Annotated in this window: 191 protein-coding genes, 6 tRNA genes and 16 pseudogenes (2 of these 213 cut by a window edge); 104 read left to right on the top strand and 109 right to left on the bottom strand. The window is 64.2% G+C overall.

Annotated features, from left to right (window positions below; genetic code table 11):
• From ACW17U_RS04040 to ACW17U_RS04020, 5 genes are all read right to left on the bottom strand, one after another.
• Positions 1 to 120 carry the start of a Gfo/Idh/MocA family protein gene (locus ACW17U_RS04040; RefSeq protein ID WP_492054944.1) on the bottom strand. The gene continues 798 nt to the left of window position 1, outside the view, so only the first 120 of its 918 coding nucleotides appear in the window; its start codon is at positions 118 to 120; the stop codon falls past the left edge of the window.
• Positions 120 to 692 carry a dTDP-4-dehydrorhamnose 3,5-epimerase family protein gene (locus tag ACW17U_RS04035; RefSeq protein WP_492054943.1) on the bottom strand — a complete coding sequence of 191 codons (573 nt, stop codon included), beginning with the start codon at positions 690 to 692 and terminating at the stop codon, positions 120 to 122. Before ACW17U_RS04035 ends, ACW17U_RS04040 begins: the two co-directional genes overlap by 1 nt.
• Before the next feature lie 115 nt (positions 693 to 807).
• Positions 808 to 2427 (bottom strand): peptide chain release factor 3, encoded by a 1620-nt coding sequence (locus ACW17U_RS04030; protein WP_492054942.1) that lies wholly within the window; start codon positions 2425 to 2427, stop codon positions 808 to 810.
• A 173-nt stretch (positions 2428 to 2600) separates the two neighbouring features.
• A complete protein-coding gene (locus tag ACW17U_RS04025; protein ID WP_062147908.1) occupies positions 2601 to 2981 on the bottom strand; it encodes a hypothetical protein in 381 nt (126 codons plus the stop codon).
• Positions 2982 to 3125: 144 nt separating this feature from the next.
• Positions 3126 to 3455 (bottom strand): DUF1491 family protein, encoded by a 330-nt coding sequence (locus ACW17U_RS04020; RefSeq protein WP_492054941.1) that lies wholly within the window; start codon positions 3453 to 3455, stop codon positions 3126 to 3128.
• A 73-nt stretch (positions 3456 to 3528) separates the two neighbouring features.
• On the opposite strand from ACW17U_RS04020, the gene ACW17U_RS04015 reads away from it, so the two are divergent.
• Positions 3529 to 4413 (top strand): hypothetical protein, encoded by an 885-nt coding sequence (locus ACW17U_RS04015; RefSeq protein WP_062147914.1) that lies wholly within the window; start codon positions 3529 to 3531, stop codon positions 4411 to 4413.
• Positions 4414 to 4446: 33 nt separating this feature from the next.
• Here the strand turns inward: ACW17U_RS04015 and ACW17U_RS04010 are convergent, their stop codons facing one another.
• Complete coding sequence (locus tag ACW17U_RS04010; protein ID WP_492054940.1) at positions 4447 to 6207, bottom strand: sensor histidine kinase; 1761 nt, start codon at positions 6205 to 6207, stop codon at positions 4447 to 4449.
• Between the two features lie 198 nt (positions 6208 to 6405).
• On the opposite strand from ACW17U_RS04010, the gene ACW17U_RS04005 reads away from it, so the two are divergent.
• The gene (locus tag ACW17U_RS04005; protein WP_492054939.1) at positions 6406 to 7191 is read left to right on the top strand and encodes a sensor histidine kinase; all 786 of its coding nucleotides are present in this window, start codon (positions 6406 to 6408) and stop codon (positions 7189 to 7191) included.
• A 38-nt stretch (positions 7192 to 7229) separates the two neighbouring features.
• On the top strand, positions 7230 to 7670 hold the full coding sequence (locus tag ACW17U_RS04000; RefSeq protein ID WP_062147922.1) for a SufE family protein: 441 nt from the start codon (positions 7230 to 7232) through the stop codon (positions 7668 to 7670).
• Positions 7671 to 7675: 5 nt separating this feature from the next.
• Here the strand turns inward: ACW17U_RS04000 and ACW17U_RS03995 are convergent, their stop codons facing one another.
• Entirely contained in the window at positions 7676 to 7837 is a 162-nt protein-coding gene (locus ACW17U_RS03995) for a hypothetical protein (RefSeq protein WP_166504230.1), read from the bottom strand.
• 80 nt (positions 7838 to 7917) lie between these two features.
• Between ACW17U_RS03995 and trhO the strand changes: the two genes are divergently transcribed.
• Together trhO and ACW17U_RS03985 are read left to right on the top strand one after the other, a co-directional pair.
• Complete coding sequence (gene trhO, locus ACW17U_RS03990) at positions 7918 to 8883, top strand: oxygen-dependent tRNA uridine(34) hydroxylase TrhO (protein ID WP_492054938.1); 966 nt, start codon at positions 7918 to 7920, stop codon at positions 8881 to 8883.
• Between the two features lie 66 nt (positions 8884 to 8949).
• The gene (locus ACW17U_RS03985; protein ID WP_492054937.1) at positions 8950 to 9402 is read left to right on the top strand and encodes a PA2169 family four-helix-bundle protein; all 453 of its coding nucleotides are present in this window, start codon (positions 8950 to 8952) and stop codon (positions 9400 to 9402) included.
• An 87-nt stretch (positions 9403 to 9489) separates the two neighbouring features.
• Here the strand turns inward: ACW17U_RS03985 and ACW17U_RS03980 are convergent, their stop codons facing one another.
• The 8 genes from ACW17U_RS03980 to ACW17U_RS03945 form a co-directional block, all read right to left on the bottom strand.
• Positions 9490 to 10221, bottom strand: coding sequence for a DUF6456 domain-containing protein (locus ACW17U_RS03980; protein WP_062147932.1), 732 nt, complete (start codon positions 10219 to 10221; stop codon positions 9490 to 9492).
• Entirely contained in the window at positions 10218 to 10589 is a 372-nt protein-coding gene (locus ACW17U_RS03975; protein ID WP_492054936.1) for a helix-turn-helix domain-containing protein, read from the bottom strand. Before ACW17U_RS03975 ends, ACW17U_RS03980 begins: the two co-directional genes overlap by 4 nt.
• A gap of 136 nt (positions 10590 to 10725) precedes the next feature.
• Positions 10726 to 11562: a hypothetical protein gene (locus ACW17U_RS03970; protein WP_492054935.1), complete on the bottom strand. Its 837-nt coding sequence runs from the start codon at positions 11560 to 11562 to the stop codon at positions 10726 to 10728.
• A 91-nt stretch (positions 11563 to 11653) separates the two neighbouring features.
• Positions 11654 to 12595 (bottom strand): sugar kinase, encoded by a 942-nt coding sequence (locus ACW17U_RS03965; protein ID WP_492054934.1) that lies wholly within the window; start codon positions 12593 to 12595, stop codon positions 11654 to 11656.
• Positions 12596 to 12718: 123 nt separating this feature from the next.
• Entirely contained in the window at positions 12719 to 13120 is a 402-nt protein-coding gene (locus tag ACW17U_RS03960; RefSeq protein ID WP_492054933.1) for a DUF1330 domain-containing protein, read from the bottom strand.
• 77 nt (positions 13121 to 13197) lie between these two features.
• Positions 13198 to 14910 (bottom strand): DUF885 domain-containing protein, encoded by a 1713-nt coding sequence (locus ACW17U_RS03955; RefSeq protein ID WP_492054932.1) that lies wholly within the window; start codon positions 14908 to 14910, stop codon positions 13198 to 13200.
• 176 nt (positions 14911 to 15086) lie between these two features.
• Positions 15087 to 15161, bottom strand: a tRNA-Gly gene (locus ACW17U_RS03950).
• A 45-nt stretch (positions 15162 to 15206) separates the two neighbouring features.
• A tRNA-Gly gene (locus ACW17U_RS03945) sits at positions 15207 to 15281 on the bottom strand.
• 149 nt (positions 15282 to 15430) lie between these two features.
• On the opposite strand from ACW17U_RS03945, the gene ACW17U_RS03940 reads away from it, so the two are divergent.
• Positions 15431 to 16291 (top strand): SDR family oxidoreductase, encoded by an 861-nt coding sequence (locus tag ACW17U_RS03940; RefSeq protein ID WP_492054931.1) that lies wholly within the window; start codon positions 15431 to 15433, stop codon positions 16289 to 16291.
• 34 nt (positions 16292 to 16325) lie between these two features.
• Here the strand turns inward: ACW17U_RS03940 and ACW17U_RS03935 are convergent, their stop codons facing one another.
• A complete protein-coding gene (locus tag ACW17U_RS03935; protein ID WP_492054930.1) occupies positions 16326 to 17195 on the bottom strand; it encodes an alpha/beta fold hydrolase in 870 nt (289 codons plus the stop codon).
• Between the two features lie 54 nt (positions 17196 to 17249).
• On the opposite strand from ACW17U_RS03935, the gene ACW17U_RS03930 reads away from it, so the two are divergent.
• The 18 genes from ACW17U_RS03930 to ACW17U_RS03845 all read left to right on the top strand — a co-directional run bounded on the left by ACW17U_RS03930 (position 17250) and on the right by ACW17U_RS03845 (position 35325).
• Positions 17250 to 18431 carry a glycosyltransferase family 4 protein gene (locus ACW17U_RS03930; RefSeq protein WP_492054929.1) on the top strand — a complete coding sequence of 394 codons (1182 nt, stop codon included), beginning with the start codon at positions 17250 to 17252 and terminating at the stop codon, positions 18429 to 18431.
• Positions 18428 to 19396: a glycosyltransferase family 9 protein gene (locus tag ACW17U_RS03925; RefSeq protein ID WP_492054928.1), complete on the top strand. Its 969-nt coding sequence runs from the start codon at positions 18428 to 18430 to the stop codon at positions 19394 to 19396. The genes ACW17U_RS03930 and ACW17U_RS03925 overlap by 4 nt, the downstream gene beginning before the upstream one ends.
• Before the next feature lie 230 nt (positions 19397 to 19626).
• Positions 19627 to 20148, top strand: coding sequence for a translation initiation factor IF-3 (gene infC / locus ACW17U_RS03920; RefSeq protein WP_062147966.1), 522 nt, complete (start codon positions 19627 to 19629; stop codon positions 20146 to 20148).
• Positions 20149 to 20298: 150 nt separating this feature from the next.
• Positions 20299 to 21507 (top strand): MFS transporter, encoded by a 1209-nt coding sequence (locus tag ACW17U_RS03915; protein WP_492054926.1) that lies wholly within the window; start codon positions 20299 to 20301, stop codon positions 21505 to 21507.
• A gap of 165 nt (positions 21508 to 21672) precedes the next feature.
• Positions 21673 to 23499, top strand: a complete 1827-nt coding sequence (locus tag ACW17U_RS03910; protein WP_492054925.1) for an alpha/beta hydrolase family protein — start codon at positions 21673 to 21675, stop codon at positions 23497 to 23499.
• A 149-nt stretch (positions 23500 to 23648) separates the two neighbouring features.
• Positions 23649 to 23849: a 50S ribosomal protein L35 gene (gene rpmI / locus ACW17U_RS03905; RefSeq protein ID WP_007672148.1), complete on the top strand. Its 201-nt coding sequence runs from the start codon at positions 23649 to 23651 to the stop codon at positions 23847 to 23849.
• Positions 23850 to 23864: 15 nt separating this feature from the next.
• Positions 23865 to 24224, top strand: coding sequence for a 50S ribosomal protein L20 (gene rplT, locus ACW17U_RS03900; protein ID WP_062147973.1), 360 nt, complete (start codon positions 23865 to 23867; stop codon positions 24222 to 24224).
• Positions 24225 to 24346: 122 nt separating this feature from the next.
• Positions 24347 to 25420 (top strand): phenylalanine--tRNA ligase subunit alpha, encoded by a 1074-nt coding sequence (gene pheS / locus ACW17U_RS03895; protein WP_062147976.1) that lies wholly within the window; start codon positions 24347 to 24349, stop codon positions 25418 to 25420.
• Positions 25420 to 25752: a DHCW motif cupin fold protein gene (locus ACW17U_RS03890; RefSeq protein WP_062147980.1), complete on the top strand. Its 333-nt coding sequence runs from the start codon at positions 25420 to 25422 to the stop codon at positions 25750 to 25752. The genes pheS and ACW17U_RS03890 overlap by 1 nt, the downstream gene beginning before the upstream one ends.
• A 3-nt stretch (positions 25753 to 25755) precedes the next feature.
• Positions 25756 to 28155 carry a phenylalanine--tRNA ligase subunit beta gene (gene pheT / locus ACW17U_RS03885; RefSeq protein WP_492054924.1) on the top strand — a complete coding sequence of 800 codons (2400 nt, stop codon included), beginning with the start codon at positions 25756 to 25758 and terminating at the stop codon, positions 28153 to 28155.
• A gap of 128 nt (positions 28156 to 28283) precedes the next feature.
• Positions 28284 to 28562, top strand: coding sequence for a hypothetical protein (locus tag ACW17U_RS03880; RefSeq protein WP_492054923.1), 279 nt, complete (start codon positions 28284 to 28286; stop codon positions 28560 to 28562).
• A gap of 118 nt (positions 28563 to 28680) precedes the next feature.
• On the top strand, positions 28681 to 28977 hold the full coding sequence (locus tag ACW17U_RS03875) for a hypothetical protein (protein ID WP_492054922.1): 297 nt from the start codon (positions 28681 to 28683) through the stop codon (positions 28975 to 28977).
• Positions 28974 to 29252, top strand: coding sequence for a hypothetical protein (locus ACW17U_RS03870; protein WP_492054921.1), 279 nt, complete (start codon positions 28974 to 28976; stop codon positions 29250 to 29252). Before ACW17U_RS03875 ends, ACW17U_RS03870 begins: the two co-directional genes overlap by 4 nt.
• 67 nt (positions 29253 to 29319) lie before the next feature.
• Positions 29320 to 29913: a peptide-methionine (S)-S-oxide reductase MsrA gene (msrA, locus tag ACW17U_RS03865; RefSeq protein ID WP_492054920.1), complete on the top strand. Its 594-nt coding sequence runs from the start codon at positions 29320 to 29322 to the stop codon at positions 29911 to 29913.
• Between the two features lie 942 nt (positions 29914 to 30855).
• Positions 30856 to 32226: a DUF4139 domain-containing protein gene (locus ACW17U_RS03860; protein ID WP_492054919.1), complete on the top strand. Its 1371-nt coding sequence runs from the start codon at positions 30856 to 30858 to the stop codon at positions 32224 to 32226.
• The gene (locus ACW17U_RS03855) at positions 32223 to 33926 is read left to right on the top strand and encodes a DUF4139 domain-containing protein (RefSeq protein ID WP_492054918.1); all 1704 of its coding nucleotides are present in this window, start codon (positions 32223 to 32225) and stop codon (positions 33924 to 33926) included. The genes ACW17U_RS03860 and ACW17U_RS03855 overlap by 4 nt, the downstream gene beginning before the upstream one ends.
• A 19-nt stretch (positions 33927 to 33945) precedes the next feature.
• Positions 33946 to 34473, top strand: coding sequence for a TIGR00645 family protein (locus ACW17U_RS03850; protein ID WP_062148003.1), 528 nt, complete (start codon positions 33946 to 33948; stop codon positions 34471 to 34473).
• A gap of 75 nt (positions 34474 to 34548) precedes the next feature.
• Positions 34549 to 35325 (top strand): transglutaminase-like domain-containing protein, encoded by a 777-nt coding sequence (locus ACW17U_RS03845; RefSeq protein ID WP_492054917.1) that lies wholly within the window; start codon positions 34549 to 34551, stop codon positions 35323 to 35325.
• Between the two features lie 23 nt (positions 35326 to 35348).
• On the opposite strand, the gene ACW17U_RS03840 is transcribed toward ACW17U_RS03845, so the two are convergent.
• Entirely contained in the window at positions 35349 to 35975 is a 627-nt protein-coding gene (locus ACW17U_RS03840; RefSeq protein WP_062148006.1) for a DUF1134 domain-containing protein, read from the bottom strand.
• Between the two features lie 159 nt (positions 35976 to 36134).
• Between ACW17U_RS03840 and lepA the strand changes: the two genes are divergently transcribed.
• Complete coding sequence (gene lepA, locus ACW17U_RS03835; RefSeq protein WP_492054916.1) at positions 36135 to 37943, top strand: translation elongation factor 4; 1809 nt, start codon at positions 36135 to 36137, stop codon at positions 37941 to 37943.
• Positions 37944 to 38416: 473 nt separating this feature from the next.
• Here lepA and ACW17U_RS03830 read toward each other — a convergent pair whose 3' ends face one another.
• From ACW17U_RS03830 to ACW17U_RS03815, 4 genes and pseudogenes are all read right to left on the bottom strand, one after another.
• Positions 38417 to 38881: a nuclear transport factor 2 family protein gene (locus ACW17U_RS03830; protein WP_492054915.1), complete on the bottom strand. Its 465-nt coding sequence runs from the start codon at positions 38879 to 38881 to the stop codon at positions 38417 to 38419.
• Positions 38882 to 38930: 49 nt separating this feature from the next.
• Positions 38931 to 40055: a 2Fe-2S iron-sulfur cluster-binding protein gene (locus ACW17U_RS03825; RefSeq protein WP_492054914.1), complete on the bottom strand. Its 1125-nt coding sequence runs from the start codon at positions 40053 to 40055 to the stop codon at positions 38931 to 38933.
• Positions 40056 to 40665: 610 nt separating this feature from the next.
• Positions 40666 to 40833 (bottom strand): annotated as a pseudogene (locus ACW17U_RS03820) (hypothetical protein); the annotation flags it as partial.
• Positions 40834 to 41057: 224 nt separating this feature from the next.
• A complete protein-coding gene (locus ACW17U_RS03815) occupies positions 41058 to 41669 on the bottom strand; it encodes a glutathione S-transferase family protein (protein WP_492054913.1) in 612 nt (203 codons plus the stop codon).
• Positions 41670 to 41795: 126 nt separating this feature from the next.
• Here ACW17U_RS03815 and ACW17U_RS03810 point away from each other — a divergent pair, with 126 nt between their 5' ends.
• The 5 genes and pseudogenes from ACW17U_RS03810 to ACW17U_RS03790 all read left to right on the top strand — a co-directional run.
• Positions 41796 to 42692 (top strand): LysR family transcriptional regulator, encoded by an 897-nt coding sequence (locus ACW17U_RS03810; protein WP_492054912.1) that lies wholly within the window; start codon positions 41796 to 41798, stop codon positions 42690 to 42692.
• Between the two features lie 493 nt (positions 42693 to 43185).
• Complete coding sequence (locus ACW17U_RS03805; RefSeq protein ID WP_492054911.1) at positions 43186 to 44193, top strand: hypothetical protein; 1008 nt, start codon at positions 43186 to 43188, stop codon at positions 44191 to 44193.
• A 16-nt stretch (positions 44194 to 44209) separates the two neighbouring features.
• Complete coding sequence (locus ACW17U_RS03800) at positions 44210 to 45826, top strand: GMC family oxidoreductase (protein ID WP_492054910.1); 1617 nt, start codon at positions 44210 to 44212, stop codon at positions 45824 to 45826.
• A 150-nt stretch (positions 45827 to 45976) separates the two neighbouring features.
• Positions 45977 to 46777, top strand: coding sequence for a hypothetical protein (locus ACW17U_RS03795; RefSeq protein ID WP_492054909.1), 801 nt, complete (start codon positions 45977 to 45979; stop codon positions 46775 to 46777).
• A gap of 293 nt (positions 46778 to 47070) precedes the next feature.
• Positions 47071 to 47409 (top strand): annotated as a pseudogene (locus tag ACW17U_RS03790) (hypothetical protein); the annotation flags it as partial.
• 93 nt (positions 47410 to 47502) lie between these two features.
• On the opposite strand, the gene ACW17U_RS03785 reads toward ACW17U_RS03790, so the two are convergent.
• The 3 genes from ACW17U_RS03785 to ACW17U_RS03775 all read right to left on the bottom strand — a co-directional run bounded on the left by ACW17U_RS03785 (position 47503) and on the right by ACW17U_RS03775 (position 49483).
• Positions 47503 to 47985 carry a hypothetical protein gene (locus ACW17U_RS03785; RefSeq protein ID WP_492054908.1) on the bottom strand — a complete coding sequence of 161 codons (483 nt, stop codon included), beginning with the start codon at positions 47983 to 47985 and terminating at the stop codon, positions 47503 to 47505.
• Between the two features lie 78 nt (positions 47986 to 48063).
• Positions 48064 to 48885: a protein NO VEIN domain-containing protein gene (locus ACW17U_RS03780; protein ID WP_492054907.1), complete on the bottom strand. Its 822-nt coding sequence runs from the start codon at positions 48883 to 48885 to the stop codon at positions 48064 to 48066.
• 52 nt (positions 48886 to 48937) lie between these two features.
• Entirely contained in the window at positions 48938 to 49483 is a 546-nt protein-coding gene (locus ACW17U_RS03775; protein WP_492054906.1) for a hypothetical protein, read from the bottom strand.
• 81 nt (positions 49484 to 49564) lie between these two features.
• Between ACW17U_RS03775 and ACW17U_RS03770 the strand changes: the two genes are divergently transcribed.
• Positions 49565 to 49732, top strand: coding sequence for a hypothetical protein (locus tag ACW17U_RS03770; protein ID WP_492054905.1), 168 nt, complete (start codon positions 49565 to 49567; stop codon positions 49730 to 49732).
• A 4-nt stretch (positions 49733 to 49736) separates the two neighbouring features.
• Positions 49737 to 50357, top strand: coding sequence for a glutathione S-transferase family protein (locus ACW17U_RS03765; protein WP_492054904.1), 621 nt, complete (start codon positions 49737 to 49739; stop codon positions 50355 to 50357).
• A gap of 148 nt (positions 50358 to 50505) precedes the next feature.
• Here ACW17U_RS03765 and ACW17U_RS03760 read toward each other — a convergent pair whose 3' ends face one another.
• Complete coding sequence (locus tag ACW17U_RS03760; protein WP_492054903.1) at positions 50506 to 51261, bottom strand: class I SAM-dependent methyltransferase; 756 nt, start codon at positions 51259 to 51261, stop codon at positions 50506 to 50508.
• Positions 51262 to 51397: 136 nt separating this feature from the next.
• Complete coding sequence (locus tag ACW17U_RS03755; RefSeq protein ID WP_492054902.1) at positions 51398 to 52147, bottom strand: hypothetical protein; 750 nt, start codon at positions 52145 to 52147, stop codon at positions 51398 to 51400.
• 271 nt (positions 52148 to 52418) lie between these two features.
• Here ACW17U_RS03755 and ACW17U_RS03750 point away from each other — a divergent pair, with 271 nt between their 5' ends.
• From ACW17U_RS03750 to ACW17U_RS03725, 6 genes are all read left to right on the top strand, one after another.
• A complete protein-coding gene (locus tag ACW17U_RS03750; protein ID WP_492054901.1) occupies positions 52419 to 54521 on the top strand; it encodes an acylase in 2103 nt (700 codons plus the stop codon).
• Positions 54522 to 54709: 188 nt separating this feature from the next.
• Positions 54710 to 55306, top strand: coding sequence for a beta/gamma crystallin-related protein (locus ACW17U_RS03745; RefSeq protein ID WP_492054900.1), 597 nt, complete (start codon positions 54710 to 54712; stop codon positions 55304 to 55306).
• A 245-nt stretch (positions 55307 to 55551) separates the two neighbouring features.
• On the top strand, positions 55552 to 55944 hold the full coding sequence (locus ACW17U_RS03740) for a DUF983 domain-containing protein (protein WP_062148041.1): 393 nt from the start codon (positions 55552 to 55554) through the stop codon (positions 55942 to 55944).
• Positions 55945 to 56047: 103 nt separating this feature from the next.
• The gene (locus tag ACW17U_RS03735) at positions 56048 to 56203 is read left to right on the top strand and encodes a DUF3309 family protein (protein ID WP_492054899.1); all 156 of its coding nucleotides are present in this window, start codon (positions 56048 to 56050) and stop codon (positions 56201 to 56203) included.
• An 88-nt stretch (positions 56204 to 56291) separates the two neighbouring features.
• Complete coding sequence (locus tag ACW17U_RS03730) at positions 56292 to 57614, top strand: MFS transporter (RefSeq protein WP_492054898.1); 1323 nt, start codon at positions 56292 to 56294, stop codon at positions 57612 to 57614.
• Positions 57615 to 57658: 44 nt separating this feature from the next.
• On the top strand, positions 57659 to 58408 hold the full coding sequence (locus ACW17U_RS03725) for a DUF599 domain-containing protein (RefSeq protein WP_492054897.1): 750 nt from the start codon (positions 57659 to 57661) through the stop codon (positions 58406 to 58408).
• Here the strand turns inward: ACW17U_RS03725 and ACW17U_RS03720 are convergent.
• Positions 58405 to 58755, bottom strand: coding sequence for an MmcQ/YjbR family DNA-binding protein (locus ACW17U_RS03720; RefSeq protein WP_492054896.1), 351 nt, complete (start codon positions 58753 to 58755; stop codon positions 58405 to 58407). The two genes, ACW17U_RS03725 and ACW17U_RS03720, sit on opposite strands and share 4 nt — an antisense overlap.
• Positions 58752 to 59405 carry a peptide-methionine (S)-S-oxide reductase MsrA gene (gene msrA / locus ACW17U_RS03715; RefSeq protein WP_492054895.1) on the bottom strand — a complete coding sequence of 218 codons (654 nt, stop codon included), beginning with the start codon at positions 59403 to 59405 and terminating at the stop codon, positions 58752 to 58754. Before msrA (ACW17U_RS03715) ends, ACW17U_RS03720 begins: the two co-directional genes overlap by 4 nt.
• Positions 59406 to 59558: 153 nt before the next feature.
• Between msrA (ACW17U_RS03715) and ACW17U_RS03710 the strand changes: the two genes are divergently transcribed.
• Positions 59559 to 59648, top strand: a tRNA-Ser gene (locus ACW17U_RS03710).
• Between the two features lie 353 nt (positions 59649 to 60001).
• Here the strand turns inward: ACW17U_RS03710 and ACW17U_RS03705 are convergent.
• The 4 genes from ACW17U_RS03705 to ACW17U_RS03690 all read right to left on the bottom strand — a co-directional run bounded on the left by ACW17U_RS03705 (position 60002) and on the right by ACW17U_RS03690 (position 64746).
• On the bottom strand, positions 60002 to 61150 hold the full coding sequence (locus ACW17U_RS03705; RefSeq protein WP_492054894.1) for a DUF2827 family protein: 1149 nt from the start codon (positions 61148 to 61150) through the stop codon (positions 60002 to 60004).
• Positions 61147 to 61698 (bottom strand): hypothetical protein, encoded by a 552-nt coding sequence (locus tag ACW17U_RS03700; protein ID WP_492054893.1) that lies wholly within the window; start codon positions 61696 to 61698, stop codon positions 61147 to 61149. The genes ACW17U_RS03705 and ACW17U_RS03700 overlap by 4 nt, the downstream gene beginning before the upstream one ends.
• A complete protein-coding gene (locus ACW17U_RS03695) occupies positions 61695 to 62711 on the bottom strand; it encodes a DUF2827 family protein (protein WP_492054892.1) in 1017 nt (338 codons plus the stop codon). The genes ACW17U_RS03700 and ACW17U_RS03695 overlap by 4 nt, the downstream gene beginning before the upstream one ends.
• A 121-nt stretch (positions 62712 to 62832) precedes the next feature.
• A complete protein-coding gene (locus tag ACW17U_RS03690; protein WP_492054891.1) occupies positions 62833 to 64746 on the bottom strand; it encodes a YadA family autotransporter adhesin in 1914 nt (637 codons plus the stop codon).
• Positions 64747 to 64987: 241 nt separating this feature from the next.
• Here ACW17U_RS03690 and ACW17U_RS03685 point away from each other — a divergent pair, with 241 nt between their 5' ends.
• A complete protein-coding gene (locus ACW17U_RS03685) occupies positions 64988 to 65587 on the top strand; it encodes a hypothetical protein (RefSeq protein WP_492054890.1) in 600 nt (199 codons plus the stop codon).
• A 1330-nt stretch (positions 65588 to 66917) separates the two neighbouring features.
• A complete protein-coding gene (locus tag ACW17U_RS03680) occupies positions 66918 to 67970 on the top strand; it encodes a methyltransferase domain-containing protein (RefSeq protein WP_492054889.1) in 1053 nt (350 codons plus the stop codon).
• An 86-nt stretch (positions 67971 to 68056) separates the two neighbouring features.
• On the opposite strand, the pseudogene ACW17U_RS03675 reads toward ACW17U_RS03680, so the two are convergent.
• From ACW17U_RS03675 to ACW17U_RS03660, 4 genes and pseudogenes are all read right to left on the bottom strand, one after another.
• Positions 68057 to 68326, bottom strand: a pseudogene (locus tag ACW17U_RS03675) (transposase family protein); the annotation flags it as partial.
• A 463-nt stretch (positions 68327 to 68789) separates the two neighbouring features.
• Complete coding sequence (locus tag ACW17U_RS03670; protein ID WP_062148054.1) at positions 68790 to 69203, bottom strand: hypothetical protein; 414 nt, start codon at positions 69201 to 69203, stop codon at positions 68790 to 68792.
• 66 nt (positions 69204 to 69269) lie between these two features.
• Positions 69270 to 69509, bottom strand: a complete 240-nt coding sequence (locus ACW17U_RS03665) for a YgaP family membrane protein (RefSeq protein ID WP_062148057.1) — start codon at positions 69507 to 69509, stop codon at positions 69270 to 69272.
• A 427-nt stretch (positions 69510 to 69936) separates the two neighbouring features.
• Positions 69937 to 71064, bottom strand: coding sequence for a serine hydrolase domain-containing protein (locus tag ACW17U_RS03660; protein ID WP_492054888.1), 1128 nt, complete (start codon positions 71062 to 71064; stop codon positions 69937 to 69939).
• A gap of 105 nt (positions 71065 to 71169) precedes the next feature.
• On the opposite strand from ACW17U_RS03660, the gene ACW17U_RS03655 reads away from it, so the two are divergent.
• On the top strand, positions 71170 to 72093 hold the full coding sequence (locus tag ACW17U_RS03655; protein WP_492054887.1) for a LysR family transcriptional regulator: 924 nt from the start codon (positions 71170 to 71172) through the stop codon (positions 72091 to 72093).
• A 64-nt stretch (positions 72094 to 72157) separates the two neighbouring features.
• Here the strand turns inward: ACW17U_RS03655 and ACW17U_RS03650 are convergent, their stop codons facing one another.
• Complete coding sequence (locus ACW17U_RS03650) at positions 72158 to 72835, bottom strand: DUF2189 domain-containing protein (protein ID WP_492054886.1); 678 nt, start codon at positions 72833 to 72835, stop codon at positions 72158 to 72160.
• A gap of 308 nt (positions 72836 to 73143) precedes the next feature.
• Here ACW17U_RS03650 and ACW17U_RS03645 point away from each other — a divergent pair, with 308 nt between their 5' ends.
• Together ACW17U_RS03645 and ACW17U_RS03640 are read left to right on the top strand one after the other, a co-directional pair.
• A complete protein-coding gene (locus ACW17U_RS03645; RefSeq protein WP_492054885.1) occupies positions 73144 to 74520 on the top strand; it encodes a pyridoxal phosphate-dependent decarboxylase family protein in 1377 nt (458 codons plus the stop codon).
• A 295-nt stretch (positions 74521 to 74815) separates the two neighbouring features.
• Positions 74816 to 76174: an erythromycin esterase family protein gene (locus tag ACW17U_RS03640; protein WP_492054884.1), complete on the top strand. Its 1359-nt coding sequence runs from the start codon at positions 74816 to 74818 to the stop codon at positions 76172 to 76174.
• 16 nt (positions 76175 to 76190) lie between these two features.
• Here the strand turns inward: ACW17U_RS03640 and ACW17U_RS03635 are convergent, their stop codons facing one another.
• Together ACW17U_RS03635 and ACW17U_RS03630 are read right to left on the bottom strand one after the other, a co-directional pair.
• Positions 76191 to 76667, bottom strand: a complete 477-nt coding sequence (locus tag ACW17U_RS03635) for a MarR family winged helix-turn-helix transcriptional regulator (RefSeq protein WP_492054883.1) — start codon at positions 76665 to 76667, stop codon at positions 76191 to 76193.
• On the bottom strand, positions 76660 to 77796 hold the full coding sequence (locus ACW17U_RS03630; RefSeq protein ID WP_492054882.1) for an Acg family FMN-binding oxidoreductase: 1137 nt from the start codon (positions 77794 to 77796) through the stop codon (positions 76660 to 76662). The genes ACW17U_RS03635 and ACW17U_RS03630 overlap by 8 nt, the downstream gene beginning before the upstream one ends.
• Before the next feature lie 129 nt (positions 77797 to 77925).
• On the opposite strand from ACW17U_RS03630, the gene ACW17U_RS03625 reads away from it, so the two are divergent.
• Complete coding sequence (locus tag ACW17U_RS03625) at positions 77926 to 79338, top strand: MFS transporter (protein ID WP_492055785.1); 1413 nt, start codon at positions 77926 to 77928, stop codon at positions 79336 to 79338.
• A 90-nt stretch (positions 79339 to 79428) separates the two neighbouring features.
• Positions 79429 to 80049, top strand: coding sequence for an SOUL family heme-binding protein (locus ACW17U_RS03620; RefSeq protein ID WP_492054881.1), 621 nt, complete (start codon positions 79429 to 79431; stop codon positions 80047 to 80049).
• 81 nt (positions 80050 to 80130) lie between these two features.
• On the opposite strand, the gene ACW17U_RS03615 is transcribed toward ACW17U_RS03620, so the two are convergent.
• The gene (locus ACW17U_RS03615) at positions 80131 to 81957 is read right to left on the bottom strand and encodes a DUF885 domain-containing protein (protein WP_492054880.1); all 1827 of its coding nucleotides are present in this window, start codon (positions 81955 to 81957) and stop codon (positions 80131 to 80133) included.
• Between the two features lie 184 nt (positions 81958 to 82141).
• Entirely contained in the window at positions 82142 to 83770 is a 1629-nt protein-coding gene (locus tag ACW17U_RS03610) for an ABC-F family ATP-binding cassette domain-containing protein (protein ID WP_492054879.1), read from the bottom strand.
• 225 nt (positions 83771 to 83995) lie between these two features.
• Between ACW17U_RS03610 and ACW17U_RS03605 the strand changes: the two genes are divergently transcribed.
• Complete coding sequence (locus ACW17U_RS03605; RefSeq protein ID WP_492054878.1) at positions 83996 to 84685, top strand: nitroreductase; 690 nt, start codon at positions 83996 to 83998, stop codon at positions 84683 to 84685.
• A 2-nt stretch (positions 84686 to 84687) separates the two neighbouring features.
• On the opposite strand, the gene ACW17U_RS03600 is transcribed toward ACW17U_RS03605, so the two are convergent.
• The 5 genes from ACW17U_RS03600 to ACW17U_RS03580 form a co-directional block, all read right to left on the bottom strand.
• Positions 84688 to 85674: a HupE/UreJ family protein gene (locus ACW17U_RS03600; protein ID WP_492054877.1), complete on the bottom strand. Its 987-nt coding sequence runs from the start codon at positions 85672 to 85674 to the stop codon at positions 84688 to 84690.
• A complete protein-coding gene (locus tag ACW17U_RS03595; RefSeq protein ID WP_492054876.1) occupies positions 85671 to 86516 on the bottom strand; it encodes a peptidyl-prolyl cis-trans isomerase in 846 nt (281 codons plus the stop codon). Before ACW17U_RS03595 ends, ACW17U_RS03600 begins: the two co-directional genes overlap by 4 nt.
• A gap of 3 nt (positions 86517 to 86519) precedes the next feature.
• Positions 86520 to 88415, bottom strand: coding sequence for a DUF3604 domain-containing protein (locus ACW17U_RS03590; RefSeq protein ID WP_492054875.1), 1896 nt, complete (start codon positions 88413 to 88415; stop codon positions 86520 to 86522).
• 474 nt (positions 88416 to 88889) lie between these two features.
• Complete coding sequence (locus ACW17U_RS03585; protein ID WP_062148101.1) at positions 88890 to 89402, bottom strand: hypothetical protein; 513 nt, start codon at positions 89400 to 89402, stop codon at positions 88890 to 88892.
• Positions 89403 to 89571: 169 nt separating this feature from the next.
• Positions 89572 to 89958, bottom strand: a complete 387-nt coding sequence (locus tag ACW17U_RS03580) for a response regulator (RefSeq protein WP_062148103.1) — start codon at positions 89956 to 89958, stop codon at positions 89572 to 89574.
• A gap of 284 nt (positions 89959 to 90242) precedes the next feature.
• Between ACW17U_RS03580 and ACW17U_RS03575 the strand changes: the two are divergent.
• From ACW17U_RS03575 to ACW17U_RS03545, 7 genes and pseudogenes are all read left to right on the top strand, one after another.
• A pseudogene (locus ACW17U_RS03575) lies at positions 90243 to 90683 on the top strand (protoglobin domain-containing protein); the annotation flags it as partial.
• A 96-nt stretch (positions 90684 to 90779) separates the two neighbouring features.
• Positions 90780 to 91604: pseudogene (locus ACW17U_RS03570) on the top strand (methyl-accepting chemotaxis protein); the annotation flags it as partial.
• 39 nt (positions 91605 to 91643) lie between these two features.
• On the top strand, positions 91644 to 93932 hold the full coding sequence (locus ACW17U_RS03565; RefSeq protein ID WP_492054874.1) for a chemotaxis protein CheA: 2289 nt from the start codon (positions 91644 to 91646) through the stop codon (positions 93930 to 93932).
• Positions 93929 to 94378, top strand: a complete 450-nt coding sequence (locus ACW17U_RS03560) for a chemotaxis protein CheW (RefSeq protein ID WP_062148110.1) — start codon at positions 93929 to 93931, stop codon at positions 94376 to 94378. Before ACW17U_RS03565 ends, ACW17U_RS03560 begins: the two co-directional genes overlap by 4 nt.
• A complete protein-coding gene (locus ACW17U_RS03555; protein ID WP_062148113.1) occupies positions 94375 to 94743 on the top strand; it encodes a response regulator in 369 nt (122 codons plus the stop codon). Before ACW17U_RS03560 ends, ACW17U_RS03555 begins: the two co-directional genes overlap by 4 nt.
• A gap of 47 nt (positions 94744 to 94790) precedes the next feature.
• Positions 94791 to 95867, top strand: a complete 1077-nt coding sequence (locus ACW17U_RS03550; RefSeq protein ID WP_492054872.1) for a protein-glutamate methylesterase/protein-glutamine glutaminase — start codon at positions 94791 to 94793, stop codon at positions 95865 to 95867.
• Positions 95864 to 96697 carry a CheR family methyltransferase gene (locus ACW17U_RS03545; protein WP_492054871.1) on the top strand — a complete coding sequence of 278 codons (834 nt, stop codon included), beginning with the start codon at positions 95864 to 95866 and terminating at the stop codon, positions 96695 to 96697. Before ACW17U_RS03550 ends, ACW17U_RS03545 begins: the two co-directional genes overlap by 4 nt.
• Before the next feature lie 65 nt (positions 96698 to 96762).
• Here the strand turns inward: ACW17U_RS03545 and ACW17U_RS03540 are convergent, their stop codons facing one another.
• On the bottom strand, positions 96763 to 99921 hold the full coding sequence (locus tag ACW17U_RS03540) for a hybrid sensor histidine kinase/response regulator (protein WP_492054870.1): 3159 nt from the start codon (positions 99919 to 99921) through the stop codon (positions 96763 to 96765).
• On the bottom strand, positions 99918 to 101858 hold the full coding sequence (locus tag ACW17U_RS03535) for a methyl-accepting chemotaxis protein (RefSeq protein WP_492054869.1): 1941 nt from the start codon (positions 101856 to 101858) through the stop codon (positions 99918 to 99920). The genes ACW17U_RS03540 and ACW17U_RS03535 overlap by 4 nt, the downstream gene beginning before the upstream one ends.
• 258 nt (positions 101859 to 102116) lie before the next feature.
• Here ACW17U_RS03535 and ACW17U_RS03530 point away from each other — a divergent pair, with 258 nt between their 5' ends.
• From ACW17U_RS03530 to ACW17U_RS03520, 3 genes and pseudogenes are all read left to right on the top strand, one after another.
• Positions 102117 to 102491, top strand: coding sequence for a response regulator (locus tag ACW17U_RS03530; RefSeq protein WP_492054868.1), 375 nt, complete (start codon positions 102117 to 102119; stop codon positions 102489 to 102491).
• Between the two features lie 123 nt (positions 102492 to 102614).
• A pseudogene (locus tag ACW17U_RS03525) lies at positions 102615 to 103325 on the top strand (hypothetical protein); the annotation flags it as partial.
• A 471-nt stretch (positions 103326 to 103796) separates the two neighbouring features.
• Positions 103797 to 104288: pseudogene (locus ACW17U_RS03520) on the top strand (methyl-accepting chemotaxis protein); the annotation flags it as partial.
• Between the two features lie 163 nt (positions 104289 to 104451).
• On the opposite strand, the gene ACW17U_RS03515 reads toward ACW17U_RS03520, so the two are convergent.
• The 6 genes and pseudogenes from ACW17U_RS03515 to ACW17U_RS03490 all read right to left on the bottom strand — a co-directional run bounded on the left by ACW17U_RS03515 (position 104452) and on the right by ACW17U_RS03490 (position 111924).
• Positions 104452 to 104961, bottom strand: coding sequence for a BA14K family protein (locus tag ACW17U_RS03515; RefSeq protein WP_492054867.1), 510 nt, complete (start codon positions 104959 to 104961; stop codon positions 104452 to 104454).
• Between the two features lie 186 nt (positions 104962 to 105147).
• The gene (locus ACW17U_RS03510; RefSeq protein ID WP_492054866.1) at positions 105148 to 106032 is read right to left on the bottom strand and encodes an isoaspartyl peptidase/L-asparaginase family protein; all 885 of its coding nucleotides are present in this window, start codon (positions 106030 to 106032) and stop codon (positions 105148 to 105150) included.
• Between the two features lie 7 nt (positions 106033 to 106039).
• On the bottom strand, positions 106040 to 107290 hold the full coding sequence (locus ACW17U_RS03505; RefSeq protein WP_492054865.1) for a cyanophycinase: 1251 nt from the start codon (positions 107288 to 107290) through the stop codon (positions 106040 to 106042).
• Positions 107290 to 108780 (bottom strand): putative basic amino acid antiporter YfcC, encoded by a 1491-nt coding sequence (gene yfcC, locus ACW17U_RS03500; protein ID WP_062148140.1) that lies wholly within the window; start codon positions 108778 to 108780, stop codon positions 107290 to 107292. Before yfcC ends, ACW17U_RS03505 begins: the two co-directional genes overlap by 1 nt.
• A gap of 64 nt (positions 108781 to 108844) precedes the next feature.
• Positions 108845 to 111526, bottom strand: a pseudogene (locus ACW17U_RS03495) (TonB-dependent receptor plug domain-containing protein); the annotation flags it as partial.
• 326 nt (positions 111527 to 111852) lie between these two features.
• On the bottom strand, positions 111853 to 111924 hold the full coding sequence (locus tag ACW17U_RS03490) for a hypothetical protein (RefSeq protein ID WP_166504352.1): 72 nt from the start codon (positions 111922 to 111924) through the stop codon (positions 111853 to 111855).
• A 301-nt stretch (positions 111925 to 112225) separates the two neighbouring features.
• Between ACW17U_RS03490 and ACW17U_RS03485 the strand changes: the two genes are divergently transcribed.
• Complete coding sequence (locus ACW17U_RS03485; protein WP_492054864.1) at positions 112226 to 113452, top strand: PQQ-dependent sugar dehydrogenase; 1227 nt, start codon at positions 112226 to 112228, stop codon at positions 113450 to 113452.
• Positions 113453 to 113504: 52 nt separating this feature from the next.
• Here the strand turns inward: ACW17U_RS03485 and ggt are convergent.
• From ggt to ACW17U_RS03465, 4 genes and pseudogenes are all read right to left on the bottom strand, one after another.
• Positions 113505 to 115259: pseudogene (gene ggt, locus ACW17U_RS03480) on the bottom strand (gamma-glutamyltransferase); the annotation flags it as partial.
• 102 nt (positions 115260 to 115361) lie between these two features.
• A complete protein-coding gene (locus ACW17U_RS03475; protein ID WP_492054863.1) occupies positions 115362 to 118625 on the bottom strand; it encodes a TonB-dependent receptor in 3264 nt (1087 codons plus the stop codon).
• A gap of 139 nt (positions 118626 to 118764) precedes the next feature.
• Complete coding sequence (locus ACW17U_RS03470) at positions 118765 to 119751, bottom strand: FecR family protein (RefSeq protein WP_492054862.1); 987 nt, start codon at positions 119749 to 119751, stop codon at positions 118765 to 118767.
• Complete coding sequence (locus ACW17U_RS03465) at positions 119715 to 120305, bottom strand: RNA polymerase sigma factor (RefSeq protein ID WP_062148154.1); 591 nt, start codon at positions 120303 to 120305, stop codon at positions 119715 to 119717. The genes ACW17U_RS03470 and ACW17U_RS03465 overlap by 37 nt, the downstream gene beginning before the upstream one ends.
• Before the next feature lie 249 nt (positions 120306 to 120554).
• Here ACW17U_RS03465 and ACW17U_RS03460 point away from each other — a divergent pair, with 249 nt between their 5' ends.
• The 6 genes from ACW17U_RS03460 to ACW17U_RS03435 all read left to right on the top strand — a co-directional run bounded on the left by ACW17U_RS03460 (position 120555) and on the right by ACW17U_RS03435 (position 126716).
• Positions 120555 to 120914 carry a hypothetical protein gene (locus ACW17U_RS03460; RefSeq protein WP_492054861.1) on the top strand — a complete coding sequence of 120 codons (360 nt, stop codon included), beginning with the start codon at positions 120555 to 120557 and terminating at the stop codon, positions 120912 to 120914.
• 369 nt (positions 120915 to 121283) lie between these two features.
• On the top strand, positions 121284 to 121493 hold the full coding sequence (locus tag ACW17U_RS03455; protein ID WP_062148160.1) for a cold-shock protein: 210 nt from the start codon (positions 121284 to 121286) through the stop codon (positions 121491 to 121493).
• Between the two features lie 104 nt (positions 121494 to 121597).
• Positions 121598 to 121957 carry a DUF6481 family protein gene (locus ACW17U_RS03450; protein WP_062148163.1) on the top strand — a complete coding sequence of 120 codons (360 nt, stop codon included), beginning with the start codon at positions 121598 to 121600 and terminating at the stop codon, positions 121955 to 121957.
• A gap of 275 nt (positions 121958 to 122232) precedes the next feature.
• Entirely contained in the window at positions 122233 to 123069 is an 837-nt protein-coding gene (locus tag ACW17U_RS03445; protein WP_492054860.1) for a response regulator transcription factor, read from the top strand.
• A complete protein-coding gene (locus ACW17U_RS03440) occupies positions 123066 to 124427 on the top strand; it encodes a FecR family protein (RefSeq protein WP_492054859.1) in 1362 nt (453 codons plus the stop codon). Before ACW17U_RS03445 ends, ACW17U_RS03440 begins: the two co-directional genes overlap by 4 nt.
• A gap of 3 nt (positions 124428 to 124430) precedes the next feature.
• Positions 124431 to 126716 carry a CHASE2 domain-containing protein gene (locus ACW17U_RS03435; protein ID WP_492054858.1) on the top strand — a complete coding sequence of 762 codons (2286 nt, stop codon included), beginning with the start codon at positions 124431 to 124433 and terminating at the stop codon, positions 126714 to 126716.
• Here the strand turns inward: ACW17U_RS03435 and ACW17U_RS03430 are convergent.
• Both ACW17U_RS03430 and ACW17U_RS03425 read right to left on the bottom strand, forming a co-directional pair.
• Positions 126713 to 127213, bottom strand: coding sequence for a hypothetical protein (locus ACW17U_RS03430; protein ID WP_492054857.1), 501 nt, complete (start codon positions 127211 to 127213; stop codon positions 126713 to 126715). The genes ACW17U_RS03435 and ACW17U_RS03430 overlap by 4 nt on opposite strands.
• A 268-nt stretch (positions 127214 to 127481) precedes the next feature.
• Complete coding sequence (locus ACW17U_RS03425) at positions 127482 to 127823, bottom strand: hypothetical protein (protein WP_492054856.1); 342 nt, start codon at positions 127821 to 127823, stop codon at positions 127482 to 127484.
• Between the two features lie 261 nt (positions 127824 to 128084).
• Here ACW17U_RS03425 and ACW17U_RS03420 point away from each other — a divergent pair, with 261 nt between their 5' ends.
• Together ACW17U_RS03420 and ACW17U_RS03415 are read left to right on the top strand one after the other, a co-directional pair.
• Positions 128085 to 130142, top strand: coding sequence for a phytase (locus ACW17U_RS03420; RefSeq protein WP_492054855.1), 2058 nt, complete (start codon positions 128085 to 128087; stop codon positions 130140 to 130142).
• Positions 130143 to 130364: 222 nt separating this feature from the next.
• On the top strand, positions 130365 to 132023 hold the full coding sequence (locus ACW17U_RS03415) for a M10 family metallopeptidase C-terminal domain-containing protein (protein ID WP_492054854.1): 1659 nt from the start codon (positions 130365 to 130367) through the stop codon (positions 132021 to 132023).
• Here ACW17U_RS03415 and ACW17U_RS03410 read toward each other — a convergent pair.
• A complete protein-coding gene (locus tag ACW17U_RS03410; protein WP_062148195.1) occupies positions 132020 to 132907 on the bottom strand; it encodes a TauD/TfdA dioxygenase family protein in 888 nt (295 codons plus the stop codon). The genes ACW17U_RS03415 and ACW17U_RS03410 overlap by 4 nt on opposite strands.
• Positions 132908 to 133052: 145 nt before the next feature.
• On the opposite strand from ACW17U_RS03410, the gene ACW17U_RS03405 reads away from it, so the two are divergent.
• Positions 133053 to 134240 (top strand): acetyl-CoA hydrolase/transferase family protein, encoded by a 1188-nt coding sequence (locus ACW17U_RS03405; protein ID WP_492054853.1) that lies wholly within the window; start codon positions 133053 to 133055, stop codon positions 134238 to 134240.
• Here the strand turns inward: ACW17U_RS03405 and ACW17U_RS03400 are convergent, their stop codons facing one another.
• Positions 134241 to 135488, bottom strand: coding sequence for a pentapeptide repeat-containing protein (locus ACW17U_RS03400; RefSeq protein WP_492054851.1), 1248 nt, complete (start codon positions 135486 to 135488; stop codon positions 134241 to 134243).
• Between the two features lie 153 nt (positions 135489 to 135641).
• Between ACW17U_RS03400 and ACW17U_RS03395 the strand changes: the two genes are divergently transcribed.
• Entirely contained in the window at positions 135642 to 136244 is a 603-nt protein-coding gene (locus ACW17U_RS03395; RefSeq protein ID WP_062148203.1) for a helix-turn-helix domain-containing protein, read from the top strand.
• Here ACW17U_RS03395 and ACW17U_RS03390 read toward each other — a convergent pair.
• The 3 genes from ACW17U_RS03390 to ACW17U_RS03380 form a co-directional block, all read right to left on the bottom strand.
• Positions 136241 to 138697, bottom strand: a complete 2457-nt coding sequence (locus tag ACW17U_RS03390) for a zinc-dependent metalloprotease (RefSeq protein ID WP_492054850.1) — start codon at positions 138695 to 138697, stop codon at positions 136241 to 136243. The genes ACW17U_RS03395 and ACW17U_RS03390 overlap by 4 nt on opposite strands.
• A gap of 149 nt (positions 138698 to 138846) precedes the next feature.
• Positions 138847 to 139380, bottom strand: a complete 534-nt coding sequence (locus tag ACW17U_RS03385; protein ID WP_492054849.1) for a hypothetical protein — start codon at positions 139378 to 139380, stop codon at positions 138847 to 138849.
• A 69-nt stretch (positions 139381 to 139449) separates the two neighbouring features.
• A complete protein-coding gene (locus ACW17U_RS03380; RefSeq protein WP_492054848.1) occupies positions 139450 to 140187 on the bottom strand; it encodes a 2OG-Fe(II) oxygenase in 738 nt (245 codons plus the stop codon).
• Positions 140188 to 140794: 607 nt separating this feature from the next.
• On the opposite strand from ACW17U_RS03380, the gene ACW17U_RS03375 reads away from it, so the two are divergent.
• Positions 140795 to 143734, top strand: coding sequence for a TonB-dependent receptor domain-containing protein (locus ACW17U_RS03375; RefSeq protein ID WP_492054847.1), 2940 nt, complete (start codon positions 140795 to 140797; stop codon positions 143732 to 143734).
• Positions 143735 to 143867: 133 nt separating this feature from the next.
• Positions 143868 to 146713 (top strand): annotated as a pseudogene (locus ACW17U_RS03370) (M14 family metallopeptidase).
• 89 nt (positions 146714 to 146802) lie between these two features.
• Here the strand turns inward: ACW17U_RS03370 and ACW17U_RS03365 are convergent.
• The 3 genes from ACW17U_RS03365 to ACW17U_RS03355 form a co-directional block, all read right to left on the bottom strand.
• Positions 146803 to 148332, bottom strand: coding sequence for a tryptophan halogenase family protein (locus ACW17U_RS03365; RefSeq protein WP_492054846.1), 1530 nt, complete (start codon positions 148330 to 148332; stop codon positions 146803 to 146805).
• Positions 148333 to 148353: 21 nt separating this feature from the next.
• Positions 148354 to 149874, bottom strand: a complete 1521-nt coding sequence (locus tag ACW17U_RS03360; RefSeq protein WP_492054845.1) for a tryptophan halogenase family protein — start codon at positions 149872 to 149874, stop codon at positions 148354 to 148356.
• A gap of 153 nt (positions 149875 to 150027) precedes the next feature.
• Positions 150028 to 153102: a TonB-dependent receptor gene (locus ACW17U_RS03355; protein ID WP_492054844.1), complete on the bottom strand. Its 3075-nt coding sequence runs from the start codon at positions 153100 to 153102 to the stop codon at positions 150028 to 150030.
• Between the two features lie 660 nt (positions 153103 to 153762).
• On the opposite strand from ACW17U_RS03355, the gene ACW17U_RS03350 reads away from it, so the two are divergent.
• Both ACW17U_RS03350 and ACW17U_RS03345 read left to right on the top strand, forming a co-directional pair.
• The gene (locus ACW17U_RS03350) at positions 153763 to 154806 is read left to right on the top strand and encodes a LacI family DNA-binding transcriptional regulator (RefSeq protein WP_062148223.1); all 1044 of its coding nucleotides are present in this window, start codon (positions 153763 to 153765) and stop codon (positions 154804 to 154806) included.
• Positions 154807 to 154864: 58 nt separating this feature from the next.
• The gene (locus ACW17U_RS03345; protein WP_492054843.1) at positions 154865 to 157120 is read left to right on the top strand and encodes a beta-glucosidase family protein; all 2256 of its coding nucleotides are present in this window, start codon (positions 154865 to 154867) and stop codon (positions 157118 to 157120) included.
• Between the two features lie 136 nt (positions 157121 to 157256).
• Here the strand turns inward: ACW17U_RS03345 and fliE are convergent, their stop codons facing one another.
• The 3 genes from fliE to flgB are packed head-to-tail and all read right to left on the bottom strand — an operon-like array spanning position 157257 to position 158453.
• Positions 157257 to 157565 carry a flagellar hook-basal body complex protein FliE gene (fliE, locus tag ACW17U_RS03340; RefSeq protein ID WP_062148228.1) on the bottom strand — a complete coding sequence of 103 codons (309 nt, stop codon included), beginning with the start codon at positions 157563 to 157565 and terminating at the stop codon, positions 157257 to 157259.
• Between the two features lie 10 nt (positions 157566 to 157575).
• Positions 157576 to 157995, bottom strand: a complete 420-nt coding sequence (gene flgC / locus ACW17U_RS03335) for a flagellar basal body rod protein FlgC (RefSeq protein ID WP_492054842.1) — start codon at positions 157993 to 157995, stop codon at positions 157576 to 157578.
• An 11-nt stretch (positions 157996 to 158006) separates the two neighbouring features.
• The gene (flgB, locus tag ACW17U_RS03330; protein ID WP_492054841.1) at positions 158007 to 158453 is read right to left on the bottom strand and encodes a flagellar basal body rod protein FlgB; all 447 of its coding nucleotides are present in this window, start codon (positions 158451 to 158453) and stop codon (positions 158007 to 158009) included.
• A 117-nt stretch (positions 158454 to 158570) separates the two neighbouring features.
• Between flgB and ACW17U_RS03325 the strand changes: the two genes are divergently transcribed.
• Genes ACW17U_RS03325 through ACW17U_RS03315 form a run of 3 tightly spaced genes read left to right on the top strand, consistent with a single transcriptional unit; the run spans position 158571 to position 160601 of the window.
• Positions 158571 to 158882 (top strand): flagellar biosynthetic protein FliO, encoded by a 312-nt coding sequence (locus ACW17U_RS03325; RefSeq protein WP_062148237.1) that lies wholly within the window; start codon positions 158571 to 158573, stop codon positions 158880 to 158882.
• Positions 158882 to 159679, top strand: coding sequence for a flagellar type III secretion system pore protein FliP (fliP, locus tag ACW17U_RS03320; protein WP_378108999.1), 798 nt, complete (start codon positions 158882 to 158884; stop codon positions 159677 to 159679). The genes ACW17U_RS03325 and fliP overlap by 1 nt, the downstream gene beginning before the upstream one ends.
• A 10-nt stretch (positions 159680 to 159689) precedes the next feature.
• A complete protein-coding gene (locus tag ACW17U_RS03315; protein ID WP_062148240.1) occupies positions 159690 to 160601 on the top strand; it encodes a ribokinase in 912 nt (303 codons plus the stop codon).
• A gap of 51 nt (positions 160602 to 160652) precedes the next feature.
• Here the strand turns inward: ACW17U_RS03315 and mopJ are convergent, their stop codons facing one another.
• From mopJ to ACW17U_RS03290, 5 genes are all read right to left on the bottom strand, one after another.
• Positions 160653 to 161150: a motility/cell cycle regulatory protein MopJ gene (gene mopJ / locus ACW17U_RS03310; RefSeq protein ID WP_492055784.1), complete on the bottom strand. Its 498-nt coding sequence runs from the start codon at positions 161148 to 161150 to the stop codon at positions 160653 to 160655.
• A gap of 195 nt (positions 161151 to 161345) precedes the next feature.
• Positions 161346 to 161765 carry a Ros/MucR family transcriptional regulator gene (locus tag ACW17U_RS03305; RefSeq protein WP_062148245.1) on the bottom strand — a complete coding sequence of 140 codons (420 nt, stop codon included), beginning with the start codon at positions 161763 to 161765 and terminating at the stop codon, positions 161346 to 161348.
• Positions 161766 to 161962: 197 nt separating this feature from the next.
• A complete protein-coding gene (locus ACW17U_RS03300; RefSeq protein WP_492054840.1) occupies positions 161963 to 163186 on the bottom strand; it encodes a DUF2336 domain-containing protein in 1224 nt (407 codons plus the stop codon).
• 118 nt (positions 163187 to 163304) lie between these two features.
• A complete protein-coding gene (locus tag ACW17U_RS03295; RefSeq protein WP_062148252.1) occupies positions 163305 to 164189 on the bottom strand; it encodes a crotonase/enoyl-CoA hydratase family protein in 885 nt (294 codons plus the stop codon).
• Between the two features lie 204 nt (positions 164190 to 164393).
• Complete coding sequence (locus tag ACW17U_RS03290; protein WP_062148254.1) at positions 164394 to 165728, bottom strand: cytochrome P450; 1335 nt, start codon at positions 165726 to 165728, stop codon at positions 164394 to 164396.
• A 237-nt stretch (positions 165729 to 165965) separates the two neighbouring features.
• Between ACW17U_RS03290 and ACW17U_RS03285 the strand changes: the two genes are divergently transcribed.
• Together ACW17U_RS03285 and ACW17U_RS03280 are read left to right on the top strand one after the other, a co-directional pair.
• A complete protein-coding gene (locus ACW17U_RS03285) occupies positions 165966 to 167633 on the top strand; it encodes a GMC family oxidoreductase (protein ID WP_492054839.1) in 1668 nt (555 codons plus the stop codon).
• A gap of 13 nt (positions 167634 to 167646) precedes the next feature.
• Positions 167647 to 169170 carry an acyl-CoA synthetase gene (locus tag ACW17U_RS03280; protein ID WP_492054838.1) on the top strand — a complete coding sequence of 508 codons (1524 nt, stop codon included), beginning with the start codon at positions 167647 to 167649 and terminating at the stop codon, positions 169168 to 169170.
• Here ACW17U_RS03280 and hfaB (ACW17U_RS03275) read toward each other — a convergent pair.
• The 4 genes from hfaB (ACW17U_RS03275) to ACW17U_RS03260 all read right to left on the bottom strand — a co-directional run bounded on the left by hfaB (ACW17U_RS03275) (position 169167) and on the right by ACW17U_RS03260 (position 172330).
• The gene (hfaB, locus tag ACW17U_RS03275; RefSeq protein WP_492054837.1) at positions 169167 to 170228 is read right to left on the bottom strand and encodes a holdfast anchoring protein HfaB; all 1062 of its coding nucleotides are present in this window, start codon (positions 170226 to 170228) and stop codon (positions 169167 to 169169) included. The two genes, ACW17U_RS03280 and hfaB (ACW17U_RS03275), sit on opposite strands and share 4 nt — an antisense overlap.
• Positions 170228 to 171151 (bottom strand): holdfast anchoring protein HfaB, encoded by a 924-nt coding sequence (hfaB, locus tag ACW17U_RS03270; protein WP_492054836.1) that lies wholly within the window; start codon positions 171149 to 171151, stop codon positions 170228 to 170230. Before hfaB (ACW17U_RS03270) ends, hfaB (ACW17U_RS03275) begins: the two co-directional genes overlap by 1 nt.
• 42 nt (positions 171152 to 171193) lie before the next feature.
• Positions 171194 to 171631: a holdfast anchoring protein HfaA gene (gene hfaA, locus ACW17U_RS03265; protein ID WP_492054835.1), complete on the bottom strand. Its 438-nt coding sequence runs from the start codon at positions 171629 to 171631 to the stop codon at positions 171194 to 171196.
• 93 nt (positions 171632 to 171724) lie between these two features.
• Positions 171725 to 172330 carry a hypothetical protein gene (locus ACW17U_RS03260; RefSeq protein WP_492054834.1) on the bottom strand — a complete coding sequence of 202 codons (606 nt, stop codon included), beginning with the start codon at positions 172328 to 172330 and terminating at the stop codon, positions 171725 to 171727.
• A 467-nt stretch (positions 172331 to 172797) separates the two neighbouring features.
• Between ACW17U_RS03260 and ACW17U_RS03255 the strand changes: the two genes are divergently transcribed.
• Positions 172798 to 173247: a MaoC family dehydratase gene (locus ACW17U_RS03255; RefSeq protein WP_062148273.1), complete on the top strand. Its 450-nt coding sequence runs from the start codon at positions 172798 to 172800 to the stop codon at positions 173245 to 173247.
• Between the two features lie 4 nt (positions 173248 to 173251).
• On the opposite strand, the gene ACW17U_RS03250 is transcribed toward ACW17U_RS03255, so the two are convergent.
• The 3 genes from ACW17U_RS03250 to ACW17U_RS03240 form a co-directional block, all read right to left on the bottom strand.
• Entirely contained in the window at positions 173252 to 174037 is a 786-nt protein-coding gene (locus tag ACW17U_RS03250) for a helix-turn-helix domain-containing protein (RefSeq protein WP_492054833.1), read from the bottom strand.
• A 112-nt stretch (positions 174038 to 174149) separates the two neighbouring features.
• Positions 174150 to 174332, bottom strand: a complete 183-nt coding sequence (locus ACW17U_RS03245; RefSeq protein WP_492054832.1) for a CsbD family protein — start codon at positions 174330 to 174332, stop codon at positions 174150 to 174152.
• Between the two features lie 68 nt (positions 174333 to 174400).
• Positions 174401 to 175249 carry a trypsin-like serine peptidase gene (locus tag ACW17U_RS03240; protein ID WP_492054831.1) on the bottom strand — a complete coding sequence of 283 codons (849 nt, stop codon included), beginning with the start codon at positions 175247 to 175249 and terminating at the stop codon, positions 174401 to 174403.
• Between the two features lie 140 nt (positions 175250 to 175389).
• Here ACW17U_RS03240 and ACW17U_RS03235 point away from each other — a divergent pair, with 140 nt between their 5' ends.
• A complete protein-coding gene (locus ACW17U_RS03235) occupies positions 175390 to 177567 on the top strand; it encodes a S9 family peptidase (protein ID WP_492054830.1) in 2178 nt (725 codons plus the stop codon).
• Positions 177564 to 178118, top strand: a complete 555-nt coding sequence (locus ACW17U_RS03230; RefSeq protein ID WP_492054829.1) for a GNAT family N-acetyltransferase — start codon at positions 177564 to 177566, stop codon at positions 178116 to 178118. The genes ACW17U_RS03235 and ACW17U_RS03230 overlap by 4 nt, the downstream gene beginning before the upstream one ends.
• Positions 178119 to 178184: 66 nt before the next feature.
• Here the strand turns inward: ACW17U_RS03230 and ACW17U_RS03225 are convergent, their stop codons facing one another.
• Positions 178185 to 178625, bottom strand: coding sequence for a Ros/MucR family transcriptional regulator (locus ACW17U_RS03225; protein ID WP_062148289.1), 441 nt, complete (start codon positions 178623 to 178625; stop codon positions 178185 to 178187).
• 678 nt (positions 178626 to 179303) lie between these two features.
• Between ACW17U_RS03225 and ACW17U_RS03220 the strand changes: the two genes are divergently transcribed.
• The 4 genes and pseudogenes from ACW17U_RS03220 (at position 179304) to ACW17U_RS03205 (ending at position 181824) form a co-directional block, all read left to right on the top strand.
• A complete protein-coding gene (locus ACW17U_RS03220) occupies positions 179304 to 180029 on the top strand; it encodes a DUF7168 domain-containing protein (RefSeq protein WP_492054828.1) in 726 nt (241 codons plus the stop codon).
• 114 nt (positions 180030 to 180143) lie between these two features.
• Positions 180144 to 181178, top strand: a complete 1035-nt coding sequence (locus tag ACW17U_RS03215) for an alpha/beta hydrolase fold domain-containing protein (protein WP_492054827.1) — start codon at positions 180144 to 180146, stop codon at positions 181176 to 181178.
• 99 nt (positions 181179 to 181277) lie between these two features.
• Positions 181278 to 181457, top strand: a pseudogene (locus ACW17U_RS03210) (hypothetical protein); the annotation flags it as partial.
• A gap of 293 nt (positions 181458 to 181750) precedes the next feature.
• A tRNA-Cys gene (locus ACW17U_RS03205) sits at positions 181751 to 181824 on the top strand.
• Between the two features lie 398 nt (positions 181825 to 182222).
• On the opposite strand, the gene ACW17U_RS03200 is transcribed toward ACW17U_RS03205, so the two are convergent.
• The 5 genes from ACW17U_RS03200 to ACW17U_RS03180 form a co-directional block, all read right to left on the bottom strand.
• Entirely contained in the window at positions 182223 to 182555 is a 333-nt protein-coding gene (locus ACW17U_RS03200) for a DUF3489 domain-containing protein (RefSeq protein ID WP_492054826.1), read from the bottom strand.
• Between the two features lie 222 nt (positions 182556 to 182777).
• Complete coding sequence (locus ACW17U_RS03195) at positions 182778 to 183266, bottom strand: DUF5681 domain-containing protein (protein ID WP_492054825.1); 489 nt, start codon at positions 183264 to 183266, stop codon at positions 182778 to 182780.
• A 4-nt stretch (positions 183267 to 183270) separates the two neighbouring features.
• Positions 183271 to 184596 carry a site-specific DNA-methyltransferase gene (locus ACW17U_RS03190; protein WP_492054824.1) on the bottom strand — a complete coding sequence of 442 codons (1326 nt, stop codon included), beginning with the start codon at positions 184594 to 184596 and terminating at the stop codon, positions 183271 to 183273.
• Positions 184597 to 184685: 89 nt separating this feature from the next.
• Entirely contained in the window at positions 184686 to 185603 is a 918-nt protein-coding gene (locus ACW17U_RS03185) for a restriction endonuclease (protein WP_492054823.1), read from the bottom strand.
• Positions 185604 to 185738 (bottom strand): hypothetical protein, encoded by a 135-nt coding sequence (locus ACW17U_RS03180; RefSeq protein WP_492054822.1) that lies wholly within the window; start codon positions 185736 to 185738, stop codon positions 185604 to 185606.
• 124 nt (positions 185739 to 185862) lie between these two features.
• Here ACW17U_RS03180 and ACW17U_RS03175 point away from each other — a divergent pair, with 124 nt between their 5' ends.
• The 3 genes and pseudogenes from ACW17U_RS03175 to ACW17U_RS03165 form a co-directional block, all read left to right on the top strand.
• The gene (locus ACW17U_RS03175) at positions 185863 to 186075 is read left to right on the top strand and encodes a helix-turn-helix domain-containing protein (protein WP_492054821.1); all 213 of its coding nucleotides are present in this window, start codon (positions 185863 to 185865) and stop codon (positions 186073 to 186075) included.
• Positions 186076 to 186318: 243 nt separating this feature from the next.
• A complete protein-coding gene (locus ACW17U_RS03170; protein WP_492054820.1) occupies positions 186319 to 187224 on the top strand; it encodes a tyrosine-type recombinase/integrase in 906 nt (301 codons plus the stop codon).
• A 291-nt stretch (positions 187225 to 187515) separates the two neighbouring features.
• Positions 187516 to 187668, top strand: a pseudogene (locus ACW17U_RS03165) (NAD(P)H-dependent glycerol-3-phosphate dehydrogenase); the annotation flags it as partial.
• Between the two features lie 99 nt (positions 187669 to 187767).
• Here the strand turns inward: ACW17U_RS03165 and ACW17U_RS03160 are convergent.
• On the bottom strand, positions 187768 to 189123 hold the full coding sequence (locus ACW17U_RS03160; protein WP_492054819.1) for a glycerophosphodiester phosphodiesterase family protein: 1356 nt from the start codon (positions 189121 to 189123) through the stop codon (positions 187768 to 187770).
• Between the two features lie 292 nt (positions 189124 to 189415).
• On the opposite strand from ACW17U_RS03160, the gene ACW17U_RS03155 reads away from it, so the two are divergent.
• The 7 genes and pseudogenes from ACW17U_RS03155 to ACW17U_RS03125 all read left to right on the top strand — a co-directional run bounded on the left by ACW17U_RS03155 (position 189416) and on the right by ACW17U_RS03125 (position 197116).
• A complete protein-coding gene (locus ACW17U_RS03155) occupies positions 189416 to 189880 on the top strand; it encodes an adenylyltransferase/cytidyltransferase family protein (RefSeq protein WP_492054818.1) in 465 nt (154 codons plus the stop codon).
• Positions 189881 to 189894: 14 nt separating this feature from the next.
• A complete protein-coding gene (locus tag ACW17U_RS03150) occupies positions 189895 to 190617 on the top strand; it encodes a CDP-alcohol phosphatidyltransferase family protein (protein WP_492054817.1) in 723 nt (240 codons plus the stop codon).
• Entirely contained in the window at positions 190617 to 191780 is a 1164-nt protein-coding gene (locus ACW17U_RS03145; RefSeq protein WP_492054816.1) for a glycosyltransferase family 4 protein, read from the top strand. Before ACW17U_RS03150 ends, ACW17U_RS03145 begins: the two co-directional genes overlap by 1 nt.
• Positions 191781 to 191920: 140 nt before the next feature.
• Complete coding sequence (gene gmd, locus ACW17U_RS03140) at positions 191921 to 192997, top strand: GDP-mannose 4,6-dehydratase (RefSeq protein ID WP_492054815.1); 1077 nt, start codon at positions 191921 to 191923, stop codon at positions 192995 to 192997.
• Positions 192963 to 193925, top strand: a complete 963-nt coding sequence (gene fcl, locus ACW17U_RS03135; RefSeq protein WP_492054814.1) for a GDP-L-fucose synthase — start codon at positions 192963 to 192965, stop codon at positions 193923 to 193925. The genes gmd and fcl overlap by 35 nt, the downstream gene beginning before the upstream one ends.
• A 432-nt stretch (positions 193926 to 194357) precedes the next feature.
• Positions 194358 to 195707 (top strand): hypothetical protein, encoded by a 1350-nt coding sequence (locus tag ACW17U_RS03130; RefSeq protein WP_492054813.1) that lies wholly within the window; start codon positions 194358 to 194360, stop codon positions 195705 to 195707.
• Positions 195708 to 195999: 292 nt separating this feature from the next.
• A pseudogene (locus ACW17U_RS03125) lies at positions 196000 to 197116 on the top strand (IS3 family transposase).
• A 521-nt stretch (positions 197117 to 197637) separates the two neighbouring features.
• Here the strand turns inward: ACW17U_RS03125 and ACW17U_RS03120 are convergent.
• The 12 genes and pseudogenes from ACW17U_RS03120 to ACW17U_RS03065 form a co-directional block, all read right to left on the bottom strand.
• Positions 197638 to 198714: a glycosyltransferase family 4 protein gene (locus ACW17U_RS03120; protein WP_492054812.1), complete on the bottom strand. Its 1077-nt coding sequence runs from the start codon at positions 198712 to 198714 to the stop codon at positions 197638 to 197640.
• Positions 198711 to 200075: a lipopolysaccharide biosynthesis protein gene (locus ACW17U_RS03115; protein WP_492054811.1), complete on the bottom strand. Its 1365-nt coding sequence runs from the start codon at positions 200073 to 200075 to the stop codon at positions 198711 to 198713. Before ACW17U_RS03115 ends, ACW17U_RS03120 begins: the two co-directional genes overlap by 4 nt.
• A complete protein-coding gene (locus tag ACW17U_RS03110) occupies positions 200072 to 201082 on the bottom strand; it encodes a hypothetical protein (RefSeq protein ID WP_492054810.1) in 1011 nt (336 codons plus the stop codon). Before ACW17U_RS03110 ends, ACW17U_RS03115 begins: the two co-directional genes overlap by 4 nt.
• A 283-nt stretch (positions 201083 to 201365) precedes the next feature.
• Entirely contained in the window at positions 201366 to 202301 is a 936-nt protein-coding gene (locus ACW17U_RS03105) for a hypothetical protein (RefSeq protein WP_492054809.1), read from the bottom strand.
• Between the two features lie 1073 nt (positions 202302 to 203374).
• Positions 203375 to 204607 carry a glycosyltransferase family 4 protein gene (locus tag ACW17U_RS03100; protein ID WP_492054808.1) on the bottom strand — a complete coding sequence of 411 codons (1233 nt, stop codon included), beginning with the start codon at positions 204605 to 204607 and terminating at the stop codon, positions 203375 to 203377.
• Entirely contained in the window at positions 204604 to 205566 is a 963-nt protein-coding gene (locus tag ACW17U_RS03095) for an NAD-dependent epimerase/dehydratase family protein (protein ID WP_492054806.1), read from the bottom strand. Before ACW17U_RS03095 ends, ACW17U_RS03100 begins: the two co-directional genes overlap by 4 nt.
• On the bottom strand, positions 205559 to 205969 hold the full coding sequence (locus ACW17U_RS03090; RefSeq protein ID WP_492054804.1) for a UDP binding domain-containing protein: 411 nt from the start codon (positions 205967 to 205969) through the stop codon (positions 205559 to 205561). The genes ACW17U_RS03095 and ACW17U_RS03090 overlap by 8 nt, the downstream gene beginning before the upstream one ends.
• 699 nt (positions 205970 to 206668) lie before the next feature.
• A pseudogene (locus tag ACW17U_RS03085) lies at positions 206669 to 207242 on the bottom strand (Mom family adenine methylcarbamoylation protein).
• A 150-nt stretch (positions 207243 to 207392) separates the two neighbouring features.
• Entirely contained in the window at positions 207393 to 207509 is a 117-nt protein-coding gene (locus tag ACW17U_RS03080; protein WP_492055783.1) for a Com family DNA-binding transcriptional regulator, read from the bottom strand.
• Positions 207510 to 207799: 290 nt separating this feature from the next.
• On the bottom strand, positions 207800 to 209236 hold the full coding sequence (locus ACW17U_RS03075) for an amidase family protein (protein WP_492054803.1): 1437 nt from the start codon (positions 209234 to 209236) through the stop codon (positions 207800 to 207802).
• 290 nt (positions 209237 to 209526) lie between these two features.
• Entirely contained in the window at positions 209527 to 210714 is a 1188-nt protein-coding gene (locus ACW17U_RS03070) for an FAD-binding domain-containing protein (protein ID WP_492054802.1), read from the bottom strand.
• 115 nt (positions 210715 to 210829) lie between these two features.
• The gene (locus ACW17U_RS03065) at positions 210830 to 212365 is read right to left on the bottom strand and encodes a DHA2 family efflux MFS transporter permease subunit (protein ID WP_492054801.1); all 1536 of its coding nucleotides are present in this window, start codon (positions 212363 to 212365) and stop codon (positions 210830 to 210832) included.
• A 200-nt stretch (positions 212366 to 212565) separates the two neighbouring features.
• Here ACW17U_RS03065 and ACW17U_RS03060 point away from each other — a divergent pair, with 200 nt between their 5' ends.
• Both ACW17U_RS03060 and ACW17U_RS03055 read left to right on the top strand, forming a co-directional pair.
• On the top strand, positions 212566 to 213618 hold the full coding sequence (locus tag ACW17U_RS03060) for a type III polyketide synthase (protein WP_492054800.1): 1053 nt from the start codon (positions 212566 to 212568) through the stop codon (positions 213616 to 213618).
• On the top strand, positions 213615 to 214133 hold the full coding sequence (locus tag ACW17U_RS03055; protein ID WP_492054799.1) for an isoprenylcysteine carboxyl methyltransferase family protein: 519 nt from the start codon (positions 213615 to 213617) through the stop codon (positions 214131 to 214133). Before ACW17U_RS03060 ends, ACW17U_RS03055 begins: the two co-directional genes overlap by 4 nt.
• 25 nt (positions 214134 to 214158) lie before the next feature.
• Here the strand turns inward: ACW17U_RS03055 and ACW17U_RS03050 are convergent, their stop codons facing one another.
• The 3 genes from ACW17U_RS03050 to ACW17U_RS03040 form a co-directional block, all read right to left on the bottom strand.
• The gene (locus tag ACW17U_RS03050; RefSeq protein WP_492054798.1) at positions 214159 to 214473 is read right to left on the bottom strand and encodes a DUF305 domain-containing protein; all 315 of its coding nucleotides are present in this window, start codon (positions 214471 to 214473) and stop codon (positions 214159 to 214161) included.
• A 205-nt stretch (positions 214474 to 214678) separates the two neighbouring features.
• Positions 214679 to 215128 carry a GNAT family N-acetyltransferase gene (locus ACW17U_RS03045; RefSeq protein ID WP_492054797.1) on the bottom strand — a complete coding sequence of 150 codons (450 nt, stop codon included), beginning with the start codon at positions 215126 to 215128 and terminating at the stop codon, positions 214679 to 214681.
• A 12-nt stretch (positions 215129 to 215140) separates the two neighbouring features.
• Positions 215141 to 215800, bottom strand: coding sequence for an alpha/beta hydrolase (locus ACW17U_RS03040; protein WP_492054796.1), 660 nt, complete (start codon positions 215798 to 215800; stop codon positions 215141 to 215143).
• A gap of 705 nt (positions 215801 to 216505) precedes the next feature.
• Between ACW17U_RS03040 and ACW17U_RS03035 the strand changes: the two genes are divergently transcribed.
• Positions 216506 to 217684, top strand: coding sequence for a tyrosine-type recombinase/integrase (locus ACW17U_RS03035; protein ID WP_492054795.1), 1179 nt, complete (start codon positions 216506 to 216508; stop codon positions 217682 to 217684).
• A gap of 15 nt (positions 217685 to 217699) precedes the next feature.
• Here ACW17U_RS03035 and ACW17U_RS03030 read toward each other — a convergent pair.
• Positions 217700 to 217773, bottom strand: a tRNA-Gln gene (locus tag ACW17U_RS03030).
• Between the two features lie 151 nt (positions 217774 to 217924).
• Between ACW17U_RS03030 and ACW17U_RS03025 the strand changes: the two genes are divergently transcribed.
• The 4 genes and pseudogenes from ACW17U_RS03025 to ACW17U_RS03010 all read left to right on the top strand — a co-directional run.
• Positions 217925 to 218001: transfer RNA gene (locus tag ACW17U_RS03025), tRNA-Pro, on the top strand.
• Positions 218002 to 218128: 127 nt separating this feature from the next.
• The gene (gene sppA / locus ACW17U_RS03020) at positions 218129 to 219916 is read left to right on the top strand and encodes a signal peptide peptidase SppA (RefSeq protein WP_062148362.1); all 1788 of its coding nucleotides are present in this window, start codon (positions 218129 to 218131) and stop codon (positions 219914 to 219916) included.
• An 80-nt stretch (positions 219917 to 219996) separates the two neighbouring features.
• A pseudogene (locus ACW17U_RS03015) lies at positions 219997 to 220368 on the top strand (hypothetical protein); the annotation flags it as partial.
• Between the two features lie 372 nt (positions 220369 to 220740).
• Positions 220741 to 221463 (top strand): annotated as a pseudogene (locus ACW17U_RS03010) (sulfotransferase family protein); the annotation flags it as partial.
• A gap of 142 nt (positions 221464 to 221605) precedes the next feature.
• Here ACW17U_RS03010 and ACW17U_RS03005 read toward each other — a convergent pair.
• Positions 221606 to 224749 (bottom strand): TonB-dependent receptor, encoded by a 3144-nt coding sequence (locus ACW17U_RS03005; RefSeq protein WP_492054794.1) that lies wholly within the window; start codon positions 224747 to 224749, stop codon positions 221606 to 221608.
• 614 nt (positions 224750 to 225363) lie between these two features.
• On the opposite strand from ACW17U_RS03005, the gene ACW17U_RS03000 reads away from it, so the two are divergent.
• Positions 225364 to 225774 (top strand): TIGR01244 family sulfur transferase, encoded by a 411-nt coding sequence (locus ACW17U_RS03000; RefSeq protein WP_062148369.1) that lies wholly within the window; start codon positions 225364 to 225366, stop codon positions 225772 to 225774.
• Positions 225775 to 225823: 49 nt separating this feature from the next.
• Here ACW17U_RS03000 and ACW17U_RS02995 read toward each other — a convergent pair whose 3' ends face one another.
• Positions 225824 to 225964, bottom strand: a complete 141-nt coding sequence (locus tag ACW17U_RS02995; protein ID WP_166504245.1) for a hypothetical protein — start codon at positions 225962 to 225964, stop codon at positions 225824 to 225826.
• A 59-nt stretch (positions 225965 to 226023) separates the two neighbouring features.
• Here ACW17U_RS02995 and ACW17U_RS02990 point away from each other — a divergent pair, with 59 nt between their 5' ends.
• Positions 226024 to 226914, top strand: a complete 891-nt coding sequence (locus ACW17U_RS02990) for an MBL fold metallo-hydrolase (RefSeq protein ID WP_492054793.1) — start codon at positions 226024 to 226026, stop codon at positions 226912 to 226914.
• Positions 226915 to 226917: 3 nt separating this feature from the next.
• Here the strand turns inward: ACW17U_RS02990 and ACW17U_RS02985 are convergent, their stop codons facing one another.
• Positions 226918 to 229782, bottom strand: coding sequence for a long-chain-fatty-acid--CoA ligase (locus ACW17U_RS02985; protein WP_492054792.1), 2865 nt, complete (start codon positions 229780 to 229782; stop codon positions 226918 to 226920).
• 238 nt (positions 229783 to 230020) lie between these two features.
• Between ACW17U_RS02985 and ACW17U_RS02980 the strand changes: the two genes are divergently transcribed.
• Positions 230021 to 230686, top strand: partial view of a response regulator gene (locus tag ACW17U_RS02980; protein ID WP_492054791.1) — the 5' portion only. Its footprint extends 1101 nt past the window's final position; the window shows 666 of its 1767 coding nt (coding positions 1-666); its start codon is at positions 230021 to 230023; its stop codon lies beyond the right edge, outside the window.

Below are 230686 nucleotides of genomic sequence, written 5' to 3'. Positions count from 1 at the left end.
CAACGCACGGTCCCGGGATTCAGCGCCGCGCACAGCCACATGAACCTCGACGCCGGCAGCCTTCAGGTCGCGAAGGATGTGGCGTCCCCATCGGCCGCAACCGACCAGCCCGATCCGCATCATCGATCCGAAGGCGGAAGCGAAAACCGGGCCAGCATGTCCTTGTAGGATACGGCAGCGGCATCCCTCGGCGACAGGACCGGGTCCGTGCAAGGCCAGTCGAAACCAAGGTCCGGGTCGTCCCAGCGGCAGATCGCCTCTTCGGGTCGGACAAAATGGGCCGTGACGCCGTAGACGTGCGTACTGGGTTTGGTGAAGAAAAACCCATGCGAGACGCCGGGCGGGACGACCACGATATGCGGGTCTTCGCCTGTCACCCTCACTGTGGTGGCCCAGCCGAAGGACGGGGATCCGACCCGGCTGTCACGCAGCCCCAGGACCATCTCGCCTGCAATGATGATCAAATAGTCATAGTGGTCGGCATGGGTGTGCACGCCTCGCAGGGTATTGGGGACCGAGTTCACCAAATTCCACTGCAGTGGCCGAGGCCCAAAACCCCATTCTTCCCGATAGAATTCGGCAAATGTGCCGCGTTGGTCTTCATGAACGCGGAGTGGTGCCAGGAGTAGGCCGCCGGGCAGGTCAGCGCCGGTCGACAAGAAGCTTCTGACAGCAGGAATGTGAGTTGGCATGGCTCAAACCTAGCGGTTCTTCAGGCCTTCAGCCAGCCTAGGAGCCTCGCTGAGACGATAGAATTCCACCTTAACGCGAAAACTGGTCCGAGGCCGGATCGTGTAGGCCCCGCCCCTATCCCCTTTCGCGCGTCCGGTCGAACCGCACCTTTGGGAAACGTTCGGCGACATAGCCAATTTCCCAGGACGACTTGCCGAGGAACACCGGCTGGTCGTCGATGTCGGTAGCCATGGCGGTCTTGTGCTTGTCCTGGAAGTCCTCGACATCGGCACGGGCACCGCTGATCCAGCGGGCCTCGGCATAGGGGCTGGGCTCGAAAATCACGTCGAGCGCATATTCGCCGCCCAGCCGGTCGGCCATGACCTCGAACTGCAGTTGACCCACGGCCCCGACGATGAAGTCGGAGCTGCCGAGCATGGGCCGGAACAGCTGGGTGACCCCTTCTTCAGCCAGTCCCTCGAGCGCTTTCTTCAGGTGCTTGGCCTTCAGCGGATCCTTGACCCGCACCCGGCGCAGGATTTCCGGGGCGAAGTTGGGCAGGCCGGCAAAGCGCAGCAGACCGCTTTCCGACAGGCTGTCGCCCACCCGCAGCACGCCGTGGTTGGGAATGCCGATCACGTCGCCGGCGTAGGCGTCCTCGGCCAGCTCGCGGTCGGACGCGAAGAACATCACCGGCGCATTGACGCTCATCGACTTGCCGGTGTTCTGGGCCTTCAGCTTCATGCCGCGCGTGAAGCGGCCGCTGGTCAGACGCAGGAAGGCGATCCTGTCGCGGTGATTGGGGTCCATATTGGCCTGGACCTTGAAAACGAAGCCCGAAACCTCACTGTCACCGGGCGCGACATGGGTCTCGGCACCATTGCGCACGGCCTTGGCCGGATGCGGCGCGGGCGCGTAGGCCCCGATGCCGGCCAGCAGTTCAGCCACGCCGAAATGGCGCAGGGCCGAGCCGAAGAACACCGGCGTCATGTGGCCTTCGAGAAAGCTCTGGACGTCGAACGGCTTGGCGGCCTCGGACACCAGCATGGCTCCCTCCTCGACCTCGGCCTGTTCCTCGGGGTCAAGGAAGCGGCTGATGGCATTGGAGTTGATGGCCACCGGATCGGGATGGCCTTCGTCGTCATTCGAGCTCTTCTTGGCGTAGGGAATGAAGGTCTGCTTGCGCAGGTCCAGCATGCCCTTGAAGCGTCCGCCTGATCCGGCCGGCCAGAACAGCGGCGCCGGGTCGAGGGCCAGCTTGGACGAGACCTCGTCCAGCAGTTCGAACGGATCCTGGGCCTCGCGGTCCATCTTGTTGATGAAGGTGATGATCGGGATGTCGCGCAGGCGGCACACCTCGAACAGCTTCAGGGTCTGGGGCTCGATGCCCTTGGCGGCATCCAGCACCATGATCGCCGCATCGGCGGCGGTCAGGGTGCGATAGGTGTCTTCCGAGAAGTCTTCGTGGCCGGGAGTATCGAGCAGGTTGAACATCAGACCGTCATGGTCGAAGGTCATCACCGAGGCCGAGACCGAGATGCCGCGCTCGCGCTCGATCTTCATCCAGTCCGACTGGGTACGGCGGGTCTGGCCGCGCGCGCGCACCGCGCCGGCCGCGCGGATGGCCCCACCGGCCAGCAGCAGGTTTTCCGTCAGGGTGGTCTTGCCGGCGTCAGGGTGACTGATGATGGCGAAGGTGCGCCGGCGGGCGGCTTGAAACACCGGGGACAGGGGCGCGGCAGGAGAAGTGCTCATCCGGGGGACCTATCGCTCCGCGCCCTTTTTGTCACCTTCGGCCTTCAGGCAGGCGACCAAAATGCCCTGCTGGTCCGACTCGATGGCCTCAGGCTCTCACCCGTCACAGGCACGCCGCCTCGACAGAGGCGCGCTGGACGATGGACATGACGGGGAGCTCTGAAAGGGTGCGGCTAGGCCGCCAGTCGACGCCAGACCTGGCGATCGGCCTCGACATTGGTCAGGAAGCCTTCCTTCTGACGGGTCAGGAGCGCGCCCATCACATCAAGGCCAAGCTGGGCATAGCGCAATTGCACCATGCTGGGCAGGCAGCCACGGCCAGGGGCGATGAACAGGGCCGCATTGACTTCCGGAGCCTTGGAAATGATCAGCGAGGCCAGACGCTTGGCCCGCTCCGGGTCCTTCCGGTGCAGCAAGGGCTCTTCGGCATACAGTTCACGGCCCAGCTCACCGACATAGCTCAGGGTGAGCTTCGAAAAACGATCGCGCGGCACCGGCGGCGCAAGTTCGCTCGCATCGAAGCTGAAAACGACATCGTTCATCAAAAAAAGCATGGTGGAGCGGCGTTGATCTCTGTTGCGACGGGACGCCCAGAGATTGCACCGGTCGGGCTTTAAGTCTGGTTTAGGAGCGCGGTTAACGGAACTTAGGCCTAAAGCCGGTGCCCTGGCGCAGGCGGCGGGACCGCTTTGTCCCGACTAGGCTTCCACCGTCTCGGTCAGAAAGTGGCGTCCGTCGCGGTCCTCGATCTCGATCACCCAGATGTCGGGATCGATCCGTGCCGCCCTTTCGGCATAGGCATCCAGATCGAGTTCGAAATCCGACTTGATCGGCTGCATCCAGAAGCGTTCGCCGTCGCCACGCGTGGCCTCGGCGAACAGGCGGGCCCTGTTCTCGCGGCGATCGACGGCCTTGACCAGCACCGCCCCGGCCCGGGCATCGCCCTTGCGCGCCACGGTGGCGAAAGCCCCCGCCAGTTCAGCCCGGCGGATCAGCGCGCTGACCCAGATATCCGTAGAAAGGAGCATGCTAACCGAACCGCAATACCGAGGCCGCTAGGTTCGGCCCTTCAAGTCGGCAAGCATACGAGAAACGACGCGGATGACGTACCCCAAAGGTCGATGGGCGCAATGGACGGGACTGGTGATCGGCGGAACGGTCGCGCTCTTCCCCGGCATCCTGTTCGCCGCCAATGCCGCGGATCAGCTCTATGAACGGACCCTGATGACGGCCGCCGACGGCCGGTGCCGTCTGTTTGCCCCCGCCATCGGCTCGGCCCTGGACGCCGCGCGGGCCCAGGCACGCGGTGCGACCCTCAGGTCCGGGGCCACCCAGGCCCAGGTCGAGGCCCTGGAAGGCCGCGCCCGGTCCAAGGCCGCCGCTGCCGCCTGCAATTCCAAGGACCTGACCACCGCCGCCGAACGGGTGCGCGGAGCCTTTGAAGCCTATGCCACCCTGCAGAAGATGACCTATCCGGGCGACGTGGCCAGCTGGCAGGCCGACCGCCCCGTCTCAGCAACCTTCCCGGTCTGGCGACTGTCGCAACCCAGCACCTTCGGCCCTGACCGGCTAATCTTCGGCCTGGCCGGCCGCGCCAAGGCGGTAATGGCCGTGGCCACCTTCGCAGACGGAGCCCAGCCCTATGCAGCCCGCCTGGTGATGCGCGATCCGGCCCGCACCCAGGGCCCCTATATCGACGCCCGTGGCGGCCGGAGCCTGTCAGCCAAGGTCGCGCCGCGTTCGGCCAGCCAGGTGTTCAATGCCGAGACCCGCGACGAAGCGGCCCTGACCCTGCTGCCGACCGGGGCCAAGACCGGGATGGGTTTCCGCTTCCCGATGGCGGCGGCCGAAGCCCTGTCTCTGCTCGACCCGCGCGAGGCCGTGATCCTGGAGTTCACCTTCGCCGGCCGCAATGGCGGCGATCTGGTGCGCAAGGCCTATGTCGAGGTCGGGGACTTCGCGGCGGGCCGGGCGTTCTTGCGTTAGGTCTGGCGCGGCCGTTACGCGACCCTCGCCCCCCTAGCGCGGCGAAAACGCAATCACATTGTCGCCGAGGCTGGTTGGCGGCTCGGGGTTCGGCGGCGTGTCCGTGGGCTCCGGTCCGGACGGCGGCTCGGACGGTGGGGTCGGGGCTTTCAGAGGTGCCAGAAGTACCGGCAGGCGCACAGAGACGCTGGTGCCCGCGCCCATCCGACTTTCGATATGCATCTCGCCGCCATGCAGCTTGGCAAAGGCGCGAACCAGAGACAGTCCAAGCCCAGTGCCCTTGGCTCGCTGATCAGCGCCACCGGCCTGCTCATAGGGACGGCCCAGGCGTTCGAGGTCTTCCGGACTGATGCCGACGCCGGTGTCGGCGACCACGATCTCGAGCACGCCGTCATAGCCGTCGGCCGTGACCGTCACCTGACCGCCGCGCGGCGTGAACTTCAGGGCGTTGGAAATCAGGTTCAGGACGATCTGCTTGAGCGCCCGGCGATCGGCATCGACCTCGAGATCATTGGGCGGCAGCACGCCGCGCAACTGCACCCCGGCTCCGTCAGCCTGGACGCGCATCAGCCGCATGGCCGCCGTCATCGCCTCACGGGCATCAAACACGCCCCGCTGCAGTTCGAAGCGCTCGGCCTCGATCTTGGACATGTCCAGCACGTCATTGATCAGGTCCAGCAGATGACCGCCGCTTTCGTGGATCAGTTCCGCGTACTCGCCGTACCGGTCGCTGAGCGGGCCGAACATCCGGGCGCGCATGATGTCGGAAAAGCCCATGATCGCATTGAGCGGCGTGCGCAGTTCATGACTCATATTGGCCAGGAACCGGGCGCGGCCGGCGGCCAGGGCCTCGGCGTCGGCGCGGGCGCGGTCCAGGTCGGTCTCGCGGGTCCGCTCAACGGTCACGTCGCGCAGCAGGCCGACCAGCATCACCGGCGAGACGCGCTGCAGGTCGAGCGCGACGATCCGCTCGACGCCCAGGGCCGGATTGAAGGTCAGGCTGATCTGGCCCTCGCGGAAGGCCCGGGCGATAGCCTCTCCAATCCGCTGGCGGTCATTGGGTGCGGCGGCAGCGGCAAGGCCGCGCGTGGCGATGTCCGGCACCATCACCCCCGGGGGGGGCGTGCCGCGGACGTCGGTCACCCGCCCCTTGGTGGTCACGGCAATGGCCAGTTGCGGCAGACCGTCCAGCATGACCTCGAGGGCGGCCAGTTCGGCGGTGTGGCGTGTGTCCCGCGCGCCGAAGCGGCGATGGCCGATCAGCAGGCCCGAGGCCAGGCCGAGGCCCGTGGTGGTCAGGGCCAGAAAACCGAGGATAAAGGCCAGAGCCCCGGTCGGCGGGGTCGGTGTCAAACCAGCAAGTTGCGCCAGGGCCGCGACGCTGCCACCGATCAAAGAGAGAGCGGCACCTTCGGCCAGTCGACGCGACGAGACGAGGGTAGAGGCGGCCGCCACGGGGGCCAGACACCAGGCTGCCATGGCCCCGGAGACGCCGCCGGTCAGCATGGCTGCGGCAGATCCGCCCACCGCCCACAAAACCAGCAGAATCGACTGTATCCGGTCGTCCTCGCGCGGGGTCTCGCCCGAGACCGGCAGGGACAAAAGGGCTGGAGCCGCACCCGCCAGGAACGCTGCCCAGACCGGCCAACTGAACTGTCCGGGCAGCAGGGCTGTCGCCAGTGCGGCCAGGGCGATCGCCGCCAGCCAGCCCAGACGCCACAGGCGCGCGGGTCCGAGGCCGCGCTTTGAGCGCGCAGTCCGCTTGTACGGGTCGGGCAGCAGTTCGAATTCCAAACCGAGCGACTCTTTCCATGCGGCACCCATCAGCGCCGTGCCCCGACCCTAACGCGCTTGAAGCCTTCCCTCCAGACCACTCAATCGTCGAGCGATCCTCGCCGGTGCGCGGCCTGTGGACGGAAACGGAATCGTAAGCGCCTGCCGGGTAAGGTTACGACTGCGCCAAAGCGGACAGAAGGTCCGGGAGCCTATCGCATGCCTGAACCGGCGTCCCTCGACGCATCACCCGACTATGACGCCAAGGCCGAGCGACGCGCTGCGGCTCACAGGCGTCGTCGGGCTGCGCTGGACGACCGCAAGCGCTCGTTTCTGCGTATGGTCAGTCATGAACTCCGCACGCCCCTGAATGCCGTGATCGGCTTTTCCGAGATCCTGTCCCGCGAGCTCTATGGTCCCCTCGGCGCGCCCCAGTACCGGGAATATGCGGAGATCGTCCATGACAGCGGCCTGAAGCTGCTGAAGCTGGTCAATCAGATCGTCGAAATTGCCCGGCTCGAGGGCCATGTCACCGACCTCGACCTTGCGCCCGAAGGCCTGGATGAGGCCATTGAGGACGTTGTCGAACAGTACAGAACCGAGAGCGCCCAGCGTCAGGTCACTGTCACTGTTCCAGGGGTAGGAACCCTGCCGACGGTCATGGCCGACAGCCGCGGCCTGCGCACCCTGTTGGGCAATCTGCTGCAGAACGCCATCCATCATTCGCCGGCAGGGGGCGAGGTCTGCATCTACGCCCAGGCCCTGCCAGGCGGCCTGGTCGAGATCGCCCTGGTCGATCAGGGTCCGGGTGTCGAGCCTGAAGAATTGCCACGTCTGCTGCGCCCCTTCGAACAGGGTGGCACCACCCTGACCCGAACCAGCGAGGGTGCAGGCCTTGGCCTGCCGATCGTCGACCTGCTGTCCCGGGCCATGGGTGGCGGATTGCGTCTGACCTCGCGTCCGGGGGCCGGCCTGACGGCACAGGTCACGCTCGCCGAAGCCTGACGCTTGCCAGCGCCCCGCCGCGCGCCTAAGTGGCGGCCATGACACGCCCAATCGACGCCGCTCTCGCAGAACTCGCCGACGAGTTCGAACTGCTGGGCGACTGGGAAGAACGCTATCGCTATGTGATCGAACTGGGGCGGGACCTGGCCCCGCTGAGCGACGCAGAACGGTCCGACAGCAACAAGGTTCTCGGTTGCGCCAGCCAGGTCTGGCTGGTGACCGAGCCCCGGGATGGCGGGATCATCGACTTCCGCGGCGACAGCGACGCCCATATCGTCAGTGGACTGATCGCCATCCTTTTGCGGCTCTATTCAGGCCAGCCCGCGGACGTCATTGCCAGCTTCGACGCCAAGGCGGCCCTGGACAGGCTGGGCCTGTCGGAAGCCCTCTCTTCCCAGCGATCGAACGGGCTGAAGTCCATGGTCGCCCGCATCCAGCGCGATGCCCAGGCCGTTCTGGGCCAGGGTGCCCGCGGCTAGGCTCCCTAGAAGAAGCCCGCTCGATTGCCGATGAACAGGATCGCCACCACTACCAGGAGAAGCTGGATGATCCAGTTCACGGGCGAAGGAATGGGCGACCGCTGAACGACGTAAAGGGCCAGTCCCAGCAGGACCAGGACGACGATGATGATGATCAGGATACTCATGCCAGCTTAACCGCCCGGGTTCAGGTTGGTTCCACGGCCCGCTTGAGGCCGAAGCGGGAAGCGCCTATGGCCTCGCGCAGATGACGTCCGATCCCAAAGCCTTCCGCGTCGCCGCGCTTTACCGGTTCACGCCTTTCGACGAGCCAGCCGCCCTGCAGGGACCGCTGGCAAAGGCCTGCTGCGCCGTCGGCGTCAGGGGCACGCTTCTACTGGCCCGAGAGGGGATCAACGGCACGATCGCCGGCACCGACGCCGCCATCCGGTCCGTACTGGACCATATCCGTGCCCTCCCCGGCTGCAGCGATCTGGAACCCAAGACCGCCTGGGCAGAGACCATGCCCTTTCATCGCATGAAGGTGCGACTGAAGAAGGAGATCGTCACCCTGGGCCTGCCGGACCTCGATCCCGCGAGCCATGCCGGGACCTATGTCGAGCCCGCCGACTGGAACCGGCTGATCGCCGATCCCGAGGTCCTGGTGATCGACACCCGCAATGACTACGAAGTGGCCATCGGTGCCTTCGAACGGGCCGTGGACCCCAGGACCACCAGCTTCTCGGCCTTTCCCGACTGGTTTCGCAGCTACCGCGCCGGGCTGGAGGCCCAGCAGGGTCCGAACGCCCCACCGCTGAAGGTGGCCATGTACTGCACGGGCGGCATTCGCTGCGAGAAGTCGACTGCCTTCCTGAAGTCAGAAGGCATTGCGGATGTCTTCCACCTGCGGGGCGGGATCCTCGACTATCTGGAGCAGGTCCCCGAGGCCGAAAGCCTGTGGCGCGGCGAGTGCTTCGTGTTCGATGAGCGGGTGGCCGTCGGCCACGGCCTGTCGCCGGGAACCCACGACCTCTGTCGCGGCTGCCGTCGTCCGGTCAGCCCGGAGCAGAAGACCTCCCCGCTCTATGTCGAGGGCGTCGCCTGCCCCGCCTGCCATGACCAGCGCGACGACGCCAGCAAGGCCCGCTATGCCGAACGCCATCGTCAGGTCGCCCGGGCGCGGGATCTGGGCATTGCCCATGTCGGTGCCAGGCTGGACACAAGCGAAGACTGACAGGGCCGAGGGATCGCCTGGTCCGCCCCGGCGTTAAGGCAGGCAATCGCAGCCAGGAGCCTCCCCATGTCCCATACCAACGAAGACCACATCAAGCTCGTCAACAGCCTGGTCGAGACCACCATCGACAGCGCCGACGGCTATGCCGAAGCGGCCAAGGATGCCGAAAGCGCGCGGTACAAGACACTGTTCCAAGACCGGGCGCAGGAGCGTCGCACCGTGGCCACCGCGCTGCAGGACGAGGTCCGCCGGCTCGGCGGCGAACCCAAGGATGACGGCACGATCCTCGCCGCAGCCCATCGGGTTTTCGTCAATCTGCGCGACAGCCTCTCCAAGGGTGACGACGCCGTGATCAACGAGGTCGAGTCCGGCGAGGACTTCATCAAGTCCCGGTACGAAAAGGCCATGAAGGACACCGATGTCGACATCCACACCCGGGCGGTGATCGAGAAGGCTTGGGCCTCGGTGAAGTCGGGCCACGACCAGATGCGCGACATCAAGCACATGCTGAAGCACTGACGACCGGCATGCGGCGGGACCAAAGGGTCCCGCCGCCTGGCAGGCCTTGTCAGCCAGACCTGCTGAAGCGCCCAGGTCGGAAAGGGCTCAGGCCATGCGATAGTGGCTGACCAGCCGCTGCAGGGCCAGTTTGAGAACCGTCTTGCCGGCCCGCCTCGGCAGGCCCAGGGCACGCTCGGCGGCCTCCAGGGCGGTCCCGGCCAGACAGACATGCTCCAGAATCTCGCGCAGGCCAGGGCCCGCCGCTTCCAGCGCGGCCGCGATCCGGTCCTTGGCGGCCCGGGCCCGTTCGGCGGGCTCCAGTCCGGGACCACGCCCAGCGGACCGGGGCGTCGCGTCCCAGGACATGGTCAGACGGCCGACCGTTCCGGCGCGATGAAAGTCCTCGCGCAGCCGCTCACCCGCCGCCGCCTCGACCGGCGCGAGCCAGGGCCGTCCCTGCCCGTCGCGACGCCGGGCCAGCCAGGCCAGGGGCGACTCGCCCAGATTGGCCCGAAAGGCGGCACGGCCAACACCCGGCTCCTCAAGCAGCTTCTCGCCCTCAATGATCCCAGGTCGCCCCGGCGGTGGCGCAGGACGGCCTAAGGGCGCGAAGACCAGGGTCCAGCCACCCTGGGCTCGGGGCTTCAAGGACGCCAACCGCACCAGCACCTCAAAGGCCGGCTCATCGATGACCAGCATCGGACGCCGCCGACGATTGGGTCCCAGTCGCACGGCATAGCCCAACGGGGCGGCCTCGATCACCGCGCCCGGCCGGGCAAGAAGCCGGGCCGCACGATGGGCCAGATGCTCGGTCGCCAGATCTGGGGCTCCGCTCATAGCGCTCCCTCCAGAACCCGACGCGGGGCCTGGCGGAGGCATTCCTCCAGTGCGGCCAGGCGGGCGTCAAACCCGGCATCCTCGCGCAGATCCTCGATCCTGTGACAGGCATGGGCACAGGTTGTGCGGTCCCGGCCAAAGGCAAAAGCCACCCGGTTCAAGGGCCAGTGAAAGGTGACATGGGTCAGATAGATGGCGATCTGCCGCGCGCGCGACGCGGCCAGGCTGGTGCGCTTCTGGGCCGCGATATCCCCGGGCGAGACATCGGTCGCCAGGGCGACCAGATGGGTGACGAAGGCAACCGCGAGGCGGTCGCGGCGAGGATCGGGTGTGACCCCCATGACCTCTTCGAGAGCAAGAACCAACATGGCGTCCTCAAATCTAATGGGCGATCATGCGACCACGACTCGATGTTAGGTTGAATTTCGCCGATGAGGATAATTTTCCTATCGTGACGCACAAGTAGGAAAATAAGCCGTTGAAAACCCTACGTCCGACTTTGTCCTATCCCCGTTCAGCAACGGGGATAAGGTCGATGGCGCGATAGGTGGCGAGCATGGCTTTGCGCCATTCAGGGCCCGTCGCCGCGCCTTCGGCCCGCAGAGCCTGACAGGCCGCCAGAGCTGCGGCCTGTCCAGTGACAGGGTTTTCGGCCAGCAGATGGGACGGGCATCGGGCGCGCAGCGCCTCGACGAGCGCCGCCGGCGGAGCTTGGCCCTCCGCCAGCCACTGCTCGGACCTCTGGAACCCGTCACCACAGAGGCGCTCGAACATGGACTGCGAACCGGACTGCAGCCGGACATGTCCCTCGGGATTGATCCCGATCATGGGGAAGGCAGGAGCCAGGGACGGAAGCGCATGATTGGCGTAGATCCGCATGCCCCAGTAGGATCCGGCAATCCGCGCAAAATGAGGAACATCCTCGATCTCGGCGAACCCGGACTCCTGCACGGGCAAGATCTCGATCTTGGGCTTTTTGACATCAACCGTGTCGTTGGCGACGTCGATATAGAGCCCGCCGAACTGGAACGCGTTCTGAAAGTATTTCTCCCGCAGTGCGCCCCAAAGATGCCGCCCGGAACCGCCATTGCGGAGGAAGGCGCTGATGGCGCGCTCACCCGGGCCGACAGGGCGCGCGAGCCGCTTGCGCAAGCGTTCGGCGACATCCTGCGAGATCTCCCAGCAATAGCCGAGGGGATAGGGCTTGCCATAACGGCGGGCACCGTCTCGTCCGAGGGCCTGGTCGGTCTCGACGCGTAAGGACAGCAGGGCCTGCTCGATCTCAGCGATGGCCGGGATCAGAAAGCGGTCGGTCAGGGCGGATTCGCGAGGCGTAACCACTAGTGTAGTCAATGTCGTCTGCGGCAAGGGGGACTTCAATCTTCAAACCCGCTCGGGACGGCAGAGCAACACGCCCGAGTGTCGGGCAGACCTAGTCGGCGGGTAAAGCATCGAAGCCCAAAGACTGTCCAGCCGGAATAATCGCGCCGCGACAGGTGACCACGCGCCCAGCCAGGGCATGAGCCCGCGCCACGGCTGTCTCAATCGGCAATCCCGCAAGCCTCGCCGACAGATAGGCGGCATTGAAGCTGTCGCCCGCCCCTGTCGTGTCCAGCGCCTTCACCCGGGGTGGAGCCGGGGTGGCCGTGCGGCCCTCAGGCCTGTGGACATTGACCGCATGACTTTCGTCGCGGGCAACGACCTCGCCCCCACCTGCCGCCCACTGCGCGGCGAGGTCCTCGGCCTCCCGGCCGTAGAGCGGTCGCGTATCCTCGCTGCTCAGAGAGATGTAGCGACAGGCGGGAACCACGCCGTCCAGCGCGGCTCGGGCCGCCTCAGGACCGGGCCACAGGGCGGGACGATAGTTGAAGTCGAGAGCCACGGCCACGCCCAGGGAATGGACATAGGCCAGGACATCCTTCAGCCGCGCCCGGCCGATATCGCCGATGACCGCCAGGGTGACGCCGGACAGGTAGACAAGATCACTGGCCCTGGCCGCCTCGATCAACTGGTCGGCGGTATGTTCAGAAAACAGGTCGCGGATAGGGGCCCGTTCACGCCAGTAGTGGAACTTCCGCTCGCCACTGTCGTCCAGGACGATGGCATAGAGGCCCGGCAGGCGATTGCTGACCTCGCGGATCAGGCGGGTATCCAGCCCCTCGCGCCGCATGGCCGCCAGGACACCGTCACTGAAGGGATCACCCTGGCCCAGGGCCGTGCAATAGGCGACCTGATCACCGAGCCGGGCCATATAGACAGCGGTATTGAAGGTGTCGCCGGCAAAGCCCATCCGGTAGAGCGGCGCGCCGTCGGCCGACAGGCCGTCCGGCGACATCTCGACCATGCATTCGCCGAGCACTGTGATTTTGGCCATGACACCGGTTTCTCACTGGATCTGCGGCAGTCTTAAAGTGTTTTCGCCTGCCGAGTTAGTGGGCCCGGACGGGTTTTGCTTCGCCCTCTGAGACCCGCCATCCTGCAGGATCCGTCCACCGGATCAGCTTGCCGGAAACCTGGAAAAGGTCTCGGTTGAGGCCAGGATCAGATGGTCCGCGACGGCATTTTCGCGATGCGGATTGCCACGGGCGTAGTCTGCGGACGTAACCATGTCGAGAAAGGCGGCGCGCGACGGATACCGAACGAGGACGATGTAGTCCCACAGAACCGTCGAGGGCGGGCCAATCGCGACACCTTCAGGCTTGCCACTCCAGAGAATTGCGCCGCCGAGCGCCTTGATCAAAGGCACCGTATTGGCGCTGTACCGCAGATAGGCATCCCAGCCCGTGCCATCGCCGTCGGCAGAATGCTCGCGAAAGCGCAGGAAATTGACCATCACAACCGGCCCGTTGTCGGGCAGGTCGCGCATAAGCGCCTCATTGACGTGAACTGGCAGGGACATCGAACCGACTCTCTGTGAACCTCGAGCCTGAAACAGGACTGCTTACGGACCTGCCGCCCTGAAGCGGGCGGCGGGGTTTAGGGCTTCTGTTGCTGGGCAATCCAGGCGTCGATCTTCTGCTCCAGGACCGCCATGGGCAGGGAGCCCTGCAGGAGCACCGCATCGTGGAACTTGCGCTCGTCGAACCGGTCGCCAAGCGCGGTTTCGGCCCGCTTGCGCAGTTCGAGGATCTTCAGCTCACCGATCTTGTAGGCCACAGCCTGGCCGGGCCAGGACACGTAGCGGGCCAGCTCGACCTCGATATTGACCGGCGACAGGGCCGTATTGTCGGTGAAACAGGCGCGTGCCTGCGCCAGGCTCCAGCGCTTCCAGTGGATGCCGGTATCGGCCACCAGCCGGCAGGCCCGCCACATCTCGTACGACAGGCGGCCGAACAGTTCATAGGGATCGCGATAGATCCCCATCTCCTCGCCCAGCCATTCGGAATAGAGGCCCCAGCCCTCTCCGAAGGCATTGAAATAGAGGCCCTTGCGGAACTCGGGCACACCCGTCTGTTCCTGGGCCAAAGAGGTCTGGGTGTGATGCCCGGGCGCGCCCTCGTGCAGCACCAGGGCCGGCAACTCGTACAGCGCCCGCTGGTTCAGCTCGGAGGTGTTGATCATCAGCCCCCCGGCCCGTCCGACCTTGGGATCTCCGCCGAAGTAACGGCCCGTGGTGTAACCCTGCTCGATGCTGGCCGGCACCGGTCGCACGCCATAGCTCAGGCGCGGCAGGACCCCGAAATGGGCCGGCAACTGGTCGTCGGCGCGCTTGGCGATCTCGCTGGCCTTTTCCAGCAACTGCTGGCGGCTGGTCGGGTAAAATTTCGGGTCCTTGCGCAGATAGGCGATGAACTCCGGCAGCGTGCCCTTGAAGCCGGTCTGGGTCATCACCGTCTGCATCCGGGCGCGGATGCGCGCGACCTCACTCTGGCCGATCTCATGGATCTGGTCCGGCGTCATGGTCGTGGTCGTGTGGCGACGGGCCAGGAAAGCGTAGTAGCGCTGGCCATCGGGCAGATCGACGGCGGCCAGGCTCTTGGCGGCCTTGGGCAGATACTCGGTCTCCATGAAGGTGACGAAGCCGGCTCGGGCCGGGGCGACCTTCTCGGCCAGCACCTTTTCGCCCTGCGCGATCAGGGCCGCCTTGCGGTCGGCGGGCACGCTGGTCGGCAGCGCGCGCAGGGGCGCCAGCAGCGGCTCTTCCGCCACCGGAGTCGCCGCCATGCGCCTAGCGCGATCGAGCACCGACTGCGCGGTGGGAGTGGCTTGAACGAAACCGGTATCGATGCCGCGCCGGGCATTGGCGATATTTGCGTCGTACCAGTCAGGGGTCTTGGACAGAAGCTCCAGCCACTTGGCGGCCTCGGCCTCATTCTTCAGACGCATGCCATTGGCGCGATACAGCAAGGTGACGTCGAAGCCGCCGTCGCTGCTGAACGGCATGCGCGACTCATCGAACGACAGGCCCTCGAGGCGCTCGGAAATCGCAAAATTGAGCAACTGGAGGGTCAGGCGCTCATCGGGATCAAGGCGCTCGACGATGACGCCGGTCAGCAGGCTCTGGGCATAGGACAGCTTGGCCTTGCGGGCCGCATCGGCCGCCGGCCCCACCGGTGGCAGCCGCCAGCGCGCAGCCTCGGCGCCGCCCCCGTCATCGTCCTCGCCGCCGGCGTTGGCCGCTTCATAGGTCTTGATGGCCTGGGACAGCTGGTCGCCATCAGGATGGGCCCAAGCGGCGCTCCCCGTCATCAGGGTGGCTATCATCAGGCCAGAAACAGCCCAGCGAACAGGATGGCAGTTGGTCATGAACTTCCCCGGAAACGCGATGCAAAAGCGTTAGATCAGGAATCGAGACGAGGCCAAAGGCGGCTCGCCGCTTTTTGGGCGGCCTTGGCGGGTCTGATTTGCGGGGTCCTAAGAGAAATTGGAGCGGGCGAAGAGATTCGAACTCTCGACCCCAACCTTGGCAAGGTTGTGCTCTACCACTGAGCTACGCCCGCATCCGGATTTCTCGGGTCTCGTTCCACTCTCCGAACCGGGAGAAATGGAGCGGGCGAAGAGATTCGAACTCTCGACCCCAACCTTGGCAAGGTTGTGCTCTACCACTGAGCTACGCCCGCATCGTGGAAGCGAAAAAACCGCCCCGCGACGAGGAGGCGGCTTATGGCAGAGCGATCTCACCTTGGCAAGCGCCCTTTGAGGGGTTGCGGAGCGCGGTCTTTCAGGGGCTCATTCAGCCCCTGTTTTTCGGGGTGGCGGAGTTTCGACCTTGCGTCTGTTCGTGTTCGGTCTGGGCTATGTCGGCGCGGCTTTCGGCCAGGCGCTGCAGGCTCGGGGCTGGGATATCGCCGCCACGGCACGCTCGCCGGAACAGGCGGCGAAGCTGCGGGCGGCCGGGATCGAGCCTGCCGATCCCGATGACCGTGACGCCATGGCGGCGGCCCTGTCCGGGGCCAAGGCGGTCCTGGTCACCGCCCCGCCCGGCGAAAGCGGCTGTGCAGCCCTGGAATCGGTGATCCCCGCCCTGGCCCAGTCGGGGGCCTTTCCCGACTGGATCGGCTATCTGTCGACCACAGGCGTCTATGGCGACTTTGAGGGTCGCTGGGTGTTCGAGACCTCGCCCCTCAAGGCACAGTCGGTCGAGGGAGCCCGCCGGGTCGGGGCCGAACGCGACTGGCGCCAGGTCGGGCGCGGCATGGGCCTGACCGTGACCACCTTCCGCCTGCCCGGCATCTACGGTCCCGGCCGCAGCGCTCTGGATCGCCTGCGCGCCGGCGAAGGCCGCCGCATCGTCAAGCCGGGCCAGGTGTTCAGCCGGATCCACCTGGACGACATTGTCTCGGGCCTTCTGGCCTCGCTGGACCAACCCCGGGCCGGAGGCATCTATAATCTCTGCGACGACGAGCCGGCCCCGCCGCAGGACGTGATCGAATATGCGGCCAAGCTGCTGGGCATTGCCGTTCCGCCCGACCTGCCCTTCAACGCCCTGGGCCTGTCGCCCGCCACGCGCCGCTTCTATGCCGAGAACAAGCGGGTCTCGAACGCTAGGGCCAAGGCGGAGTTGGGCTGGCGGCCCAAGTATCCGACCTATCGCGAGGGATTGAGGGCGATTCTGGAGCGCGAGGTTTAGGCGCTCCCCCTCAGGGGAAGTCTCTCGAAGCCCCCTACTCCTCGTCCGGCCCGATATCCGCCGCCGCCCAGGCCGCCGCAGAGGCCAGGCTGGCACCCCGCGCCCTGGCGGCCCTGGCCAGCCGCCGTGCAACCGGGTCGTCATCGACCTCGACCAGTGACCGCGCCTCGACCACCGCTGCAACCAGCCGCTCCAGATCCTGCGGCCGGGACAGCCGGTGATCACCGTCCCGGATCAGGGTGAAGACCACATCGTCGCTCTTCAGGGCATTGACCAAGGTCAGCGCATGGCTCCACGGCACGTCGGGATCAGCGCCGCCCTGCAGAACCCGCACCGGAACCTCGATCGGAACCTCGCCCTGGAGGATCGACCACCGCGCGCCGTCTTCCAGCAACTGCCGGGTGATGGCGTAGCCGCCGTCGTCATAGTCGGAAGGCCGAATCCAGAAGCCGTCCCGGGCGATGGCCGTCCGGGCGTCCGGCGACAGTTCCGGCTCCATCAGTTTCTCGGTGAAGTCCGGGGCCGGCGCGATCAGCACCATGGCCTTGACCCGTTCGGGCCGGGCCATGGCGGCCAGGCAGGCGATCCAGCCGCCCATCGACGAGCCGACCAGCACCAGCGGCCCCTCGGTCAGATCGTCGATCACGGCCAGGGCGTCCTCACGCCAGCGGCTGATCGTGCCGTCGCGAAACTGGCCGTCGGACTCGCCATGGCCGAAATAGTCGAAGCGCAGATAACCGCCGCCTGTGGCCTCTGCGTGATCGGCCAGGACCTGGGCCTTGGTCCCGGTCATGTCGGAATGAAAGCCGCCCAGCCAGACGACCATCGGGCCTTCGCCGGCCACCCGGCGATAGGCGATGCGCTGATTGTCGTCGCGAACCAGAAACTCCGGGGATTCGGTCATGGCGCGGCCTCGTTCCTTTCGCTAACTAAACGCGTCATCTCAGCCGAGAGTCGCGTGCCCGACCTACCCGCCGATTTCACCTTGCTGCAGGTCACCCCCGAACTGGAAACGGGCGGAGCCGAGCAGACGACGATAGATGTCGCTCGCGCCGTCGTGGCGCAAGGCGGCAAGGCGTTGGTCGCAACAAAGGGCGGACGCATGGCCGCCCGCCTGGAAGCTGACGGCGGCCGACTTGTGCAGATGCCGGCCCAGACCAAGAACCCGCTGGTCATGCTGGGCAATGCTGCTCGGCTGGTCGACCTGATCCGCCGTCAGAAGGTGACTCTGGTGCATGCCCGTTCCCGAGCCCCGGCCTTCAGCGCCCTGTGGGCCGCCCACGCGACCAAAGTGCCGTTCGTCGCCACCTATCATGGCGTCTATAATGCCCGCTCCAATCTGAAGCGCTGGTACAACGCGGTCATGACGCGGGGTGACCTGGTCATCGCCAATTCGGAATACACCCGCGCCCATGTCATCCGGGAACACGGGATTGCTCCGGAACGGGTGGTGGCCATCCCGCGCGGCGTGGACCTCAAGCGCTTTGAGCCCGACCAGGTCAGTGCCGAGCGGCTCGAGACCCTTCGCGCCGCCTGGGGTCTGGCGGCCGACGAGCCCCGGCTCAAGGTCGTGCTGGCCGGGCGGCTGACGCGCTGGAAGGGACAGTCCCTGCTGATCGAGGCCATGGCCCGGCTGAAGGCCGCAGGTGACCCGGAGGTCCTGCTGTTGCTGGTCGGCGATGACCAGGGCCGCAAGGCCTATCGCGGTGAGCTGGAAACCCAGATCGCCGCCGCCGGTCTCCAGGACGATGTGAAGATCGTCGGCCATTGCGATGACATGCCGGCCGCCTATCTGTTGGCGGACCTGGCGATCGCGCCGTCCCTGGAGCCCGAAGCCTTCGGCCGTACGGCGGTCGAACCCCAGGTGATGGGACGTCCGGTCCTGGCGGCCGATCACGGTGCTGCGCGCGAGACGGTCGTCCCGGGCGAGACCGGCTGGCTGGTGGCTCCGGGCAACGCCGAAGCCTGGGCTGCTGCCCTGGAGACGGCCCGGCAGGCGGGTCCGTCGAACCGACACGCCATGGGCCAGGCCGCCCGGGCCCGTGCTCGGCGGTTGTATTCAGTGGACGCCATGTGCGAAGCCACCTTGAACGTCTATGCGCGCGTACTGGAAGCCAGAGTTTTGGAGCGGAGACCGTGAGTAAGGAAATCAAGAAGGTCCTGGTGATCAAGCTGGGGGCCCTTGGCGATTTCGTGCTCGCACTGGCGGCGATGAAGAAGATCCGCCAGGCCCATCCCAAGGCCAAGATCACCCTTCTGACCACGCCCCCGTTCGAAGCCCTCGCCAAGCTCAGCCCCTATTTCAACAGCGTCGAAACCGACGGTCGCCCGATGGATTTCGGCGACATCACCCGGATGCTGGGCCGCCTGCGCAAAGCCCGTTACGACCGCGTCTATGACCTGCAGACCAACAGCCGCACCAACTGGTACTATCAGGCCCTGCGGCCGTTTCCGCCGCAGTGGAGCGGCATCGCCTTCGGTTGCTCGCACCCCCAGCGCGGTACGGCCCGCCAGTCGATGCACACGCTGGAGCGCCAGGCCGACCAGCTGCGCGCCGCCGGAATCTGGCCTGATGCGCCGGTCGAACCCGGCAATGCCCCGCCGCCGGACCTGTCGTGGATTCTGCGACGCCACAAGGAAGCGCGCCCGGTTGCCGGTGCGGCCGCCCCGCGTCCCTATGTGCTCTTCGTCCCCGGCGGCTCGGCCCACCGGCCGGAAAAGCGTTGGCCGGTTGAGGCCTTTGCCCAGCTGGGCTCACTCCTGAAGGCGCGAGGCCTGGACATCGTCATCATCGGCGGTCCGCAGGAAAGCGCCATGGCCCGGCAGATCCAGAAGGCGGTCGGCCAGGCCCGCGACCTGACCGGACGCACCGACTTTGCTCAATTGGCTGTCCTGGGCGCCAAGGCGGCCCTGGTGGTCGGCAACGATACCGGCCCGACGCATTTGCTGGCGGCGGCCGGGGCCCCGACCATCGCCCTGTTCTCCGGCGCTTCGGATCCAGAACTCTGTGGCCCGCGCGGCCATGTTGCGGTCATCCGGTCGCCAGACCTCAAGGCCCTGCCGGTCTCGACCGTGGCCAGCGCCGCCATGTCGCTGCTGCCGTGATCTCCAGGACCTAAGGACCCCGGAAGGTCGGCCGATCCAGCGCCTGAAAACCGGCCCTTCCGGCCCGCCGATCGGCCTTGCGTCCAAATGGATTGGACGCGCTGACGCCTGTTTGGCTCGCGCCGCTTGATAGGGGGCACCCGACAGGTCATATATCACTTTCTCGCCGCGCGCTTTCGCGCAGCGCGACTACCTTCAACTGTACCGGAGCCGCCCCTATTCGCCGTCCTATGCAAACGCCGCCCGTCAAAGACGGACCGCGTATCAACGATGAAATCCGCGTCCCGCGCGTCCTGCTGATCGACCAAAACGGCGAGAAGCAAGGCGAGATGCCGACCGCCTCCGCCCTCGAAGCGGCCGAGGAAGCTGGCCTGGACCTGGTGGAAATCGTTCCGAACGCCAATCCTCCCGTCTGCAAGATCCTGGACTACGGCAAGTTCAAGTTCCAGGAGCAGAAGAAGAAGAACGAGGCGCGCAAGCGGCAGAAGATCGTCGAGCTCAAGGAAATCAAGCTCCGGCCCAATATCGACATCCACGATTACGAGGTTAAGGCCAAGGCCATGACCCGGTTCTTCGAGGAGGGCGACAAGGTCAAGGTGACCCTGCGCTTCCGCGGCCGTGAAATGGCGCACCCGGAACTGGGCATGAAGCTGCTGATCAAGGTGAAGACCGACTTCGAGGAAATCGCCAAGGTCGAGTACGAGCCGCGCATGGAAGGCCGGCAGATGATCATGATCCTGGCCCCCAAATAGGGCGGCCAGCGGTCAGATAGACAAACGCCCCGGCCTTGGCCGGGGCGTTTTGCGTTCGGGGGCGGCGCGCCAGGTCGTCGCGGTTGCCAGATTGCCGTCGCGGACGACAGCGAATGGGCGTATTCCGGCGGCCCTTCGAAAGCCCCGACCATGACAGAGCCCCTTCCCGCTGCCGCCTCCCAAAGCCCCCGGGCGCTCTATGTCCTGCTGCTGGTGGTGTTCATCAACCTGGTCGGGTTCGGGCTGGTTATTCCGCTGCTGCCCTTCTACGCCCAGTCGCTGAAGGCTGAGCCCTGGCAGATCACGGCGCTGTTTTCGGCCTACAGCCTGGGGCAGTTCTTTGCCGAACCCTTCTGGGGAAGACTGTCTGACCGCATCGGTCGTCGGCCGGTGCTGATCGTCACCATCCTGGCCAATACCCTGTCCTATATCGCCCTGGCCTTTGCCCCCAACATCCTGGCCGCCTTCGCCATCCGGCTGATCGGCGGGTTTGCCACCGGCAATATCTCGACCATCCAAGGCTATATGGCCGACGTCACCCCGCCGGAGAAGCGCGCGGGGCGTATGGGTCTGCTGGGTTCGGCCTTTGGGGCCGGCTTCGTGGTCGGACCGGCCCTGGGCGGCCTTCTCGCCCATCCGGAAGCCGGACAGATCGGCTTCCAGATCCCGCTCTTTGCGGCCGCCGGCATGGCCGCCCTCGCCGCCCTGGGCGTCTTCCTGTTCGTCGTCGAAAGTCGCGCACCCAGCGCGCCGGACGCGCCGCGCCCCCATCGCCGCGAAGCCCTGCAGGCCGCCAGGAGCCATCCTGTCCTGTCGCGCGTCCTGCTGGTCACCCTGGTCTCGACCGCCGCCTTTGCGGGCATGGAATCGGTCTTTGGCCTGTGGACCCATGCCCGCTTCGACTGGGGCCCGCGCCAGGTTGGCCTGTGTTTCGCCGTTATCGGGATCGTCGCCTCGATCGGCCAGGGTGTCGTGACCGGCCGGCTGGCCCGGCGATTTGGCGAGCCTTTGGTCCTGACCACCGGCCTGTCGATCATTGCCCTGAGCCTGGCCATGACTCCTTTCGCGACCAGCGGCACGGTCGTACCGCTGTTCGTAGGCCTGACGGCCATGGGACAGTCCCTGGTCTTTCCCTGTGTCGCCGCCCTGATTTCGCGCGCTACCCCGCCGGACCAGCAGGGCGAGATGCTGGGCCTGAACATGGCCGCAGGCTCGCTGGCCCGCATGGGTGGCCCCCTGCTGGCAGGTCCGCTGTTTGGCCTGAACATCGCCGGCCCCTACTGGTTCGGGGCCCTGTTGACCCTGCCGGCGATCTGGCTGGCGGCCAGTCTGGCGAAACGGGCAAAGACGGCGGCTTGAACACGAGCACTCTCGACAACCCTAGCGAGCGTCGGTAGCGTTTCGCCTATGGGGTTGTGTGGGGGTTCAATGCTTAAGCCGTTTTCAGTTGCCACCCTGGCTTTGCTGGCTTGTGTCGGCGTGGCTCAGTCTGCGCCACTTGAAGCCTACGGGCGCCTGCCGGCCATGAGATCCGTCGAGATCTCCAGTGATGGCCAGAAGCTGGCCTATATCCGCAGCGACGGAGAGCGCTCGACCATTGTCGTGCAGGCCTTGGACGGCACGATCCTGCAAGCTCTCGAAATGGGCGATCGCAAGGTTCGCAACGTGGAATGGACTGATCCCAACCACGTCCTGATCCGTATCACCGAGACCACGACGGTCGGTGACATCTTCTATGCCGGCGAGTTCGCCTTGGGAGCCAGCCTCAACGTGACCACCGGCGGTGCCGCCGCCGTGCCCAAGCGAACCGTCCAGCGCGTAGCCAATTCGCTCTTCTCCAGCCGCGGGGGCACCTATCGCGGCAAGCCGGTGATCTATGCCGGGTTGCTGGCGACCGACGGTCCAAACATGCAGCAGAAAGACAGCAGCCTGGACCTCTACCGGATCGATCCGGACACCGGCGTCGGGCAGGTGCACCAGCGCGGTGACTACACGACCGGTCAATATCTGTTCAAATCCGATGGCGAAGTGCTGGCGCGCACCCGGTATCAGCCTGAAGACGGCCGCTGGTCGCTGGACCTGCGCCAGGATGGCTGGCGCGAAGCCTATGCGGTCACTGCCAGGATCGATACGCCCGATCTGGTCGGACGCTCGCTCGACGAGACATCCATCATCCTGAATGTCTGGGATGAAAAGGAGCAGGTCTGGAACCTGAGACCGATCCCGATCGCCGGCGGCCCCCTCGGCGAACCCATCGGTTCAGGAGATGTCGGCATCGTTCTCGACACCGAACACCGGGTGATCGCCTTCACCTCCCAGGCCATCTATCGCGAGTATGACGTCAAGGAGCCGCGACTGGCCACAGGATGGGCGTTGATCAAACAGCTCTTCGCCGGGCGACAACTCTATCTGACCTCCTTCACCCCCGACTACGGCAAGCTGGTCGTCTATGTCGAAGGCACCGGCGAGCCCGGCGGCTTCTATCTGGCCGATCTCGCCGCCAAGAAGGTCAAGCGCATCGGCGGGGCCTATCCTGGCCTGACCGGTGCCGACGTCGCCCAGGTGCGGGCCATCAAGTACAAGGCCGCCGACGGCCTGGAGATTTCCGGCTATCTCACCGTACCCAATGGCAAGGACGCCAAGAACCTGCCCCTGATCGTGCTGCCGCATGGCGGCCCCCAGGCGCGCGATACGGCGGGCTTCGACTGGTGGGCGCAAGGCCTGGCCTCACGCGGCTATGCCGTCCTGCAACCCAATTTCCGGGGCTCCTCCGGCTATGGCCATGCCTTCCTGGAAGCCGCCTATGGCGAGTGGGGCGGCAAGATGCAGACGGATCTTTCCGACGGTGTCCGCGCCCTGGCCAAGGCCGGCACAATCGATCCCAAGCGGGTGTGCATAGCGGGTGCCAGCTATGGCGGTTATGCAGCCCTCGCCGGCATCACGCTGGACAAGGGGGTCTATCGCTGCGCCGTCGCAGTGGCCGGCGTTTCCGACATGGCCAAGATGCTGGAAAAGGAAATCAGCCAAGGCGGCGTCAACCGTCCCGGTGTCCGATACTGGAAGCGTTATATGGGCGTGGACAATCCGTCTGATCCGAAACTGGCCCAGCGCTCGCCGGTCAATTTTGCCGCTCAGGCTGATGGCCCGGTCCTGCTGATCCACGGCAGGGACGACACCGTCGTCTATTTCGACCAGAGCACGGCCATGCGGGACGCACTCAATCGGGCCGACAAGCCGGTGGAGTTTGTCAGCCTGAAAGCCGAGGATCACCACCTGTCGCGGGAGGGCACCCGCCAGCAGGCCATGGCCGCCATGGTGGAATTTCTGGAACGGAACAATCCGCCCAACTGACAAGGATGCGCAGGGGCGGTCCCTCCGCCCTTGCCTTCCCCGACTCTTTCCCGTACTAACCCCGCCTTTCCGGAACCGCCTGGCTTATTGGCATGCCATGGCGGTTCGTCTTGCTATCCCAGAGGACGGGGCGAAAGCTCCGACGCGAAATGCCTAAGTTGAAGACCAAGTCAGGCGCTAAGAAGCGCTTCAAGATCACGGCCACGGGCCTGCTGAAAGCCGGCGTCGCCGGCAAGCGTCACCGTCTGATCGGCCACAACGGCAAGTACATCCGCCAAAACCGCGGCACGAAGGTCATGAGCGAATCCGACGCCAAGACCATCCGTTCGTACCTGCCCTACGGCCTTTAAGAGGAGCGCTGACACATGGCTCGCGTCAAAAGGGGCGTCACCGCCCACGCCAAGCACAAGAAGGTTCTTGAGCAGGCGAAAGGCTTCTACGGCCGCCGCAAGAACACCATCCGTACCGCCAAGGCCGCCGTCGACAAGGCCGGCCAGTACGCCTACCGCGACCGCAAGGTCCGCAAGCGCGCCTTCCGCTCGCTGTGGATCCAGCGCATCAACGCCGGCGCCCGCACCGAAGGCTTCACCTACTCGCAGTTTATCCACGGCCTGGACGTGGCGGGTATCGTGATCGACCGTAAGGTTCTGTCGGATATCGCGGGTAACGACCCTGCTGCGTTCAAGGCCATTGCTGACAAGGTCCGCACCGCCCTGGCCGCCTAAGGTCTTTTTCGGATCCCAGGATCCGATTGCGATCTGAAAAGCCCCCTGGTGCGAACCGGGGGGCTTTTTGCTGCGCGCTCCCCTACTCCGCCCCGCCCGAATGCTCTAGACGGAAGCCCGTCATGACCGATCTCAAAACCCTCGAATCCGATGTGCTGGCGCAAGTCGCCGCTGCCACCGACCTTGTCGCCCTCGACGCCGTGCGCGTCGCCGCCCTGGGCAAGACCGGCTCGATCTCCGGCCTGCTGAAAACCCTCGGCGCGATGAGCCCCGAAGAGCGCAAGGATCGCGGCGCGGCGATCAATGCCCTGCGCGATGTCGCCAGCGCGGCGATCGCCGGGAAGAAGGCCGCGCTGGAGGCTAGCGAACTCGATGCGCGGCTGGCCAGCGAGACCCTGGACCTGTCCCTGCAGCCCCCCTATCGCCGCAAGGGCTCAGTCCACCCGACCATGCAGACCATGGACGAGATGGTCGCCATCTTCGCCGAGATGGGTTTCGCCGTGGCCGAGGGCCCGGACATCGAGGACGACTTCCACAATTTCACCGCCCTGAACTTCCCGCCCAAGCACCCGGCGCGGGAAATGCACGACACCTTCTTCTTCAATCCGAAGGAGTCGGGCGAGCGGATGCTGCTGCGCACCCACACCAGCCCCGTCCAGGTGCGGACCATGGTCTCGCAGAAGCCGCCGATCCGGATCATCGCCCCGGGCCGCACCTATCGCTGCGACAACGACGCCACCCACACGCCGGTGTTCCACCAGGTCGAGGGCCTGGTGATCGACAAGGGTATCCATATGGGCCACCTGAAGTGGACCCTGGAAACCTTCCTGGCGCGGTTCTTCGAGACCGACGCGGTGACCACCCAGTTCCGCCCGCACCACTTTCCGTTCACCGAGCCCTCGGCCGAAATGGACGTGCAGTGCGACCGCAGCGGCGGCGAGATCAAGATCGGCCAGGGCACGTCGTGGCTCGAGATCCTCGGCTGCGGCATGGTGCACCCCAATGTCCTGCGCGCCTGCGGCATCGATCCGGACGAGTACCAGGGCTTTGCCTTCGGCATGGGCGTCGACCGTCTAGGGATGCTGAAATACGGCATGCCCGACCTGCGCGACATGTGGTCGTCCGACAGCCGCTGGCTGGCCCACTACGGCTTCAGCGCCTTCGCCGCGCCGAACGCCGCCAGCGGCCTCAGCTGATGCAGCTTCCCGCCAGCACCTTCACGGCTGTCGACTGGGCGGCGATCACTCCGACGCTCCATCCGGGCGAGACCGGCCAGGCCGAGTGGCGCACACTCAACGTCGGCGACATGCGCCTGCGTCGTGTGGACTATTCGCCGGGCTATCTCGCCGATCACTGGTGTGACCGCGGCCATGTGATCTTCGTGCTGGAAGGCGAACTGACCAGCGAGCTGAAGGATGGTCGCAAGACCGTCCTGACCGCCGGCATGAGCTATCACGTCTCCGACTTCGGCGACCCCGCCCACCGCTCGTCGACCTCGGTCGGCGCCAAGCTTTTCATCGTAGACTGACCCATGAAATTCACCCTCTCCTGGCTCAAGGACCACCTCGACACCGAGGCCTCCGCCACCGACGTTGTCGCCGCCATGACCATGGCCGGCCTCGAGGTCGAGCACGTTACCGATCCGGCCACCAAGCTGGCGGCCTTCACGGTCGCCAAGATTGTTGAGGCCGTTCAGCACCCCAATGCCGACCGCCTTCGGGTCTGTCAGGTCGACACCGTCGATGGTCGCAAGGAGATCGTCTGCGGCGCGCCCAATGCCCGCGCCGGCCTGACCACCATCTATGCCCCGATCGGCGCCTATGTGCCGGGCCTCGGCGTGACCCTGGTCGAGAAGCCGGTGCGCGGCGTGGTCTCCAACGGCATGCTGTGCTCGGCCTCCGAGCTGGAAGCCGCCAGCGAGAGCGACGGCATCATGGAGCTGCCGGACGACCTCACGGTCGGTACACCGGCCGCCACGGCCCTGGGCCTGGAAGCCGTCATTGACTTTGAGGTCACCCCCAACCGTCCCGACTGGCTGGGCGTCGCCGGCATTGCCCGCGACCTGGCCGCCGCTGGCGTCGGCACGCTGAAGGACCTGTCGATCACGCCGGTGCCGGGAACCTTCCCCTGCCCGATCACGATCAAGGTCGATGGCGAGGCCTGCCCGGTCTATGCCGGTCGCCTGATCAAGGGCGTCAAGAACGGCCCGTCGCCCAAGTGGCTGCAGGACCGCCTGCTGGCCATCGGCCTGCGCCCGATCAGCGCTCTGGTCGATATCACCAATCTGGTCAGCTATGACCGCGCCCGGCCACTGCACGTCTATGATGTGGCCAAGCTGTCGGGGCATGAGATTTCGACCCGCTTTGGGCGTCATGGCCTCAACGGCGACGAGCACCTGATCGCCCTCGACGGCAAGACCTATGAGCTGACCCCCGAGATCTGTGTGATCGCCGATGCGACGGGCGAGCGGCCGATCGGCCTGGGCGGCGTCATGGGCGGCGAAAGCACCGGCTGTGGCGACGAGACCACCGACGTCTTCGTCGAAAGCGCCTGGTTCGAACCTATCCGCGTCGCCCAGACCGGCCGCACCACCGGAATCAACAGCGACGCCCAGTACCGCTTCGCCCGCACGGTCGATACCGGCTCGGTGGTACCCGGCGTCGAGCTGGCCACCCGGCTGATCCTCGAGCTGTGCGGCGGTGAGCCCTCCCATATCGTGGTGGCCGGCGAGGCCCCGGCCGCCCCGGTCGGTTTCGCCTTCGAGCCTGACTATGTCGAGCAGTTGTCGGGCCTGGCGGTGACGCCCGAGCAGACCCGCCAGATCCTCAGCGCCCTGGGCTTCGACATCGTGCTCGGCTCGCCCTGGACCGTGACGCCGCCGACCTTCCGCCGCGATGTGGAGGGCAAGGCCGATCTGGTCGAGGAAGTCGCGCGCATCGCCGGCTATGGGGCCCTGCCCTCGACGCCCCTGCCGGAGGTCCCTCGCGCCGTCGGCGGTATCCTGACGCCCAAGCAAGCACGGTCCCGCGCGGCCCGCCGCGCCCTGGCGGCCGCCGGCTACGCCGAAGCCCTGACCTGGAGCTTCACCAACCAGAAGACCGCTGCCCTGTTCGGCGGCGGCGCGGCCGAGCTCGTCCTGGCCAATCCGATCGCCTCGGAACTGGACTGCATGCGTCCGTCGCTGCTGCCCAACCTGATCGAGGCCGCCGGTCGCAATGCCCGCCAGGGCTTCCCAGATGTGGCCCTGTTCGAGATCGGCCCGACCTTCCACGGCGACCGTCCGCAGGACCAGCGCACCGTGGTCGCCGCCATCCTGGTGCCCCGCGCCCCGCGCGGCTGGGACAAGGCCGCCCAGGACGATGTCTTCACGATCAAGGCCGACCTGATCGCCCTGCTGGAGGAGCTCGGCGCGCCGGTCGACAAGCTGCAGACCGCCCAGGGCTCGGCCTCGACCTGGTGGCATCCGGGCCGTTCGGCCCGTTTGCAACTCGGACCCAAGGCTGTCGTGGCCGAGTTCGGCGAGCTGCACCCGTCCGTCCTCAAGGCCCTGGACGTGGCCGGCCCCGTCTATGGCTTCGAGATCACCCTCGAGGCGATCCCCGAGCCCAAGAAGAAGGCCCATAAGTCAAAGGCCGCCTTCTCGCCCTCGCCGCTGATGCCCCTGACCCGCGACTTTGCCTTCCTGCTGGACAAGGCCAAGCCGGCCGGCGATCTGGTCAGGGCCGTGACCGGCGCTGACAAGGCCCTGATCGCCGACGCCCGGGTGTTCGACATCTATGAAGGCCCCGGCGTGCCGGACGGTTTCAGGTCGGTGGCCCTCGAGGTCCTGGTCCAGCCGCGCGAAGCGACCCTCACCGATGCCGACATTGAGGCCCTCTCGGGCCGCATCCTGGCGGCGGCGGAAAAGGCCGGCGGCAAGCTGCGGTCGTAGTTGAACAAACCCTCCCCCAGATGGGGGAGGAGTCGGCCAAGCCGACGGTGGGGGCAATCAGCCCTGTCTCATTGCGGTCTGCCCCCACCGACCTTCGGTCGCCTCCCCCTTCAGGGGGAGGTTCGCCCATGATTCAGACAGCCACGCCCAAGCTTCGAACATTCTGCCCGGAACCGCGGCCGATCGCCTCTGTCAGCGGCAAGGTCTTGCGCATCCGGCGCGCTCACGCTACGTCTTGCTGGCACGCAAAGAATAACTGGGTCCACATGGTCTCGCTCTTCGCCAACAATATCGCGCTTGTGACCGGCTTTGCCGCCGTCGCCGCGATGTCGTGCGCCGCGACCATTATGATGTGGAACCAGATTAAAACCGTTCCGGTACGGACGGGGCAACGGCGCGCGAGATAACCAAACCGCAGCCGACGGATCGCAAGATCTTCAAAAAGCCCCGCTTCCGAAAGGAGCGGGGCTTTTTTGTTGCGCGTTTCGTCGGTCTCCCAAACCACCCAGAGGGGACTGAGAACCAATGAGCTACCTGCCTGCACCACCCGCCTTCCACAGTGATTCCGAGGGCGTCACCGTCCACCAGCTGCTGCTCGCCGCCCAGGACGCCCACAGCGCTCTGGACGCCGTCCGCCAGGGCCTGGCCGACAGCGGCGCCGAGCTGTGCAACCTGACCGTCAAGCCCGTCGGCCAGATCGTCGAGGCGTCCCTGCGCGTCCGCCATCTGGGCGATCAGGCCGCGCGCCTGCTGGCCCGCGACCTGGCCGCCTGGCCCGGCGTCAGCTCGGCCAGTGTCGAGCACCAGTGGGTGCGACCGTGAACCCGCTCAAACCGGACGAGGACAAATCGGACGGCGTAGGGCGCAGGCTGTTCCTGGTCACAGCCGAGGACACGCCTGACGCCCTGCTGCGGGTGCTGGGCGTGGCCAGTGTCCAGCAAACCCGCCTGCGCGCCCTGACCGCCGCCCCCGAGGGCCTGACCCTGGCCATCCGTCTGGAGATCGATGACCAGGGCGAGGACCGCGCCCAGAGCCTCGCCGCCCGGCTGCAGGCCTGTCCGTCGGTGCATGGCGTCGGCATTGGCTGGCGAGCGTAACCAAACCGGTACCTCGTCCGTATCTGCAGGCAGGCCCGCCGTCGGGCCGCTCGGGAACTCCAGTCACATGCGCCGCCTGCTCTCCCTGCTGATCACCGTCTTCGCCCTGGCGGCCCTGCCTGCCCTGGCCGCAAAGCCCGCCAAAATCGCCACCGCCGTTTTCGCCGGCGGCTGTTTCTGGTGCATGGAGCACGACATGCAGGGCGTGCCCGGCGTCCTCAAGGTCGAGAGCGGCTATACCGGCGGCCATATCGACCGACCGACCTATCGCGACGTGACCAGCGAGCGCAGCGGCCACTATGAAGCCGTCCGCGTTACCTATGATCCGGCCAGGCTGGACTATGGCTTTCTGCTCTATCGCTACTGGAAACTGGTCGATCCCACCGATGATGGCGGCCAGTTCTGTGACCGCGGACCGTCCTACCGCCCCGCCGTGTTCGTCAGCAGCCCCCAGCAAAGAGCGATCGCGGAGACGTCGCGCACCGAAGCCGCCAAGCGCCTGAAGACCGGCAGGATGGTCACCCCGGTCCTCGACCTGAAGACCTTCTGGCCCGCCGAGGACTATCACCGCGACTATGCCAAGCGGAACGCCCTCAACTATCAGGCCTATCGCATCGGCTGCGGCCGCGACCTGCGCCTCAAGCAGGTCTGGGGCGGCTAGAATCATCTTCCACCTCCGGGGGAAGACGACCGCGAAGCGGTCCGTAGGGGGCAAGTCTGCCGGACACGGTTTCACAACCTCGCGCTTTCGCTGCGATGGGGATGGGAAGGGCTGCGGAGCGTCCGGGCCTCGCCCGGATGGTGGGATGTGCAAGTACCGTTTCGACGAAGACGAACGCTCCGCGTGACCGTTATCCCTCTGGCCGGGGCGCGCGGGTCTGGTTCAACCCTTCACCCCACCCGGGCTTATCCCCCTCGCGACGGACTTGAGCCTTGGGCTGCAGCCACGCCGATTCCGGAGGGACCCGGAGCGAACCTTCGGACGGGCGGAGGCCCTGGCAGACCCCCGATGGGCAGGTTTACGTCCCCTGCCCTCTCTTTAAACCGGCCGCCCGGGCCTTAGCCCGAACGGTGGTCCCGCGCGATCACCCCTGACAGCCGTCTCTGGTCGCCGGCCGGACGCCCTTCCCGTGCTGTCAGGTGGGACCATTATGCGGGTGGATTCAGCGCGGAGGATTGGCGCGCTCAGACTTATTGCAGGGCATTGATTGGACTTGGGTTTGTACGGGAAGCGCCGAGGACAGATCGAGCTCAATCCCCGTACTTGCCCCCTACGGGCTGCTGCGCAGCCGTCTTCCCCCCGACCCCCTCAGCCGGCTTCGCCGGCAGCTCCCCCGAAGGGGAGCATGGGGGAAGATGGGTTCGCGCACTTCATCTTCCCCCCGCAGGGGGGAGGACGACCGCGTTAGCGGTCAGGAGGGGGCCAGCGGCGTCGGCCGGAAGGCGCGCCCCAGCGCACCCCTGCCGAAACCAAAGTCCGCTTTCGAGACGACGCGGACGCTGGAGGCTCCCCCAGAGGGCGAGGATCTGGTGCCCCGCAGCCGCCGCCTCGACTCCGCCTCAATCCCCTGTAGCTTAGGCGTGTAAAACAGGGAGATCCTCAATGAACCGTCGCGCGCTTCTGGCGACCGCCACGCTTGTGCTGGCTGCGGGCTCCGCCCACGCCCAGAAGGCCCCTGATCTCTCGGTGACCATCTACAATTCCGACCTCGCCCTGGTGGAAGATGCCCGTGACCTGGATCTCAGGGCCGGACGGCAAAGGCTTGAATTCAAGGACGTTTCGGCCGCCATCCGCCCGGAAACGGTCAGCCTGTCGGCCCCCGGCGTGACCATTATCGAGCAGAATTTCGACTACGACCTGCTGACTCCCGACAAGCTGATGGAAAAGGCGGTCGGTCAGCAGGTGAAGATCGTCCGCACCAATCCCGGGGACGGCAAGGAGACCACCGAGGTCGCCACGGTTCTGGCCGCCAATGAGGGCGTGGTGCTGAAGATCGGCGACCGCATCGAGGTGCTGCGCGACGACGGCGTCCCGACCCGGGTGATCTTCGACAAGGTGCCCGAAACCCTGCGGGCCCGCCCAACCCTGTCGGTCACGGTCGATGCCGACAAGGCCGGTCCCCGCGCCACCAAGCTGAGCTATCTGACCTCGGGTCTGGGCTGGAAGGCCGACTATGTCGCCCTGTTCGACGAAAAGAAGGGTGCCCTTGACCTGCAGGGCTGGATCACCCTCAGCAACAACTCCGGCACGCCGTTTGAAAACGCCCGCACCCAGCTGGTGGCCGGCGACGTCAACCAGCTGAACAATGGCGGCTTTGGCCGGTCGTCCAATGCGATGCAGTCGGCCGGGACCGAAAGCGGCGATGGCGAGCGCCTGGCCGACTATTATGTCTATCCCCTCCCCCAGCGCACCACGATCGCGGCCAACCAGAACAAGCAGGTCGGCTTCCTCAGCGCCCAGGCCGTGACGGCCAAAAAGGTCTATGAGATCCGCGAGAGCGGGTTCGGCAGCGAAGAGAGCCCGACCTCGGCCACGGTCGCCATCCAGTTCAGCAATGCCAAGGTCACGGGCCTGGGCAGTCAGCTGCCGGCCGGTGTGATGCGGATCTATATGCGCGACCAGGCCGGCGACCCGAAATTCGTCGGCGAAAACAGCATCGGCCACACCCCGGCCGGTTCGGAGCTGTCGATCAAGACCGGTGACGCCTTCGACGTCACCAGCCAGGCCACCCTGGTCAGCCAGGAGCGGGTGTCCAAGACGCGGTCGCGCTACGCCATGAAGTATCTGGTCCGCAATGCGCGTCCCGAGGCCGTGACGGTGGAACTGCGCCAGGGCGGCCTGTGGCGTGACGGGGCGGTCAAGGCCGAGAGCCTGAAGAGCCGCCGCATCGACGCCCGCACCCTGGGCTGGAGTGTGCCCGTGCCGGCCAATGGCGAGACGGTGCTGACCTTTACCGTCGAGACGGGCTGGTGATCAGCCGGCGGCAAAACAGATCCTACCCCTCCGGGGGAGGTGGCCCAGAGGGCCGGAGGGGGCAGCGCGGCATAGACCCAGATGCCCCCTCAGTCGCTCTGCGACAGCTCCCCCAGAGGGGGAGCATCTTCACCCTAGCCCTCGCCCTGACCGCCCTGGCCTCGCCCGCCCTGGCCGACACCATCGCCTCGCCACGAGCCGAGACCACCGCCGTCACCCTCTATCGGGGCGACGCGCGGGCCTTCCAGACCCTGCAGCCCTGGCAACGCGAACAGGCCCTGAAAAAGGGCCTGATCATGGTCACCGAAACCCGCACGGTCAGCCTGCCGGCCGGTCGCCATACCCTTCGCTTCGAAGGCGTGGCCGATGGCCTGATCCCGCAGAGCGCCGCCGTCGAAGGCCTGCCCGGCGGGGTGATCGAGCGGAACTATGACTATGCCCTGCTCAGCCCCGGAACCCTGCTGGAACGGTCACTGAACCAGCCGGTCGGCATTGTCCGGACCAACCGCAAGACCGGTCGCCAGACCGCCGAGTCGGCCATCGTGCGCCAGGGGCCCAATGGCGTTGTGCTGCAGACCGCCACCGGCGTGGAGGCCCTCGGCTGTTCGGGGGGCCTGGAGCGCGTGGTGTTCGACCGGGTTCCCGCCGGCCTCTCCGACAAGCCCTCGCTGTCGACCCTGGTCGATGTCCCGGCCGCCAAAACGGTCAGGCTGACCCTATCCTACCTGGCCATCGGCGTGAACTGGCAGGCCGACTATGTCGCCCGCATCGCCCCGGACGGCAAAAGCCTCGACCTCACCGGGTGGCTGACCCTGGTCAACAGCAGCGGCACCAGCTTCGTCGACGCCCCGACCCAGGCCGTGGCCGGCAAGCTGTCGCGGGTTGCGGTCTCGATCCCGCCTGCGGACACCCGGCCGATCCAGCGGGACTGCTGGCCGATGGACACCACCACCCACGGCAAGCCGGTGGCCCAGCCCCTGGTGGCCTATGACCGGATGGTCCTGCCGCCGCCCCCGCCTGCCCCCATGGCCATGGCCAGTGCGCCCATGGAACGGGTCGTTGCGACCGGGAGCCGCGCCAAGCTGGCCGTGCAATCGGACCTCGGCGACTACAAGCTGTACACCCTACCCGAGCCGGTGACGGTGGCCGCGCGCCAGACCAAGCAGGTGGCCTTCCTCGACCAGAAGGCCGTGGCCTTTGAGAAGCTTTACATGGTCACGGTCGATCCCTGGAGCGACTATGCTGCGGGCGAGGCCCCGGCCGCCACGGTCCTGCTGCGGCTCGAGAACAAGGCCGCCAAGGGTCTCGGCAAGGCCCTTCCGGCCGGAGCCCTGGCCGTGATGGAATCCGCCGGCGGCCAGCCGGCCTTCGCCGGAGAACAGGTCCTGCGCGACGTGCCGGTCGGCCAGCCCTTAGATCTGGCGATTGGCCGCGCCATGGATGTTTCGATCCAGCCACGCCTGGTTTCCGAGACCCGGTCGGCCAAAAACCGCGTCCGGCGGACCTATGAGGTGGATCTGGCCAATGCCAAGTCCGGGCCGATCACGATCGAACTGCGCCACCCGCCGTACCAGCCCGGCTTCAGGGTGATCCGCGAGCCGAGGCACCATGACATCCGCGATGGGGCGATCGCCTGGCGTTTCGACCTGTCGCCGAACAGTCGCGAGACCGTTCGCTATGTAGTGGACTATGAAGGCTGACCTCTGAGGGATTCGCCGGATGATCAAACCCCGCCTTGAGATGCTGCTGGAGCGCGGCCTGTTCGCCTCGCGCTGGCTGATGGCCCCGTTCTATGTCGGCCTGGTCATCACCCTGGCGGCCCTTCTGGTGGTGTTCTTCCAGGAACTGCTGCGGGAGCTTCCCAAGGTCCTGTCGATGACGCCGGAGGACGCCATCCTGATGGCCCTGACGCTGATCGACCTATCCCTGGCGGCCAATCTTCTGGTGATCGTCACCCTGTCCGGCTACGAGAACTTCGTCTCCAAGATCGACACCGCCTCGCACGAGGACCGCCCCGACTGGATGGGGACGGTAGACTTTTCCGGCCTCAAGATGAAGCTGATCGCCTCCATCGTGGCGATCTCGGCCATTGCCCTGCTCAAGGCCTTCCTGAAGCTGAGCGAACCCGGCACGGTCATGGACGAGACCCGCCTGCTGTGGCTGGTGATCGTCCACCTGTCCTTCGTCGTCTCGGGCGTGCTGCTGGCCCTGATGGACTGGCTCAACAGCAAGGTGAACAGCCACTAGACCCCTCTCGCCTACCGGCCTGACCCACGGCCATCGCCAGCCGTTCTGGACGTCGATGCAACACGGGGGATGGCCATGCAGCTGCAGGTCGAGGCGCGACTGGACTATGACTTCCACGGCCCGGTCGAGGCGCTGCTGCATCTGGAGGTCGCCCACTGGCCGGGTCAGAGGATCCTCTCGGAACAGCTGAGCCTTGATCCGCCCATCGCCTGGTCCCGACAGGATGACCCCGGTACCGGCGAGCGCCGGCTGGTCTTCGCCCATGCGGGGCCTCTGAGGATCACCTACCAGGCCCTGGTGGACCTTGATCCCGCCGACCACGCCCTGACCGGTGCCGCCCAGGCCACGGTCGCCAGCCTGCCGGTCGAGGCCCTGCCCTATCTGCGCCCGAGCCGCTACGTGGAGTCCGACCTGTTCGAACAGGTGGCGGCCGCCGACTTTGCCGGCCTGACCGGCGGCGACCGGGTCGCGGCCATCCTCGACTGGATGGGCCGGGCCATGGCCTATCGCGCCTGGGCCAGCCATCCGACCTCGTCGGCGAGCAGCACCTATATGAGCCGGGCCGGGGTCTGCCGGGATTTTGCCCATGTGGCCCTGGCCCTGTGCCGGGCCAGCGACATTCCGGCGCGCATGGTCAGCGCCTATGCGCTCGGCCTGAAGCCCGAGGACTTCCACGCCGTGATCGAGGTCTATGTCGGCGGACGCTGGCGGCTGGCGGATCCCACGGGCCTGGCGCAGCCCGACACCCTGGTCCGCATCGGCCACGGGCGCGATGCGGCCGACATCCCCTTCCTGACCATCTTCGGCCAGGCGACGATGACCCGGCAGTCCGTGCGGGTTCTGGCACCTTAGCCGGACCCCGTCAGAGCCCCAGACTAGAAGGGCATGACCCGGCGTTTGCGGCTGTAGCCGAGATAGCCGACATTGGCGCCCAGACGCAGACCCACACCGGCCCGGATCGGGGCCAGGGTGATGTCGTCAGCCTTCTGATAATTTATGCCCAGGCCACCGACCAGATAGGCCGTGCCCTCGACGCCGGGGAAGCGGCGGAAGATGGCGTCTGGATACTGCAGGTTATAGCAGAGGGTGAAGACGCGGCTGGCATTGCCGCCCCAGTCCCAGCCCACGGACGGACCCTGCCAGAAGGTTTCCTGGGTCGGCCGGCCCTTCATGTAGAGCAGGCCCCGGCCATAGCGCAGACCGACCCCGATCGCGCCCGAGCCCTCTTCGCCGGCGATGTAGCCGGTGGGCTGGCCCTTGTCGCGGAAGATCTTCTCGATCGCCGCCCCGGCGCTTTCGGCGGTGACGCCCAGAAAATCCGAGGTGGCACGGATCATTTCGTCGGCCGAATAGGTCTGGGCCGAACCGGTGCTGTAGGCGGGGGTGGTTGTGCCGGCCGAGGCGGGATCCTGCGCCGTCGTCTCCTGACCAAAGACGCTGGTGGCCCCCGATGTCGCGCCCAGGGTGGCGACGCCCGAGAGGATCAACTTGCGACGGTCCATGACGGCCTCTTCAGAAAAATCGTTGCGCCACTGTCGCAGCCCATTGAGTCCGGTTTGCGGCCGCCGGTTTTAAGGTTCGGTTAAGCATGGGGAAAAGCCGCAGGCCGGCGGCTGCATCGCCCTCTCGCGAAGCGGCCCAAATGTGCTAGACGCACGCGCATGACCTCTACGCCGCTCGACAAGATCAGAAACTTTTCCATCGTGGCCCATATTGACCACGGCAAGTCCACGCTGTCCGATCGCCTGATCCAGGAGACCGGCGGCCTGACCGCACGCGAGATGACCGCCCAGGTTCTCGACAACATGGAGATCGAGAAGGAACGCGGCATCACCATCAAGGCCCAGACCGTGCGTCTGGAATACAAGGCCGATGATGGCGAGACCTATATCCTCAACCTGATGGACACCCCCGGCCACGTCGACTTCGCCTATGAAGTCAGCCGCAGCCTGGCCGCCTGCGAGGGCTCGATCCTAGTCGTCGACGCCTCGCAAGGCGTGGAAGCCCAGACCCTGGCCAATGTCTATTCGGCCATCGACAACAATCACGAGATCGTCCCGGTCCTCAACAAGATCGACCTGCCCGCCGCTGAGCCCGAGCGCGTCCGCGCCCAGATCGAGGACCTGATCGGCCTCGACGCCAGCGACGCCGTCCTGGCCAGCGCCAAGTCGGGCCTGGGCATCCACGACGTGCTGGAAGCCATCGTCACCCGCCTGCCGCCGCCCAAGGGCGACGAAAACGCCCCGCTCAAGGCCCTGCTGGTCGACGCCTGGTACGACGCCTATCTCGGCGTCGTGGTTCTGGTCCGGGTCATCGACGGCCGCCTGAAGGCCGGCCAGAGGATCAAGATGATGCAGCACGGCTCGACCCACCTGGTCGACCGCGTCGGCGTCTTCAAGCCCAAAAATACCCCCGTCGAGAGCCTCGGCCCCGGCGAGATCGGCTTCTTCACCGCCCAGATCAAGGAAGTGGCCGACGCCGCCGTCGGCGACACCCTGACCGACGAGAAGAAGCCCACCGAACACGCCCTGCCCGGCTTCAAGGACGTGCAGCCGGTCGTGTTCTGCGGCCTGTTCCCGGTCGATGCCGCCGACTTTGAAGACCTGCGCGCCGCCGTCGGCCGCCTGCGCCTCAATGACGGCAGCTTCACCTACGAGATGGAAAGCAGCGCCGCCCTCGGCTTCGGCTTCCGCTGCGGCTTCCTGGGCCTGCTGCACCTGGAGATCATCCAGGAGCGCCTGTCGCGCGAGTTCGACCTCGACCTGATCGCGACCGCCCCCTCGGTGGTCTACAAGATCCACATGCGCGACGGCAGCGAGATCGAGCTGCACAACCCCGCCGACCTGCCCGACCCAATGCATATCGAGAGCATCAGCGAGCCCTGGATCAAGGCCACCATCTTCACCCCCGACGACTATCTCGGCGGCGTGATCAAGCTGTGCCAGGACCGTCGCGGCATGCAGCGCGAGCTCTCCTATGTCGGCAACCGCGCCATGGTCGTCTATGACCTGCCGCTCAACGAGGTGGTCTTCGACTTCTATGACCGCCTGAAGTCGATCTCCAAGGGCTATGCCAGCTTCGACTACCAGGTCGAGGACTACCGCAAGGGCGACCTCGTCAAGATGTCGATCCTGGTCAATGCCGAGCCCGTCGACGCCCTCTCCATGCTGGTCCACCGCGACCGCGCCGAGAGCCGCGGCCGCGGCATGTGCGAGAAGATGAAGGACCTCATCCCGCAGCACATGTTCGTCATCCCGATCCAGGCCGCCATCGGCGGCAAGATCATCGCCCGCGAAACCGTCCGCGCCCTGCGCAAGGACGTCACCGCCAAGTGCTACGGCGGCGACGCCAGCCGCAAGCGCAAGCTGCTGGACAAGCAAAAGGCCGGCAAAAAGCGCATGCGCCAGTTCGGCAAGGTCGAGATCCCGCAGGAAGCGTTCATTGCCGCGCTGAAGATGGACGAGGATTGATCGTCTGTCGCTGAGCTAACCCGGTCGGAGTGTTTTGGACGCCCTCGTCAGCGGAAGCTGGCGGGGGCGTTTTTGACTCTTCTCTGACCTTGGGAAGGTCCGCTTCCGGGCGGTGCCATTACGCCGCATGCGCAGGCCCGAGCCTGCCTCAAAAGCGACGTTGGGAATGTCCGCCTTCCGGTAGCGGTCCCCACGCCGCACATGCGGCCGCCCGCCAGCACGAGCTCGGCGACCGGGGCAACAGGTTCCCTAGGTTGGTCTAAGTGGCCACCTCAGAACGGAGGCACGAGTCCACCCGCCAGACCGGGGCGGAGCGCCGCGCGTAGGATCGCGCCGACAATCCACTTCCTGACGCTGGACGGTTGGTAATGTCGCGTGAATTGAAGGACCCCGTGCTGGCGAATTTGGCGCAAGCCGCCCTAGGTCGGCGCTCGCCGTCCGTTGTGAGGTGCCCCTTTTCGTGGACCGTGCCCTCAAAGTCTCAGGTCGCTAAGCCCGGGATGGTCGTCAGGTCTACGCCCAAGCGTCCAGCGGAACTTGCGATCTATCTCGGCAATAGGATGCTCGTTGATGCTGGCGTAGCGCCGTTGCATCAGCCCGTCGGCGGCGAACTCCCAGTTCTCGTTGCCATAGGCGCGGAACCAGTTGCTGCTGTCGTCGTGATACTCGTAGGCGTAGCGAACCGCGATCCGGTTCTCCGCGAACGCCCAGAGTTCCTTGATCAGACGATAGTCGAGCTCCTTCGCCCACTTGCGGGTCAGAAACGCCTCGACCTCGGCGCGCCCCTTTGGGAACTCGGCCCTGTTTCGCCAGACGGTGTCTTCCGTGTAGGCGAGCGCCACCCTGGCCGGATCACGGCTGTTCCAGCCATCTTCAGCTAGCCTGACCTTTTCCCGGGCGGTCTCCAGGGAGAACGGGGGCAATGGTGGACGTGACATCTTTGAGCTCCTGACGATTAGGATTAGATCGCGTGGCGGGTGGCCGCGTTCAGAGATCCAGCAGAAGACGGTCGCTGCCGGTCGCCGTTGGCTCAGCTGGGACGGCACAGCAGATCAGGGCGCTTCCTTCGGGAACCGGAGCCTGGGGCACCTCTGGGTAGGCGACGGCGCCGCTCAGCACGCGGACCGCGCACGTGCCGCAGTTTCCGCCTCGGCAACTGAACTCGGGCGTGAGACCTCGCGCCTCGGCCAGCTCGAGCAACGAGCCGGACTCCGGCGACCAGCGGGCTTCCTTGCCCGACGCGACGAAGGCGACCGGGACGGGCTGCATCGCGGGTGGCGGTCCGTGTTCGGTTGCAGGGGCTTCAACGCTGCGCTTCAGCGATGCGGGGCCGAACGCTTCGGCATGGATCCGTGCGTCCGGCGTTCCGATGTCGCGCAGCTGGTCGTACAGCCCCTGAGTAAAGGCCGGTGGGCCGCAGAGGTAGAAGTCGTAGCCGTCGAGCGGCAGGACGCTGCGCAGCGTCGCAATATCGAGCCGCCCCTCTGCGTCGTAGTCCTCGGGACGGGCGTCGGTGGTGTCCGCCAGGATGCGGACCACCTTCACGGCTCCGCCGGCGCGGGCCTGCATCTCGGCGATCTCCGTATCGAACGCCCGTTCCGCCCGTGTGCGCGCCGCGACAAAGACGTAGGTGGGGCGGACGCGCCGCGTGCGCAGGCCTTCGAACACGATCGTCCTTAGCATCGCCAGGATCGGTGTGATCCCAACGCCCGCCGCTAGCAGCACGGCCGGTCGGCGTTCCAGGACGCCGATGGTGAAGTGACCGGCCGGTGCGCGGGCCTCGATGATGTCGCCTATCTTCAGGTGCTCATGCAGGTGGGTGGAGACTAGGCCCTGCCGCTTCACGCTGATGCGGTAGTGGCCGTCCGATGGCGCGGTCGAAATGGTGTAGGTACGGATGACGGGGGCCGCCTCGTCGCCGACGCGGACCCGGACCGGCAGGTGTTGTCCCGCCTGGTGCGGCACGATGCCCATCCCATCGGCCGGCTCGAGGTGGATCGAGCGGATTACGCTGCTCTCGTCGACGATACGGGCCACGCGGAACGGCCGCCACGTTGACTTGAGTGCCTCGGCCTTCAGTCGGGCGGCGACCTCGGCCCAGTCGCCGGTCATCAAGGCTGTTGGGCGAGTCACCGTCGGCCTGCGACACGAAACGCAGCGGCAGCGCCGCATGGCGAAGCACGACCTTGCGCGGGCGGAAGACCCAGAGGCGTTCCGCGCCCTGGAACGCGCCGATCTCGGGCGAGTCCAGGACGACTTCGGCGTCACCGGTCAACTGCAGCAGATCGCCCGTCCGGAAGTCCGGGAAGACCAGGCCCGCGCGGGGGTTGAGCAGGAAGTTGCCAAGCGTGTTGAAATGCAGGTTTCCGGCAAAGTCGGGGACGGTCAGCGAACCGTCGGCGTTGATCCGGACGAAGCCCGGCTTGCCACCGCGATGCGACGCATCGACGTGCCGCCCCGCAGCGTCCTCGACGTACGACGCCACAAAGAACGTGTCGGCGCCTTCGATCAGCTCGCGGACGCTCGGATCGTTCAGGTCGGTGGTCCGCATCGACTTCGGGGGTGCCGGCTTGTTCGGAGCGCGTACGAACTCGAAATCCCGCAGGTGGATGTACTGCGGGCAGTTTCCGAAGGCGTGCTCGACGTCGACGACGAAACCCGCGCCGGGCTCGCGCCGGACGTGTCCGTTCATGCGGTTGCGCCGACGCGTTTGCAGCTCGATGCCCAACAGGCCGACCGCCGCGCCGTCGCTGAGGCCGGGGGTGGCGGGGTCGGCCGGATCGGCCTCGGCCGCGAACCGCAGTCGGCGCGGGTCGGGGCTGGTCATGAAGCCGGGAGGCCCCGCCACCAAGGTCGCCCAGGCGTCGCCGGCCGCATCGACAGCGCCCATCACGATGAAGGGAAGCTGCCGATAGAACTCCCGATGCTGGTCCGGCATGTGGTCGCGAATGACCCTGCGGCCAAACTGCTCCAGGCGTTCAGCGACCCCTACGGACCTCTGGAGAGCGACCTCGCCGTCGTGGAAGGGCGAGGGATTGCTGGTGGCGTCGCCTGACATCGCAGTTCCAGTGCAGAGGGGGACGTAAGGGAGGGGCGTGAGCCCAGTCGCCGGACTCAGGCGGCGAGACCAACCGCGGTCGCATCGAACTCGACGAAGCCAGGCAGCGCCTCGATGCAGCTGAGCCAGGCCTTAACGTTCGGATAGGCGGACAGATCGACGTTCCCCTCGGGAGCTCGGGCGATGTAGCTATAGAGCGCGACGTCGGCAATCGTCGGGCGGTCGGAGGCGATCCACGGGCGGCCGACGAGTTCCGCCTCGATCACCTTCAGGATGGCGTGGGCGCGGCCGATCACCTCTTCCGGATTAAAACCGGCGTTGAAGATGGTGACGAGGCGGGCGGCTGCGGGGCCGAAGGCGATCTGCCCGGCGGCCACCGAGAGCCAGCGCTGAACCGCAGCGGCGCCGGCAGGATCTTCCGGCAGCCAGTCTGTCCGACCAAACTTCTTGGCGGCGTAGACCATGATGGCGTTGGAATCGGGCACGATCACGCCGTCGTCGTCCAGCAGGGGAACCTGGCCGAAGCGATTGAGCGTGAGGTACTCGGGCAACTTGTGCTGACCCTTGGCCAGGTCGACATCGACGATCTCCACCTCGGCTCCGATGAGCGACAGGAAGAGGCGGGCCCGGTGGGCGTGGCCGGAGATCGGATGGAAGTAGAGTTTCATGGGCGGGGCTCCTGCGGTTGGCCGGCGAACCCGGCCCCGAGAAGATGCGACAGAACGCATGGCGCAAGAACCTCCGCTGTGATCAAGTCAGCATTCCGAAAATCGGAACAAAGCTTGGGAGGAGGAATGGATCGCGTCCACGCAATGCGTGTGCTGGTGCGGATCGCCGACACCGGTGGATTCGCAGAGGCCGCGCGTCAGTTGAACCTCAGCCCGCCAGCCGTCACGCGCGCGGTGGCGGGGCTCGAGGACATTATCGGCGCGCGCCTACTGATCCGAACGACCCGGCTGGTGAAGCTCACCGAGGTGGGCCGGCGCTACGTGGACGACTGCCGGCAGATCCTGTCTGCGATCGACGAAGCCGAGGCCGCGGCAGCTGGCACCTACGCCAGACCGACCGGCATGATCACGATCACAGCGTCGGTGCTTTTCGGTCAGATCTACATCGTGCCCATCGTGACCGATTTCCTCGACACCCATCCCGAGGTCACGGGGCGGCTCCTGTTCCTGGATCGGGTGACCAACCTGGTCGACGAGGGCATCGACGTCGCGATCCGTATCGGACACCTCCCGGACTCCAGTCAGACCGCGATCAAAGTCGGCTCCGTGCGCCGCGTCATCTGCGGGTCTCCCAGCTACTTCGAGCGACACGGCGTCCCGGACCAGCCGTCGGACCTGAGTCGGCACCGGATCATCGCGGCGACCAGCGCCGGGACATCCTTGGACTGGCGCTTCGGACGGGACTCCAGGACGGTCACGCGCGTCACGCCAGCACTATTGTGCAATTCCAACGAGGGCGCGATCAGCGCGGCCCGGTCCGGCTGGGGCCTGACGCGGGTGCTGTCGTATCAGATCGGCCCGGACCTGCTGAGCGGGGCCTTGCAGACTACCCTGGACGACTTCGGGGAGGAGCCGCTTCCAATCCACATCGTCCATCCCGAGGGTAGGAATGCCTCGGCGAAGGTGCGCGCCTTCGTGGACTTCGCTGCCGTCCGGCTGCGGGCGAACCGGCTAGTGAACTGACGATAGTCTTCCGATTATCGGAATAGTGGATTGCCGACGACGCTGATTATTTACGTCGACGCTGCGGCGTAACTCCTGACCGGGTGTTGTCAGAGCAATCGACCAAGGATGAGCTCTGTCGCTCACGCCTCCTAGATTTGAGACAGCGCAATAGGCTCGGTAACGAGTTGAGGAAGCGCAGGAGGCCGGCCAACGTTCCAGGATCCTAGCAACGCGGTTTAGTCTGACAAGACTTCGGCGGGGTGTAACGATGTCCAGCGGCCCATGGCGTACTCCGTGCGCTGACCCAAACATATCATCGAACGTCGTGTTCCTGGAGCGGTTCGAGAGTCCGCTAATGGCGCTGAACAGCCCAAAGCGGCGTCGTCTAGCGAGGGGATTGCCCCACCTCTATCCCCGCCTGTCGCCAAAACTTCCCCAGCGCCTTCAACCCCTTACCAAAAACCCCACCGCCCCGATCCCCGCCTCTCCGCACGGCCGCATAATGCCGTGCATGACCGAACACAGCTCAGAAACCCCGCCCACCTGGTTCCGTCTCTCCGAGGCCTCGTGGGCCGAGATCGGGGAGGCCTATCGTAACGGCGCGACGGCCAAGGAGCTGTCGGCGCTGTGGAAGGTCTCGCCCGGCAGCATCTATCGCCATGCCCAGGTCGATGGCTGGACCAAGAAGCGCCATGCTGACGACGTGGCACGGGCCCATGTGGCGGCGCGGCGGGCCGAGGCTGCGGAGAGTCGGCGGGCGGCGGGGGCGTCGCCGGCGCGGGCGCGGCGCGCGGACGGGGTGGCCGCCAGCGGTCCGCCGCCGTCGTCCGATCCGGCCGAGATGAAGGCTGCAGCCCTGGCGCGGCTGGCAAGCGCGATCCATGACGGGCGCGACCACGAGGCTCTGCGGCTGTCGGCCCTGGTGCAGCGGCTGGACCGGCTGTTCGTCGCGGCCGCGGACGGGCCGGACTCGGCCGAGGCCGCCCCCGCCACTGCCGCGAGGAACGTCCCGCAAGGACTCGGGGAGCCCGGCAAGCGACCCTGGCCGACGCCGCCTCCAGAGGGCTATCCGGACGACGGCGGGCCCTTCATCGACTGGCGCCCGACGCGCGAAGCCGTCGAGCGTGAGACAGAGTCCATGTTTCGCATGATCGCCTTTACGGCTCTGGCGATGCTGCACAAGCCGGCTGCGGTGCATCCGGTCTTCATGCGGATGGTCTATCGTTTCCGTCGCGACGTGCTGGGCGAGACCAACGAGGAATGTATCCTTCAGTCGGCCGAGTATATCACCGAGCAGGCCCTGCTGAAGTTGGAAGAGTTCGCCTTCGAGCGCGTGGATGTGGTCAATCCGGACACCGGGATGCGCGAGCGGCTGCGAACCTGGCCCCCGGCCGATCCGCCCTTTCCCCAGCCCGGCTGGAGGCGCAAGCGCCTTCAGACACGCGTGCCGACCCTGGGGGCCCAGGCGGCCCGTCCACCGCTGGTGCCGGAGGCCAAATCGCGGCACGACTGCGGCTAACGGGAGGACCAGATCCGTGGCGGTCGAGACCTATGACTACATCATCGTCGGGGCGGGGTCGGCCGGGTGCGTGCTGGCCAACCGGCTGTCGGCCGATCCGCAGCGGCGGGTGCTGGTGCTGGAGGCCGGGGGCCGCGACAACTGGATCTGGTTCCACATCCCGGTCGGCTATCTGTTCGCGATCGGCAATCCGCGCTCGGACTGGATGTATCGCACCGAGCCCGTGCCGGGCCTGGACGGCCGCAGCCTGAACTATCCGCGCGGCAAGGTGATCGGCGGATCGTCGGCAATCAATGCCATGATCTATATGCGCGGCCAGGCGGCCGACTATGACGGCTGGCGGCAGCGGGGTCTGACCGGCTGGGGCTGGGACGATGTCCTGCCGCTGTTCAAGGCCCAGGAGGACCATATTGCTCCGCCATCGGAGCATCACCAGTCGGGCGGCGAGTGGCGGGTGGAGCATCCGCGCATGCGCTGGCAGGTGCTGGACGCCTTTGCCCGGGCGGCGGCGCTGGAGGGCATCCCCGCCAGTCCGGATTTCAACGGCGGCGACAATAGCGGCTCGGGCTATTTCAACGTCAACCAGCGGGCGGGCCTCCGGTGGAGCGCGGCGCGGGGGTTTCTGAAGCCCGTGCTGGCCCGGCCCAATCTGGAGCTGCGCACCGGGGCGCGGGCCAGCCGGGTGATCCTCGATGACGGCCGGGCCGTGGGCGTGGCCTGGACCGAGGACGGGCAAGAGCGCGAGGCCCGGTGTCGCGGCGAGGTGGTGCTGACCGCCGGGGCGGTGAACAGCCCTCACCTGCTGGAGCTGTCGGGCATCGGTGACGGGGACCGGCTGGCGGCCCTGGGGCTGCCCGTGCATCGCCACCTGCCGGGGGTGGGCGAGAACCTGCAGGACCATCTGCAGATCCGGCCGATCTATCGGGTCAAGGGCGTGGCGACCCTCAATGCCCACTATGCCTCGCTGTGGCGGCGGCCGCTGATGGCGCTGGAATATGCCCTGCTGCGGCGCGGGCCGATGTCGATGGCGCCGTCGCACCTGGGGGCCTTTGCCCGGACCTCGCCGGACTATGCGACGCCCAATGTGCAGTTCCACGTCCAGCCCCTGTCGCTGGACCGGTTCGGCGAGCCGCTGCACCGCTTTCCGGCCATCACCATCAGTGTCTGCAACCTGCGCCCCTCCAGCCGGGGCAGCATCCATGCGGGTAGCCCGGATCCGGCCGCCGCGCCGCTGATCCAGCCCAACTATCTGGCGACGGCGGAGGACGAGCGGGTGGCCGTCGACTCCCTGCGCCTGATCCGCCGCATCGTCGCCCGGCCGCCCCTGGCCTGTTATGACCCCGACGAGATGAGCCCGGGTCTGGCGGTCGATGACGATGCCGGCCTGCTGGCGGCGGCACGGCAGCTGGGCACGACGATCTTCCACCCGGTGGGCACGGCGAAGATGGGTCTGGCCGACGATCCGACGGCCGTGGTCGATGGCCGCCTGCGGGTGCTGGGGATGGCGGGCCTGCGGGTCGCCGACGCCTCGGTCATGCCGGCCATCGTCTCGGGCAATACCAACTCCCCGACCCTGATGATCGCCGAAAAGGCCGCGCGGATGATCCTGGAGGACGCGCGCCAGGCGGTATAGGCGACAGCCTTGCCCAAAACCGATGCCCCGTCCCGGCGTTTTTCCCGCCTGAGCAGAAAGTCCGGGCCCGCTTCGCCCAAACCGTGTTGAATGACTCTGGTTAATGCGCGCAGCGGGAGTCAGCGTCGGGTGGGCAGGTTGAGCGGGATATTGCGAGCCTCGGCGGCGAGCCTGGCGATCATGGCGGTGCTCGGCGCGGATATCAGCCAGGCCGGCAGCGGTGATGACTGTCCGCCCAATCCCCAGCCCGGCAAGTGCTATGAAAAGGTCATGTCGCCGGCCCGCTACGAATCCTATGTCGAGCAGGTGATCGACCGCCCCAGCCGGACCGAGAGCCGGATCATCCCGGCCGTCTATCGCTATGAGGAGCGCCAGGAACTGGTGAGCCCGGCGCGGACCGAGCTGGTCACCGTGCCGGCCACCTGGCGGACCGTGACCGAAACCGTGGTGGTCCGGCCCGAATCGGAGCGGATCGAGACCGTTCCGGCCGTCTATGAGACCGTGACCGAACAGGTGCTGGTGCGCGCGGCCCATACCGAGTGGAAGCGCGGCATGCTGCTGGACCGCCGTGAGACCGACCCGGGCCGCACCATGATGACCCCGACCGGCGAGGTCCTGTGCCTGGTCGAGGTGCCGGCGGAATATCGGCACGAGTCCCGGCAGGTCATGGTCCGCCCGGCCCGGCAGGTCCGGGTCCGCGAGCCGGCCGAGACCCGGACCGTGACCCGCCAGGTGATCGACCGCGACAGCCATGTGGAACGCCGCGAGATCCCGGCCCAATACCGCACGGTATCGGTGCGGGTCCTGGTGAGCCCGTCACGGGTCGAGACCTATGACAGCCCGGTGGTCTATCGCACGGTGGTCAACCAGAGACTGGTCAGTCCGGCCCGCTTTGAATGGCGCGAGATCACCTGCGCCCCCGGCTCAACCCCCACCCGCCACGGCACCTGAAGCGTTATTGCGGTCCGCGAGACCGCCGGTTCGCGCCGGACCCTGCACGGGGTGAGAATAACTTCCCCCAGGGGTTGAAAACCACCACACCATCGACCAACGTTCGGTTAAGGTTAATTCTCGTCTCCTCCGGCCCGGATTCCACGCGGGACCCGGGGCATGGGCGACAGAGTGTAAATGGGGTCGATGGGCTCATGAGGGGATCTGAAATGAAGTTGAAACTTGCTGCTGGCCTGCTGGCCGTGCTGGGTGCCAGCGCCGTGGTCGGATCGGCCAGTGCCGCGGAAGACTATCGTCGTCCGTCGCCGCCGATGCCGCCGATGCCGTCGATCGACTGCCTGTGCACCCGCGCCGTGGTCTTCTACGGCCCGACCTCGTCCTATGGCGACATCCGCGTCTCGGCGCCGGGCGTCCGCGTCTATGGCGAGCCAGTCGTCGTGCCGTCGGGCCGCATCGATATCCAGGGCCCGCCGGTCTATGTCGACGCCCCGCCGATCCGCATCGCCGCGCCTCAGATCTATCTGCATCGTCCGGAAGTGCATGTCCGTCCGTCGGCCGTCACGGTCGATGCGCCCGAGATCCACTTCACCGGCTGCGCCGACGGCGTGCGCTGCGAGCCTGTCCGCCCCTAAGGGCTGCAGGGCTTACAGCCTTCGAAACTGGAAAAGGCGGGGTTCACACCCCGCCTTTTTTGTTGGCCGCCCCCGCCTGGATCAGGAGGGGGATCAGGGCTTGCAGAAGTCGCGGGCCTCGCGGGCCAGGGCCATGTCGCCCCCGGCCAGGGCTGTCTTGACCGCCTCGTCACAGCGGGATTCGCTGAGCAGGGCCGTGACCTTGCCCCGCAGGGCCGCCGCAGCCTGGGCCGCCTCGCGCAGGATCTTCGCCTCGCGGCGGTCGCCCGGCAGGCACAGGGACAGCCAGGTCGCATCGGCGCAATTGGCGATCAACCGGGCCTGGCGCGCCGCCACGGCACTGTCGGCCTTATCGGTGGACGGTCGGGTGTCCGGACCCGCTGCCGGCGGCGTGGCGGTGGTGGTCTCGCCCGGTGTGGCACCGGTCGCCGCCGCATCGAGCGGACGGACGACGGTCACCGACGGGATCTGGTAGTGGCATACCCAGCCCTTGGAGGTCATCTCGCAGGACTGAAGGGCGGCCTGGGCCTCCTGCGGCGCAGGACCTTGCGCCAGGGCAAGCAAAAGCAGGTACATCGCCAACCTCACGCGCGGGGAGCCGCAGGCCACGACCCTAGGATCAATGGCGGCGACAGCCTAGCCGTTTATCCGGTCTCACCCAAGATCCGGCGGATCGGCCGGCTCGCTGTGCGGCCGCAGCTTGTAGAAGCGCAGATCGCCGCCGAGATCATGCAGGCGGTAGAGGCAACAGACATCCGGCCGGCCGGCCCACAGCGCGTTTTCGGCCTCGCTGAGGGCCAGGGGCGTGGCGATGCCGCCGGTCGTGGTCTTGACCAGGATCAGCCGCTGCTGACCGGTCGGGGTGAAGCTGAGGATGTCGTGACCGGGCGGGTCATCAGGCCGCCGGGCCAGGCGGACCTGCTCGGCAAGATCGGCGCGGCCGTGCTGGCGCAGCCGGCGCTGTTCGAAGGCCAGGACGGCGCGGTGTCCGGCCTCGACCAGCGGGGCATTGGCCTGGTCACGGCCGGCGGGATCATGGCGGGCGATCAGCTGTTCGGCCCGCGGACTGGGCTGCCTCTGTTCGGCCACGAAGACCGGCGGCGGCCCCTCGGCCAGATGCAGGGGCTCGCGCGACGAGAACAGTACGGCCGGACGCGAGGCTGCCAGGATCAGGCCCGGCCGCGAGGCCAGTTGCCGGTCGACGGCATCGACCACCGCGTCGGGCAGCTTCCAGCGCGGCGCAAAGTCCCGGACCACAGGCAGACCGATCAGGGTCAGGACGGCGGAGATATGGCTCTGGCGAAAGGCGATCGCCCCGTCTGGGCGACCGGTGACAAAGCGCAGGGCGCGCTGGTGGCTGGCGGCATTGACCGTCTGGCCGGCCAGCTGCTTGGCCAGCATGACGAAATAGTCGCCGGTCACGAGGTCCAGATCGGCCTCGCTCCAGTCTCCGGTCTTGGGGGCTGTTTCGCACACGGGGCGACGATGCCCCAGGCCGGGCCGCAGCGCTACCCGGTCACGACCCGGATCAGGGCAAGGGCCGGACAGGCGGCTTGGGGGCCTCGGCGATCGGCTCGTCCTCGGACTTCAGACCCGCCGCCGACAGGGCCCGGGCGATGGAGGTGACCGGCTCGCCGCGCACGACCTGGAAACTCAGGGTCAGGGGCTCGGCCCGGTTGTCGGCCAGATTGGCAAAGCCCACCGCGGCCGGATCGGCATTGAGGGCGACCTTGTAGGTGCGGTTCGACAGCACCCGGCATAGCAGCACAAAGGTCTTCTGATCGTTCAGCAGACGCGGGGTCTTGATGCAGTCCAGGGCCTCACCGCCGGGCACGGGCGCATAACTCCAGGCCCGCGGGTTCATCTTCTGGTCAAAGACCACCTTCAGGATCAGCACCCCCGGGGCCAGGGTCTGGCCCTCGGCCGGATAGGTGGCCACGACCTTGGGCGGCAGGGTCGGCGGCATCACGGTCACCGGCGAGACGGCCGTCGACTCCTCCCGCGTCTGGATCAGGGCCCCTCCCCCCGCAGCCAGGGCGACGACAAGGGACAGGGCGGGGGCGAAAAGGGTCATGAGCACAGCTTGACCGCCAAGCGCGGCCTTCTCAAGGCAAAGGCGCGCACGGGGCCCACGCCCTGTGCTATAGGCGCGCTCATGACCGATACCCCCGACCATTCCGACGAAACCCCGATCCAGCGCGCCCTGCGTCTGAAGAAGGCCGCGATCGACGCCCGCCCCAAGCCGCCGCGCGGCGGCAAGTTCCAGCGGGAACAGGCCGCCGGCGTCCAGGCCGGCAAGTCCAAGCCCTGGATGACCCGCTAGCGCCATGCGGGTTCTGGGTCACGCTGCCTCGATCAATGTCCGCAAGGTGTTATGGACCCTGGACGAACTGGGCCTGGCCCATCAGCGCGAGGACTGGGGCGCGGGCTTTGCCCCCACCCGCCAGCCCGACTTCCTGGCCCTCAATCCCAATGGCCTGATCCCGGTGCTGGTCGACGATCTGGGGCCGCTCTGGGAGAGCAACACCATCTGCCGCTATCTGGCCCATCGCCATGGTGCCAGCGGTCTGCTGCCGCCTGCAGCCCGGGATCGGGCCCGGGTCGAGCAATGGATGGACTGGCAGGCGACCGAACTGAACGGTGCCTGGCGCTATGCCTTCCTGGCCCTGGTCCGCAAGACAGCCGGCTTTGACGATCCGGCCGCGATCACCGCCAGCACCACGGCCTGGAACACGGCCATGACCCTGCTGGACCGCCAACTCGCGACCACCGGGGCCTATGCGGCCGGCGAGACCTTCAGCCTGGCTGATGTGGTGCTGGGCCTGTCCACCCATCGCTGGCTGATGACGCCGATCGATCATGCCGACCTGCCGGCCGTCCGCGCCTATTATGACCGCCTGCGCGCGCGGGCCGCGTTCCCGCCCCATGCCCGGGCGGATGTGCCCTAGGCCCCAAGGGCCCTTTCGCGCGACGGCCTTGCGGGGTCCGGCCTCATCCTTAGACAGGCTCGGGATGAGGGCGAGTTTCGCGTCGGGGCCGTCGAGCACCTCATCCTGAGCTTGTCGCAGGACGAGGTTCTCACACTGCCGCAAGGGTTTAGCCGGGCTTGCGGAACTTCAGGATGAACTGGTCGGTCTTGCCGCGAATGACCGGGTCGAAGACATTGGCGGTATGAGGATCGGCGGCATCGCGCAGGATCGGACTTTCGGCCTCCAGCTTGAAACCCGCCGCCTCGACCTCGGCCCGGACATCGGCGACATCGATACGGTGCAGGGTGTCGGCGACAGCCAGACCCGCCCCGCTGGCGGCGGCATGGTCGACGATCAGGAAGACCCCGCCCGGCTTCAGCGACTTGAAGACCTCGGCATTGACCGTTGCGGCCGTGGCGGTCGGGAACGGTTTCAGATGCAGGTCGTGATAGTTCTGGACCGTGATCACCAGGTCGAGATTGTCGGGCAGGTCCAGGGCGATGACACTGCCGTCCAGCGGCTTGGCATTGGGCAGGGCCGCCGATACCGCCTTGAGGCTTTCGCCATACTTGGCCTGGAAGCGGATAAACTCGGCCGGCTGATAGGCATAGACCGTGCCCGAGGGGCCGACCGCGCCGGACAGGATGCGGGTGAAATAGCCGCCGCCCATGATGAAGTCGACGACCGTGTCACCGGGCTTGACCCCCGCGAAGGCCAGGATCTCGCCGGGGTGACGGGCCGCGTCGCGGGCACTGTCCTCGGCCGGGCGAGCCGGACTGGCGAGGGCGGCGGTGATGTTGGCCGGAACCTGGGCCAGGGCCACGCCCCCGAACGCGCAGGCGGCCATCACCGCCAGAACCGAAATGCTGTGTGTGCGAGCCATGTCGCCCTCCCTTGTTTGCGGCAGAATTGGCCGATTTCCCCCAACCGGAAGAACGGCGGTATCACGGCATTTTCACGGCCGGCTTCAGACATGGCCCCGGGGCAGCGGCAGGCCCCAACTGAGCTTCAGTCCTGACTCAGGGCCTGGCCTTCAGGGATCCGGCCTCCTGTTCGATGGGCGCGTATGTATAGCTGCCGCAGAGGGTCGAACTGTCCTTTGGAGGCCAAGGCCCCGGGCCAAAAGCGGCCACCTTTGTGTTTTTGCTCGGAGAATTTGCGGTTATGGCGAGATAGCCGATTTTGCGGCAAAGGCCGCCATTATTGGCCTGGGCCGGTGTGACGGCGCGCATAACCTTGTAGACGAAAACAAGCGTACCTTGCTCTTCGGTCTTTTCCTTCAGATAGTCCTCCATGCCGATCGGCTCCATCATGATCTTGCTCCAATCGAGCTTGCCGATCGCATCGACGCCACCGCTGTCGACAATCTGAAGGTCATAGGTGAGACCGTTATCCCCCTGCATATGGAGCCATTGCGTCGGCTCGTTCTCCTTGAGGATGCCGGTGAAGGCCACGTTCCCCGTAAAGCCGATCGCGGAGGTGGACGCCGCCTCGAACCACGCGCTCTCGCCGTTTATGCCCATGGGCGGGGGATAGGGCATGACTTCGCCCTGAAACCCGTACATTTCCTTTTCATTCGTCGGCCGGCCCCAACCTTCTGATTCCTCGCCGGACTCGACGTCTGTGCTGGCGGAATTGGCCGGGGGCGCAGGTGCGGCGGCGCTTAGGCTGGCCTTCTTCTGCTCGGGCTGGGGCTCGGATGCCTTTGGACCGCAAGCCGCCGTCAGGAAAACCCCGCCCAAAATCATGAAGCTACAGATCAGTCGCATAAGGGATTCCACAGGGCGCCCAGGCCTGATGGCCCATCTCATCTTGGCCCTGGTTGCGCCGCGCCAACCCGAGGACCGGGATGAACATCCTCGTTCCGGCCCGCAGTTTCAAGGGAAGGCGTGCCATCCTCGGGGCAGTCGCCTGGCGCTTCGCAGGGCGCGCGACATCTGACCCAAGCCTGGCCCCGCCCCTTCCCCAACGTCGGCCTTCCCCTGCCCTGCCGGATGCGCTCATGATCAGCGCAACGAGAAAACAATCGGGGAGGCTTGGATGCGGTGGATTCTGCGCGGGATCGGCGGACTTTTGGCGTTCGCGGTGCTGGCCGTTCTGGCCCTGATCGTCATCGACCGCTCCAGCCTGCCCAAGGCACCGGACCGGGCGGCCCTGATCGCGGCCGGCGAGCGCTATGAGGTCCGCATCCGCCGCGACGAATGGGGGGTGCCGCACATCCTGGGCAAGACCGACGCCGACGCGGCCTATGGCCTGGGCTTTGCTCAGAGCGAGGACGATTTCGCCACCCTGAGCGAGGTGACCCTGGCCACGCGCGGCGTCCTGGCCCGCACCAAGGGGGCCTCGGCCGCCCCGACCGACTATGTGGTGTCTCTGTTGGGCGTCTGGCCCACCGTTGATACCAATTACGACAAGCTGCCCGCCGAGCTGCGCAAGGTGCTCCAGGCCTATGCCGACGGGGTCAATCACTATGGGGCGCTCAATCCCAGGGTCGTGACATCCGGCCTGCTGCCGGTCACCGGCAAGGACATCGCCGCAGGTTTTGTCTTCAAGCAGCCGTTCTTCTACGGCCTGGACGGCGAACTGAAGAAACTGACCGCCCCGGATACGCCCCCTCCGCCGCCCAAGGGCTCCAACGGCCTGGCCGTCGCCCCGTCGCGCAATGCCGACGGCGCCACCCGCCTGCTGGTCAATTCGCACCAGCCCTATACCGGCCCGGTGGCCTGGTATGAGGCCGTGGTCGAAAGCGGTGAAGGCTGGCACGTGGCCGGCGGCTTCTTCCCCGGCTCGCCGTTCATGCTGCATGGCCACAACGCCACCCTGGGCTGGGCCAATACGGTGTCCAAACCCGACCTTGTCGACACCTACCGCCTGACCATCAATCCCCAGAACAAGAACCAGTACCGCCTGGACGGTGCCTGGCGCGACTTCGAGATCTCCACCGCCCTCCTGCGCGTCAAGCTGTGGGGCCCCATCGTGCTGCCGGTACGCAAGGCGGTGCTGCGCTCGGTCCACGGCCCGGTTCTGGAGACCAAGCGCGGCGTCTTCGCCATCCGCTATGCCGGCATGGGCGAATACCGCCAGCCGGTGCAGTACTGGAAGCTGGACAAGGCCCGGAACCTCGAAGAGTGGCGCGCCGCCCTGGCCACCCATGCCCTGCCCAGCCTGAACTACATCTATGGCGACGCCGCCGGGAACATCGGCTTCGTCCATAACGGCCAGTATCCCAACCGGACCGTCGAGGCCGACTGGAGCGGGGTCCTGCCCGGCGATCGCTCCGACCTGATCTGGCAGGGCTATCGGCCGGTCAAGCAGATCCCGCAGCTGTGGAATCCGAAGTCGGGCTTTGTGTTCAATTCCAACAACAGCCCGTTCGAGGCCAGTGCTCCGACCGACAATCTGAGGCCGGCGGACTTCCCCGCCTCCATGGGCCTGCAGACCAACATGACCAACCGCGCCCTGCGGGTGCAGGAGACGGTCGGCATCGATGCCGCCATCACCGATGACAGCTTCCGGCGCTACAAGTACGACCTGACCTATAGCGAGCGCTCCAGCGTAGCGGCGATGATCGCCAAGGTCACCGCCGTCGATCCGAAGGGCGACAAGGATCTGGCCGCCGCCCAGGCGATCCTCAAGGGCTGGGACCGCAAAACCGACCTCAGGAATCGCGGGGCAGCCCTGGCGGCCCTGATGAGCCAGCCGATCCTGTTCGCCCGCACCAGCGGCGAGGCCGAGCCCGACCCGATGGACACCCTGAAGACGGCCATCACCACCCTGAAGACCCATTTCGGCCGGCTCGATCCTGAATGGGGCGAGGTCAACCGCATCCGCCGCGGCAAGGTCGACATGGCCATCGACGGCGCCGCCGACACCTATCGCTCGGTCTGGGGCCGGCTGCAGAAGGACGGCACCACCACCGCCGAGGGCGGCGACACCTTCATCATGTTCGTGACCTGGGACCGGAACGGCAAGCTGTCCTCCGACAGCATCCACCAGTTCGGCTCGGCGACCCTGGATGCGGGGTCGAAGCACTATGCTGACCAGACGCCGCTATTCGCGGCCATGAAGACCAAGCCGGTGCTGTTCACCGAGGACCAGCTGAAGGGCCATGTGCAGGAGGATTACCGGCCGGGGACGCGGTAGGGGGGCGAGCCTCCCCAGCCAATGCCGCTGCCCCCTCCTGACCGCTAAAGCGGTCGTCCTTCCCCGGAGGGGGAAGATGAAGCGTGCACGCCGAGACCTTGCAAGCAGCCCCCGTCTGGCGTTCAGCTACGGTTCAGCCGCCAGGCCTAGCTTGGCGACATCGAGTTCAAAGCGTTGGGGAAACCAGTATGCGCAAGACCATCAGCCTGATCGCCTTCGGCGTCGCCTCCGTCATCGCCGCTGCCGCCCAGGCCCAGGCTCCGCAATGGAACGGCCCCTACCAGGAGCCGCCGCGCGGATCCTATGTCCAGAGCTGCCGCGAGATCACCGCCTTCAATGACGACGTCTATGCGCGCTGCAAGCAGAACGACGGCCGCTGGGCCTGGGTCGGGGCCCATGTCCGCGACTGCAACAGCCAGGGCCTGGCCAATGCCGGCGACGGCCGCCTGGTCTGCCAGAGCCTGGGCGGTGGAAATGGCGGCGGCGGTGGACGGCCCGGCGGTAGCGGCGGTGGCGGTGGCGGTGGCAATCCCTATCGCGCCGAAGCGGTCCTGTTCGAACATGCCGGCTATGAAGGCCGCCCCTTCGAGGTGCGGGGCGACATGCCCGACCTGACCGCCGTCAAATTCAATGACACGGCCTCGTCGATCAAGATCCTGCGCGGCGAGTGGCAAGTGTGCGAGGACGTCGACTATCAGGGTCGGTGCTGGACCCTGACCCGCGATCAGGGCCTGCTGGGCCGTGAGGCGAATGACCGGATCAGCTCGATCCGCCGGGTCCGCTAGAGTCGGTTCCAGGCCGGGGCCGGTGGTGATTTGCTTAACCGCCTGCCCCGGCTGTAGCCGCACTCATGGAAAACGACGACCAAAGTGCCGCGGTTAGAACAGTCAAGTTTGGCAACAATCCCAACTGTGTTCACATCTTGTTACAATCTTCGCCATTTTGATACTTGAAGATGTCGACATTCAGGCCGCATTAACTATCAGATGCGTCGCTAGGTCACCTTTAAAACTGGCCCTGGCCGGCGCATATGGACACCATGTCGAGTAACTCCACCCCAAGTGTCCTGACCGGCCTCAAGCGCGGCCTGATGCATCGCTGTCCCAACTGCGGCGATGGCCGTCTCTATGTGCGCTATCTGAAAGTCGATCCCGATTGCGAGGCCTGTGGTCACGACCTGGCGGAGTATCCGGCCGACGACGGTCCGGCCTATTTCACCATCCTGATCATCGGCCACCTGTTCGTCGCCCCTCTGCTGCTGTTCCCGTTCATCTGGAAGGCACCGGTGGGGCTGGTCCTGCCCCTGACCGTCCTGCCCCTGGCCGCCCTGACCCTGGTGCTGCTGCCCCGCGTCAAGGGTGCGGTGATCGGCGCGCTGTGGGCCATCAAGCTGCGCAAGGCCCAGGACGCTCCCGGCGACTGACCCCCGACCTTTACAGGAACCGACAAGCGGCGCCGCACATTCCTACTGCCGACACCGTGCCCCGGCCTGAAGCCGGTGGTCGCGGCCGAACGGGAGAACGGACATGCTCGGCACGATCCTCATCATCATTCTGATCCTGGCCCTGATCGGCGCCCTGCCGACCTGGAGCCACAGCAAGTCCTGGGGCTATTTTCCCAGCGGGGGCCTGGGCCTGGTCCTCGTCATCCTGATCGTCCTGGTCCTGATGGGTCGGCTCTAGACCCGCGGCCGGACACCATCCAACGGCGGTTGGCGTCCGGCCCCGGCTTCGCCTAAGCTTCCCCCGCAACGCCTCGGGGGAGATGGGCATGACGACGCAAGCCGCCGAGACCAAGACCGGCGAAAACCCACCCGGCATGACGTCGTCGGCGCGGGCGCGGGCCATTCTCGGCGGTTCGGCGGGCAATCTGGTCGAATGGTACGACTGGTTCGCCTATGCCGCCTTCTCGATCTATTTCGCCAAGGTCTTCTTCCCGGCCGGCGACCAGACCGCCCAGTTCATGAAGACCGCTGCGGTGTTCGCTGTCGGCTTCCTGGCGCGTCCGGTCGGGGCCTGGCTGATGGGCCTCTATGCCGACCGCGCCGGTCGCCGCGCCGCCCTGACCCTGGCCGTAGGCCTGATGAGCCTGGGCTCTCTGATCATCGCCGTCACCCCCGGCTTCGACCAGATCGGGGCCGCCGCCCCCGCCATCCTGCTGGCCGCCCGCGTGCTGCAGGGCCTGTCGGTCGGCGGCGAATACGGCGCCAGCGCCACCTATATGAGCGAGATGGCCGGCAAGAGGCGTCGCGGCTTCTGGTCCAGCTTCCAGTACGTGACCCTGATCATGGGCCAGCTGGTCGCCGCCCTGGTCCTGGTCATTCTGCAGAATGTGCTGGAACCGGCCCAGCTTTCGGCCTGGGGCTGGCGCATCCCCTTCTTCATCGGCGCCGCCCTGGCGGTGGTCGTATTCTGGATCCGCAGCGGGCTGGAGGAGTCCCAATCCTACACCAACGCCAAGGCTGCGGGCGCGCCCAAGGCCAACACCTTGGCCATGTTCACCCAGCATCCGCGCGAGGCCCTGGCCATCATCGGCCTGACCGCCGCCGGCTCCCTGGCCTTCTATGCCTACACCACCTACATGCTGAAGTTCCTGACCAACACCACCGGCTTCAGCAAGGAGGTGGCGGGGGCCGTGAACCTGGCGACCCTGGTCGGTTTCATGCTGATCCAGCCCCTGTTCGGCTGGCTCTCCGATCGGCTGGGACGGCGGCGCATGCTGGTCTTCGCCTTTGGTGGCGGGGCTGTTCTGGCCTGGCCGGTCTTCACCCTGCTGGCCAGGGCGACCGACCCGACCGTGGCCTTTGTGCTGATCTTCGCTGCCCTGGTGGTGCAGTCGGCCTATACCTCGATCAGCGCCGTGGTGAAGGCCGAGCTCTTCCCCACCCATGTCCGGGCCCTGGGCGTCGCCCTGCCCTATGCCATCGGCAATGCCCTGTTCGGAGGCACGGCCGAGTTTGTCGCCCTCTGGTTCAAGAGCATCGGCCTGGAAAGCGGCTTCTATATCTATCTGACTGGCATGATGGCCATGGGGGCCGTGATCGCCCTGGCCCTGCGTGACAGCGGCAAGCACAGCCGCATTCTGGAGGACTGAACCTGGCCCTTCGTCGAATCCCTGTCCGGACCTAGGCTCGCCCCATGCCGATCGTCGACATCGCCGCCCTCGCCCTCTTCGTGGTCGCCTGGCTGTTCTATGAGCCCCTGCTCAAGCGGCTGGGCGAAGGCGGCAATCTGATCAATACCGACATGACGGTGATCCGCCGGCGCTGGATGCAGGAGATGGCGGTCCGCGAGATCGCCCTGCTGGACGGCCAGCTCCTGGGTCATGCGATCAATTCGGCCAGCTTCTTCGCCTCGTCCAACCTGATCCTGATCGCGGCGGCGGCGGGCGTCCTGTTCGGCGGAGACGGCGCACTGAGGAGCATCGAGGGCCTCGCCGTTCTGGCCCCGGCCTCGCAGATGATGTTCGAGATCAAGCTCGGCCTGGTGCTGTTTGCCCTGGCGCGGGGCCTGCTGGACTTCATCTGGGCCATTCGCCAGATGAACTACTGTCTGGCCGCCATCGGGGCCACGCCGATGTGGGCCTCGCCCGCCACCCTGGCCGAATATGCCGAAGCCACCGGCGGCATCCTCAATCCGGCGCTTTCCGCCTTCAATGCCGGGGTGCGCGGCTATTACTTCGCCCTGGCGGCCGCGGCCTGGCTGCTGGGCCCCTATGCCTTCATTTCCGCCACCCTGGGCGCCCTGCTGCTGTTGCTCTGGCGGCAGAGGCGCAGCCGGGCCTCGTCGGCCGTCCGTCAGGTGCGTCAGATCCTGGAGCGCCAGCCCGTCGTCCACGGCCCGCACCTGAAGCACGGCGAGCAGGATCCTCCGGTCGACACGATCTAGCTGAGACCGAGGCCCGCCCGCACGGCCCGGGTCAGCCTGGCGGCCACGAGGCCATGGGCGGTCTTCAGCCAGTCCTCGACCTCGGCCGGGTCGAGCCCGGACAGGTCCTCGAACCTCACCCATCTGGCCCGGGCCAGATAGGGCGCGGGGCCGGCGCGGCCCGTCTCGATCAGCACCTCATAGGCCACGTCCGAGACCTTGAACGACACGCCGCCCCGGGCGATCGCGTCACCCATCACCGCGAACATCTTGCCGCCGACCTTGTAGACCTGGTCAGAGCCCCAGGGCCGATCCATCGTCACCGCCGGCAGGGCCCTGCAGGCCCCGTCGAAGGCTTCGGGGCTCAAGCCTCGACGCCGACGCCGATCGGGCAGGTCACGCCGGTGCCGCCGATCCCGCAATAGCCGCCCGGGTTCTTGGCCAGGTACTGCTGGTGATAGTCCTCGGCGAAATAGAACGGCCCGGCGGCAGCGATCTCGGTGGTGATCGACCCAAGACCTTGGCCGGCCAGGGCCTGGCCATAGGCGTCCTTCGACGCGGCGGCCGCAGCGGCCTGGGCGTCGCTCGTCACATAGAGGCCCGAGCGATACTGGGTGCCGATGTCATTGCCCTGGCGCATGCCCTGGGTGGGATCATGGTTTTCCCAGAAGGTCTTCAGCAGGGTCTCGTAGCTGACCGCCCTGGGATCAAACACCACCAGCACCACCTCGGTATGACCGGTTCCGCCGCTGCAGACCTCCTGATAGGTCGGATTGGGCGTGATCCCGGCCGCATAGCCGGCGGCGGTGACATGGACGCCGGGGACCTTCCAGAAGATCCGCTCCACGCCCCAGAAACAGCCCATGGCGAACACGGCCGTCTCCATCCCGTCGGGATAGGGCCCCTTCAGGGCATGGCCATTGACGAAGTGGGACTCCGCCGTCGGGATCGCGGCCTCACGCCCCGGCAGGGCGCTGTCGACGGAGGGCAGATCCAGGGACTTCTTGCTCAGCAGCATGGTGTGGCCTCGGCGGGAAACGGTCCCAGTCGATATATGTGGTCGCGCACCACATTTCACCCCTCATCAGCGCTTGCTCCCGAAAGCCCCGTGAGTATATTGCGCGCCTTCCTGCGAAGGGGGGCCTCAACCGCTCCCGATTCAAGTGCGCATGGTGAGGTGGCCGAGTGGTTGATGGCGCACGCTTGGAAAGCGTGTTTAGGTGAAAGCCTAACGAGGGTTCGAATCCCTCTCTCACCGCCACGCGCCCCCGCAAATTCAATTACTTAGTGAAAAACTCGCAGTCATGTCGATGGCATGGCGCAGTTGAACGGCTTTGCTCGCTTCGATTGACGTTGGTGCACAAAGGCACCGCGTCGTCGCACCCCGCTGGAAATGGGTGCCGATGCAAGCTGCCGAACATGTCATGCCATAGTTGCCGAGGCGATGCGTCGCGCGAGAGGTCCGTACAGAGGTTCGCGCTCCTCACCCCTATCTGCGCTAAGGGCAAGGCTAGCTCGATTTCGTGGAGTATTGGATCAAGAGATGACCGTCGTTAGCCATGGCTGCGGCTGCGGCCCTGTCGCCCCTGCCTTCTCCGGGGAACCCATTACAAATCAGAGAGCTGACAGCGGTGAAGTCAGCAGGCGCTCGTGGATCTCAATATTGGTCGGATGACCAGGAGCCAAACGCGACACCAAGTCGTCGCATGAAGCACTATAACGTTCCAACTCAGAACTGTGGCGATCAAGCGCGTCAATCAGTACATTAGCTCCAATGTCCGGAGCGAAGTCAGGATAATAGTACCCATAGTCTTTAATGAACTCAGAGTTGTGTATGAGTGGGTATTTTCCATACAGCACCTCATAGTACATATAGTTTAGGCCGTTTTCCCAATGATGGGTGACAATGGCGTCGCAATGATTCGCAAGGAAATCAGGGCTAATAAACCTAGACTCTACGGTCATTATGCCTGACTTCGCCGATTTCATAGACGATGCAAAACTTTTGAAATGCGCGTTTTCCATTAATGAAAATGCATTCGATATGTAGATGGCCTCAAACAACTCAGGCCTTGCACGCCAAGCGGCATCACAAAGCAGCATGCCCATGTGACTTGTCTTCATGACCGTGTTGTTTGGATCCATCATCCCAACACGCCACTTTGTCTTGCCCGGGCGAAAGCCAAACTGCCCTTCCTGCACAACCGGACGCGTATTGAGGATTGTCGGAGACCAAATCTGCGGGACCACCGCTACCGGCATCCGATAAAGGGTCTGGAGCCAAGGCTTATAGGTGTGCACGTGCTGAGGCGTCGTCCAGACGCCATCAAAGCAACCTACATCGAAGTAACGCTCTGCTGCATGCCGCCGGTCATCGTTGATAATGGACTCGATCGAAAGTATCGCGCCATTACCACCCCGGTAGGAGATAATTCGGGCACCTCCCGCTCTTAACGTTAGCGCCGCTTGAGGATCGATCGCAGCACCGATAACGATTACATAGTCGAGCTTACCGACCACGTCCGGTATGCGGAGAACGTCTGACTTATCAAATCCAAGACCTTCGATATTGTCGTCGAGATCTGCATCACCCTGGTTCAGAAAGACGACCTTGGCGCACCCTTTGGCGGCCCTGAAAAGTTCAAAGAGAAAAATTACGTTCTGGCGTAGTCCGTTTTCCCACAGACCCAGCTTTCCTTCGGGGTCGACATAGATTGTTATGCCAACAGAGTACCCCGCTCTCTTCTCAGCAAGAGAAATCACCCGATCAATTCTTTCTTGATTGAGACACAACCAGAATCGCCCGCCGGCATCAGTTGAAGTTGCAGGGCCGGGCTGGCCTCACTGACACGGATGTTTCTGGAAGAGACCTTTTCACCGGAAAAGGCACCAAAAACCTCCTTTTTTACGACATCACAGCGCTGAGGCCAGTAGATCACCTGCTGATACAGCCCCGAGCAGGACCCTGCCGGCGCAACAATCAGCGTCGTCAGACGCGTATCACCCTTCAGGCCATGGCTTGATTCCGCCGACAGGACCGTAGGCCATCGATTGGGGTCAGGTCCGAGCGGCTGCACGACGAACTGAGCGTCACTCCCGTCGAAAATGAACTCCGCAGCCTCCAGAGTCGTCGGCGCACAGGTTCGCATATTGATCTGCTGGAGAGCGACCTTGAGCCTTGCCACAGCTTCCGAAGGTGCCCGAAAGGCACCCCCTGCTGAGCTCCGCTGCGCCCAGGCCGCGCCGCTAACGATCAGGAAGGTCAGGGCACCTGCGCCGGCGACCCTGGCCCAAGTCGGGAGCCTCATCATGACGCCATAACCATCTCGATCAGTTCACTATGGCGAGCCTGTACTGCGGGATTATCGACGCGGTAGCGCCACAGATAGTCCACGGCCTGGCTGCGAGCGAGCTTAGCGCGAGAGGGGTGCTGCTTGAGAGCGTCTGCAATCACCCTGCCTCCATCCTGCGTATCAAAGGATTTGTAATAGTATCCAGCCCCCTCTATCTCAGGCGAGTTGTGGATAAACGGGTGACCCGAGTAAAGTATATCCCAATACAAATAATTCAGATTGTTTTCCCATTGATGCTCAACTACAGCATCTATATGAGTTCCCACGACATTGGTGGTCTTCCACCTCGCTTCGGAATATACTTTCTTGTCTTTGTGCAATGACGTCGCAGCAATGAACTCTTCGAAATGGGGAGTTCCAACAAACTTTTCTGTATTGAAAAGCATGACACGATCAATCAAATGCGGCGCACGGCGATATGCCTCTTCAACCGCAAGCAAGGGGATATGAAACGTTTTTACAGTATTTATGTTAGGGACCAGTGTACCGACCCTGTAACCCGCCGAAAGATCGCGGTCCTTCCAGAAATATCCCACTTTCGATGCCTTGATTGATGCTTCAAGGCAGACTGGCTCCCAAATATGCGGAACCATCTCGGTAATAGAGCAGCGGGTGAGAACACTCCAGGCACGATTGGTGTGCCAATGTTGAGGCGTTATCCAGACGGCATCAAAAGGGACATTGGCGACGATCTCCCCATTTGGACTGTTTGATGCGACGCATTCAAAATTCATGATCGCGGCATTGCCAGCCATGTAGGAAACGATTTTTCCGCCCTGATCGCGGAACATTTTTGCCATGACCTCATCAGTCCGCGACCCCAGCTCGATAATGAGGTCGAGGTTTGCGATCGCTGTCTGTTGATCGAGACTGTCGACGCCACACCATTCTGCCAGTGGATGGGGCGTTTTGGCTTCGCTGCAGTCCACCATCACGACCCTGCCCACTTCAGGCAAGCGGGCGAGAAGCATGATCAAATATACAATGTTTTGATTGAGCCCCGAAGACCAGAGGATCTGGTCTAGAAACTCGCTTCCTCGCCCAGCCGTTATCCCTATACGGACCTTTGTCAACTAACCAACCTAGATGTATTTAGCGCCACTTATATCCAATACCCACCGAGGCCCCAACACTATTGCCTTCGGATGTAAAGCCGACGCTGCCACCGATGGTCAATCCGTCAGAGGGTCGCATTTGATACTTCAGGTTCAATGCAGTCGTGCCCCGATAGGCACCAACACTGCCCACAATCCCCTGCTCACCAACCTCGAGGGGAAGCTGAACCGACGCCGCTGCCAGGGCCATCGCCACACCGCCATTTGCGCGACGGATGTCATTCCGGGTTGAGCCAAATGCAGCGTTCAGTTGCTCCAAATTGACAGCGTCCGTCGCGTTTACCCCAGGCGCAACATTGGTCAACCGACGTTCACTGCCGGGCGCGCCGAGTGAGACCGTATTGGCCTCGGATGCGACAGAACCTGCACCTATAGCGACCGAATTGGTGGCGCTCGATTGGACAACGGCCCGACTGCCCAAAGCCAGACTGTTTTGAGCTGCGGCGTTGGCTTCATAGCCTAGAGCAGCACTGCCCGTGCCACGAGCGGCGGCATTCACACCGAAGGCGGTCGCGTTAACCCCCGAGGAGGATCCGACGCCCAAGGAAAAGCTGTTGGTCGTATAGGCTCCCGTGAAGCCAATCTGGGCAAACCGGACATCCACCGAGGATGCAAGGGCCACAAATTGCCCGCCATTTACGGCATCAGTGCTGTTTGCTGCCAAGGATCCCGACGCAACATTGACTATGCGCCTTGCCTGGCTGGAACTGCCTACGGATACAACATTACTCGCCCCGCCATCTGATGATCCGGCACCCAGCGCCACAGAGTTGTTTCCGGTAGCCTGAGCGCCTGGTCCCACGGCAACGGCATTGGCACCCGAAGCAGCGGATCCAGAGCCTACAGCCGTCGCCATGGCCCCCAAAGCCTGAGCCTTGTCACCCATGGCAATGGCACCGTCGACCGTTGCCGAGGATGCATCACCAATCGCAATGGCTGACTTGCCAGTGGCTGTCGTCAGATTGCCCAAGGCTACAGCGGCCTGGCCTGCAGCCGTATTGCCCCTTCCCAGGGCAATGGCGTTAGCACCCGACGCAGCGGATCCCGAGCCGACCGCCGTCGCCATGACACCCTGAGCCTGGGCCTTGTCACCCACAGCAATGGCACCATCGACCGTTGCCGAGGATGCATCACCAATCGCAATGGCTGACTTGCCAGTGGCTGTCGTCAGATTGCCCAAGGCCACAGCGGCCTGGCCTGCAGCCGTATTGCCCCTTCCCAGGGCAATGGCGTTAGCGCCCGACGCAGCGGATCCCGAGCCGACCGCCGTCGCCATGACACCCTGAGCCTGGGCTTTGTCACCAACTGCAATGGCACCATCGACAGTGGCTGAAGACGCATCACCAATCGCAATCGCCGACTTGCCGCTGGCCGTCGTCAGATTGCCCAAGGCCACAGCGGCCTGGCCTGCAGCCGTATTGCTCCTTCCCAGGGCAATGGCGTTAGCACCCGACGCAGCGGATCCCGAGCCGACCGCCGTCGCCATGGCCCCCTGGGCCTTGGTGTTGTCGCCCAAAGCAATGGCACCATCGACCGTGGCTGAAGAAGCATCACCGATCGCAATCGCCGACTTGCCGCTGGCCGTCGTCAAATTGCCCAGCGCCACTGCGCCTTGGCCCGTCGCCGTATTGGTGTTGCCGATAGCCACCGCACCGACGCCTGACGCATTATTTGGGTCACCGATAGCGACAGCACCGTCGCCCGAGGCGCTGTTTCCAGAGCCAACGGACACCGCCTTGCCATTGGTCGCGGTGGCATTCTTTCCGATAGCCACAGAGTCGAGGCCACTGGCGGACGCGCCCGGCCCAATGCCAATGGCATTAGCGCCCGTCGCGCTTGATCCAAAACCAGCCGCGACGGCGTTCGCGCCAGTGGCGGTCGGCGTCGCCAACCCTCCGGCATTATTCGCATTAACCGATGAAACCTGGGCAGGTGCAGGTGCAGGTGTTGAGCCCGAACCGGAGCCTGAGCCTGACTGCAGGCTTACGATAGCCGACGACATCGTCGTCAGGGACACCGTGATTGCAGAAATGGTCCCCGAAGTTACAGCGGACTGACTGCTCAAGGACGTTGAAATCGCCGAGACTGACGAATTCAGGGCCGAAACTTGGCTTGCGGTTGTTGACGACACCGTGGTCAGCGACGTTCCGACATTGGAAAGCGAAGTGCTGACCGCGCCTACGATCGACGATGTGCTCGAAAGCGAGGTCGACACATTGCCCAGCGCCGTTCCCACCGAAGCCGTCGCCGACGACACGCTGCTGAGGGAGGCTTGGGTATTTGAAAGGCCCGTGCTGACCGCGCCTACGATCGACGATGTGCTCGAAAGTGACGTCGACACATTGCCCAGCGCCGTTCCCACCGAAGCCGTCGCCGACGACACGCTGCTGAGGGAGGCTTGGGTATTTGAAAGGCCCGTGCTGACCGCGCCTACGATCGAGGACGTGCTCGAAAGTGACGTCGACACATTGCCCAGCGCCGTTCCTACCGAAGCCGTCGCCGACGACACGCTGCTGAGGGAGGCTTGGGTATTTGAAAGGCCCGTGCTGACCGCGCCTACGATCGACGATGTGCTCGAAAGTGACGTCGACACATTGCCCAGCGCCGTTCCCACCGAAGCCGTCGCCGACGACACGCTGCTGAGGGAGGCCTGGGTATTTGAAAGGCCCGTGCTGAGAACACTTACAGCCGACGATGTCGTCGAAATCGAATTTGCCAGTGAAGAAACCTGACTCGACATCGAGGACGACTCACCCGGGGTCATCTGAGCGTGCGCGGGGGTGGCACCAAGCCAAGACGCTATTCCGGGATCATCGCCGTGGTGAGGTAACGGCAAGCCCACAAACTGGAACACGACGACTGAAGAGCCCGCGAGCAACAATGATTTGAGCCTAGCCTGCCCACTCACATGCTTCTTCACGGACCACCTCGATTTTGCTTCGACGGCGAAATTAACTGTAGAGTCCTCCAGAACACAACCCGGAGACCGGTGTTTTTTTGGAATCCAACACAGGTGCAGTTCCTTCCCTAGCGGAAATTATTAAAGTGCAATGTGCGACAGATTCAACTTTTCCGAGCCCCTTGCTTTCGAGATGGGTCAGGGCTTTGGCAAGGCATTGAGTGATTTCGACTGAATGTTTAGAAATTCGGCCAACAATAAACTTTTTACAGAATAGATCATGCGAAAATTAGAAATAAAATACTTTTCTGAATAATAGATCGCGCTCAGATTGTCATAATTTATAGATTTAATGTAATATTTTAAGATGCAAATGCATTTCCGAATATTATCTACATTTCGCAACAGTCCATACGCATCTAAGCTTTTTTGTCTTGCCCTGATTATTGCCCTACAGGAAGCTAGATTTCAGCCCTTGAGAGGACGCAGATAGGGCAGACGAGATTCACTGAAACCAGAATGATAGAGGATCTGCGCGAACTGGAGCCGAGGCTTCAGCGGTCGAGTTAGCGTTGTGTCCGAAGCTTATGACCGCTGCAGGTCAAACTGAGTGCGCTTCATGAGTACTAGACGCGCTGGCTCAACGACGGCAAACAGCCATTCGATGGCATCATTGCTTTCGTTGCACTAATGCAAATGTAGATCTGCGAACAGTCAATCGGCACACTGTGCCATTAAATTTCTCTTTAAAATCAATGGTAAATTCCCCTCTCACCGCCACGCACCCCCGCAAATTGTCTCGCGCGTCAGGCCAGTTTCCTAAGCCTGCGTTTTCGCGCGCCTATTGCCGCGGAAAGCCATTCGCTCACGCGCAAATCCAACACGAAGTCGGGCAACGACCTGCCAGATAGGCTGCCGCGTCTCCGCGAGTTCGAGATGAGGTTGGGTTTCCCGATGATTGGGCACTGCTTGGGGAATCTTGTGATTTCGAAGCGGTGCTGTCAGAGCAAATTGCTGACAGCGTCCTTGGACTGCCTGCGCCTAGGAGTTCACCCCACCGAGGCATCTGGTTCCGCGCCCTGTTCCAACTCAATCGCGGCTATAACCGTTTGCGCCTTCAAACCGAACTCTCCTAAAAACGACGTCAAAGCCAGGAGCATGAGTTGGACGACGCCGGCCTCACGAACGCGCAAGACTACTACGGCAAGGTGCTCAAGGGGTCCGGGGACCTTCGAACCGACGCCTGCTGCACAACTGACGCGCCCCCGCCGGCCGTTCGGCGCGCTTTGGCCAATGTCCATGACGAGGTAAGGGCGCGATACTACGGCTGCGGACTGGTCGCGCCTCCCGCGATCGAGGGCGCTCGAATCCTCGACCTTGGATCCGGCTCGGGTCAGGACTGCTATGTTCTGGCCCAGCTGATTGGTCCGACGGGCCAGATTGTGGGTGTCGATGGAACGCCCGAACAGCTGGAGCTGGCGCGCTCCCACCTCGACTGGCATCGCGATCGCTTCGGATATGACCGGTCAAACGTGCATTTCATCGGCGGGGACATTGCCCATCTCGGCGAACTGGACCTGGAGCCGGCATCCTTCGATGTCATCGTGTCCAACTGCGTCATCAACCTGGTCGAGGACAAGGCCGCCGTCTTCGGCGCCGTCCATAACCTCCTCAAGCCCGGCGGCGAGCTATATTTTTCAGACGTCTACGCCGACCGTCGCGTCCGGGATGCGCTTCGGCGCGACCCCGTGCTGCACGGGGAATGCCTTGGTGGCGCGCTCTACTGGGGCGACTTCCTGCGCCAGGCCAAGGCAGCCGGCTTTGGTGACCCTCGCCTCGTTGCCGATCGCCCCCTCATCGTTGGCGATCCACTGGTGGAGCTGGCGGTCGCGCCAATCCGCTTTTTCTCCGCCACCTGGCGCCTGTTCAAACTCGATGGCCTGGAATCCGCCTGCGAGGACTATGGCCAGGCCGTTCGCTATCGGGGCGGGATCAGCGGCTTTGAGAAAGCCTTCGTCCTCGACAAGCACCACACATTCGAAGTGGGGCGCATCACACCGGTCTGCGGTAACACCTGGCGTATTCTGCAGGAGAGCCGGTTCGGCTTGAGTTTCGAGTATTTCGGCGACTTCGATCGGCACCTCGGCATCTTCAAGGGCTGCGGGACTGACCTGCCGTTCTCGACGCCGACGGACAGCACAGCGGCCTGTTGCTGACGTCCCTGGCCCTCACCGGCTAGCGGTCGCGACCGTCTTGCTGAGCGAACAAATATCGCGCTGCAGTGCTGTCAACTTAACGCCGAGAGAGACATCCGCTTGTTCCCGATTGAGCAGACGACCACGTCCAGATGCCATCGCGGCGACGGGGCGGGGCGTTTGCGCTTGAGATTCCTTGCGATCTGCGGACCAAACCTGAGCGTCCAGCAGCGGATGGTCTCATAGCTCACGTCGACGCCCCGTTGGGCCATCATCTCCTCGACGTCACGAAAGCTCAGAGTGAAGCGGGAATACAGCCAGACGGCGTGTCTTATGACTTCCGCTTGAAACCGGTGGCGCTTGAATGAGAGCTGCACGACCTATCTCAGAACTCGAGCCCCGTTGAGGCCGGAAGTGGAGACAAGTTAGCGTTGGACTGACAGCACCGCCACGCACCCTCGCAAATTGTCCCGTGCGTCAGGCCAGTTCCCCCAGCCTGCGTTTTCGCGCGCCTATTGCCGCGGAAAGCCATTCGTTCATGAGCAAATCCAACGGGGAGCCGGGCGTGGCGATGGCGGACCGGTGCAGGAAGCCTGGGTTCAGTGCGCCGACCTTCTTTCGGCGGAAGGCCATGTAAGGAGGACCGGACGTTGCAGAAGCACGGCGACTGAAGGCGCTGGAAGACGAGAACGCCAAGGCTCAAGTCGACCCACGACTTTCGTTACCGCTCGATGAGACATGGAGCCCGGGTCACCGCCCGAGCTCGGGCTCGCGCCCGGGCTCGAGGGACCATCACAGGGCTGGCTCGTCCAAGGAAAGCGCCGGTCGCAGGGCGCAGACCTAAGCCGGGATTTGTGGCGCAGTTCTTTCAGATGGCAGAAGCTGAAGGATGCCAAAGCCTAGCTCGATGACGAGAAAGCCCCACAGCAGGGGACTGGCCCCGCTTGCCAGGGCATGGATCATCGCTGCGCTGAACATGAACCGGGTGGCAGCGTCGTAGCGGCCCATCCAGACCATGCCGGATCGCAAACGCAGCACCGCCCAGACTATGACCACCGAGCCCAGGAAATTTGCAAAGAGGACACCTTCGGGCGGCAGGGGCTGGAGAGGCCTTAGGCCAAGGGACGCATGGATATTGCCGAACAGCGTGTAGAGCAGAGCCAATGTCCATGGCGTGGCAAAGACCCCGGTGATGGCGATGTCATACCAGGCGCTGGCCATGAATACGCGTCTATAGGTGGCAGAGCTGAGCATTCGTGTACCTCTGAAGGTTTGTCCCGATCGATCCGCTCCAGTAAAACAGGAGCCCGTTCGGGTTCTTTATTTCTCCGATAGTTGTTTCGTCCGTTGCTTAACGGGACAAGTTGACACACCAATCAACTTGTATCCGAGGCAGGTGCCGACCAAGGCCGTACCGATCATGTATGCACCGGTGAGGGCGAACCCGACCGAAACCATCAGGGGCACGGGGGCGATGAAGGCGGCGATAAACAAAGCAAAAGCAGTAATTGCGCGAAGGGCACGGTCGGCACTGCCGAGGTTCTTATTTACGGAAAGCACTATTGTAATCCTTGTTCGTTTCCAGGGGACGAATTATTGAATTTCGAAATTCTCATATTGTACTATTTGCATTTGAACTGATGCTTGACATTTACATACATTCTTGAGTGATTAGATGAATACGTGCACGGTTTTGAATATTTATGAGAGAATATTCGACTTAAATTGACCATACCCCCTTATCAACTTCGGCAATTTAGAGGCTTCGTGTGAATTACTAAATCCCGCGGTCAATGCGACGGCGGCACGATCTCTGAAATCAACGCCGGTGATCTTGAGCCTTCGCAAGGACCTCGAATACTTTCCAACCGCTTCGCTCGTGCAGAGCCCCCCACAGCGTGAGTCTCACGACGGAGACGCCGGGCCTTCTCTGAGATTCTCGGAAGACCCTCGACGAGGTTGACGCCGCCGCAGGTTGGCTGACCGGTCATGACGCGGGCGGAACAGCCGGGGCGAGGGTCTGAATGACGGCGCGGGCTGCGGCCTTGACGGCCACGTCGCCACCCATCGTTTCAGCGGCGTTGGCCACGGCAAGTACGCCGTTCTCACGACCGGGGAACAGGGCCACGAAAGCAAACCAGTTGCCGTCGGAGCCGCCGTGGGTGAGGGCGGGACCGACCCGGCCGGAGATCTGTGGCGGGACGCCCCAGCCCATGGCAACGATGCTGTCGCCGCGCGGCGTGTGCATCAGTCGATAGGTTTCAGCCTTGAGCAGCTTGCCGCGCCCCGCTTCGCCGGCCATCTGGTCGATACAGAACCTGGCCCAGTCGGTCAGGGTCATGCGTATGCCGCCTGCCGGCAGGAGCATCTGCGGGTTCCCGTCCCCGGCCACGGCGCGGCGTCCATCGATGTGGCCGGAGGTCTCACCGGCGCGAGGGGTCTGGTTGAAGACAGCGGTCGTCATGCCCAGGGGGCCAAAAACCTCCTCTTGCATCAGCGTCTCGTAGGACTTTCCGGTCGCCTTCTCGGCAATGGCACCCGCTAGGATCAAGCCGGTATTGGAATAGCTGGGCTTGCCGCGGACCGGACCGACGGGTGCATCGGCAACCGCCAGGCGCAGATAGGCCATACGTTGTTCGTGTAGCGGCCGGGTATCCGTGAAAAAGGTCCGGAAGAAAGCTTCATCGCTGTGGTTCTCCGGCAGACCCGCCCGATGCGACATGAGGTCCACCAGGGTGACGTCGCGATATTCGGGACGCATCTGCGCCACCAGGTCGGGCAGCATCGCCGACAAGGGTGCCTCCCAGCTCAGCACGCCGCGCTCGACGAGCCGGGCGATCATCGTGACGGTCATTGCCTTGCTGTCGGACCCCAGATTCCACAGGTCTTCGACGGTCGCCGGCGTTGCTGACCCCAGCGCGTCAATGCCGGCCACCGCCTGATCGACGACCTGACCGTTGCGGATGACCAGCACGCCGACGGCCGGGACGGTCTTGCCCTCCATGACGGCAGCCAGAGTCGCAGGCAGGGCTGGCGTCCCGTCGATCTTCTGGGCTTGGCTCGGGGTGGCGGCCAGGATGGCGCCGAAGCAGAGGATAAGGCCGAGACGGGTCATGGGGGCTCCAACTGTGCCGTTGTCGAATGTTCTCCCCGGTCTTTAATCCATGTGCCTGTGTCCTTAGGAGACGGCTCCTGCGCATGTCTGCTATACGTGGAGCGTATGGCCACGCTCGACGACCTCAACCTGCTAAGAACTTTCGTGCGGATTGCTGAAGCTGGAAGCATTTCAGCGGCGGCACGCTCGCTGCATACCACCCAGCCGACCTTGAGCCGGCAACTCCAGCAACTGGAAACCCTCCTGGGCGCCCCGCTCGTGCAGCGCGACTCCCACAGCATGAGCCTCACGGCGGCAGGCCAGCGCATGCTCGTGGATGCCCGGGAGATCCTGGACCACGTTCAAGCCGCCACGCTGCGCGCGAACGGTGAACATTCATCGCCGCGAGGACATCTGCGCGTGGTGACAACGATTGATATGGGCCAATACCATGTCGCCCCGCTGCTGGCCCGGCTGCGTGAGCAGTGCCCGCAGTTGACCGCCGAAATGCACGTGACAAATCGCCCGGTGAAATTCGTCGAGGAGGGGTTCGATTGCGGCGTGCTGGTCGGCGCCATCACCGACGACACGCTCGTCGCCAAACGTCTGCTGGAAAATCCCCGCGTGCTGGTCGCAGCACCCGCGCTGGTGAAGCAACTGGGCATGCCGGAGAAGCCGGGTGACCTCACAGCGTGGCCGTGGGTCGGACTGCTTGGCGCGCATTTCCTGATCGACAATTCCGTCCCGTTCACAAAGGGCGGCAAGACCGAGACGGTGAATTTTGATGCCGCGCTTCGGCTGGACGGCGTCACCTCCATGCGCGCCGCATTGCTGGCCGGAGCGGGGGTTGCAGTGCTGCCGCACTTTTCGGTGCGCGAAGCGGTCGCCGGAGGCACGCTGCAGCTCCTTCTGCAGGACTGGACTATTCCACCCGTCGCCTTTCACGCCGTCTATCTCGCATCACCCTTTGTGCCCGCGAAGGTCCGCGCCTTCGTGGATTTGTGTGTGCAGGAAATGCCGGGAAGATTCGACGAACCAGACCGGTACTGACGGGTTAGGGCGTTAGACCGACGTCCAGTACGGACGGCGTAAGGCTGACAGCAGCAACGGGCCGTCAGTTGTCATCCACAAGGCTGCGGTAGGCGCGCCAACTGGCGAGGCCCAGCCAGGGAAAGACGAAGACCAGGGCGAGAAATCCCGTCGCGGCGGAGAGCAGAAGGAGCGCGGCGATGATCCCCGCCCAGAGCAGCAGCGGGAAGAAGTTGGCGTTGACGGCGCGCACGCTGGTCGCCACCGCCTCGAAAACGCTGGCCCGGGGGTTGAGCAGCATCGGCGCGGAGACGACCATCAGGGCGTAGGTCACGAAGGCCAGGGCCCCGCCGGTCAAGGTTCCGGTCAGCAGCATGACCCGCCCGTCACTGGAACCCAGGGCGAAGGCCACCAGGGCGTCCACGGTGGGGTGGCTCTGATAGGTCGACAGGCCGTAGACGATCTGGGCGACCCGACCCCAGAAGAAATAGATCAGCACCAGAAGCAGGCTGAGATAGGCGACGTCCTGGCGAAAGGCCGACCGGACGAAAAGGATCTGCATCAGGCCGGGGCGCTCTCCCAGGTCGATCCGTCGGCCGGCTTCATAGGGACCCATGGCCAGGATCGGGGCGACGATGACGAAGCCGGCGGTCAGGGCGAGGACCCAGAATGCTCCATTGGTGGCATAGACGCCGTAACACAGCGCGAAACTCGCGGCCGCGACGCCGAGACCGTAAACCAACAGCGGCACGGGCGCTTTCATCAGGTCTCCCCAGCCTTCGGCCAGCCAGCCGAAAGGCGCCGAAAGACGGATCGTCCTGATGGGCGGAAGTCTGCGAGGTGCGTCCATGATGGGTTCCCCTCGCCCTTGAGGATCGTTTCTGAGCGAGAAGGATGTCGCCGATCCGCCACGCTGGCAAGCATCGGGATTCGGCGAGCAGGTCGCGATACCGGGGAGGGACTCCTGCGGTCCGTTGGAGTTAGCCAGCCAGTTCCGGGCAAGGTGACTGTCCCGCCAGCCCGCTTTCGGGCACCAAGACTTGCTCCCGCGCCTATGATATCCGCCCGCGGATGGACAGCCTTGATATCGCCTTCGCCGAAGCCCGCCGCTATCTGGCCTCGCTGGACACCCGCCCCGTCGCCTCGCGCGGTACCCCTGCGGACATGCTGGCAGGGCTGCCGACGCGGTTCCCCTCGCAGGGCATGGCCGCCGCTGACGTGGTCCGAGCGATTGCGGCGGCGGCAGAGCCCGGATTGACCGCCAATGCCGGCGGACGGTTTTTCGCCTGGGTGAAGGGCGGCGCACTGCCGGCCGCCCTGGCCACCGACATGATGTGCTCGGCCTGGGACCAAAACGTGGTGCTGGCGTCGACGAGTCCCGCAGGGGCCGTTCTGGAAGAATTGGCCGGGCAGTTCCTGCTTGAGGCGCTGCGCCTGCCGGCCGATGCGAGCTACGCCTTTGTCACAGGGTGCCAGATGGCGCATGTGACGGCGCTGGCCGCCGCGCGCCACGCGGTTCTGGCGGACAAGGGATGGAACGTCGAGGTGCAGGGCCTGCACGGCGCGCCAGAGATCCGCGTCCTGGCAAATGCTCACCACCATTCGTCGGTCACGCGCGCCCTGCGCCTGCTGGGCCTGGGCAGCGACTGTATTGTGCCGCTTGGCGGCGACGCGCCGGGCCGGGTTTCGGCGGACGCACTGCGCCTTGCGCTGGCGGACGCACCACAGATGGCCACGATCGTCGTGCTCAACGCCGGTGACCTCAACATCGGTGCGTCGGATGACTTCGCGACGCTCTGCCCGATGGCGCAGAACGCGGGCGCCTGGGTTCATGTGGACGGTGCCTTCGGGCTCTGGGCCAACGCCAGCCCACGCCTGGCGTCGCAGGTCGCCGGGATCGAGCGGGCCGACAGCTGGGCGACCGACGGACACAAGTGGCTGAACACACCCTATGACTGCGGCATGGCGATCACGCGCCACCCCGACGCCCATAGCGCCGCCATGCGCATGTCGGCGGCCTATGTGACCACCGGCGGTGCGGTGCGCGATCCGATGGATTTCACGCCGGAATGGTCGCGTCGCGCCCGCGCCCTGCCGGCGCTGGCGGCCCTGATGGAGTTGGGCCGCGACGGGCTGGCCGCAATGATCGAACGTTGCTGCGACCATGCAGCGGCCATCTATGACGGGATCGTCGGACTGGAGGGGGCGGTCGGGATCGCCCGGCCGACCCTGAACCAGGGCCTGATCCGTTTTGACGCGCGCGACGGCGACAATCTCAGCGATGAAATGATCGCCGCCATCAATGCCAGCGGCGAGGCCTTTGTCAGCGGCGGCAGCTGGGACGGCGAGCGCGTGATGCGGATCAGCGTCTGCGGCTGGAACACGACCGACAACGACGTGGCGCGGACCGTGGCGGCGGTCGGCGCGGCGCTGACGCGTCTGCGCTGACGCCGGTTGGGAAGCGCGCGAGCTGGGTCTTCACACGCCGGGAGATGAAGGTCGCGGCCCCAGCATCGGATTTAAGGCGACGGATTTCGGGGACAGTGCACTTTTTCGCCCCTAGTCGGATCAGGAAGTCGCCCTAACTTCGATCGAGGCCGGCCAGCAAACATGACGATGGCCAGGCCGTGGCGCATTAGACCCGTCGAGCGGCGTTACGACCTTGCTCTGTCCCGGCCTGTCTTGCGATCCTTTGAAGACCGGCGTTACTTTCCCAGACTTGGGTCGCCGCGGGAGGCAGGAATTGGCCATCAAGACCAAGGTTTCCAGACGGGCCCTGCTGGGCACGGCGGGTGCCGGTCTGCTGTTTGCAGGCGGCTGGGTGGCGCTGGACAGCGCAAAACGCGGCGAGGTCGAAGAGCGGATACTGCCGTGGATCAGGGCCAATGCCCACGGCTTTGACCCAGCCCGGCCCGACAGCCTATGGAGCCTGGCGCTCGCCAGTGCCCTGGCCGGGGCCCGCATCATCGGTGTCGGCGAGGCGACCCACGGCAGCCATGAGGACGCTGTGGCAAAGGCGGCGATTATCAGGGGCCTTGTCGTGTCCGGCGCCGCCCGCGCTTTCTTCCTCGAGATCAACGCCCAGGCAGGACGTGAACTCGACGCCTTCATCCAGGGCGAAGCAGGAGACGCCTCAGAGCGCCTGCGAACGTCCCGCGCGTTCCGGGTGTTCAAGACGCGGGCGCTGGCCGACCTGCTCGGCTGGCTCAGGGACTGGAACCGCACGGCGCCGCAGCCCGTGCGCATCTTCGGCATCGACTGCCAGTCTACCGCCCAGGATGCCGCCGACGCCCTCGCCGCGCTCCGGCGGAGGGATCCGGCGGCAGCGGACCGGCTCGCCGCCCCGCTCGACCCGATCGTGTCCGCCCGAGCGCAGGGACTGCGGTTCCCCGCCCTGATCAAATCGCTCACCACGGCCCAATTGCAGGGCGCGATGGGCGCGCTGGAGACCCTGCGCGCCGCACTGGCCGTCCATCCCGACGATCGGGCCGCCCGCTACGCCGCCCGCACGGCCTGGCAGGGCCTGAAGGCGTTCGAACTGGAAACCAGCGACGGAAAGATCACAGGCGACGCCGACGCCTACTATGCGCGCCGCGACCAGTTCATGGCCGAGAACATCCTTGAAGCACCGGCCGACGGGCCAGGCGTGTTCTGGGCGCATAACGCCCATGTGGCGGCCGGTGGACCGCCCGGCTCCAGCTTTGTTGCTGCCGGCGGCCAGTTGCGCCGCCGCCTCGGCGACGGCTATCGTGCGGTGGTGTTCGAATACGGAGCCGCGCGGTTCAACGCCGTCCCGACCCTGCCCGTGGGCCCGCCGCCCAACGCCGCAGATGCGACGGCGGTCTTACGGTGGACGGATCGTCGGGGCCGGCTGGCGCAGCTTCTCGAGAAGGCCCGAGGCGGATCGTTCTGGGTGCCGCTGCGCGACCTGCCCGATGACGAGGCCGGAAGGGCCTGGCGCGCCCTGCCCTACAGGCTCGCCTGGCCCGGCTATGCCGCTACACGTTGGCAAGCCGCCAACCTTGATCCGACGATCCCGAGCGGATCCCTGTTCGACGTGGTCGTCTACATCGCCGAGTTGACGCCTTCCAGGCCTGTGTAGTGCCGGGGACACCGCGTCATTCCAGCCGGTTCTGGTCAAGCCAGGCCCGGACCTGCTCGATCTGCGGCAACAGGCTTTCCACCATGTCCCTGGGAATGGCCCCCGTGGCCTGCTGAAGGAACGGAAACGCGGCGCGCATCGATTCCTCGCGGGCGTCCCTGCCCTGGGGCGTGAGCAGCACCCGCTTCGAACGGCCATCGACGGCATCCGGCTCAATCCGGATGAAGCCCTTCTCCTCGAGCCTGGCCAGAGTGCTGGTCATGGTCCCGCGGGTGACCTGAAGGACGGCAGCCAGCTGGGCCGGCGTCCTGTTGTCCCCCATGCGCACGCTGTGGTTCAGGACCGTGAACTGCGCGCGGGTCAGGCCATGTGGCAGCACGCGTTCGAAAGCCGTTTCAGCCAGCTGGTTGATGATGCCGATCTCGGTCAGCAGGCGAAACAGCAGTTGCTCATGTGAGGGCTTGTCGGCCTCAGGGTCCGCAGGTTCAGGCAAGGTGGGCGTCCAGTCCGCGTCGGGGTGTCGGCCCGATCTCGGGGCCATAGCCGATACGATAGAGCATCTGAATACGCTTGCCGCCGCCGATCAGACCGTGGACTTCGCGGTACAGGTCCTTCATCTCGGCATATTCCTGCAGGGACTGGCTCCAGGGATGAACCCCGAGCCCGAGGCTGGTGGCCTTGAGATTGGTCCGGACATAGGCGCGGCCGGCATTGATCTGGTCCATCCGCGACCGGTTCTCATTGCTGATCCAGCCAAAGGCACGCGCGGACAGGGCCATCGAGCGATAGAGCTCCAGACCCTGCTGGAAGGCCGTCGACTTCGGATCCGCAAGGGTCTCCCGCGTCATGAAGCCCAGCCATCGCCCGGCCTCGAAGATCGGTCCCTCCAGCTCGATGCCGTCCGGATTGGCCGTGACTTCGGCGGCCCCGATCCGCATGAGATCAACCGATTCCTGGTTGGTCACCGGTGTCGTCACCTCCTTCTGGTGCGCGCGCCATGTCAGGTCACGCAGGTGCCCGGCGAGAGGCGTATTGCCGATGGTCTCCGACGACGCGCCGAACAGGCGCCCGGCCTCGGCCATCTGCCGGAGAGCGACGGCCGGAACGTCCCGGGGTTCATAGACCTCCTTGTTCGAGCGCCGGGCGAGGATCTGCGCAAACAGCGGGTCGGGGCTGACGCCGCCCTTCCTAAAGGACACATGTGCCACCGGCCGCTGGTCGAGCGTCTGCATGTCCTCGCCCTCCGGGAAGGGCGTGACCGTCGCCTGATAACCGTCCTGGGCGGCGGCCAGGACCAGCAGTTCGAGGAAGGCCCCGCAGCCGATGGTGATCTGGCGGTCGAAAGGGTCGGTGGCTGGCAGGCGGCGCTTGAGGTCGCAATAGAGGGTCAGGGCGTCCTGCCCGTCGAGCCTGACCCGCCAGGGCTGGCGGTTGTGCGGGTTGGGAGCAAGCAGGGCATAGGACAGGGCGCGGCGACGGAACTCGCTATACTGGCCGGCCTTGCGCCAGGGTTCGCGCGCGGCCTCGGAGGGACCGCTCGTGGCGATGATGCCGCCACCGGCCGCTGCCGCCAAAACGACCCCGCCCCCGATCAACTTCAGAACATTGCGACGCGACGTCATGAACGGCACCTTTTGTTTGATACCATATTATATTGGTTTGATGTCAAACCTTTGTCAAGGCCCGGCGACCTGCGACCCCCGGCCCGACTTGGCATGGCTCTTTCGGATCAAGTTGCTAAGGTGACCCAACTGAAGTGGGGTAAGGCCATAAGCGCTGAGGGCACAAACAGCGGCCAAGGGGCCCTAGGAACCTGGCGCCTGGCGGCCTTTGCCCTGCCCTGTGTTCCGGTGGCGGCGATGCTCATGCCTGTCGTCGTCTATCTGCCCAACTATTACGCCACGGATCTGGGCGTCAGTCTGACGGCGATCGGACTGGCCTTCGGCATCGTGCGGCTTTTCGATCTGTGGCTGGATCCGACCCTCGGGTTCCTGATCGACAGGACCAATACCCGCTTTGGCCGGTTCAAGCCCTGGCTGGTCGCCGGCCTGCCCATTGCCGTCCTCGCGGTCTGGATGCTGTTCATGGCGCGCCCGGGTATCGACGGAAACTACATCCTGCTCTGGCTGGTCCTCGGGTTTCTGGGCCAGTCCATGGCGACCATGGCGCACGTCACCTGGGCGGCCCGGCTGGCTCCGGAATATGGGCAGCGCGCGCGCGTCTTCAGTTGGTGGCAGGGGTTCACCGTCCTGGGCATGCTCATCGTGCTTGCCATGCCGCCGCTGATGAAACTCGGCTTCGGGCTTGACTACGGCCAGGGCGTGCGGGCCATGGGCTGGTTCGTGGTGCTAAGCCTGCCCGTAGCCATCCTTCTGGCCCTGTTGGCCGTTCACGAGCCGAAGTCGCCGCCGAACACCCAGTCTGCCAACTGGCGCCACTATCTGGATCTGATCCGCCGGCCATCGATCCTACGAATACTCGGATCGGACATTCTTCTGGGGACAGGCCCGGTCATCGCCGGAACCCTGTTTTTCTTCTATTTTGAAGCCATCCGCGGCTGGGACCGGTCTGAAGCCGGCCTGCTGCTGCTGCTCTATTTCATCGGCGCGCTGATGGGCGCGCCCCTCTGGGGGCGGCTTGGACTGGCGATTGGCAAGCACCGCGCCCTGGCCATCGCCTCAGCCGCCTATGCGGTCGCCCAACTGTCGGTGCTGATCGCGCCGGAGGGCCTGGTCTGGGGGATCGTGACCATGACCCTGGCCGGCCTGCCCTATAGCGCCGGTCCGATACTGCTGCGCGCCATGATGGCCGACCTGGGTGACGAAGAGCGCCTGAAGAGCGGCGTGGATCGCAGCGGTCTCATGTTTGGTTTGCTGAGCGGGGTCGTCAAGATCGGGTCTGCCGTCGCGGTATTTGCCTCCGTCAGCGCGCTGGAGGCTTTTGGCTTCAAGGCTGACCTGGGTGCCGAGAATGCGACCCAGGCCTTGCGGGTTCTCGCGATCAGCTTCGCCGTCGTGCCTGCCTTTCTGGCCCTGGCCGGCGCAGCCCTGATCACCGGTCACAGCCTGGACAAGGCTGCGCATGATGAGATCCGCAAGGCGCTTGAGGTGCGCGATGCCGCGCAGACCTCAGCGGAACAAAGGGCCACGCACACGAATTATTGAAAGTCGATGTTTCTGCTTGTCGATAATGCGTATGTGTCCCGGCTTCCGCAGGGCGTTTTGCCCTGCCGCACCGGACTCCCGGAGATACCCATGACGGCAAGACGCATCGTGTTGGGCGGGGCTATCGCCGCCGTGTTTCTAGGAAGCGTCGCCATGGCCGTGGAAGAACCTGCCTTCAAGCCGGTCCTCAAGGACGGGGCCTTCGAGGTTCGCGACTATCCAGCCCTGGTGGTCGCCGAGGTGACGGTCAGCGGCGATCAGAAACAGGCCGCCGGCAATGGCTTTCGCCTTCTGGCCGGCTACATCTTCGGCGGCAACCGGACCAAGCAGAGCATCGCCATGACCGCGCCCGTCGCCCAGGCCCCGGCCAGCCAGAAGATCGCCATGACCGCACCGGTGACCCAGATCCAGGGCAGCAAGGCCTGGGTGGTGCGGTTCACCATGCCCAGCGCCTATAGTCTGGAATCTCTGCCGACGCCGAACGACCCCAGGGTCCAGCTGCGCCAGCTGCCCCCGACCCGCTTTGCCGTGCTGCAGTTTTCCGGCCTGGCCCGCCCGGAGGCGGTCGCCGCCCGGACTGCCGAGCTTGAGAGCCTGGTCACCGCCCGCAAGCTGACGGCGGTCGGCCCGGCCGCCCTGGCCCAGTACAATCCGCCCTGGACGCCCGGCTTCCTGCGGCGCAACGAGGTGATGATCCCCATTGCCCGCTGAGGCCGGCCGCCGCCCAGTCGCCTGGATGCTGGCCCGGCGCGTCGGCCGGGCCCGCTTCAACGCCTCGCGATCATCGGCGCATCAGGAGGCTTTGGCGGTCGCCGCGATCCAGCGATTCACGCGGGTCTCAAGAACGGGAAGCGGCAGCGACCCGGCCGACAGCACCGTGTCATGGAAGCCCCTGAGGTCGAACTTCGCACCCAGCTCTCGGCGAGCCTTGTCGCGCAGTGCCAGGATCGTCTGCATCCCGACCTTGTAGGAGGTCGCCTGCCCCGGCATGACGAAGTAGCGGCGGATCTCCGAGCGGATCTTGGCGATCGGCTGGGGTGAGTTGGCGGTGTAGAAGGTCATGGCCTCCGCCTCGCTCCAGCCCTTGGCGTGGATGCCGGTGTCGACCACCAGCCGGATCGCCCGCCAGATCTCGCGGCCAAGCCGGCCGAAGTCGCTGTACTGTTCCTGGTAGAAGCCGATCTCCTTGGCCAGGCGCTCGACATAGAGCCCCCAGCCCTCGGCATAGGCACCGTAGCCGGCCTGGGTGCGGAAGACCGGAATGCCGGTCATCTCCTGGGCCAGCGAAATCTGCATGTGATGGCCCGGCCAGCCCTCATGGTAGGAGGTGCCCTCGATCTCGTAGATCGGCGTGGCGCGCGTATCGGACAGGTGGACGTAGTAGACACCAGGGCGTCCGGCCTCGAGCGAACCGGAGTTGTAGTGCGCCGCGCCGCCCGGCTCCGCGCGATAGGCCTCGACCTGTTTCACGACCAGATCGGACTTGGGAATGCGACCGAAATACTGCGGCAGCTTCGCCTTCATCGCCGCCAGATGGTCCTCAGCCAGCTTGAGATAGCGCGCCCGGCCCGCGTCGTCGTTGGACACGTAGAAGCGATCGTCGGTGCGCATGAAGACGAAGAACTCTTCCAGTGTGCCGGCAAAGCCGATCCTGGCCTTCAGGGTCTCCATCTCGGCGCGGATCCGGGTGACTTCCGACAGGCCCAGCGCATGGATTTCGTCCGCCGTCATGTTGGTCGTGGTCTGCAGCCGCAGCATGGCGTTGTAGAAGGCTGCGCCATCCGGCAGCGCCACCGCGCCCCGGGGTTCGGCGGATGCCTTCTCGCGGTCCGACGCGAGCCAGGCGCCCAGCCGGTCGTAGGCGGGCTTCATCTTCGTGGTCATCGCCTCGGCGACCGCCTTCGTCAGCGTCTCAGCCCGGGCGTCGTCGATAGCCCCGGTCTTGCGGAGCGCCGCGATCTTGCCCTTGGCGTCGGCGAACAGCGCTGAGTCCGGACCGTCGCCGAACGGGGCGCCGACACCCAGGCGGCGCACTTCCTCGATCGACTGGTCATAGGCGAAGCGCGGCATCCGCACGCCGGCCGCCGCCGCCCGCTGGGCCCGGCCGAGCTCGCCATCCAGCGCCGGACCGATGGCCGCGACGCGGGCGACATAGGCTTCCATGTCCGCCGGCGTATCCACCCGGTGGGTGTTGATCATGAAGCCGGGCAGCCCCGTATGCGGCCCGCTGCGGCCGAACACATAGGCGTGGCCGCGCCAGCGAAACTCGTCCTCCTCGCGCTCCAGTTCGAGCGACCACATGTCGAACGAGGTGCGGGCGTCTTCGCCGAGGGTGGCCGGATCGAACCGGCGCTTCATCTCGGCCACGGACTTGCGGCGCCACTCCAGCCGGCGCAGGCGGCCGGCGTCCGAGCGGTCGGTCAGTTGATCATTCGCGGTCTTGCGGCCCAGCCGCGTGAGCCGCTCGGGCTCCATCGCCAGTTCCTGCTCGAAAGCCTCGTCGAAGAAGGCGGTCAGTAACTGGTCGGTGCCCGCGGTGGGCGTCGCCGCCAGGGCGGCCGGAGCCACGGCGGCTGTCGCCGCAAGGCCAAATCCGAAGTCGCGCCGCGATAGCCGCATGGGAATTCTCCTGACGAACGATGAACCGAGCCGACCCTAATGGGCTTCGACAGCCGGGGACAGCGGGGAGCGACTTCATCAGTGCGTCTTCCGGGGGACCCGCCTGGCTGCGCGGCCGGCTATGACGAGACGTTCCGGCAGCTGGACGCACTGCCGGCGACGCTCGCCGCGTGAGGAGATCCCCCTAGCCGCCCGGGTGCAGGCCCGGGGCTTCCTGGCCCGTCCGGGAGACATATTCCGTATAGCCGCCGCCATACTGATGGACGCCCTCGGGGGTCAGCTCCAGCACGCGGTTGCTCAGGGCCGCCAGGAAGTGGCGGTCATGCGAAACGAACAGCATGGTGCCCTCAAAGTCGGCCAGGGCTGCGACCAGCATCTCCTTGGTCACCATGTCGAGGTGGTTGGTCGGTTCGTCCAGCACCAGCAGGTTGGGCGGATCGAACAGCATCTTGGCCATGACCAGACGCGCCTTCTCGCCGCCGGACAGGACCCGGCAGGGCTTTTCGACATCATCGCCGGAGAAGCCGAAACAGCCCGCCAGGGTCCGCAGCGCACCCTGCCCCGCCTGGGGGAAAGAACCCTCCAGGGACTCAAAGATCGTGTCCTCGCCGTCCAGCAGATCCATGGAGTGCTGGGCGAAATAGCCCATCCGGACACTGGCCCCGATATTGACCGTGCCCTGGTCGGGCTTGGTGTCGCCGGCCACCAGTTTCAGCAGGGTCGACTTGCCGGCACCGTTCGCCCCCAGGACGCACCAGCGTTCCTTGCGGCGGACCAGGAAGTCGAGGCCCTCATAGATCGGCCGCTCGCCATAGCCCTTGTGGACATTGCGCAGGCTGATCACATCGTCGCCGGACCGCGGCGGGCTCTGGAACTCGAACTGCACCGTCTGGCGACGCCGCGGGGCTTCGACCCGCTCGATCTTGTCGAGCTTCTTGACCCGGCTCTGGACCTGGGCGGCGTGCGAGGCGCGCGCCTTGAACTTCTCGATGAACTTGATTTCCTTGGCGAGCATGGCCTGCTGGCGCTCGTACTGCGCCTGGCGCTGCGCCTCGCCGAGCGCGCGCTGCTGGTCGAAGAAGTCGAGATCGCCCGAATAGGTGATCAGGGAGCCGGCATCGATCTCGATCACCTTGCCGATGATGCGGTTCATGAAGGCGCGGTCGTGCGAGGTCATCAACAGCGCGCCGTCATAGGACTTCAGGAAGGCCTCCAGCCAGATCAGGCTTTCCAGATCCAGGTGGTTGGAGGGCTCGTCCAGCAGCATGCCGTCGGGCCGCATCAGCAGGATGCGGGCCAGGGCCACGCGCATCTTCCAGCCGCCGGACAGCAGGCCAACATCGCTATCCATGCGTTCCTGGCTGAAGCTCAGGCCGGCCAGAACCTCGCGCGCCCGGGCGTCCAGGGCATAGCCGTCCAGTTCCTCGAAGCGCGCCTGCACCTCGCCATAGCTTTCGAGGATGGTGTCCAGTTCGTCGGCCTGGTCCGGATCGACCATGGCCGCCTCGAGACGGGCCATTTCGGTGGCCAGGGCGCTGACGGGGCCGACGCCGTCCATCACGGCGGCGACCGCGCTCTGGCCCGACATCTCGCCGACATCCTGGCTGAAATAGCCGATCGTCATGCCAGGATCGATCACGACCAGTCCGTCGTCGGGCTGCTCCTGACCGGTGATCATCCGGAACAGCGTGGTCTTGCCGGCGCCGTTCGGGCCGACTAGCCCAACCTTCTCCCCCTTCTGGACGCCCATCGAGGCGTCGATGAACAGGATCTGGTGGCCGTTCTGCTTGGAGATGTTGTCGAGGCGGATCATGGGGCGGTCTGCTAACGCGGGACGCGGCAGAAGACCAGCCTTGGTGCCGAACCTCGTCCACGCAAGCTGAGAGGATTACCAGCGCCAGGGCTCTGCTCAGGCCCCTTCGCTGTTCCTGGTACAGCCCTGTTTCGACCGCCGGGGCTGCCTAAGTCTTGCCGCCCCCCATTTGGCACCGCATAAATCCCTGCGGCTTTTCGCCAATAGCAGTTGCTCAGGGTTCCCATGCAGTTTGACGACGTGATCCTGGGTCGGCGGAGCATTCGCGGCTACAAGCCAGACCCCGTGCCCCGGGCGCTGATCGAGGAGATCATCGGCCTGGCGATGCGGGCCCCGTCGTCGATGAACTCCCAGCCGTGGAACTTCTACGTCCTTTCCGGCGAGCCGCTGGACCGGATCCGCGCCGGCAATACCGAACGCAATCTGGCGGGCGTGCCCCACTCGCGGGAGTTCCGCACCGGCGAAGGCTTTACCGGCCAGCACCGCGACCGCCAGGTCGGCGTCGCCAAGCAGCTGTTTTCCGCCATGGGGATCGCGCGCGACGACAAGGACGCCCGTCAGGACTGGGTCCTGCGCGGCTTCCGGCAGTTCGACGCCCCCGTCTGTGTGATCGTCACCTATGACCGGGTTCTGGCCGGCAGCGACGACACCCCCTTCGACTGCGGGGCCGTGGCCACCACCCTGGTCAATGCCGCCTGGTCGCGCGGCCTGGGGGCCGTGATCAACAGCCAGGGCATCATGCAGTCGCCCGTCGTGCGCGAGCATGCCGGCATCGCTGATGACCAGGTGATCATGAAAAGCATCGCCCTGGGCTGGCCTGATGACAGCTTCCCGGCCAATGCGGTGGTCTCGGAACGCAAGTCGGTGGCCGAGGCGACGGTCTTTGTCGGCTTCGACGAGGATCCGGCCGGCTAGTCTCAGGACAGCAGTCGCTCAAACACCCAGTAGGCGGCCGTGATGCCGATCCCGTAGGCGGCCACTCTCTGGGCCATGCGACGGCGTTCCGGGGCGAACCGGCGGATCAGGTCGAGCACCAGAAGGCCCGCGCCGACGATCACCAGCTGCCCGATCTCGACCCCGATATTGAAGGTCAGCAGGGCCGTGGGCACTTCGCGCTCGGGCATGCCGATCTCGGCCAGGGCCCCGGCAAAGCCGAAGCCATGCAGCAGGCCAAAGGCGAAGGCCACCAGCCAGGGGGCCCGCTCCGACAGGCGCGGCGGTCCCTCGGGCCGTGACTTCAGGATTTCGACGGCCAGAAAGACGATCGACAGGGCGATGCAGATCTCGACCGGCTGGCGCGGCACGCTGATCAGGTGCAGGGACGTGGCGACCAGGGTCAGGGAATGGGCGATGGTGAAGGCCGTGACCGTCTTGGCGATCCTCAGGCCACCACGCAGCAGCAGCACCAGGCTGAGCACGAACAGCAGGTGATCATAGCCGGCCAGAATGTGTTCGATCCCCAGCACCAGATAGGTGCGGGCCACCTGCAGCCGGTCGGGCACAGCGCGGATCTCCACCGCGGGCTGATCGGCCGTCAGACGGGCGACCTGCACCGGTCGGCCCTGAGGCGCGATCCGCACCAGGGCGTCGGAGAAGGCTGCATCCAGTCCGCTGAGCCCGACGGACCGGCCGGCCAGGCCGCGCGGACAGTCGAGCGACCAGACCTCGACCACGGCACCGCTGACCAGGGTCCGGACAGGCAGCGGGGCCCGGCAGTCTGTCGGCAGGGTCGGGGCGGCATGGGTCGCCAGACCGCCACGGATCGGGGCCTTCCAGACCATGCGCCAGGCCGTGGCGGAGGTCTGGGTCAGTTCCAGATAGCCCGGCCTCAGGTCATCGGCCCTCGCAACGCCCGTCAGGGCCAGCAGGGCCAGGACCAGGGCAACCGCCCGAGCCAGCCTCATCGAGGCCGCGCTATGACGACGTCATAGCCCTTGAGCAGGTCCTGATAGGCCTGGACTTCGCGCTGCGCCCGGGTGGCGGCCCGCCAGTCATTTTCGACAGCCTGACGCACTGTGGCCAGGTCAGGGGTTCGTCCGGCCTCGACGGCACTGACCCTGACCAGATGCAGGCCAAATCCGGACCGCACAGGGCCGCTCCAGCGCCCTTGCGCCGCGCTCAACAAGCCTTCCGCGAAGCCGTCGCCAAACTGCCGGTCGATCTCTGTTCGCGTGGCTCGCGACAGCCTGGTCGGGACCGACAGGCGCTGGCCGAGGCCGGCCGGACCGGCCCCGGCTGCCAGGCGCGCCAGGGCCGCGGAGGCTGCGGCCTGGCCGACCTCCTGATCGGTGGCTGAACCCAGATAGATCTGCTCGAAACTGACCTTGGGATCTTCCGAATAGAGGGCCGGATGGGCCTTGAGCCAGGCCTGCAGAACGGCGTCACTCGGCTTGACGCTCTCCAGCTGGTCGACGGCCAGGAACTCCATCTTCGAACGCAGCCGCCGCCGGACGACCGGATCGTCCTGCTCCAGTCCAAGCCGCAGGGCCTCGCGGTAATAGACCTCTTCCTGGACATAGTCCGAGATCAGGCCGTCCAGCTCGGCCGCCGTCGGCGGGCGATGCCAGGTCTGCATCCATTGGGTGCCGATGCGCTGGACCCGCGCTTCATCCACCTCGATGCGGCGGTCGCCCGGATCCGCATTGCCGCCCCACAGGGAGAACAGGGCAAAGATCAGGGCACCGGCCAGCAGAAACTGGGCCAGGGGCTCGCGCAACCCCTGGAGGACAAGCTGACGAAGCTTCATCGATCAGCCCCGGGGCGTGTACCAGATCGGTGAGGTATAGGCCCGCTCCTGGTCCTTCATCTTCACTTCGGGCCCCATCTTCACCTTGTAGCGGACAGCGTCATAGGCCACCCAGCGCGGGGTCGGGATCTCAAGCACCCGCACATAGTAGAAGGCCTTGAGGTTCGGATCGAAGTTCGGGTCGGTCCAGACCGTGGTCAATTCGGGCGCACCGATCGAATTGGCATAGGTGGCGGTGGCGAGGTCGACCGTGTCGCCGACCGGCGGCACCTTGCCGCCTTTTGGGACCCGCCGCGCCGCATCGCTCCAGACCACGTCATAGACCTGCTCGTGGGTGAGGCCGGCCTTGTCGACCCAGCCCTTGACCATCTGGACGCGGTCCAGATTGGCCCCGATCGGGTCCTTCAGGGCCGAGACGATAAAGACAGGGGCCTTGCCGGAACCAGCCTTCAGATCGGACCCCATGGGCACGCCGCGGGCATAGCCGGCCTTGACCCAGTTGGTCTTGAGATCATTGGCCGTGAAGTCCCAGCCGCCGAACACCCGCACCTGCATGCGCGGCCCGGTCGTGGCATAGACCTCGCGCTTCATCATCGCGTCGAAGATCGCAGCCCGCGTATTGGACTTGGCCCAGACGCCGGCATAACCGCCGGCCAGATAGTGATAGCCAAAGCGGCCCTCACGGCTGCCGAGGTTCTGGGGCTCCATGGCCCGGCCGGGGCGAGGCTCGACCCCTGCATGCTTGCCGAAGAAGTTGTCTTCATCCGCCGTCGCCAGGGCGGTGTGGGAGTCGGTCGAGCCGATCATGCCCATCTTGTACGGATTGACCCCGGTCTTGGCCTCGATGGCCAGGCCGCGTTTGAGCGCCTCGCGCACATAGTCGCCGGCCAGCATGTCGGGCGTCTTCTTGGATGACATGGGCAGGTTGCCAAGGTCCCAGCCGGCATCGCCAAAGTCGGCGAACTCGTCGTTCGGCGAGAGGAAAGGATGGGACTCGCTGTCGCCCTTGATCTGGGTCGCCTCGACGATCGGCTCACGGGCCGCGCGGCGACGGGCATAGTCCGCCGACATCGGGCCGCCATCAGGCCCCGTCAGTTCGAACATCAGGCCGTTGGACACATTGGAGTTGTGCGGAATGGCCAGGGCCTTGCCGCCGGTCGTCTTTTCGTAGGCGTCCATATAGTCCCACAGCATCGCCGCCGAGGTCCCGACCAGGGACGAATAGGGCACCACCTTGGAGGCCTCGGCCTTGCCGTCGCGGAACATCACCACGCGGTGAAGATTGTCGCCCTTCGGCATCAGCGTGTATTCGAAGCCCATGAAGGCGCTGAACTTGCCCGGCTCATTGTAGCGCTCAACGATCGACAGATGGTCGTTCCAGATCGATCGGGTGGCCTTTGCAGAACGCTTCGGATCGGTGATGTCGGGCGGAAGCGAGCCACTGGCAGCGGCGTCGATGAGTTCACCGGTCGCCCTCAGTGAGCCTTGCGGGCCCTCATGCATCATATCATGCCAGCGAAGAAGCAGCGGATTTCGCAGCAGGAAGCGCGGCGCGTCATAGATCTTGCGGGTAAAGCCCAGGCCGTCGGAATGGTCGGCAATGACGAGGAAGTCCAGCGGGCGGGCCAGCTTGGCCTTCATGCCGCCGGTCGAGGTTACTTCTTCACCCCGCGCAAAGCGCAGGGCCTCTTCCGAACCCAGGCGAACCCCGAAGCCGAAGGCATCGACCGAATTGCTGGTGTGCAGGTGGGTGTCGCCCCAATAGACCCGTTCGGGATAGGCGGTTTCGACTACGGCAGACTTGCTGTTCCCGCTCACCTTGGACCCGACCTGATCGCAGGCCGCCAGTCCGAGCACGCAGCCGCCGGCTGCAGCCATGGCCACAATGGTCTTTTTCATTTGCCCCCCCTCAGGACCTTTTTATGGAGCCTAGACCTGTCGGAGGGTCAGATGCACGCGCGATTTGCAGTCTTGCGGCTCGGATCGTGCCACAATCTTCCGAATTCCCACTGCACCCGGGCGACCAGGATCGAACGAAAATCCCCGCCATTCAGGCGCAAACGAACGAGACCGATGCTCGACCCGCTCTGATTGGCAACATCATGCTCATGCGTGAATTCGAAGAGGATATGTTTCCTCTGATAGCGCCTGAAGGTTTTCTGGTCTTTGCCCCATAACCAGCCCGACCTATCTGGGACGCGTGAAGCGATGCCGCTTCTGCCCCTCCTGGGCGTTTCCTCCCTATCTCTGGGCCCGGCGGCTGCGTCGGGCCTTTTTTTTCTGTCCCGGTGGTCAAGGAGGCTGGAATAGAGATGGGCAAGGCTCGGGAGTCATCCCGTCCCAATGGTCCGCACCGGCCACGGGGAGCGGCCTCTAGCCGAAGAGTGCGTCGATCTGGCTTTGGGTGACGTCGGGCCCGTTCAGGGCCGGCCCGTTGATGGTCTGCTCGCGGTACAGTCGCTCGGTCTCGGTCTCAGCCACCGGCGTATCGACCACGCCGGCGCTGGTGGCAACGCGGTTCAGGCGAACTTCCAGGGTTTGCAGGAGGTCCGAAACCTTGCTCAGCCTCTGGCCGATCAGGTCATGAAAGCCGCAGGCCTCCAGAATGGCGATGGCATGACCCTGGACCTCGGGTGGCACGGGAACCGGAGCGGCGAGGATGGCTTCGGCGGATGTCAGGATCTTTTCGACCCCGGCCTCGGCCTCTCGTCGGAGGGCACCAATCTCGGCCAGGACGGCTGGCAGGCGCACGGCCCCCATCTGATGGGACCCAAGGCTACCGATCACCGCGCGCAGCGCGGTCAGGCTCTCATGCAGCGATGCAATCTCGCTGGATGCCGGCCGTTCGGCGCTTTCGGCGGAGAAAGGGTCAGGCGCTGGGCGCATCGGCAAGGTCACTGATGGATCAACTCCCAGAACATTTTCCGACAAGTACGAAGTGGGTATCCGATCGAAGAACGCTCTCAACTATTGGTTCACAGCCTTGTTTCGCCCGACCCGGATGACGCCATCAGGTCGGAATGGGCATTCGGCTGCGGGTCTGCCCCGCCGGATGTCAGAACTCGCCGAAGATGGTCGACATCTTCTGCTTCAGGGTCTCGGCATTGAAGGGCTTGACGATGTAATTGTTGGCCCCGGCCTGTTTGGCGGCGACGACGTTTTCCGTCTTGCTCTCGGCCGTGATCATGATGAACGGCGTGCGGCTCATGCCGGCGTCGCCGCGCACGGACTTGAGCAGGTCGTAACCCGTCATCGGCTCCATGTTCCAGTCGGAGATTACCAGGCCATAAGGCTTGCGCTTGAGCTTGCCCAGGGCCTCTTCGCCACTCGCGGCTTCGTCGAGATTGTCAAAACCAAGCTGTCGCAGCAGGCTGTGAACGATCCGGATGGTGGTCTTGTAGTCATCGACAACAAGGATAGGCATTGAAGCGTCGGCGGCCATTCTGTCCTCCAGGAATACGGTCAGGCATCACCAGAACACAGGTCTGTAAAAATATGCTTGTGATGCCATCTGGGACATCTTGACGCACCCGATATGGGTATTCATCCGCGAGGCTCGGCCGGGGTTCTTGCATAGAAGCAGCAATTCCGATTTCGCGGCCGCAAAGACCTTGCATTGAGCGCTTGACCCAATGCTGACAGGTCCGTGTGGGGAGCAACCCGTAACTGACAATTAACTAACAAGGACCAGCCTTCGAGTCAGGTTTCCTCTCTAGGAATAGGCCCATGGCTGGCGACGACATGATCGACCAACGACTCGACTTCCTCGGGATCGACCGCGAGGCGCGCAGCGCCCTGCGATCGGCCAGCAGTCTTGTCGCCAAGGAATTGCCCGGCGTTCTGGATAAATTCTACGACAAGGTCCGCTCGACCCCGGACGTTCGTCGCTTCTTCAGTGGCGACGGCCAGATGGATGGTGCCAAGTCCGCGCAGTTGCGCCATTGGGCCTCTATCGTTTCCGGCAATTTCGACCAGCAGTACATCGACAGCGTCCGCAAGATCGGCCTCGTCCATGCGCGCATCGGCCTGGAGCCTCGCTGGTACATCGGCGGCTATGCCCAGCTGATGGAAGGCCTGATGCGCAAAATGATCGCCGAGGCCTTCGGCGGCGGCGTCATGAAGATCGGCCGCCGCAAGGGGGGCAAGGATCTGGCCGATCAGATGACCGCCGTCATGAAGGCGGTTCTGCTCGACATGGACTATTCGATTTCGATCTATCTGGAATCGATCGAGGGCGAAAAGCAGCGCGAGATGAATGACCTGGCCGAACGCTTCGAGGCCAGCGTCGGCAAGATCGTGGGAAGCGTCGCCGACCAGGCCCGGGAGCTGGAGGCGACGGCGCGCGCGATGGCCGACACGGCGACCCGCACAAGCGAGCAGTCCACCACCGTCGCCGCCGCTGCCGAAGAAGCCACGGCCAATGTCGCCATCGTCGCCTCTTCCTCGGACGAGATGGGCAAATCGGTCGCCGAAATCGCCCAGCAGGTCAATCACTCGACCAATATGGCGGGCCAGGCCGTGCTGCGGGCCCAGGCCACCAGCGAGACCATCGATCGCATGTCGCGCTCGGCCGAGAAGATCGGCGAAGTGGTCCGGTTGATCAGCGACATCGCCGGCCAGACCAATCTGCTGGCCCTGAACGCAACGATCGAAAGCGCCCGGGCCGGCGAGGCCGGTCGCGGCTTTGCCGTCGTTGCCGCCGAGGTCAAGAGCCTGGCCACCCAGACCGCCAAGGCCACGGAAGATATCTCCAGCCAGATCAGCGAGATCCAGCTGATCACGGGAGATACCGTGATCGCCATCGCCGACATTCAGCGCACCATCGATGAGATGAATACGGTGTCGGTCGCGATCAATGCCGCCGTCGAGCAACAGTCCGCAGCGACCCGCGAGATCGCCCGCAATACCAATGAGGCGGCCAATGGCACCCAGGACGTGTCGCGCAATATTTCGGAAGTCCTGCTTGGGGCCAATCAGACCGGGGCCGCATCGCAACAGGTGGTGATGGCCTCGCAGGAACTGGGGCGCCAGGCCTCGACCTTGCGGGCCGAGGTCGACGCCTTCCTGCGTTCCGTGCGAGCCGCCTGATCGTGACTGTCACATCTCGTCAAGTCGATAGGCGCCGCCATGGATGACCTGATCTCCGACTTCCTGACCGAGGCCAATGAGAGCCTTGAGGTCATCGACATCGAGCTCGTCCGCTTTGAGGGCCATCCGGGTGACCGGCCGGCGCTCGACAAGATCTTTCGGCTTGTCCACACCCTGAAGGGCACCTGCGGCTTCCTTGGGCTGGGTCGACTGGAATCCCTGGCCCATGCCGGCGAGACCCTGCTGGGTCGCTTCCGGGACGGCAAGCTGCAGGTCAGCGGCGAGGCCGTCACCCTGGTTCTAAGGTCGATCGACCGCATCAAGTTGGTGATCGACGGCCTGGGTGCCACAGGTACGGAACCGGCCGGTGATGACAGCGACCTGATCGCGGCCCTGGAAGCCATGGCGATGGGCGCGCCTGGCGTCGAGACGCCCGCGTCGGTACCTGAGCCTGAGCCCGAGCAACAGGTCGAGGGCTATGACCCTGTTCTGGGCCGCGCCCTACGCCCGGGTGAAGTCTCTACGGCGGACCTCGACGCGGCCTTCGCCGCGGCGGAAGGTCCGGTCGATTCTGCCCCCCCTGCCCTGACCGAGCCCTCAGCAGCGATTGCTGATCCGCGGCCGGTGGGCACGGTCGAAGAGGACGCCGCGCCAATCGCCGCGACCCAGTCGATCCGGGTCGGGGTCGACGTCCTCGAAGACATGATGACCCTGGTCTCCGAGCTGGTCCTGACCCGCAACCAGCTTCTGCAGATCAATCGGGGCCGGACCGACGACAGTTTCTCGCCGCCCCTGCAGCGGCTCTCGACGATCACCGGAGAACTGCAGGACAGCGTCATGAAGACGCGGATGCAGCCGATCGGCCAGGCCTGGAAGAAGCTGCCGCGGATCATTCGCGACCTAGCCAACGAACTCGACAAAAAGATCGACCTTGTTCTCGAGGGCGAGGCCACAGAGCTCGACCGCCAGGTCCTTGAGCAGATCCGTGACCCCCTGACCCACATGGTCCGCAACTCAGCGGATCATGGACTCGAAGGCCCGGCGGACCGCCGGACGGCGGGCAAGGCTGAGACCGGGACAATCCACCTTTCCGCCTATCATGAAGGCGGCTCGATCGTGATCCGGCTGCGCGATGACGGCCGCGGTCTGGATACGGCCCGGATTCGCGAAAAGGCGATCGAAAAGGGCCTGCTGACCCGCAGCGACGCCGAGGCGCTCAGCGAAAGCCAGGTCCACCGCCTGATCTTCGCGCCGGGCTTCTCGACCGCCGCCGCCATCACCAATGTCTCCGGCCGCGGCGTCGGCATGGACGTGGTGCGCAGCAATATCGAGCAGATCGGCGGTCAGATCGATCTGCAGTCGACCTTTGGCTCCGGCTGCACGGTCACCATAAAGATCCCCCTGACCCTGGCCATCATCTCGGCCCTGATCGTCGGGGCCAGTGGCGAGCGGTTCGCCGTGCCCCAGGGCGCGGTGCTCGAGCTGATCAAGATTGGCGACGGTGCCGAGCACCGGACCGAGGTCATCGAACAGGTTCGCATGGTCCGGTTACGGGAAGAACTCGTGCCGCTGATCGACCTGGGCGCTGAACTGGGCCTGCCCCAGACCTCACAGCCGAACTTCGTGATGATCATGAAGGTGGGAAGCCACCGCTTCGGTGTCATGGTCGAGGAAGTCATCGATACTGAAGAGATCGTTGTCAAACCCTTGGCCAGCGTGCTGCGCGGCATCTCGGTCTTCTCAGGCGCGACCCTCCTGGGCGACGGCTCGGTCGTGCTGATCATCGAGCCCAATGGCCTCGCTCAGCGCGCTGGCGAGATGCCTCTGGCCGCAAGGCGGGCGATCGACGCCGCCGCAACCAATGACGATGACGCCAAGATCGAGCGCAAGACCATGCTGCTGGTCCGCGTCGGGTCCGGTGCCCTCAAGGCGGTTGAGCTGGGCCAGATCACCCGGCTTGAACATGTGCCGGTCGGTGAGTTGCAACACCTCGGCTCGCGCGCGGCCCTGCAGTATCGTGGCAAGCTGATGCCGGTGCTGTGTGTCGATGAGGATCAACGCCTCAAGACAGAGGGCGTTCAGCCCATGCTGGTTGTCGCCGGCATGCTCTACACCATGGGACTGGCCGTTGATCGCATCGTCGATGTGGTCGAGACCCCCGTGACGATCGAGCTGAGCCCGACCAAGACCGGCATCATCGGCACGGCCCTGATCAATGGTCGGGCTACCGAGATCATCGACCTTGACCATTTCATGATCATGGCCCTGGCAGAGCATGCCCGGACCGCACCGGCCAGCCAGGCAGGTCAAGCCCAGGAGGCGGCATGAGCGTTCGCGACTATGTGACCGTCCGCGTCGGCGGCCATCTGTTCGGGATCGAAGCGCTGTCGATCCAGGACGTTTTCTATCCCCGCAACATCACGCCGGTTCCCCTGGCGGCCCACGAGATCCTGGGTGTGCTGAACCTGCGCGGCCGGATCGTGACGGCCGTCTGTGCTCGCCGGCGGCTGGGACTTCAGCCCCGCGAGGCCGGTGCGCCGGAGCCCAAGGCGGTCGGGATCGAGGTCGGCGGTGACAATTACGGCCTGATCGTCGACCAGGTCGAATCCGTGATGAAACTGGACTCTGACGAGATGATCCCGCCCCCCGACAACCTGCCTCCGCGCTGGGCAGAAATCATTCCGGGCGTCTTCAGATTGCCGGACTCCCTTCTGGTGATTTTTGATGCGCCGCGACTACTGACGGCGGGCCTGCAATTGGGAGTTGCCGCATGACCCGGTTCTTGGTGGTGGACGACAGTGGGGTGATCCGCAAGGTGGCCCGGCGGATGCTTGAGTCCCTGGGCTATGCCGTGAATGAAGCGGTCGACGGCGAAGACGCCCTGCAGGCCTGCCTCGGCGATATGCCCGACGCGGTGCTGCTGGACTGGAACATGCCGAATATGGATGGCCTGACCTTCCTGGAAGCCCTCAGAGCGTCGCCGAACGGAACCCGTCCGAAGGTGCTGTTCTGCACCACGGAAAGCGACTTCGACCACATCGCCGCCGCCATGGAAAAGGGCGCGGACGAGTATCTGTTCAAGCCCTTTGACCAGTCGACCCTGGAGAGCAAGCTGTCCATGACCGGGATCGCTCCGTGACGATACAGCCAAACCCTGCCGTTGCCCGAAGCGACCGTGTCAGGGTCATGATTGTCGACGATTCTGCGGTCGTTCGGGGCATGGTCTCGCGATGGCTGGACGCACGGGCCGACATCGTCGTCGTTGCCATGGCGGTCGACGGACTACAGGCCCTGAAGAAGCTTGAAGAACACGAGATCGATGTCTGTGTCCTCGACATCGAAATGCCCAACATGTCGGGCCTGGAGGCCCTGCCGAAGCTTCTGGCCCTGCGTCCGCGCCTGAAGATCATCATGGCCTCGACCCTGTCGGAGCGCGGGGCGGAAATCACCCTTCGGGCGCTGAGTCTCGGAGCGACCGACTTTATCCCCAAGCCCTCGACCAGCCGGATCGGCGGCGCGGAAGCCTATCAACGCGACCTGATCGAGAAGATCGTCCAGCTCGGCCGCCGGCACACGCCGGCGATCGAGCGGCCCATCAAGTCCTATCTGACGTCAAAGACCGAGCCGGTGCTCGCTCCACCCGCTGTACGCAATGACCCGCGCCCGAGCCGCAAGGTCCGGCTGGAGGCCCTGGTTGTGGCCGCCTCCACCGGCGGCCCCCCGGCCCTGCGCGAAGTTGTGTCCGGTCTTGGAGCTCACTGGCGCGGTCCGATCCTGATCGCCCAGCACATGCCGCAGGGCTTTACCCGGGCCCTCGCCCAGATGATCGGACGGGTGACGCCGATGACCGTCAAGGAAGGCGAGCACGGGGAACCCGTGACCGATGGCGTGATCTATATCGCGCCGGGCGGGTTCCACATGATCGTCGAGCGCGGCCGGGACGGCACGCCGACCATTCAGCTCAATCAGGGTCCCGAGGTACACTGGTGCCGTCCGGCGGCCGATCCTCTGTTTATCAGCGCCGCCGAGGTCTGGGGCGGGGCGGTGGCCGGTATGGTGCTGACCGGCATGGGTCATGACGGCCGCGACGGGGCACGGGCCCTGACGGAGCGTGGCGGACCAGTCCTCGTTCAGGACGAGGCCAGCAGCGTCGTCTGGGGAATGCCGGGGTCCGTTATCCATGCGGGCGTGCCCGCCGAAATCCATCCTTTATCGGCCCTGGCGCCGCAATTTCTGCAGTGGACACGAGTGGGAACGGCATGAGCACTCCAGATCTCAAGCATTTCAGGGACCTGCTGCAGTCACGGACCGGGATCGTTCTGGACGCCAGCAAGGGCTATCTGATCAATACCCGGCTGGCCTCGGTCGCCGGGACGAGCGGCTATGAAACCGTCGATGCCCTGCTGGCGGACATCCGCAAGGCCCCGGTCGAGCGGATCGTCGAGGCGGCGATCGACGCCATGACGACCAACGAGACGCTGTTCTTTCGCGATCAGAAGCCGTTTGATCTGCTGCGGCGCACCTTCGTCGATCTTGGCCGCAATCGGCGCGGGCCGATCCGGCTCTGGAGCGCCGCCTGTTCGACCGGCCAGGAGCCCTATTCCATCGCCATGCTCTGGCAGGAGGTGGCCCATCTGCTGCCCGGCGTGAGTCTAGAGATCATGGCGACGGATCTGTCGCGCGAATGTCTGGCCAAGGCCCAGGCCGGGATCTATTCGGGCTTCGAAGTGCAGCGGGGCCTGCCGGTCCAGAAACTGATGAAGCACTTTGAACGGATGGGCGAGAGCTGGCAGATCAAGGGCGATGTGCGCAGCGCGGTAACCTGGCGGCGCTTCAATCTACTCGATAATCCCAGCCATCTGGGCCGCTTTGACATCGTGTTCTGCCGCAATGTGCTGATCTATTTTGACACCAGCACGCGCAAGGCGATCCTCGAACGCATTGCCGGCCAGGTCGTCGATGATGGCTATCTTGTCCTGGGTGCCTCCGAAACGGTGATGGGCGTCACCAACGCCTTCCAGGCGGGCCCTGACGCCGGACTCTACCTGAAGACCTCAGCCACCCGCCCGGCAGCGGCCCGACTGACGGCCTAGGCCTCAGCGCCGGTGCCGGTGCCGGTGCCGGCGCTGGTGCCGGCACCGCACGCCCAAGCGAGATATCAGGCCGACCGCATGGCGGCGAAGGGTTCAGGGTCGAGTGCGGCACTGATCGCGCCCAACAGGCTGTTGGTCGAAATCGGCTTCAGCAAGCGGCCTTCGAACAGGCCGGCCTGGGAGTCCGGCAAGGCGGCGGCATCGGCTGAGCAGAGGACCATCGGGGAAAATCGATTGGGTCCGTTGCCGGAGCGGATGGCCTGGGCCGTGTTCACGCCGGACAGGCCCGGCATATGCCAGTCCATCAGGATCAGGTCATAGGGCTGGGCGTCTGCCGCTGCGATGGCCTCATGGCCGCCGGCGACCGCATCCACCGCCATGCCCAGAGGCTGCAGCATCAGGCTGATGACCTCGGCGATCCTTCTCTGGTCGTCAACCACCAGGACCTTCAAACCGGTCGGCAAAACCGGAGTCTCGGCTTCCTCGCTCAGTCGCGAGGCATCACACGCAGGAGCCGGAAGTTCGAACCAGAAGGTCGAGCCCTGGCCCTCAACACTGTCGACCCCGATCTCGCCGCCCATGGCCTCGACCAGGCCCCGGCAGATCGCCAGACCCAGGCCCGTACCGCCAAAGCGTCGTGAAATGGAGCCATCCACCTGCGAGAACCGCAGGAACAGTCGCGAAATCTGTTCAGGCGAAATGCCGATCCCGCTGTCGGTGACCGCCAGCCGCAAACGGCCGGTCTGCAGATCATGGGTCGCCACCAGCGAGACCTGACCGGTCTGGGTAAACTTGATGGCATTGCCGACCAGATTGACCAGCACCTGCCGGATCCGCTTGGCGTCGCACAGCACGAAGGGCGGCAAGGCGTCGAGACCGTCACCGCGAAGATCGAGCCCCTTCTGCACCGCCTGGCCCTGCAACAGGTCCAGGGTCTCGGTGATGATCGGGCCAACAGCTGTGGCTTCGGACAGGATCTGGATCTCGCCGGCTTCGATCTTGGAGAAGTCCAGAATGTCATTGATCGTCGACAACAGGGTCCTGCCGCCGGCGGCGATACGGTCGGCGGCAAGGCGCACCCGGTCGGACAGCTCTTGCTCGCCCTGAATCTGTTGCGAATAGCCGATCACGCTGGTCAGGGGCGTGCGCAGTTCATGGCTCATATTGGCCAGGAACTCGGCCTTGGCCGCCGCTGCGGCCTCGGCCTGGTGGCGGGCCCTGATCAGGTTCTCCTCCATCTCGCGGCGCTCGGAGACATCGCGGAACGTCGAGTTGACCAGAACGGTCTGGCCGGAGTCGTCCTTGACGAGGGAGGGGCTACCCTCCAGCCAGACATAGTCACCCGCCTTGGTCCGGACGCGGGACTCGCCATGCCCGGTCGGCTTGGCACCGGTGTTCTGAAAATGGGACTGAGCCGTGCTTATCGAAGCCGCAAGATCGTCGGGATGGACAAACTCGAACATTCGCCGCCCGACCAGCTCATCCGGCCGGTAGCCGAGATTGATCGCCGAAGGCGAGGCATAGTGGATCACCCCGTCGACCCCGAACTGCAGGGTCAAATCGCGGGCGCCGTCTGCCAGAATGCGATAGCGGCGCTCGCTGGCCTCGGCCTCCAGCAGGGCTTGGCGCGTCTCCGCATGGGCCAGGGTCAGGGCGGACTCGGAAGCCTTGCGCTCGGTGATGTCGCGCGAGACATCGATGAACTCCTTCAGCTTGCCGGTCCTTGAATCCCAAACCGCAAAGGGCCGGGACTCCATGACGCGATATTCGCCAGCCTGATTTCGGATCCGCGACTCGACCGGTTCCAGACGAACCCCAGGCTCGGCGGCCAGACGCGCATAGTATTCCGCCAGACGGGGGACATCCTCCGGATGCATGAATTCGCTGGTATAATGACCAACCAGATCCTCGGGCTCGAAGCCGAGGATATCCTGAACGACCGGGGAGACAGCCAGGGTCCGGCCATTGGGGGCAAGGCGCATGATGATGTCGCGCGACCCTTCGATCAGCAGCCGAAACTGCTCGTCACGCTCGGCCAGGGCCTGCTCGGCCCGCTTGCGCGCCGTGATGTCCCGGATCGCATGGACCAACTCCACGATCTTGTTCGAGACGGGATCCCGCAGGACACGAGGGTGCGTCTCGATCCAGATCACCTCGCCGTCCTTGCGGACCATACGATACTCGGCGACCAACTCGTCGTTCTTGATCTGGCCGCTCAGGAGGGGCGCAAACTGGCTCACCGTCTTGGACTGATCGTCAGGATGGACCAGATGCAGCAGGTTGCGACCCTTGAGGTCCTCAATGGCAAATCCCAGCACGCGCTCGCAGGCCATCGAGACGTAGGAGATGATGCCGTCGGGTCCGCAGACGACGATCATGTCGTTGCTGTTTTCGGCGATGCGACGGTAGTGGGCTTCGCTCTGGGCCAGTTTTTCACGCATGGCCCGGCTGTCGGTCATGTCCTGAGCAACGCCGCTGACCCGGATCAGCTCACCGGTCGAGGAGGTCTGGCCTGCCAGGGACGAGGTCAGGTAACGGACCTCGCCATCGGCTCGGCGAACGCGATAGTCACAGGAAATGACCTTGTCCGGCAGGATGGCGACCTGGTTGATCGCGGCCTCGATGACCGCAATGTCGTCCGGGTGAATCTGGGAATAGAGGCTGCTGAGGTCCTCGACCGGCTTGGCCGGGTCTGAGCCGTGCAGCCGATGAATGGCCGGGGAGCCTTCCCAGACGCCGCTTTCCAGATCGTAGGACCATTTGCCGACCCCCAGCAGGCGCTCGGCGCTGGTCAGCTGGATCTCGGCCACATTCAGGCGCGACTCGGCGATGCGCATCGCCAGCAACACCCCGAGACTCGCGGCGACTTCGGTCAGAATGGCCTTGGCCCGGCTGCTGATCGATCGCCGGGGCACGTCGTCAATGGCATAGAGTGCGGCCAGAAAGACGCCCTCTTCATCGTGGATGGCGACCGCCGTCAGGGAGCCGCTCTCGGCCGCTGCCCGCTCGACCAGACCGCCCCTGGCGTCGAGCCCCATGGCCAACAGCCCGTCAGTCCGCTGCAGCCGGTCAACCAGGGCCTTGTCCCGCTTCGAAGCCGATTCATCGGGCCAGGCCAAGCCTACGGTATTCTGCTCCAGGATACGGGCGACGCCCCGCAGGACCATGGTCAGGCGCGGATCGCCCTTGGCACCCGGCGTCTGGATCCGGTGATCCCCTCTCATCCGAACAACCGGTCAATCTCGTTCATGGCCTCAGCCTGTTCCGGGGTTTGGACGTCGCCGGCCTTGGGTTGGCCGCCGTCGCGGAAGCGGCTGATCGAGCTCATCAGGCCACTGGCTTCGCCGGCGAGCGACTGGCTGGCCCCTGTCGCTTCAGCGACCATCGCCGCATTGTTGCGGGTGATTTCGTCAATCAGGGTCACAGCCTCATGGATGGCGCTGATGCTGTCGCTCTGCTTGCGGCTGGACGAGGAAATTCCCTCCACCAGCCCGTGGATCTGCATGACGTGGCCGACGATCTCGGTCAGGACATGGCTGGTCTGGGACACCTGGTTGCCGCCGGCCGCCACCTCGGCATTGGCGCGGGTGACCAGGGCGCTGATCTCCTTGGCCGCCGAAGCCGAACGCTGGGCCAGGGCACGCACCTCCTGGGCCACCACGGCGAAGCCACGTCCGGACTCGCCGGCCCGCGCGGCCTCGACCCCGGCATTGAGGGCCAGGAGGTTGGTCTGGAAGGCGATCTCATCGATCACCGTGCTGATCTTGCCGATCTGGCCCGACGAAGACTGGATGCGCGCCATGGCCTCGATGGCCCCGTCCATTACCGTCGTCGAACGCTCGGCTGACTGCTTGGCGGTGGCGACGACGCTCAGGGCCTCGTCGGCGGTACGGGTGGTGACCGCGACCTCCCGGTGCAGAATTTTCAGGGATTCCGCCGATTCCCGAACCGAGGTCGCCTGCTGTTCCGTGCGGGAGGACAGCCGCTCGGCGGCCCGCGACAGCTCCGATGCCCCGAAGCTGACCGCTTCGGTCGCCTCCAGGATCGAGCCCATCACCGTGCCGAGCGCCTCCATGGAAGCGTTGAAGTCGATGCGCAGTTGGTCGAAGCCCGGCCCGAAACGCTCGGTCATGCGGATCGACAGGTCGCCAACCGCCAGGCGCTCGAGCGCATCACCCAGTTGGTCGATGATCGCCGCGTGGTCGACAGACAGACGCTCGACCTGCTCGGCCCGGGCCACCAGTTCCTGTTGATAGGACTTGATCTCGGCCTCGTCCGCCAGACGCGCCGTCTTGCGCTGCAGGGCCGCGCGCCGGAAGGTGTCGACCGAGCGTAGCATGCTGCCGATCTCGTCCCTGCGATCCAGAAACGGCGGCTCGATCTCGTACTGCCCCTCGGCGAGCCCGGCCATGTAGGTCGTGGTCTTGTGCAACGGAGCCAGCACCGTCCGGCGCAGATGCAGGATGATCAGCACGCTGGCGATCAAGCCGACGCCGGCCAGGACCATGGCCTCCAGCCGGGCCCGCTCCATCTGCTTCAGGACCGTTGCCTCAATCGCAGCATGTTGGGCGGTGACACGCTGCTGCAGATTCTGGCGCTGCAGGCTGAGGCTGTCGAGGTCGTCCGTCAGGGCAAGGGCCGCCGTGTCGAAATCGGCCATCAGGGCATTGCCGGCAGAGGTGCCGTTGTTGACATAGGCCTGGGCCATGATCACGCCGCTGGCATAATAGGCGTCAAACGCCGTTTGCGAGTTGGCCAGGCGCTGGGCCAGTTCCGGAGCCTCCAGCTTCAGCGCCAGGGTACGGGCCCGCGTCGCGTCCTGGACGAAGCGCTGACGGAAAGCCTCGGCCTCGGCAAAGCCACTGTTCAGGCCGTCCTCGCCGCGCGTTGCCGCAACATCCTGCAGGAACTGCTGAACCTGGATGGCATCGAATTTCATCGCCGCGATGGACTGGTTCAGCTCGAACGTTGCCGTCGTAACCTGGGCGTCGCGCTGGTTCTGCAGGTGCCTTTGGTTCAGGTCATGGCTCGCCGTCGCTGCCCACAGGCCCGCGACCAGCACGATCAATCCGCCCATCAGGACGAGGGCGATCGACATGTCGCGGGCGATGCGTTTGCTGTCACCCTGCAGTCGCCTGGCCTTTTTCGCCGACAAGTTCATGTACATCCCCAATCTCACTGAGGATCATGGTTGCCGAAACTTAACATGCGGGAAATGCGCTGCCTGACCGGCCCCAAACTGCGACAATTTGACTTGCTGCGGCGATCTGCTCAAATCGGTTGGTGTTCGTGGTGCTTGGTCAGGTGCCATGCAAGGCAAGGCCCACAGGGGTTTTGACGATAGGGCGCTTGATCGTTAAATCCCGAGGTCTGGCTTTGGCTTTCGCTGTAAAGCTTGGATCGACACTGGAGGGTCGCGATGGAAATTCTGGTGGTCGAAGACGATGAGTCCATCCGTAACCTGATTGTTTCCCAGCTTCAGGACGCCGGTTTTGAGGTTGTGACCGCAGCGGACGGCCTCGAAGGCCTGGCCGCCCTTCGGGACCGGCGGCCGGATGCCGTACTGCTCGACATCAACATGCCGCGCATGGACGGTTTCACCATGCTCGAGCGGATGAAGAGCGACCCTGCGACCAGCAACCTTCCGGTCCTGATGCTGTCGGCCCAGAGCTCGCCGGAAGACATTCGTCGGGCCGTCCAGCTGGGCGCTGACGATTATATCGGCAAGCCGTTCGAAAGCCGGCAATTGCTGCGCCGGGTCGACCGCATGATCCGCAAGATAACCCAAGCCTGACAGCGTTTCCGTGGCCGCGCGCGACCCGATGACGCAGCCCAGAATGGGTAATGGCGACGCTTTCTAACGGCACATTAACCATCGGCACCGAAAGCTGGATCATCGCTCTTCCAGGATCACGCCATGAAACTGTCGTCCGCGTTCGCCATCCTTGCCGGGGTGTTCGCCCTGTTCCTCGCGATTGCGGGAGGCGTGGTCTGGAACAGCATCGAGACCCTGCGGATCGGCGGTGCCAATTACCAGGGCATCATCGACAACAAGGACGCTATTGCCGACGTCCTGCCGCCGCCGATCTATGTCATCGAAGCCTATATGACCGCGCACATTGCCGAAGATGTGCCGGAAAACCTTGCCGCCAACAAGGCGGCGCTGGCGCGACTGAAATCCGAGTATGATCAGCGCATGACCTATTGGCGGGGCAAGACGCTCACGCCGGAGATCAAGGCCGCGATCTTCGGCGATTCAGATCGCTATGCTCAGCAGTTCTGGACGATTGTTGAACAGGGCCTCCTGCCGGCCGTTGAGCGCGGCGACCGCGCCGAGGTTGAGATCCAGGTACAGCAGATGTCCGCCGCCTTCGCCCAGCACCGGGAGGCCGTCAATCGCATGGTGCCGGTCATCCAGGCCGAGGCCGCCCGTCAGGAAGAGAATGCCCAGAAGGCGCAGACCTTCACTTTCGGCATCCTGATGGCCCTCGCCCTCGCCACCGTCGCGCTTCTGGCGGCGGCATCCATCATTGTCCGCAAGCACATGCTGGCCCCGCTGGAAGACACCACTGGCCTGATGAACGCCCTGGCCAACGGCGACCTGAATGTCCGCTCGAACCATGCCAAGCGGTCCGACGAGATCGGAGCCCTGGCCAAGGCCCTCGAGAAGTTCCGCACCAATGCCCAGGAGCGCCAGCGCCTGGAGGCGGCCACGTCCAGCCAGAAGGACATTGAGGTCGAGCGCGCCAAGCGCATGTCTGACCTGGTCGAAGCCTTCACCCGCAAGCTCGACGACGTGATCGGCGGGCTGACCACCTCGTCGCAGGAACTGCACAGCTCCGCGCTCAATCTCGACACCAGCTCCAGCAATGCCAGCCGTCAGGCCGAACAGGCCGATGAAGCCGCCCGCAACACCTCCAGCCACATCGAGGAAATTGCTGCGGCCACGGGCCAACTGCGCATCGCGGTCGAGGAAATCGCAAGCCGGATCGCCGAGTCGGCCCGCATCTCCAGCGAAGCCGAAGCGATCGGCATGGAAACCGAAAAGGTCATCGAGCAACTGGCCGACGCCACCCGTCAGGTCGAGGAAGTGACGTCCCTGATCAGCGACGTGGCCGACCAGACCAACCTCCTGGCCCTGAACGCCACGATCGAAGCCGCCCGCGCCGGTCAGGCCGGCCAGGGCTTTGCTGTCGTCGCCGCCGAGGTCAAGCAACTCGCCACCCAGACCACCAACTCGACCGGCGCGATCTCCAAGCGCATCGCCGAGATCCAGCAGGTCAGCCGCACCACGGCGACGGGCGTGCGCTCGGTCCTGACGGCCATGACCCAGGTGCGCGAGATCTGCGCGGCGGTCGCAGCGGCGGTCGAGGAACAGGCCGCGACCACCAGCGACATCTCCGATCGCGCCCTCGGCGCCGCCCGCGGGGCCTCTTCGGCCGCCCGCGGGGTCGAAAGCATGACCATGGCCACTGCCGAAGCCGGCGAGTCCAGCCGCCGGCTGCTCGATACCTCAGGCAGGGTCAACGAAGCGACGGACGTCCTGCGCCGCGAGGCCGACGCCTTCTTCAAGGCCCTGAAGGCGGCCTGAAGCTAAAGGCCGGCGCTCAGGCGAACGGCACCGAAACGACAGGGCCCTGCAGGTCGCTCCCCGAGATGGAGGCAGACCTGCAGGGCTTTGTCATTTCAGGCGCACCCGGACGATCAATGCCGGTCATGCCGGGCTGCACGGACCTGGCAGGCTCAAGACGGGATCAGCGGCAATAGTGCCGATAGCCGTCATTGCCGAGATAGGTGCCGCTCCGCGCATCGAACGAGCGATAGCGACGGCTGCAGGCCCTGGTCCAGCGCCGGTTGTTCAGGCGGCTGTTGGCATAGGTGCGATCATTGCCAGACCCGGTAATGGCTGCGCCCAGGACAAAGCCCAGAAAGCCGGCCTCGATCGCCGAGGAGTCATCGCGGCGCATCGATCCATAGTTGCGATCATAATAGCCACGGCCCTGTCGACGGTCGACATAGCGGCGATCGCGAAAAGCCTCGCGGCTCTGGGCCCGGGTCGCCGGCCGGTTGTTTGACCGTTCCTGCCGGTCATTCCGGTCATGGTCATTCGACCGATACTGGACGGTCTGCAGGCCTGTCAGGCCCTGGTCAGCCCGACCCACGAAGTCCTTGGACAAGGGTATGGCGTGCGAAGCGCTTGCGACGCTTGTGCAGACAAGAATAGCGCTCAGCGCCATCATTTGAATCGATAGAAACTTGCGCATGGCGCTCTCCAGGAGAGCAGGATGCGCCCCGCAGAGTAAACACCTCGGCCCAATTCAGGTTGCACGGCCGGAAGCCTAAATTTGAACCGAAATTTAGAGCCTCGCCACGCTTTTGGGATCGATGATTATTTGATCGAAATCAAATAATCATTGAAAAGTCGCGACCGCTGCGCCCAAACCCTAGTGTTAGGTGCCCGACCAGGTTTCGAAGGCCGAGCCCGCCACAGCCCGCTTCAGTCCGGGAGAGTTGAAGACAAAGGCGACCTGACCCGCACGGCTGACGGCGATGACTCCACCGTCGCCACCCAGCCGTCCGACGCTGTCGATCATCCCCTGACAGGCCGCCTCCAGCGACACGCCAAGATAGCGGCGCCGCGCAGAGACGTCGAAGGCCGCCGCGGTGAGAATGAAGAACTCGCCGACCCCGGTACAGGACACCGCCACTTCCTCGTCGGCCCAGACCCCTGCCCCCGGCAGGGGTGTGTCGCCGACCCGGCCCGGCCGCTTGCCGAACACGCCGCCGGTCGAGGTCGCGGCGGCCAGCCTGCCGCTCTGATCCAGGGCCGCCGCTCCGACCGTGCCGTGCGCCAGGGCCAGGGTTTCAGCCTCAATGTCGGCAGCGGTGACACCGACCGGCATGCGGAAATAGCGGTCGGGATCGAGGATCTGCTCCAGGCCCTGCTGACGCGCGAAGTCCGAAGCCCCCTCCCCGGCCAGCAGCACATGGGGCGTGGCCTCCATCACGCGGCGGGCCGCGACAATGGGGCTGGCCGCATCCCGGATCGCGCAGACCGCGCCCGCCTTGTGGCGCGCCCCGTCCATGATCGAGGCGTCCATCTCGACCAGACCCTTGGCATTGGGTGCCGAGCCGCGCCCGGCGACAAAGAGGCCGCTGGCCTCCATCTCGCGAACCGCGATCTCCACGGCATCAATGGCCGCCAGTCCGTCGGCCAGCTGGCTCGACAAGCGCTCCGCCAGGTCGCGCAGATAGTCCGTCGCCTCGCTGTAGTCGCGCCCCGGCGTAACGCCGGCGCCGCCGTGCAGGGCGATCACATGGGGGGGAGAGCTCATCGAAAACCTATGGCTTTATAACAACTTGAATGGGCGAAATGTCGAAAGCCACGTCGATGATCGTATCGTGATCGTGGCCGTCGGCATCACGCCCCTGATAGGCCGCCGTGGCGGGTGTCCGGGCAAAGCCGTAGAGGACGCCCCGGCCGCCGGGGACAAAGGATGGCCGCTCGATCCGGCGAGCCGCTGCGACACCGACCAGATCCTCGGCGAGCCAGGTGTCGAGGCGGCTGGCGGGCACCGCAAGACCTTCGGCCATACGAACACGCGAGGAAGCTGAACGCGAGACCCTGACCGGACGCTTGTTGTCGGCCGGGGCGACCGCCAGGGTCGTCAGATCAAGACGATCGCCGCCGCTGATGATGGTCAGTCGGGCCTGGCCGAGACGAAAGTCTGACTTCCGTGCCGCGATCTCGGCCTTCCTGGCATCGAGCACGGTGACGCCCCTCGCGCCGATTGCGCGGGCGCTGCGCCGCGACAGATCGACCACCAGGGCGGTGTTTTCGTCGATGCCGAAGCCCAGGCGCTGAGCTTGAGGCAAGGTCGCTGTTGCGCGCGCCAGCCGCCCCAGTCGCGCCCGCCGGTCGAAATGCTGATCGACAAGCACGCCCGGGAAAAAGCCCAGGCCGCGCCCGAGGATCAGGGCCTCGCCGTCCTGAGTGTCGGACCCGCCAACCGGTTGAATCAGGGCCGGCAGGCTGTCGCCCTGCAGGATCATCGGGTCGCTCATGATGGCCGCCCCCGCACTGGTCCCGCCGATCACCGCGCCTTCGGCGAGGCGGCGGCGGATCGCCGTCAGCAAGGGCGTGTCCTCGCCCTTTGTCGTCTTCAGGGTGGCGACAATCCGGGCCTGATCCCCGCCAACGAACCAGATGCCGTCGGCCTGGGTGGCCTTGGCCACCTCTTCCGGAACCAGGCCACCGGAGGTCCAGCGCGACTCATCAACCTCCGGCGTCGTCTCGTCATCCCGCACCGCGACCCTGGCGACGGAAACCTGGCTGGCCTCGACACCGCGCCGCACGAGCTGGGCCGTGAAAGCCCGCGCAGAGTCACTGGGTGCCCCGGAGGCAGCCGGGATGATCAGAAAGCGCGGTGCCACTCCAGGCCCGGCATGGGCCCTTGCCGCCTCGATAAAGGCGGCATGGACGGCGTCATTGTCCGGCGACAGGGCCCCGCCGACTATGACCAGGGTTCCGTCCCGGGCCGCGGCATGCCCCGCGAACAGGACCGCTGCCAGGGCAATCAGCCACCGGCGCATCAATTGTACCCCGTCAGCTGAGCCACCAGGACAAAGGCCGCCGCCAGGGCCAGCAGACCCAGGAGCGGCTTCCAGATAAAGGACAGCCAGGTCGAAAAGCCCAGCCGCCCGGCCGCGAGGCAACCCATCAGGGAGGCCGAGGTCGGGGCAATGATGTTGGTCAGGCCGTCACCCAGCTGGAAGGCCAGGACAGCCGTCTGGCGCGTGACGCCCGAGAGGTCCGACAGCGGAGCCATCAGGGGCATGGTCAGGGCCGCCTGGCCCGAACCCGAAACGATCAGCAGATTGATGGCGCTCTGGAAACCGAGCATCCCCCAGGCCGTCGCCCAGTTGGGCAGCAGGGCCGTCAGGCCGCTCATGCCATTCAGGAGGGCATTAAGCAGGCTCAACTGGTCAGGCTTGTCGCCGCCCAGCATCAGGATGATGCCCTTGGCGACCCCGACCACGAGGGCGGCTGGCGCCAGCTGAGCCGCACCGTCACTGAAGGCCCGCACCAGGTCATTGGAATCGACACCGCCGAGCTTGAACAGCCGCCCCACGAGGCCTGCCGCCAGACCCAGGGCAAAGAACTGGGCGGCGATCTCGGCCAGGTAATAGCCCTTTTCGACCACGCCCCAGGCCACCCAGGCCACGGTCAGCAGGAGGAGCACAAGGATGATGCCATCCCCCGTGCCGAAACGCCCCATCGAGCCGACGCTGGCCGTATCGCGCCAGCGCGAGTCCGACTCATAGGCCTTCGACAGGGTCGGGGTCAGGCGGACCCGCCGGGCGTACCAGGCCAGGAAGGCCAGACCGGCGCCGGTGAACACGAACCACATCACGATGCGCAGCCCCATGCCCGACAGGGCCGGCAGACCGGAAATGCTCTGGGCGATGACAAGGCCGAAGGGATTCATCCAGGACGCGGAAAAGCCGATCTGGGTCGCCACGTAACAGGTCAGCATCCCGGTGATGCTGTCATAGCCGCTGCGCACCAGGACCGGAGTAACGATCAGGCTGATGGCGATGGCTTCCTCGCTCATGCCGAACACCGCGCCAGCCAGCGAGAAGGCGACGAACAGGCCCATGATCAAGAACTCGCCGGGCCTGGATTTGGGCTTGTCCGGATCGCCGATCAGGGCCGTCAGGGCGCGATCGACCGCCCCGGTCCGCATGATGACGCCAAAGACGCCGCCGATGACCAGGATGAAGGCCATCAGCCCGACCGTCGCAGAACCACGATCGCCGGTGACCAGACCTTCGAAGGGAAAGTTCAGCAGACCGACATTCTGCTCGTCGCCGAAGACCGGCGCGCCCTTGGGATGAGCGGCGGCGCTGTAGGCGGCCGGATCGATACGTCCCGACGGCGTCAGCCCGAACTGTCCCGGCGCGAACAGCCAGGTGCTGGCATAGGCGGCCAGGGCCAGCAGCAGCAGGATCAGGAAGGTGTCGGGGATCTTGCTCTTGGCCACCGGCGGAGCAGCGGAAGGGTCGGTAGAGGGGGGAACCATGGGATGGCCTTGAAATGAGCCGCCGCCCCGGTCTTGCAGGACCGGAGCGGCGGTGACGCCAGGATCAGAAACGATGAGTCAGACGGAGCGTCGCGAAACGTCCGATCAGATCATGGTTGTAGAGATCGACATTGGCGCTGGATCCCAGAACCCGCGGGGGGGTTTCATCCAGCAGGTTCCTGATGTTGAGCTGCACGAAGCTGTGCGGACCAAAATCATAGCTCAGGCTGGTGTCGACGGTGACGGAACTGTCGACCTTGACCTGGGCCGTGGCCGGCAGGCCAACCGCAGCAAGGGTCCGGGCGTCAGGGTCATCCTTGTAGTCGCTGACATAACGGGCGCCGAGCGAGGCCCGCCAGTCATTGAGCTTCCAGCGCAGCCGGGCATTGGCCAGGAAGCGCGGATAGAGGTAGTCGCCGGCCAGCTTCTCGACCACCGCATCACTGGAGGCCTTGCGATCGAAGTCGATCAGATAGGTGGCGTCGAAGGTCAGGGTGAACTTGCCCGCTTCGCTTTCCGGCAGATACTGGGTGTAGGAGAAATCCAGTCCACTGGTCTTCTGGTAGCCCAGATTGCTGATCTGGAAGTGGGCGTCGGTGACGAAGCCGTTGGTCACTTCCACGCCCGGCTTGCCGGTCGGCAGAAGGCCGGCACCCGTCACCGGGAAGGCCCCGCCGAGCGCACGACGGATGAAGTCGTCTTCGGCGATCCCGACCAGGTTCTTGTGCTCGATGTTCCAGTAGTCGAGCTTGATCTCGATGTCGCTATTGGGCTGGAACAGCAGGCCGCCACCCCAGGTATCGGCGTTTTCGGCCTTCAGATCGGTGTTGCCGACGTCTTCCGAAAGCAACGACTGACCGCTGGCGGCAGCATTGCCGTTACAGGCGGCGGGCGTGGCCCGGCAGTCAACGCGATAGCTGGACAGCAGGACGCCGGCACCGCTCTGGGCCAGGGACGGCGCCCGGAACGAGGTCGACCAGTTGGCCCGGAAGGTCAGAAGGTCGTTGGCCTTGAAGCGGGCCGAGACCTTCGGATTGAAGTCGCCGCCAAAGGCGTCGTAGTGGTCGTAACGACCCGCCAGCTGCACGTCGAACTGATCAGCCAGGGGCAGATAGAGTTCGCCGTAGACGGCCCACTGGTCGCGTTCCGCCCGGGCACTGGTCGATGAGAAGCCCAGGATCGGCTCCGGATTGGTCGAGGTCGCAACTGCATCGCCCGACGGCGTATCGCGCAGGGTTTCGCGGCGATATTCCGCACCGAAGGCGGCCTTCACGGTCCGACCGCGCAGGGTGAACAGGTCGCCCGAGGTCGAGGCATCCAGCGAATAGGTGCGCGAACGCCCTTCGCGCTCGGCCGTGGTCTCAAGCAACTTGTCGAGGCCCGCCGCCTGGGTGGTCTGGCCGCCGAAGGGGTTATACCAGAGCGTAGTCTTGCCGGCCGCCTCGCAGGTATTGCCGACATAGCTGGCGCTGGGCCGGACCAGATTGACGTTCCAGCGCCGGACGGTGGAGCCGTCGCTGCACAGATTGCCGAGATTGGCGTCGTAGAAGGCCTTGGACTTGATCAGGCCCGACAGGCCGCTCTGGGTGCGGTCATTGCCGCCGAACAGCAGGCCGGCATCATAGGTCCAGCCGTTGGTGAACTTGCCCTTGAGACCCGTGACATAGCGGAAGGAGTCGGACTCCACCTCAACGGCGCGCGACTCGATCAGTTTGCCCCAGGCGAAGATCGGGAAGCCATTGTAGGAGCTGAAGCGGCGGACGCGGCCTTCGGCAACGATGTCAGCCTGCAGGGCAGCCGGCCAGTTGGGATTGGCCGGATCGATCGGGGCGCGGGAGAAGTTCGCCGGCGAGCTCGTGCCGCGAGCCTCGGTGTGCTGGAACAGGAGTTCATTGTACCAGGAAACATTGTCGCTGATCGCGAAGTCGTGGGTAATCAGGCCACCCAGGCTCTCCTGCTGATCCTGCGAAGAGACATAGCGGTTAGTGTTGACCTGGCAGTATTCGCCCAGATTGCCGACCTTGAAGTCCGCTGCGGCGCAGCCGCCATTGCCAGGCCCTTCGGTCTGGTCATTGGTCATGAAGAACAGGTCGTTGAAGCTGGGATAGAAGCCCTGCTGGCTGGGGCGCACGGAGTTCCGCGACGCTTCCCGGTCGCGCAGATAGAAGGCGTTGCGCTTGAAATAGTCGACGACGGCAGTGACGTGGTGATCGCCGAAGGCCTTGCCGACCACCAGGTTGGCGTTGAAGCGGCCCTCATCGCTGGCGGCGGTGGAGTCGCCGTAGGACGCCGTGAATTCCGCGCCTTCGAAATCCTTGCGCAGGACATAGTTGACCACGCCGGCCACGGCGTCAGCGCCATAGAGCGCCGAGGCACCGTTGGGGAGGACCTCGACCCGTTCCAGGGCGGCGAGCGGAATGGCGCTGGCGTCGATGAACGACTCCTGGCCGCGTGCGAAGGCACTGACCGAGGCGCGACGGCCATTGATCAGGGTCAGGGTCGCGCTGGTGCCCAGGCCACGCAAGGAAACACCCGAAGCGCCAACCGGCGTATCACTGGACAGGGCCCCGGAGCTGGCGGTCGAGAAGGTTCCACCACCACCGGCGGCTGCGGGCAGTTGCGAGAACAGGTCGATAACCGAGGTCGCGCCGGACTCGTCGATGACGGCCCGGTCAATCTGATAGGCCTGAACGGCACCCTTGAGATCCAGGCCCTGGATTCGGGTGCCGGTGACGGTGATGGCCTCGATCGTCGAGGCTTCGTCGGTCACGGGCGGAGTGGCGGCGGCAGGCGCTTGCTGCGCCAGGACCGGTGTGGCCAGGCCAAGGGCCAGGACTGCCCCGAGCACCTGGCTCAGGTCATTTTTGTAGGACTTCATGTGTGCATACCCCCATGCCGCGCGGGACGGTTCTCCCTCGAGGTCACGCGCGCATTGATGTTCTTGGTGACAGACAGGGGTCGGGGCTCCGCACCTGGCGCGCATTGGCGCAAAGGCAACGGGTTCAGTGCTGGACTGATGCTAAACGGCGCCGCACGCGCCGACGACCCAACCGCTCTACGGCCAGGGGGGGATCACTCGTTGAACCAGTCTTTCAGGTGGTACTGAACCGACCGGCGCACGAGAACCTGATGCGAAGCTCGCATAATTGCGTCGTTCCTGTGACCCGGCAACGCTACAGAAAAGCCGGCCGCTGGCAAGCTGTGACACGCAACACCCTCAGACGAAACCGTCACTTTCGCGTCGGAGGATAGCGGATTGGGCACCGGCTGCCCCCGTACGGCTATGGCCCATGCAAACTCGACCTGGCCCGCATTGGTCGACGAGGCTCCATGTTTACCGACGCTTGTGGCCAGTTCATGCAGGCCAATGGCAAGCGCCTGGGGCAAGCGCCTGGTCGACCAAAGGGCATTGCAGGGGCAGATGGCTCGTCTAAAGTCCCGTCCCATGCAAACGCGCTATTTCCCCCTCCTCGCCCTGCTGATCTGCGCCTGCGGTCCGGCGTCCGAAACACCGCTTGCGACTCCAGGGTCCAGTCAGCCCGTCGAAAGCCGGCCGGCCAATTCACCCGATCAGCGACCCGCCGTCGCGGGGCAGACCCGTGCGCCGGGCGAGGCCCTGGGCGTGGCCTACACGATCGAAACCATTGCCACGGGGCTGGATCATGCCTGGGGCCTGGCCTTTCTTCCGGATGGGACCCGACTGGTTACCGAACGCCCCGGCCGGCTGCGACTGGTGGATGGACAGGGCCGGCTCTCGGCACCGGTAGCGGGCCTGCCGGCCGTCGACGCCAATGGCCAGGGCGGCCTTCTGGATGTGGCCGTCGATCCTGACTTTCAGCGCAATGGCCTGATCTACTGGACCTATGCCCAGGCCGGTGAAGGGGGCAACGGCACTGCGGCAGCGCGCGGCAAGCTGGTCATGGGCCCCTCGCCCCGGGTTGAAGGCGTTCAGGTGATCTGGACCCAGACGCCCAAGCTGAACTCGGCCCTGCACTTTGGGGGCCGTCTGGTCTTCGGCCGTGACGGCACCCTGTTCATCACCACCGGCGACCGCTCGATCTCGGAAGGCCGCATGCAGGCGCAGCGCCTGGACGGGACCCTGGGCAAGGTCGTGCGAATTCGGCCTGATGGATCTATTCCTGCGGACAACCCCCAGGTCGGCAAGCCCGGAACCCGGCCGGAGATCTGGTCTGCAGGGCACCGCAACATGCAGTCCGCCACCCTGGATTCATCGGGGCGGCTCTGGACCGTGGAGCATGGGGCCAAGGGCGGCGACGAACTCAACCGTCCCGAAGCCGGCAAGGACTATGGCTGGCCGTCCATCACCTATGGCGAGGAATATTCAGGAAGACCGATTGGCGAGGGCCTGACCGCCCGCGAGGGTTTGGAGCAGCCGGTCTATTACTGGGATCCGGTCATCGCGCCGTCGGGCATGGCCTTTTATCAGGGCGATCTTTTCCCGGCCTGGAAGGGCAGCCTTCTCATCGGAGCGCTGCGCGGCAAGCATGTCGCGCGCCTGACCCTGAAGAACGACAAGGTGGTCGGCGAGGAACGCCTGTTCGTAGAGCTCGACCAGCGCATCCGCGACGTCCGCGTCGGCCCGGAAGGTGCAGTCTACCTTCTGACCGAAGCGGAAGACGGCAAGCTGCTGCGGGTGGTTCCGCGCCCCTGAGGCCGGCGCGTCTTCCAAGTGGGACGCGACGGCGATCAGATGGACTCGGGCTCTAGCGCGCCACGGCCGTTGCCCCCGGCCGGCGGGGATCGGCCCCGCCCAGGAACAGGCCCTTGTCGATCATGATCGACTGGGCGCTGCCCATGGTCTCGTCCGACTTGATCGGATGCCCCATCGCCTTGAGCAGGGTCACGGTGTCGGGATTGAAGTTCGGCTCGACTTCCAGAAGGTCGCTGGCGTTCTGGAAGATGCGCGGCTGGTGGGTGGCCTCGGCGACATTGAGGTCGAAATCCACGACATTGACGATGATCTGCAGCACCGTATCGATGATCGTGCTGCCGCCGGGCGTTCCGGTGACCAGCCAGGGCTTGCCGTCCTTGAACACCATGGTCGGCATCATGGTCGACAGCACCCGCTTGCCGGGCTCGAGGGCATTGGCCGGCAGCGGGCTGCCCGACTGCCTGGCCTTCCATGCCGCTTCATGAGCGTAGTTGTTCATCTGGTTGTTGAGCACGAAGCCCGCGCCCGAGACCATCACGCCTGATCCGAAGTCCGCACCGAGGGTGTAGGTGTTGCTGACGGCATTGCCTTCCGCATCGGCCACCGAGAAGTGGGTCGTGTTCGGGCTCTCGAACGCCCACGGATCGCCCACTCCCAGGGCCTTGGCCGGCTTGGCGCGCTCGGGATCGATCAACTTGGCCCGCTCGATCCCATAGGCCTTGGACGTAAAGCCCTTCAGCGGAACCTTGGCGAAATCGGTGTCGCCCAGATGCTTGGCCCGGTCGGCATAGCCCAGCTTCATGGCTTCAGCCATCAGGTGCAGGGATTTGGCCGAACCCGCGCCCGACGCCTTCAGATCGAACTGCTCCAGGATGTTGAGCATCTGCAGCAGGGTCGCGCCACCGGCGCTGGCGGGGGGCGAGGTCAGGACTGTCAGGCCGCGATAGGTTCCGGCCAGGGGCTCACGCACCACCGGCTTGTAGGCGGCCAGATCCTCCAGCGTGATCAGGCCGCCATGGGCCTTCATGTCGGCGGCAAAACGCTTGGCGATCTCGCCGCGATAGAAGGCGTCAGCACCCTGATCGGCGATCTGGCGCAGGGACCAGGCCAGGTCCGGCTGCTTGAGGACCTCGCCGGCCGCATAGAGCGATCCGTCCGGCTTGTAGAAGGCGGCCTTGCCGGCGGCGCTGGTGGAGAGACGCTCCTGGCCCCAGCTGAACACAAAGGCCTCATCCGGCGTCAGAACCACACCGTCGGCCGCCAGCCGGATCGCCGGCTCGACGACCGCCTTCCAGGGCAGCTTGCCATAGGTCTTGTGCGCCAGATGCAGGCCCGCGACCGTGCCGGGCACGCTGGGGGCCTTGTAGCCGATCGAGGCGACGGAGTTGTCTTCCTTGCCCTTGTCGTCGACATAGGTCTCCAGCCGCGCCGCGCGCGGGGCGATGCCGCGATAGTCGATGAAAACGGTCTTCCCGGTTTCCGCCATATGGACCAGCATGAAGCCGTCGCCGCCGATATTGCCGGCGCGCGGCAGCGTCACGGCCAGGGCGAAGGCGGTCGCCACGGCTGCGTCCACGGCATTGCCGCCCTGACGCAAAATGCCGACCCCGACCTCTGTTGCGATGGCGTTCTGGCTGACCACCATGCCCCGCTCGCCCACCACCGGATGGTGGATGCTGGGATATTCCAGCAACTGCTTGCGCTGTGCCCAGCCCGAGGCCGGCAGGAGCGAGGCCGTAGACAGGGCGAGGGCCGATAGCCCCAGGGCGACAAGTCGAAACGGTTTCACGTGCGCCTCAGCGGCAAGAGTTGAAAGCGTGTGCGGGACGACGCGCATGGGGGCTGTGTCGTCGTCCCGCGAGAGTCCGGCCCAGGGGAGTGGCGGCGGGCCGGAGCTCCAGGGCGGCGGCTAGAAGCGCTTGCTGGCGTTCAGGTACCAGTAGCGTCCCGTGGCATTATGCAATGCACCGAGATAGCCGAAGTTGGACGAGACGATCGGCGGCTCCTTGTCGCCGACATTGCGGACGCCCAGCCGGACCGTGGAGCCGTCGAAACGGCCTTCCTTGAAGGCGTACTGGCCATACAGGCTCACCGTGGTCCAGGCCTTGACCGGGAAGTACTGGCCGTTGATCTGGACCGGACCGGTGTCATAGACCTCGCCCACATGGCTGACGAACATGCCAGCACCCCAGCCCTTCAGGCGCCAGGTCAGGTTGGCCGTGCCGCGGAATTCCGGGAAGCCGTCCATCTTGATCTGGTTGCCGGCCGTCGCCACCGTCAGACCGGCCAGACGGCCATCGGCAATCGCCTGCATCAGCGTGGCTTCGACCGCGCTGGGCGACTGGTCAAACTTGGACAGCTTGGCGACATTCAGGGTCAGGCCAAAGTTCCCCAGAGGGGTGTCATCCAGGTCGTAATCGAGGCCAAAGTCAAAGCCCTGGACCATGCGCGGCTGCAGGTTCGAATAGGTGTCGTTCACATAGCTGATCACGCCGACCTTGTTGGTCCCGACCGGCGCGTCGCGCACGACATTGGGGTTGGAGCTCCCCGCCAGACGCAGCAGGAGATCGTAGTTGATCTGGTTCTGGGCTCCGAGGATGCCGATCACGTTCTTCTCACGGATCGACCAGAAGTCGGCCGTCAGCACCAGCTTGCCCAGCCCGCCGGAAATGAAGGTCGGCTGATAGACGAAGCCGACCGAAGCGTTGTCGGCATCTTCCGGCTTCAGCTGATCGTTGCCGCTGCGCACTTCCAGCGTGCTGGAGCCGGCGCAGGTGGGGACGGTCGGGGCGTTGATGCGGCAGGCCGCAAAGTCGGTGCGGGTGTTCGAAACGGTCGAGCCCGGGCTGTAGAACTGCGGCAGGTTTGGCGCCCGGAAGCTCTGCGAAACCGATCCGCGCAGGGCAAAGCCCTGGCCCACGGTCCACAGAAGTGCGGCCTTGGGCTTCAGCACATTGCCGAAATCGGAATAGTACTCGTCGCGCACGGCCAGCTGCAGCTGGACTTCCTCAACCAACGGGATGCCCATTTCCGGTGAGATGACCGGAACGGCCAGTTCGGCGAAGGCGGACGAGATGGAACGATCAGCCTTGACGTCGACCGAGCCCGAAGCCCCCATCACATCGGTGCCGTAGACGAGGCCCGTGACGGTATTCGTGTACTTGATCTTGCCATCCAGGCGATCGTCACGGTCATCCAGGAAGGTCTCACGCCGCCATTCGACGCCGGCGGCAAAGCCGACGGGACCGGCCGGCAGCGAGAACAGGTCCTTCTTGGAGACCTTGAAATCACCCATGGCCAGGGTGGTCTTGCTGATGCGGTAGACGTCGATCAGGAAGGAATTGACCGTCGCCGCGCCGTTGCGGGTGGTGTCGTCACCGGAATAGTTGGTTTGCGATCCGCCGTTGAAGGGGTTGTAGGCGTCGCTGGTCGTGCGGTTCAGCGCAGCCTGGAAGAGCTGATTGCTGATCGCATTGTGCGTCTTGTCCTTGGTGCGGGCTTCCGAATAGACCAGCGCGGACTCCCACTTCCAGCCGTTCCAGTCGCCCTTCAGGCCACCCAGCAAACGGAAGCTGTCATCGGTGACGGTATAGGTGCGTGGGCCGGTATCGACCGGACGATAGGTCGTGATGTTCATCGCCAGACCGGTGGTCGGCACGCCGGTCAGGCCCGCCAGCCGGTTGGGACTGCCGACCGGTCCAAAGGGGTTCCAGTAGGCGTTGGCGGCAATGCTGATCGGCGCAGAAGCGATGGGGGCCGACTGTTCGCGGCTTCCGGTGAACAGCGCGTGGTAATAGCCGAGCTCGCCAAAGGCGGTCATGCCATTGTCCAGGTCGCGCTCAACCGTGCTGAACAGGTTCGTGCGCTCCAGACCGCCCTTCAAGGTGCGTTGCGGGTTCTGATTGTAGCGAAGCTCGCGGTTGGCTGTGCCTGTAAGGGTGCCGGCGCGGAGACAGAGATTGCCGTCGATCACAGTGCTGCTGCAGCCGGCGGCCGTATTGCTGGTCGGTTCGACGTGAAACACGCCGGAGGTGGTCAGGGCCACGGTGCCCTGACGCACGGCGGTCGTCGACGGAATGACCGTAAACGAACCCCAGGGGCTGGAGGTCGATCGGTTGTCAAAGGTGGTGTTGCCGACCCAGGGCGTGTCGGCGATCTGGGCGCGATGGTCCTCGTTTGAGGAATAGTCGCGGTCAGTCGCCATCATGCGCGAGCGGCCGGTATAGCCGCCAAAGAAGGTCAGGCGTGTGCCGTCCGCAAGCCGCGTCCCGGCCTTCACATTGAAGCTGCCCTCGCGATAACCCGTGCCTTCCGAGCCACCCAGCTGGCTTTCCAGGCGCAGGCCCCGGAAGCGGGTGTCGAGCACGGTATTGACCACGCCGGCCACAGCGTCGGTGCCATAGATGGCCGCCGCGCCATCGCGCAGCACTTCAACCCGCTTAACGCCGGCCACGGGGAAGGCATTGGTATTGGGCGTCTGCACGGGGACCAGGTTTTCGGTCTGGGTACCCGGGTGCATGACCGCGCGGCGGCCGTTCAACAGGGACAGGGTATTGCCCGTGCCGAGGTTGCGCAGGTTCAGCGATGAGACGTCGCCGCGGGCGTCATTGAGGTTGCCGGTCGTGCGGGCTTCCTGGAACTGGACGTCCCCGGCCTGCGGGATGGAGCGGAACAGCTCGTCGCCCGAAACGGCACCGGTGGCGATGATGTCGCTCTCGTTGACGACCGTTACCGGAAGAGCGCCGGTGGTCTTGGCACCCTGGATTTGCGAGCCGACAACCAGGACGGCCTCGACAACGGCGGCCTCGTCGTCAGCCCGCCCCGCCGACGTGGCCTGGGGGCGGGCGGCCGACACTGGACGCAGGGTGATGGTCTGACCGTTGTCAGAGGCGATCTCGAGGCCAGCAGCGGCGATCAGCTTGGCCAAGGCTTCGCTGTCGGCGATCTCGCCAACCACGGCCGGCGTCTTGCGACCAGAGGCGGCTTCGAAGGGGAACAGGACCTGCTTTCCAGCCTGCTTGGCGAAAGCCTGCAGGGCCGAGACGGCATCCTGGGCCGGAATGTCGAAGGTGTGTCGCGCATCCTGGGCCAGAGCCGGTCCGGCCAGAACCAGAACCGCAGCCGACGTCAGCAGAAGCCCCCGGATATTCCGGACATAGTTAGAATTTCGCATGTTCTGGATCGGCCCTTCGTCGCGCCCTGCCCCCTCGACATGGCGTTCTTATCTGGGTCGACGGGTGGCTCAGCGCGATCCGCCATGCGTCGATGAAATTTTTGTTTCAACTCGACCCCCTTGGCCAGGGTCAAAGCCCTCAGTCGCGGGGGGTCAGGTGGATCGAACCCTCGGCGTCACGGGTGGCGCGGACTGGAAAGGTGTTGGTCAGGGCGGAGACGAAGCTGTTGGGCTCAGTGCTCTGGAAGTATCCCGCCAGCCTCAGTCCCGACACCCGAGGATCATCCACGGAGATCTGCTGGCGATTGTAACGATTGAACTCGGCGACGGCCTGCTCAAGCGTCTGGCCGTTCAGGGCGATGGCCCCCTGACGCCAGGCCAGGGCGCGGTCGATGTCGGCCGTCGAGATCCGCTGCACGCGCCCGCCGGCCGGGCCATAGACCGCCGCCACACCCGCCGGCTGACGGGAGTCGGTCTCCGTAACCTTCTGATCCACGGTCACCGCTCCGCTCCGCACGGTGACCAGCGCGGCGGGACCTGAAACCCGCACGGCCAGCTGAACGGAGTCCGAGGCTTCCAACCGGGTGTCGCCGGCGCGGACCACGAACGGCCTGGCATCGCGCGCCGCCGTGAACAGGGCCTCGCCCTTGACCAGCCGAACCTCGCGCGCTCCGTTCCGATAGCGAACGACGACCTTGCTATTGGTGTTGAGCTCGATGCGGCTGTCGTCGCTGAGCACGATCACCCGCCGCTCGCCAATGGCCGTGGCATAGGCTGTCGAGGCCGTCGTGGAGATCACGCCTGCGGCAGCAATGCCGATGCCGCCCACGATCGCCGCAGCCCGTGCCCAGACGACAGGACGGCTCCACACAGAGCGCACAAGGGTCGGTGCCAGAAGATCGGCATTGGCCGCGCTCATCCGGGGTGCAACAGCCCTCAGTCGCGCCATGCGCTCCCAGGCGGCGGCCTCACGTTCAAAGGCGGCTTCGTACTCGCCCCCCTGCTGACGCCAGGCCTCAAAGGCGACACGCTCGGACGGGGCGCAATCGGGGGCGTCCAGCCGGACCACCCACTGGGCGGCGGCCTGCCTTACGGCTTCCCGCCGAGATCCCGCTTCACGCGCCATGAACGCTCTTCCTCGACCTTTCTCGTCCGGCCGCCACTGCGGCCCAGCCTATCCGAACAGTATCGCAATCCCTTCACGAGATGCTTCTCTACCGTAGAGACGGACAAGCCGAGCTTTTCCGCTATCTCCCGGGGCGAAAGATCATAAACCTTTCGCAAGGTGAACACCCGTCGGCATTGAGCGGGCAGTTCCGCCATGGCCTCCCGCAGCTGGCGCAACTCGTCGCGGTCTACGGTAGCCTGTTCCTGGGTCGGCGCTTCATCGGCCAGGGCCAGGCGTTCGAAATCGGCGACCGCAGTGATGGTCAGAACCTTGCGACGGCGCAGGGCATCGAGAGCGGTGTTGCGAAGGATGCGCGAGGCGAAGGCCCCCGGATTCAGCACTTCCCGCCAGGCCTTGTAGGCAATGGCGCGGGCAAAGGTGTCATGCACCAAATCTTCGGGATCGGTTTCACCATCGCGGCAAAACCGTCGCGCATAGGCCAGAAGATCGGCTTCAAGCGGCAGGATCTCCCGCCTGAACCAGGCCCGCCGGTCTTCGTCTTGATCGTCCATGCCTACCCCCTGAGGCAACAATGACCGATCCGTGACTTATGGCAACGGGCCAGGACCCCATTTGGGGCATAGGCCAATGAAGCAGGCAGCCCGAGCTGCGGACCCGCTCCGCAATGATCTCTACAGGGACCTTCGAAGCCGTTGCGCCCCGGCAGATCAGCGATCCCGAGCGAGACGGAAAAGGGCTCGATGGCGCACTGCCCCCTGACTTGCTAATCAGCAGCTTTGATCAAGGACGCTCCAGGACCCATGGCTCGCAACCTCTCCGGCAAGATTGTCCCGCCTGCAGCCGATGTCACGGCTGAAGCCGACAAGGCCTGGTTCGACGCCAAGCCCGAACGGGATTTCCGCCTGCGCGATCCGGCGCTTCTGGAGTTCAAGGAGCCGCTGGGCGAGGCCGGCGAAGGCTTTAGCTGGCGGGTCCTGGTGGTCCGCCTGGACGGTGGATCACGCCTGCGCCTGCCCATCTCGCTCGCCTGGGACCTGCACAACGACCATGCCAAGGAACAGCATCTGGCCCTGCTGTTCGAGCAGGTGGCCCCCGATCAGGCCAAGGCCTTGCGGGCAGCGGCCGTCGCCAAATCACCTCGCGGCCCAGGCCATACCTGAACGCACCCATTGGGTTAAATCATCAGCCTACCGGCGGCCATGAACTCTAAAATCTGGGAACTTCAATCCAATTTTCGCCAGATTTTTATGGTCCATACAAAAATATTGGCGGAACTTTTGTCTTTCTAAAAATCTCTTTTCAGATCCTTTTTTATTCCTTTTTGGGCCCGTTTTTCTTCCATTCCACAGAGATTGCGTACGGCATATTTTTCAGGTATGGTGTCCGTATTAAATGACGATTTGGTTCGATTGCTCTCCAACGCTTTATCCTAGGATCGAGCTTCGAGCCCATCACGATCCTCTCCGAAAATTTGATCACGCGGCTTAAACTCGAGCCGCGCGTCCCTTTTCACCTGAAAGGTGACCATCATGACGACCGGTACCGTGAAGTGGTTCAACTCCACCAAGGGCTTTGGCTTCATTCAACCTGACGACGGCGGCGCGGACGTGTTCGTGCACATCTCGGCGGTCGAGCGTTCGACCCTGGGCTCGCTGAACGAAGGCCAGAAGCTGTCCTACGAACTCGAGCGCGACCAGCGCAGCGGCAAGATGTCGGCCGGCCAGCTCCAAGCTGCCTAAGCCTATTCGAAGCGCGGGGTTCGCCCCGCGCTTCAGCCATGCTGCCCTGACGATCAACCTCGAATGACAAGCGGGGTTCTCCCCCCTTCCCAATCCGAGGCTCTATGAACGAAACTCTGCGCACCAACTTCTCGAACCGCCTCCAGACCGCCGCCGACGCCAAGAAGGCCCTGCTGGAGAAGTTCAAGCCCAAGCCTGCCGTGGTCGATCCCAATTTCGAAAGCCGCGAAGTCGCCAAGGCTGCGGAACTCAAGCAGGTTCGTGCCGACCGCGCCGATGAACGCGCCGCCGCCCGCCAGCTGGCCGCCGACAAGATCCAGGCCGCCGAGCAAGCGATAGCCGACAGCGCTGCTGCCGTTCTCAGCCTCAAGCGCGGTGCCACCAAGGAACGCAAGGCCCTCTCGGCCGCCGAAGCCAAGGCCAAGCGCGACAGCAAGTACGCGGCCCGCAAGGCCCGCAACTAGGCCCCTCACAGGACTAGCGTGCAGAGGCCTAATGCCCTCTGCCGAACCTTACCATTTGCCGACCCCTGTTGCGGGGGCCGCTGGTGCCTCGCAGGATCAGAGTGCAGGACCGGCCTGTGAATTCTGACGCCTGGATCGCAGCTCGGCCGCACCGCTTGCAAAGCAGCCGCCCCCTTGCCACTCAAGGCCTTTCCAAACCGGCTCGACCGGACTGTAAACCATTGTAAAATCCACGCCTGAGCTAGCGCGTCGCGTCGTTGAACAAGGTATTGCCCATGGGCGGACGATCATCTGGATCCCCCCCACCGGACAGGCGGACGCCCGCCGCGCGCCCCGAGAGAACCGGGGCGCGCGAAAATCTCTTGGCAAGTGAAGGCATGAAAGTCGCCCTACTCGACGACGACGAGAGCCACAATGCGCTGGTCGCCGGTCTTCTGGGCCCGGTGGGCTATGACTGTGTCAGCTTCACCCACCCCGAGCGCCTGCTGTCCGAACTCCGGCGCCAGACCTTCGACCTGCTGATCATCGACTGGAACATGCCGGACCTGAGCGGGATCGAGACCCTGCGTCGGTTGGGCGAGATGTCTACAGCACCGCCGCCTGTGCTGCTCCTGACCAGCCGCTCGATCGAGGCGGATCTTGTTGAGGGCCTGAACGCAGGTGCCGACGACTATATCGTCAAGCCCTTGCAGCCGCAGGTTCTGCTGGCCCGGGTCAACGCCCTGGCGCGCCGGATCTATCGCCCTTCCAGCACGCCCCAGGTGGAACAACATGGTCCCTATCGCCTGGAGCCCGGCGGGCACACGGTCAGCTGGGCGGAGCGGGTTGAAACCTTGACGCCCAAGGAATTTCAGCTGGCGGTCATCCTGTTCAACAACCTGGCCCGCCCCCTGTCGCGCGACTATCTCCTGCGGCGCATCTGGGGGCAAAGGCCCGATCTGGAAACCCGGACCCTCGACGCCCACGTCTCACGCCTGAGATCAAAGCTTGAGCTGCGGCCCGCCAACGGCTTTCGGCTGACCACAGTCTACGGCTTCGGCTATCGTCTTGAGGCCTGCAACCCTCAGGCTCAAGCCGAGGCCAATGCCGGACCCGGAGCCCTGCTAGCATGATGTCCAAGCGCGATATGGTTCTCGTCGCCGCTGGCGCCCTCGCCACCGGTCTCTGGCTGCCTGCTGCAAATCGCGCCGTGGCCGCGCCGCCCCTCGACGTACCGGTCGCCTATGTGGTCAAGCCGGGGGACACCCTGATCGGCCTGGCTTCCGCCTATCTCAACAAGCCCGATGACTACCGGCTGGTGCAGGCCGCCAATCAGATCGCCCGGCCCCGCGCCCTGAAAATCGGCTCGACCCTGCAGATCGACCCCCGGCTGCTCAAGAGCACGCCCATCAGTGCCCGCCTGAGTGCCGTCAGCGGCCAAGTCGACCTTGAAACCAATGGGGCCCGCACCCCGGCGCGCGCCGGCATGGTTCTGGTCGAGGGCCAGAGACTAATCACAGGCAAGGGTGGCTTCGCCACGTTTGAAATGGCCGACGACTCGCGCGTTACCCTGCCCTCCAACACCAGCCTGCGCATCGAGCGCATGCGCCAGACCCTCCTCAACAACGCCCCCCAGCGGGTCTTCCACCTCGATCAGGGCCGCGGCACAATTTCGGCGACCCCGAACACCAGCCCGGGTGGCCGGTTTGAAGTTCGCACGCCGGTCTCGATCTCGGCAGTGCGCGGCACGGAGTTTCGCGTCGGCCAGGACCCCTCCGGTGGCCAGGCCCAGACCGAGGTGCTGAAAGGCGTCGTTGGCGTTGATCTGGCCTCGGGGTCGGGTGGCGGCGAGCCGGTTCCCGCCGGCTTCGGGGTGAGCGCAACGCCGAGCGGCGTCAGCGGACCGGTGGCGCTCCTCCCGGCGCCGAGACTGGGCGAAGGTGGCCAGAGACAGAGCGAGGCCATCGTCCGCTTCAAGATCCAGCCGGTCGACAAGGCCGTCGCCTATCGCCTGTCACTGGCCCGCGACGCCGGGTTCATCGACGTGATCGCCGAGGCCACAACCCAGACCACCACCCAGGTCCCGACGGCCGAGTTCGGCGAAGTGCCCAATGGCACCTATTTTCTCCGCCTGACCGCCCTCGATCAGGGCGGCCTCGAAGGCTTGCCTGCGGACTACAGTTTCGACCGCGATCTCGATGTGCTGGAGCCCGGCGCCTCGCCGAGCCCGCAGGCCGCCGGAAAGCACAGGCACTTCCTGTTCCGCTGGAGCGCCGCCGGCGAAGAGGTCCGCACCTATCGGTTCCAGTTGTTTGCCGACGGTGAAACAGCCTCGCCCATCATTGATCAGCCCGGCCTGTCGGAGCCGCAACTGACCCTGACCGATCTGGCACCCGGCACCTATGGCTGGAGGATCAGTGCCGTACGATTCAAGGATGGCGCTTTCACCGAGAAGGTCGGGCCGATCCAGACCCTGCAGATCGGTCGCTAGGCCTTGAACGCGTCGGAGAGACTGACCACGCCTGCGTCAGCCGCGCCGCGCCGGCGTCTACTGGTCTGGTTGCTGGTGGCGATCCTGACCAGCCTGGCCCTGGGGGCCCTGACCGCCAGTCCCCTGACGACCCGCCTGGACAACATCGTCTATGATGCGCTTCAGCGCGCCACATCCAGACCCGTTGATCCGTCGATTCTGGTCGTGGAAGTCGATGAACCCAGCCTGCGGGCCATGGGGGCCTGGCCCTGGCCGCGCGACGTCCACACCCAAATGATTGACCGCCTCACACAGGCGGGGGCGAAGACCATCGTCTATGATGTTCTGTTCAGCCAGCCATCGGCGGTGCCCGGCGAGGATGTGGCCCTGGGCGACGCCATTACCCGGTCGGGACGGGTCTTTCTGCCGCAATTCATTGAGCCCGGTGCCGGCGAGAGCGCGCTGCCCCAGATTGTAGGCCCTCGGCCCGAGATCGCCCGGGGCGCTGCCGGTCTGGGCCTGGTACATGTGACCTTCGACAGGGACGGGGTCGTCCGACGCATGTCGCCGTTCGAGCCACTGGGCGCAGACCTGCATCCCGACCTGATGACAGTGGTGCATCGCGCCACCCACGCAATCGACGCCCGCGACATCACCCGGGGTGCCGAGACCAGTCTGCTGATCCCCTTCGCCGGCGGTCCGGATCGCTTTGCGCGCCTGTCGTTCGCCAGCGTTCTGGCGGGCGAGATCCCTGCCGAGCTTCTGGCCGGCCGGACTGTCTTTGTCGGCATGACGGCCCCCGGCCTTGGTCCAGCCTTTCCGACCCCCGTAACCCCGGATGCCGCCAGCATGACGGGCGTACAGCTTCAAGCCAGCATCCTGAATGGGCTGCGCAGCGGCACGATGATCCGACCGGCCGGAGCGGGCAGCCGCCTCGCCTTTGGCCTGAGTCTTCTCTGGCTGCTGCTGGCAGGATTGCTGGTGCTGCCGCCGCGCGCCAACCTGATGCTGGTGCTCGGACTGTCGGCCCTGGCCCTGATCGTGAGCGCCGGACTGTTCTGGCAAATGGGCATTTGGCTGTCGCCCGTAGCGACCATGCTCGGCCTGGCGACGGTGTCGCTGGTCTGGGGATGGGGGCAACTGGGACGCGTCAGTGATCTGCTGGGCCGGGAATTGCGCCGCCTGCTGCCCGTCGCCCAGACAGCGCCTGCCGGAGGCTTCGAGAGCGATCTGGTCGCTCGCCAGGCCCTCAGCCTGGGGGCAGCGATCCACCGCATAGAGGATCTGCGCCGCTTTTCTGCAGACGCTCTGTTCAGCCTGCCCGACGCCACCCTGGTGCTCGACGTTCGGCGCTGCGTGGTCGCCGCCAATGCCGCCGCCCAGACCCTGCTTAAAGGATACCATCCCTATCTGGCCGGTGCCTCCGCCGCATCCTTGCTCAACAGCCTTGAGCCGCTCGGCCGGAGCTTTGACGAGTCCTGGCCGCCGGAAGCCGAGCGCATCGACGCCATCGACCTGCATCTGATCGACGGCCGTGCCTACCAGTCCCAGTGCGTCTATCGCAGGGACGAACGTGGGGAGAGTGCCGGCTGGATCGTGCGGCTGGCCGACATCACCACCCTGACGGCCGCGATGCGCCAGAGAGAGCAGGCCCTGCAACTGCTGACTCACGACATGCGCTCGCCCCAGACCTCGATCCTGGCCCTGCTGGCCACGACGCCCGACCTGCCCGACGAGGTTTCAGAGCGGCTCGCCGCCTGTGCTCGCCGGACCCTGGCCCTGGCGGACGGCTTCGTGCAACTGGCGCGCGCCGAGGTGACGCCCGTCGCCATGGAGCCGCTGGATCTCAGCGATGTGGCGACCGAGGCCGTGGACGAGCTCTGGCCGCAATGTCGCCAGCGGCGCATCGAGATCGAACAGGATGGCTGCGACACGCCGCAACTGGTTCTGGGCGATCGCAGCGTCCTGGCCCGGGCCTTGGTCAATTTGATCGGCAATGCCGTTAAATACAGCCCGGAGGGCTCGCACATCGGGGTTTCGGTCCGCGCGAACAAGGCCGATGGACGCGGCTTTGTCGATGTCGCCATCAGCGATCAGGGGCCTGGCCTGTCGGCAGAAGAAGCCGCCATGGCCTTCAGGGCCTTTCAGCGGTTTGACCGCCCCGGCTCCGAGGCCGCTGGCGGGGTTGGTCTGGGCCTGGCCTTTGTCGAGGCAGCTGCGGCGCGACATGGCGGCGGCGTGCTTTGCAGCAGTGCGCCGGGTGCCGGCGCGACCTTTACGCTCAGACTTCCGGAATACCGACCGGACTAAGGCGCGCTTGCGGTTAAGGCCCTGGCCAGCCGCTCGGCCGTGACATCGGCGTTCGTATCGTCAGAGCGCACCGTCGCCCAGGCCACGGGACGGCCTGATGCGACGTCAATCACAACAGCCGTCGCCGTCTGGCTGACACCGCGATGCCTCCAGAAACCCGGGCGGGAGGGTGCGCTGCGCCAAGCGGTCTCCTTCAGGCTTGGACCCGCGAGGTTTGAGATGCCGACGGCCGGTGCCGAGTGCCCGATGCCGACCTGGAGCAGGTAGGCCGGAGGCTCGCGCCCCGCCACGTCAATGCCCTCTGCCGCCAAGCGCTTGAGGACCCCCGCCTGGACCGACCCTGCCAGGGCGGCATCGGCCGCTGACGAAGGGCCGACCAGCGAGGCCAGACTGCGACCACGCACGCTCGAAAGACCGCCCTCGCGGACGACAGCCGGGGCCGAGGCACACCCGCCCAGGGTCAGGGCGGCCAGAAGGCTCAGGATCGAGTTTCGCATGTCATGCCTCCCCTTACGCTTCGCCACTGCTCCTGACGGTCGACAAGCCTAGCGGCCGTTCCGTTCGAGGTCATCCGACGACAAGGCGTGGAGTTCTAGAGCGGAGCTGTCCGGCCTAGGATCGTCCAAAGGCCCCAGATCAACAGGGCCCATAGGCCGAGACTGGCCAGCACGGACAGGACAAAACCCAACAACCAGCGCAAGCTAGGTGGTCGCTGAGGGAAAAACCCTATGCGATCAGCCCTGTGGGACATTCTGACCACCGCCTTCAAGGACCTTCCGCGCCACTGCGCAGCAGCGCATGGGCCTGGTCGGTCAGAGCCCAACGGCGGCTCGACGGCCCGAAGGGCAGATGCAGCAGGCCATGCGAACCCGGGACGCCCATGGCACCGCAATAGGTGGAAAAGGCCAGGTCGAGCTCCTGCCCCAGAGAGGCCGGCGGTCGGTAGATGCCGCGCCGCTTGGCGACCAGGGCCACCACCATGTCGCGATGGGCTGCCCCGCCCAGGGCCAGAAGCGCCTCGGTGATTTCCTGGACCAGTGGATTGAGTATGGCCACCTTCGAGCCCTTGGCCTCTTCGACCCAGACGCTGATTCTTGCCGGCTTCATCTTCGGTCCCCCACCGTTCCCGGCTGTTAGAGAGCATCGCTTCAGCACTCGCCAGACCAGGACCCCCCGATTTTACAAAGCGTTACAAAGCCCTCCCGGCACATCCCGATGACAGGGCTGATTGGCGGGCCGAACACTGAGCTACGCCGCCTGCCCGCAGGCTCCGTCGGGCTGATCCTGGCGGCTGTCATGATGGCGTCTCAGACCATCGCGATAAGGCCGTTTTCTCGCCAAGCCGCGCGCGCCAACCAGGGGCCTTCCATGACTCACCGACGTCGGCTCGCCGCCGCCAGCGCCCTCATCGCCCTGATGACCACAGGTCAGGTCCGCGCCGAGACAGCGACCCAGGCCGATGTGGCTCCGAGCGTCAGCGTCGCCCCGGTGGGCGCAACGGTCCCCACCGCTCAGGGCGGCAGCAATGCGGCCGCCCTGCTCTACAACCGTGTCGATCCTGGCAGCAGCATCATTGCCGCGACCGGTGAGCTGGGCGGGCTGGAGTTCTACGGCCTGGACGGAGGGTTCAAGTCTGCCCTGGCCGGCGGCGAGACCTATGGTGTGGATGCACGCGAGATTGGCGGACGCACCGTCCTGGCCGTACTGGATCGCCAGGCGGGCCGCATCCGCCTGACGGCCTATGATTTCGCCACGGGCCAGGCCCAGACCCTGGACGCCCGGCCACTGCTGCTGGGCTATGCCGGCGAAGGCGTCTGCCTGCATCAAAGCCCGCGCGACGGATCGCTCTACGCCTTCACCCTGGGCGGTGAGGGCCAGCTGGACCAGTGGCTGCTCTACCCCACGGCTGACGGACAACTGGATGGCCGCATTGTGCGCCGCCTGCATCTGTCCTCCGAAGCCAAGTACTGCGTGGCGGACGACGCCAGCGGCCGCCTCTATGTCGCCCAGCAGGCGGTTGGCGTCTGGCGCTATGATGCCGATCCCGAGGCCGAGACCGTGGCGACGGTGGTCGACATCAACCGGCTGGGCCGGATCAAGGGTGAAGTCGGCGGCCTGGCCATCCTGAACGGTGGCACCGAAGGCAACTATCTGATCGCCGCCAATGCCGATGCCGGCGACTACAATGTCTATGATCGCAATGCCGATGATCGGTTCCTTGGAGCCTTCCGGATCCAGGTCAACGGGATCGATGCAATCGAGGGTCCCTCCGGCCTGTTCGGGGCGCGGGCACCCGTCGGTCAGGGCCTGCCGGGCGGCGCGCTGCTGGTTACGGATGACCGCAAGGTCGGCGCCAATACGCGCATCCTGTCCTGGCAGGACGTCGCCGCTGCCCTGAAGGTCTCGCCGGGTCAGGCAGCGCCGGCTTCTGCGCCGGACAAACTGGCCCTGGTGCAGCCGACCATGGAGACCCAGCCGGTCGAAAACGGCGGTGATGCCGCCGACGATCCGGCGATCTTCGTCCACCCGACGGACCCGACCCGAAGTGCGATCATCGCGACCGACAAGAAGGGCGGCCTGCTCGTCTATGACCTCAAGGGCAAACCCCTGCAGTATCTGGCCGACGGGAAGCTGAACAATGTCGACCTGCGCAGCGGGTTCCGGCTGGGCGGCAAGGACGTGACCCTGGTCACGGCCAGTGACCGAACCCGCAAGGCCATCGCGATCTACAGTTTGGATCCCGATACCCTGCGTCTGACCAGCGTCGCGGACGGCCTTCAGCCCACCGGCCTGTCCGACCCCTATGGCCTGTGCATGTATCGCAACCGGAAGGGCGCTACCTTCGTCTTCATCAGCGATCCCGATGGCGGCGTCCGTCAGTGGAAACTGGTCGCCACGCCCGCAGGAACGGTGAAAGCCGAAAAGGTTCGGGACCTGAAGTTCGACACCCAGACCGAAGGCTGCGTCGCCGACGACGAGACCGGCGCCCTCTATGTCGCCGAGGAAGACCTCGCCCTGTGGAAACTCGGGGCCGAGCCCAGGACCGGCGGGACCCGCAAGGCGATCGCCCGCGTCAGCGACAACCCCGCCCTCAAGGACGACCTTGAAGGCGTTGGCCTCTATGCCCAGGCGGGCGGCAAGGGCTACCTCGTGCTCTCCAGCCAGGGAAATAACAGCTACGCCGTGTACCGCCGCGAAGGCGACAACGCCTATGTCGGCAGTTTTGCGATCAATGCCGATGGCAAGACCGGCATAGACGGTGTTTCCGAGACCGACGGCCTGGAGGTGACCAGCGCCTCGCTGGGCGCGGGTCTCGAGGGGGGGGCCTTCATCGCCCAGGATGGTCGCAATGTCTCACCGCCCGAGAACCAGAACTTCAAGCTCGTTCCCTGGTCCGCAATCGCCGCGAAGCTTGGTCTGAAATAGCCTCTAGCTCGATCGCCCAGGTGACTCCTTTTGGCTGAAAGCAAGGCCACAAGGCTGAGAAGCGATAGCCAGCGAGTAGCCGCAGTAACGCCCCGTTCACCTTAACGGGCGCTCAATCTGTCAGTGTCCAAACGCCGCAAGGCGTTCAGGATTGCGGCGAAGCGTGGCCCCGGCTAGCTTTCTTCTAAGGTCGGGGGACGTGTTTCATGGGTAGGTGCCGCCATGGCGTTTGATGTCTCCCAGTCTGAGCCCCTTGACGCAACGGGCTCGGAAGCTCCGCAGTCCTATCTGAACGCGGACGCCCGAAGTGGCGTCACGGTCAATGGCAAGCCCAGCCTTACGGTCGAAACTGCCGGATTGACCCTAGTGGGTTTTGAGCCCGGCTGGTCCTCCGCTCTCGGCGAGGCTTACGTCATTGGTTATGCTTTCCGGTCCACAGAACCGGCGACCATGCCAACCGATACGGTCGGGTTCTCGCGCTTCAATGCGGCTCAAATTCAACAGGCAGAGCTCGCCCTGACCTCATGGTCGGATGTCGCCAACATTACCTTTATCCGGATTGGATCAGGTACGACTGGCGAGGAGGCCTATTCGAATAACGCCTCCATCCTGTTCAGCAACTATTCGAGCGGGGTCGACGGCGCGACGGCCTTCGCTTACCTGCCGGGAAATCCGGCATTTAGCTCGCGATCAGGCGACGTCTGGGTCAATGTCTCGAAGGGCTATAATGCGACCCCGACCGCCAACAATTACGGCGGTTCCGTCCTCGTGCATGAAATTGGTCATGCCATCGGCCTGAGCCACCCTTCCGACTATGATGCAGCCGACGGCACAGATTTCACCTACGCAGCCAATGCCGAATATTATCAGGACTCTCGCCAGTACACGGTGATGAGCTATTTCAGTGAGGGCAATACGGGTGCGAGCTATCAAGGCCGCTATGCTTCGGCCCCACAACTCGACGACATCGCCGCCGCCCAAGCGGAGTACGGGGTCAATGTGACCACGCGCACCGGCGATACGACCTACGGCTTCAATTCAAATGCCGGACGTCCCTGGTTCGAGATTTCCAGCGCCAGCGCAAAGGTTATATTCGCCGTCTGGGATGCCGGCGGCACGGATACCTTCGACTTTTCCGGCTACACCAACCCTCAACTGATCGACATCCGCCAGGGACACTTCTCGGACGTCGGAGGGCTGGTCGGCAATGTGGCCGTGGCCATGGGGGCCCAAATCGAAAATGCCCGCGGCGGGTCGGGCGCAGACACCCTTACCGGCAACGCACTCGGCAACTGGCTGCGTGGCGAAGCCGGGAACGATGTGATCAACGGCCTCGCCGGCGACGATCGTCTGGACGGCAATGACGGCAATGACACCATCACGGGCGGTGATGGCTTCGACCAGATCAACGGCAATATCGGCAACGATGAGGCCCATGGCGGCAATGGCACGGACTGGGTTGTCGGGGGCCAGAACAACGACCAGCTGTTCGGCGATGCCGGTGACGACATCGTCTATGGCAATCTGGGCAATGACGTCTGCTATGGCGGCGCGGGCAATGACATTGTTCGCGGCGGTCAGGGCGATGATGTCCTGTCCGGCGATGATGGCAATGACTGGCTCGCTGGTGACCGCGGTGCCGACAACATCACCGGCGGTGCCGGGGCAGACATCTTCTACAGCTTCACCGGCGCAGGATCGGACCTGATCACCGACTTCAGCCGCGCCCAGGGCGACCGCATCCAGCTGGATGCGGGTCAGGCCTATACGGTCTATCAGAGTGGACTGAACACCGTCATTGACCTCGGCGGTGGCGACCAGATCATCCTGGCAGGCTTCAGCGTTACGTCCCTGACCGGCGACTGGCTGATCTTCGGCTAGAAGGGAGCGTCGCCGACAATCGTCACGCGCTCGACGATCCTCTCCTGGGGCCAGTAGTCCAGAATGGCATAGTGCTGGGTGGCCCGATTGTCCCAGAACACGATCGCATTGGGCGTCCAGCGGAACCGCACCTGGTACTCGGGCGTCTTCACCCGGTCGAGCAGGTCGGCCAGCAGCGCCTGCGCCTCATCCTCCGGCAGCCCGAGGATCCGGGTCGTGAAAACCTTGTTGACGAACAGGTGCTTCTCGCCGGTCTCGGGGTGGGTCCGGACGACAGGGTGGACCGCCGGCGGGTGGGCGGCCCGCAACTCGTCTCGCTTGGCCTGGTCGACGCGATAGCCATAGCTTTGCAGGATGTCGTGCTCGGCCGTCAGGTCCGCCAACCGGTCCTTCAGGGCCTGGGGCAGGTCCCGATAGATGGCGGCCGTATCAGCGAACAGGGTGTCACCGCCCAGAGGGGGCAGATGTCGAGCCCGCAACACCCCACCCATGGAGGGTGCGGGCCGGAAGGTCACGTCGGTGTGCCACTTGTTGGCCGCGCGGACGAGCGGCACGATCTCTTCGCGCAGCTTCATGCCGTCGGCCGCTTCGATGTGCAGGATCTCCGGGAATCCGGGCACGTGGGCGGTGACCGGATGCCCCTCAAGATCGCCGAAATAGCGGCCAAAACGGACATGGTCTTCGTGACTGATGTCCTGGTCGCGGAAGAAAACGACCTTGTGGCGCAGGAGAGCCGACCGGATCGCAGCGACCGTCTCGGGCGACAGGGGCTGGCGCAGGTCCAGCCCGGATATCTCCGCGCCGAGCACGGTGCTCACGGGCGTCACGGTCAGGCCGGCATAGTCAGGCGTTTCGGTCGCAGCGATGGGGGCGTGGGCGTTCATGACGGTCCTCACGGAGCGCCGTCCATGCTGACGGCCTGTCCATACCTCGAGCCTACGCCGCCCCCCATTCCGCTCAACGAAGTTTTTCTCCTAGGCGGCGACGATCCACTATACCGGGCCAGTCCAAACGAGGCCCATGCCCACCATGTCATCTGACACCCGCGTCTTTGTCAGCGCCTCGGCGGCAGAGCCGTTTGCAGCCGCCAAGCTGTCCAAACGGCTGGTACCCCTGCTTTCAGCCACCTTCGAGGGTGGCTTCATCCCCGGCGTCAACACTTCGGACTGGAGCAGCCTGGGACCTGGCGCCCGCATGGCCGGCCCGTTCATGTCGCCCGCCTGGCGGTCGATCGCGGCTGTCGGTCGGTTTGAGCGCCTCCCTCTGACCTATCATGGCTTTGCCCGCAGGGTGGCCGCGACCCGCTATGCAGCGGGGCTGTTCATGATCACCCCGCCCGACACCTCGGGTGTCTCAAGCTTCGGCACGACAGCCGACTTTCCGCCAACAGCGCTCGACCGATGCGACCTTCGGATCGGGGTCATCAATCCGTCCATGCCGCGCCTGCCTGGGTCACCGACTGTGCCCTTGAGTGTCTTCGACGAGGTGATCGAGCTCGACACGCCCCTGGCCGATTATGGGGTTCGCCTGCCCGGGGCGATCGAACGCCAGATTATCGACCATGTCGTCGGGATGATCCCCAATGGCGCGACCCTGCAGGCCGGCATAGGCCGGCTGGGTGACGCCCTGTGGCCAGGACTTTCCGGCAAGGAGGGCCTTTCCCTGCATAGCGGCATGATCTGCGATCCTGTGGCGAGCCTGATCCGGGAGGGCGTCTTCGCCCATATCAGGACGGGCAGCCTGCTGGGCTCGCGCGACTTCTATGCCCAGGCCGCCGACCTGCCCGGCGTCACCATGGCCCCGGCGCTCGAGACTCACGATCCCGAACGGCTGGGCGAGATCCCGGCCTTTGTCGCGGTCAATTCGGCGATCGAGGTCGATCTGCTGGGTCAGGTCAATGCCGAATGGGTCGACGGCGAGGCGATCTCGGGTCCAGGCGGCCTGCCCGACTTCATTGAAGGTGCCAGCCGCTCGCCCGGCGGGCTGCCGATCATCGCCCTCGGCTCGACGGCAAAAGGTGGTGCCCTCAGCCGGATCGTTCCGCGCCTTTCGGTGCCTGCCACCTTGCCGGCCACCGAGGTCGGCATCGTCGTGACGGAACATGGCGCAGTCGATCTGCGGCCCCTGCAGGGTGAAGCCCGGGCCATGGCCCTGATCGCGATCGCGGCTCCCGATCATCGCCCTGCCCTCCAAAGGGCCTGGCGCCAAGGCGTCTGACTAGAGTTCCAGAACCTTCGGGTCGGGACCGGCATTGTCCGGGCCATCCTGAAGCTCTGTGCGCCGGGCACCCTCCAGGTCCGCCCGGGTCAGGTCCGTCTCGCCGAACTCTACCTCTCTCAGATCGGCATAGCGCAGACAGGCTTCCGTCAGCTCCGTGGGTTTTTCGCGGTCAGCCTTGAAGGGCAGAGCGCTCAATTGGGCGCGACGCAGATCGGCCTGTTTCAGGGTTGCGCCGTTCAGGTTTGCGCCCCGCAGATCCGCATCACGCAGGTCCGCGCCCCGGAAATCCGCACCCTCCAGCAGTGCGCCCTGCAGCGATATCCGGCGAAGATCCATGCCGGCCAGACAGGCGTTCCTGGCGCTGACCGCCGTCAGGAATGCGCCGGCCATCTCGACCATGGGCCGGAGGTCCTCGCCATCCAGCACCGCGGCCTCGCCGGATTTTCCGCCGGAGGTCACCCATTCGCGATGGGCTGCCAGCTTGACAAAGATCTGGGCCGCCCGCGCGCTGGCCTCCGCGTCCGGATCGCAGAGGCATCGGTCCATGACCGCGCCCATGGTGCGGGCCTGGGTCAGGTCGACGCGTGTGAGGACGGCATCGCTGAAATCCGCACTTTCCAGATTGGCTCCCCGCACATCGACATTGTCGATGACGGCACCGCGCAAGCGGGCATTCTTGAGATTGGCGCCGACCAGCTTCGCGCCGCGCATGGAACAGTCCGAAAAGTCGGCCGCCGCCGCCGAGACGTCATCCAGCCGGGTCTGATGAAGCACCGCGCCCGAAACATTGGCTCCATCCATCTGACCGGCAGAGACCTTGTGGCGAAGGACGGCAAACTGGGTGTCTTCATCGGAAATGGCGATGCGGCCCGCCCGAAGATCGGCCTGGGTCATGTTGGCATGCGCCAGATTGGCCCCCTTGAGCCTGGCACCTCGCATGTCGGCATTGGCCAGGGAGGCACCGACGAAACTGCTCGCCTGCAGATCCGCCCCGAAAAGACAGGCCCGAACCAGCCGCGCGCGATCGAACTTGCACCGGATTAATGTGCTGCCGGTCAGATCCGCATCGCTCAGGTCGCGCCCCGAAAGATCGACATCTTCCATGATCGCGAAGCGCAGAACCAGTCGCCGGCCGCCCGGCTTGCGCGCCACGAACCAGGCGTGAGCCGCAGCCATGAGCTCGGCCTCGCGCTGATTGACGCGGATTCGCTCCGTAGGCTTCACCGGCTTGGCGACCACTGGCACCCAATCTCCCGAGCGGCGAAGGCCAGGCTCGTCTGGTCGGGAGCATGGGATCAAAGGGTTTAAATTCGGTCCACCGGCGAGTTTGACCTGGCCGGTTGGTCATGCGGTCGAAACCACTGGCGCGAGACAAGTCCGCACTGGAAACATGGACCCATGATTCTCGAAGGAAAAACTGAGCCCCAGAAGAAGCGGCGCCCCCATATCGGTGCCCGCATCAAGTCGCGGCGCAAGGCCCTGGGCCTGACCCTGCAGGAACTGGCCGAAAGGTCGGGCCTGTCCAAACCCTTCCTTTCCCAGGCCGAGCGGGACCTGACGACACCGTCCCTGATGTCGATGCTGGCCCTGGCCAAGGGACTGCAGGTCGAGGTCTCCTATTTCATGGAGATCCCCCAGGCTCAGGACATGGTTCGCCGGGCCGACAATCCAGCCCAGATCGCCGTGGCTTCGCCGGTCACCTATTACGACCTGTCATCGGCCCTGCCGGACCGCAAGCTGGACGCCGTCCTGATGCGCATTCCGCCCGGCCACTGCTTTCCCGTCGATACCCGCAATGGCGAGCACTTCCGCTATGTGCTCCAGGGCGAACTTCATGCCCGGGCCGGCGACATCCAGACCGTGCTCAAGGCCGGCGACAGCATGCACTTTGATGCGCGGGCCCCGCACACGGTCGAGAACCGCTCCGACCAGGAGGCGCTGTTGCTCTATGTCGGAACGCCCAGCGTGCTGCAGCGCGGCGCGCCTTCAGATCCCGCCTAGTTCATCCCGGGGTCAAGGTCACCGATCGGCATGCCGGGCGGAGTCTCGGGCTTGAGACGTGCCTCGCCCAGAACCTTCGTCATCTCATCGGCGTTACGGATCAGCCCGGCCAAACGCAGGTTCAAGGCGCGGTCAGACCCATCCGCCCCGGGCGCAGCCTTCAGGCGGGTCGCCAGGTCTGCCAGCTTCAGGTCAATCTCTGCGGCGGCCTGGGGCGAGCGCTTCACGTCCCGGGCCGCTGCGGCCAGGTTCAGCACAGCGCGCCAGCGCACGCGCCTGGCAATCTCGGCCTGGCGACCGGACGCCGGCGCAAAAACCGTGGCCAGCAGGGTATCGACCACTTCTCCGACGCCGGGCTGGTTCGGGTCGCGGCGATGCTGATCGACCAGCCGGGCGAGGCGGTCCGGTGCCAGTAGCGGGTCCAGAGCCAGGCCTGCGGCGACATCGGCAGCCACCAGAGGATCGAACACCGGCCCGCCCATGCCGGCGAAAACTTCGATGACGTGCTGGCGATCCGTTTCGCCCGACTGACCGCCGGACAGAAGCGGGATCAGGGCTTCCGGCGTATCGAGCTCGGCCGGAGCCAGGGTCGCCATCAGGGCCGCCAGGGCGGCGCGCTGCCGATCGGCGGCCACCAGGGGCGCGACCTGACCGGCATCGCCCTTGACGGCATAGCTGTACTCAATGCCTGCCACCTGCTTGACCGTCGCCTCGACCTGGTAGCGATGCAGCAAATAGATCGGCACATATTTGCGCTTGAGGGTTTCGACTGTTTCGCCGGGCTTCAGGGCGTTGAGGCCGAACTGGTCGAGGGCAACGCGCCGCACGCCGATCATGCGCCGAAGCTCCGCGACCGAGTCTGCGCCGTCATCCCAAAGCGCTCCCCAAGGCTGACCTGAATTGGGGCCCCGCGCATCGCTGTCAGTGATGTACCGCAGGGTGTTGGCGGCGGCCTTGGCCGCCAGGTGTGTCTTGGGTGCCTCGCCATAAAGCCAGTCGACCGTGAAGCGGTCCCAGGCCCCGATGCCCACGCCATAGGCATCGGACAGATCGATCTTGCCCTCGGTCACCTTCACCCGCGGCGCAGGGTAGTCCATGACCGAAGCGCGGTCCTGGGTCGAGGCGGCGAAATTGTGAGCAAAGCCCAGCGAGTGACCCACCTCATGGGCGGACAACTGGCGGAGGCGCGCCAACGAGACCAGGATCGGATCATTGGGACCGCCCTTGCCGATCTGATCGGCCCCCACGAGGCCTTCAAAAATCAGCATGTCCTGGCGCACGCGCAGCGCGCCCAGGATCACCGAACCCTTGAGGATTTCCCCCGTGCGGGGGTCAGAGACCGACTGGCCCATGGACCAGCCCCGGGTCGCGCGACTGACCCAGTTGATGACGTTGTAGCGCACGTCCAGGGGATCGACGCCCTCGGGCAGGACCTCGACGCGATAGGCGTCCTTGAAGCCCGCCGCCTCGAAGGCTTGGGCCCACCAGGCCGCGCCCTCGACCAGGGCCGAGCGGATCGGCTCGGGGGCCGCGCGGTCGACATAGAAGACGATCGGCTTCTTGACGGTCGAGACCGCCGCCGTCGGATCGGTCTTCTCCAGCCGGAACCGGCGCGCCCACCGACCGACAATATCGTCGCCGAGCGGCACCGCATAGTCCAGTCCGACCACGCCCCAGGTCCCGGTCCGCGGATCAAAGGCGCGCGGCACGAAACCCGGCTCGGGCAGCTTCACCAGCGAATGACGAACGGTCAGGGTGATCAGCTTGGGATCGGGCGCGATATTGCGGGTCTCCGGCCCGGGCGTGTCGGAGGCAAAGGTCTGGCGGGCTTCGAGCTCGATGTTTTCCGGGAAAACCTTGACCGCCGCAGGATCCGCAACGGACAGGTCGGAGACCAGCCTGAAGCCAGCCTCCCCGGCCTGTTTGAGAGCGTCCACCGCGCCGATCACGTCACGGGTCAGAAAGCTTGAGATATCGACCAGGATGCGGCCGTCCGGGGTCTCTGAGGCCACCTCGCCGGCCCAGACGGTCGAGACCGCAAAGGCCTCGCGCGCCGCGATCTGTTCGGCGGCGGGCGCACCAACTGCAGTGAACTTGGGGTTCTCGTACTCGGCGATGACCTTCTTGCCGATCCGGCGGAAGACCAGAACCTGGGTGTCGCCGAGGGCGGCGCGATCAAGACCGACCGGGGCCGAGCCCAGGCCTGTGCGCAGGGAGGCGACATAGAGGAACCGGCCGCTGACCCCGTCGGAATCCGGCTTGGGCAGGGACAGCAGGATCCGTCCCTTGGCCTTGTCGATGTGAACCGGCAGCAGGCCATCCAGCTTCGTGGTCCCGGACAGGGCCGCGTCGGCGACAGGCGGCTTGTCTTTCGCCGCAGCCAGAACCGGCGACGCCGCCGTGAAAACCAGGGCCGCTGCCAGGGCGGCGCGGCTGACGGATCCGAACTTCATGAAGGCCCCCAAGGTCAAACATCCGGCTTGGCGCGCGACTCTCGCCCCGGCTTACGGTTGGACAAATCCTTTCACCCGCGCGCGCCGCGCGCCAGTGGGGCGGACGAATTTCACCTCGGCCAGAACCATCCTGTCCCGGCGGGACCTGGCTATTGCGTATCCGCGCGGCGGGCGCGCACCGCGCGCTGGCCGTCAATGTTCATGAAATAGCTGCCCATCGACGCCTTGCGGATCTCGGCCTTGGAGCCCTTTTTGGGGTTCTTGGACAGGATGGAGTCATCAACCTGCTTCCACACTGCGCCATCGGCCAGCACGATGGTCCAGCGACCATCGGCGCTCTGGCGGGCGCTGACGACCTCGCCGATCACCCGGTCAACTTCCGTTTTCTCCTCGCTGCGGTCGAGGATGGACAGGGCCGAGAGTTCCAGACCAAAGGCCTGCCGACGGGCGGCCCGGGCCTGCTGCCGGTCGACGATGATCACCTCGCCGGTCTTCTCGGCCTTGTTGACCTGTCCGACCGCAGCATCATAGCAGGCCAGCCTTTCGGTATCGGCGACGATCGAGCGGCAGTCGAACAGCGCCTTCAAGACCGCCGGCGTCGCGGCCTTCGAGGCATCAGCCGAAACCGCCGGCATCGGCACCGCCAGGAGAACCAGCACGGCGAGCTTGGACCAGGTTTTCATGCGACCCCACAATTTGAACCGATGCATAGGAAGCGCCCAGGGCGAACCGGGCAAGCGCATCTTTGGAAATCAGGCCGACGGATTGGCGTCGCGCACCAGCCAGCCGGTCAGGGACAGGCGCTTGGTGGCGGCATAGGCCGCGACCGGCGCGACCGAATGGGCGCGGGGCACGCGAAACAGCGTCAGAACATTGAAACCGGGCATGAAGCCGCGCTCGATCTGCCCCTCGGCGTCATGGAACAGCAGCTGACCGCCCCAGTCCGGTCGCCAGTCGCGGGTGAAGCCGAGGGTAAAGGCCGCCAGGCGATCATCGCGCTTGTGACTGTCGTCATGCAGCGTGAGAAAGTCGCCCGGCCGATAGTTCGAGGCCTGGACGCGGACGCCATCGACCTGGTCGCTCCCGATCACCGCCTGGCCGAAATCCAGGAAGGTCCGGCTTTGCAGGAACGCCGTGGCCTGATGGATGGGCGCTGTCGGATCGCGGGCATATTCGTCCTGCAGGGCGTAGGACAGGTGGATGAACGAGAACCCCCGAGAAGCCCGCTTCAGGGCTCCCTGCAGGAACTGACGAACCTGGGCCTCGCCGAACTTCTGAATGACCTGCGGACTGATCACGAGGGTCTCGGAGGTTTCGTCCGGGGCCACCACGTTCCAGGTCAGGCCGGCCAGGACCCCGGCGACCCTCTCGGCGTCTGCGGGCTCCAGAAAGACAGGAATCTGCACCACGCCGTCCCGCTGAAAGGCGGCCGCGAACGGCGCTGGGTCGAGACTCGGATTGATCCGGATCACCGGCAGGGTCGTGGTCATGGGGCAAACCGGCACAAAAGGGGGTTCTCCCGCTGCAAAAAGAGCCTGAACGCGCATCCCGTAACAGATGGCTGATCCGCGACACAACCCGCGACCAAGGTGGTCAGGCCATCAAAAAGTTTGATCTGGCACAGACAGAGTCCGATAGAACAAGTTATGCCCTACAGCCCATGCGCGCCCCGGATCGAGGTTTGCGGCCTCCTTGCACCAGCAATCGCGGTCAGACCTTAGCGAAAACATTTCAGGATCTTTAAAGTTCGTAGCGGCCTGAACATGGAAGCGCCAAACGTTCGCAGGAAACGTGTCGGAATATTGACACTTTTAAGGCGTTTCGAACGCGAAATATTTCGCGCCTACCCCAAGTATACTATTCCAGAATTCGCCTGCAACTAGGTAGAAATTCGGGCGTCGGGCCGGCAAGACGCAATCACATGCGTCACTTTTGCTACACAGACGGCCAATTGTTGCACGAGCGCATTGCGAAAGATTGACCCCGGTTCATCAGACGTCACTCTCCCAGCCAATTCGCGTCGGTCACGCCGCGGGTTGGGGGCGTCATGACTTGGATCAAACCGAGACGACGCAAAAAAATTATGTTGGAGGTTTGATGTTTAACCCGCTGTCCACCCGGAAACGCCTGCTGGCGACCACCGTGCTCTGTGGCGCGATTGCGCCCATGGCCATCGCCATGCCCGCCTTTGCCCAGACCGCACCCGCTGCTGCGGAAGCCGTGCAGGTCGAAGAAATCGTCGTCACCGGTTCGCGCATTGCGCGTCCTGACCTGGTTTCTTCCAGCCCTGTCGCCACGGTCGGCGAGAAGGAACTGGAGCAGTCGGGCGTCGTCAACACCGAGAACCTGCTCAACACCCTGCCCCAGGCCGTGCCCGGCATCACCTCGACGGTGAACAACGGCAACAACGGTACCGCTACGGTCAACCTGCGCGGCCTCGGCTCGAACCGCACCCTGGTGCTGGTCGACGGTAAGCGTCAGACCCCGACCACCCAGGCCGGCAGCGTCGACCTCAACCTGATCCCGCCGGCGCTGATCAAGCGCATCGAAGTTGTGTCGGGCGGCGGTTCGGCCGTTTACGGCTCGGACGCCGTGGCCGGCGTCGTCAACTTCATCCTGAAGAACGACTTCGAAGGTATGGAAGTCTCGGCCGGCTATCAGGCCACCGATGACGGCGAAGCCCCGATCTATTCGTCCGACGTGACCTTCGGCGCCAACTTCGCTGACCGCAAGGGCAATGTCGTCCTGAGCCTCGGCTACAACAAGCGCGAAGCCCTGACCCAGGGCGAACGTGGCGGCATGCTGGGCCGCGCCTGGGGCGACAACGCCGCCCGCAACGGCCTGGTGCCGTCGGGTTCGGGCTCCATGGAGCCGGGCCGCGTCGATCCGTTCGTCTCCGGCAAGTTCATCACCCTGCCGGGCGTTGCCAACCTCGCCGCCAACTCGGCCTACTTCCTGCCGAACGGTGCCGTGCGCCTCTATGACGCCGCGAACGACACCTACAACTTCGCACCGGTCAACTATCTCCAGACCCCGCAAGAGCGTTTCTCGGTCACCTCGCTGGCCAGCTACGAGATCAAGCCGGGCCTGACCGCCTATGCCAAGGGCAACTTCGTCAGCAGCCGCGTTGTCACCCAGCTGGCCCCGACCCCGGTCGGTAACCGGATCTTCCGCTTCAGCCTCGACAACAATCCCTTCCTGACCGCCGCGGCCAAGACCGCGCTGAACAGCATGGGTTCGACCACCGCCTACAGCATCCCGGCCAGCAGCCCCTGGGCCGCCGGCACCTACACGGATGTCGACACCGACGGCGATGGCCTGTTCGAAACCGTCACCGGCGTGTTCAACAAGCGCCTCAGCGACGTCGGCCCGCGCGTCGCGGCCTTCAACTTCACCGGCTTCCAGATCCAGCTGGGCCTGAAGGGCGATATCGAAGCCATCAACGGCGGCTTCGACAGCTACTTCCAGTATGGCAACACCGCCGGCAGCCAGACGCTGCTGGGCGACACCAGCCTGGTCCGCATCCAGCAGGGCCTGCTGCTGAACGCCGCCGGCACGGCCTGCGCCGACCCGTCGGGCGGTTGCGTTCCGGTCAACATCTTCGGCCAGGGCACGATGTCGGCGGCTGCGGCCAACTTCATCAAGACCCGCATCAACTCGTCGCAGGACTACGAGCAACTGTACGCCGGCTTCACCATCAGCGGTGATACGGCCAACATGTTCTCGCTGCCGGCCGGCCCGATCGGCTTCGCCGTCGGTGGTGAGTATCGCGCTGAAGACTTCGCCTTCAACCCCAGCCAGGATCTGGCCACGGGCAACCTGACGGGCTTCAACGCCAGCCCGGCTGTTGCTGGCCGCTTCGACGTCTATGAAGCCTATGCCGAAGTTCTGGTTCCGCTGCTGAAGGACCTGCCGTTCGTCAAGTCGCTGGACCTGGAACTGGCCGGCCGCGTGTCGGACTACACCACCCAGCCGGACCCGGTTGAAACCTACAAGGTGGCCGGCACCTGGAAGCCCTTCGAAGACCTGATGCTGCGCGCCTCGTACAACAAGGCGATCCGCGCTCCGTCGGTCGGCGAACTCTACGCTCCGCAGAGCAACGGCTTCCCGACCGCGACCGACAACTGCTCGGCTCGCGCCAACCCGAACGCCGCTACCCGTCAGGCCTGTATCAATTCGGGCGTCGCGGCGAGCGCCGTTGGTGTGATCAATGCCAACCAGCAGACCCAGACCCTGAACGGCGGCAACCCGAACCTGCGTCCGGAAGAAGGCAAGACCATCACCTACGGTTTCGCCTACACCCCGTCGTGGCTGCCGAACTTCTCGATCACCGGTGACTACTTCTCGATCGAGATCACGGACGCCATCGCCAGCTTCGGCGGCAGCGCTTCGAACGTCATGAACGTCTGCTACGGCTCGCTCGTGAACGGTAACCCGTCGTCGCCCTACTGCCAGGCCATCAACCGCCTCGCCAACGGCTCGATCGACTACATCTCGCTGACCGCCAAGAACGTTGCCACGATCAAGACCGAAGGCTTCGATGTCGGCGTGACCTACCGCACCACCCTGGAAGACCTCGGTCTGCCGGATTGGGGTTCGGTTTCGCTGCGCTCGCTCTACACCAACACCTGGGAAAGCACGACGACGCCGGACGAAATCTCGACGCCGATCAAGTGCGCCGACAAGTTCGGCACCCGCTGCGGCAACCCGACCCCGCGTCACAAGCTGCGCACGGCCGTCAACTGGAAGATGAACCAGTTCGGCCTGAACCTGGTGTGGAACCACCTGGACGACGTGAACGACGACGCTCCGGCCACCCGCTACACGGTCGAGCGTATCGGCGCGAAGAACTACTGGGACCTGTCGGGCGACTGGGAAGTCAACGACAACGTCGCCTTCACCGGCGGCGTCAAGAACCTGACCCAGGAAGCCTATCCGATCCTGGGCGGCAACGCCTCGCCGTCGAACAGCGGCTATCCCGCCACTTACGACGTCCTGGGCCGTACGTTCTTCATCAACGCCCGTCTGCGTTACTAAGACCTGACCTGGTCGGGCGTTTCGGCGCCCGGCCGGGAAAGCGCTGGAGAAGCAAGATCTGGCCCGTCCCGGTACCCCGGGGCGGGCCTTTTCTTGTTTGCTTCTCCGCACACAGAAAAACGTGCTCGCTCGATTGCGCAGACGGCGGATTTCCGGTCTGGATTCGTCAGATCTTTAGCGCGGCACGGTTTTGCCGCCTGTTCCGGACGGGAAGCCCACTCAATGACTCGATCCAAAGCCATGGCCGGCGCAGCGCTCGTTCTGCTGATGTCCCTGACCGGCGCAAGTCTCGCCACTGCTCAGATCACCCCGCCCGACAAGGCCTTCGCCCAGCCGGTCGGCAGCGACTATTTCCTTGCCGACTACACCGCCTATGAGGCCTATCTGAAGACCCTGGCCGGGCAGTCGGACCGCATGAAGCTGGTCGATATCGGCAAGACCGAAGAGGGCCGAACCCAGTGGATGGCGGTGGTTTCCTCGCCGGCCAACCTGGCGAAACTGGACCACTACAAGACCATCGCCCGCCGCCTGGCCAAGGCCGAGGGCGTATCCCGGGAAGAGGCCACCAGGCTGGCCGCCGAGGGCAAGGCCGTGGTCTGGATCGACGCCGGCATGCATGCCAACGAGACCGTGACCTCCCAGGGTCAGATCCAGGTCCTGCACCGGATGCTTACCGAGAACGACCCGGAGACGATGCGTCTGCTGGACGACGTGATCATCCTGTTCGCCCACGACAATCCGGACGGCATGGAGCTGATCTCGGACTGGTACATGCGCAAAGAGGATCCGAAGAAGCGCGAGTTCGGCTCGGTGCCGCGCCTCTATCAGAAGTACATCGGCCACGATAACAACCGCGACAGCTTCATGGCCCAGATGGCCGAGACGACCAATGTCAACCGCCAGCTGTTCCGCGAGTGGTTCCCGCAGATCGTCTACAACCAGCACCAGACTGCGCCCAACGGCATGGTGGTGTTCGTGCCGCCGTTCCGCGATCCGGCCAACTACAATTACGACCCGCTGGTCATGACCACCCTGCAGGAGGTGGGCATGGCCATGCACAGCCGCCTGGTGGCCGAGGACAAGCCAGGTTCGAGCGCCCGCAGTGCCGCCACCTATTCCACCTGGCACAACGGGATGGAGCGCTCGATCGCCTATTTCCACAATGCTGTGGGGCTGCTGACCGAAATCACCGGCGGGCCGACGCCCATGCCGCTGAACCTGGTGCCCGACGCCCAACTGCCCAGCAATGACCGGCCCATGCCTGCTCCGCCGCAGATGTGGCACCTGCAGCAGACCCTGGACTATCAGTGGAGCCTGAACCGCGCCGTTCTGGACTATGCGTCGCGCAACCGCGAACGGATGCTGTTCAACATCTGGAAAATGGGCGCCAACGGCATTGCCCGCGGCAACCAGGACAGCTGGACGCTCAGCCCCAGCAAGATCGACGCCCTGAAGGAGGCGGCCAGGGACAAGCCCTTCGAGGGGCGTGGCGGTGCCGTCGACCCGACCCTGTACAAAACGGTCTTGCAGGCCGCGGAACGACGCGATCCGCGCGGCTTCATCCTGCCGGCCGATCAGGCCGACATGCCCACGGTCGTGGCGTTCCTGAATGCCCTGATCAAGGCCGGGGTCGATGTCGAACAGGCTGACAAGGCCTTCACCGTGGCCGGCAAGACCTATCCCGCCGGCTCCTATGTCGTGAAGACCGCCCAGGCCTATCGGCCTCACGTGCTCGACATGTTCGAACCGCAGGATCACCCGCACGACACCGAATATCCCGGTGGCCCGCCCAAGGCCCCCTACGATGTCACGGGCTATACCCTGGCCTATCAGATGGGCGTCAGGTTTGACCGCATTCTCGACGGCTTCGAAGCGCCGACCACGCGGGTTCCGGACCTGATCACCGTCAGGCCCGGCGCGATCAAGGGTTCGGGCAAGGCCGGCTGGCTGATCAGCCATGAGCCCAATAACAGCTTCACTCTGACCAATCGCCTGCTCAAGGCCGGGGCCAGCGTGCAGTGGCTGAAGGACGGTGCCAAGGCCGGCAAGGTCACCTTTGGCCCGGGCGCGATCTGGGTCCCCGCCTCGCCCGCTGCCCAGACCGTGCTGGCGGCCAGCGTCAAGGAACTGGGTCTCGACGCCTGGGCAGTCGGTGCCAAGCCCTCCGGCCCCACCCTGCCCCTGAAGCCGGTGCGGATCGGCCTGGTTGATGTCTATGGCGGCTCGATGCCCTCGGGCTGGAACCGCTGGATGTTCGAGCGCTTCGAGGCCCCCTTCCAGGTCGTCTATCCGCAGCGACTGGACGCCGGAGACCTGAACAAGGACTTCGACGTCCTCGTCTTTGCCGATGGGGTCTTCCCGGCCCCGGCCGGCGGCCCGTTCCGCGCCGGTCGCGGTGGTCCGCAACCGAAGCCGGAAGAGATTCCGCAAGAATACCGGGCCTGGCTGGGCCAGGTGACCGACACCAAGACCCTGCCCCAGGTCGAAGCCTTCGCGAAGGCCGGCGGCACGGTGGTGGCCATCGGGGCCTCGACCCGGCTGGCCACCGCCCTGGGCGCGCCGGTCGAGGTGGCCACCGGCCGGATCGAGAACGGCGAGCTCAAGGCCTTGCCCAACAAGGAGCTCTATATTCCGGGTTCGATCCTGCGGGCCCGGGTCGATAACCGCCAGCCCCTGGCCTATGGCCTGCCGGATCAGGTGGACGTGTTCTTCGACCGCAGCCCGACCTTCACGCTGAAGTCTGATGCCAAGGGCGTGTCACGCGTGTCCTGGTTCGACAGCGAGACTCCCCTGCGCAGCGGCTGGGCCGTTGGCCAGGAGAAGCTCAAGGGCTCGACGGCAATCCTCGATATCGACCTGGGCAAGGGCAAGCTTCTGGCCATGGGCCCCGAGATCACCCAGCGCGCCCAGTCCTATGGAACCTTCAAGTTCCTGTTCAACGGCCTGCTCTACGGTCCGGCGATCGCCGCCACGCGATAACGAGAAGGTCCTGGCGGCGGCCTGCGCCGCCAGGACCTTCTCGTCTTGGACGCTATGTCGGTGACATCAGGGTCTGGGCGAGGTGGCCCTCAGGCGCTGCGCTGGAACGGCGCGGCGGGGCAATGCTCGGCCAGGAACTCGCCGTGACTAGGCAGGGCCGCTACCTGGGCGTTGAGGATCGGAGCTGACTGTTCGAGCGTCTGCTGGATCACGGCATAGGGCACCGCATCGACCAACTGCTGATAGCGGCGCGGGCGCACCCCCATGCCCTCCATCACTGACTGCCAGCTCGGCGCGCGGAACATGTCATCGACCCCGTCGCGCAGGAGGCCGCTGGCCCGGAACAGCTCCAACCGCTCTCTCAGGCTTTCGGGCGGAACGACCGCCTGGTAGTCGCGCCAGAACGGCGTGTCGTCGCGCTGGGTGGTGACATAGTGCAGCACGATGAAGTCGCGGATCTCTTCATAGTCCATCGTCATGCGCCGGTTGTATTCGGCGGCAAGGCCGGGATCGAAATCCTTGTCCGGGAAATAGCGCAGCAGGAAATCCATGCCGCGATAGATCAGGTGCAGGGCGGTGGATTCCAGCGGCTCGATGAAGCCTCCGGCCAGACCGATGGCCACCACATTGTTACGGAACAGGCGCTTGCGCATACCGGTCTTGAACGGAATGAAATTGGGGCCCAGCAGGACCTCGCCCTCGATCTGGCTCAGCAGGGTAGCGGCGGCTTCGTCCTCGCTGAGGTATTTGCTGCAGAACACATAGCCGTTGCCCGCCCGGTGCTGCAGCGGAATGCGCCAGCGCCAGCCGGCATCCTGGGCCTGGGCCACTGTATAGGGATGCGGGTCCTTGACGTTTTCGGTCTGGGCGACCACCGCGCGGTCACACATCAGCACGTCCGACCAGTCCCGGTATTCCTCGTCCAGGGTCTTGCCGATGAGCAGGGCCCGGAAGCCCGAGCAATCGATGAACAGGTCGCCGGAGACCTCGGTGCCGTTCTTCATGATCACCCTCTCGACGAAACCGTCGGGACGGGAGACCACATCGGTGACTATGCCTTCGGTGCGCTTGACGCCCCGGGCCTCGGCAAAGTCACGCAGATACTGGGCGACCAGCTTGGCATCGATGTGCAGGGCATAGTTGGCCCCGCTCAGCAGGGACTTCTGGGCGCGGACCGGCGGGATGAACTTCCACTGGTCGGCCATCACCGTGGCCGGGGCGAAATCCTGCAGGTTTGACGGATGGCCATTGGCCTTGGCCCGAAGCCAGCACTGGTAGAATTCGTGCCGTCCGATGGGGCCGCCAATCTGACCAAAGGGATGGTAGTAGGTCTCGCCCTTGTTGCGCCAGTTCTCGAAGCGGATCGCCAGCTTGAAACTGGCCTGGGTCTTCTGAATGAAGTCCTGCTCGTCGATGCCCAGGCTGCGGATCAGCTGCAGGAAGGGCGGAATGGTCGACTCCCCCACGCCGATCGTGCCGATCTCCTCGGACTCGATCAGCTCCACCGCAACTCCGGTCTTGTGGAAATAGTGGCTGGCCATGGCCGCGCAGATCCAGCCGGCACTGCCGCCGCCGACGATCACGACCTTGCGGATCCCGTTCTGATTGGCGTCCTGCATGTCCGTCCCTGTTCTCGTCTCTTATTGCGCGGCAAGCGGCGTGGGCCGCGCGTATTTTTCCAGAAAATCAGAGTGGGTCGGGGCCCCGTCGACGGCCGCCCTTACCGCCTTGCGCATTTCGTCCATGCCCCGGCGCAGTGACGCTACATCCAGGCCATCGAGACTGGGATCCCAGGTCTTGGGCAGGATGTCGAAGCCCGTATAGATCGCCAGCCAGCTGGCGGGCTGGAACATCTCCCAGCGATAGCGGATGAAATGGCCGCGCTCACGGAACATCTCGATCTTGTGCTTGAGGGTGTCCGGCACGTCCACGGCCCGGCAGTCGCGCCAGAAGGCCGTGTCCTCACGCTGATTGGCCTTGTAGTGCAGGATGATGAAGTCGCGCACGCGCTCCATTTCCAGCCGCGACATCTCATTGAACTCGTCGGTCACCGCGGGATTGAAGGACCGGTCCGGGAACAGCTGCTTGATCTTCTCGATCCCGGTCTCGATCAGGGCGATGCTGGTGCTCTCGAGCGGCTCCAGAAAGCCCGAGGCCAGGCCCAGGGCAATACAGTTGCGGTTCCAGGCCTTCAGCCGGCGGCCCGGCATGAACCGGATCTGACGCGGCGCGTGCAACAGAGGATCCGGCACTGAGGCCTGCAGTTCCTGCAGAGCTTCATCGTCGCTGATGTGCCGGCTGGAATAGACATAGCCGTTGCCATAACGATGCTGCAGCGGGATCCGCCAGCGCCAGCCGGCCGTCTGGGCAGTGACATCGGTATAGGGCGGCGGCGCGCCGTGACCTTCGCTCTGCACCGCATAGGCGCGGTCGCACAGCAGCCATTGGCCCCAGTCCTCGTAACCCGTCTGGAGCGCCTCCTCGATCAGCAGGCCCCGGAAGCCCGAGCAATCGATGAAGAGGTCGCCCTCGACCGACGCGCCGCTGTCGAGTGAGACCGACGCGATGAAACCGTCCTCCGGACGTAAATTGACCTTCGTGATCCGGGCATCGATCCGCTGCACGCCGGCCGCCTCGGCAACCTGCCGCATCAGGCCCGCGAACAGACCGGCATCGAAGTGCAGTGCCCAGTCGAACACCGACAGGCTGGAGGGCGGGTTGCGCGAGGGCTGGGTGAACTTGCCGCCCTTGGCCAGCGCGGCACCCAGCGAGTATTCGCCGATCTCGGCCGTCTCGCCTTCAGCCCGCAGCCGAAGCCAGTAGTTGTGAAAGGGTACGCCACGCAGGTCCTGACCAAACAGGCCGAACGGATGGATGAAGGACGAGCCGGGCTTCAGCCAGTCCTTGAAGCGGATGCCCAGCTTGCAGGTGGCACCGGTGGCCCGCATCACGTCGAGATCGCTCAGACCCAGGGTCTGATAGAAGCTGCGGATCGTCGGGATGGTGGCCTCACCGACTCCGATCGTGCCGATCTCCGAGCTCTCGATCAGGGTGATCTTCAGGGGCGAGCCCTGGAAATGACGTTGCAGACTGGCCGCCGCCATCCAGCCGGCCGTGCCGCCGCCCACGATCACGACGCTGCGGATACGGTTGTCCGTCACGGGCTGCTCCAAGGTCGCCCTCGTAATTCGCCTTCAGAAAGATCCGGCGGCCGCCGAAGCTATCGCCTCACGTCTGAACCGGACAGGTCCGGCTGCAAAAAAGAGCCGCCGTGACGAGGGGGTCACGGCGGCCGCAGGAGGTGAGCCTAGATGTTACCAGCGAGCCCGCAGGCCGACCGTGTAACGCGGTTCAAATTCGTTCTGGCTGATGTACTGGGTCTTACCGGCCGCAAACTTGGCGTAGTAATCCTCAATCTCGCCGGTAACGTTCGAACCGTTGAAGTAAACGGTCACGTTGTCGCGCACATTGTAGCTGACGTTCACATCAACATAGCCCGTGCTGTCCTGATAGATCGGGATGTTGTTGCTCATCACGCTGGACAGACGATCGGTGCGATAGTTGTAGGCGACGCGCGCCTGCAGCTTCTCGTCCTGATACCAACCCACCAGGTTGAACTGGTGCTTGGAGTTGTCGACGAAGGACAGTTTCTTGCCGTCGAGGCCGACCCGCGACTCCTTGCTGGGCGAGTTGGTGTAGTTGGTGTCGACGCCGAAGTTCGACAGGAAGCCGGCATCCGGCAGGATGTCGCTCATGGCGAGCTTGGCACCCACTTCCAGTCCCTTGACCTCGCCGCCGTCGCCCTGGATGGGCAGCGAGACGCTGACGGTGCGACGGATCACGCCGTCCTGGTCGGGGAAGCGGCCGGTCGTCGTTCCGCCGGTCACGAAGCTGTCGATCTTCAGCTTGAAGGCCGAGATGTTCAGCATCGAAGCGCGGCCGAAATAGTACTCGACGGCACCGTCGAAGTTCTGCGAACGCCAGGGATCCAGGTTCGGGTTACCCGAAGCGCTGGCACCGGTCACGCAGCGGACGTTCGGCAGGGCCGCGCCGCAGTCGGAGGTGAAGATCGACAGACCGCCGCCATAGTTGCCCAGATCCAGCGGCTGCATGGTCTTGCTATAGGCCGCGCGGAACTTGAAGTGCTCACCCAGGTCGTAGACCAGGTTCACCGACGGCAGCCAGTCGGTGTACTTGCGCTTGGTGACGGCATCGCCGGCGTCGGCGTTTGTGTCACCATAGTTGCGGGTGTCACCGGTGAGGTTCTGCTTCACCGTCAGTTCGGTCTCGATGACCCGCAGGCCGACATTGCCCGACAGACCGCCCAGCTCGAAGTTGGCAGCGCCGAAGGCGCTCTGTTCGCGCAGGCTGACATCATAGGTCTGGCCGGGGATCGGCACGCGGATCGCACCGCCGAAGACCTTCTTGTGGAAGGCTTCCGCATCATCGAAGTCGCGCGGATCGATGGCCCAGAAGCCAGGAATGCCGCTGGTCACGCCACCCAGGTCATCGACCCAGACGGTGTTGTTGTAGGTGTCGAGACGGGTCGGGGCATTGACGGTGTAGCCCTGGAACACCTGCAGACCGGTGACCGGGTCACGCACGAACTCGCCCGCCTGGCACTGGTTCTGGCTCATGACGACGTCGATGGCCTTCCACTGGGCCTCGCAACCGCCCGCCGGAACCGGCGTGCCGTTGGCCTGAACCGAGCCCGGCGAACCACCATAGAAGCCCGAGAACAGGTGGAACTGCTCGACATCGACCGAACGCTCGCTCTGACGAACGCCGGCATCGATCTTGGTGATGAAGCCCAGGAACTTGTCGTCGAACGCATAGTGACCGTCGGCGCGGAACACGTTCATGTCCGACTCGACCTCATTGTTGCCCTCCGACGAGAAGGCCCCGATCGCATAGCTGTCCTTGTTGGCCATGTAATCTTTGAGGGTCTTGCCGGCGCCCAGACCGCCTGCGAGCGGCTTGTCGAAGCCCGACCAGACCGGATGATCACCGCCGATATTGTAGTGCAGCTGCGGGTTGGCCCCGTAACCCTGCGGGTTCGGATCCAGGTAGCAACCGCCGGCGCTGCCGACGACGGCATTGGTGCGGCGGGCGACCGGGAACTTGTCGCAGATGGCCTTCGGATAGAAGGTGCCACGCGTCCGGTCATTGGCATCGCGGAACAGGTTGAAACGGCCCGGCGCATAGCGCCAGTTGCTCAGGTCGCCCTGGGCCTGGCCGTTCATGCTCAGACGTTCACCGTCAGCGCGGATGGCGCGGGTCTCGAAGGTGAACGGACCGCCGTTGTCGTAGTTCAGTTCCAGATTGTAGTTCTTGGTCTTGGACTTGGTGGTGCGGTTGACGGTGAAGGAATTGATCCACCACGCATCGATGTCGTACTCGTCGACCGCCAGCCAGTTGCCGATGCCGACCGACGTCGAGGCCGTGGGCTTGGTCCAGGCCCCGAAAGCACCGCCGTCCCAACGGTTGGAGATGTTGATGCCGACGGCGCGGTTGTATTCCTCCAGTTCGGCGTAGAAGCCTTCGGCAATCAGGCTGAAGCCTTCGCCGAGATCGGCTTCGAAGGCGACATTGACGCCCAGGCGATCACGCTCGACGACGCGGTTGAAGCTCTCGAAGCCGTGGGGCGAGATGTAGCTGTTGGGGAAACTGCCACCCCAGTCATTGTTGCCCGACAGGCCGACGGTGCCCGAATAGTTGTTCCCCAGGTTCGACTTGCTCTTGGCGGCCGAGACCATCAGGCCGACGCGGTCATTGCGCCAGTTCAGGACGCCATTGGCCAGGTAGTCGTTTTCAGAGGTGCGATCGCCCTGCTGGCCTTCGAGGCCACCAGCGAAGGTGAAGCCCTTCGGCAGCTGGAACGGACGGCGGGTCTTGAGGTCGATGGTGCCCGAGATGCCCGACAGGGCGTTCTTCGGATCCGTCGACTTGAAGACCAGCACCTGGTTCATCAGCTGGGACGGCACATCCAGCAGGTTCGGCTGGGCCGAGCCCATATTGCCGGCGCTGAGATACTGTTCGCCGTTCAGCAGGGTGATGACCTGGGCCAGGCCGCGGATGTTAACCGTGGTGCCCTCGCCGGCATTGCGCTGGACCTGGATGCCCGAGATGCGCTGCAGCGAGTCGGCGATGGTGACGTCGGGCAGCTTGCCGATGTCTTCCGCCGAGATGGCGTCGACGATCGAGGCCTGCTGACGCTTGACGTCGACCGACTTGATCTGGGACCCGCGAACGCCGGTGACGATCACTTCCTCGACCTGCGTGGCATCCTGGGCGAATGCGCCGGTGGTCAGAGCCACCTGCGAGGCGCCGGCCAGCAAGGCCACCGCCAGGCCGCGCGTCAGCACGGCTTTCCTACGTTGATTAGTCAAATTCCTCGCTCCCCAACTAACGTTTTTATGGTCGTTCGCCCCGTTTCCAGGCCCGCCGTCTTTGCGACGGGCTCCGGAACCGATTGAGCGGCTTCAAGGCCCGGCGAACCGTTGTCCGCATTGTCCGTCGTGACGGCGACCCCCAGCGCCCGGGCTGACGATTCCGGCCCCTCGCCGTCATCGGTTGACGTCAACCATCATCAAATGTCCCACCCAAGTCAACAAGAATGTCAACGTTGTCATTTTGGCCCAGCAGGCCTGCCAGCGCACACCAAGGGGGTCGCGATCCGCCCCATTCCGATCACGGCAAGGCCGTTAAATGACCATTCAGCCCGGTAAATCCGCCAAAAATGGCGCTATGGGCCCACTTCGGACCAATTTCAGACCCCAACCAAGGCTACATGATAACGCTCCCATAGGTCGCCCAGCACGAGATTATCCCCCGAACCCCAGAGGCTGACAGCGCTTGCATGCGGGGCGGAGGTCGAATTTTTTGTCCCAAAAATGTCTTGATAAATGACCCAATTTGACCTGATCTTGTCCAAAGACATGACAGGATAGACATCGTCGGCTATGGCTGATGACAGGCGTCTCCTTGCCGCCACGGCCCCGGCTGTGGTGGAGTCCGGCAAGAGGCGCGAAACCGGGTGAAGAAACGAAATGGCGACGATCCACGATGTGGCCGAACGGGCGGATGTCTCGCCCAAGACGGTCTCTCGCGTGCTCAACGAGCATGAAAGCGTCAGCGCCAAGACGCGGGACAAGGTCCGTGCCGCCATGCAGGAGCTGGGCTATCAGCCCAGCGCGGTAGCCCGCAGCCTGCGATCCCAGACCTCGTCCTCAGTTGGGGTCCTGATGGGCGACCCCAGCGGCGGCTACCATACCCGGATGCACCACGCCCTGTTGCTCGCCTGTGTCGAGACGGGTCGCCATCTGACCGTCGATCTGTTCGATGGGCCCGTCGCCGGATGGCAGGATCGCATCCGCGCCTTCGTTGCCGATGGTGGCGTCCGCGAGATGATCCTGCTTCCGCCGGAATGCGACTTTGGTCCCCTGAAGGAACTGATGCGCGAGCTGGAGGTGCGTTGCGTGCTCATCTCGCCGACCAGTCCAGACCCGCATTTTCCCGCCATTGCGATGGATGACCGGGCCGCCGCCCGCGAGGTCGTCGAGCACCTGTTCAGCCTGGGCCATACCCGGATCGGCCACATCTCCGGCCACCCGGACCACGCGGCCAGCACGCACCGACGCAATGGCTTTTTCGAAGCCTATGCTGCGCGAGGGCTGCCCCGTCCCGCAGCGGAGCTGATTGCCGACGGCGAGTTCACCTTCAAGACCGGCGTCGACGCGGCCAAGGCCCTGCTCGATATCGACGAGCCGCCGACGGCGATCTTCGCCGCCAATGACGACATGGCCGCGGCAACCTGCATGGAGGCCCAGCGTCGCGGCCTTCGCATCCCTGACGACATCTCTGTGGTCGGCTTCGACGATGCCCCGATTGCCGGGGTGATCTGGCCGACCCTGACCACGATCCGTCAACCTTTCGAGCAGATGGCGCTGCGCGCCCTCCAGACGTTCAGCGCCTGGAACGCCAATGAGGTGGCCGGCAAGGCCGCCGTGCCGTTCCTGGCCCAGTACAGCCTCGTGGCCCGTGAATCGACCGGCCCGGCCCGTACCGGCGGCCCGCCGAAACGAAAGACCTGAACCCTTCGCCGTCGAGCCGATAGCGGCCTGCGGCCCAAACAACGATAACGGAGGAAACATGAACCGGCAGACATTCCAGGGCCTCGCCCTGGCGCTGATGATCGGCGCGTCGGCAACGGCGTTGAACGCCCAGGCCCAGTCGTCCAAGCCGGCCGCCGCGGTCCTCGAACAGCCCTGGCTGAACCCCAAGCTGGACCCCGACAGTCGTGCCGACCTGGTGGTCAAGGCCATGACCCAGGATGAGAAACTGACCCTCGTGTTCGGCTATTTCGGGGCCGACATGAAGCCGAAATACACCCGCATCGAGGGCTCGCTTCCCGGTTCGGCGGGCTATGTGAAGGGCATTCCGAGACTCGGCATTCCCGAGCAGTTCGAAACCGATGCCGGTATCGGCGTCGCGACCCAGGGCAGCGCCAAGGAGTTTCGCGAGCGCACCGCCCTGCCCTCGGGCATGGCCACCACCGCCACCTGGAATCCGGACCTGGCCTTCAAGGGCGGTGCCATGATCGGCTCCGAGGCCCGTGACTCCGGCTTCAACGTCATGCTGGCGGGCGGCGTCAATCTGGTTCGCGAGCCGCGCAATGGCCGCAACTTCGAATATGGCGGCGAGGATCCCCTGCTGGCCGGCACGATGGTCGGGGCCCAGATCAAGGGCATCCAGTCCAATCACATCGTGTCGACGATCAAGCACTACGCCCTGAACAATCAGGAGACCGGCCGGTTCGTGGCCAGCGCCAATATCGGCGACGCCGAGGCCCGCACTTCCGACCTGCTGGCCTTCCAGTTCGCCATCGAGCAGTCCGATCCGCACGCGGTGATGTGCGCCTATAATCGGGTCAACAGCGTCTATGCCTGCGAAAGCGACTGGCTGCTCAATACCGTCCTGAAGAAGGACTGGGGCTATAAGGGCTATGTCATGTCCGACTGGGGCGCGGTCCATTCCGGGGCCAAGGCCGTCAATGCCGGCCTTGACCAGCAGTCGGCCGGGGACGCTTTCGACAAGCAGAACTTCCTGGGCTCGGTCCTGAAGGCCGACCTGGCCAGCGGTGCCGTCAGCGGCGCGCGTCTCGACGACATGGCTCGCCGTATCACCCGCGCCCTGTTCGCCAGCGGCGCGGTCGACCACCCGGTCAAGATCGCCCCGATCGACCTGGCGGCCAACGGCAAGGTCAGCCAGGCCGATGCCGAGGAAGGCATGGTCCTGCTGAAGAACGAGGGTGGCCTTCTGCCTCTGGCCAAGACCGCGAAGACCATCGCGGTGATCGGTGCTCATGCCGATGTCGGGGTGCTGTCCGGCGGTGGCTCGTCGCAGGTCTATCCGGCCGGTGGCCGCGCCGTTCAGGGCCTGCTGCCCGCGACCTGGCCGGGCCCGGTGATCTACTATCCCTCCTCGCCCCTGAAGGCGCTGCAGGCGCGCTTCCCGAACGCCAAGATCAGCTTCAGCGACGGCAAGGATCCGGCTGCCGCCGCCAAGCTGGCCGCCGCCAGCGATCTGGCCATCGTCTTCGCCGATCAGTGGACCACCGAGTCCGAGGATGTCTGGACCCTGAACCTGCCCAAGGACCAGGACGCCACCATCGCTGCCGTCGCCGGGGCCAACAAGCAGACCGTCGTTGTGCTGGAAACCGGCGGCCCCGTGGTCATGCCCTGGCTGAAGGACGTTGGAGCCGTTCTGCAGGCCTGGTATCCGGGCACCAATGGCGGCGAAGCGATCGCCCGCGTCCTGACCGGCGAGGTCGACGCCTCGGGACGCCTGCCGGTGACCTTCCCCAAGGACGTCAGCCAGCTTCCCCGCCCCAAGCTGGACGGTGACCCCAAGACGCCCGAGGCCCTGTTCGACATCGACTACAGCATCGAAGGCGCAGCGGTCGGCTACAAGTGGTTCGACCTGAAGAAGCACGAACCGCTTTTCCCGTTCGGCTATGGCCTGTCCTACACCCGGTTCGCCTATTCCAATCTCAAGGCTTCGAACGCCGACGGCGTGCTGACGGTCAGCTTCGACGTCAAGAACACCGGGGCCCGCGCCGGCAAGGATGTGCCGCAGGTCTATCTCGCTCTCAAGGCCGGCGGCTGGGAGGCCCCACAGCGTCTGGGCGGCTTCAAGAAGGTCGAGCTTGCACCCGGTGCCAGCACCTCGGTGACCCTGACCGTCGATCCGCGCCTGCTGGCGACCTGGGACGGCAAGGCCCATGGCTGGTCGATCGCCGGCGGTGACTATGCGGTGACGGTCGGTGCGTCCTCGCGCGCGCCTGCCCTGACCTCGACGGTTGCTCTTCCGGCTCGGGCCCTGCCGGTTTCGTCCGCCGCGAAATAGGCCCTAGGCCCAACGAGAAACGGCGCGGCCGGGGCAACCCGACCGCGCCGTCTTTGTTTCGTGCCACGTTCGGCACCCGGGTACCGAACGGCCTTTGCTCTCTATGGGGAGAATGGAATCAGGGCGCGCCAGCGCCCTAGATCGGCATCCGCATGATTTCCTGATAGGCCGAGATCACCTGGTCGCGGACAGCCATCACGGTTTCGAGGCTGGCTTCGGCGGAAGAAATGGCCGTGACCACGTCGATCAGTTCGGCCTTGCCGGCAACCTGCTGGGCCACCTTCATTTCGGCGGCCTTGGAGGTCTGGGCGACATCGGTCATGGCCGACTTCAGCAGGTCGCCGAAGTCCATGCCCTTGGCAGCGGTCGTGCCGCCGCCAATCGAGCCGACCGACATGGCCCCTTGCGAGGCATAGGCCTTGGCGGCAGCGAGCGCGGTGATCATCGGTCAGCCCCTATTTGCGCAGCACATCGAGGGTGCGCGACTGCATGGCGCGCGCCGTCTCGATGACGTTGAGATTGGCTTCGTAGGCGCGTTGCGCCTCCTTCATGTCCAGGGCTTCGACCAGCGAATTGACGTTGGGCAGCTTGACATAGCCCTTGCCGTCGGCGGCCGGATTGCCGGGATCATATTCGGTCTTGAAGGCGCTCTGGTCCTCATCGACGCGCAGCATCTGGACGCCTTCGGCACCTTCGACCCGGGTCGGCTTGAACACCGGAACCTGGCGACGATAGGGATCGCCGCCAGGGGTGCGGGCGGTGGAGTTGGCGTTGGCAATGTTTTCGGCAATGACCCGCATGCGACCCTGCTGGGCGCGCAGGGCCGAGGTGGCCACGGCCATGGTCGACAGCGAATTGGACTTGATCTCGGGCATCTGATCCGTCCTCAGCCGTTAACCTTGCGTGCGGCCATCCGCAGCATGGTCATGGACTTCTGGTAAAAGCCGACCGCGGCGTCATAGTTCATGCGCGCGTCGGACATCTTGAGCATCTGGTCCTCGAGGCTCACGGCATTGCCATCGAGCGTGGTGACCGAGTCGGCACCGGCCGTGGCCCGCCAGGCGCTCGGCGCATGGGAAGCGACCATGTGCGAGGCCGAGGTCGCCATCATCGAGACTCCACCCGTCGGAACGACCTTGCCGCCACGATAGGGCTGGCCGCCGGCACTCTGGTTCATCAGCGAGGCCTGAAAGCTGTAAGGCTTCAGGTCGCGCGGCTGATAGCCGGGCGTGCTGGCATTGGCCACGTTCTGGGCAATGACCTTCTGCCGCTCGGACAGATAGCCGAGCCGGCTCTTGAGCATGCCGAAAAGAGGAATGTCATCGGGTCCCATGCGATCATGGTGAAGAAACAGGGTTAATCGGCCATTAAGGAGCCGCGGGCTAACCACTGGTGGCGGGGCATTTGCCCTGCGCCATCTTGTCTCGCAGCGTTGGTTGATCCAGGCGCCATGAACATCGTCGAATTCATCCGCGCTATCGCCGCACTGGCCGTAACCCTGGGCCTGATCGGCCTGGCGGCCTATGCCCTGCGCCGGTTCGGTCCGGACGCCCTGACACGACTGGTCAGCGCCCACCAGGTCCGCCGCATGCGCGTGGTCGAGAGCCTCGTCCTGGACCCGACACGCCGCCTGGTGATCTTCAGCCTCGACGGCGAAGAACGCCTGATGCTTCTGGGTGAAGGCAAGCTTCTGGATTGGGGCCCACGCCCTGTGCCTGTACCGCCCGCCCCCGCAGCGCCGACCCCGGAGCCTGTCGCCTGATGCGCAGCCTGATCAAAGCCATCACAGGAGCGCAGCCGCAGGACCTGCGGCGAGCCGCCCTGATTTCCGTGCTGGCAGCCTTTGCCACCGCCGTGATGCCGGCCGCCGCCCTCGCCCAGTCTGCGATCAATGTGAACCTCGGCACCGGGGCCGGCCTGTCCGAACGTGTCGTCCAGATGGTCGGCCTGCTGACGGTGCTGTCCCTGGCACCGTCGATCGTGATCATGACCACCTCGTTCGTCCGTATCGTTGTGGTGCTGGGCCTGCTGCGCACTGCCATCGGCGTACAGCAGAGCCCGCCCAATCCGGTGATCATCAGCCTGGCCCTGTTCCTGACGGCCATCGTCATGGGACCGACCTTCGAGCGGTCATACGATCTGGGCGTCAAGCCCCTGCTGGACAAGCAGATGGAGCTGCCCGAGGCCTTCGAGGCCGCTTCCGGGCCGGTCAAGACGTTCATGCTCCGACAGGTCGATCGCGAGGACCTAGCCCTGTTCGTGCGCCTGTCGAAGATCCCCACGCCCAAGACCGCCGCGGACACCCCGCTCAAGGTCGTGACCCCGGCCTTCATGATCTCGGAACTGAAGAAGGCCTTCACGATCGGCTTCCTGCTGTTCATCCCGTTCCTGGTCATCGATCTGGTCGTGGCCAGTGTGCTGATGAGCATGGGTATGATGATGCTCCCACCGGCCACGATCAGCCTGCCGTTCAAGCTGATCTTCTTCGTTCTGGTCGATGGCTGGCGACTCGTTGCTGGCAGTCTTGTCGAGAGTTTCCAGCGTGGCGCTGGCGGTTAGGGACTGAGTTATGAGCGTATTTGTCCTGGGCTCCATCAATCTGGACGCCGTGGCACGGGTCGACGATCTGCCGCGCCCGGGCGAGACGGTGGCCGGCCTCTCGCTGGAACTGTTTCCCGGCGGCAAGGGGGCCAATCAGGCCGTCGCCGCGGCGCGCATGGGTGCCCCGACCCGGCTGATGGGCGCGGTCGGCAAGGAGGACAGCGGTCCAAACCTCAAGGCTACCCTGGCGGGATATGGGGTGCAGGTCAGTGATGTCTTCGAGCTGAAAGGCACTCCGACCGGCCAGGCCCATGTCTGGGTCGGGTCCGGCGGCGAGAACATGATCGTTGTCACCAGCGGTGCCAATGCCGCCGTTACACCGCAACATGTCGCCGCAACGGCCCTGGAAGGTCAGCGCGTCCTGCTCAGCCAGCTGGAATCGCCGGCCCAGGCCATTGAGGCCCTGTTCCGGGCCGGAGCCGCCAAGGGGGCCCTCCGCATCCTCAATGCCGCACCCGCCCTGCCACAGGGTGCCGCCCTGTTCCCCCTGACCGACATCCTGATCCTCAACCAGACCGAACTGGCGACCTATGCCAAGCTCGACGCTGAGCCGGCCAAGCTGGAAGAGGTGTCACGGGCTTCCCGCAAGCTGATGAGCCGTCCCGACCAGATCGTGATTGTCACCCTCGGCGCAGCAGGCGTGGCCTGCATCCGTCGCGACGAGGCCTTCCTGATCGAAGGTCGCAAGGTCAAGGCCATAGACACCACCGGAGCCGGCGACTGCTTCTGCGGGGCCCTGGCTTCGGCCCTGGCGATCAGCATGGATCTGCGCGAGGCGGTCGAACTGGCCAATGCCGCCGCCGCCCTTTCGGTTCAGAAATCGGGTGCGGCCCCGTCGATGCCCAGCAAGCGCGAAGTCGAGGCGTTTCTGGAGGGGTGAAGGCCTACTGCCCGCGCCCCGGGAACACAGGGGAAAGCGTCGCGATCCGGCTCAGGCCGCGCGGATTCCGCTGAACCCGTGATCCGACGCCGAGCCGATCACCGCGTCGTAGCCCAGGATCATGTCGACGTCCTTGCCGTTGCTGGCCAGGGGCAGACGCAGCCACAGGATCGACATGTGCGGAGCTCCGCGCCAGGCCATGCTGTGGACGCCCACGCCCGGGCGGCGACCGTCGACGACCTTGTCCAGTTCTTTGCGCCAGTAGTCGGTGGCTGCAGCATTATAGACGTCAGACAAACCCTTGCCGGTGATCTCGCGACCATAGACGCCATAGAGACCGGTGCCGGCCAGACGCAGGCGATAGTCCCGCGGCTCATTGACCACGTCGATCAGGCTGACTGTCGGCAGCATGCGCTTGATGCCGAGCGGATTCAGGTCCGCACGCGCCGGGAGGGCTGCCCCCCGTCGGAGTGACGCCCAATAGGCGAACATCTCCTGGTGAGCGCGGGCCGCGGAGGCCGATGCGCTCAACTGCGCGTTCATCTTCAGATTCCTTAACAAGCCGTTGGAATCACGACGATTCACTATCGCTTAAGGAACGAATCGCGGGCAAGTGAAAACAGCATCGCCAGCCAATATTTCGGTGAAGTGTCAACCTGCAAGCGAACCGCCCGCCCTCTGGCTCAGAGGGCGGGCGGCGAAAACGTCAGGTTACCAGGCCGGCAAGCGCTTGATCCGACTCGGCTATTTCGCGCCACGCGGCGGCTTGCGGCCGCCTTGGCCCAGACCCATCGACTTGGCGAGTTCCGAACGCGCCTTGGCATAGTTGGGCGCGACCATGGGGTAGTCCTTGGGGAGGTTCCACTTGGCCCGGTACTCTTCAGGGCTCATGTCGTACTTGGTGCGCAGGTGACGCTTGAGCGACTTGAACTTGCGACCGTCCTCCAGACAGACGAGATGATCCGGCGCAATCGAGCGCTTGACGGGAACGGCGGGCTCGCGTGAGGCCATCGGTTCGGCCTCGGCCGGGGTGCCGATCGCCGACAGGGCGACATGAACCTGACGGATCAAGGCCGGAACATCGTTCGCGGCCACGGTGTTGTTGCCGACATAAGCCGAGACAATGCCGGCCGTCATGTCGAGGAGGTCCGATTGGTCGTCCATTTTGCCTAGCCCGTCGCGATTTGTTTGTTCTTTGCTGATTCCTGGAACCAGACATCGCGTGGATATAGATTATAGCCTCTTGCGGCAATAACCCGGCCCCAAGAATACAGATTGAAACATCCGTTCAAACCGAACTGCGGGACTGATCTCCTCAAGTCCCGGCAAACTCTGGACGAATGCGTTCAGCGATATTTGATTTAGCGCCCGAAATCGCGCGACAGGGCCAGCATAGCGGCACGCTGTGGCACCGAATATTCGTCCACGGCCGCCTCGTCGCCTTCGCGGATGGCCTTGAGCAGGGCCGGCGTCAGGGCGGAGGACAGCGACCAGTTCCAATAGCGCAGCACGGTCTGGGCGCGATCCACGGCAATCATGTCAAAGACTGCCATGACCCGCTCAAGCGCCGGGACCAGGGCACCGGTCGAGTCGGTTTCGGGCCGGCGCAGGCCACGCCACAGGGCCCGTACGGCGGCGCGCGGCAGACCGGTCGCCTTGCACAGGATCGCCAGGGGCTCACCGCCCGGATCGGTGAAGATCTTGGCCCCGGTCATGGGCTTCAGACCCGACAGGTAGGAGATTTCCTCGGCCACGTCCCGGGTCAGGCCCGTCTGGGCGGCGGCCACTGCATCGTCGAGGCTGTCAAACGGGCTCTTGGCGATGGCGGCACGATTGCGCTGTCGACGCTCGATGAACTGCAGCGCCTTGCGCGACATCGGGTCCTGCCAACCCTCCTCCGAGGCGATGGCGAACAGGTCGCCAACGGCGTCCTGCAGGATCTCCCGCGACACCGCGAAACGCTGCAGGATCAGCTTGCGCGCATCGGCATCCGCCCACCAGAACATCACATAGGCGTGGCTGGGGCGCAGCTCGGGCCGGCGAAGAAGCAGCGGCAACAGGCGAGGATTGTCGCGCGACATGGCCACGACCGTCTCGACGGTCTGATGGCCCAGCCGCCCCAGCTCATTGCGCAGGAGGACCTCGACCACCGAGGCCTCACCAGACTCGACCAGGGCATCGGAAACCATTTCCGCAACGCCACGGCGCTGGGCGATCATGCGCCGGTGCTCGAGCGTGGCGTGACGCACACAATCGATCAGATCGGCGTCACCCAGGGTCGGGGAATTCTCGAGCAGCGCCCGTGCCACAGAGATCTCATCGCGCAGCAACAGCCGGACCAGGGTTCCGGGCATTTCAACGAGGGTAGCCAGACGGCGGGCGACCTTTTCGCGCTCCTCGACCACCGCATCGCGCAGCATCTCGACCAGAAGGTCGGCGGTCATCGCGCGTTCAAAGGCGTTGACGCGACTGGCCGGCAGACAAACCACATCAGCCAGGCGCTTGAGCAGAGCCGCACGCGACCTGGCCCGAGGCTTGGGGGCCTCGGCGGGTTGGTAAGGGGCAGTTGGCGCAGGTTCGCTCATGGTCATCCTGACGGTCGATCCGCCGTCAACCTGAACTGATCAGATCGTCCTTAACGTCCGATGAGCGGAACGGTTCGACGAACGCGGCACAATGACGCCCAACCGTTCCCGCACGCCGTCAGCTGAAGGGGTGCGAGCCCCAGGCCGGCCAGATGTCCGGCAGGTCGGTCGAGACCTTGTCCGGATAGACCGGCGACCGCTTCTCCAGAAACGACGTGACGCCCTCCTTGGCATCGGCAGCGGCCCCACGGGCCTGGATCGCCCGGCTGTCGGCCTTGTGGGCTTCCATCGGGTGGTCGGCACCGGCCATCCGCCACAACAGCTGACGCGTCAGGGCCACCGAGACCGGCGCGCTGTTGTCGGCGATCTCGCGCGCCAGGGCCCGGGCGGCGGGCAGCAGGTCCTCAGGCGCGTGCAGCGAGCGGACCAGACCGCGATCGAGCGCTTCCTGGGCCCCGAAGACCCGCCCCGTATAGCACCACTCCAGCGCCGTCTGCATGCCGACCAGGCGCGGCAGGAACCAGGATGAGGCCGCTTCCGGATTGATCCCCCGACGCGCGAACACGAAGCCGAACTTGGCGTCGGTCGAGGCCAGCCGGATGTCCATCGGCAGCTGCATGGTGACGCCCACGCCCACGGCTGCACCGTTTACGGCGGCAATGATCGGCTTGAGGCTGTCATACATGCGCAGGGTGCAGCGTCCGCCACCGTCGCGATAGATGTCGCCGACCTTGCCCTCTTCCCGCTCCAGAGCCTGGGGCGAGGTACGATCAAAGGTCGCCCCGCCGGCCCCCAGATCCGCCCCGGCGCAGAAGGCCCGGCCTGCCCCGGTGACGATCACCACCTTCACGTCATCGTCGGCGTCGGTGACGTCGAACACCTCGATCAGGTCTTTCATCATCCGGGCGGTGAAGGCGTTCATCCGCTCGGGCCGGTTAAGGGTGATCGTCGCGATCCCGTCCTCGACGTCGTAGAGCAGGGTCTCGAAGGTGGGTTGCGACATGGGGGCTCCTCCTGATTTTCAGGCAGTCAAACATGCGTATGAATTGAGGGCAATCATCCATCATCCGATCTCCCCGGCGAAGGCCGGGGCCCAGATTCATCCAGAGAGGCTGGGGATGATGCGCCTACGAGCCGGTCAGAAATCTCCGACGCTCGCGGGCTCGGTCTGGGCCCCGGCTTTCGCCGGGGAGATCGGGTCTAGACCCTACCCCCGCTTCACCATCAGCTTGCTGATCGCGTGGACGAAGTTGTTGGGCGCAATCTCCATCTCGCCTGTAGCAACCAGGTCGGGGAAGCGGGCCAGGATCTGGCGATAGGCTTCTTCCAGCTGGATCTGGGCCACGCGCTTGCCGATGCAGGTATGGGGGCCATAGCCGAAGGCGATATGCTTGCCGGCATTGGGCCGACGGACATCCAGCTGGTCGGGCTCAGGGAAGACCTCCGGATCGCGGTTGGCCGCGCCGTAGTACATGATGACCTTCTCGCCCTCACGGATCATCTGACCGTTCAGCTCGACATCGGCCGTGGCCGTCCGGCGCATATAGATCACCGGGCTGACCATGCGGATGAACTCGTCGACCGCGCCGCCCATCAGGCCTGGATTGTCGATCAGCAGCTGCTTCTGGTCGGGAAACTCGGTCAGCAGCTTCATCGCGCCCGAGAGGGTGTTGCGCGTGGTGTCATTGCCGGCGAAGACGATCAGCAGCCACGACCCGTCCAGATACTCGTCGGCCAGCAGGGCTCCGTCGACCTGGGCCCGGGCGATGGCGCTCATCAGGTCGTTCTTGGGATCCTCGCGACGCTTGAGCAGCATCATCCTGCCGTAGTCGAACATCTCCTCGACGTTGTTGTTGAAGTCCATGACGAACTGCATCAGCTCAAGCGTCGGGGTGATCGGCGCGGCGGCCTGCTGCACGGCCAGGTCCTGGGCCCGCTCCAGATAGTGCATCCACTTCAGGAAGCGCGGACGGTCCTCCGGCGGAACGCCGAGGATTTCGCACAGGGTGAACAGCGGCAGCACGCTCGAGAAATGCTCGACCATGTCGATGGTCTGCCCGTCCGCCAGCAGGGGCTCCATGGCGTCGAGCAGGCGCGTGACCTCGCCCTTCACGGCCTCGGTGATGCCGCGCAGATAGGACGGTGTGAAATAGGGCATGTGCTCGCGACGCAGCTGCAGGTGATGCGGCGCGTCGAGATTGATCATCGTATCCATGGACGCCCGGAACAGGAGGGCGTGGCGCTTCTCGGGCGGGCCCATCGACATCAGGATGCCGCCCCGCTGCGAGGAATAGGTGGTCGGGTCGCCATTGACGGACATGACGTCCTCATGCCGCGTCACGGCCCAGAAGCCCGGGCCACCATAGGGCTCGGCGTGCCACATCACCGGGGCCTCGGCCCGCAGACGGGCATAGTCGGCGAAGGGCTGACCCTTGGTGAAGCGGAAGATGTCGGCGAGATCGACATCTGGCAGGGTCGGATAGGTCGTTCCCGCTCCGGGGCCGGCCTTGCCGTCCACCACTGTCTGGCTGATCAGATCCACGCTTCAATCTCCCGGGAACATCGTTCTGTGGATACAAGATAGTGGTGAATGGCCCCGGGCCAACGGCGCCGCGACGGCAACTGACGCAAGGTGAGGCTTTGCGTTCTGGCCAGACCTGCGCATTGTGAGTTAACGCCGATCACGCGGGTACAGGCGGGCGGCTCCGAGCTCTTGCAAAAGCAGGCGCTCGAAACACAAAAAATGGTGCGCGCTCAAGCGCGCCCTTGGGAGGAAACGATGAGCGCGATCATCGAGGCGGACTATATCGTCGTGGGTGCCGGTTCGGCCGGATGCGTGCTGGCTGCAAGGCTGTCAGAGAACGGGCGCTTCAAGGTGCTGCTGCTGGAAGCCGGCGGCGACGACCGGCCGACCAGGAATCTCTCCCAGTTCGCCTCCAACCTGATGATTCATATTCCGGTCGGCTATGCCCAGACCCTGAAGGATCCGAAGGTCAACTGGCTCTACACGACCGAGCCCGACCCCAGCACCGGTGGTCGCTCGCATGTCTGGCCGCGCGGCAAGGTTCTGGGGGGCTCCTCCTCGATCAATGCCATGCTCTATGTCCGCGGACAGCAGGCTGACTATGACGGCTGGCGGCAACTCGGCTGCGAAGGCTGGGCCTGGGACGATGTCCTGCCCTGGTTCCGCAAGGCCGAGAACCAGGAGCGCGGCGGCTGCGAGCTTCACGCCACGGGCGGCCCCCTGAATGTCGCCGACATGCGCGATGGCAACGTGATCTCCGATGCCCTGATCGAAGCCTGCGACCAGGCCGGGATCCCGCGCTATGCCGACCTCAACGGCAAGGATCAGGAAGGGGCCACCTGGTATCAGGTGACCCAGAAGAACGGCGCGCGCTGTTCGGCCGCCGTGGCTTACCTGCATCCGGCCATGAAGCGCCCCAACCTGCAGGTCGAGACCAATGCCCTGGCCAGCCGGGTGATTTTCGAAGGCAAGCGCGCTGCGGGCGTCGAGTTCGTCCAGAACGGCGTCAAGCGCACGGCCAAGGCCCGCGCCGAGGTGATCCTGGCCGGCGGCGCGATCAACTCGCCCCAGCTTCTGGAGCTTTCAGGCATCGGCAATGGCGAGCTTCTGCGTCAGCGGGGGATCGCGGTCGTCAGTGACCTGCCGGGTGTCGGCGAAAACCTGCAGGATCATTATCTGACGGGCGTGCGCTACCGCCTGAAGACCGGCGCGCCGTCGATCAACGCCATGAGCAAGGGCGCCCAACTGGCGGGCCAAGCGCTCAAATATGTGCTGTTCCGCAAGGGCCTGCTGACCCTGTCGGCCGCCCATGTGGCGGCGTTCTGCAAGTCCCGCCCCGATCTGGCTGGGCCGGATATCCAGTTCCACATCCTGCCGGCCACCATGGATCTGGAAAAGCTGTTCAACGAACAGAAGATGGAGCTGGAAGACGCGCCGGGCATGACCATCGCCCCCTGCCAGCTGCGCCCGGAAAGCCGCGGACACATCCATATCAAGTCGGCGGATCCGTCAGAATATCCGGCCATTGTCGCCAACTATCTGGCCGATCCCCTCGACCAGGAGGTCGCGATTGCCGGCCTGAAATGGGCCCGCAAGATCGGCGAGCAGCCGGCCATCGCCAAATATGTCGAGCAGGAGATGAACCCGGGTCCGGGTTTCGAGACCGACGAGATGCTGCTGGAATATGCCCGCGCCTCGGGCTCAACCCTCTACCATCCGGTCGGCACCTGCGCGATGGGCAGCGGCCCAATGGCCGTGGTCGACGCCCAACTGCGGGTTCGCGGCGTGGACGGTCTGCGGGTGGTCGATGCCTCGATCATGCCGCGCCTGATCTCGGGCAACACCAATGCGCCCGCCATCATGATCGGCGAAAAGGGATCCGCCATGATCCTGCAGGACGCCAAGACTCCGGTCGCGGCCTAGGGACACCGAGCATATGCATCCCTATCTCCACGCACAGACCCAGCCGGACAAGCCGGCCTACATCATGGCGGGCTCCGCAGAGGTCGTAACCTACGGCCAACTGGACGCCCGCTCGAACCAGGGGGCGCAACTGTTCCGCAGCCTGGGACTGCAGGGCGGCGACGTCATTGCCATCCTGATGGAGAACAATGCCCGCTTCTTTGAAATCGCCTGGGCCGCCCAGCGCGCTGGGCTCTACTATGTCTGTGTCTCGACCAAGCTGACCGCCGCCGAGACGCAGTACATCCTGCAGGACTGCGGGGCCCAGGTGTTCATTACCTCGACGGCCATGGCCCCGCTGATCGATGAGATTCCCGCCCTGGTTCCGGGACTGACGCTGTTCACGGTCGGCGGTGCCCATGGGGCCTATGCCGACTTCGAGGCGGCCCGCGCCGCCATGCCGGCAACGCCGGTTGCCGACGAAAGCGCCGGTTCGGACATGCTGTATTCGTCCGGCACGACCGGCCGGCCCAAGGGCGTCAAACCTGCCCTGAACGGCGGTCCGATCGATCAGCCCAACGCCTTGCAGATGATGGCCCAGGGCCTGTTCGGCTTCTCCGGTGACAGCATCTACCTGTCCCCGGCCCCGCTCTATCATGCAGCGCCGCTGCGCTGGTGCATGAGCGTCCACAAGCTGGGCGGCACCGTCATCGTGATGGAAAAGTTCGACCCCGAAGCCGCCCTGGCCCTGATCGAAAAGCACAGGGTCAGCTGCGGCCAGTTCGTGCCGACCCACTTCGTGCGGATGCTCAAGCTCCCCGAAGAGGTCCGCGCCAGATACGACGTCTCGTCGATGAAATCGGCCGTCCACGCCGCTGCGCCCTGCCCGGTCCCGGTCAAGGAACAGATGATCGCCTGGTGGGGGCCAGTCATCTTCGAATACTATGCCGGCACCGAGGGTAACGGCTTCTGCTGGATCAATTCCGAGAACTGGCTGACCCACAAGGGCTCGGTCGGCCAGGCCGTGCTGGGCGAGCTGCGCATCTGCGACGAGGACGGCAACCCCGTCCCCCCCCGCACCGAGGGCGCGGTCTATTTCGCCAATGGACCGGCCGTCGCCTATCACAATGCCCCGGAAAAGACCGCCGAAAGCTATAACCAGCACGGCTGGACGACCCTGGGCGATGTGGGCTGGGCCGACGAGGAGGGCTATCTCTACCTCACCGACCGCAAGAGCTTCATGATCATCTCCGGCGGGGTGAACATCTATCCGCAGGAGATCGAAAACCTGCTGATCACCCACCCCAAGGTGGCCGACGCCGCCGTGGTCGGGGCCCCGTGCGAGGAGATGGGCGAAAAGGTCGTGGCGGTGATCCAGCCCCTGGCCTGGGCTGAGGACCACACGGCGCTCAGCGAAGAACTGATGGCCTTCGCCCGCGCCAATCTCAGCCATGTGAAGTCACCCCGGCGGATCGACTTCATGCAGGAACTGCCGAGGCATGCCACCGGCAAGCTCTACAAGCGGCTGATCCGGGATGCCTACTGGGCCAAAACCTAGGGGCGGGCAGCAGAGGCACCGCGGTCGGGGGCCAGCCAGCGCGCACGATCCAGATAGGGGCCATTATAGACCGGCGCGGCGGGGGCCACGGGCGGCACGGTGGCCTTGCGGGTCACGGCCGTCGGTGCGGGAGCCTGAGCGCTCTGAAGGCGTTGGGTCGTGCGGCGTTTGCTGCCGTCGGCTGACTCGTCGAGGCAGGCGGTCGGCTGGACCTGCCAAAGGGTGCTCGCGAAGTCATAGATGCTGCGCTCGACCAGGGTGCGGGCCGCCAGTTGCATCGGCTCCAGCTCGCTCTTGCCGCCGGAGATGTCGATGACATTGCCGTTCAGGAAGTCAAAAACGCCGGGCTTGATCTCGCGGCCGATGACCTGCTTCTGATAGGAGGTGATGTCGATGATCTCCTGGGACCGGGAGTCGACCATCCGCATGTCGATGGCGATATTGATCACATAGGTGCTGCCCGTCAGGGAGCCTTTCAGGCCCTCGGCACCCCGGTCACCACCGCGCGCGTCCACGCCCGTCGAGCGGATATTGTAGTTCAGTTCCGTCAGCCCCCCGACGATGTAGAAATCCGACCCGGCGATCTGACCGGCATAGATCGGGCGGTAGTTCTCGGGGTCCGTACCGGCCTTTTCTGGGCTATCCGACAGGGTGTGCTTCTGGGCATAGGCCAACTCCGTGTCGGAGATGCCGCGATCGGCCCGCTCGACCAACCTCAACCCGGCCTTGCCCAGGGCGCTGAGCGCAAAGAGCGACGCGCCCTGGCTGATCTTGGCACCGGTGGTGAAGTCACGCTTGCCGGTCAGGTCGGAAATGGCCCCGACGGCGACCCGGGGCGAGGCGCGGCCCGTGGCTGAAGCCTGGTTGGCCAGACAGGCCAGGGCTTCCGAATAGGGAGTCGGATTGGCGGTGGCCGGGGCGTCACCGATCGGCTTGGCATAGAGGCCGGTGACCTTGTCGGCGCTGGTCGAAGCGCAGCCGGCCAGCATCAGGCTGACAACAGCAGCGACCAGGCCCGTCTTCAGGGTAGAGGCGTTCGAGGTCTCGCCGCACATCATCACCAGGTTCCTTGTTGAGCTTGCGGGGTGCGTTGGGCGGCATAGGCCGGCAGGGTTGGCCCGACGGGTTCGGTGACCGGATCCAGGCAAGCCGCCTTGGCCTTGCCATCGCGGAAGCCGGCGACCAGTTCGAACACGCCGCGCTCGACCAGGGTGCGCACCGCCGCCTGGATGGGCTCCATGCTGCTGCGGCCATAGGATGCCGCCGCGCCGAGCTTGTCCTCGCCAGCGGTCAGACCGAGGTCCAGGCTCCGGCCGACCAGCTGCTTCTGGTAGGAGACCATGTCGACCACTTCCTGGGAGCGCGAATTGACCAGCCGCAGGTCGATGGCGATGTTGAGCACATAGGTCTGACCCGAGACACCGGCGCGCACGCCGTTCAGTCCGCGGTCGCCGACCTGGGCATCGGCTCCGGTCGAGCGAATATTGTAGTTCAGCTCGGTGATGCCCCCGACGATGTAATAGGACGACCCCGCGATCTGGCCGGCCAGGATCCGCCGGTAGTTGTCGCCGCTGCTGCCCGCGAGTTCGGGCGTGTCGGACAGCAGCCGCTGCCGGGCATAGTTCAGTTCGATCTCGGCCACGGAATTGTCGAGACGCTCGACCACCGGGAAGCCGGCCTTGCCGAGGGCGGTGATGGCAAACAGCGACGCACCCTGACTGACCTTGGCTCCCGTCTCGAAATCGGCCTTGCCGGTCATGTCCGAGATCCGTCCGACCGAGATGCGGGGCATCGGTCGGGCCATCGGCTGGCGGGCCAGGCAGATCAGGGCCGGCGTATAGGGTGTCGGATTGCGCGTGGCGGGCGCATCGCCGATCGGCCGGGCATAGTCCCCACCGGACTCGGCGGCCAGGCTGGCCGGCGAAACGGCGAGGATCGCCGCCAACAGGCCGATGCCCCCCAGGGCGCGAGCGATCAACATGATGCTGTTTTCCTTGTGAGACCGAAGGTGGCGACCGAGGCGCTAATGGCCCGAATCCGAGGCTTTCGAGGTCGATCCATTGAGCACGGCGGTGGCCTTCACCGACCCCGTATTGGTCTGGACGCTGTTGAGCACGATGGTGTTGTTCGAGCCCTCGACCGTGACATTGACCAGATTGCCGATGGCGGTCGCGCTGTTGCCAGCACCGCTTTCAAAGAACGCCGCGCCATAGAGGGCAGAACCGGTATTGGTCGTGGTCAGGCTGCCGCCTGTGCCGGACTGGATGATCCCGTCCTTGATGATCCGGTTGCCCTGGCTGTCACGCGTCGATGGATTGAAGCGCTCGGCCTCCATCGCCCGGCCATTGCCATAGCCGGCTTCGAGACTGCCGAGGCCGACGCCGCCCAGGGTCTGGGCCCCGGCATGGCAGGGCGCGACCAGCAGGGTGATGGCGAGTGATGGCTTGAGCATCTTGAACATGGGTCAGGTCCTGGGTCGGGAATGAAGGGTCAGGGGGGCCAGGGGGAGAGGAAAAGGACGCTCGTGAGGCCTCAACGAGCGTCCCTCGTCGCCTTAGAAGCCCTTGACGGACAGGGTGTTGCCGATTGCAGCGGCCGTCGCCGAGACCGAGTCGCTGACATTGCGGATGGTCGTATTGGCGGTGGCGTTGACGGCGGCATAGTTGATCTGGGTCGAGTTGACCTGGCCCAGATCAGTTTCGATGGTGGCCGTGTTGCTGATCGCGGCAGCGGTCGCATTCACTTCGCCGCTGATGTTGTTCAGGGTGGCGTTGAGGACGGCGGTCGGATCGTAGTTGGCGTATTGAACATTGTTCACAACACCGACCCAGTCAGCCTTGACCGAAGCCGTATTGGCGATGGCTGCCGAGGTCACATCGACAGTCTTGCCAACGCCGTTGACAGTAGCGTTCAGTTCGGCCGAAACATCGCCAAAGAAGCGCTGCGTATTGTTGATGGCGTTGGCGGTCGTGCCTTCCAGCGTGACGCTGTTGCCGATACCGGCCGAAGTCAAAGCAACCTTGTCCTGAACATCAGAAACAGTCGCGTTGAGCTTAGCGCGAATGTTGGAGCTGTTGGTCTGTCCGTTGTTGATCGTTTGAGCTTGGGCAGTACCGGCGACCATCAGGGTGGCGACGGCGAATAGCATAGTGCGGTTCATCTGGTTTCTCCATTTTAGCCGACATTCGGCGAATGGAACTTCGCAAGGCGCATGCCACCTTTTGAATGAAACCCCTTCAATGATCCAATCCGATCAGTTTTCAGATCGGTCGATCAAAGTGTAAATTTCCGCTAACCTCGATATATCAGTAAATTCAGGCCACTCATCCCACCGTCACATTTCAGTAGTTCAAAAACGTCCAAACCTTAACGCGATGTTATAGATTAAGTTATTGTTTATGTTAATGGATGTTTACTTCACCCTGGCAGTAAGCGAGACCTTTCAAGGCGTCGTCCAATCCTGGCCCATACTGACTGTGTCCATTTGACACAGGCGCAGCGGCCGAGATCCCATCACCCGACCCGGCCGTAGGCGCGCCGCATGCCTTCGGGGCGACCTTGCCCAAAGGGCCCGACCATGGGATCAATCAAACAACTGTTTACCTACAAGACGTTTGGGAGAACGCCATGAAAGAAGTCGCCTATGGGGATGTCGCCGGCCTGGTCGGTCAGGAGATCGGCGTTTCGGACTGGGTTGAGGTCAGTCAGGAGCGGGTCAACCAGTTTGCCGAGGCCACCGGTGACCACCAGTGGATCCATGTCGATGTCGAGCGCGCCACCCGCGAGATCGGCGGCCCGATCGCTCACGGCTATCTGACCCTGTCGCTGATCCCCCTGCTGGGCGCTGGCATCCTGCGAGTGACCGGCGTGACCCGTGGCATCAACTATGGCTGCGACAAGGTCCGCTTCACGGGCATGGTCCGGGTCGGCAAGCGCGTTCGCATGCGCCAGAAGCTTCTCAGTGTCGAAGCCAAGGCCGGCGGACTGCAGATGAAGAACGAATGCACGATCGAGATCGAGGGCGAAGACCGCCCGGCCTGCGTGGCCGAGACGATCTCGATCATCTACGGCACCTGATAGGCTAGCCAACCGCCACGGACCGCAAAGAGGCGGCCGTGGCGGGATTGGCCGGCAGGAAGGTCTCGATGGTCAATTCCGAGACCGTCACGTCCAGCGCCCCGCTGAAGGTCATGGTCGTAGTGAGAAATGAGAGTTCGCCCAAGGGCGTTTGCAGGCGAAGTGGCACGGCGATCATGCCCTCCCCGCCGCGCGGATAGGTTTCTCCACCCGGATAGGCAGCCAGTTCACGGATCAGGTCCGCCAGACCCGCATCGCCATTGTCTGCCAGTTCACGTCGCAGTCTCGAAAGCGTATGCCCGCGCAACTCCGCCAGATTGGCGATCCGCGGTGCCACACCGTCGGGGTGCAGGCTAAGGCGCAGGACATTCACAGGCGGCTCGAGAAGCCGGGGATCGACACCAGCCATCAGCAGGTTTGCCGAGGCATTACTGGCCAGGATCGTCCAGTGGCGATCAATCACCAGAGCCGGGAAAGGCATGTGAGCGGCCAAGACCGCCTCGACCGCAATCCTGGCCGCATCCAGGCCTGGATCATCCAGTGCGCGCTCGGGAAAGACCGGTGCAAAGCCGGCTGCCAGCAGCAGGGCGTTGCGCTCGCGCAGCGGCACGCCCAGGCCCTCGGCCAAACGCAGCACCATGTCGCGACTGGGCGCAGCCCGGCCGGTCTCCAGAAAGGACAGATGCCGGGTCGAGATTTCAGCCTCACAGGCCAGATCCAGCTGGCTGAGGCGCCGCTTGCGGCGCCAGTCGCGAAGGCGTTCACCAATGGTGAGAACGGTCGTGGTCATGAAGCAAGCTAAGCCGAGCCCGGCCGACGCGCCATTACCTCATGCGTAATGCGCTGGCGCATCGCCGCATGACAAAGACCCCGGAGTCACCTCCGGGGCCCTGACGCCGGCTCTATTTCTTGATCGCCGTGCCGACCGCATCCTGGACCTGGCCGACCTTGTTCTGGACGTCACCCTTGGCCTTCTGGACAAGGCCCTCGGCTTCGAGGCGCTCATTGCCGGTCATCTTGCCGACGGCTTCCTTGGCGGCGCCGACGCCCTTGTCGATCGCGCCTTCGATGCGGTTGCTGCTCATGGCTAGCTCCTGTGGGGGTGGATGTCCCGACAAGAACGGATGGGCCAGATCGAAGGTTCCGAAACAGACTAGCGCGCCTCGCCCAGGGCGATGGCCGAGACCGCCGCCGAAGCGGCCGTCGCGGCCTGGATCTTCGGCCCCACATCGGATGGACCTTCAGTCAGCACCGTCGGCGGTGCCTTGCCCAGCAGGGCGATCGTTTCGCGGATGTATCTGGCGTGGGTGACAATGCCGATCTCGAGCCGCTCACCCGACAGTTCAACCTGCTGGGTCACCAGGCCGGCAATGAATTGGACGTCCTGAACGTCCTTGGCGCCCGGGCGACGCCTCGCGCCCTCGGCCATGAAAACCGGGCCGCCGGAATTGCCCGGAAAGACCGAGAAATCCATCAGGAAGGTCGGATAGGCGGTCACGGGAGCCAGGGGATAGGACGCGACACGTCCCGACCTCAGGATTGGAAACCCCGCCGTATTGGCAGAAAGCCCCCGTGGAAAGCCCAGGACCATCATCTCGTCGCCCGGCCCCAGGGCAAATTTGTCGAAGGTGTCGTCCTGGGCCAACCAGGCCAGGGGAATGGCGGCCTTGGCGAACGCCGGAGGAACCTGGACCACAAGGGCGGCGACATCGCGACCCGCATGCTTGACCCAGAGCGGATGGTCACCGTCGCGGATTTTCAGGGTCTGGGGATCATAGCGCCAGACCCCGTCCTGAGCCTGAACGCGATAGCCGATCCTGACCGAAACCGCAGGCATGCGGTCCAGAACATGGGCCGCCGTGATCAGAATGGTGCGCGGCCGACCGTCGGCGTCGCTGTCGGTTATCAGAAAGCCGGTCCCGACCGTTCGAGAGCCGTCGGCGAGGGGCTGCTCCAGCTGTACCGTCGCCTGGATCAGCTCGACGGACAGGTCGTACACCATCGGTGCCTCTACTCTTTACTCTACACTGCGCGGCGCGCATCAGCCTGCCTCGCCGGTTCAGTTTGACCAGAGCGACCAAGGCCCGCAAGTTGGCGATCTGACGCAGAGGGCGTTTGCGGCCGGGTGGGGAGATCAGCATCATGAATCGACGTCAGATGATGACGAGCGCGGCCGCCGTACTTACGTCGACCCCTGTTTTCAGTCCCGGGATTTCCATGTCCGCACCCAGAACCGCCCGCCCCGCTCCGCCCGTCGCCAAGAAGGAGCCCAAGCGCATTGAACAGCTCGGCCGTGTCCGGACGGACGACTACGCCTGGATGAAGGACGACAACTGGCAGAAGGTCCTGCGCGATCCGTCTCTGATCAAGGCGGACGTCAAGGACCATCTGACGGCCGAGAACGCCTATACCAAGGCCATGCTGGCCTCGACCGAGCCCCTGCAGGCGGCGATGTTCGAGGAGATGAAGGGCCGCATCAAGCAGGACGACGCCTCCGTCCCCGCCCCTGACGGTCCCTGGGAATACTACACCCGCTTCGAGACCGGCGCTCAGCATCCGATCCATGCCCGCAAGCCCCGGGGCGGTGGTGCCGAGCAGGTCCTTCTGGACGAGGAAACCGAGTCCAAGGGCAAGGCCTTCTACCAGGTCGGGGCCGCCAGCCATTCACCCGACCACAGCCTGTACGCCTTCGCGGTGGATGAGCAGGGGTCGGAAGTCTTCCGGATCTACGTCAAGGATCTGGCGACGGGCCAGGTTCTGGACGCCCCCGTCGAAAGCAGCACCGGCGACTTCTGCTTTTCGCCGGATAGCCAATGGCTGTTCTGGACCTTCCGGGACGATAATGGCCGTCCGGCCCGCATACATCGCCGCCCGGCCCGCGGTGGCACCAAGGACGATGTGCTGGTCTATGACGAGCCGGACGAGGGCTTCTTCATCGGCGTCGGCACGGTCTCGTCCGAGAAGTTCATCCTCATCAGCTGCGGCAACCAGGAAACCAGCGAGAATCTGCTGATCCCGGCCAGCGACCCCACGGCCAAGCCCAGGATCGTCGAACCCCGCCAGGTGGGTCTCCGTTATGAGCTGGACCACTGGAACGATCACTTCGTGATCCGCACCAATGCCGATGGTGCCGTCGACTGGAAGCTGGTGACTGCGCCGGAAGCGACACCGGGCAAGACCCATTGGAAAGACTGGATCGCCCATAAGCCAGGGCGGCTGATCGTCGGCATGATCGCCTTCAGCCAGCATTTCGCCCGTCTGGAAAAGGTCGATGCCGTCAACCGGATCGTGATCACGACCAAGGGCGGCGAGGAGCATGTGGTCGACTTCGATGAAGCGGCCTACGCCCTGAGCCTGGAAGGTGGTTACGAGTACGACACGACGACCGTCCGGTTCGTCTATAACTCGATGACCACGCCGCGGCAGTGGTTCGACTATGACATGGCCGGCCGCACCCGCACCCTGCGCAAGACGCAGGAAATCCCGTCGGGTCACGACCCGTCCAAATACGAGACCCGCCGTCTGAACGCCAGGGCCAGCGACGGTGCCGAGGTGCCGATCTTCGTCCTGATGAAGAAGGGAACAAAGCTGGACGGCTCGGCCCCGCTGCTGCTGTACGGTTATGGCAGCTACGGGATCTCGATGGAGGCCAGCTTCTCGATCCGCAACTTCAGCCTGGTGGATCGCGGCTGGATCTGGGCCACGGCCTGCCCGCGGGGCGGGTCCGAAAAGGGCTGGAGCTGGTTCCTGGACGGCAAGAAGGACAAGAAGAAGAACACCTTCACGGATTTCATTGCCTGCGCCGAGCACCTGCATGGTGCCGGCTATGGCAAGCCCGCCAATACGGTCGCCTATGGCGGCTCGGCCGGCGGCCTGCTGATGGGCGCGATCACCAATATGCGCCCCGACCTGTTCGCCGGGATCATCGCGGCGGTGCCGTTCGTCGATGTGGTCAACACCATGAGCGACACCAGCCTGCCGCTCACGCCGCCGGAATGGCCCGAATGGGGCAATCCTCTGGAGGACGCGGCGGCCTATGACTATATCGCCAGCTACAGCCCCTACGACAATGTGACGGCCAAGCCCTATCCGGCGATCCTCGCTACCGGCGGCCTGTCGGATCCGCGGGTCACCTACTGGGAACCGGAAAAATGGGTCGCCAAGCTTCGGCCGGCGACGACGAGCGGCAAGCCGGTCCTGTTGAAGATCAATATGGACGCCGGCCATGGCGGAGCCTCCGGCCGATTTGATTTCCTCAAGGAGATCGCCCTCGACTACGCCTTCGCGGTCTGGGCGGTGGAAAAGGGTTGGGACGCTTGAGCCCGGTTATCGTTCGCCCTTCTACAGACCTGGATATTCCGGCCATCACCGCGATCTATGGCTGGAACGTGCTGAACGGCCTGGGCACCTTCGAGGAAGAGCCTCCGCCACAGGACGAAATCGCCCGGCGTCGCGCGGGCGTGCTGCAGCGAGGCCTGCCCTATCTGGTGGCCGAACAGGACGGCATCGTGCTGGGCTATGCCTATGCCGGCCCCTTCCGGCTGCGCGCGGCCTATCGCTATACGGTCGAGGACAGCATCTATGTGTCACCCGAGGCCGTGGGCCGAGGCATAGGCCGTGCCCTGCTCAAGGCCCTGATCGAGGCCTGTGAGGCCCTGGGCCTGCGCCAGATGTGCGCGGTGATCGGCGATAGCGGCAACACCGCCTCGATCGGCCTGCATGCCGCCCTGGCGTTCGAGAAGAAGGGTATTTTTCCCGACATGGGCCACAAGTTTGGCCGCTGGGTCGATCTGGTCTGGATGCAGCGCCCCCTGAACGGCGGCGGCGAGCGCCAGCCTGATACGCCGGGCCTGTCGCTCAGCGGCGTTTAGCAAAAACCCCATCAAAAAGGGCCGGCGCTCTCGCACCGGCCCTTTTCAAGTCTTAGTTCGTAAAGTCTAGGCCTTGCGGGCGCGCGGAGCCTTGGCCGGGCTCTTGGCCTTGCGCCCCCCCTGGCCGAGGCCCAGGGCCTTGGCCATGGCCGAACGGGCTTCACTATAGGCCGGCGCGGTGGTGGGATAGTCGTTGGGCAGGCCCCACTTGGCCTTGTATTCCGCCACGGTCATGCCGTGCGTAGTCAGGTGACGCTTCAGAGTCTTGTACGGCTTGCCGTCCTCAAAGCTGATCAGGGCGTCTGGCGTAATGCTCTTCCGAATCTGGGCTGCAGTCGCCTTCGTAACGGCCTCGACAACCGGAGCTTCCGGCGAACCAATACCAGCAAGGGCATCGTGCGTTGCGCGAATGAGGGCCGGAAGATCCGATACCGGCGTGCTGTTATTCGCGACATAGTTGGCCACGATTTCCGCGGTCAGTTCGATGAGCGAGGCTTTGTCTTCCACGATTAGGTCTCCAATCAGGCTTTGATTTGGAAATACACCCCTGACGTTGGAATACAAGTAGTCAGGGGATCAATTTGGGTTCGATAACCCGGTTTCATGCCGTCTTTTCTATGTCCAGCGACGCTCTATCGAACGATCGTTCGCAAAATACGAAGTCCACAGGTCGCAGGAGGTCCGCGCCTGGACAGATGTAACAGAGTTCAGTCAAGCGGACCGCCAGGAACTGCAATCCAATTCCCAGCAACGGATTTCGAATTTTGCGCCGAAAAAGCGTTACCGTCCGATCGGCCGGCCAAGGCTTCCGGAGAGTCAGGCGAAGGTGCCGCAGGCGGTTCAAGACGCGATTGGGGTGACGTGGCTGGAGAACCAGAACCCAAACCTAGAATGACGGTACCAAAATCGCGCACTAGGGCTGTGCCCATAAAGGCTTATCCCGGAGTTCCCGCTTTTCGCACCCCAATAAAAACAAGGACTTATCAGGACGCCGTAAAGGGTCGCGCCGCCTAACGCCCCCGCAATCAGCCCGCGCCGGTGAGCTGCAAATGGTCCTATGATGGACCATAGGCCGGGCCTGAAATAGTAGGGGCTCGCATCTTCAGCCCAGTGGCGCGACGGCTCTGATAGAGCTCCAAAGCGGCGCTCAGATGGGCGCCCAGGCGATGAATTCGGGAGCGAGCCTTGAACGAAAAGTCCGACCTCGCCGCCCTCGACCGGCTCAAGATTCGCATCCAGGGCCTGCGGGCCAAGACCACGGAGAACGGCTGCACCGAGAGCGAAGCCCTGTCCGCCGCCGCCAAGGTCGCCGAGCTGCTCGACCGCCACGACCTGTCGCTGACCGATGTCGAAATCCGTGATTCGCCCTGTGAGCGGCGCGAATACGAAACCCATCGCAACAAGCGAATCCCGCTGGATGGCTGTGTCGGAGCCATAGCGAGCTTCTGCGATTGCCGGGTCTGGCGAGAGAAAACCCCGGCCGGCGAGCACCGATTCGTTTTCTTTGGCCTGAGCGCCGATGTCGAAGCCGCGCACTATCTGACCGACCTAGTCGATACAGCCGTCCGCTCTGAGCTGGGCCGCTACAAGACCAGCGCCGACTATCAGAAGTTCCGGCACCAGGACCGACACCTGGTCAATGCCTCCTTCACCCTGGGCATGATCACCTCGATCGCGGCCAAACTGACCGCGATGAAGGCCCAGCGCGACCAGGCCAACAACGGCACGGGTCGTGATCTGGTTGTCCTCAAGGCCTCGGTGGTCGAGGCCGAACTCGACAGGCTCGATCTGAAACTGCGGACCGTGCGTCGCGCAAACCGCACCGTTTCGCCCGACGCCTACGACGCCGGCGGCGCGGCAGGCGCGTCCCTAACCCTCCATCCCACTACCGGAAATCGCGACGTCTCATAGCCGCCGGGCGCGGCTTGCCATTCCCTGGGACGGCGGGCAGGCTGGGGATCTGGGCTAGGCTGTCTCTACCGCGTCGCACTCGTCCCAACCCAAAGCTCAAGACCAGGATCTCCCATGGCCTCCAAGATCGCCGAAGACCCCCGCATTGACCCGCGCATCAAGGCGATCTTCGGTGCCACCGAGTTTGGCATCAGCCCTGGCGACGTCGCCAGCCGTGAGGAACTGCTGGCCCAGGAAACCAGCCCACAGGCCCTGGCCGCTGCGGCCGGCCTGAAGGCCTTTCTCAACATGTGCGACAATGAAACCGTGGCACCGTCGACGGGACTTGTAACGAGGACCGAGCAGGTCGTGTCCATGCCCGACGGCAACCTGATCAATATCCAGTTCATCCGCCCCGATACAGATGAGTGCCTGCCTTGCGTCTACTATATCCATGGCGGCGGCATGGAGCGCCTGTCGTGCTTTGACGGCAATTATCGCGCCTGGGGCCGGATCATCGCGGCCCGTGGGGTGGCGGTGGCCATGGTCGATTTCCGCAACGCGACCCTGCCCTCCTCCGTCAGCGAGGTGGCGCCGTTCCCAGCCGGCCTGAACGATTGCGTTTCGGGGCTGAAATGGGTTCACGCCAATAGCGCGGCCCTGAACATCGACCCTGCCCGGATCATCATCGCCGGAGAGAGCGGCGGCGGCAACCTGACCCTGGCGACGGGCTTGAAGCTCAAGGCCGACGGCGAACTGGGTCTGATCACCGGCCTCTATGCCCTGTGCCCCTATATTGCCGGCAAGTGGCCGCTGGATGAGCACCCGTCCTCGACGGAAAACAACGGCATCCTGCTGCAGCTGCACCACAACCGGGCGGCCATGGCCTATGGCATCGAAGCGTTCGAGGCCCGCAATCCGCTGGCCTGGCCGGGCTTTGCCACCCTTGAAGACCTGCGCGGCTTGCCGCCTGTCGTGATCAGCGTCAATGAGTGCGATCCGCTGCGAGACGAGGGCATCGCCTTCTATCGCCGTCTGATGGCAGCAGGCGTCAGTGCCCGCTGCCGCCAGGTGATGGGCACCATCCACGGCACGGAAATCTTCCCGATCTGCTGCCCGGACATCAGCCGCGATACCGCCAGCGACATCGCCAATTTCTGCGCCGGGTGACGAAGGCAGGCGCTGGCGAGGCGGCCTGGACAACAACCAGGCCGCCGCCGCGCTCGAAGACCCTGAACCGAAGCATGGTTGCGCTCACCGATCAGCAGTCGCCCGCTGATCCTCCACGAATACGCCTTCATGACCTCGGCTCTAGCCCCGATGAACCGGCTGGCCGCTGCCCTGCTTGAGGAAGCCCGAATCTATTTCAACATGCCGGACCCGGGGCCAGCCCCCGACAAACGAACGGCCAGCACTGGCCGGTCTGATGCGGCGCGCAAGGACCAATAGCCGCCCTCGCCGGCTGTGGGGCACACGCGGACTCGTAGCCTAAAAGCTCTCTAATTCAATAGCATGACCGGCAGTGCGACAGGCGCTTGCAAACCGAAGGCTGGGGGTCCGTTACCCGTAAGCGGCCCAAACAACCTGCTGTTGTTTCGTTCATTGTCCATCCGTTCGCAGACCTGGCGGCCATGGGAATTCCGGATCAGTACGCTGAGGGCGCAAGAGACAGTTGCGACTTGAGAACTGCTCCTGTATCCAACGCCCTCTCTTCGCCGACGCCCGATTGCGTTGACCCGGATGGCCCGGTGGCGGAGTGGTGACGCAGCGGATTGCAAATCCGTGCACCCCGGTTCGATTCCGGGCCGGGCCTCCAATTTTTCGCACTGAACCGCGATCTTCCTAGAACCGCCTGCGTGGTCCCATAAATCCGGGATCCAAGTCCTAGCGCCTGTCTTTCGGCGTCGCTGAAAGTCGCGCCGAATTCCCTGCTTAACAGGGAATAACTGGGAAACATCTTGCCCGGGCTCTGCGATAAAACGAAGTCCGCAGCCAATTAGAGCAATTATGCCAATATCTTAGCGGCCATTATTGGCCATGGCCGTCGGGTCTGATCTGCAAAGATCAGGGAAAATTTGACGTGGAAGTGGGAAAATAGGCGCGCCGTCCTCTGGCGCTATGTGGCCCTGGAAGAGCGGGTGCATGCCATGCCGCCGCACCGAGCGGGAAGCGGAGGTCTTCCAGACCCGAGGTTTGGAGCTCGTCAGGATCTGCTTAGACGGGCTCCGCGATCGCCCCGATCCGGTAGCGCCGGCCGGTCTCATCAGCGCTCGATACGACCTTTAGACCCAGACCTTTCTTGACCGAACTCGACAAGGCTCCACGAACGGAATGGGCCTGCCAACCGGTCGCCGCCGTCAGCTCAAGCATGCTTGCGCCCAGTGGTCGCTTCAGGAGGTCCACCACGACCCCGATCTTGCCGCGCGGCGTCGCCGGCTCGGCAGTCGGCGCAGGGCCTGCTGGCGCGCCTGACAGCAGAGCCGGCGCGCCAGGCGGGAGTTTATCCCCGCGACGAACGCGGCGATAACATGTGATCTTGAAGGCCATGAGGCGGCTCCCTGGGCGATCGGACGATCATCGCCCCGCTACCGCAGCGAGCCCGGACAAGCCGGGCAATGGGGTCATCAATCGCCTCGCTATAGCCCTTCGCCAGCCTCCTGGGCGCTTTGGTGCGATCCCCGATGATGCCCCCAAAGACGCTCTGTTCCGAGCGACAGTCGAGCGTAAAAAGAGGGGCGGCGCATCTACGCTGCCCCTCTCATGGGTGTTTCACGTTTCTGATCTATCAGCGCAGCTGGAAACGTCGCCATCATCATCGGTCGGCGACTTCGCCGGGGGCAACAATCCCGCCTTCTTCAACCTAGTGAGATCATCCAGACCTCTCATCAATTTGTTAGCCATTTCTCGTTTCATATCAATCACTTCCTGCGGCTCCAGGGGCACCGGGAACGGCTGAAGTTTTTCATACAGTCGGACGACCTCTTTGACCGCTCTGAGGTCGCCTTCAGCGGCAGTGTTGGAGAGGCGTCGAAACATGACGCGGCTCTTTGTCATTTTGTGGGTCTTTCCGCTGATCTTGACGGGGACCACGGCGTTCATTTCCTCCAGAAACATGTCTCGGATTTGCGTGGACTTGGGCGGCCGGCCCTTGGGGTTGGCCGAGGGTTGCCCCTTCTTGAACTGGCTGTGCCTTGGCGGACGGCCATAGCCGACTTTCTCCGGCGACGAGCCGTCGTGATCATCGTCATCGTTGCTCATCGTTTCAGTCCTCCTCGCTCTGGCGCCTAGCCCTTACGTCTTCGAAGCTCTCGCCGGTCTCCTGCAACACCACCTTGCCGCCGGTGATCGCCTGCCAGCGCATCAGGGCCAGGTCGCAATAGGCCGGATCGATCTCCACGCCCCTGAACAGTCGCTCGGTGCGCTCGGCGGCGATCAGGCTGGTGCCGGACCCCAGGAACCCATCGAAAACGAGGTTGCCGCGGCGGGTGACATCCATGAAAGCGTCGGCCACAAGCCCTACCGGCTTGACCGTGGGATGCAGGGCCAGGTCCTGGCGGCGACTGCCCTTGAAGGTGTTCACCGATGGATAGTCCCAGACATTGGTCCGGTTTCGTCCATGCTTGCCCAGCTGAATGTTGTTCAAGTGCCGGACCGAGCCAACGCGGTAGACCGCCACGAGCTCGTGCTTCGAGCGATAGAGGGCACCCATACCAGCGTTGGACTTGTTCCACACTGCCACATTGAGCCTTTCGCCATAGACCCTGGCTCCGGCGGCGAGCAGCTCGTCCAGGTGATGATGGTCGATACAGACGAAATGGACCGCGCCATCACGCGACAGGGCCACGGCCGCGCCCAGCTTGGCGATCAGGAAGTCGGTAAAGGCCTCAGGCGACAGCTCCCCGGCTGCGCCGGCGATCGGGCGGTGCTTGATCTTGCCGCTGTTGCCGATGCTGTTGGCCGAGAGATTATACGGCACGTCAAGAAAAGCGGCGTCGATCTTGTCGCCGTCCATCAACTTCTCCGTCAGCGCCCCATCCGCGCAGTCGCCGCAGGCGACCCGATGCTCCCGCTCGCCCTGGGCAAGCCAGACATCGCCGTCTCGAGTGACCGGCATGGCCGGAGCCTCCGGGATGACCTCATCGTCGGGATCATCGGCGCCCTCGTCGAGAAGGACGTCGATCTCGCCGATCTCGAACCCGGTCATGATCAGCATGTCGGGCTCGATGGAAATCTCTTCCAGCTCGATCTTGAGCAGGTCCAGATCCCAGCCTGACTTGAGAGCGATCTTGTTGTCGGCCAGGCGCAGAGCGCGCCTTTGTAGATCGCTGAGGCCCTCGACGATGATCACCGGGATTTCGGAGAGCCCCAAGTCCTTGGCGGCCAGATAGCGCCCATGCCCTGCGATGATCTCGCCGTCCGGGGCCACGATCAGCGGGTTGGTGAACCCAAAGCTGGAGATGCTTCGCGCAATCTCGGCGATCTGGCTTTTGGGGTGGGTTCGGGCATTGCCCTTGTAGGGCTTGATCGCGTCTCTCGCCCACAAAGCATAGGCATTTAAGGGGCGATGACCGACATAGCTAACGTCCATACCAAGGTCCTTTCTGGGGAAGAGTCCCCGTTGAAGCGTCCTTGGCAGGCTGCCTTAAGGTAGGCGAAGTGGAGCTTGAGCGCTAGGGATCAGCGCGACTTTTCGATCAACCAGTCCAGCAACCCGGCCCGGATCGCCTGTTCGGCCAGGGCGTCGCCGAGCCAGAGATCAACGTCCGACTGACCCTGCAGACGGCCCGTCGGGCTGTGACAGACGAAGATCATTCGCTGGCAACTACCATCGGCGCGGTACCGGGCGACATAGTCGGCCAGGACCGCCGGGCTGGCCGCCGACTTGACCTGCACGAAGGCCCGCTCGCCGGTCACGGCCTGCTGGACAATGATGTCTGTGTCGGCCTGACTGCTCCCGCCCACTGCCGAGATCCGCCGCCAGCCGCCGGTCGAGAAGATCAGATCGGTCAGCAGCTCGAAGTCTCGCCAGTCGAGGGTCTGGATCAGCGCCCTTGCCGCCTCCACCGACGCCGCGCGCGCCGCCCTCGCCGCGATCACCGCCGGCTCTGGCGCGCCGTTGATCCGGCGCAGCAGATAGTCCTCAGCGCTGATGGCGCAGATCGTCTGCTGATAGGCGGAGACCTTGGTCAGGCGGGTCGAGAGGCTGGTCAGGGCCAAGGCCTCACCGGCCAGATCCAGACTGCTCCAGCCCCCGATCACCGATCGGCTGCGGTGACCGAGATAATCGCCATGCAGCATGGTCACCTGCGGCTCAGCGAAGGCCCACCACAGGCGGCCCTGACCGATGGTCACCCAGAGGCAGTCGGCTCCGAGGGTATAGAAGTCCTGGACCTCGCGGCGGAAGCTCTTGGCCTTGGCCGGACCGGTGCCATTGGCCATGAAGCTGCGTTCAACCTCGGCCCAGTCACCAGCTACCGCCGCCTCATGCGGGGCCTGGCGATAGCCAAGCTTTATGGTGCCCTCGTCGAGGCAGGGCCGGAGCCACGCGCCGCCGGTGCCGAGCTTGATGTAGCGAACGGCTGAGGGGGCGATCATTTAGACGACAGCGCTCAGTCGCGAGACCAGACCGGCTTCCTGGCTGTCCTTCAACAGGTGGGTGAGCACCACTGTCGAGGTCGTGGCGCGCGTGCGAGCTCCCACCAAGGCGAGCCTATGCAGGGTGTGGGACATCTGATTTCCTGAATACTATTCGCCTCGGGGACGCATGACAGCCATGCTCTGGCCGGAAGCGTCAACTGGAAATGAGATGAGTAGGCTGTAGATCGATCGTCTTCGCCGCGTGTCTCTCCTACTCATGGAGATCGTCGCGCAACTGGCGCAAAACGTTCGACGGCTGCGCCTGGCCAAGGGCTGGTCGCAAGAAGAGCTCGCGGCTCAAGCGGGGCTACACCGGACGTTTATCTCTCAGATCGAGCGGATGCTCAAAACCCCGACCATCGAAAGCGTCGACAAGCTCGCCAAGGGGCTGGGCGTGCGTCCCGGGGCGTTGCTCGATCCACCGGAGTAGTCGACTGCGAGTTGGCTTTCCGGGACGGAACGCACTCGACTTCATTCGCAAAGGGAGCGTCAGTCGGTTCGGCTAAGGAGGTCGAACCCAATGATGAATGCAGTCCCGGTCGCCCAATATCGACAGGCGTGGACACTCAGTTTTCACGTTAAGCAAGGGGCGGCGCCGACTTTTGGGATGTCGCCGCAAGAGCGGCATCACGTGTCTTGTTACCCCGGGAAGGCTTCAATACCGGAGCCCAGATTGTCGCCAATTACCCAACCGGCCGAGCCAATGGGACCCGCCACGCTCGGCGACCTGATCGACCTTTATTTGAACTCTCCCGACTTCCTCGGACTGCGTGTTCGGACCCAAGCGGATTACCGAAAGCAGCTGGCCTCGGCTCGCCTTCAGTTTGGCGAGATGGCGCTATGCCGTGTGGACGCACGGAGTTTCACCCGCGACATCTTTGCCTGGCGAGATGAGGCCCGCTCCACGCCTCGGGTCGCTGACTATCGCGTGCAAGTGTTGAAGCTGCTACTGGCCTGGGCGCGCCGCCGGGGCCTCATTGACTACAATCGCGCCGAAAAGATGCGGCAACTCTACCGCTCACGGCGTCGCCTTGTGTCCTGGTCGGCCGATCATATCGCCGCGTTCGAGACCGTGGCACCCGACCATCTGAAGTTCGCCCTGCTCATCGCCTTGGAAACAGGGCAGCGGCAGGCCGATCTGCTGAGCCTGGAATGGTCCGCGATCGAGGACGGCCTTATCCATGTGGTTCAGCAGAAGACGGGCGCCGAGGTGGCTGTCCCGATTTCGCCCGTGCTGACCGGTGCGCTTGATCGGTTACCTGGCGACCGCACGGGGAGAGTGCTGCGCCGGAACAACGGCGAACCCTGGAGCGACGGCCCCAATGGCTTTCGGAGCGCCTGGTTCAGGACCTGCAAGGCGGCGAGCATTCGGGGCGTCACCTTCCATGACCTGCGTGGAACGTTCGTAACCCGTCGTCTGAGTCAGGGGTGGACGGCATTGGAAGTGGCCATGTGTACCGGACACTCGCTCCGGGATCTGGCGATCCTGGACGGATATGCCGACCGCAAGGTGTTGGCCCTGCGCACGGCGGAGCGGCTGGCGGCGCGACTGGACGTCGCTTACGTGACTGCCACATAAAAGATGATGTTCCGCCAGCGCGCCTTCACCTAACCGCCGCCCGTGCCCGCGCCTCCGACGCACGAAGGCAAGCCCAGCCAAGCTGACGGCCGCCGAGAAGGCCGAGCTAAGCGCAAAGCTCGACGCCAGCAATGCCGAGGCTGCTCTACTGAAGGCTCGCCAGGTCGAGGACGAGTCTATCTGTCGATCGCGCTGAAGGCGGCCGAGGCCGCCGACAAGGCCGAGACCGCCGCCCTCGAAAGCGCCGCGAAGATCGAACTTGCCCGCAATCACCAGATACGAGCGTCGCCCTTAGCTTTTGGTGCCTGCACGAGCCTGCAGGAGGCCCTGGCCGGCAAATTGTCCGTAGCCGAAGATGTTGCCTCGGCCCCGGCGGTACGTAAGTTGGCAGAGCGTTTGGGCATTGAGGCCCCGATCTGTCAAGCCATCGCGGCCGTTCTAGCGCGGAGCTGAACGTCAGCGACGTGATCGCAAACTGCTGGCGCGGCCCATAAGATCTGAGACCTAGGGGAGAAGTCATCTCGATCTCCAGTGAAGGCCTAGCTAAAAGCTTATAAGCCAGCCATCATCGGAGGACTGAGGCAACATGATATTTGACATTATTCTATGAACGTCCAGCTCTAGCAAAGCATCTAGCTGCCAGGCTGCCCCTACGGTCCAAGCAGCTACGTCCTGGCCTGCAGCTCGCGCCGCGCCAACCAGTTCTGGACGAGCGATAATTAGCGCGACATCGATTCCTAAGACGATATCTCCGCCTAACTTTGCTGTCAGCGCGAACTCGGTCGTAAGGTCTGTCGGCAGAGTCCAATACAGCTTCATCATCTCGCTTTCCGAGCCAAGCGAGCGAAGAATTGCGAGATCCGTGGTCAAGAATGACTGCCAGGTTGTCCGTTCCTCTAGGGCCGTCCCTTTAATCGGATCGTACATCAATGATATGTCGGACGCGCTTCTTAATCCTTTGATCTCCGGATAGAGGTGCACGTCAGGATGGGCTTTCGCCCATTCAATGACTTCTATCCAAGTCGGGACGACAGCACCGGCCTGTCCATCAACCGTAAAGGACCGGATCTGCGCCAGCGTTAGGTCCTTGATTGCGCCCAAGCCGGACGTCGTACGATCCACGGTGTCGTCATGCATAAGGATGACGTAGCCATCTTTCGTGACCCGCAAGTCGAACTCAATTGATCGGACGCCTTGAGAATAAGCTAGATCGAAGGACTTCAAAGTTGCCTCGACCCCACCTCCCGCAATCCCCCTATGGGAGATCAGCTCAATACGATTCTTGGTTAAATCATTCAAGGATGAGTGGTGGAGCGTGATTGTGTCGCCACTCGCGAAGTCGACGATTGTACTCGTACCAACTTGCCGGACGATATAACTCGAACCTGCGTCCACTTTTAGCCGATCTCCGGCAAGTCGGTTGAAGTCCATGACCGAGTCTGAGCCGTGCCCCGACGAGAACTGAAAGGTATCGGCACCGGCGCCGCCGTACAGGGTGTCCGACCCGACGTCACCGAAGATCAAATCGTTTCCGTCGCCGCCCAAGACGACATCATTTCCCTGCCCGCCGCGGATAAGATCGTCGCCGTCACCACCATCGACCGTGTCGTTGCCAAGGTTCCCGTAGACAATGTCATGGCCGGAATCGCCGAATAGCTTGTCCGCGCCCTGTCCGCCAACGACCCAGTCGTCTCCGAAGCCGCCATAGGCCGTATCGTCGCCCTTGTTGCCGTTAATATCGTCGAAGCCATTGCCGCCGTTTATCAGGTCGTTACCGTCGCCGCCTCGCAGGTAGTCCCCACCGCCGAGACCCTCGATTGTGTCATCTCCTCCGGCACCGTCGATCGTCTCGCCAGCAATAGTTCCTACCAAGTGGTCGTTCGCGTTCGTACCAATCATTAAAAAGCCCCCACCCCCGACATCACCCTAACCATAGAAAGAGCCGCAGCAAAATCACCTCAAGGCGGTGCTGTGCAATTGTGACACAGGCTCGGCCGAAGACCCGCCTAGTGGCTCCTCGAAACACTTGAGCGTCCGTAGCGGTGGGTTGCGGCGCAGACCGCACGCCCAATGTGACCCAGGAGACGCAATAAGGTCTTGAGTAGATAGATCTGCACAATTCACGCTTTCGAAACGGCCGAGTAGATTATACACGATCGATACATACATCGATGCAACACGGATAGAGATAATGACCCGCGTGGTTTTGACGTACGGTACTTTTGATCTTTTCCACGTCGGCCATCTCAATCTTTTGAAAAGGCTGAGAGCCCTCGGTGATAGATTGATCGTCGGGGTATCGACCGACGAATTCAACGCTAGCAAAGGCAAACGCACCATCGTACCGTTCAAAGATCGGCTGGAGATCGTCCGGAACATCAAAGTCGTTGATCTTGCGATCCCTGAAACGTCATGGGATCAAAAGGTCATCGACATCAAAAACCACAACGTAGATGTTTTCGGAATGGGTAGTGACTGGGAAAGTAAATTCGACTTTCTCAAGGAACATTGCGAGGTTGTTTATCTGCCACGAACCGAGGCCATTTCGAGTACGGACCTAAAAAAACTATTGCGCGTTCTGGACCAAACTCACGTTACGGACCTAAAGATGGCCTTGGACCTAATTTCAACGATCGTTTCAACCTTCGATAGCTGAGCAGGATAATTATGGTGACGGCTCCGCCCACGCCCGCCGAGCCCCTCGCTGCATCGCCGCCGACATCTTCCCTCAAGCCTCAGTACGGCTGGTCGGTGTCAGCGATGCTCCCGTTCGTACCGGCGACCGGCGAATTCTTCCTGCGGCATAAGGTTTCCGCGAACACTGTCTCTTGGCTCAGCCTTGTCGTGTTCCTAATCGGCTTGGGCGGTTATGCGCTGTATCGGGATATTCTCGCAGTCCGTGTGATCGCCGTATTGTGCTTCGCAGCAGGGACTTTGCTCGACGTGGTCGACGGCTACGTCGCCCGGAAGTCAGGAAGCTCCGGCAAGTTCGGCGCCTATCTGGACGCCGGCATCGATATTTTTCGATACAATCTGTTTCTGCTGGTGCTGCTCTTGGTGCGCTTGGATGGCTTGGCAAACCTCATCGCGGTGGCGCTCTACGCCGTTCTCCTGAACATCTCGTTTTACCGCCTTTTCAGGAACATTCACCTGGCTAGGAAGTCTGCGTCCGCCAACCTGGCGCTGGGCGCACTGCTGCCCAAGCGATATCGGGATTTCTGCCTCGACAACCGCCTTCTCTACAATCCCTTCAACCTTGAAGATCAGCTGCTGCTGTACATCTTTTCGATCGGCGTGCTTTTCGGCGTCGAGGGGCCCGCACTCTGGTTCTGCTTGGCCGCCCGTATGGCGGAGGTGGGCATAGTCGTCCTGACCCGACTCCGGAAGGCCTAATGCGCCCGATCTTCTATGTTACCAACGCGCCAGCTCCCTACAAGACGGGCATGCTGGACGCCTTGGCTTCACTGATCCCCGAACTCAAAGCCTTCTATCTTATTCCATCCGAGTTCATGCGGTCGTGGCGAGATCCACTCGCCGAGGCGACGCACCGCCACGAGATGCTGAAGTCCGCGCGGATCAATCTTCGCAAGATGGAGACCGCCCAGTATCTGTCATTCGACATTCTGGCGCTCATCGCCATAGAGCGCCCTCGCGTCGTGATCTTCGGGCCCTACAGCCAGATCGTCTTCATGACGGCGATGCTGCTGTGTCGCGCACTGCGCATTCCCTTCGTGATCTGGTACGAAAGCCACGAACTTTCTTCGGTTGCTCCAGGGCTGATCCGGTCTCTCGGCCGTAGGGTCAAGCGCTTCTTCCTGCGGAGCGCTGCGTATGTGGTGGTCCCAGGTGCCATGGCCAAGGCCAGCGCAATCAATTTAGGCGTGGCGGAGGACGCCATTCTGATTGCGCCTCATGCCGTCGACGTGGCGTTCTTCTCGGCGACGCCCAGCCCTAAGCACGCCATGGCTGCTCGCGCTCACATCGTAGATTACGATCGGGCTCTGCTCTACGTCGGCCAATACATCGAGCGGAAGAACGTCAACGCGCTGATCCAAACGTTCTCCGAAGCGCAGCACGAGATGCCTGGCGTCTGTCTGGTTCTCGCTGGCGGAAAGCTGGCGCCGGACCAGGTCTTGCCCCCCCATGTTTTTTCGGCAGGCTATCTGCAGGCAGAGGAACTTCGGGCGCTCTACCAGGCCTGCGACGGCGCGATCCTGCCCAGCCGCACAGAGGTTTGGGGCCTTGTGGTCAACGAAGCCCTGGCCGCCGGAAAGCCCGTCCTGGTCTCGCGCTCGTGCGGCGCCGCCGAGCAGATCGACCCAGGCCGCAACGGCTTGCTGTTCGACGCCAATGACCCCGCCACTATCAAGGCCGCGATCCTCGATTGGAACGCCGCCGCCGCGAAGGGGCAGTGGCGGGCCGAAGGCATCGTGGCGGGCCAGAACACCTTTGATGCGATGGCTCGAACGTTCCTGACAGCGGTAAACGCGGCGGACGAAGGAAGCCCCGCGCCGACATCCAATAGCGCCGAAAGCAATCCGTCAGCGAATTCTTGATCAGACCAGCGCCGTCGGCGCGGGCATTAACCGCTCTCTAGCGTTCGCGGTGCAACAAAGGCTCGCGCTGGAGGGTCTCGTCAGCTATTCAACGCTTCTCTTAGAGCGGGGATATGCCCCGGATGACGTGTGGGGACAATATGGCCAAAGTAGGAACCGGTAAAGTCGCACTGATCACCGGCGTGACGGGCCAGGACGGCGCGTATCTTTCTGAGCTTTTGCTATCGCAAGGCTACACCGTCCACGGCGTGAAGCGTCGCTCATCTTCCTTCAACACCGGACGCCTTGAGGATATTTACCAAGATCCCCACGAGAAGGATCAACGCTTCATCCTTCACTATGGCGACATGACCGACAGCACAAACCTGATCCGGATCGTTCAACAGACCCAGCCCGACGAGATCTACAATCTCGCGGCCCAAAGCCACGTGGCGGTCAGCTTCGAAACGCCAGAATACACCAGCAACGCCGACGCCACCGGTGCCCTGCGCCTGCTGGAAGCCATCCGCATCCTCGCCCTGGAAAAGAAGACGCGCTTCTACCAGGCCTCGACGTCGGAGCTTTACGGCAAGGTTCAGGAGGTCCCGCAGAGCGAGACGACCCCGTTCTATCCGCGCAGCCCCTATGCTGCGGCGAAACTCTACGCCTACTGGATCGTGGTCAATTACCGCGAGGCCTATGGCATCCATGCCAGCAACGGCATCCTGTTCAACCACGAGAGCCCGCTGCGCGGTGAAACGTTCGTCACCCGCAAGATCACTCGTGCGGTCGCGGCCATCAAGCAGGGCTTCCAGGACAAGCTCTATCTGGGTAACCTCGACGCCAAGCGCGACTGGGGCCATGCCCGGGAATATGTGCGTGGCATGTGGCTGATGCTGCAGCAGGATGAGCCGGACGACTATGTTCTGGCCACCGGCGAGACCACCCTCGTCCGCGACTTTGTCACCAAGGCCTTCTCCGAGGTCGGCATCGACATCACCTGGTCGGGCGAAGGCGTCGAGGAAAAGGGTACGTGCGCCAAGACGGGTCGCGTCCTGGTCGAAGTCGACCCCCGCTACTTCCGCCCCACCGAGGTGGAGCTGCTGATCGGCGACCCGACCAAGGCCAAGGAAAAGCTCGGCTGGGTTCACGAGACGAAGTGGGAGCAGCTCTGCGCCGAAATGGTGGCCGCCGACATGATCAATGTCGCTCGGGAGCAGCGTCGCAATGTCGACTGAGGTGATCTTCCCGCTCGAGGGAAAGCGCGTCTGGGTCGCTGGCCATCGCGGGATGGTGGGATCCGCCATTGTGCGGCGGCTGGCGTCAGAAGGTTGTGAAGTCATCCTGGCTGGGCGGGAGGTCGTCGATCTCAAGCGCCAGGACCAGGTCCAGGCCTGGATGGCCAAGGAAAAGCCGGACGCCATCTTTCTGGCGGCGGCGAAGGTCGGCGGCATCCTCGCCAACGACAGCTTCCCGGCCGACTTTCTCTACGACAACCTGATGATCGAGGCCAACATCATCGAGGCCGCCTACCGGGAGGGCGTGGCCAAGCTGCTGTTTCTGGGTTCGTCCTGCATCTATCCCAAGTTCGCAGAGCAGCCGATCCGCGAAGACTCACTGCTGACCGGCGCGCTCGAACCGACCAACGAATGGTACGCGATTGCCAAGATCGCTGGGATCAAGCTGGCGCAAGCCTATCGCAAGCAGCACGGCTGCGACTTCATCAGCGCCATGCCCACCAACCTGTATGGCCAGGGAGATAACTTCGACCTTAACTCCAGCCATGTCCTGCCGGCTCTGATCCGAAAGGCCCACGAGGCCAAGCTTGCCGGAGCCGGCAGCATCACCATCTGGGGCACCGGCACACCGCGCCGCGAGTTCCTGAATGCCGACGACTGCGCTGACGCCTGCGTCTATCTGATGAAAACCTATTCCGACTTCGAGCACGTAAATGTGGGCTCGGGCGAGGACGTGACCATCCTGGAGCTGGCTCAGCTGGTCTGTGAGGTGGTTGGGTTCAAGGGAGCTATCGTTGCCGATACTTCAAAGCCAGACGGCACACCTAGAAAGCTCATGAGCGCAACCAAACTGCGCAAAGCGGGCTGGATGCCGAGGATCGACCTTCGCGCGGGCGTCGAAGCTACGTATGAAGCCTTTATTACGTGACCTAATCCCTCTCGATAACCGTGTACATGAGGTCGGACCTATTACTAAAAAGGAGAAGCAGGCCGCGCTGCTTTCTAGCTGAAACAATGGCTGTTTGCACTCTTATCGTGCTGTCCTTACGCCGCCGTAATTTTGAACCTAACGAGCGGAGATGAAAAATAGCTTCGATATAGTTGACTGGTTGCTGTACGCAACTGGCCCTATGGGATTTACATCTTCCATCTTCGAATCGCCTTCAACATAGCTCTCGTTCTATCGAGCGCACTTGTTATAGTCGCTCACTTAGAGGCGACCTTGGTCTAGGTTTGTTTTACATTGACAATATCTATCACTTTATATTCTGCGAGCTATCGATGGGTCGATTTCAATTTCATTCGGTCCAGAAAGCATTTAAATCGACAGATAATAGGGACCTTCTAAGTGGATAACCGCATGCTCAGCAAGTCCACCGAAGCAACAGCCGTTGCTGCAAATAAATCGATTCAAGCGCGCCAACCCACGCAGGGGGACAGGTTCTATTTCGGCCTTATACTATTGCCTATATACATTGACTACAAGCCAGCAGGGGAGCAGTCTTGGTCCGTTATACTGTATTCTCTAGTGGTCGCACTCAGCGTAATTGGTACATTTTATTTTATATATAGAAATGGCCTCTATCGACAATCTCTATTGAATTGGATAGCCCTTATTTTTGGACTGTTTCTGGCAGGATCATTTGCCAGTGCATTATTCTGGGGCCAGTCGCTGAATGCGGTCCTTCGCGCGACTCCCCCTCTTGCGCTATTGATAACAGGAACCTTGACCGTTAGCGCCCTGGCCGCTGGCCGTTACGATCCGCGCCCTTTTTGGATTTCTATCATCGCAGCATGCTTCATCGGAACTGTGATTAATATAATTTTGGTCGCAGGGCTTCAAAGCTTAGCTTTCTCTAATATTCGATATCAAATACTGAACGGCTCAACGCCATTGATATCTGCCTTTACGGTTGGCGCGATTTTCTTTGGAGGCGTGAGAACATGGAGTGTCATCATGATTGCTCTGAACGCCATCGCTATAATGCTTTCCGTGACGCGCACTCAGATTGCTGTGATCGCCGGGACTACCGCGACGCTAGTTCTTGCGGCGCGAGGCCACATAATCAGACCGAAGCTTATACCATTTCAAATCTTAGGCGCGATCGCGCTTTTCACCGGGATTCTAGTCCTGGGCAGCACACTCCCAGGCAATCAACTCGATCGCTGGGCCACACGATTTCTGATGACAGATGAACAAAAAGGAAAGGTGGACATCACCGCAAAAACTAGGGCAGGAGAAACTACATATCAAATACAGCAAATACAACGCAACCCAATGATTGCAGTTTTCGGATCAGGGCTAGCAGCCTACAATAGATATGACGACTTGAATGCACGCATTATTGAAAGTGTGCTCGGCTCAAAAGCGGCTCGCTGGACAGAAGATGGTATCGGACACAACAATTACGTAGGAACAATTTATACGGGAGGCGTAATCACCGGCTCGCTTGTAATACTTGCCCAACTGATAGCTTGGCTGCGCTCTATTTATGTAATACGGCTTTTAACGGCTACAAAGTCATTGCACTCGTTCAATCTACTTATTTCAGCTCCTCTTGGCATCACAGCCTACCTAGTTTTCGGATTGCTGGGAGGTACGTTTGGTAGTCGTTCTGCGTCCCTTTGCTTCGCCTTATCGATCAGCTTCACCATCTGGCTCTACGAGTACTCTAAGCGAAACCCGCCTTCTCCGAGTGAAAAACAATGATTTTCGTTCAAAGAACGGCAAGTAACGAAGGTATCGACGCGTTTCGATATTTTATGGAGATTAGCGTCGTACTTCTGAATTCCCTCCCCTAACCCAAAGCCGCCGAAGACACCGAAGCCGCATATGGTCCGCAATCATTTCAATAATTCTCAGAGCAGCAGTGCCGTTCTTATTTATTAGCAGCGGTTTTTTTCTCAAAGCTCCTGCCCGACCGTCAATTGTCCTGACCTTCCCCTGATTTTTCCTCCACGCGGAGCTAGAGTCCGACCCCTGAGAGGACGGACATGAAGCAATCGAGATTACGGAAGAGCAGATCATCGGGATCCTGCGGGAGAACGAGGCCGGGGCGAAGGCGGGTGAGTTGGCCCGCAAGCACGGTGTGTCGGAAGGCACGGTCTGAGCCTAGAAGGCCAAGTTTAGCGGCATGAGCGTGTTGGAAGCTCAGCGGCTGAAGGCACTGGAGGATGAGAACCGGCGGATCAAGTCGCTGTTGGCCGACGCCATGCTCGACAAGGCGGCGTTGAGCGAGCTGCTCTCAAAAAATGGTAGCGCCCGCCGCCGTGCGCGAAGCCGTCGTTCATCTGCGGACGGTGTTCGAGCTCAGCCAGCGACGGGCCTGCTCCATCCTTAAGGCGGGCTGCAAGATGGTGCGCTACCGGTCTTGCCGCGCGCCTGACACCGAGCTTTGCGAGCGCCTGCGCAGCCTGGCCGCCGAACGCCGGCGGTTCGGCTATCGTCGGCTGTTCGTTTTGCTGCGTCGGGAGGGCGAACTTTCCGGCAAGAACCGCATCTATCGGATCTACCGATAAGAGGGCCTGACCGTGCGCAAGCGACGGGCTCGCCGCGGTGCCATCGGCACACGGGTGCCGATCCTGGTGGACGCCAAGGCCAATGCCCGCTGGTCGCTAGACTTCGTGCACGACAAGTTCGCGGGCGGGTGCCGGTTCAAGATTCTAAATGTGGTCGACGACGTCACCCGGGAATGCCTGGCGGCGATCTCTGACACCTCGATCTCAGGTCGGTGCGTGGCGCGGGAACTGTCGGCGCTGATCGCCCGTCGCGGCCGACCGGGGAGGATCGTCAGCGACAACGGCACGAAGTTCACCTCGACGGCCACTCTGGCCTGGGCGGAGGATCATCGCGTCGCATGGCATTACATCGCGCCGGGCAAGCCCACCCAGAACGGCTTCGTGGAGAGTTTCACCGGTCGGAAGCGCGACGAGCTGCTCAACGAGACCCTGTTCCTCAGCCTCGACCACGCCCGCCAGAAACTCGCTGCATAGACCGAAGACTACAACACCCGCCCGCCACACTCATCGATCGGTTAACAGACCCCTGCGGCCTATGCCGCCCACCTGAACGCAACATACGGCGTAACCAATGTCGAGACTCTGGTCCGCGCTGGATGAAAGATCAGACGCAGGTCAATATTGAAGCTCTTCATCACGCCAACTTCGATCGGTAATGTAGCCGCGATCACTGTCGCCACGTTAGCTGAAGCTACAATTCTAAGCCTTACGATGAGTAGCACGCCTATATTGAGCCGGGTGGTGGGCCGCCCAGCCCCCCCCAACACCAAAGCCTTCATATTGATTCGTATTAGCCTTTGCGACTCAGCCTTCAGTGTCTGGGTGATGTCGAACTTAGCTACCAGCTCTGCCCTGATAGCATCGCCGTTCTTTTTGATGAGCTTGAAAGATGATTGCTGGCGAAATCTTCAAGCCACGCGCCCTGTTAAAGGTATCCCCGCCAAAAGAAACTCTGATGGCATTTATTCGTCAATTTCTAAATTTTCCAACGCAAGAGACTTTTCAAATAGAATATATTAACGATTTTATATAGCAAAAATCTATACAGAAATATCATTAATAATACTGGGAGCCGCCGATAAATTGAACCGTTTTTATTATTACATTCTATAAAATAAGCATCATCGTAAATAACTACGCGCCGTTTCCGCAATATCAAAGAACGACATATCGTGATGCAGCCGCCCGACGAAATCAATCTTCGCCAACGCGGCGCTTAAAAACGCTTCGTTATCATGCAGATATGTCAGATCAACCCCTTCTAACCCCCGCGCGAACGCAAAGCCCTCAATATCAGACGCCACGATCGGAACTCCACTCGCCATCGCCTCGAGTAATGCGATTCCTTGGGCTTCTGACAGCGACGGCATCAGATAGACGTCGGCGGCGCTTAGTAGGTCGGGCACATCCAAGCGTGGCCCTAGAAAGCGCAGGCGCTTGCCTAGGCCGGCACGCATAAAGTCGGCCTCGAGTTCCGCCATGTAAGCTTCGTCCTCGAGGATACCAGCGAACCAAAGGTTCAGCCGGGGATCCTGGTGCAGCGCAGGCAACAAAGCGCTAAGCGTGAACCGTTGCTGCTTGACCGGCAACACGCGCCCCACCTGTAGCAACAACCTGTCTTCATTAGTCAGGCCTAAAGCTTCGCGAATGGCCTGGCGTCGGTCACGTGCATCATAGAAGCGATCAAGATCCACGCCATTGGGCACGATGCGCATTGGCGGTGATCGCTGCAATCGCCTTACATAGGTGTCGGCTGCGGACTGGGAAACCGCGATGATCTCATCTGTGCGCCACTTCAATAAGCGCTCAGCCCACCGGAGCTTGGTGTCCGAATAATCGTCACTGGCGCTGTGCAAGACCGTGACAAAGCGGGCTCGTGAACCAGCGATCAATACCGCCAGTCGGCCATAGAGCGACGGTAGGACAGAATGCCCGAAGATCACGTCAGGCTTGAAGCGCTTGATGGCGCTAGCATAGGCCCTGACACGGGCCATCCCCGTTAGCGTCGTCTCGGGAATATCCAGCGTTACGCCCGCAGCTGTCAGCTTGTCCAGCTCGGGCAGGAACGCCGCTGTAGGCGGAGCAAAGGCCGCTACCGCGGAGACTTCGCCCTGGGTGGCGTGCCGCAAGCACAGGTCGCGAACCAGAACCTCCGCGCCCGAATGGCGCGGCGTGTGGATCAGATGCATCAGCCTCATGGACGTCCTCTTGGCCTTAGGGCGGATTTGCCGAAGCGGGTGACGGCCGTCGCCAGACGCTGCCAAGCCGCGTGCGACGGCAACATTGGAACGCCCAACGCCCAGCAGTTCATCCGCCAAGTCAGTAGTCCACCGCTCGCGATGGCAATCATCGCGCCTGCGGCGACACCTACACCGCCGAACGGTTTGACCAACAGAACGGCCAGGGCCGGGCTACCCAGCGTGCTCACCAAGCAGCCGGCGATATTCCAACGCAAGCGGCCCGCCCCCAGCCCCAAAAAGAAGCCCGGCGTCGATACAGTGTTTAAGAACCAGCCGGCAGCCAAGATGAACGAGAACGACACGAACAGCGGGTCGATGCGCTGCAGCCAGACTAGGCTGATTAACGGCGAACCCAGCGCCATTCCCAGCATCGCCAATCCTGAAACAGCGGCGATGGCGGCCAATGCATCCTCATAGATGCCGCGCATCTCGGCAGGGTCTCGCTCGTGAGCCGCCGCGAACAGGGGGGTCAGGTTCTGGCCTGGAGCGACCACCAATTGCCTGACCTGCAGGATGCCCCGCGAGACTAATTCATACATACCCAGCGCGCCTAGTCCGCCCAGCGACGAGAAGGCAAATTTGGTAAACGGGTCGAACAGGAAGGTCGCGATATTCAGCACCTGCAGGCGCAGGCCAAAGCCCATTAGTTCGCGCAGGGGGGCAAGGCTGATGCGCCACGGCAGGGCAAATCGGGAGCCATCGGTAGCCCGCACCACCAAGAACCAGCCAAGGCCGGTCAGCAACAGATACTGGATGATCTGGGCAAGGGCTACGCCGCTCAGGCCCAGGGTCTTCACCGTGGCCAAGGCCACGGCGGACTGCACGGCCAGAGTCAGCAGGGTCAGCATGCTCTTCTGGTACGAGCGGTGAAAGCCGATCAGGGCCGCCGTCAGAACATTGGACACATTCTGCAGCACGAATGAGCCAATAGCGAAGGGCAGCAGCGCCCTAGCCTCTAGCAGCGGCGCACCCTGCAACGTCAGCCCCAGGCCCCACCTGGCGGGCCAGTATAGCGCAGCCCCCAAGACGAGGTAAAACAGGGCGTTGGTAATCAGCGCCGTCTCGACATAGATCAAGGCCTCATCGCTCTTGCCCCCCCGCGCCTGCGAGACCGCAACATAGCGGCTAAGCCCCCCCGCCGCACCCAGATCAGCCACCCGCGCCAGCGACGTGGTGGCCAGCACCAGCGACCACACCCCTAGGGCATTGACACCCAGATGCTTTAGTATGAGGCGATACAGTACGAATAGCACCAGGGTCGAGACCAGTACCTCGGCGATGTTCCACGCCGCATTGCGTTTCAGCCCGGCGCGGTTCAATGGACGATGGCCTCAGCGAGATTCAGGCCTAAAGCGCGGCCCAGGACCTGAATGCTACGGGCCCGCATCGCCGCGACCTGTCCGGTCGGCAGGACTTGAGGTGTTGAGGTCAGCAACAGCTTGGCAGCGGCTGCCGGCGCATTCCACGGCAAAGCTGTCACCGGGTGGCCCAGCAAACCGGCCAACCGTTCCATATAGGAGCCCTGGCGGACCAAGGCCGGTTTGGTGGTCTGAACGGCGCGGCCGAAAATGCCAGAGGCTTGATTATAGTCGGGCGCATAGCATGCCCAGACCTGAGCGGCTTCGCGATACAGATCGAGCAGTTCTTCGTCGCTGATGAACCGGTCGATCAGCAACCCACCGGCCGCTGTGAAGGCGTCTGCGGCGGGTCTGGAAGCTTCGGCCACCTTGCCTGCGGCGACGAAAAGGCGCCGCTCGCGGATTCCTGCGTCGCGAGCCCACAAGTCGGCGAAATAGTCGAATCCTTTTCCAAGGTTCTGGGCACCGATCGCCGCCACGATCGGACGGTTGGCCGCTTTGCGGCGCAGTTCGCTGGCCAAGGGCGTGCCCCCTGCCCCGCTAACTGAATCTAGGTCCCACAACTGCGGGTCATGGATCCAGTCATCGGCAATTGCGGAAAAGGCAGGGTCCAGCTCGAATGGCATTATAGTGACTATGGTCACAGAGGGAAAAGGACGCACGGCCTTTAGCAGCAGCTTCTTGATCAAGAGCCGGAGCGATGCGCCGCGCACGACCTCGCCTGGCCGGAACATCAAGGCGCAACTGCGACGCCCCCAAAGAGCGCGCACCCAGGCAACGATCAGGAACCGCGCGGTGTATTCTTCAAGCATAGGCGAGAAGATCGGCGCAGGATTGATTACATCGCGAAACTCAAGAGCTCTGGTGTCATGTATGACGCCGCTAGCCGAGGCCATTCTCTGAAATAGGGAAATGTACTCTCGGCGATGACCATCTTGTCCGCCAACGGCGATCAAAAGTCGCTGCATCCCACCCACACTGCTCCCCAGTGCGAAAATTCGCGACTGGTCACGCCTGCTAACTCGCAGCAGCCTCTTAAACAAGCGCCTAGATATGCAAGGTGAGGAAACTTGGCAAAATTATTGTCAGGGCGACGTGATCCCCTAAAACTTGTCCAGAAATATTTACAGTCTGCTATAGGGCTAACGATGCCACGACAGAGATGCACCCGATGCCTGGGTGACCATACCGGCACCGATGACTAACCTAACACGAAAGCGCTTATTCGGCCTGCCCACTGCAATCGTCAATTTACGCAGGCGGATTACCAAGCTTAAAGTTCAGCAATCGCTTCCAACGACCTAGCTTTGCCACGAAACGGCTGACTTTAGCGTCTAGTCCCCCGCGCATGATGTCAATAGCCTCGAAGTCCGACGAAACATCGATGGGAAATATTGGCAAGCTCTCATTGAGTGGGTGGCCGAGCTTCATTATCCACGAGTAAGGGTTTAAGCTGCTAGCGTGCGTTCCTCCGCTGCCAACACCTAGATTTTCTACATAGTTTCGTGTTGGAAACAGTGAAACACCGCCAGATGAGAATATCTTCCAATACCATCGAACATCCCAACAACTAACCTTACCTAGCATTTCTAACTCGAGCAGATCGGTGGCGTTCACCAAGCCACCGATGTTGAATAACCTACGAAACGTATCAGATTGGATTAACTGTCGATCCAAGGTCGGCTGCGCGACATCGAATTTCTGCCAGGCTCGCGACCATGTTGCCCACCCCCAAGGATGTGCATAGGGCATAAAAAAAGCACGATTTTGTTGCTCTAGTATATTACTTCGATAACCATAACCGCAGATACTCCAAACTTGATCTACATCCTTGTAGCGATCTAAACCCTCATTGAAATAATCAAGAGCCGCAGTAGAAAGCCTTAGATCGTCTTCAATAACAATGACCGAATCGTTTTCCTCACAAACCTTTGTTACTCCGTCCACAATAGAGGAACGACACCCTTTGTTTAATTCTGAGAAATGGATGATCCATTCCGGAGCGGCATAGGCCGAAACAACTTTCTTTACCTCTTCCACAAGCGGAAAATCAGTTGCGTTACGCGGACCATCTACAAATACATAGACTTTACTTTCAGAAAATCCGCGACACAATCTGAGATTTTCAAAGAGGTTGCGTAGTTTCTCTGGCCGGTTAAACCCAAAAACTGCAATAGGTGCGCTCAAGTTAGATTCCCCTACCCCCATCCATGCAGGAAGAGGCCCCGCTTAACCCATACTCCTGTTAAGGTAGATTTAGAATAAAATCTACCCAATATGGGCGTACAGACCCACCCAAATCTTAAGACTGGTCCGAATTTTTCTTTAATAATCGTTTTAACCCACCAAAAAATGACATCGCCTTCAAGAGGAGAATTCACTTCGAGATCGCGCCCGATATATGGCCAGAATATCTATTCCTACCTTAACGGGCATTCGAAGCGGCTTTCCGGACAGTGAATTCCTTTTTCCTGAAAACCCCGAACGAATTCCCGGCGCTAGCATACGCGCCACCGGCAGAGGCGCTCCAGCTTTCAATGTAGCTTCGCGAAGGAAAAACGCACACGCCGCCCACTTGAACAATCGTGCGGCGCCACTGCATGTGCCAACTATTTACGAGATTCCTCTGCGCTAACTTTAGCAAATCAGTAAGCGGAAACTCCGAGGGCCTCAAACGATCGACTCAAACTCGGAGGCCCCAAAAGCTCTTGGCAAAAAGGTTACCAATCTAGTTTGATTCGACCGAGCCCTTTCCCAGTTAGCCCACACCCAGTATGACAAAAAGGCAGAAAACGCAGCCCCCTTTGTATCTAGCGGAGCTAGAAAACAAAATTCCGCATACAATTCATATTCGGTGTTCATTATTGTATATTGCTATTCCTGAATTGAAATAAACTAATGCGAAGGGGGCACTGCCAGATCGTTTTCAAGCGCAATTAACTGGCCATAAGGCATACATACACTTGAAATTTCAACCGATATCGCACTGCGAATGCCTAGAGTTTCTTTAGGCATTGTAACATTTCACGAGGCGTTTGCCCAGATAACAGAAAAGTATTGCTCAATTAGAGATAATTCTGACCCAATTTCGCTAAACATCAATAAATATACCTGCGTCTGATCCGAAAAATTCCGGACACGCAGCGAGATTCTCTATCGACATTTTCACAAATTCGGACTGATTAAATGCAATTGCGATTTGCGGTGCCAAAAAGATAAATCCTCAGCAACATATTGCCGCTTAGAGGCTGAGAGAAATATCATCGATATAAAGTAGAAATTATTTTCCTCGAAACTACTTCCCTATCTACTGTGTTCTTAACATAGCGACGCCCAGCCCCTCCTAAGGCAATGCGCAATTTTTCGTCCTCCAGAAGCCGAACCACTGCGTCAGCAAACACCATAGGGTCATTTGGCTCTACACAGAGACCCGCCCCTGAGGAAACCGTTATCAGATGAAGAGGAGTGCCAACGCTCGCAGTCGCGACGTACGGACGCTCTGCTGCCATGACTGAAAAAATCTTGCTGGGTAGCGCAAAATTGGCGCCACCTGGACTTTGGGGGACAAGATGAATAGTCGCCTCCCCAAGAGCGTCACTAAGCTCCTCGCGAGGCGCAAGATCAGCAAAGCGAACGTTGCCCAAAGAGTCCTGCTTCGCTTGCGCCTCCAAAGCGCAGCGCTCCGATCCCTCACCTCGGATAAGTATGTCAACCACAACGTCACGTCTTGCCAGCTCAGCAGCTAGCGCAAGGATTTGATCCAATCCCTGCTTTCTGCCCAAATTTCCAGAATAAAGAAGCAGCGGCCGAGCATTGGCTTTGTAGCGGACAGGCTTAATTTCCATGACGTTTACTTGAGGGGGTATCACCTCAATCGGCACTTTGACGCCGATTTTTCTTAGCTCAGCTGCCATCGCGGACGTCAACGCGATTACGACGTCGCAGCGATTGAGAGACCTCGCTTCCAGCCAACGCAATCCGCGCATCAATGCTTCGACGGCACCAAATTTCAGGCCCACTGCTAGCCCGGATTGTATGTCGTGGACAATCGCCACGAGCCGCCCCCCTTTCGCGCGAAAAAACGGCGCGACGAACACCACAAAGACAGATGGACAGACACAGATGACCGCTCGATAACTGCGCTTGCGCGCTAACACGGCGGCAAAGGCGAAACTTGTTTCGGAGAGCAGCCGCCCAACTACACCACGCGACTTGGATACGTAAGATTTTACTCGGCGCACATTTACGCCTTGAAAATCTTCTCGGTCGTGTTGTCCCGCTTCGTAGCCATCATAGACGGCGTTCTTCGGATAGCTAGGCCGCGCGGCGAGGACTTCGGGTTTTAGGCCGTTCTGAGCCAGCCATACCGACAAGTCTGTAATCGGTGGCGCGCTGCCTGTTGGCTCCGGGTGGTAGTAGTTGCTGAGTATCAACAGAGAACCTGAGAGGTCTCCACCTTCAACCAGGGGAAGGCAGGGTTCGTTGCGCGTCATGCAAAGGTTCCCTGCGTCTCTTGCCACCAAGCGCGCAGCGCGGCCTCGACGTCCGTCTCGAACTGATAGCCATTCGCCAGCAACCACTCGGGCTTGATGCGCGTCGACTTCACCAGCTTCCAGATCCGCTCGCGATGAATCGGGTTCTTAAAACCCAGGGCCGCTAGGATCTCAAATCCCCAAGCGACGCCCAACAAGGGCATGATCGGCAATACAGGATATTGCACCTTCACACACGAAACCCGCCCGAAGGTCTTGACGATATCCTCGGTCGTACTTTCGGCCGGATAGGCGAAATTGAACGTAATTTTCGCCATATCCTTAGATAGAGCGAATTCCAGCGCTCGGACCAGTTCATCGACATAGCCACCGCTTTTTATGGTGTTCTTTCTCCCGGGATAGGCGAACAGACCCCGCTTCAGTGCACCAGCGAGATTGGAATAGTTGCCTTTCTCGCCCGGCCCAAACACTACGCCAGGCCTCACGACAACCAGACGACGCTTCACGGAGGCATCGGCCCAGCGCCGGTGAATAACTTCCGCCATTAGCTTGGATCGGCCGTAGTCCGAGGTCGGCGCGGGTGGAGTATTTTCGTCAACCACGTCCTCTCGAGGTCCGTAGACCGAGATGGAGCTGGTGAACACCAGGATGTCCGCGCCGATCGTTTCGGCGAATTCTGTAACGTTCAGGGCACCGAAGACGTTGGTCTCGTAGTACTCATGAGGTGGATGGCCAGGTGTGCGGTGCACCGCAGCCAAATTATAGATCGTCGCTCCTTGTACCGCGATATCCGAAGGAATAGGCCGTCGAACATCATGCAAAACGTAACGCACGCCCTGCACGATCTCGCGAGGCGGCAATACATCCACCGCAACGACACTGATGCCACGGCTGGCCAAGCGCTTTGTCAATCGGGTGCCAATAAATCCGCTGGCACCAAACACGACCGCATCAGCCACGGGTCATCTCCAAATTTCCAGTTGAGTAGCTGCGCGGTTGCGACAAGAACGCCATCGGTAACTCCGACTGATAGAGATCTAATCGAACCTGCGGCAGTGCAAAATGCTGGCTTGATGGGCATTGTAGAGGTCGATCAGGAGCGGCGCGGTCACCAAGAGCTTGAGGGGGGGCGAGATACTTGGCGCGGAAGCCGTCCCACTCCGTCAGGAGCACGCGGTCGCAAGGGCCTTTTGCGGCCCCATAGATACCAGCCTTAAAGTCGTGACTGGGAAGCCGGTGGGCGGCTTCCTGGGCACCTTTGGGGTTATTGGTGTGGACGGCGGCAGGCATTTCCTGCAGCGCCGACAGGAGGTCGGGGCTGGGCGCATTGCGCATACCGTTAGTGCTGCGCTTAAAGGTCACGCACAGCACCCCATCGTCCTGTCATCGCTACTCGCATAGATCCCCCAGAAACAATCCCTGCTCAATCTAGCAGGACAAACGAGTGATTTTGTTGTTCCCGCACTTAGTCGGTAAGCGCAACGCTAAACTCAGCCCGGTTTTGAGCTTCTTGAGATCAGGTTGGGCGATCCTTGCGACACGAACATGATCAACGAAGGATTTTTCGCGGAGCGGGTGGGTTTGGGCTTTGCCTTGCGCGGAGTATGGGGTGACGCACAGCAGCAAGGCGACTTTTCGGTGCCCCCCCTGGAAATCAGACCTGAACCGCGTCAAAGGCAAACAGGGGGGACGCCTCATAACGCCGCCCCCTCTCCGCCTAACTGGCGCGCCCCAACGAGCCAGAACAGTTGCGCTATCTGGTGCGGACTTGGCCGGGCCGCTAAGGCCCATGCCTCTGGCCCAACCATTGCGACGATAGTAGCCAGCGCCTACCGGACTCCCGGGCTGGCGTCCTGCCCTCCGGCCCGCCGGCTCGAGGGCCAGGGGACATCACACGCGAACGTTAGACGGCAAGGCCAAGTTAGGGCTGCTCCACGCCGCCCACGAACGCGCCAATGGCAACCCTGCGAACGCGATCCGCAAGGCCTCGCACCCCACCAAAGCCTGGAGCGCCCCCCCGGGGGTTACACCCGGCTCGCACCCGTTGGTCACGGGCTCGTCCTATGGACGGGTCGCCTTGGGAAAGGGCTGGACGGCAAGCTTCAGGCCACGGCGGAACCGTGGGGCCATGAAGAACAGATAACGAAATTGCCGCAGCTCATGCCGGATTGCGCGATCGGCATCGGCGCACAGCCAGGTGCCCAGCTCGCCCGCGCCCCGGCCCTTGGCCGTCATGATCACATTGTGGAAATACGCACTGTCGACTTCCCAAAAGGTCGAAAGGTGTTCGCCGACAAACACGAAATTGCAGGCCTGATAGACCGCGCCGTTCAGACCACAACGCTCGTCGGCAAAGGATTGCAGCTATTTGACCGACGGCCAATCGCGGCGAATATAGCGAACCGCATAGGCAATCTCCCAGCTCTCGCCGAGGCGCGGCGCGTCGTCACCGAGCCACATGCGATTGAGTTCGAAATATTGGTCATTGGCCGTGCCCTCAACCACCGCGCCGCCGGATGACGGGTTCATCGCATAGCTAAATTGCAGCCCCCCACAACTCGGCGTCGATGAACACGCCCAGGCGGACATAGCTATTGGCGACGATCGTGTGGCTATAGTCGTGGCGACGGATCATCGCATTGGCTTGATCCCGGTGTGTTTCGCGATCGTGGAATTGGCCGGTGCCAAAGCCGTGGGCGCGGCGCGCGCCAAGCAGCATCGCCGGCCATCCAGCAGGTAATTCGCTGCCATGGCCGCGCGCCTTTTCAACGGCGCTCAGGGGCGCTCAACCAAACTGATTGACGGCCTTGCATCGCGGGCAGGCCACTTCGATTTCACCGGAGCCATCAACCGCCGGCCGGGCAAGGATCCGGCCGCAGGATCGACACCGCAAAGGCTTCATCTCCACCGGGCTCGCAGGGCGAGCATCAGGTTCACCACAGGCCATTTTTTTACGGGAAGCTCCCGCCACGCTTTGAGGCCATCGCCCGATGGCAGGGGCGTATGGGCCTCAGCGGCTATCGACGGAGGTGCGTGGCGACGATACGCGCGCCCATACCGCCCTGGGTGGGCGGCCGTTCAGGTCACGAAAGGCAAGCGTTAGCGCTCTTGCGCAGTCATCAGCACCCAGGCGATCCGCACAACCTGTTGGCCAGCGCTACCGCAGCCGCCCCAGGTGCCTTTCGTTCGCCCTCATGCTAGGCCTGTCGGCCGCCCGGCCAGGTCAGGCGCCGGCATCGGCGGCAATAGGGCGCGGATGGCAAGACCGAGGCTGAGCAGGTCGCGGTCGCCCCCGGCGGGACCGTCAAGTTCCAGCGCCAAAGGGAGGCCGGTATCCCGGGTCAGGCCGGTAGGCAGGACCAGCCCGGGCAGGCCCACGGTGCTGCCCGGGCTGATATTGCGCGCCATTGCCGTCTGGAACGAGATCGCGGTGCCGCCGATCATCACCGTCTCGTCCTCACCGATAAGGGTGGCCGGGGTCATGGTGGCCGGAAACAGCATGGCGGCGACGCCCTGTTGCGCGAAGTAGTCGGCGAACAGCCTTTGCAGGGCCGGACGGTGGACATCGCGGGCAGCGGCATAGGCGGCTTCCGGTATCGTCAAGGGTGCGCCCGGCATCACAAATCGCTCGAATACCGCCTTCACGTCAGGGCTGACGGCCTCAACCAACTGGGCGAGGCTCACGGGCGCACCCGAGGCTTTCAGATAGGCGACCCACGATGCTGCGGCGTCGTGGATCTGGATCGGCGCTGTGACCTGGGCGACCAGTCCCGCAAGGTCAGGAATATCGGCCTCCACCAGCACGACGCCGGCCTCGCGCAGGCGCGCCATCACCGCGTCCATCTGCTGCTCGACCTCAGGGTCGAGGCCCGAGAAATAGAAGCCACGGGCAATGCCCAGCCGCAGACCGCGCAGATCCGCCGGCACCACCGGCCGCTGATCACCGGTCATCACGGCGTCAAACAGCACCAGGTCTTCGACCGTGCGCGCGTGCGGGCCAATCTGGTCGAACAGCGGCGTGATCGGCGCCGTCCCGTCATTGGGGTAGCGGCCCGTGGTCGGCCGAAACCCGCTAACCCCGCAAAGGGCCGCCGGTACGCGGATCGAGCCTTGCGTGTCCTCCGCCACGCCCAGGGGCGCCATCCCGGCGGCCACAGCGGCAGCGGTCCCGCCGCTGCTGCCACCAGGTATGCGTTGCGGATCGTAGGGATTGCGCACGACCCCGAAGGCCTGGTTGTTGCTGGTCCAGCCAAACGACAGTTCGTGCAGATTGGTCTTGCCCAGCACGCTGGCGCCCGCCGCGCGCAGTTTCGCCACGGCGGTGGCGTCCGTCGCTGGATGGAAGTCGGACAGCGCCCGCGTGCCGGCTGTGGTGCGCAGGTCACAGGTGTTGATACTGTCCTTGATCGGGATCGGCAGGCCGTGCAGAAGACCCAGCGATCCGCCGGCCGCACGCAGTTGGTCGGCCGCGCGGGCCGCTTCGCGCACCGCCTCCGGCTCCAGGGTGATGAAGGCGTTGAGGTCGCGGCCGGCCACGCATTGCGCCAACAGGGCCTCGGCATAGGCCTCGGCGGATACATCCCCAGCTCGCATGGCGGCCAAGGCGTCGCAGGCTGAGAGTTCGATCATGTCACGTCCCGTTTTGGTTCCGACGCCTGGTCTGGCGGCAACGCCGAAAGCACCCAACCTGCTTACTGTCGATTGATCGACGATCCCACGACGACCCGCTGATGGCGATACCCGCTCGTGAGGCCGGGCCGCCTCGCGCTTTCAGAGTTACCACGCAGATTCCTGGCACGACGCCAATATCTGGAAACGACGTAGCCTGGCCTTGCACCGTATGTGCTGATCGGGCGGTCTTAGCCGGGAGCGAACTGGCAGTAGTCAATCCGCTCCTAAACTAGCGAAGAGGTCACGGCCTAGCTGAGGTCTCCGGCCGCGAGACTGGCCATCGCTTTCGCCTTGAACGGAAAGAAACCCTTGGTCGCGTGCGGCCAAAGCCGCTCATCCCAGCGACGCCTGACCTGTACCAGCGTTAAGCCTTCAACCGCTAGTCTCGATGCGATAGCAGCCAGTGCGTCAGCGACGGGGCCTACCGGAGCATAGGGCGTGACGATGTGCCTGACGCCGGCGGCTCGGGCGGCCGCCAGCAGGCGTTCCGCATCCAGGCTATCGTGCCGGGTTGTGGGGCAGCCGAAGGCCGCGCTGACCCGCTTTGTTGTATCCAGGGCTGCGGCTTCGACGAAGCGACGCGCGGCTTCGCCCCAGAGCCGCTGCCCATCGGTCGCGACAACTGCGGCCACGAAGGGGCTCGCGGCTTCAAAGACGGACTCCGGATGCATGTCCTCCGAAGTGACCAGAAGCATGGCCGGTTCGGAAATTGGGGCGACACGCTGTTCAGTCAGGGCGATCGGGCCCGGACGCAGAGGCTCCGTGAGTGCGGTCGCTTCCGTGGCCAGGCCCTTGGGGGCAAATCGCTGATTGGTATTGCGGGCGATGTTGTCGGCCGTGGCGAGATAGGTCTTGCCGGGCGTCTGAAGCCCCGCGACCCAGCGCCAGGACAGCGTATTGCTCGCCGCATCGGCATCGATCAGATGACGCAAGAAGAAGTCCGCGCCCAGCGACCAGGGCAGCTTCAGGGTGAAAATCCAGATGGAGGCGAACCACATCCGTGCGTGGTTGTGGAGGTAGCCGGTCTGCACCAGCTCACCCACCCAGTCATCGAAACCTTCAAGCCCCGTCTGGCCGGTCTGCGCATCATGGAGGGTTCGGGAGCCGGCAAAGGCTTGGGCTTGGTGAGCTCTTTCCGCGCAGAAGCGCGCCCAGACTGAGGGGCGGGCCTCAAGCCATCCCTTCCAGTAGGTCCGCCACAGTACCTCCTGAAAATATTTCTCGGCCGCACTGGCATCATGCTCAGTCAGCACAGCGGCGATGACCTCTGCCTCGGTGATCAGCCGATGACGCAGATAGGGCGACAGTCTGGACACAGCGGTCGGCCGGCCAGGACCAGGATCAACATTGCGTCCGGCCCCATAGGCATGACCGGCCTGGGGGACGAATGCGGCGAGACGGCGGAGGGCTTCATTGCGGGTCGGCGGGAAAGTCATGGTCGTCCGATACCTGCAAGCCTGCCGGCTGTTTAGGCCCCTGGGGTCTCAAAGCCTAGGCTTCCTGACGGGCGTGCTCATTGACCCGGCTCGGTGCGGGGCGTTGGCCACCGGCTCAATCAACCGCGGTGCACCGTGCCAGCGGAACGGTAAGCAGTACCGCCAACGTCAGGAAGGCGATCATTGCCCAAGCCTCGTTGATGGCCTGCACCAGCGCCAGATGCTGCACCATCGGTGCCAGGATCGCGACGGTGTCGGCGTCGGCCGGGCCTGACCCTCGCGCCATGAACAGGTCCAGGGGGATGCCGACAGCCTTGGCGGTTTCGATGTCACCCGCCTCCAGGCGCGCAGCGATCGCCCGGCCCAGCACCGGCGCGCGGCCATAGATCACCGTGTCGATCAACGCCAGGCCGATGGCACCTCCGAGGTTGCGCATCAGGTTGAAAAGGCCGCTCGCGTCCGGCACGTGCTCGGCGGCCAGGTGACCCAAGGCCAGACGCGTTGGGGGAAGCAGGCAGAACATGATCGCCACCCCGCGCACCAGTTGCGGCCAGAGCATCTGCGCGAAATCGGTATCGGCTGTCTGGAAAGCGCTGAGGCCAAGGCCGATGGCAAACAGCAAAAACCCCGCGCCCGTCAGCAGGCGGGGATCGACGCGGCGCTCCAGCGCGACGGCGACCGGCGCGGTCAATAGTTGAGCCACGCCGGTCACCAGCATGATCTTGCCGATATCGAAGGCGTCATGACCGCGAACAAAGGCGAGAAACACCGGCATCAGATAGACAGAGCCGAAGAGGCCTATGCCCAACACAAAGCTCAACAGACAGCCGACCGCGAAGTTGCGATCGCTGAACCTTTTCAGATCCACGATCGGATGCGGCACCTTCAAGGTCCGTAGTGTGAACAGCGCCCCAGCCGCCACGCTAACCGCGAGCAGGCCTATAACGAGGGGCGAGGCCCAACCGCGTTGCGGCGCGTCCTTCAGCGCCAGAACCAGCGTCGCCAGAGACCCTGCCAGCAAGCCCAGCGAGAGGACGTCCAGCCGGCGAGCCTCGCCTAGCGAAGGGCGTCCGACCCTTAGCAGCCAGGCCGCCGCCAATCCGCAGGCCAGGCCTGGCCCGACGTTCACAAGGAAGAGCCAGCGCCAGGAAAAGGTATCGGTGATCCAGCCGCCGACGATCGGACCGACGGTTGGGGCCAGGACGGCGAGCACCCCGGCAATGGTGGTGGCCACGGCCTGACGCCGCTCGGGAAAGAGGACGAAGACCGCCGAGAACACCGCCGGGATCAAGGTTCCGCCCGAAAAGCCCTGCAGCACCCGCCATGCGACCAGGGGGGCGAAGCCGTCGCTCGTCGCGCAGCCCAAGGACGCCAGGCTGAAGACGGCAATGGCGATGACGAACAGCCAGCGCATGGTCAGAAGGCGCGTCAGGAGCCCGGTCAGGGGAATGGCGATCACTTCGGCGATCAGATAGGCGGTCTGGATCCAGCTCATCTGGTCGGGCGCGATCGTCAGAGCCTGCTGGATGGTCGGCATTGAGGTGGCGACGATCTGGATGTCCAGGATCGCCATGAACATGCCCAGGCACATGATGGCGAAGCCGCCCCAAACCTTGATCGGGACGCGGGCGGGGTCGTCGAGGTCGGGCAAGGCGCGCTTCCGATGGCCGTGCAGGCCCCGGATGGGGCCCGGCTGCGCCGCTTTTCAAATGCGGAGGCGACGGTGACGTTCCATCGTCGATGGCCACATCCGCCTGGGCGGAACCTTGAGCGACATCGACCTGTTAAGCGAACGACCACTGACCGACGGGGCGTACGCACGCCGCGAGCGCCTGGTCGGAGAGACGCCTCATGTCAGCCCCCGTCGCCGTACTCTCGCTTGCCACAGCGTCTCCGCCCCATCAGATGCCGCAGGCGCAGGTCGCCGAGGTGGCCCGACGGCTCTTTGAGGACAAGTTTCCGCAATTTGATCGGATGGCCAAGGTCTTCGGCACCGCAGGGATCGCGACCCGCCAATCGGTTTTACCGATAGACTGGTACCTGCAGCCGCGATCCTGGCCTGAACGTAACGAAGCCTATCTTCGCGGTGGGGTCGATCTGTTCGTCGACGCTGCCCAAGCCGCGCTCGACGAAGCCGGACTGAAGGGCGCGGATGTCGACATCATCGTCACCGTGTCTTCGACCGGCATCGCCACACCAAGCCTTGAAGCGCGCGCCATGGCGCGGGTCGGCTTTCGGCCGGATGCGGCGCGGGTACCGGTCTTCGGCCTGGGTTGCGCCGGTGGATCTACGGGTCTGGCTCTGGCCGCTCGGCTGGCCAAGGCCACGCCTGGAGCGGTCGTCCTTTTGGTGATCGTCGAGCTGTGCACCTTGGCCTTTCGGCTTGAGGACCTTTCCAAGGCCGACATCGTGGCGACTGCGCTGTTTGGCGACGGCGCTGCTGCGGCCGTCCTGCGCTGCGACGAGGGCGGGTTCGCGCATGTAGAAGGCATGGCCGAACACACCTGGCCCGAAACGCTGGACATCATGGGCTGGCGCGTCGATCCGCAGGGGCTCGGCGTCATCTTTGCCCGCGCCATACCGCCTTTCGCCCGGGCCAACCTGCGACCGGCCATGGAGGAAATGCTGGTCAGTCAGAAGCTGGGTCTGGACGACGTCGATCGCTTCATCTGCCATCCGGGCGGGATGAAGGTCATCGACGCGATGGAGGCGGCCTTGTCGATGGGACAGGGGCGGCTTGATCATGAACGCGCGGTGCTCCGCGACCATGGCAACATGTCGGCCCCGACGGTGCTCTATGTCCTGGATCGGGCGCGCCGCGCCGGCCTTCCCGACCGGTCTGTGGTCACCGCTTTGGGCCCAGGCTTCACCTCAAGCACCGTCACCTTAAGGTCGGCGGCATGACCCTTTCGATCGTCGTCCTTGGCCTGGTGACCGTCCAGAGACTGGGCGAGCTTGTGCTGGCCAATCACAACACCCGCCATCTGATAGCCAGGGGCGGGGTTGAGACCGGCGCGGGCCACTATCCGATCATCGTCATCCTGCACGCGGCCTGGCTGGCGGGATTGTGGCTGCTGGCCTGGGACCGACCGACAAACCTGCTGCTGCTGACGATCTTCATTGCGCTGCAAATGGCCCGCGTCTGGGTGATCGCGACGCTGGGTGACCGCTGGACCACGCGGATCATCACCTTGCCGGGCGCCGACCTGGTGCGACGCGGACCCTACCGTTTCGTATCGCATCCCAACTACCTCGTCGTGGCCGCCGAGATCGCGGTCCTTCCGCTGACGTTTGGATTGATCGGCTTTGCCGTCCTGTTCTCGATCCTGAACGCGGCAGTCCTGTGGATCCGCATTCGTAGCGAAGGGCGCGCGCTGGTGTCCGCCAGCCAGGATGTTCGGGGCACACCCAGTATGTGACGCGGGGCCAAAACCCGGGCTTTGGTCAGCCGCCGTGCTTGCGCACATAGGACTGAAGGTCGGCCTTGGCCTTGGTGTTTTCGTCAATCGAGGCCTGGGCTAGCCTGCGGGTTTCAGGATCATCGCCCGTCTTCAGAACGCTCTGGCTCATGTCGATGGCGCCCTGGCGGTGGGCGATCATCACCTTGGCCCAAAGCAGATCAATGTCCGGCGCGCGAGCCGACATCATTCCCCGGCTCATGCGCATGCCGTCGGATTTCAGCGCTTCCGCGCCGGCCTTGTCGCGGGGCGTTTTCATCTGCGGCTGGGCAGCCATGCCAGGCGTTCCATGGCTACTCATCGATTGGGCCTGGACTGCGCCGGCCGTCGCGCTCAGCAAGGTTGTCGCCAGTAGTGCGTGAACGAGCCTGCCCATTTCAAAATCCTTTCAACCGAGGACCAAGCGGTCCTGAGACTGTAGAGCGCCACTGCTGTATTGGTTGCGCTTGGGCCCCAGCCTTCCAAATCATCCACCCGACCGAGGACCGGGAGTCCGCTGCTGGCGCTCAGCTGCGCTTCCTCAACGCCCGGGTGAAAACCTCGCCGCTTTCGACAAAGCCCGTGGCCAGACAAAACGTGCGCAGGTCCTCGGGCCCGACCGGTGGGTTGAGGACAAGCTCGCCGCACCCTGCAGAGCGGGCGGCCTGGGAGGCAGCCTTGAGAAGCAGGCGCGCGACCCCGTTTCGCCGCCGGTCTGGATCGACGAGGAGCATGGAGATCCACCCCACCTTCAGGTCGGCGGTCAGAACCGAATGCCAGTGCACCGCGATGACGCCTGACGGCGGGCCCCATTCATCGGCGATCAGCAGGACGCCGGGCTCGGCCTGAACGGCCTTCAGACGCAGGGCAAGTTTATCCCGGGCAAGGGTCAGGCCTGCAGTTCTGAGCAGTTCGGCCAATCCGTCCACGTCGCCAGTGTCGGCGGCTCGAATGGACAGGCCATAGCGGCTCGACATGGCGGTTTGCCCTCAGGCGAGGCGGTCGATCAGGAAACGCGCGCCGAGCTGGAGGCCGGGCTCATCGATGCTGTGGCCAAGACCTGGCGAAACGTGGGCTGCGACGTCGAAGTCCAGGCCCTTGAGCCGGATTTGGGCCTGATGCAGCGCTTCGACGGGCAGGACGTCGTCGCGGTCGCCGTGGACCAGGAGAATGGGCGGCTTGGTCACGACCTCGGCGGCCAAGGCGTCCGGGTCGGCCAGCATGCCGGAGAAGCCGATGATGCCGGCCAGGCCCTTGGCCCGGCGCGGGCCGACATGCAGCGCCATCATCGTGCCCTGGCTGAATCCAACCAAGGCCACCCTGTCCTCGCTAAGGCCATGGGCGGCGAGCTGGGCGTCGATATAGGCGTTCAGGGCCGGGGCCGAGACGCGGACCCCCGCCGCCCGCGCTGCCGGCGTCAGGCTGGTCAGGGGCCACCATTGCCGACCATAGGGAACGCCGTCGCAGGGCTGCGGCGCGTCGGGCGAGAGGAACAGCGTGTCGGGCAAGGCCCTTGCCCAGTAGGGCGCCAGGTCGATCAGGTCCGCGCCGTTCGACCCGTAGCCGTGCAGGAAGATCACCAAGGATTTGGCCGGACCGCCCGAGATCGGCAACGCGCGGGGACCGTCAAGCGTGGGGATCTGGGTCATGGCGGCTCCTGTTCGAGTAGGGAGATCACTATAGCCGCCTGGGCACGGCTGCGTCGCGCGCCAAGACTTGACCGGGGGCATCACAGGACCGCTTTGGCGCCCTCCCCTTGCTTCCGCCTTGGCCAATCACGCCAGAAGCGAGTTAATACAATCTGGACGTGTTTCGCTTTTCGAGCTTACCTTTTGCGTCAATCTCAGCGATCGCGAAACGGTCCACCGAAGGGAGCGCGACGAATGCCTTTCCTGTCACCCCCGTCCAGATCGACGCTGACCCAGCCATCAGCCCAGATTTCGGCCCATTACGTCGCCGGCCGGCCATTGCGGTGCCCGGCCGCAGAGCCGGTCGCATGAGCGCCCTGCCCGCCTCGATCCCTGACAACGCCGTCCGCATCCCGCACAGCGACCAGCTGACCGAAACACGGACAGTCAAGGCCACGACCGGCTTCCGCGCGTTGGAGGGAAGCGGACCATGAGCACCTTTGTTCTTCAGCCGCGCACTGACTGCGGAAGAGGCTGCGGCCTATACCGCCGTACCCAAGCACTCCCGGGTTCACCAGGCTCGGGGACGGTCAAAGATGGCGTGTTCAGGCACTACAACCGGTACGCCTTGCACGCCCTGGACACACATCATGACGGGATCGGCACCCTGAAGATCTCAGCAGACCGTCAACGGTGTCGGCGGCCCAGAAGACCCGGAGGCTGCCCTTGAAAGGTTCCGTTCCCCTTAGAAAGCTGCTTCCCGGCGTGCATCGGGTGACGTCGCACTCAAAAACCTCAGTTTCAGAATATTGGTACGCTTGGCGCGGCGGCCCCCGAATTCTGAGGGTCAAGGCGCGCAGTGACGATGAACTGGCCCGACTCGTCGCCAAGGCTGCGCCGGACGCCATCCTGGCCTTAAAGGACCTTTCCTACACCAGCGCCGAGACCGTCACCCTCGATGACCTGATTACCCGCTACCTAATCGCCCTGCAGGCTATGGCCGGCGCGCCGCGCACCAAGCAGGACATGCGGGGCTACCTGGACAAGATCAGAGAGGACCTGGGTGCCTTGGACATTCGGGCGCTGGAGAGCAAGCAGGCGCGCCAAATTCTGATCAAATGGCGCGACAGACGGTCAGCAACCCCCAAGACGGCCGATCAATTGCTGGGTGCCCTGTCGAAAGTCATCCTGTGGGCGGTGGATCGCGGCGAACTGTCGAGCAACCCGATCGCCGACGTCAGAAGTCTTTATACACCCCCGGATCGCTCGGCGCTCATCTGGGAGGCCCAGCATCTGGAAATCCTCCTCAAGTACGCAACCCCTGCCTTTGCCAGCCTGGTGCAGGTGGCGATTCACACAGGCCTGCGACTTGGCGACCTGCGGAGGCTGAACTGGAGCGCGGTGGGGCGAGATGCCATCGTCTTCCAAACCGGAAAATCCAATCGCAAGCGCACGGTCGTGATTCCGATCACCGACCCGCTGCGGGCCATACTCGACGCCCTGCCGCGTTATGACTCGGTCACGGTTCTGAACTCTTCCCGTGGCCGGCCGTGGTCTGAAGGCGGTGTTGAAGGCGCGATTCAAGCAGCCAAGCGAAAGGCGCTGGCTGCGGCGCAGGCCGAGCGCGGACCAGACGCCGTCACCGGCATCCAGCACCTGCGCATCCACGACATGCGCGGCACGGCGGCCACCAATTTCATGGTCCATGGCGGCCTGGAAGACGAAGACATCGCCACCATTCTGGGCTGGAAACCGGACGCGGTCGGAGAGATCCGGCGCCGCTATATCAGCGGCCAGGCCATTGGCTTGGCCATCGTCCGACGGATGCGCGAGAACAGAGCCAGGGCCGAGATTGTAAAGGCCGCTGTAAAAACTGCCTGCGAGTCCCCCGAAGGGACGAGCTAAGCCTTTGAAAAGTAGTGGCTGGGGAACTAGGACTCGAACCTAGAATGACGGTACCAAAAACCGGAGTGTTACCATTACACCATTCCCCAGCAGGAACGGCCTAGCCCTTCCGGGCCCGACGAGGCGGTGGAGATAGCGCAGGAGTCGGCAGGATGCAACGGCGCTTTCAACTTCTTTTTCACGGGCCTGATTTGACCCTTGCGACAGAGCGATCGCGTCTCTATAAGCCGCCCTCCAAGTCGGAGTGTGGCTCAGTCTGGTAGAGCACTGCGTTCGGGACGCAGGGGTCGCAGGTTCAAATCCTGCCACTCCGACCATCTTCTCCCGTTTCAAAATCCTTTTTGTTTCCGTGACGTGCGGCTTATCGCCTGCGTTGCGCGCAGTTCATTTGTACGGCGGCGCGACTGCCGTTAGCCTGCGCGGAGTTTGCAAGCGGGATCGTCGATGAAGCAGTTCCTCCTGACCGTGGCCGGCGTATTCGTCGGCCTGGTGTTGTTCCTGGTCGGCGTACCCTTCCTGCTGATCGTCATGGCCGCCGGAGCCGCGCGCCCCGCGCCGGTTCCCGCCCATTCGGTCCTGCATCTGGACCTGCGCGGCGGCCTGACCGATCAAGCGGCCCAGAACCCCTTCGCCGCCTTCAGCGGCGGCGGTGGCGGCTCAGTGATGTCGGTCATCGAGACCCTGCGTCGGGCCGAGAGCGACGACAAGGTCAAGGCGCTGTTCGTACGTTTGCCCGAGGGCGGCATTGCCCCGGCCACGGCTGACGAACTGCGGCTGGCCTTCAAGCATTTCCGCACCGTCGGCAAGAAGCCGATCTACGCCCACAGCCAGGGCCTCTATCCCTCTGGCATGGTGACCTCGACCTATATGCTGGGCGCGGCCTCCAGCGAATACTGGATGCAGCCCGACAGTTCGTTCCAGGCGGTCGGCGTCGCCAGCGAGGCGATGTTCTTCAAGCGCTTCTTCGACAAGTACGGCGTCAAGGCCGAGTACGAGCAGCGCCATGAGTACAAGAACGCCGTCAATCCCTACCTCTACAGCGACTACACCCCGGCCCACCGGGAGTCGGCCCTCTCCTGGATGGGCTCGGTCTATCGCACGGCCCTGACCACGGCCGCCGCCGACCGCATGAAGGATCCCGCGGTCCTGATCCGCGACCTTGAGGCCGGTCCCTACAGCGCCCAGGAAGCCCAGGCCAAGGGCCTGATCGACCGCGTCGGTCAGGTTCATGACGTCCAGACCCTGGCCCTGTCACGCGCCGGCAAGGGTGCCAAGCTGATCGATTTCGATGACTATGCCGCCCGCTCAAAGCGGCCGACGACCAAGACTGGCCCGGCCATTGCCGTGATCGGAGCCGAGGGTCCGATCGTCACCGGCACCAGCGGCTCGGCCTCGCCGTTCGGTGGCGAATCCACCGTCTATTCCGACGACGTGGCCAAGGCCCTTTACGACGCGGCGGCCGACAAGGACGTCAAGGCCATCGTCTTCCGGGTTTCCTCGCCCGGCGGGTCCGACACCGCCTCCGAGCAGATCCTGGCCGCCGTCAAGGCCGCCAAGGCCGCCGGCAAGCCGGTAGTGGTCAGCATGGGCACCTATGCCGCCTCGGGCGGCTACTGGATCAGCAGCGCGGCCTCGTCGATCATTGCCGAACCCACCACCCTGACCGGCTCGATCGGGGTCTATGGCGGCAAGTTCGCCATCGGTGACGCCCTGGCCCGCTTCGGCGTCGACACCCGCCAGGTGCAGGTCGGCGGTGACTATGCCGGCGCTTTCGGAAGTGGCGAGGGCTTCACCGATGACCAGCGCGCCAAGTTCGCCGGCTGGATGGACCGCATCTATGCCGGTTTCATCACCCGGGTCGCCGAAGGCCGCAAATTGCCGCCCGAGCGCGTGCGCGAGATCGCCAAGGGCCGGGTCTGGACCGGAGAACAGGCCAAGCAGCTGGGCCTGGTCGACGAGTTGGGGGGCTTCTATCAGGCGGTCGACAAGGCCAAGAGCCTGGCCAATCTGAAGGGTGAGGTCCGGCTCAAGCCGATGAATGGCGGGCAGTCACCGTTGGAAGCCTTTGAACGCGCCCTCGGCGTCAGCTCGACCTCCATGCGGACCCTGGCGGCTTCGGCCTGGATCCTGGGAGACCCTCGCGCGGAGGCCATTCTCGACGACCTCGCGACCGCCCGACTTCGCGCTGCGCCCGGCGGTGCCTCGGTGCTGGCCGATACGCCGATCCACTAGACCTCGACGTGGACGGGGGACGGCGCTATGGCGTCGCCCCCCGTCAGCCGCTCTCACGACCCAGATCCGGATAGCCTGCCATGACCCCGAGCGCCTCTGACCTCCTGGCCGAGGCCGTGCGCGCCTTTCAGGCGCGTGACCGCGACTATGCCGCCGGCCTCCTGGCCCGCCTGAATGCCGAAGACGCCCCCCTCGGCGATGACTGGGGGGCCGTGGCGCGTCTGGCCGCCACCGTGGGCGAGGTCTCCGTCGCTCTGGCCGCCAGCCGCCGGTATGTGGCCCTCAAGCCCTATGACGTCGAGCGGCGTCTGGCCTATGGGGCTCTGCTCGCGGAATGCGGTCGCATCGAAGGGGCCGAGAAGGCGACCCGCGCCTTCCTGCCCAATGCGCCCCGGGATGCTCGCCTGCACCTTCTGCTGGGCACCTGCCAGGCACAACTGGGCAAGACCGAAGCCGCCCTGGCCGATCTTCGCACCGTCCTGGACCTCGACCCGGCCCCGGCCCTCATCAGCGCCGCCTGGCTCGCCATCGCCGACCTGAAGCGCTTTACAGCCGATGATCCGGACATCGCCACCCTGCAGGCCCTGATCCTGGCCACGGGCGACGCCACGCCCAGCGGGCTCTACTATGCACTGGCCAAGGCCCTGGACGACGCCGGTGAGGTCGAGGCCGCCTTCGAGGCCTATAAGACCGGAGCCCGGGCCGCCCGGGCCCTGAACCCGCCCAACCTCGCCGCATCACGCGACTTCGTCGACCAGGTGATCGCCGGCTTCACGCGCGAGAGCCTGGCCAAGCTGCCGCCCAGCACTGCCGACAGCGACCGGCCGATCTTTGTTCTGGGCCTGCCGCGCTCCGGCACGACCCTGGTCGAGCAGATCCTGGCCAGCCATAGCGGGGTCAAGGACGGGGCCGAACTCAATCTGTTCGGGGCCGCGACCATGGCGCTCGGCGGCTACACGCCTTCCGATGTGTCACGCCTGGCCTTCTTCCCGGGGAGCGAACATGTCTGGACCCTGTTTGGCCGGGTCTATCTGCACCTCCTGGACGAACGCTTCGGACCCGAGGGCCGGATTGTCGACAAGACCCTCAGCCACACCCGCATGGTCGGGCTGATCCATCACGTTCTGCCGGGCGCCAAGTTCGTCTGGCTCCGGCGCGACCCGGTGGATACGGCCTTCTCCTGCTTCCGGAGCCATTTCGTCAGCGGCCTGAACTGGAGTTGGTCCCTGGACGATATCGCGGCCCATTTTGCCGACGAGGATCGCCTGCATGCGCACTGGAGCGCGCAGTTCCCCGAGGCGATCCTCACCGTGCCCTATGAGGACCTTGTTCAGGATCCCGAGACCTGGATCGCCCGTATCCTCGAGCACTGCGGCTTGCCCTTCCAGTCCGGTGTTCGCGACTTCCACCTGACCGAACGGGCCGTGACGACCTCCAGCTCCAGCCAGGTTCGGCAACCGCTGAATGTCCGCGGCATCGGGGCCTGGCGACGTTATGAAGCCCACATGCGGCCGTTCCTCGACGCCTATGGTGGACATCCGGCCTGAGGCGAGCGGCGCTGCACAGAAAGAAAGGGCGGAGACCTCGGTCTCCGCCCTTTCTTTTTTGTCGCTCGGCAAGAGCATCAGCCCAAAGAAAAGGGGCAGGCCTTGCGGCCTGCCCCCTGACTTGGTCGTTGATCAGGTCTGTTTAGAAGACCAGATCGAAGCCCAGACGCACCGAACGCGGGGTCATATAGGCCAGCGGGGCGCGATAGTTGACGTTGACCGCGCCGCTGTCCAGTTCGCCGAACTCGTTGGTTTCGACGGTCTTGCGCGTGTTGAACACGTTGAAGACGTCTGCGCGCAGGGTCAGGCCGTTTTCCGGCAGGAAGCCGAACGACGGAACCGTGTAGCGAGCCGACAGGTCGAGGCGATAGGTCCAGGGGTCGCTGAACACCGAACCGCGCGGCGAGGAAACGCCGTTGCAGTAGTGCGACAGAGCGCCATAGGCCGAGTTCAGGATCGGATCGTTCGGGTTGAAGCCCATGCAGCCGTACTTGCGGCCCGAGGTCACCAAACCGTTGGCACCGACCAGGAAGCTGTCGGTCACCTGGTACGAACCGTACAGCTTCAGGACGTGCGCCCGGTGGTTGGGGAGCAGACCATAGGCACCTTCGGTCAGGCCGGGGGTGTCGAAGTCGGCGGTGATGCCGGCGTCGGTCTGGCCACCGGCGTAGTCGGTCTTCACGTAGCCTTCGTAGTTACCCTTCGATTCCGAGAGGGTGTACGAACCGTTCAGAGCCCACTTGCCGTCGAACGCACGGTCGAACTGCATTTGCAGGGCGATGTACTGGCGATCGACCTTCGGGTACTTCAGCTGCTCGGCGCTGAAGGTGATGGTGCGGACAGCGGTTTCACCCGGCAGCGGGTCCGACAGGACGATCGTCTGGGCCAGGCCCGGATTGATGATCGTGTACTGGTGGAAGCCGCTGAACACGTCTTCGCAGCCCTTGATGCCCTTTTCCTTACAATAGGCCTGGACAGCGTAGTCGACCGACACGTCATCGGCGGCGCGCAGCGACTTGCGGAAGGTCAGCGTAGCGCCGGCTTTCCACAGCGAGTCGAAGCGGTGTTCGTAACCGAGGATGTATTCGTCATCAGCGGTCGACTTCAGGTTGCGGCTGATGTTCGAGACGAACGGCTGGATCGTGCCGTTGTTACGAACCGTACAACCCCGAACGCCCGCCGTACCGACGCCGCCCGGCAGACAGATGGCCGAGTTGGCGAAGCCGGTGATCTGGGTGCCAATGCCGGCCAGCGGCAGGCCCGAGATCGGGTTGACCTGGGCGGTGTTAACCGTGGTCGTGCCCGGGACGTACAGCTGGAAGCCAGCCGGCAGCAGGAAGAACGAGCTTTGGTCGAGGATGGCCGAGGCCTGACGGTACGAGGTGTTCGTCGCGACCGGCAGATAGTAGCGGCCGTAGTTGGCGAAGATCTTGTTGGTGCCGTCGTTGGTCGGATCCCAGGTCGCGCCCAGGCGGAAGGCGATTTCGTTGTCGAAGTCAACGAACACGCCGCCCTTGACGCCGCCGACATCGATGCCGCGGTTCTGGAACTGGTCGCGGCGAACGCCCAGGTTCAGGGTCAGGTTCGGCAGGACATCCCACGAGTCTTGCAGGTAGATGGCCTGGTTGCGAGCCGTGTAGGAGCCGCCGCCGATGAAGGTGCGGACGTCCAGATAGTAACGACCGGCGGCAACGCCGCGCGGATCGGTGGCCGAACCTTCACGATAGACGTAGTTGCCACCGCCGTTGCGCTGCGACTGGTGGATCAGGGTCAGATCTTCGCGGTCGAAACCGGCGCGGATGTGGTGATCGCCCAGCAGGCTGACATAGATGTCGGCGTCAGCGCGGTAGAATTCGCGCGTGGTGGTGCGCGGTGCGTCCTGGCTGGCCGTGTTCTGGAAGCTGACCCGGCGGGTCGCGGTCGCGGCGGGCGAGCCGGCGCGGATCGACGACTGCACCAGCGGCGAGCCCGTCAGGGCCGACTTGGTGGCGTTGCGGTCCTTGTTCAGGCCGTAGGCGGCCGACAGGGTCAGCCAGTCGGTGAAGCTGCCGGTGTACTTGGCGACGTAGCTGGTGGCGCCGTCTTCAAAGCGGGTGCCCGGCAGGACAGCGCCGTAGGTGTCGGCGGTGCCAGTGGCGCTATAGGTATAGGCGCGGCTGGAACGCTTGGTGACGCGCTGGGTGTCGATCAGCGTGAATTCCAGGTGCTGACGGTCGGTGATGTAACCGTCCAGCTTCAGGCCGTAGAAGGGGTCGCGGGCGACGTCGGTGTTGATCGAGCCGGCGGCCTTGGAGGCGTTGACCGACTTGTTGTCGCGCAGCTGGGCCAGACCGTAGAAGAACAGGCGATCTTCGATGATCGGACCGCCGACTTCAAAGACGACGTCCTTGTTTTCGACTTCGCGCAGCTTGCCGCGGGTCTGGTAGGTGTCCTTCTGGGCTTCGCCCAGGCTGTTCGGCGACCAGTTGCCGTGAACGGCGAAGGTGAAGTCGTTGGAACCCGACTTCGACACGGCGTTGACGATACCGCCGGTGGCGCGGCCGTATTCAGCGGCGTAACCGCCGGTCTTCACTTCAACGGACTTGTAGAACTCGAACGGCACGGTCGACGCGCCGATGTAGTTGTCGAAGTTCGTGATGTTCAGGCCGTTCAGGAAGAACGCGTTTTCAGCGACCGAGGCGCCGCTGATCGAGGTCTGACCGCGGAAGTTGGTCGACGAACCTTCGACGGTGCCGGGGGCCAGCAGGGTCAGGGCCGTGATGTTGCGGCCGATCGGAACCTGCTTTTGCAGCTCTTCGACGTCGATCGAGAGACCGGTCGTGGTCTGCGAGAAGTCGAGTTGCGGGTTGGCGGTGGCGGTGACGACGACTTCCGAAACGGTCGAGTCGGCCGAGGCCAGGGTGAAGTTGTAACCGGCTTCACCGCCGGCCTTGACGTTCAGGGCGCCGTCAGTGGTCGGCTGGAAGCCGTCCTTGCTGATCGAGACGGTGTAGGTACCGGCCGGCAGGGCCGGGCTGCGGAACTGGCCGCTACCGTCGGTGGTGAACGAACGGGTGAAGCCCTGGGCGTTCGACTTCACGGTCACGGCGGCGCCGGCGATCGGCGCACCGCTGCCGTCCAGCACGGTGCCGGCGAGGGCGCCGCTCGTATAGTCCTGGGCGCTTGCCAGGGTCGGGACGGCCGTGGCGACGGCCGTGATGGCCAGCGGCGCCGCGACCGACGCGAGGCCTGCCAGCAGCGTCGACGTCAGAAGACGTGCGCGAACGCTACCCTTTGTGGAATTCATGTTCATCTTATCCCCTCATGCGTGATGCAGCGCGACGACCGGACGGGCCCCTGAAGAAAACTTTCGTCCGGCGTGCGCGGAAATCCGCGCCAAGTGCACCACGAGATTACTGGTGTCCCGGAAAACATTTCCCCGGTTGGCGGGACGTTAGGAGCCATGACAGTTTTGGGTCAATTGGCATTACAAGCTCGTAACCCACATCGCGTCCTGCTGTCGCATAAACGCAACAGGCTGACCTCTTTCTGACCAAAGGGGCTTGGACCAAACGCCGCATCAACCCAAATCATCGGCCCGCCTTAACCTATGTGTCTGGTATAGCTGCCTAATTCCGGAAAGGCCCAGTCGGTGAACGATGCTATCTCAAGGTTGTGCATCGCGGCAAATTCGACCTCGGCAACCTTGACTTTGCAGAAACGCTTCACAGGCTTTTGCTAGAAAAACGGTGTTTTCCACCCCATTTCCGATGAAGTTTTAATGAATGATTCCCGAAACTGGTCACTTCAAGGGCACATTCAGGCCTAAATGCACATTGCCACAGCGCTGCGGGCTCGTGATGATACCCTCGAGGTCGAGCCCGAAGAGACGCGGCTGACCAGCGAACTGAGCGAGCCCCCATGAGCGACTTTCGACGCGTCACAGATTCCCTGTCCGTCAGCCCGCAGGTGACGGAGGCTGACATGGCCCGCGCTGCGGCCGAGGGATTCGTTCTGGTGATCAACAATCGCCCCGACGGCGAAGACCCCGGCCAGCCCTCAGGCGCGACCATCGAGGCAGCGGCTCGGGCCGCTGGACTGGATTATGTGCATATTCCGGTGCGCGGCAGCCCTGGACCTGACCAGGTCGCCGCAGTCCAGGAGGCTGTTGCCTCGGCTGCCGGCCCGATCCTGGCCTTCTGTCGTTCGGGGACCCGCTCGATCGTCACCTGGTCGATCGGCCAGGCCCTGTCGGGGGATAGTGACCGCGAGACCCTGGTTCGCCAGGGCGCTGACGCAGGCTATGATCTGTCCGGAGTCCTGCCCGCCTGAAACTGGCACGGGCCCCCGGCTTAAGACGCCTTACGGTTATAGAGTGTGGCTAGTTCGAAACCCGTGCGGCCATCGCCGAGGGCTCGGCTTCACAACTGGCCAGGGCGAACTGAACCATGACAAGACACAGAATGGCGAAGGCCACGCGCTGAAGCCGTTTTGAGACAAAAATCGCCGCGTCCGCCACCATGGCACGTCCTCCCGGGGTTACTGGAGGGCTGCCCCGCAAGACCGGCGCCGGAGACCGTGATGATCCCCTTCGTTCGCGAGATCGAATTCGAGTACGGCCGTTGCGACCAGGTCTCGCCATTGATCCGGCGGGTCATCGCCCGAAACCCGGGCCCCTTCACCTATACCGGCACCGGGGTCTACATCATCGGCAGGGGTGAGGTGGCGGTCATTGACCCTGGCCCGGAGCTCGCCGAGCATCTCGACGCCCTGCTGGCGGCGCTCGATGGGGAGCGTGTGACCCACATCCTGCTCACCCACCACCATCTGGACCACTCCCCCCTCGCCCGCCCCCTGGCCGAGGCCACGGGGGCGACGATCTATGGCCGCGCGCCCGCGGCACTGGCGGTCGAGAGCCATGATGGCATGGAGGAAGGCCCAGACAGCCGTTTCAAACCCGAGGTCGAACTGACCGACGGCCAGATCCTCGAGGGACCCGGCTGGACGCTGGAGGCGATCACCACGCCGGGCCACACCTCCAACCACGTCTGTTTCGCGCTGAAAGAAGAGAATGCCTTGTTCAGCGGCGATCACATCATGGGTTGGTCAACCACGGTGATCACACCGCCCGATGGCAATATGGGCGACTATTTCGCGAGCCTGGACAAGGTCAGGGCACGGGGCTTTGACACCCTCTGGCCCACCCACGGCTCACCGGTACGGGACGTGACGCCCTTCATTGACGCCTATGTCGCGCACCGTCGGGACCGCGAGGCCCAGATCCTCAACGCCCTCGCCTCCGGCCATGACCGGATCCAGGCCATGGTGCCGGTCCTCTACGCCGCCGTGGATCCGAGGCTTCACCCGGCGGCGGCCATGTCGGTCCTGGCCCACCTGCAACAGCTGGTCCGTGACGGCCGCGTGCACTGCGACGGCGCGCCGGACCTGGCCGCCGTCTACAGCCTGGCCTGAAACCTAACCCTTGATAGCGGTGAGGAGACCCTGGATGCGCCGGCAGTTGCGTCCCAGGTCCGTTCCGCCTTCGCGACCGATCGAACGCATGTCGACCCGGGCCCCGGCGGCATCAGGACGGACCCGGACCACCAGATCGTCGACCAGACCGTACCAGTAGCTCCGGCCCGTCGCCTCCAGCCGCCCGTCCATCGGATCATCCGTGATCAGGGTCAGGCCCGAGGCCAGAACCGCAGCCTTGGCCGCCTCATAGGCATCGGCCGGCGTCCGTTCCACCACCAGGGGCCGTGCGACGGGGCAGGTCTCGGCATTGACATCGGCGACCCGGCGGCCCGCAAACACGACCGAACCCACAGGCAGGCTGGGATCAGCCTCGACCGCCTGGGACGAGCTCCCGCGTGCGGCCAGGGCCGCATCAGAGAAGTCCAGGGGTGTCTTCCAGTCGGTGGCGACGTCATGCACAGGCGGGGCCTGGCCGCCCACGGCATTGACCCCCACCATGGTGGCGATCGTCGCGATGGTGATCACCAGGATCAGCACCACACGCTTCCAGAAGATCCCGAAGCCGACCATCAGGGCGATGATCAGCGACAGGGCCCCAGTGGCCACGCCCAGATAGGCGATCTTCGGGGCCCAGTCCTGAGCCATCAGGTTGTAACCGAGCGGCAGGTCCAGCAGGCCAAACTTGACCCCCAGAGCCCCCACCGCGACCAGCAGGCCTGGGACCAGGGCAATCAGCAGGGCCAGGTCCAGGAACAGCGGCACCCAGCCCGGTGCCTTGCCGGCCCGGGCTGCGGTCTTGGTCTCCGCAGCCTTGGCCCGGCGACGATCACCCGGCGTCAGAGGAACCGCAAAGGGCAGATCCTCGGCCAGGGCCGCGACCGGCGTGGCGACCGGGGTCGGTTCAGCAACGGGCTCATGGAGCCGCAGAGGCTGTTCCTCAGCGGCCTCATCGGCCAGCAGGCTGACCGGCTCGGCCTCGGGCCCGGCCAGAAGCTCGCCCAGATCCTCAGGCGGCGGCAAATCCTCGGCTTCAACCGCGAGGACAGGAGTCAGAGCGATGGCGGCCGGGACGGTTTCGACGTGAACCGACCCGGCCTCAAGCTCCCCCGAGGCGATCGCCTCCACGTCGGGCGGCGTTTCTACAGGATCTGGCGCATAGATCCGGGCAGCCTGGCTACCATCCGCCGCCGCCAAGGTCGGGGTGGCCGGAGGTGGAGAAGCGGTCGGCAGGACATAGTCCTTCAGGCGCTGGCGGATCAGTTTCTTGTCGATCTTGCCGGTGGCACCCAGCGGGATATCGTCGACGAACAGCACGTCATCGGGCATCCACCACTTGGCGATCTTGCCCTGCAGGAACTCGAGGAACTCTTCGCGGGTGGCGGTCTCACCGTCCTTCAGCTTGATCAGCAGTATCGGTCGTTCGTCCCACTTGGGATGGGGCACGCCGATCACCGCCGCCAGGGCCGCCTTGGGATGCCCCGCAGCGATATTCTCGATCTCGATGGTGCTGATCCACTCGCCGCCGGACTTCACGACGTCCTTGGCGCGGTCAGTGATCTGCATGAAGCCGTGACCGTCGATCGTGGCCACGTCGCCGGTGTCAAAGAAGCCCTCGTCGTCGAGGATATTGCCGCCCGCACCCCGGAAATAGGCACCGGCGATGGTCGGCCCCTTGATCTTCAGATTGCCGAAGCTCTTGCCGTCGTGCGGCAGGCGCTGGCCGGCGTCATCGGTCAACTTCAGCTCGACACCCAAGGGGGGGCGGCCCTGCTTGAGGCGATAGGGCATCTGCTGGTCGTAGGGCAGCTTGACCAGTTCGTCCGTCAGCACAGACAGGGTGCCGACCGGCGAGGTTTCGGTCATCCCCCAAGCGTGCACGACCTCGACGTCGTAATCTTCCTGGAAGGCGCGAATGATGTGCTCAGGACAGGCCGCGCCGCCGATCACCACCTTCTTTAGAACAGGCAGTTTCAGGTCGTTGTCGCGCAGGTGCTGCAACAGCATCTGCCAGACGGTCGGCACGGCCGCCGAGAAGGTGACCCCCTCACTGTCCAGCAGTTCATAGATGGACGCGCCGTCCATCTTGGCACCAGGCAGCACCATCTTGCAGCCGGTGGCCGGCGCCGAGAACGCCACACCCCAGGCATTGGCATGGAACATCGGCACCACGGGCAGGATGGTGTCGCGCTGCGACAGTCCCATCACGTCAGGCTGCAGGGTGATGAAGGTGTGCAGGAAATTGGAGCGATGCGAATACATCACCCCCTTGGGATCGCCCGTGGTCCCCGAAGTGTAGCAGAGCCCGGCCGCCGTACCTTCGTCGAAACCGCCCCAGGCGCAGTCGGCGCCGTGGCTGTCGACCAGGGTCTCGAAGCAGTGAACGCCCTTGAAGTGCGGTGCCTCGCTGGCTGGCGCAAAGGCCGGCATGTGCTGGCCATCGGTGAAGACGACCACGTGCTCGATGCTGGGAACCTTGGGCAGGATCGCTGCCACGATCGGCAGGAAGGTCAGGTCGGTGAACAGCACCCGGTCGCCGGCATGGTCGGCGATCCAGGCGATCTGCTCGGGGAACAGGCGCGGGTTCAGGGTGTGGCACACCGCCCCGATGCCCATGATGCCATACCAGGCTTCCATGTGCCGGCCAGTGTTCCAGGCCAGGGTCGCGACGCGGTCGCCCGGCTTGATCCCCAGCGACAGCAGAGCGTTGGACACTCGCTTGGCGCGATCGCGGATGGCACCATACGTCGTCCGTACGATCGGCCCCTCGACCGACCGCGTGACGATCTCGCGGCTACCGTGCCACTGAGCGGCGTGGTCGATGATCTTGTCGACCGTCAAAGCCCCGTGCTGCATCAACCCCTGCATAGAACCTGCTCTCCCGAAGGCTTCTTGTTATGCGGGAGAAGCTACCGGTCAGGACCGGTCTGTGCAACGCGCCGCGCGCGCAGAGCGAACGCCTGTTTGATGTCAGAACAGTTGGCTGGCAATTTTCAGTCACGCCCGCGCCCGCGCTGATCCGTCGCAGGCCGCTCAAGGGCCGGACTGACCTTCTCGGGGTATCCTGCGCTTCGGGGCAAACTGAGTCCTCGGGCGGGACGATTCGTTGCGCGGATGGCAATCTCTCTGGGCCGATGAGCGGCTGGACGAGGTGGCGATGGACACCCATCGCCTGTTGCTCCCGCGCGTGATCCTGGCCGCCTTGACGGCCACGGTGATCGGCGGTGCCCTGGGTCTGTCCTTCGCCTTGACCTGGCTTAGCGCACTATTGGCCTGCGAGGGTCTGGCCAGACTTGTGACCCGAAGGTTCTCGCCCGGCATGCCGGGCTCTTTTGCCCTGCGCGCAGGCTTTGTGCTGGCCGCCCTGCCGATCAACATCACCTGGGCGTGGCTGGCTGCGATGCTGTGGCTGTCCACGACCGCCGATCTGAAACTCACGGCCGTGGCCATCTGGGCCGGTCAGATCGTCTATACCCAGAACTTCCGCCACCAGCCCTGGACCCTGATCGCCGTCAGCGGGGTCGCGCCCCTGACCAGCCTGATCCTCTTTCCATTCTTCTTCTATGGCGCTCAGGGCACAGGCCCGGACACGGCGCGCTGGGGCCTGTTGATCGTGGCGCTGAGCACGATCAACACCATGATCGCCAATCGTGCGGCCGCCCGCCGGATGGACGAGTTGACCCACCGCCTGCGCGAGGAGCGCGAAAGGGCCCTGGAAGCCACGCGCGCCAAGTCCACTTTCATCGCCGTGACCAGCCACGAACTGCGCACC

This window comes from Caulobacter sp. AVps16 (assembly GCF_058681455.1).
This window is presented reverse-complemented; position numbering and strand designations above follow the sequence as displayed.

What these genes read in the sequence shown, in the direction of transcription:
- ACW17U_RS04015 (WP_062147914.1), top strand. Translation starts at nt 3,529, where the DNA reads ATGACGTACCCCAAAGGTCGATGGGCGCAATGGACGGGACTGGTGATC.
- ACW17U_RS03670 (WP_062148054.1), bottom strand. Translation starts at nt 69,203, where the DNA reads ATGCTCAGCTCTGCCACCTATAGACGCGTATTCATGGCCAGCGCCTGG.
- ACW17U_RS03415 (WP_492054854.1), top strand. Translation starts at nt 130,365, where the DNA reads ATGGCGTTTGATGTCTCCCAGTCTGAGCCCCTTGACGCAACGGGCTCG.
- ACW17U_RS03875 (WP_492054922.1), top strand. Translation starts at nt 28,681, where the DNA reads ATGAGCTACCTGCCTGCACCACCCGCCTTCCACAGTGATTCCGAGGGC.
- ACW17U_RS03735 (WP_492054899.1), top strand. Translation starts at nt 56,048, where the DNA reads ATGCTCGGCACGATCCTCATCATCATTCTGATCCTGGCCCTGATCGGC.
- ACW17U_RS03700 (WP_492054893.1), bottom strand. Translation starts at nt 61,698, where the DNA reads ATGATGAGGCTCCCGACTTGGGCCAGGGTCGCCGGCGCAGGTGCCCTG.
- ACW17U_RS03250 (WP_492054833.1), bottom strand. Translation starts at nt 174,037, where the DNA reads ATGACCACGACCGTTCTCACCATTGGTGAACGCCTTCGCGACTGGCGC.
- ACW17U_RS03860 (WP_492054919.1), top strand. Translation starts at nt 30,856, where the DNA reads ATGAACCGTCGCGCGCTTCTGGCGACCGCCACGCTTGTGCTGGCTGCG.
- fliE (WP_062148228.1), bottom strand. Translation starts at nt 157,565, where the DNA reads ATGATCACCGCGCTCGCTGCCGCCAAGGCCTATGCCTCGCAAGGGGCC.
- ACW17U_RS03955 (WP_492054932.1), bottom strand. Translation starts at nt 14,910, where the DNA reads ATGACGGGGAGCGCCGCTTGGGCCCATCCTGATGGCGACCAGCTGTCC.
- hfaB (WP_492054836.1), bottom strand. Translation starts at nt 171,151, where the DNA reads ATGTTGATCGCTCGCGCCCTGGGGGGCATCGGCCTGTTGGCGGCGATC.
- ACW17U_RS03175 (WP_492054821.1), top strand. Translation starts at nt 185,863, where the DNA reads ATGGAGATCGTCGCGCAACTGGCGCAAAACGTTCGACGGCTGCGCCTG.
- ACW17U_RS03585 (WP_062148101.1), bottom strand. Translation starts at nt 89,402, where the DNA reads ATGCGCCCAGCGCCTGACCCTTTCTCCGCCGAAAGCGCCGAACGGCCG.
- ACW17U_RS03000 (WP_062148369.1), top strand. Translation starts at nt 225,364, where the DNA reads ATGAGCGACTTTCGACGCGTCACAGATTCCCTGTCCGTCAGCCCGCAG.
- msrA (WP_492054895.1), bottom strand. Translation starts at nt 59,405, where the DNA reads ATGCTGCTGAGCAAGAAGTCCCTGGATCTGCCCTCCGTCGACAGCGCC.
- ACW17U_RS03750 (WP_492054901.1), top strand. Translation starts at nt 52,419, where the DNA reads ATGCGGTGGATTCTGCGCGGGATCGGCGGACTTTTGGCGTTCGCGGTG.
- ACW17U_RS03610 (WP_492054879.1), bottom strand. Translation starts at nt 83,770, where the DNA reads ATGATCCGCCTCGACAACATCTCCAAGCAGAACGGCCACCAGATCCTG.
- ACW17U_RS03245 (WP_492054832.1), bottom strand. Translation starts at nt 174,332, where the DNA reads ATGAGCAGCAACCGCATCGAAGGCGCGATCGACAAGGGCGTCGGCGCC.
- msrA (WP_492054920.1), top strand. Translation starts at nt 29,320, where the DNA reads ATGCGCCGCCTGCTCTCCCTGCTGATCACCGTCTTCGCCCTGGCGGCC.
- ACW17U_RS03565 (WP_492054874.1), top strand. Translation starts at nt 91,644, where the DNA reads ATGGATGACCTGATCTCCGACTTCCTGACCGAGGCCAATGAGAGCCTT.
- ACW17U_RS03695 (WP_492054892.1), bottom strand. Translation starts at nt 62,711, where the DNA reads ATGCTTCTCGCCCGCTTGCCTGAAGTGGGCAGGGTCGTGATGGTGGAC.
- ACW17U_RS03725 (WP_492054897.1), top strand. Translation starts at nt 57,659, where the DNA reads ATGCCGATCGTCGACATCGCCGCCCTCGCCCTCTTCGTGGTCGCCTGG.
- ACW17U_RS03395 (WP_062148203.1), top strand. Translation starts at nt 135,642, where the DNA reads ATGATTCTCGAAGGAAAAACTGAGCCCCAGAAGAAGCGGCGCCCCCAT.
- ACW17U_RS03235 (WP_492054830.1), top strand. Translation starts at nt 175,390, where the DNA reads ATGAATCGACGTCAGATGATGACGAGCGCGGCCGCCGTACTTACGTCG.
- infC (WP_062147966.1), top strand. Translation starts at nt 19,627, where the DNA reads ATGCAAACGCCGCCCGTCAAAGACGGACCGCGTATCAACGATGAAATC.
- ACW17U_RS03045 (WP_492054797.1), bottom strand. Translation starts at nt 215,128, where the DNA reads ATGTCGAGCCGCTATGGCCTGTCCATTCGAGCCGCCGACACTGGCGAC.
- ACW17U_RS04000 (WP_062147922.1), top strand. Translation starts at nt 7,230, where the DNA reads ATGACACGCCCAATCGACGCCGCTCTCGCAGAACTCGCCGACGAGTTC.
- ACW17U_RS03295 (WP_062148252.1), bottom strand. Translation starts at nt 164,189, where the DNA reads ATGTCGCAACCCACCTTCGAGACCCTGCTCTACGACGTCGAGGACGGG.
- ACW17U_RS03075 (WP_492054803.1), bottom strand. Translation starts at nt 209,236, where the DNA reads ATGATCGAACTCTCAGCCTGCGACGCCTTGGCCGCCATGCGAGCTGGG.
- pheS (WP_062147976.1), top strand. Translation starts at nt 24,347, where the DNA reads ATGACCGATCTCAAAACCCTCGAATCCGATGTGCTGGCGCAAGTCGCC.
- ACW17U_RS03350 (WP_062148223.1), top strand. Translation starts at nt 153,763, where the DNA reads ATGGCGACGATCCACGATGTGGCCGAACGGGCGGATGTCTCGCCCAAG.
- ACW17U_RS03050 (WP_492054798.1), bottom strand. Translation starts at nt 214,473, where the DNA reads ATGAGTAGCCATGGAACGCCTGGCATGGCTGCCCAGCCGCAGATGAAA.
- sppA (WP_062148362.1), top strand. Translation starts at nt 218,129, where the DNA reads ATGAAGCAGTTCCTCCTGACCGTGGCCGGCGTATTCGTCGGCCTGGTG.
- ACW17U_RS03545 (WP_492054871.1), top strand. Translation starts at nt 95,864, where the DNA reads ATGAGCACTCCAGATCTCAAGCATTTCAGGGACCTGCTGCAGTCACGG.
- ACW17U_RS03540 (WP_492054870.1), bottom strand. Translation starts at nt 99,921, where the DNA reads ATGAGAGGGGATCACCGGATCCAGACGCCGGGTGCCAAGGGCGATCCG.
- ACW17U_RS03615 (WP_492054880.1), bottom strand. Translation starts at nt 81,957, where the DNA reads ATGCGGCTATCGCGGCGCGACTTCGGATTTGGCCTTGCGGCGACAGCC.
- ACW17U_RS03965 (WP_492054934.1), bottom strand. Translation starts at nt 12,595, where the DNA reads ATGGCCAAAATCACAGTGCTCGGCGAATGCATGGTCGAGATGTCGCCG.
- ACW17U_RS03070 (WP_492054802.1), bottom strand. Translation starts at nt 210,714, where the DNA reads ATGACTTTCCCGCCGACCCGCAATGAAGCCCTCCGCCGTCTCGCCGCA.
- ACW17U_RS03260 (WP_492054834.1), bottom strand. Translation starts at nt 172,330, where the DNA reads ATGAACCGCACTATGCTATTCGCCGTCGCCACCCTGATGGTCGCCGGT.
- ACW17U_RS03380 (WP_492054848.1), bottom strand. Translation starts at nt 140,187, where the DNA reads ATGACCACGACCCTGCCGGTGATCCGGATCAATCCGAGTCTCGACCCA.
- ACW17U_RS04035 (WP_492054943.1), bottom strand. Translation starts at nt 692, where the DNA reads ATGCCAACTCACATTCCTGCTGTCAGAAGCTTCTTGTCGACCGGCGCT.
- ACW17U_RS03845 (WP_492054917.1), top strand. Translation starts at nt 34,549, where the DNA reads ATGCAGCTGCAGGTCGAGGCGCGACTGGACTATGACTTCCACGGCCCG.
- ACW17U_RS03935 (WP_492054930.1), bottom strand. Translation starts at nt 17,195, where the DNA reads ATGACCGAATCCCCGGAGTTTCTGGTTCGCGACGACAATCAGCGCATC.
- ACW17U_RS03460 (WP_492054861.1), top strand. Translation starts at nt 120,555, where the DNA reads ATGGCTCGCAACCTCTCCGGCAAGATTGTCCCGCCTGCAGCCGATGTC.
- ACW17U_RS03285 (WP_492054839.1), top strand. Translation starts at nt 165,966, where the DNA reads ATGAGCGCGATCATCGAGGCGGACTATATCGTCGTGGGTGCCGGTTCG.
- ACW17U_RS03515 (WP_492054867.1), bottom strand. Translation starts at nt 104,961, where the DNA reads ATGCGCAAGTTTCTATCGATTCAAATGATGGCGCTGAGCGCTATTCTT.
- ACW17U_RS03995 (WP_166504230.1), bottom strand. Translation starts at nt 7,837, where the DNA reads ATGAGTATCCTGATCATCATCATCGTCGTCCTGGTCCTGCTGGGACTG.
- ACW17U_RS03555 (WP_062148113.1), top strand. Translation starts at nt 94,375, where the DNA reads ATGACCCGGTTCTTGGTGGTGGACGACAGTGGGGTGATCCGCAAGGTG.
- ACW17U_RS03455 (WP_062148160.1), top strand. Translation starts at nt 121,284, where the DNA reads ATGACGACCGGTACCGTGAAGTGGTTCAACTCCACCAAGGGCTTTGGC.
- lepA (WP_492054916.1), top strand. Translation starts at nt 36,135, where the DNA reads ATGACCTCTACGCCGCTCGACAAGATCAGAAACTTTTCCATCGTGGCC.
- ACW17U_RS03830 (WP_492054915.1), bottom strand. Translation starts at nt 38,881, where the DNA reads ATGTCACGTCCACCATTGCCCCCGTTCTCCCTGGAGACCGCCCGGGAA.
- ACW17U_RS03195 (WP_492054825.1), bottom strand. Translation starts at nt 183,266, where the DNA reads ATGAGCAACGATGACGATGATCACGACGGCTCGTCGCCGGAGAAAGTC.
- ACW17U_RS03770 (WP_492054905.1), top strand. Translation starts at nt 49,565, where the DNA reads ATGACCGATACCCCCGACCATTCCGACGAAACCCCGATCCAGCGCGCC.
- ACW17U_RS03200 (WP_492054826.1), bottom strand. Translation starts at nt 182,555, where the DNA reads ATGGCCTTCAAGATCACATGTTATCGCCGCGTTCGTCGCGGGGATAAA.
- ACW17U_RS03110 (WP_492054810.1), bottom strand. Translation starts at nt 201,082, where the DNA reads ATGCAGCGACTTTTGATCGCCGTTGGCGGACAAGATGGTCATCGCCGA.
- ACW17U_RS03430 (WP_492054857.1), bottom strand. Translation starts at nt 127,213, where the DNA reads ATGCGAAACTCGATCCTGAGCCTTCTGGCCGCCCTGACCCTGGGCGGG.
- flgB (WP_492054841.1), bottom strand. Translation starts at nt 158,453, where the DNA reads ATGGGACCCGATGACATTCCTCTTTTCGGCATGCTCAAGAGCCGGCTC.
- ACW17U_RS03760 (WP_492054903.1), bottom strand. Translation starts at nt 51,261, where the DNA reads ATGGCTCGCACACACAGCATTTCGGTTCTGGCGGTGATGGCCGCCTGC.
- ACW17U_RS03315 (WP_062148240.1), top strand. Translation starts at nt 159,690, where the DNA reads ATGAGCGTATTTGTCCTGGGCTCCATCAATCTGGACGCCGTGGCACGG.
- ACW17U_RS03775 (WP_492054906.1), bottom strand. Translation starts at nt 49,483, where the DNA reads ATGACCCTTTTCGCCCCCGCCCTGTCCCTTGTCGTCGCCCTGGCTGCG.
- ACW17U_RS03510 (WP_492054866.1), bottom strand. Translation starts at nt 106,032, where the DNA reads ATGAGCTCTCCCCCCCATGTGATCGCCCTGCACGGCGGCGCCGGCGTT.
- ACW17U_RS03060 (WP_492054800.1), top strand. Translation starts at nt 212,566, where the DNA reads ATGTCAGCCCCCGTCGCCGTACTCTCGCTTGCCACAGCGTCTCCGCCC.
- ACW17U_RS03785 (WP_492054908.1), bottom strand. Translation starts at nt 47,985, where the DNA reads ATGTACCTGCTTTTGCTTGCCCTGGCGCAAGGTCCTGCGCCGCAGGAG.
- ACW17U_RS03100 (WP_492054808.1), bottom strand. Translation starts at nt 204,607, where the DNA reads ATGACGCGCAACGAACCCTGCCTTCCCCTGGTTGAAGGTGGAGACCTC.
- ACW17U_RS03660 (WP_492054888.1), bottom strand. Translation starts at nt 71,064, where the DNA reads ATGACCCGTCTCGGCCTTATCCTCTGCTTCGGCGCCATCCTGGCCGCC.
- ACW17U_RS03590 (WP_492054875.1), bottom strand. Translation starts at nt 88,415, where the DNA reads ATGAAAAAGACCATTGTGGCCATGGCTGCAGCCGGCGGCTGCGTGCTC.
- flgC (WP_492054842.1), bottom strand. Translation starts at nt 157,995, where the DNA reads ATGCCCGAGATCAAGTCCAATTCGCTGTCGACCATGGCCGTGGCCACC.
- ACW17U_RS03280 (WP_492054838.1), top strand. Translation starts at nt 167,647, where the DNA reads ATGCATCCCTATCTCCACGCACAGACCCAGCCGGACAAGCCGGCCTAC.
- trhO (WP_492054938.1), top strand. Translation starts at nt 7,918, where the DNA reads ATGACGTCCGATCCCAAAGCCTTCCGCGTCGCCGCGCTTTACCGGTTC.
- ACW17U_RS03815 (WP_492054913.1), bottom strand. Translation starts at nt 41,669, where the DNA reads ATGAAACTCTACTTCCATCCGATCTCCGGCCACGCCCACCGGGCCCGC.
- ACW17U_RS03850 (WP_062148003.1), top strand. Translation starts at nt 33,946, where the DNA reads ATGATCAAACCCCGCCTTGAGATGCTGCTGGAGCGCGGCCTGTTCGCC.
- ACW17U_RS03595 (WP_492054876.1), bottom strand. Translation starts at nt 86,516, where the DNA reads ATGAAGCTTCGTCAGCTTGTCCTCCAGGGGTTGCGCGAGCCCCTGGCC.
- ACW17U_RS03560 (WP_062148110.1), top strand. Translation starts at nt 93,929, where the DNA reads ATGAGCGTTCGCGACTATGTGACCGTCCGCGTCGGCGGCCATCTGTTC.
- ACW17U_RS03180 (WP_492054822.1), bottom strand. Translation starts at nt 185,738, where the DNA reads ATGTCCCACACCCTGCATAGGCTCGCCTTGGTGGGAGCTCGCACGCGC.
- ACW17U_RS03325 (WP_062148237.1), top strand. Translation starts at nt 158,571, where the DNA reads ATGAACATCGTCGAATTCATCCGCGCTATCGCCGCACTGGCCGTAACC.
- ACW17U_RS04030 (WP_492054942.1), bottom strand. Translation starts at nt 2,427, where the DNA reads ATGAGCACTTCTCCTGCCGCGCCCCTGTCCCCGGTGTTTCAAGCCGCC.
- ACW17U_RS03185 (WP_492054823.1), bottom strand. Translation starts at nt 185,603, where the DNA reads ATGATCGCCCCCTCAGCCGTTCGCTACATCAAGCTCGGCACCGGCGGC.
- ACW17U_RS03505 (WP_492054865.1), bottom strand. Translation starts at nt 107,290, where the DNA reads ATGCGCCGGTGGCTGATTGCCCTGGCAGCGGTCCTGTTCGCGGGGCAT.
- rplT (WP_062147973.1), top strand. Translation starts at nt 23,865, where the DNA reads ATGGCTCGCGTCAAAAGGGGCGTCACCGCCCACGCCAAGCACAAGAAG.
- ACW17U_RS03745 (WP_492054900.1), top strand. Translation starts at nt 54,710, where the DNA reads ATGCGCAAGACCATCAGCCTGATCGCCTTCGGCGTCGCCTCCGTCATC.
- ACW17U_RS03620 (WP_492054881.1), top strand. Translation starts at nt 79,429, where the DNA reads ATGACGGCAAGACGCATCGTGTTGGGCGGGGCTATCGCCGCCGTGTTT.
- ACW17U_RS03650 (WP_492054886.1), bottom strand. Translation starts at nt 72,835, where the DNA reads ATGAAAGCGCCCGTGCCGCTGTTGGTTTACGGTCTCGGCGTCGCGGCC.
- ACW17U_RS03765 (WP_492054904.1), top strand. Translation starts at nt 49,737, where the DNA reads ATGCGGGTTCTGGGTCACGCTGCCTCGATCAATGTCCGCAAGGTGTTA.
- ACW17U_RS03390 (WP_492054850.1), bottom strand. Translation starts at nt 138,697, where the DNA reads ATGAAGTTCGGATCCGTCAGCCGCGCCGCCCTGGCAGCGGCCCTGGTT.
- ACW17U_RS03915 (WP_492054926.1), top strand. Translation starts at nt 20,299, where the DNA reads ATGACAGAGCCCCTTCCCGCTGCCGCCTCCCAAAGCCCCCGGGCGCTC.
- ACW17U_RS03910 (WP_492054925.1), top strand. Translation starts at nt 21,673, where the DNA reads ATGAGATCCGTCGAGATCTCCAGTGATGGCCAGAAGCTGGCCTATATC.
- ACW17U_RS03365 (WP_492054846.1), bottom strand. Translation starts at nt 148,332, where the DNA reads ATGCAGGACGCCAATCAGAACGGGATCCGCAAGGTCGTGATCGTCGGC.
- ACW17U_RS03605 (WP_492054878.1), top strand. Translation starts at nt 83,996, where the DNA reads ATGCAGTTTGACGACGTGATCCTGGGTCGGCGGAGCATTCGCGGCTAC.
- ACW17U_RS03740 (WP_062148041.1), top strand. Translation starts at nt 55,552, where the DNA reads ATGGACACCATGTCGAGTAACTCCACCCCAAGTGTCCTGACCGGCCTC.
- ACW17U_RS03190 (WP_492054824.1), bottom strand. Translation starts at nt 184,596, where the DNA reads ATGGACGTTAGCTATGTCGGTCATCGCCCCTTAAATGCCTATGCTTTG.
- ACW17U_RS03005 (WP_492054794.1), bottom strand. Translation starts at nt 224,749, where the DNA reads ATGAATTCCACAAAGGGTAGCGTTCGCGCACGTCTTCTGACGTCGACG.
- fcl (WP_492054814.1), top strand. Translation starts at nt 192,963, where the DNA reads ATGTCGCTCGGGAGCAGCGTCGCAATGTCGACTGAGGTGATCTTCCCG.
- hfaA (WP_492054835.1), bottom strand. Translation starts at nt 171,631, where the DNA reads ATGTTCAAGATGCTCAAGCCATCACTCGCCATCACCCTGCTGGTCGCG.
- hfaB (WP_492054837.1), bottom strand. Translation starts at nt 170,228, where the DNA reads ATGATGTGCGGCGAGACCTCGAACGCCTCTACCCTGAAGACGGGCCTG.
- ACW17U_RS03425 (WP_492054856.1), bottom strand. Translation starts at nt 127,823, where the DNA reads ATGAAGCCGGCAAGAATCAGCGTCTGGGTCGAAGAGGCCAAGGGCTCG.
- ACW17U_RS03240 (WP_492054831.1), bottom strand. Translation starts at nt 175,249, where the DNA reads ATGGTGTACGACCTGTCCGTCGAGCTGATCCAGGCGACGGTACAGCTG.
- ACW17U_RS03755 (WP_492054902.1), bottom strand. Translation starts at nt 52,147, where the DNA reads ATGCGACTGATCTGTAGCTTCATGATTTTGGGCGGGGTTTTCCTGACG.
- ACW17U_RS04020 (WP_492054941.1), bottom strand. Translation starts at nt 3,455, where the DNA reads ATGCTCCTTTCTACGGATATCTGGGTCAGCGCGCTGATCCGCCGGGCT.
- ACW17U_RS03840 (WP_062148006.1), bottom strand. Translation starts at nt 35,975, where the DNA reads ATGGACCGTCGCAAGTTGATCCTCTCGGGCGTCGCCACCCTGGGCGCG.
- ACW17U_RS03485 (WP_492054864.1), top strand. Translation starts at nt 112,226, where the DNA reads ATGCAAACGCGCTATTTCCCCCTCCTCGCCCTGCTGATCTGCGCCTGC.
- ACW17U_RS03445 (WP_492054860.1), top strand. Translation starts at nt 122,233, where the DNA reads ATGGGCGGACGATCATCTGGATCCCCCCCACCGGACAGGCGGACGCCC.
- rpmI (WP_007672148.1), top strand. Translation starts at nt 23,649, where the DNA reads ATGCCTAAGTTGAAGACCAAGTCAGGCGCTAAGAAGCGCTTCAAGATC.
- ACW17U_RS02990 (WP_492054793.1), top strand. Translation starts at nt 226,024, where the DNA reads ATGATCCCCTTCGTTCGCGAGATCGAATTCGAGTACGGCCGTTGCGAC.
- ACW17U_RS03255 (WP_062148273.1), top strand. Translation starts at nt 172,798, where the DNA reads ATGAAAGAAGTCGCCTATGGGGATGTCGCCGGCCTGGTCGGTCAGGAG.
- ACW17U_RS03975 (WP_492054936.1), bottom strand. Translation starts at nt 10,589, where the DNA reads ATGTTGGTTCTTGCTCTCGAAGAGGTCATGGGGGTCACACCCGATCCT.
- ACW17U_RS03985 (WP_492054937.1), top strand. Translation starts at nt 8,950, where the DNA reads ATGTCCCATACCAACGAAGACCACATCAAGCTCGTCAACAGCCTGGTC.
- ACW17U_RS03465 (WP_062148154.1), bottom strand. Translation starts at nt 120,305, where the DNA reads ATGGACGATCAAGACGAAGACCGGCGGGCCTGGTTCAGGCGGGAGATC.
- ACW17U_RS03080 (WP_492055783.1), bottom strand. Translation starts at nt 207,509, where the DNA reads ATGAAGCCTTTGCGGTGTCGATCCTGCGGCCGGATCCTTGCCCGGCCG.
- ACW17U_RS03810 (WP_492054912.1), top strand. Translation starts at nt 41,796, where the DNA reads ATGGATCGCGTCCACGCAATGCGTGTGCTGGTGCGGATCGCCGACACC.
- yfcC (WP_062148140.1), bottom strand. Translation starts at nt 108,780, where the DNA reads ATGGTTCCCCCCTCTACCGACCCTTCCGCTGCTCCGCCGGTGGCCAAG.
- ACW17U_RS03655 (WP_492054887.1), top strand. Translation starts at nt 71,170, where the DNA reads ATGGCCACGCTCGACGACCTCAACCTGCTAAGAACTTTCGTGCGGATT.
- ACW17U_RS03155 (WP_492054818.1), top strand. Translation starts at nt 189,416, where the DNA reads ATGACCCGCGTGGTTTTGACGTACGGTACTTTTGATCTTTTCCACGTC.
- ACW17U_RS03630 (WP_492054882.1), bottom strand. Translation starts at nt 77,796, where the DNA reads ATGACGTCGCGTCGCAATGTTCTGAAGTTGATCGGGGGCGGGGTCGTT.
- ACW17U_RS03055 (WP_492054799.1), top strand. Translation starts at nt 213,615, where the DNA reads ATGACCCTTTCGATCGTCGTCCTTGGCCTGGTGACCGTCCAGAGACTG.
- ACW17U_RS03530 (WP_492054868.1), top strand. Translation starts at nt 102,117, where the DNA reads ATGGAAATTCTGGTGGTCGAAGACGATGAGTCCATCCGTAACCTGATT.
- ACW17U_RS03450 (WP_062148163.1), top strand. Translation starts at nt 121,598, where the DNA reads ATGAACGAAACTCTGCGCACCAACTTCTCGAACCGCCTCCAGACCGCC.
- ACW17U_RS03475 (WP_492054863.1), bottom strand. Translation starts at nt 118,625, where the DNA reads ATGCGAAATTCTAACTATGTCCGGAATATCCGGGGGCTTCTGCTGACG.
- ACW17U_RS03980 (WP_062147932.1), bottom strand. Translation starts at nt 10,221, where the DNA reads ATGAGCGGAGCCCCAGATCTGGCGACCGAGCATCTGGCCCATCGTGCG.
- ACW17U_RS03580 (WP_062148103.1), bottom strand. Translation starts at nt 89,958, where the DNA reads ATGGCCGCCGACGCTTCAATGCCTATCCTTGTTGTCGATGACTACAAG.
- ACW17U_RS03345 (WP_492054843.1), top strand. Translation starts at nt 154,865, where the DNA reads ATGAACCGGCAGACATTCCAGGGCCTCGCCCTGGCGCTGATGATCGGC.
- ACW17U_RS03145 (WP_492054816.1), top strand. Translation starts at nt 190,617, where the DNA reads ATGCGCCCGATCTTCTATGTTACCAACGCGCCAGCTCCCTACAAGACG.
- ACW17U_RS03130 (WP_492054813.1), top strand. Translation starts at nt 194,358, where the DNA reads ATGCTCAGCAAGTCCACCGAAGCAACAGCCGTTGCTGCAAATAAATCG.
- ACW17U_RS03160 (WP_492054819.1), bottom strand. Translation starts at nt 189,123, where the DNA reads ATGATTGGTACGAACGCGAACGACCACTTGGTAGGAACTATTGCTGGC.
- ACW17U_RS03805 (WP_492054911.1), top strand. Translation starts at nt 43,186, where the DNA reads ATGACCGAACACAGCTCAGAAACCCCGCCCACCTGGTTCCGTCTCTCC.
- ACW17U_RS03440 (WP_492054859.1), top strand. Translation starts at nt 123,066, where the DNA reads ATGATGTCCAAGCGCGATATGGTTCTCGTCGCCGCTGGCGCCCTCGCC.
- ACW17U_RS03120 (WP_492054812.1), bottom strand. Translation starts at nt 198,714, where the DNA reads ATGAGGCTGATGCATCTGATCCACACGCCGCGCCATTCGGGCGCGGAG.
- ACW17U_RS02985 (WP_492054792.1), bottom strand. Translation starts at nt 229,782, where the DNA reads ATGCAGGGGTTGATGCAGCACGGGGCTTTGACGGTCGACAAGATCATC.
- ACW17U_RS03305 (WP_062148245.1), bottom strand. Translation starts at nt 161,765, where the DNA reads ATGGACGACCAATCGGACCTCCTCGACATGACGGCCGGCATTGTCTCG.
- ACW17U_RS03420 (WP_492054855.1), top strand. Translation starts at nt 128,085, where the DNA reads ATGACTCACCGACGTCGGCTCGCCGCCGCCAGCGCCCTCATCGCCCTG.
- ACW17U_RS03880 (WP_492054923.1), top strand. Translation starts at nt 28,284, where the DNA reads ATGATTCAGACAGCCACGCCCAAGCTTCGAACATTCTGCCCGGAACCG.
- ACW17U_RS03730 (WP_492054898.1), top strand. Translation starts at nt 56,292, where the DNA reads ATGACGACGCAAGCCGCCGAGACCAAGACCGGCGAAAACCCACCCGGC.
- ACW17U_RS03410 (WP_062148195.1), bottom strand. Translation starts at nt 132,907, where the DNA reads ATGAACGCCCACGCCCCCATCGCTGCGACCGAAACGCCTGACTATGCC.
- ACW17U_RS03405 (WP_492054853.1), top strand. Translation starts at nt 133,053, where the DNA reads ATGTCATCTGACACCCGCGTCTTTGTCAGCGCCTCGGCGGCAGAGCCG.
- ACW17U_RS03470 (WP_492054862.1), bottom strand. Translation starts at nt 119,751, where the DNA reads ATGGCGCGTGAAGCGGGATCTCGGCGGGAAGCCGTAAGGCAGGCCGCC.
- ACW17U_RS03385 (WP_492054849.1), bottom strand. Translation starts at nt 139,380, where the DNA reads ATGAAAACCTGGTCCAAGCTCGCCGTGCTGGTTCTCCTGGCGGTGCCG.
- ACW17U_RS03960 (WP_492054933.1), bottom strand. Translation starts at nt 13,120, where the DNA reads ATGTCCCTGCCAGTTCACGTCAATGAGGCGCTTATGCGCGACCTGCCC.
- gmd (WP_492054815.1), top strand. Translation starts at nt 191,921, where the DNA reads ATGGCCAAAGTAGGAACCGGTAAAGTCGCACTGATCACCGGCGTGACG.
- ACW17U_RS03040 (WP_492054796.1), bottom strand. Translation starts at nt 215,800, where the DNA reads ATGACCCAGATCCCCACGCTTGACGGTCCCCGCGCGTTGCCGATCTCG.
- ACW17U_RS03600 (WP_492054877.1), bottom strand. Translation starts at nt 85,674, where the DNA reads ATGAGGCTGGCTCGGGCGGTTGCCCTGGTCCTGGCCCTGCTGGCCCTG.
- ACW17U_RS03890 (WP_062147980.1), top strand. Translation starts at nt 25,420, where the DNA reads ATGCAGCTTCCCGCCAGCACCTTCACGGCTGTCGACTGGGCGGCGATC.
- ACW17U_RS03215 (WP_492054827.1), top strand. Translation starts at nt 180,144, where the DNA reads ATGGCCTCCAAGATCGCCGAAGACCCCCGCATTGACCCGCGCATCAAG.
- ACW17U_RS03550 (WP_492054872.1), top strand. Translation starts at nt 94,791, where the DNA reads ATGATTGTCGACGATTCTGCGGTCGTTCGGGGCATGGTCTCGCGATGG.
- ACW17U_RS03375 (WP_492054847.1), top strand. Translation starts at nt 140,795, where the DNA reads ATGTTTAACCCGCTGTCCACCCGGAAACGCCTGCTGGCGACCACCGTG.
- pheT (WP_492054924.1), top strand. Translation starts at nt 25,756, where the DNA reads ATGAAATTCACCCTCTCCTGGCTCAAGGACCACCTCGACACCGAGGCC.
- ACW17U_RS03535 (WP_492054869.1), bottom strand. Translation starts at nt 101,858, where the DNA reads ATGAACTTGTCGGCGAAAAAGGCCAGGCGACTGCAGGGTGACAGCAAA.
- ACW17U_RS03300 (WP_492054840.1), bottom strand. Translation starts at nt 163,186, where the DNA reads ATGAGCGAACCTGCGCCAACTGCCCCTTACCAACCCGCCGAGGCCCCC.
- ACW17U_RS03645 (WP_492054885.1), top strand. Translation starts at nt 73,144, where the DNA reads ATGGACAGCCTTGATATCGCCTTCGCCGAAGCCCGCCGCTATCTGGCC.
- fliP (WP_378108999.1), top strand. Translation starts at nt 158,882, where the DNA reads ATGCGCAGCCTGATCAAAGCCATCACAGGAGCGCAGCCGCAGGACCTG.
- ACW17U_RS02995 (WP_166504245.1), bottom strand. Translation starts at nt 225,964, where the DNA reads ATGGTGGCGGACGCGGCGATTTTTGTCTCAAAACGGCTTCAGCGCGTG.
- ACW17U_RS03825 (WP_492054914.1), bottom strand. Translation starts at nt 40,055, where the DNA reads ATGACCGGCGACTGGGCCGAGGTCGCCGCCCGACTGAAGGCCGAGGCA.
- ACW17U_RS04025 (WP_062147908.1), bottom strand. Translation starts at nt 2,981, where the DNA reads ATGCTTTTTTTGATGAACGATGTCGTTTTCAGCTTCGATGCGAGCGAA.
- ACW17U_RS04005 (WP_492054939.1), top strand. Translation starts at nt 6,406, where the DNA reads ATGCCTGAACCGGCGTCCCTCGACGCATCACCCGACTATGACGCCAAG.